The sequence below is a fragment of the Streptomyces sp. NPDC024687 genome (assembly GCF_055559055.1).
Genome location: NZ_JBVHLJ010000009.1, coordinates 169,915 through 355,905, shown reverse-complemented (window position 1 = coordinate 355,905; position 185,991 = coordinate 169,915). Strand labels below are relative to the sequence as shown.

Here is a 185,991-nt window from a genome sequence, read left to right as displayed (position 1 = left end):
CGAACCCGGAAGCTAAGCCTTACAGCGCCGATGGTACTGCAGGGGGGACCCTGTGGGAGAGTAGGACACCGCCGAACAATTTTTGGGAAAACCCCCGTGCCATTCGGCACGGGGGTTTTCTGCGTTTAGGGTCAATACCATGCGCTATGACCTTGTCATCTTCGACAACGACGGTGTTCTTGTCGACAGTGAGCCGATCTCGAACCGGCACCTCGCCGCCTATCTGACGGAGCTCGGGCACCCGACCTCCTACGAGGACTCCATACGGGACTACATGGGCTCCGCCATGCACCGGATCCACGACCTCGTCCTGGAGCGGACCGGACAGCGGTTGCCCGGGGACTTCGACGACGTCTTCCACGCGAGGGTCTTCGCCGCGTTCGAGCGGGAGTTGAAGGCCGTGGACGGCGTCACCGGGGTGCTGGAGAAGCTGACGGCGGACGGGGTGCCGTACTGTGTCGCGTCCTCCGGGAGCCATGAGCGGATCCGGGTGGGGCATCGGGCGGCCGGCCTTGACCGGTGGTTCGAGGACGCGCGGATCTTCAGTTCGGAGGACGTGGGGCGGGGGAAGCCGGCGCCGGACCTGTTTCTGCATGCCGCCGAGCGGATGGGGGTCGAACCGGGGCGGTGTGTGGTGGTCGAGGACAGTCCGCTGGGCGTGCAGGCGGCCAACGCTGCACGGATGGACGTGTACGGGTTCACCGCCATGACGCCCGCCGCGAGGCTCGCCGGGGCCACTCAACTCTTCTCCGACATGGGTGAGTTGGCGGACCTGCTGGTCTGACATTTGTCATGCCGAGGTCCGGACGATCGTTTCTACTGGCAACCCACGGCCGCACGAGAAGCTGAGGGCATGACGACGAAGACGAACTCGAAGCGCGCGAACCTGACTCCTCTGATCGTGGACGTGGCGGTGCCGATCGGGGCGTACTACCTGCTCAAGGACGGGCTCGGGATGAGCACGTTGATGGCGCTGGGCCTCAGCAGTGTCGTCCCGGCCGCGCGGACCGGCTGGAGTGTGCTGAGGGAGCGGACGGTCAACGCTCTGGCCGCCCTCATCCTCGTGGTGAACGTCGTGGGGCTGCTGCTCAGCTTCGTGGCCGGCGACCCCCGGCTGATGCTCGCGAAGGACAGCGGGGTCAGCAGTGTGATCGGGATCGGCATCCTCGTCTCCGTGGCGCTGGGGAGGCCGATGATGACCGCAGGGATGAAGCCCTGGCTGGTGAAGGGGATCGCGGAGCGGGAGGCCGCCTGGGCGCGGCTCCAGGACAAGTCGGCGGACTTCTGGCGGGCCGAGCGGCGGTTCTCCGTGGTGTGGGGCGTCGTACTGCTGACGGAGTGCGTGGTGCGGGTCGTGGGGGCGTACACGCTGCCGGTGGACACGATGGTGTGGCTCGGGTCCCTGATCATGGTCGGGTCGATGGCGGTCGCCTTCCTGGTCAGCGGGGCGATCGGGGCCGGTCCCATGGCCGGGATGCTGATCGCCGAGACGAAGGCCGGCGCCCCCGCGATGCCCGAGGTCGCCCTCGCCCGATAAAGCTGAGGGAAATTCATCTTTGGCTGGATCTACCCACGAGTACGCCGGGGCCCTACGCTCGCCGCCATGACAGATGTGCTGCGGCGCGGTAGGGCCTCGTTGGCGTTCAGCTTCTTTGCGCAAGGCGTCGCCTTCGCTCTGCTGGTGACGCGCATCCCCGCGATCCAGGACCGGTACGGGGTCTCCGACGCGCTGCTGCCCGCCTTCCTGGCCGCCGTGCCGATCCTCGCCGGGGTCGGGAGCGTCTCGACCGAGCACCTGGTGAAGCGAATACGGCCCAGCCGGCTGCTGCGGTTCGCCCAGCCCGTCGTGCTCCTGGCGCTGCTCGGGGTGGGGGCCGGAGACTCCACGGTCGAGTTGGGTGTCTCGCTCGGTGCCTTCGGGCTCGCCGTGGGCATGCTCGACGCGTCCATGAACATGCTCGGGGTGAGCCTGCAGCGGTCGTACGGGCGCAGCATCATGCTGAGCTTCCACGCGGTGTTCAGTCTCGGCGGGATCGTGGGGGCCTCGCTCGCCTGGGTCGGGGCGCACTGGCATCTCGCGCTGTTCGTGTCCTATCTGCCGGTCGTGGCGGTGCTGGTGCCGCTGTGCCTGGTGGGGAGCCGGTGGTACGTCGACGGGGACACTACGGGAGTGGAGGAGAAGCCGCAGGGGGGCGACGGCGTCGTCTTCAAGCTGCTGCTGCCGCTGTGCCTGGTGATGACCTTCGCCTACATCGGGGACTCCACCGTCTCCAACTGGAGTGCGAAGTACCTCAAGGACGTGCTCGGCAGCAGCGAGCAGGTGGCGACCGTGCCGTACAACGTCTACATGGTGACGACCCTGCTGGGGCGGGCCGTGGGGGACCTCGGGGTACGGCGGTTCGGGGCGGCCGCGGTCGTGCGGCTGGGGGCGGTGGTGGCGGCCGGGGGGTTCGCGGTGGTGGCCGTGGCGCCCGGGCCGTGGGTGGGGATGCTGGGGTTCACGCTGCTGGGGATGGGGTTGTGTGTGCTGGTGCCGCAGACGTTCGCCGCAGCCGGGCGCTTGTTCCCGGGGGCGTCGGACGCGGCCATCGCGCGGCTCAATGTCTTCAACTACGTGGGGTTTCTGGTCGGTTCGCCGTTGGTCGGTGCCCTGGGGGACGCGTGGAGCTATCGCGGGGCCATGCTCGTACCGATGGTGTTGGTGCTGGTGACACTGGTGTACGCCAAGTCGTTCGAGGCTCAACCGGACCGATACGGTGGCGAGCATGAGCGGCCGCGCACAGCTGATGTGGGACGAGGCAGTAACGGGCTATGACTTCGGTCCGGACCATCCGATGGATCCGGTCCGGCTCGATCTGACCCGGCGTCTGGTGGACGCCTTCGGGCTGGACCGGGACATGGCGGTCGTGGCAGCGAAGGCGGCGGGCGAGTCGACGCTGCGGCTCGTGCACCGGGAGGACTACGTCCAGGCCGTGAAGGCGGCTTCGGTGGATCCCGGGGCGGCCGACCAGTCGTACGGGCTGGGGACGATGGACGATCCGGCCTTCGAGCGGATGCACGAGGTGTCCGCGCTGATCGCCGGGCAGTCGGTGGGCGCGGCGGAGGCCGTGTGGCGGGGGGACGCGCTGCACGCGGTGAACTTCGCGGGCGGGCTGCACCACGCGATGCCGGGGGGCGCTTCGGGGTTCTGCATCTACAACGACGCCTCGCTCGCCATCGCGCGGCTGCTGGAGCTCGGGGCGTCGCGGGTCGCCTATGTGGATGTCGACGTGCATCACGGGGACGGGGTGCAGGCGGCGTTCTGGGAGGATCCGCGGGTGCTGACGATCTCCCTGCACGAGCATCCCCGGACGCTGTTCCCGCAGACCGGGTGGCCGGAGGAGACCGGGGCGGACTCGGCCGAGGGCAGCGCCGTGAACGTGGCGCTGCCGGCGGGGACGGGGGACGCGGGGTGGCTGCGGGCGTTCCACGCGGTGGTGCCGGAGCTCATCGCGGACTTCCGGCCGGATGTGCTGGTGACACAGCACGGGGCGGACACGCACTTCGAGGATCCGCTGGCTCATCTCGCGGTGTCGTTGGACGCGCAGCGGGCTGTGCAGGTGGCGTGTCATGAGCTGGCGCACGAGTACGCGGGCGGCAAGTGGATCGCGCTCGGGGGCGGGGGGTACGCCGTGGTGGATGTCGTACCCCGGTCCTGGACGCATCTGGTGGCCATCGCCGCGGGGCGGCCGGTCGAACCCGAGGCGATGATTCCCGAGGGGTGGCGGCAGCACGTGTTCGCCCGGACCAGGCAGTTGGCGCCGGCGCGGATGACCGACGGTCGGTGGCCGGTGTCCTACGCGGAGTGGGATGCGGGGTACGACCCCGCGGACCGGCTGGACCAGGCGGTGCTGGCGACTCGGCGGGCGGTGTTTCCGCTGCGGGGGCTGCTGGCATAGGCCGGCCGGGACGGCGCGGCGCTACTCCGACCGTGCGGTGTTTCCTCGTTCCCGTCACCCGACCCGCCCTCATCCGCCACCATCGCTCCCGTGTTGAGCACCGGCGCCCTCCGCGCCCATCTGCTGGCCGCTCGTCTGGCCGGACCCGTGGCCACCTCCCGGGAGGAGAGTCTGCGGAGTTATCGGTTGTTCGCTGCTCGGGACCCGAGGGTGCTGATCGGACTCGATCCTGAATGGGCATGGAATGAGCGTGATCTGATCGGTCTCATGGCTGACAAATGCGGGGTTTCGGGCAATCCTCGACACACAACCGGCCGTGATGTGATCGATCCCGAACGGACGCTCGCCGCGCTCGACGCCTTCGCCGAGCGCCTCGCCGCAGTCGCCCGGCGCAGCGGGGCCGTGCTTCTCGGCACCGGCCATCCGCACCGGTTGCTCGGGTTCTACGCCGCTCTCGCGGACGCCCTGTCGGCGGCGGGATGTGCCGTCCTCACCCCTGCGCATGGTCGCCGTGTCGACATAACGACCCGGTTCGGTCTACGCACGTACAACCTTGAGTACGTACGAGGAGTCGCGCTCGTGCGAGGACCGGACGCGGAGAGCTCCGGTGGTGAGCCCGGCGCACACACGCATTCGCCGCTCCCGGTTCGTACCGCCCTGGCGGCCGCGGCGGAGAGCGGCGGGCCGCTTCCGGAGCTCGTGATCGGGGATCACGGCTGGGTCTGCGGAGCAGGTCAGCTGGGGTTCGAGGCCATGGGGCCGGCGGACACGGACGACCCCGCGCTCTTCGTGGGGGAGGCCGAGGGGGTCGTGTCCGTCGTCGTTCCACTTGATGACGGCGTGCGCTCCGATTACTACCTGCCGCTGACCCGCTACGTACTCAATCGAGCGTGTCTGTCACAGTAGGGCGCCGATGGGTGCACCTCTTCCCCACTTGCATCACCCGCCCCTACATTGGGGAGTGAGCACGCAGCGACGAAGAGTCACCGGAAGGGGAAGCCGGTGACCGTCGAGTGCGGAAGGTTCAGGTGTGTCATGGCTGCTGAACAGAGGCCTCTGAGTGAGGTTCAGTTTCTGACCGTGGCGGAAGTCGCCTCGGTGATGCGAGTGTCGAAGATGACCGTGTACCGGCTGGTGCACAGCGGTCATCTGCCCGCGATCAGGGTGGGACGGTCTTTCCGTGTCCCCGAGAACGCGGTTCACGAGTACCTCCGCGAGAGCTATGTGGGGGTGGAGACAGCCTGACGACAACCGGACTCGGGGAGGTTCCCAGGGGCCTCAGGGCACTCGTGGACCCCTGCCGGATCTCCCCGGTTCACCTCGATTACGACCTCAGCGCTCGGGCGGGTAGGCTAACCCCTCGTAGGTCGTGTGGGCCCATGATGCCCAGCACCGAGTGATGAGAAGTGAGCGAGGGTAGTCGTGGGCTCTGTTATCAAGAAGCGGCGCAAGCGGATGGCCAAGAAGAAGCACCGCAAGCTGCTGAAGCGCACGCGCGTTCAGCGTCGCAACAAGAAGTAAGCGACGCCGCGGAAGCGTGCGTGTGGCCCCCCACCCGTTACCGGTGGGGGGCCACACGTGTGTCAGGACGCGCGCGTGGGCCTGATGTCGTCACCTCACGCAGTGGGCGGTCATCACAGCGCAACATCGAACCGCTAAGTTGGCGGGACACGGGGAACGCGGCACAGGACCGGGGCTGTACAAGGGCTGTACCAGAGCTGGACTACGGCTGGAAGGAAGGCGCTGATCTTGGGAAAGGTCGTGCTCGTTACCGGAGTGGCCCGACAGCTGGGGGGCCGGTTCGTACGACGCATACAGCGTGACCCGCAGGTGGACCGGGTGATCGCCGTGGACGCGGTGGCGCCGGAGCATCATCTGGGCGGTGCCGACTTCATCCAGGCGGACATCAGGCAGCCCGGCATCGCACGGGTACTGGCCGAGACGGCCGCCGACACCGTCGTACACCTGGACGTGACGGCGATGGCGCTCGGCAGTGGGAGCCGGACCACGGTCAAGGAGACCAACGTCATCGGCACCATGCAGCTGCTCGGTGCCTGCCAGAAGTCGCCGAACGTGCAGCGGCTCGTGGTGAAGTCCAGTACGAACGTGTACGGGTCCGCGCCCCGCGATCCCGCCGTGTTCACGGAGACCACCCCGCCCAAGTCCCTGCCCTCCGGCGGCTTCGCCAAGGACACGGTCGAGGTCGAGGGGTATGTGCGGGGCTTCGCGCGGCGGCGCCCCGACGTGGCCGTGTGCGTGCTCAGGTTCGCTAACATCCTGGGACCGACCGCGGACACCCCGCTCGCCTCGTACTTCGCGCTGCCGGTGCTGCCGACCGTGTTGGGGTACGACCCGAGGCTGCAGTTCGTGCACGAGGACGACGTGATCGAGGTGCTCAGGATCGCCTCGCACGAACCGGAGCGGGGCACGCTCAACAGCGGCACCTTCAACATCGCGGGCGATGGGGTCCTGTTGCTGTCGCAGTGTTCGCGGCGGCTCGGCCGGCCCACCGTGCCCCTGCTGCTGCCGGCCGTCACCTGGGCCGGTTCGCTGGTGCGTACGCTGGGGATGACGGACTTCTCGCCCGAGCAGATCCGGCTGCTCACCCACGGCCGGGTCGTGTCGACGGTCCAGATGCGTGAGACGCTCGGATTCCGGCCGAAGTACACGACGGCCGAGACCTTCGCGGACTTCGCGCGCAGCCAGGGTCCCGGGTTGCTGCCGCCGGAGGCCCTCGAGAGGGCCGTCGACCGTATCGCCGCGCTGCCGCCTCTCGCCGGCAGCGGCCACCCCCCGACGCAGAGCGCCAACTGAGGAGCGCATCAACGATGGCGGACGCCAAGGTCATTCCGTTCGACGACGACCGGTCCCGCGCAGGCGCCGTACAGCGGCCGGCGCGGCGCCGGAGCGCGGGGAGCCGGCGCAAGGGCACCGAGCCCGCGCTGGTCCGTGAGGTCCAGCCCCTGCCCAGCGGGGCTTTCGCGCAGGATGATGTTCCTGTGACGCGTGAGGAACAGCCGCCGCAGCAGGCGAACGACGAGGGCGGCCTGGAGCGGCGCATCGCCGGGGGCCTCAGCTTCCTGCGCCGGCGGCTCACCGGGGACTACGAGGTCGACGACTTCGGGTACGACGAGGAACTCACCGACCAGGTCCTGATGTCCCTGCTGCGGCCGGTGTACGAGAAGTACTTCCGGGTCGAGGTGAAGGGCGTCGAGAACATCCCGGCGGAGGGCGGCGCGCTGATCGTCGCCAACCACTCCGGGACGCTGCCGCTGGACGGCCTGATGATGCAGGTCGCCGTCCACGACCACCACCCCGCGAACCGGCATCTGCGGCTGCTGGCGGCGGACCTGGTGTTCATGCTGCCGGTGGTCAACGAACTCGCCCGCAAGCTCGGCCACACCCTGGCCTGCGCGGAGGACGCCGAACGGCTGCTCGGGCAGGGCGAAGTGGTCGGTGTGATGCCGGAGGGCTTCAAGGGCATCGGCAAGCCCTTCAGCGAGCGCTACAAGCTCCAGCGCTTCGGCCGGGGCGGTTTCGTCTCCACGGCCCTGCGCCAGCGCACGCCGATCATCCCGTGCTCGATCGTCGGCGCGGAGGAGATCTACCCGATGATCGGCAACGCGAAGACGCTGGCCCGCGTCCTGGGCTTCCCGTACTTCCCGCTCACTCCGACCTTCCCGTGGCTGGGCCCGCTCGGCGCGGTCCCGCTGCCGACGAAGTGGACGATCCAGTTCGGCGAGCCGATCCCCACGGACGGCTACCCGCCGGAGGCCGCCGAGGACCCGATGCTGATGTTCAACCTGACGGACCAGGTCAGGGAACAGATCCAGCACACGCTCTATAAGTTGCTGGTGCAGCGGCGGTCGGTGTTCTTCTGAGTCGGCGCGCGGACTCGGCTGCCGACGAGGCGGGCGTGGCCGCGAGGACGACCCCGCTGCCTGAAGCCGCTGGACGGAGTCCGGCCTGTGCGAAGCCTGCGCAGCAGTGCGAGGGCAGCGGACAGGAGGGGCCAAGTTGCTGGTGCAGCGGCGGTCGGTGTTCTTTTGAGGTTGCTTGTTGTACGACGGTGGGGGCGCTCTTCCTGAGAAGGGCGCCCCCACCGTCGTACCGGAAGGGCTAGTTCGCGTCCTCGCCGTTGATGCCCAGGCCGGGGAGGAGGCCCGGGAGGAGGGGTGGGAGGGTGACGTCCGGGTCGGCCGAGGGGGCCGGGGACGTCGGGGTGGCGGTGCCGGTGTCCTTCGGGGGGTCGAGGAGGCCGCCGGTGTTGCCGCCGAGCAGGCCGTCGTCCTCACCGCCGGACGGGGTGGACTTGCTGGGGCTGCTGCCGCCGGTGTGCTCCGGGGAGCCACCCGGACCCGGGGCCGTCGAGCGGCCGGAGCCGGTCGAGGCGTCGGAGGACGCCGAGCCGGAGCCGCTCTGCCGCTGCCCTCCCTTGCCGCCGCTCTGCGCCGGGGGTTCCGGGAGCAGGGACTGCAGCGGTGCGACCTCTTCGTCTATGGCGTCGAAGACCTCGGACACCTGCTCGCTGACATCGCCGAGCTGGACGGGCAGCCGGTCGCGGAGCGCACCCCAGGCCTCGCGGTGCGAGCGCGAGAAGCCGGCCAGGGCCTGGATGGGGCCCAGGGAGTTCGGGTCGCGCTCGTACGCCGCGTGCAGCAGGCGGTGGCCCTCGGCGGCGTCGTGCTGCATGCCCGAGAGCGCGCGGCGGATCTCGCCCACTGACTCGTGGTCGAGGTGGCCGCCCCGGCCGCGCTCCATCAGACGGCGGGCCTCGTTCAGCCGGGTGGAGGCCTGGTCGAGGTAGGCGACACCGCGCTCGTCGTCCCCGTCGGACAGATAGGTGAGCTTGAAGTCCTCGATGCCGCGCTTGAGGCCGTACAGCGAATCCCCGGGCAGCGCGTCCGAGCTGGCCGCGGCCACACCGCCGAAGGCTCCGGCGGCGACTCCGACGCTCAGGCCGCCCGCGGCCAGGCCCTTGGTGAGCCGGGAACGCGGTCGCAGCTTCCCGAGCCCACTCGCCCGGTGGGTGCCCTTGGCCCGATGGGAGCGCTGCTCCGGGACCGCGGGTTCCGCCCCGTCGCCCTCCAGCAGCATGGCCTCCATCGCGGCCACCAGCTGGGCTCGCTGGACGACCTTGACCTTCGGGTCCAGCTCAGGCCTGGGCAGCTCGCCGAGACACTCCGCGAGGGCCAAAAGACGGTCCGGATCGGGGTGTTCCGCGGCGGCCGGCGCTGGTCCTTCGGACTGCTCGGCCGCCGGTTCCCGGTCGGACTGCTCCTCCAGGGCATGGGCGAAGGCGTTCGCCCGCCGGTGCGCCGATACGTTCGCGATCACTGGCGGCACCTCCTCTCGTCATGACGGTCGACTCCCCAGGGGGTCCTGAGGGTTGCACGCCCTGACCACAAGCACACGATCGGGTGATCGAAGTCGGCCAGGGAGTGACCACAGGGAGCCTGCATCCCGCACAACGAGCGGCGTGGCACTTGGGTTACGGACTGCGGATGATCGGATCGGGGAGTCAACGGACTTTCACCGAGAGCTAGTTGACGGTTACCGGACGTGTGCTCTCAGCGGGCGTCGTCTGGGAGGAGCCGGGCCAGGGTGCGGACGGCCCGGTACTGGAGGGTCTTGATGGCGCCCTCGTTCTTGCCCATCACCCGGGCGGTCTCGGCGACCGAGAGCCCCTGGAGGAAACGGAGGGTCACGCATTCCTGCTGCTGTGGGTTGAGCCGGCGGACGGCGTCCAGCAGCGCGGCGTTGGAGAGGGACTCCAGGACGGAGTCCTCGGGTGAGCGCTCGACCTCGTTGGCGTCGAGCATTTCGCCCGTGGTGATCTCCAGCCGGAAACGGCTCGACTTGAAGTGGTCGGCGACGAGGTTGCGCGCGATGGTGACGAGCCAGGCGCCGAAATCGCGGCCCTGCCAGGTGAAGGTGCCAATCCTTCGGAGCGCGCGCAGGAACGTCTCGCTCGTCAGGTCCTCGGCGGTGGCCTTACCTCCTACCCGGTAATAGATGTACCGGTACACCGTGTCGCTGTACTGGTCGTACAGGCGGCCGAAAGCGTCGGCCTCGCCGGCCTGGGCGCGTTCGACCAGGTCCATCATGCGGGCGCTGTCGCTGTCCGCGGCCGGACGGCGGGCCGGTGCGGCACCGGTCGAACGCCCTCGTCTGCCGACGGCCGCGGAACCGTCGGCCAGTGCGTAGCACGGGCCGATCGGTGCCGCGGCTACGGCGAAGGCGGGGACGGCGTACGCGGTGGGGACGAAGCCGCGCAACAGGTCTTGGACCGTTGCGCGCAGCGTAGCCAGGCCCGAGGCGTCAACCCCGACGTGTGGGTACACGGGACTCCCAGAGGCAGAGCTTCCATCACGTGCAGTGCGGGACCGTTCACCCGTCGTAGCGACGGAGAGGTACCGGATTGCGTCTGAGGAGAATAACGCTTAGTGCAGGCGCTGCTACACCCAGTTGCTCTATTCATCGATTACGTCGCTTCCGTAACCGATTAGGGGCCGTTCAAGTACCCGAGAGTGACCGGTTGTTGATCGAAAACGGTCGTGTTCTGTCAGGGAACGGGGCGTGTTGTGGCCGTGTGCAGCCAATGTGCCTGCACACGGGGTTACGCGTACAAAACCTGGGGATTGGTGTGTTTGCCTGGTTACCGGCGGCGCTTGTGCAGGGCGATCGCCGCCGCCGTGCCACCCGCCACCGCTCCCACGCCCGCGGCCGCCGGGATACCGACCTTCGCCGCCTTGCGGCCCGTGCGGTAGTCGCGCAGGCGCCAGTCCAGTCGACGGGCGTGCTTGCGGAGCTTGGCGTCCGGGTTGATCGCGTAGGGGTGACCCACCAGCGAGAGCATCGGGATGTCGTTGTGGCTGTCGCTGTACGCCGCGCAGCGCGACAGGTCGAGACCCTCCGCTGCCGCCAGGGCCCGGACCGCCTCCGCCTTCGCGGGGCCGTGCAGGGGCTCACCGACCAGCTTGCCCGTGTAGACGCCGTCGACCGACTCCGCCACCGTGCCGAGCGCGCCGGTGAGGCCGAGGCGGCGGGCGATCACCTGGGCGATCTCCACGGGGGCCGCCGTGACCAGCCACACCTTCTGGCCCGCGTCCAGGTGTGCCTGCGCCAGCGCGCGCGTGCCCGGCCAGATGCGCTCGGCCATGTACTCGTCGTAGATCTCCTCGCCGATCGACTGGAGTTCGGCGACGCGGTGGCCCTGCACGATGGAGAGCGCCGAGTCGCGGGCCTCCTGCATGTGTTCGGGGTCCTCGACACCGGCGAGGCGGAACCACGCCTGCTGCCAGGCGAATTTCGCCAGCTCGCGGGTCTCGAAGAACTTCCGTTTGTATAGGCCTCGGCCGAAGTGGAAGAGGGCGGCGCCCTGCATCACCGTGTTGTCCAGGTCGAAGAAGGCGGCGGCCTTGTCGTCACCCAGAACCGGGAACACTGACGCCGGTTGCGTACCAGGGGTCTCCTCGACCTCCTGGGAGGACTTGCGCGCGGCCTCCGCCGAGGCCTCGCCTGCCAACACGCTTCGCGCCGTGGCGGAGCGCCTACGAGGAGTGAGCCATCCGAGAGCGGCCATGGCGTGAGCATAGCCATTCTGTTCGGTGGTTCCGGAGTCGAGAGGTTTGGAGGGTGTGAACACTCCACGACTGTGCCGTTAAACAGGCGGTCACGGCCGACGGCGACGCGCGGGAGAATGGCCCGCATGAGTCCCATCTTCCGCCGAAAGCAGGCCAGGGCCCCCGAGGACCGGCTCGTCACCCTGATCCGCAAGCCCGGTTGTCATCTGTGCGACGACGCACAGCTGGTGATCGAGAAGGTCTGTGGAGATCTCGGGGTTCCCTGGGAGTACAAGGACATCGACCAGGACCCTCGACTCCACGAGCAGTACTGGGAGCAAATCCCCGTGGTACTCGTCGACGGTGAACAGCACACGTTCTGGCGAGTGAACGAGGAACGTCTTCGCAAGGCGCTGACGGACTAGTCCGCCTGGCCCGGCCGGTCGCTTAGGATCGATGGCGAAGTTGCCTCGGGGGCGGGATTGAAGAGGGAAGTGTGCGGTTTTGCCTCCGAGAGAGACGCGCGTGACCCCGGTCACGTTGGCCGGGCAAATCGGACACCATCTTTGTGCACGCGTTCACAAAGACATAGCCTGCTTTCGACGGGGCGGTCCGGGGACGTGTGACCGCCTACAGCCCCGCTCTACCCGCAGGAGCACCGTGGCAACTGGCCGAACTCACCGACCGGCGACCCGTAGCCGAGGGATTCCCGAGGCCACCGTCGCCCGCCTTCCGCTGTACCTACGAGCCCTGACGGCACTGTCCGAGCGCTCGGTACCCACGGTGTCCTCCGAGGAACTCGCCGCCGCCGCGGGGGTCAACTCCGCGAAGCTGCGCAAGGACTTCTCCTACCTGGGTTCCTACGGAACGCGCGGTGTCGGCTACGACGTCGAGTATCTCGTCTACCAGATCTCCCGCGAACTGGGCCTGACCCAGGACTGGCCGGTCGTGATCGTCGGTATCGGCAACCTCGGCGCCGCTCTCGCCAACTACGGCGGCTTCGCGTCCCGTGGGTTCCGTGTCGCCGCGCTGATCGACGCCGACCCGGCGATGGCCGGCAAGCCCGTCGCGGGCATTCCCGTGCAGCACTCCGACGACCTGGAGAAGATCGTCGAGGACAACGGCGTCTCCATCGGTGTCATCGCGACCCCCGCCGGTGCCGCCCAGCCGGTCTGTGACCGGCTCGTGGCCGCCGGCGTCACCTCCATCCTGAACTTCGCGCCGACCGTGCTGTCCGTGCCGGACGGCGTCGACGTGCGCAAGGTCGACCTCTCCATCGAGCTGCAGATCCTCGCCTTCCACGAGCAGCGCAAGGCTGGTGAGGAGGCCGCAGCCGCCGCTTCCGACGGCGCAGCTCCGGTCGTCGCCGGCCGCAGCGGCTCCGCCGACAAAGGGCCCGACGGGGACGTACCCGCCGTGATGCCGGCATGAGTCTCCTCGTTGTCGGGCTGAGCCACCGCAGCGCGCCGGTCAGTGTGCTGGAGCGGGCGGCGCTGCATGCCGATGCGCAGGTCAAGCTGGTCCAGGACACGGTCGCGGCGGAGCCGGCCACGGAGGCCGCGGTGCTCGCGACCTGCAACCGGATCGAGCTGTACGCCGACGTGGACAAGTTCCACGCGGGCGTGGCCGAGCTGTCCACGCTGCTCGCCCAGCACAGCGGGGTGGGCCTCGAGGAGCTCACTCCGTATCTCTACGTGCACTACGAGGACCGGGCCGTCCATCACCTCTTCTCCGTGGCCTGCGGGCTCGACTCCATGGTCGTCGGCGAGGGGCAGATCCTCGGGCAGATCAAGGACTCGCTGGCGCGGGCGCAGGAGCTGCACACGGCCGGGCGGCTGCTGAACGACCTCTTCCAGCAGGCGCTGCGGGTCGGCAAGCGGGCCCACTCCGAGACGGGGATCGACCGGGCCGGGCAGTCGCTGGTCACCTTCGGGCTGGAGCAGCTGGCTCTGGGTGCCGAGGTGCCGGACTGGGCGCGGGGCAAGAAGGCGCTGGTCATCGGCGCCGGATCGATGTCCTCGCTGGCCGCGGCGACGCTGGCGCGGGCGGGTGTCCCCCAGATCGTGATCGCCAACCGTACGGCCGAGCGGGCCGAGCGGCTCGCGGAGATCCTCAACGAGGGCGCTTCGGGCGGGGACGTGGTGGCCCGTGCGGTACCGATGGCTTCGGTGCCGGACGAGCTGACACGTGCCGACATCGTCGTGTCCTGTACGGGGGCGACCGGGCTCGTCCTCAGTGCCGAGACCGTCGCCGCCGCGCGGGGGTGGGTCGCACAGCCCGGCGCCGACGAGGTGCCGCCCCTCGGTGGATCGGGAGCCGCCCCGGCGCCCCGAGTGCCCGCGGGCTCCGCAGCCGACGAGAACTGTCCGCTCGACCTGGCCCCCGTGCAGGCCACCGCCGGTTTCTCCGTGCTCGGTGAGGCCGCCGTGGCCGGAATGGCCGCCTCCGAGCTGGAACAGCACGCCGCCTGGGTGGACAACGCACCTCGGCCGCAGAGCTCCGGGCCGGCCGTGACCGTGCTCGACCCCGCCGAGGAGGCCGACGCCATCGCCGCCCTCGCGGCGACCGCAGCCGTCATCGGGCGGGTGCCCGAGCGGCGCAGGCCCGAGCCCGTCGCCGAGATCCCGCGCCCCACCCCCTCGCTCTTCCTGCTCGACCTCGCCATGCCCCGGGACATCGACGCCGCCGTGCACCGGCTGGCCGGGGTACGGCTCGTCGACATCGAGTCGCTCGCCGACGCCTCGGCGGACGCTCCGATGGCGGCCGACGTCGACCAGGTCCGTCGTATCGTCGCGGACGAGGTCGCCGCCTTCGGGGCGGCGCTCAGGGCCGCGCACATCACGCCCACCGTCGTCGCGCTGCGGACCATGGCCGCCGATGTCGTCGCGAACGAGATCGCGCGGCTCGACGGGCGGCTGCCTGGCCTGGACGACAAACAGCGCGGGGAGATCACGCAGACCGTACGGCGCGTGGTCGACAAGCTGCTGCACGCGCCGACCGTACGGGTCAAGCAACTCGCGGCCGAGCCCGGCGGTGCCGGGTACGCGGACGCGTTGCGGACTTTGTTCGACCTCGACCCCGAGACGGTGGCCGCCGTCTCCCGCGCCGAGGACAGCACCACCGATGAGAAAGACCGAGGCTCGTCATGAGTACCAAGGCGCTACGACTGGGGACCAGGCGGAGCAAACTCGCCATGTCCCAGTCGCGGCAGGTGGCGGACGCCGTGAGCCAGGTGACCGGGCGGCCCGTCGAGCTCGTGGAGATCACCACGTACGGCGATGTGTCCAAGGAGGCGCTCGCGCAGATCGGCGGCACGGGAGTGTTCGTGACCGCGCTGCGCGAGGCCCTGCTCAAGGGCGAGGTCGACTTCGCGGTGCACTCGCTCAAGGACCTGCCCACCGGGCAGCCGGACGAGCTGGCGCTGGCCGCGATACCCGCACGCGAAGACCCGCGGGACGTCATCGTCGCCCGGGACGCCCTGAAGTTCACCGACCTGCCCCGCGGAGCCCGCATCGGCACCGGTTCGCCCCGGCGCACCGCACAGCTGAACGCGTACGCCCGCGCACACGGACTTGATATCGAGACGGTTGCGATCCGGGGGAACATCGACACCCGGGTGCGGTTCGTGCGCGATGGTGAGCTGGATGCGGTGGTGCTGGCCGCGGCAGGGCTGCAGCGCATCGGCCGTATCGACGAAGTGACCGATTTCCTCTCGGTCGACACAGTTTTGCCTGCTCCCGGCCAGGGAGCACTCGCGATCGAGTGCACCGCGGACAACGCGGAGCTGATCGCAGCGCTCGGCGAGCTCGACGACCCGTTCACACGGGTCGCCGTGACCGCCGAGCGGTCACTGCTCGCCGCCCTGGAGGCCGGCTGCTCCGCCCCTGTGGGCGCGCTGGCCGACCTGCTGGCCGACGGGCAGATTGTCAAGGAAATGCGCCTGCGGGGCGTCGTCGGCACCACCGACGGCTCGCGCACGGTGCAGTTGTCCACCACCGGTCCCGTGCCCGAGACGTACGACCAAGCAATGGCGCTCGGCCGTGAACTAGCGGCCGAGATGCTTGCCCAGGGCGCGGCCGGTCTGATGGGGGAGCGAGCACTGTGAGCCCCACCACACTTCCCGTCGGTCCCGAACACGGGCACGTCACCTTCCTGGGTGCCGGACCCGGAGATCCGGGACTGCTGACTCTGCGCGCCGTCGAGGCGCTCACGAACGCGGACGTTCTCGTCGCCGGGCACGAGGTGCTCGACGTCGTGCGCGTCCACGCTCGGTCGGGCGTCGCCGTCGTGAACACGGACACCGAGTCGCCCTCGACTCCGGTTCCGGGCACGGGCGCGCCCCAACTGACAGTTGTTGACGGCACGTCAACAACCGCCCCTGCCCCCGCTGTACGGGATGCCGCACATCTTGTCATGGAGGCCGCGCGGGGCGGCAAGCGGGTCGTGCGTGCGGTGTCCGGGGACCCCGGGCTCGACGCGTACGCCGCCGAGGAGATGCTGGCCTGCGCCCGCGCGGGCGTGCCCTTCGAGGTCGTGCCCGGTGTCGCCGCGGCCGTCGGCGTGCCCGCGTACGCCGGTGTTCCGCTGCGCGACGCGCAGGGCGCGGACGTGCGGTTCGTGGACGCGCGGACGGCCTCCGACCGGTGCTGGACGGAGGTGGGGGTGTCGGACGGGACCGTGGTCGTGTCGACGACCCTGGACTCCGTGGGCGCCGCCGCCGGTGAGCTGGTCGCGGCCGGGCGCAAGCCCGATACGCCGATGACGGTCACCGTCGCCGGTACGACCACGCGCCAGCGGACCTGGACGGCCACCCTGGGCACCATCGCCCAGACGCTCAAGCAGGCCAAGGTGCTGCCCTCGCCCGAGGGCGGGCGGCCGGTGATAGCCGTGGTCGGTGAGCGTTCGGCCGCCGCGCAGCGCGACCAGCTGTCGTGGTTCGAGAACAAGCCGCTGTTCGGCTGGAAGGTTCTCGTGCCGCGTACGAAGGAGCAGTCGGCCTCGCTCTCCGACCAGCTGCGGTCCTACGGGGCCGTGCCGCACGAGGTGCCGACGATCGCCGTCGAGCCGCCGCGCACGCCCCAGCAGATGGAGCGGGCCGTCAAGGGGCTCGTGACCGGGCGCTACGAGTGGATCGCCTTCACCTCTGTCAACGCCGTCAAGGCGGTACGGGAGAAGTTCGAGGAGTACGGGCTCGACGCGCGTGCCTTCGCGGGGATCAAGGTCGCCGCGGTGGGCGAGCAGACGGCGAAGGCGCTGGTCGCCTTCGGTGTGAAGCCCGATCTGGTGCCGAGCGGTGAGCAGTCGGCCGCGGGGCTTCTCGAGGACTGGCCGCCGTACGACCCGGTCTTCGACCCGATCGACCGGGTGTTCCTGCCGCGCGCCGACATCGCGACCGAGACGCTGGTCGCCGGGCTCATCGAGCTCGGGTGGGAGGTCGACGACGTCACCGCCTACCGGACCGTGCGGGCCTCGCCGCCGCCGGCGGAGACGCGGGAGGCGATCAAGGGGGGCGGGTTCGACGCCGTGCTCTTCACGTCGTCGTCGACCGTACGGAACCTGGTGGGTATCGCCGGGAAGCCGCACAACGTGACCGTGATCGCGTGCATCGGTCCCGCCACGGCCAAGACGGCCGAGGAGCACGGGCTGCGGGTGGATGTGATGGCTCCCGAGCCGTCCGTGCACAAGCTGGCCGAGGCGCTGGCCGACTTCGGGTTGAAGCGGCGGGCGGCGGCGCTGGAGGCCGGGGATCCGGTGACGCGGCCGAGTGAGCGGCGGCCGGGGGCGAGGCGTCGGCGGTCGACCACCTGAGGTCTGGGGTTGTCCGCGGGTTAGGTGGGGGCGGGCGTTGTGCGCAGTTCCCCGCGCCCCTGAATGCCTGCGGCGGCCTGTTGCGGTCCGGTGGGGCGGGGGTAGCGCGTGGGGTTCGGTGGGTGGGTTGGTGCCGGGGTGGAGGGGTGCACGAGTCCCACCCAGGGGCGCGGGGAACTGCGCGGCCAACCCCCACCGACCCGCAGCCGCCTGGCAACCTCACCCGGCACCCCGATAGGCGCCCCGCCCAAGTCCGACGCAGCGTCGGCAAAGGGACCCGTGAGCCGGGCGTAGCGTAGGGATATGACGATGTACGGATCCTTTCCCGGTACGCGGCCCCGGCGGCTGCGGACCACTCCCGTCATGCGCCGCATGGTCGCCGAGACCCGGCTGCACCCCGCCGACTTCATCCTTCCGGCGTTCGTGCTGGAAGGGGCGAGTGAGCCCGTGCCGATCTCGGCGATGCCCGGGGTCGTGCAGCACACCCGGGACAGCTTGAAGAAGGCGGCCGCGGAGGCCGTCGCGGCCGGGGTGTCCGGGATCATGCTCTTCGGGGTGCCGGAGGAGTCGAAGAAGGACGCGGTCGGGACGCCGGGGACCGATCCCGACGGGATTCTGCAGGTCGCCATCCGGGATGTGCGGGCCGAGGTCGGGGACGACCTGCTCGTGATGTCCGACCTGTGTCTCGACGAGACGGTCGACCACGGGCACTGCGGGGTGCTGGACGCGGAGGGGCGCGTCGACAACGACGCCACCCTGGAGCGGTACGCCGAGATGGCCCAGGTGCAGGCCGACGCGGGCGCCCATGTCGTGGGGCCCAGCGGGATGATGGACGGGCAGGTCGGGGTCGTCCGGGACGCGCTCGACCAGATCGGGCGGGAGGACGTGGCCATCCTGGCGTACACGGCGAAGTACGCGTCCGCCTTCTACGGTCCGTTCCGGGAGGCCGTCGCGTCGTCGCTGCAGGGTGACCGCAAGACGTACCAGCAGGACCCGGCGAACGTGCGGGAGTCGCTGCGGGAGCTCGCCCTCGATCTGGAGGAGGGCGCCGACATGGTGATGGTCAAGCCGGCCGGGCCGTATCTCGACGTGCTCGCGCGGGTCGCGGACGCCGTGGACGTGCCGGTCGCCGCCTATCAGATCTCCGGTGAGTACTCGATGATCGAGGCCGCCGCCGAGAAGGGCTGGATCGACCGGGACCGGGCGATCCTGGAGACGCTGACCGGAATCAAGCGGGCCGGGGCGCAGAACATCCTCACCTACTGGGCCACCGAGGTGGCGCAGAAGCTCGGCTGACGAAGCCGCCGGACGGCGTGTCACGGCAACGGTTCGAGCTCGGTCCGGATACGGGCCGAGCTCGTTCCGGCCAACGTCCGGATAACATCGCCCACTTCGCTCGGTGATCTTCTGGTGTTGTGTCCGTAATGCGCTTCGGATGTGGTGGATTTGTCGGGCTGCGTCGAGCCTTCCGCTTGATGGAATGCTTACATCCGTTGAATTGACGAGTTCCCGACATCCTTCATATCTTCTGCGCCTGGCCTGATCCATTCGGAACGGTTCCGAGCGGCGATCTATGGGGGGACACCACCATGAGCTGGTTCATCGAGGCACTCAAGAAGTACGCGGTCTTCAGCGGGCGTGCGCGCCGCAAGGAATACTGGATGTTCGCGCTGTTCGCGGGGATCATCTACGTCGTTTTCCTCGCCATCGGCCTCGCCACCAAGCAGTCGTGGCTCCCGCTCCTCCCCTACATCGCCTTCCTGCTGCCCGGCCTTGCCGTGACCGCGCGCCGTCTGCACGACACGGGCCGCAGCGGCTGGTGGATCCTGTTCGCGTTCGTCCCGCTCGTCGGCGGCATCACCCTGTTCGTCTTCTCGGTGCTGGACAGCGAGCCGAGCGAGAACAAGTACGGCCCCAACCCGAAGGGCTTCGCCCCGGCGCACGTGTGATGCCGTAGCTCTGCTTCGAAAGGCCGCCCGGTCAGTGCCGGGCGGCCTTCTGGTTTTCCGCGGGGCTTGCCGCGGCCGCCTTGTGCGTGGCCGGGCCCTCGTCGCGTACGCCCTGGCCGTCCTTGCAGCCCGTCAGCGCGAGGAGCATGAACAGGGCGAGGGCGAGGGCGGTCGCGGTGAGTCTGTGGGGGGTGTGGGGGTGGGTGGGCATGGGATCAGGCTGCGGGGCAGCGGGGGCGTTCGCCAGCTCTCGCGGGGGATTCGGGACGGCTCTGTGGTGGGGGGTGCGTTGACCTGGGGGGATGTGGCTTCCCGAGTCCCTGCTGTGGGATGCGGGACGGGGCATGTCGGGCGCCGGGCACCATCAAGTCGCCCGGGGAGTTGGGTTCTTGAACATCGCGGTGGTTGTCCGTTGAAGGACCGACACATTCACAGGGGAGACGCCCATGTCCGGTGACGCGCTCAGCCAGGACCCGGCCGAGCTGGCCAAGAGGATCGACACCACCAAGGCGCATCCGGCCCGCGTCTACGACGTCTTCCTCGGCGGCAAGGACAACTACCCCGCCGACCGCGAGGCGGCCGCCGCCGCGCTCGCCGCCAACCCCCGCGGCTACCTCGACGTACGCCACAACCGCGACTTCATGCGCCGGGCCGTCGGCCGGCTCACCGCGCGGGACGGGATCCGGCAGTTCCTCGACATCGGCACCGGACTGCCCACCGGGGAGAACGTCCACCAGATCGCCCAGCGGATCCGGCCCGAGGCGCGGGTTGTCTACGTCGACAACGACCCGGTGGTGCTCGCGCATGCCCGCGTGCTGCTCACGAGCGGGCCGGAGGGGCGTACGGACTACATCGACGCCGACTTCAAGAGTCCCGCGCAGATCCTCGAACAGGCCGCCAAGACCCTGGACTTCGACCAGCCGATAGCACTGTGCCTGGTCGCGATCCTGCACTTCGTCGAGGACGACGAGGCCTATCCGATCGTGCGGGAGCTGGTGGAGGTCCTGCCCGCGGGGAGCCGGGTGGTGCTCAGCCATCTGACCGACGAGATGCATCCCGAGCCCACCCGCGCGGTCCAACGGACCTACACCGAGCGCGGGTTCACCTTCGTGTTCCGGTCCAAGGCGCAGGTGGAGCGGTTCTTCACCGAGGTGCCGGGCCTGTCGCTGGACGAGCCCGGTGTGGTGCCCGCGCATCGGTGGCACCCCGGGCCCGCGCCCGAGCCGCCGGCCATCGACGCCGAGGACTTCGCGTCCCTCGACGACATCGAGAAGATCCGTTACCGGGACATCAACGACGTCACGGACGACGACATCAACGTCTACGGGGCGACCGGCACCAAGGCCTGAGCGGGTGCGGGACGTCCGTATCGCGGAAAGGTGCTTGTAGGTGGCATTCATTTGCTTAGGCTGCGCTGAACCCGCCAGTCGTCGCAGTCCGCAGTCCGCAGTCCGCAGTCGCCAGTTCGCAGTCGAAGGAGCCGTGCCATGACGGTGCCCACGTTCGCTTCCGTGCCGCCGCTCGCCGCCCGGGCCCGCTCGGTCGGTGGGTCGCCGGTACGGGACATCCTCGCCGTCACCGCCCGCCCCGAGGTCGTCAACTTCGCGGGCGGGCTTCCGGCGCCCGAACTGTTCGACGCCGAGGGGATCGCTGAGGCGTATCGGGCGGTGCTGGAGGAGGTGCCCGAGCGGGCGCTTCAGTACTCGACCACCGAGGGCGAGCCCGTGCTGCGGGCCGCCCTTGCGGAGCGGATGTCGGTGCGGGGGCTGGTCACCGACCCCGACGACGTCCTGGTCACCACCGGGTCCCAGCAGGCGCTGTCGCTGCTCGCCACCGTGCTGATCGAGCCCGGGGACACGGTGCTCGTCGAGAGCCCCTGCTATCTGGCCGCACTTCAGGCCTTCGGGTTCGCGGGGGCCCGGGTGGTGGCCGTGCCGGGGGACGACGAGGGGCCCGATCCCGTGGCGCTGGAGAAACTCGTCGTGCGGGAGCGGCCCAAGCTGCTCTACACCGTGCCCACCTTCCAGAACCCGACCGGGCGGACCATGTCCGCGGGGCGCCGGGCCGCCGTCGCGTCCGTGGCCGCGCGCTGCGGGCTGTGGATCGTCGAGGACGATCCGTACGGCGAACTCCGCTTCGAGGGCGAGCGGGTGCCGTGGATCGCCGCCCACGAGGAGGTCCGCGACCGGGTCGTGCTCCTCGGGTCCTTCTCCAAGGTCATGGCCCCCGGACTGCGGCTGGGCTGGCTCCGGGCACCCGGCGAGCTGCGGCGGGCCTGCGCGGTCGCCAAGCAGGCCGCCGATCTGCACACCCCGACCGTCAACCAGCTCGCCGCGGCCCGTTACCTGGCCGACCGCGACCTCGACGCCCATGTGCGGCGCGTCGCGCAGGTCTACGGGGAGCGCCGGGACGCCATGCTCGCGGGGCTGGCCGACGCCCTGCCCGAAGGGTCGGTCTGGACGCGTCCCGAGGGCGGCATGTTCCTCTGGGCGAGGCTTCCGTCGCCGTACGACACGACCGCGCTGCTGCCGCAGGTCGTGGCACGGGATGTGGCCTACGTCCCCGGCGCGCCCTTCTACGCCGGTGAACCCGACCGCTCCACCCTGCGGCTGTGCTTCGTGACGCAGACGCCGGAGGAGATCGGGGAGGGGCTGCGGAGGCTGGGGGAGGCGTTCAGGGCGGTCCGGGACCAGGCTGAGGCACAGGGCGCGCAGGCGCAGGTGCACGTGCCGACGTAGACCTAGGGCGAAGGTCGCAGGGGCGGTCCGGCCCTGGTCGGCGGACGCGGCGGCGGCCCTGTGCCTACGGTGTCGTCATGGCCGATGAGACTGTGCGGGACCCGGGCTTCGACTTCGGTGAGTATCTGGCGCGGATCGGGTGGGAAGGGGAGCGGCGGGCCGACCTGGCGACGCTCGCGGGGCATCCCCTTCGAGAACCTCGACGCCCTGAGCCGCAACGCCCCCTCCCTCGAACCCGGCGACCTGATGGCGAAGCTGGTGCGCAGCCGACGCGGGGGCTACTGCTACGAGCACAACACCCTGCTCCTGCTCGCCCTGGAGGCACTTGGCTTCCGCGTGACCCGGCTGGCGGCACGGGTCGTCCTCGGCGCGGACGCGGTCGAGAGCCGTCCGCGTACCCATATGGCGCTGCTCGTGGAGATCCCCGGCGACCCGCAGCCGTATCTCGCCGACGTCGGGTTCGGGGCGATCGGCGCGCTGCTGGAACCGGTGCCGCTCCGGACGGACACCGAGTTCCCCGACGCCGGACGCCTTCACCGACTGGTGCAGGTGCCGCACCGAGGGCCGCTCGAGCTGTGGGTGCTCCAGGCCCACCAGGAGGACAGGTGGGTTGATCAGTACGCCTTCACCCTGGAGCCCTTCGAGGAGCCCGACTTCGAGGTCATCAACTGGCACATCGGGACCAACCCGCGCTCCCCCTTCACCCAGCGGATCTACGTCCAGCGCGTCACCACCGAGCGCCATCTCCTCCTCCACGGCAGCCTGCTCACGGAGACCCGCACTGACGGCACCGTGCGGAAGCGGGAGTTGACCGGCGAGGCGGAGGTGCGGCGGCTCCTGGAGGAGGAGTTCGGCATCACGGCACCGGAGGGCACGCCGCTGCTCCCCGGCTGACGCCGGTCAGTCCCACCAGGTCAGTCCCACCAGAAGGACCAGACCCGCTGCCCCAGCACCGCGTGCTCGGCGTACGCGCGCAGGGTCTCGTGGTCCCCCTGGGTGATGTTGTCCGGGCAGAACGCGAAGTGCTCGGCGGCGACGGCCTCCGCCTCGTCCTTCGTCGTGGGCGGGGCGGCGACGGACACCGTCAACCGGTCGAAGCCGAGCGCGACGACGCGTATCCCGAAGCGGTCCTCCCAGGAGCGGAGGATCGCACAGAGGCGGGCCACGTCGTTCTCGTAGTTCAACGGTCCCGTCCAGCCGATGGCCGCCGGGATGTCCGCGCTGCGGCGCGCCGGGACCAGGGCGAGGCGGGGATCCTTGAACCACGAGCCCTCGTCGAGCAGTGCGTCCGCGGTCTCGGCGGCACGGGTGTCGGGGTCGGCGGGGAGTGACTCGGGGGCCGGGGCCAGGCCGGGCCAGGTCTCGTCGTACGGGGCGATCGTCCCGTCGAGGTCGTCGGGCTCCTCGATCGTGTACGCCCAGTACTCCGCCAGCAGTTCCTCCGGGTCGTGGTCCCCGGGGTACGACATCTCCCCGGGCATCAACTCCCACTCCTCCGGCCCGCCTTGCGTACCGCCCACGTCGATCAGCACGGGCAGCAGCCCGGTTCGCGCCGTCTGGGTACCCAGCGCCGTCCAGGCCCCGGACGACGCCGTGTACTCGGCGTGCCACAGCAACGGCTCGTGCCACGGACCGTCGTCCGTCTCGTCGATCAGTCTCCCGAGGGGGAGCCCGAGGCCGAGCGAACGACCGCTCGGGTCTGCCGCGAGGGTGGGCAGCGGGTTGGGAAGAGTCGCCATGTCAGTGACTGTAGGGGGAGCCACTGACAATCGCGTTCGGCGTCAGAGCTTCTCGGGCGTCCTGATGCCCAGCAGCGCCATGCCCTTGTGCAGGGTGCGGGCCGTGAGGTCGCACAGGAACAGGCGGTTCTCGACCTGGGCCGGGGTGTCCGCCTTCAGGACCGGGCACTTGTCGTAGAAGGACGTGTACAGGGAGGCCAGCTGGTAGAGGTACGCCGCCAGCTTGTGGGGGGCGTACTCCGCGGACGCCTCGAAGACCGTGTCGCCGAACGCGTCCAGGTGCAGGCCCAACGCCCGTTCCGCCCCGGCCAGTTCGATGTCCGGGTGGGCGGCCGGCCGTACCTCTCCCGCCTTGCGCAGGATCGACCGGATACGGGCGTACGCGTACTGGAGGTACACGGACGTGTCGCCGTTCAGCGAGACCATCTGGTCCAGGTCGAACTTGTAGTCGCGGCTGGGGGACGTCGACAGGTCGGCGTACTTCACCGCGCCGATGCCCACCTGCGTGGCCCGCTCCTGGATCTCGTCCTCGGTGAGGTCCTGCGCCTTCTCCCGTACGACCTCGGCGGCCCGCTGCACCGCCTCGTCCAGCAGGTCCTCCAGCCGTACCGTCTCGCCCTCACGCGTCTTGAACGGCTTGCCGTCCGCGCCGAGGACCGTGCCGTAGCCCATGTTGTGCGCGGTGACGCCCTCGCTCAGCCAGCCCGCGCGCCGGGCCGCCTCGAAGACCATCTTGAAGTGCAGGGACTGGCGTACGTCCACCACGTAGAGGAGCGTGGTCGCCTGCAGGTCGACGACCCGGTTCCTGATCGCCGTCAGGTCGCTCGCCGCGTAGCCGAAGCCGCCGTCCGCCTTCTGCACGATCAGCGGGACCGGCTGGTCGTCCTTGCCGCGGATCTCGTCGAAGAAGACGACGAGCGCGCCCTCGGAGCGGACCGCGACGCCCATCTCCTCCAGGAGGCGGGCGGTCTCGGGCATGCCCTCGTTGTACGCCGACTCGCCGACGATCTCCTCGTCGCGGATCTCCATGTCCAGCTTCTCGAAGACCGAGTAGAAGTAGACCTTCGACTCGTCCACGAACTGCTGCCAGAGTTCGAGGGTCTCCTTGTCACCGGACTGCAGGGCGACGACCCGCTTCCGCGCCCGCTCCTTGAACTCCTCGTCGGAGTCGAAGACCACCCGGGACGCCTTGTACACCCGGTTCAGGTTCGACATGGCCTGCTCGCCGTCGACCTCGCCCGGAGGGGCCAGCTCGCCCGGGTTCTCGATCAGGTACTGGATGAGCATGCCGAACTGGGTGCCCCAGTCGCCGATGTGGTGCCGGCCGATCGTCTTCTCGCCGGTGAAGTCGAGCATGCCGCGCAGGGCGTCGCCGATCACCGCGGAGCGCAGGTGGCCGACGTGCATCTCCTTGGCCACGTTCGGCTGGGCGTAGTCGATCACCGTGATGCCGGGCTCGTCCTTGAGCGGTACGCCGAGACGGGCGGTGTCCGCGTAGCGCGCGGCCAGGGTCTCGGTGATCGCCCGGTCGGTGATCGTGACGTTCAAAAAGCCCGGGCCCGAGACCTCGACGTCCTTGATCACGTCACCGGTCTCGATCCGCGAGACGACCTGCGTCGCCAGGTCCCTCGGGTTCGCCTTCGCCTTCTTGGCGAGCGCCAGGATGCCGTTCGCCTGGAAGTCGGCCCGGTCGCTGCGTCGCAGCAGTGGGTCCGCGGAGGCCTCCGGCAGCGTGGCCGAGATCGCGGAACCGAGCTGCTGGTTGACGGAGTCGCTGAGGGACGTGACCGGGGCCATGGACGTGGGTGCCGTTCTCCTCGGGGGATCAGATAGACACGGTCAGTATCCCATGGGGGGTAAAGCGGTTTTCTCCGGCGCGGGGCGGTCTGGGAGAATGAGGTGTCCATCAAGCCTTCAGTACTCCAGTACTTCAGTAAAAGAGGACGTGCCGATCGTGGCTCAGAGCACCGAGACCACCGACTGGGTCTCCCGTTTCGCGGATGAGGTCATCGAGGAGTCGGAGCGTCGGGCCCCCGGCAAACCCGTGGTCGTCGCCTCTGGGCTCTCCCCGTCCGGACCCATCCACCTGGGGAACCTCCGCGAGGTCATGACCCCCCACCTGGTCGCCGACGAGATCCGGCGCCGCGGCCACCAGGTGCGGCACCTCATCTCCTGGGACGACTACGACCGGTACCGCAAGGTGCCGGCCGGTGTCACCGGGGTCGACGAGTCGTGGGCCGAGCACATCGGCAAGCCCCTGACCTCCGTGCCCGCGCCCAAGGGGTCCGCCCACCCGAACTGGGCCGAGCACTTCAAGGCCGCCATGGTCGACTCGCTGGCCGAGCTCGGCGTCGAGTTCGACGGGATCAGCCAGACCGCGCAGTACACCTCGGGCGTCTACCGCGAGCAGATCCTGCACGCCATGGCGCACCGCGGGGACATCGACGCGATCCTCGACCAGTACCGCACCAAGAAGGCCCCGGCCGCAGCGAAGAAGCAGCAGCAGAAGCCTCTCGACGACGCCGAGGTCGAGGCCGCCGAAGGGTCCGGCGCGGCCGCCGAGGACGACGGCTCCTCCGGATCCGCCGGGTACTTCCCGTACAAGCCCTACTGCGGCAACTGCGAGAAGGACCTCACCACCGTCACCTCCTACGACGACGCCACGACCGAGCTGTCGTACACCTGCAACGCCTGCGGGTTCTCCGAGACCGTCCGGCTCAACGAGTTCAACCGCGGCAAGCTCGTCTGGAAGGTCGACTGGCCGATGCGGTGGGCCTACGAGGGCGTCGTCTTCGAGCCCAGCGGAGTCGACCACTCCTCGCCCGGCTCCTCCTTCCAGGTCGGCGGGCAGATCGTCGGGATCTTCGGCGGGAAGCAGCCGATCGGACCGATGTACGCCTTCGTCGGCATCTCCGGGATGGCGAAGATGTCGTCGTCCAAGGGCGGAGTGCCCACGCCGGGCGACGCACTGAAGATCATGGAGCCGCAGCTCCTGCGCTGGCTCTACGCCCGCCGCAGGCCCAACCAGTCCTTCAAGATCGCCTTCGACCAGGAGATCCAGCGGCTCTACGACGAGTGGGACAAGCTGGACACCAAGGTCGCCGACGGCTCCGCGCTGCCGGGCGATGTCGCCGCGCACTCCCGCGCGGTGGGCACCGCCGGCGGGCCGCTCCCGACGACGCCCCGGCCCCTGCCGTACCGGACCCTCGCCTCCGTCGCCGACATCACCGCCGGGCACGCGGACCAGGCGCTGCGCATCCTCAGCGACCTGGACCCCGACAACCCGCTCTCGTCGCTGGACGAGGCCCGGCCCCGCTACGACAGGGCCGAAGCCTGGATCAACACCCAGGTGCCCGCCGACCAGCGGACCATCGTGCGCAGCGAGCCCGACGCCGAACTGCTGAAGTCCCTCGACGAGGCATCCCAGCAGTCGCTCCGGCTGCTCCTCGACGGGCTGGCCTCGCACTGGTCGCTCGACGGGCTGACCCACCTCGTGTACGGCGTGCCCAAGGTGCAGGCCGGATTCTCCGCGGACGCCACGCCCAAGGAACTGCCGGCCGAGATCAAGACGGCTCAGCGGACGTTCTTCGCGCTGCTCTACCAGCTGCTGGTCTCCCGGGACACCGGGCCCCGGCTGCCCACGCTGCTACTGGCCGTGGGCCAGGAGCGGGTCCGGGCGCTGCTCGGGGAGTAGGCGGTACGGAAAAGGGGGCCCTTCGGTGAGGAGGGCCCCCTTTCGCGTGTCTCAGGCGATGTGGTCTTCCTGGAGCTCCGCGGTGTGACGGTTCGTGAAGCGGTTGACCATGCGCTCGGCCTCCCGCTGGGGGAGCACGACGCCGTACGTCGCCTCCACGTCACCCCGGAGCTGGCCGGGAGAGGGATAGCTGCCGTCTATCGACTTCTTGAAGACCTGGTAGAAGTCCTCCTCCGTCGGTTCCGGAGTGCCACCGCCCTCACCGAGCTCCCGGGTACGGCCGTTGCTCACCGGAATGGGAAAGCTGCCCGTCTCCTCCATCGAGGGCTCCCTGGGGGGCTCCTCGTACTGGATCTGCTGCAGCTCGTACTGCTCGGCCTCCATCTGCTCCTCGTACCACCGCTCGTACTGCTCCGCGGGGTCGTAGTTCGGGTTGTAGCCGCCGTGGTACTCGATCTGCTGCGGGGCCTCGAACCACGGGCTCAGGTCGGGCTCCGGTTCCTGCTGGGCCTGCGGCTGCCGCGAGGTGCCGTTCAGCTCACGGCGCTGCTCACCGGCAGGCGCGGCCCGCTGCGGGTCGGGAGCCGCCCCGGCGTCACGAGCGCCCGCGACCACGTCGACCGCGGGAGCCGGCGGAAGCAGGACCGGCTCGATGCCCGCCGCCGCCAGTCCCGCCGGAGCAGTCTCCGCCAGCGGAACCCCGTACCTGGCCAGCCGGAGCGGCATCAGGGACTCCACCGGAGCCTTGCGACGCCAGGCCCGGCCGAAGCGGGAGTGCAGACGGGCCTGGTAGACAAGGCGGTCCTGCTCGAGCTTGATGACCTGATCGTAGGAGCGCAGCTCCCACAGCTTCATCCGGCGCCACAGCAGGAACGTGGGGATGGGGGAGAGCAGCCAGCGGGTGAGGCGGACCCCCTCCATGTGCTTGTCCGCCGTGATGTCCGCGATCCGGCCGATCGCGTGCCGGGCCGCCTCCACCGACACCACGAACAGGATCGGGATCACCGCGTGCATACCGACGCCCAGCGGGTCCGGCCAGGCCGCCGCGCCGTTGAAGGCGATCGTGGCGACCGTCAGGAGCCACGCCGTCTGGCGCAGCAGCGGGAACGGGATGCGGATCCACGTCAGAAGCAGGTCAAGGGCGAGCAGGACGCAAATGCCTGCGTCGATGCCGATCGGGAGGACATAACTGAAGTTCCCGAAGCCCTTCTGGAAGGCGAGTTCACGGACGGCCGCGTAGGACCCCGCGAAGCCGATGCCGGCGATGATCACGGCGCCGAACACGACCACGCCTATGAGAATGCGATGCATTCGAGTCAGCTGCATGGGCGCGGACACCCGTACTCCCCTCCCTGTACCTGTTGTTGCGCGCAACAGAGTGGCACATATGTGCTGCGCACGGATGGCCGGTACGTGCCGTCAGTACTTCTTCAGCCCGACTTCGCGGCCGACTTGGACGGAGATGCCGACTTCGAGGCGGACCCGGACGCGGACTTCGAGGGCGCCGCGGACGGGGACGCCGACTTCGACGGGGCCTTCGAACCCGAGGCGGACCCAGACGGGGCCGGGCTCGCCGCACCCTCGCCGTTCGCCGCCGCCACCGCGGTCACCGTCTCCTTGGCGGCCCGCTCCGCGAGCTTCGCCAGGCTGTCCGCGCTCGGCGCCTTGTCACCGGCCAGACCCGCGCCGTTGTAGTCGACGGTCACCACGACGTTCTCCACGCGCGTGACCACCGTCTGCTGCTTGAAGGCGCCTTCCTTCTTCTTCAGGTCGTAACGCACCAGCGTCGCCGCGTCACCCGTCCCCGACACCGGCTGCGCCTTGGCGTTCTTCGCACCGGCCACCGACTGGGCGTCCTGAATCTGCTGCTCGTAGTACTTCTGCGCCTGCGCCTCACCCGTACCGCGCGAGGTGTCCGACTCGAAACGCAGCAGAGACACATTCAGCCAGCGGAACTGAGAGCCCTTCACCCCGTTGTTGTCGAGGCTGCTCCACGAGCAACTGCCGCGCGTACCCGCCTCCGACGTGCCCTTCTTGCCGGCCTTCGGTGCCTCGGGCACCAGCGACTTCAAGGTCTTCGCGGACAGCACCCCGCACGACTCGGGAAGCGACTTGTACGCCGCCGCCTGCACCGTGGGCGCCGCACTCGCGGAGGCCGACACCGTCGCACCGGCGTCCGCGGCCTTGTCGCCACCGCTGCCGGAGCCGGAGTCGCCGGAGTCGGAGGAGCAGCCGACGGCGATCAGCATCACCGGGACTGCGGCCGCGCAGACAAGGACGCGGTGAAGACGCTTCGCTCGCTGAACACCCTGGTCACGCTCTGCTCGTCGCTGCATGGTTCCTTCACTCATGACGCTTGTGGTTCCTGCCGTCGGATCGGGTCCGAGGGGCCACGGTACGCGGTGAGCATGCTGTGCGGTCCAGCTTCGAATGCCTCGTGCGCACGGGTGAGGGGCGTGTGAAGAGCACTCAGCCCGACAGCGACCCGGCCAGCTGAGAGGCCAGTTTCCGGGCGTTGTCCTGCATTTCCTTGCTGTCCGGGGTCACGCCGATCGTCGTCGGCTGCTCCTCGTACTCGATGGTCACGATCACGTTGGACGTGCGGAACGCCACAGTCACCTTGCGCTGCTGAGCCGTCGAACCCGAGTTGCTCAACACGTCGTCCAGGAACGCCTCGTCGCCCAGATCGTCCAGCACACGGGGCTGGAGATCCGACGGCGGAGTGGACGCCGAACCGCTCGGACTCGCGGAACCACTCGCAGTGGCCGTGGGAGACGCCGTGGGACTGGCGGTGCCGCTCTCCTCCACGTCGGACACGGCACTGGACGTCGCCGCCACCGGCAGATCGGCCTTCTCCTCGGTCTGTGCGAAGAGCTGCTGCGCCTGACTGTCGTCGCTGACCGCGTTGTCGTACGACACCACGCGCTCGAAGTCGACCGACAGGTACTCGGTGGCGTCCGTGGCCTCCACCTTCCAACGGCAGCCGACCTTGCGGTCGGTGTCGTAGGTGAGCGTGGCCTCGCCCTCGTACGCCTTGGCCCGCTGTTCCTCGTCGGCGATCTGCTGGATGCCGGGCAGCAGCACGTCCAGACTGCTCTGGCCGACCACGCCACAGGCCTCGGGCAGCGTGCGGTACTTGCCGGGCTGCGCCACGGCGGACGCGGTGCCGGCGTCACCGGGATTGGCGTTGTCCGTCGGGGTGTCACTGCCGGAGCTGCCGGTGCAGCCGGCCAGCACCGCCGCGAGGAGGGCGGCGACACCGGGTACGTAGGCCTTCCGCTGCACGGTGGGGCTCCTCTCGGAATGTCTCCGACTCGTGGGGATCTCAGTGTCCCCGCAGGTTATTCGCTTGCCGCACGGGGGCGTCCCCAGCAGACAATGTGTATCGCACGCACTGCCGTGAACGCCGGTCCGTCATCCCATTCGTCGACCTTGGCGCCGGTTTTGCGATTCAAGACTTCTGTTTACTTTCCGGGGGAATGAGGACGATATGTCGTACGTGGAGATGCCGGGCGCCAAGGTCCCGATCCGCATGTGGACCGACCCGGCGACCGTCGAGGACGTGGCCCTGCAGCAGCTGCGCAACGTCGCGACCCTGCCGTGGATCAAGGGCCTCGCAGTGATGCCGGACGTGCACTACGGCAAGGGCGCGACGGTCGGATCCGTGATCGCGATGCAGGGTGCGGTGTGCCCGGCGGCGGTGGGAGTGGACATCGGCTGCGGCATGTCGGCGGTGAAGACGTCCCTGACGGCGAACGACCTGCCGGGCGACCTGTCCCGGCTGCGCTCGAAGATCGAGCAGGCCATTCCGGTGGGGCGGGGGATGCATGACAGCCCCGTGGAGCCGGGGCGGTTCCATGGGTTGGCGACCGGTGGGTGGGACGACTTCTGGGGGCGGTTCGACGGGGTTGCGGATGCGGTGAAGTTCCGTGGGGAGCGGGCGGCAAAGCAGATGGGAACGCTCGGAGCCGGCAACCATTTTGTCGAAGTGTGCACGGATACGACCGGTTCTGTCTGGCTGATGCTGCACTCGGGTTCCCGGAACATCGGCAAGGAACTCGCCGAGTTCCACATAGGCGTGGCCCAGAAGCTCCCGCACAACCAGGGGCTGGTCGACCGGGACCTCGCCGTCTTCATCGCGCAGACTCCGCAGATGGCGGCGTACCGCAACGACCTGTTCTGGGCGCAGGAGTACGCCAAGTACAACCGCACGATCATGATGGCGCTCCTCAAGGACGTGGTCCGCAAGGAGTTCAAGAAGGCGAAGCCGACCTTCGAGGCGGAGATCAGCGCGCACCACAACTACGTTGCCGAGGAGCGCTACGACGGCATGGACCTGCTCGTGACCCGCAAGGGCGCGATCCGGGCCGGTTCCGGTGAGTTCGGCATCATCCCGGGGTCCATGGGGACCGGGTCGTACATCGTGAAGGGCCTCGGCAACGAGAAGGCCTTCAACTCGGCCTCGCACGGCGCGGGTCGGCGTATGAGCCGCAACGCGGCCAAGCGGCGGTTCTCGACGCGCGACCTGGAGGAGCAGACACGGGGCGTGGAGTGCCGTAAGGACTCCGGTGTCGTGGACGAGATCCCGGGCGCCTACAAGTCGATCGACCAGGTCATCGACCAGCAGCGGGACCTGGTGGAGGTTGTGGCGAAGCTGAAGCAGGTCGTCTGCGTGAAGGGCTGAGCCGCGCTCACTTCGGGGCGTGCGTCACCGCGTAGATCATGACGAAGGCCACGATGTGGATGCCGAAGAGGAAGTAAGCGAGCCACCACCACATGTGGCGTTCGTCGTGGGGGTCCTGCGGGTCTTTCCGGTCCCCGGTCACAGGTCCCTGTGGACCTTCGTGTTGGAGGCCTGGGCGCGGGGGCGCAGGACCAGGAGGTCGACGTTGACGTGGCTGGGGCGGGTGATTGCCCAGGTGATGGTGTCGGCCACGTCGTCGGCGGTGAGGGGTTCCGCGACGCCCTGGTAGACCTTCTCCGCCTTCTCCTGGTCGCCGCCGAAGCGGGTCAGGGCGAACTCGTCGGTCTTGACCATGCCGGGCGCGATCTCGATGACGCGGACGGGACGGCCGACGATCTCCAGGCGCAGGGTCTCCGCCAGGACGTGGGCGCCGTGCTTGGCGGCGACATAGCCCGCGCCGCCCTCGTAGGTGCCGTGGCCCGCCGTGGAGGAGACGACGACGACCGTGCCGTCGCCGCTCGCGTCGAGCTTGGGGAGCAGGGCCTGGGTGAGGTTCAGGGTGCCGATGACGTTCGTCTCGTACATCGAGCGCCAGTCCGCGGGGTCGCCGGTGGCGACCGGGTCGGCGCCGAGGGCTCCGCCGGCGTTGTTCACGAGGACGCCGACCGTCTTGAAGGCGGAGGCGAACTCGTCGACCGCCTCGCGGTCCGTCACGTCCAGCTGGTAGGCCGTCGCCTGGTGGCCCGCCGCGTTGATCTCCTCCGCGAGCGCCTCGATACGGTCCTTGCGGCGGGCGGTCAGGACGACGCGGTAGCCGGCCGCGGCGAGCTGCCGTGCGGTGGCCGCGCCGATTCCGCTGCTCGCCCCGGTGACGATCGCGATCCGGGACGCGGGGGACGGGGCGGCGGGGGCCATGGCTGCTCCTCGGGCGGGCGTGGGTACGGACTTCCGCCAGGATAGGTCGGCCGTAGTCCGAGACTCCGGGCGGTCCGTATCGCGGGCCGGTCGGCGAGATGTCCTGAGTACGGCCGCTCAGTCGCCCCGCGGGGCGTACATGATCACCGCCATGCCCGCGAGGCAGATCAGCGCGCCCGCGATGTCCCAGCGGTCCGGGCGGTAGCCGTCCGCCGCCATGCCCCACAGGATCGAGCCGGCCACGAAGATGCCGCCGTACGCGGCGAGGATGCGGCCGAAGTGGGCGTCGGGCTGGAAGGTGGCGACGAAGCCGTAGGCGCCGAGGGCGAGGATGCCGCCCGTGGTCCACATCCAGCCGCGGTGCTCCCGTACGCCCTGCCAGACCAGCCAGGCGCCGCCGATCTCGAAGAGGGCGGCGACGACGAAGAGGGCGGCGGAGCGGGCTACGAGCATGCGGGCCAGCTTCGCACGGCGGGCTGCCGGGGCCGGCGTCACCTGATGGAGGGCGCCTGTCGGCCGACGTACGTGGGATACATCCCTGCGACCGCGGCGGTTCGGGCGGCTGGAGCGAGGAGTGGGTGGCATGCGGGTGCTTGCGGTGTGGGGTGCGGTGGTGGTGGCGCTGGTGGCGGGTGGGGGTACGGCGGTCGCGGTCGGCGGGCCCGAGGCGGATCTGGCGTATCACGGGGCCGCGTCCCTGTCCGGCGGGCAGGTGGACGTGCGGTTCACGCCGCGCAATCACGGGCCTGCCGCCGTGCCGGACGCGACCGTACGGCTGCGGTGGTCGGAGCCGCTCGTGGACGCGCAGACGCTGCCGAAGGGGTGTGCGCGGTCCGAGGAACGGGTGGTGTTGTGCGCGGTGGGGGCGCCGGCGGCGGACGGGGTGGGGGAGCGGGTCGACCTGCGGGTGCGGCTGCGGGGGGTGCCGTCGGAGGTGGTGCTGGAGATCGACACGGTGTGGAACGGCGGGACGGTGGACGGGAACCGGGAGAACGACCGGCAGCGGGTGCTGGTGCTGGACAGTGGGGACGAGTACTACTTCTGACGGGCAGAGGCTCTGGGTGGATCCGGCGTCAGTCGGCCGCGGCGTCGTAGCGGTCTCTCGCCTCGTGGACTTCCTCGATGTGTGTCTCCGCCCAGCGCTTCACCGCGGTCAGCAGGCCGGCCAGGCTGTGGCCGAGGGCGCTGAGTTCGTAGTCCACGCGGACGGGGACGGACGGGGTGACCGTGCGGGTGAGGATGCCGTCGCGTTCCAGGGAGCGCAGGGTCTGGGTGAGCATCTTGGGGCTGACGCCGGCGATCTTGCGGCTGAGGTCGCTGTAGCGCATGGGGCCGGTGGACAGGGCCGAGACGACGAGGCTGACCCACTTGTCGCTGAGGCGGTCCAGGAGCTGGTTGGTGGGGCAGCCCTTGATGAACGCGTCGTACTCCTCGCGCGCCTGTTCGCGCCGCTGGGCCGCCGTCATGGTCGGCATGGCTCACCTCCGGGATATGTAGGCACCTTCAGGTAACTACTTACCAATGGATAGTAGCTCTTCCTAGGGTTGTTGACAGCGACGGAGATACCGGAGCGAACAGTGACCAATGGGGAGTTTCCAATCATGCGTGCTGCTGTGGTGAGGACCTTCGGCGGGCCCGAGGTCGTCGAGGTGCTGGAGAGCGAACTGCCCGAGCCCGGGGCCCGGCAGGTGCGGATCAAGGTCGCGGGTGCCGCGCTGAACCCGGTGGACCTGGGCGTGCGGACCGGCTTCTTCGGTGGAGCGGGCAAGCAGATCGGTCTCGGCTGGGATGTCGCGGGGACCGTGGACGCGGTGGGCGTCGCGACGGTGTGGAGCGTCGGGGACGAGGTGGTGGCGCTGCAGGGGGGTGTGGCGAAGGCGCTGGGCACGCACGCCGAGTACGTCGTCGTGGACACGGACGCGGTGGCCAAGGCGCCGGTCACGGTCGACGCGGTGCACGCGGCGACGCTGCCGCTGAACGCCCTGACCGCCGTACAGGCCCTGGATCTGCTGGAGTTGACCGAGGGGCAGTCGCTGCTGGTCACCGGGGCGGCCGGTGCGGTCGGCGGGTTCGCCGTCCAACTCGCCGTCCACCGGGGGGTGTCGGTGGTGGGGCTGGCTCGGGAGGGGGACGAGGAGTTCGTACGGTCACTGGGGGCGGCGGAGTTCACGACCGCCGTCGCCGCTGCCGGGACGGTCGATGCCGTACTGGACGCGGCGGTGCTCGGTGAGGCGGTGCTGGAGCGGGTGCGGGACGGGGGTGCCTACGTCGGTGTGCTGCCGGGGGCGCATCCCGGGTCGGTGCGCGGGGTGCGGACGGCGTCCGTCGCGGTGGAGGCGGACGGGGCGCGCCTGGCCGAGCTGGCGGGGCTGGTGGACAAGGGGGTGCTGACGCTGCGGGTGGCCGGGACGTACGCCCTGGACGAGGTGGTCAAGGCGCATGTCCGGCTGGAGGAGGGGGGTGTGCGGGGACGGCTCGTGCTGGTGCCGTAGGGGGTGGCCGGGTGGGGGTGGGTGCGGTTGTCGGGCGGCCGCGGGTGCGTTGTGGCTGGTCGCGCAGTTCCCCGCGCCCCTTGGTGGGTGGGGTGGCCGTCGGTGGTGTGTGGCCGTGGTTGTGGTGGGCCGGGTGGGGCTGTCGGGCTCGCTTTCGCGGCGGAGCCGCACATCGACACGGCCCCGCGCCCCTGGGTGGGTGCGGTGGCCGTCGGTCCTGGTGGCACCGGGGCGGTGGAAGGAAGTCGTCGGGGATGCCGTGGGAATAGGTGTGGGGGTGGTGTCGTTCTCCGGGCACGCGGTTATAGTTGAACCGTAAACAACCTGGAGGGTGAGCGACCATGCAGTTCGGGATCTTCAGCGTCGGCGATGTCACGCCGGACCCGACGACCGGACGTACGCCGACCGAGCGCGAGCGGATCAAGGCCATGGTCGCGATCGCGTTGAAGGCCGAGGAGGTCGGGCTCGACGTCTTCGCGACCGGTGAGCACCACAACCCGCCGTTCGTGCCGTCGTCGCCGACCACCATGCTCGGGTACATCGCGGCGCAGACCGAGAGGCTGATCCTCTCCACCTCCACCACGCTGATCACCACCAACGACCCGGTGAAGATCGCCGAGGACTTCGCGATGCTCCAGCACCTGGCCGACGGCCGGGTGGACCTCATGATGGGCCGCGGGAACACCGGGCCGGTCTACCCCTGGTTCGGCAAGGACATCCGGGAGGGCATCAACCTCGCCATAGAGAACTACGCCCTGCTGCGCCGGCTGTGGCGCGAGGACGTCGTGAACTGGGAGGGGAAGTTCCGGACACCGCTCCAGGGATTCACCGCCACGCCGCGCCCGCTCGACGGCGTCGCGCCGTTCGTCTGGCACGGGTCCATCCGGTCTCCCGAGATCGCCGAGCAGGCCGCCTACTACGGCGACGGGTTCTTCCACAACAACATCTTCTGGCCCGCCGACCACACGAAGCGGATGGTCGAGCTGTACCGGGCCCGGTACGCCCACTACGGGCACGGCACCGCCGAGCAGGCGATCGTCGGGCTCGGCGGCCAGGTGTTCATGCGGCGCAACTCCCAGGACGCCGTGAAGGAGTTCCGGCCGTACTTCGACGTCGCGCCCGTCTACGGGCACGGACCGTCCCTCGAGGACTTCACCGACCAGACCCCGCTGACCGTGGGCTCCCCGGAGCAGGTCATCGAGAAGACGCTGAAGTTCCGCGAGTACGCCGGGGACTACCAGCGCCAGCTGTTCCTCCTCGACCACGCCGGACTGCCCCTGAAGACCGTCCTGGAGCAGCTCGACCTGCTGGGCGAGGAGGTCGTACCGGTGCTGCGCAAGGAGTTCGCGGCCGGGCGCCCGGCCGGCGTCCCGGAGGCTCCCACCCACGCGTCCCTGCTGGCCGCCGGGCAGAACAAGGAGGTCGTCGCATGAAGCTCGTCGTCGTGTCCGCAGGGCTGAGCGTCCCGTCGTCCACCCGGCTGCTGGGGGACCGGCTGGCCGCGGCGGTGGGACGGGCGACCGAGGTGGACATCCAGGTCGTGGAGTTGCGGGAACTCGCCGTGGAGATCGCGCAGAACTTCACCAACGGGTTTCCGGGGCGCGCCCTGGCCTCTGCGCAGGACGCGGTGGCCGGGGCCGACGGACTGATCGTGGTGACCCCGGTGTTCTCGGCGTCGTACAGCGGACTGTTCAAGTCGTTCTTCGACGTCCTCGAGCCGGAGGCACTGGAGGGCAAGCCGGTGCTGATCGCGGCGACCGGTGGCTCGGCCCGGCATTCGCTGGTGCTGGAGCACGCGCTGCGGCCGCTCTTCGCCCACCTGAAGGGCGTCGTCGTGCCGACCGGGGTGTACGCCGCCTCGGAGGACTGGGGCGCCGAGGGGCTGGACGGGCGCGTCGAGCGGGCCGCGCGGGAGCTCGCGGGGCTGATGGGCGGGCTGTCGGCGGTCCGCGGGACCCCGCGCCGGGCCCCGGCCACGGACGGCTTCGTGGACGTGGTGCCCTTCGAGGAGCAGCTTGCCGCGTTGCGTCCGACGGGGTGAGAGGCCAGTAAGAAGGGTCCCCGGTGAGCTGCTCATCACGTCGTACGACTCGGCGGGCACGGCACACTGAGGACGTGTCCCACAACGTGCTGCTCGCCGAAGACGACCGCGCCATCCGTCACGCCCTGGAGCGCGCCCTGACCCTGGAGGGCTATCGGGTCACCGCGGTCGCCGACGGCGTCGAGGCGCTGGCGCAGGCCCACCGGACGCCGCCGGACGTGCTCGTTCTCGACGTGATGATGCCCGGCATCGACGGACTCCAGGTCTGCCGGGTGCTGCGCGCCGAGGGCGACCGTACGCCGATCCTCATGCTGACGGCGCTCGTGGAGACCCAGGACCGGATCGCCGGCCTGGACGCGGGCGCCGACGACTATGTGGTCAAGCCCTTCGACGTCGAGGAGGTCTTCGCCCGGCTGCGGGCCCTGCTGCGGCGGACCAGCCCCGACGGGATGGCTCCCGCGGTGGGCGCGGTGGTGAGGGCCCCGGCGCCGGAACTGCCCGAGGGGCGGATCGAGGCGGCCGGGCTGCGCATGGACATCCAGGCGCGGCGGGCCTGGCGGGGGACGCGCGAGCTGGAGCTGACCCGTACCGAGTTCGAGCTGCTGGAACTGCTCGTGCGGAACGCCGGCATCGTGCTCGACCACTCGACGATCTACGACCGTATCTGGGGCTACGACTTCGGGCCCGGCTCCAAGAACCTCGCCGTCTACGTCGGCTATCTGCGCCGCAAGCTCGACGAGCCCGGCGCCCCGCAGCTGATCCACACGGTGCGTGGCGTGGGTTACGTGCTCCGGGAGGACTGAGTGGGGCGGCTGGCTCGGCTGTGGGCCCGGCCGCGGCCCCGGCTGCTGTCCCTGCGGACCACGTTCGCGGTGTCGTTCGCCGCGGTGACGGCGGCGGTGACCGTGCTCGTCGGGGTGCTGTCCTACAGTGCCGCCGCGCGGCTGGTGCGGGTGGACCAGGAGTCGGTGTTCGACCAGGTCGTGCAGGATCTGCGGGGCGAGGTCCGCCAGCAGCGGATGACGCCGGAGGACTTCTCGTCCTCGGCGCCGGGCCATGACCTGGTACGGCCCGCCCGTACGGATGTGCAGGTGCTGGGGCCCACCGGCGCGGTCGCCGATCCCGGGCGACCCGGGCTGCCGGTGATCTCCGGGGACCGGCGGGTCGCGGCCGCCGGTGCGGCCGGGCGGATGGTCCTGCACAAGGAGGTCTCGGTCGGCAGCGACGTGTACCGGATCGCCACCGTCTCGCTGGGCGGCGGGCGGGGTGCCGTGCAGGTCGCGCAGGAGTTCAGCGACACCGAGGATCTGCTGCGGGCGCTTCAGCAGCGGACGTTTCTGCTCATGGCGGCGGTCGTGGTGGGCGCCGGGCTGTTCGGGTGGTGGCTGGCCCGGCGGATCACCCGAAGGCTGGTGATCCTCACGTCCGCAGCGGAGGACGTGGCGCGGACCCGGCGGCTGGGGATCGAGGTGCCGGTCACCGGGTACGACGAGGTGGGGCGGCTGGGACGGGCCTTCGACCGGATGCTGGGGCGGCTCGCGCAGTCCGAGGAGGACCAGCGGCGGCTGGTGCAGGACGCGGGGCACGAGCTGCGGACGCCGCTCACGTCGTTGCGTACGAACATCTCGCTACTGCGGCGGATCGACGAGCTGCCGCCCGCCACGCGCGACGAGCTGGTCGCCGATCTCACGCAGGAGGCACGGGAGCTGACCGATCTGGTCAACGAGCTGGTCGACCTCGCGGCGGGGCAGGCGGCCAACGAGCCGCCGCAGCGGGTGGATCTCGCCGATGTCGCGGAGGAGGTGGCGGGGGCCGCCCGGCGGCGGATCGGGCGGGAGGTTCTCGTGCACGCGAGCGGTTCGACGGTGACGGACGGGCGGCCGGGGATGCTGCAGCGGGCGGTGTCGAACCTGGTCGAGAACGCGGCGAAGTTCGACCGGGACGGTACCGCTGCGATCGAGATCTCGGTGTCGGGGTTCACGGCGGCCGGGCCGGTGCGGGTGGAGGTGCTGGACCGGGGGCCAGGGATCGCCGAGGCCGATCTTGTGCGGGTGTTCGACCGGTTCTACCGGGCGGCGGACGCGCGGTCGTTGCCGGGGTCGGGGCTGGGGTTGTCGATCGTGCGGGAGGTTGCGCTGTCGCACGGAGGGGCGCCGTTTGCGTATCCCCGGGAGGGGGGCGGGACGGTGATCGGGTTCACGGTGGGTGGGGACGCCTCCGGCGGTTGAGCGGTCTCTGTCTGCGGGTTCGGCGGGGGCGGGCGTTGTGCGCAGTTCCCCGCGCCCCTGAATGCCTGCGGCGGCCCGCTCGCCCCGGTGGAGCGGACGGTCCGTCCTGGCACAGGTGACCGCAACCCCCTAGGGGCGCGGGGAACTGCGCGATCAGCCACAACGAACCCGCACCCGCACGACAACCCGACCCGGCACCCCTTAGGCGCCCGGTTCAAGCCCAGCGCAGCGGCACCGCGGGGAACTGCGCGACCGGCCCCCACCGGCCCGCAGCCGCTCGACCACGTCAAACGTGTCCTAGCTGCGCAGTGGGGTCGTTTCCAAAGTTGCTCGTGCTGCCTTCAGGGCTGGGTGGGTCTGCTGGGCGACGCGGTGGAAGGTTTCCTGGGCCGGGCGGGCCGGCCAGGCCGGGGGGAGGTGGCGGGCCGGGAGTCTCGGGTCCGTGCGGATGGTGCGGAGCCAGTCGCTGACCAGGCGCAGGCGGGTGCCGATCGGGTCGTCGTCGGTGCCGTTGACCAGGTGGGCGCTCCAGCGCTTGTCGAAGGCGACATAGCGGGCGGCGATGGACTCCAGGTCCCAGGTGTCGCGGATCATCTGCTCGATGTCGGTGACCTCGGCGGCCCGGGCGTGGAAGATCTTGACGTGGGCCGTGAGACCGAGGTCGGTGACCACGGCGGAGACGTCGACGTGGCCGGGGGCGATCCACAGGCCGCTGTAGAGGGCGCCGAAGCCGGACCAGGTGAGGCGTGAGCGCAGGTCGTGGCGCTGGCGTTTCCAGGAGTCGGGCAGGGAGAAGGCGAGCAGGGTCCAGGAGCCGTCCCAGTCGTCGTTGACGGCGCCCTGCTTCCAGATGCGGGTGCGGCCGTCGATCAGGACGCGGGTGGCCTGCGGGGTCAGGCCGAAGAACATCTTGCGGCCCTCGCGCTGACGCTGGAGCAGGCCCCGGTTGACCATGCGGGTGAGGGTGGAGCGTACGGCCTGTTCGCCGACGCCCACGCGGCCCAGGACGTCGATGATGCTGCCCGAGTAGACGCCCAGGTTCCCCTCCTCCAGGACGTGGTTGCCGAAGAAGGTGAGCATGAGGGACTGCGGGCGCTGCTGCGGCCCCTCCGCGGTGTCCAGGATGTCGTCGTCCTCCACGGGGGCAAGGGTACGGCCGCCCGCCGACCGTTCGGCAGGCGGTCGTACGAGGTCACCGGCGGTCGGCGGGGTGGGCAAGGTCGTAGGGGCGCAGGTAGGGGGTGGGGCGGTACTGGACGTAGCGGGCGGGGGTGGTGGGGTCGGCCGCGGTGGCGCGGGCGTTGAGGGACGCCGGGTCGGTGCCCTGCCAGTGGCCGGTGGTCAGGCGGTCCTCCAGGGTGTGGAGGGCGGCCAGTTGTTCGGCGGTGCTGAAGGTGCAGTGGCCGGCGTTGTCGACGTAGGCCTGGCGCAGGAGGGGGGCGGAGCCGGCGGCCGTCACCGCGCGGCGCAGGGCACTCTCCGTCTGGACGGGGACCAGGGGGTCGCCGATGGTGTGGATGGAGAGCTGGGGCTTGGCCAGCTTGCCGGTGAAGCTGCTGGTGCTGCTCATCCACGACACGGCGTTCTGGTCCGCCTTGATGCGCGGGGCCCGGTTGAGGGCGGCGAGGTCCCTGGTCAGGGAGAGGCCGGCCTTCTTGTACAGCGCGGTGACCTCCTTGCGGACGGAGGACTGGGCGAGCAGCCTCGCGTAGTCGACGCCGGTGTTCCAGGACATGTTGCCGCCCGCCCGGACCTCGGCCTCCTGGCGCCGGTTGAAGGCGGCGATCTTGATCAGGCCCTTGACGGCGTCGTACTGGTTGGCCTGCTGGGCGTCCCAGTCGGTCGCGGCGGGGCGGGTCTGGGTGGGCGCGTTCCAGACCGGGATGTTGTGGAGGGCCGCGGCGAGGGCGATACGGGCCCGGCCCTCGGCCGTGGACTGGGCGGAGTCGACCTTGGCGGTGAGGGTGTTCGCCGCGTCGGTGGCCGCCTGCTGGGTCGGGAGGTTCACCAGGGGGACGTCGGAGCCCAGGAGCGTCTTGAGGGCGAACACCGGGTCGAGGGTGTTGTTCCAGTTGGCGACTCCGCCGTGGACCAGGCCGCACATGGAGAGCGAGCCGTCGATCGCGTCCGGGTGGCGCTCGGCTATCGCCGTGGTGACCAGGCCGCCGTACGACCGTCCCCAGGCGAGGGTGCGGGAGGCCGGGCCGAAGCGGGTGGTGAAGGCCTTCAGGGTGGCCATCTGGTCGGGGACCGCGTCGGTGACCGCCCAGCCGGTGGACGCGTACGAGGAGCCGATGAGGGCGTAACCCTGCTGGAGGAGAAGGGGCTTGGTGGCCGCGTCCGGAGCGTCCTGGGCGGGGTTGGCGGGGCCCGCGTTGTAGCCGTGGCTGAACAGGAGGACGGTGCCGTTCCAGTTGGTGGGGACGTCCATCATGTACGTGGCGCCGGAGGGGAGTTGACCGTCCACGTGGGTGGGGTCCGTGTCGGCCGCCGTGGCCGCGGGTGCGGCGGTCAGGGTGAGCAGAAGCGCCGTCGCGCAGGCGATGCGGGTGCCGTGCCTCATGCGGTGATCTCCTCCGTGTGGGGGGTGGTGGGGAGTTCGGGGGCGGATTCGTCGCCGAGTGAGGTACGGCTGGTCTCGCGGACGAACCACACCGTCAGGGCCGTGATCAGCGAGCCGCCGCACAGCAGGAGGGCGACGGGGGTGCCGTTGCCGCTGCTCGCGACCAGGCTGCCGGCGATCATCGGGGAGAACCCGGCGCCGACCAGCGTGGCGCCCTGGTAGCCGAGCGAGGCGCCGGTGTAGCGGACCTTGGTGCCGAACATCTCGCTGAACAGGGCGCCGAGGGGGCCGTACATCAGCGACTGGGAGATGCCGTGGCCGATGACCACGGCCAGGATCAGGGCCCCCGACGACTTGGAGTCGACCAGCGCGAGGACGGGGAACGCGGTGGCGGCGGACAGGATCGCGCCGGTGAGGACGACCGGGCGGCGGCCGAACCGGTCGGAGAGCGCGGAGCCGCAGGGCAGCACGACCAGGGCGACCGCGGCGGAGACGGTGAGCGCGGTGAGCACCTGCGGCCGGGGATAGCCGATGCCGGTGGCGTACGCGATCAGGTAACTGGTCAGCAGGGACTGGGCGGTGAAGGCGCCGATGCCGACGCAGCAGGCCAGCAGCACGGGCTTCGGGTGGCGCAGGACGTCGAGGACGGGGAGCCTCGACTCGGCGCGGTCCTTCTTCACCTCGGCGAACAGAGGGCTCTCGACCACCTTGAGGCGGACGAACAGGCCGACGCCGAGCAGCAGGACGCTCAGCAGGAACGGCACGCGCCAGCCCCAGGCCGCGAACTGGTCCTTGGGGAGGGTGGAGACCAGGGCGACCACGGCGGCGGAGATCAGGGAGCCGAGCGGGGCTCCCATCTGGGTGGAGCTCGACCACAGGCCGCGGCGGCGCTCGCCCGCGTGCTCCACGACCATCAGGGTCGCGCCGCCCCACTCGCCGCCGATGGCGATGCCCTGGACCACGCGCAGGGTGATCAGCAGGACCGGTGCCCACACGCCGATGGTGTCGTACGTGGGCAGCAGGCCGATGAGGAAGCTGGCGCCGCCCATCAGGCCCATGGTGAGCAGCAGCATGTTCTTGCGGCCGAGGCGGTCGCCGAAGTGGCCGAAGACGACGCCGCCGATCGGGCGGGCCACGTATCCGGCGGCGAAGGTGCCGAACGCGGCGATCGTGCCCACGGCGGGGTCGGCGCCGGGGAAGAACAGTTCGCCGAAGGCGAGGGCGGCGACGGTGCCGTAGACGAGGAAGTCGTAGAACTCGACGGCGGTGCCGAGCAGTCCGGAGAGGGCGACTCGGCGGAGTTGGCGGGTGCGTTCTGCTGCGGTGGGGGACGGGGACATCGCGGTCTCCCTTGAGCGGGGGAAGGACACCGCGAAATTAGGCTGTCTGGTGACTGTCGTCAATAAAGTGCACAACATTGACAGGGAAGCGATGGGGGAGTGTGACGTGCATCACTGGAACCCGTTGATCCGCCCGGGCAGTTGAGAGCGTGACCACAGATATGCGAACCCGGATACGGGCCGGGGATCCGGACGCCTTCGCGGAGCTCTACGACCAGTGCGCCCGCTCGGTGTACAACCACGCCTTCCGGCTGACCGCCGACTGGTCCGTGGCCGAGGACGTCATGTCGGCGACGTTCATGGAGGCCTGGCGGCGCCGGACGTCGGTCGAGGCCGACGGGGGCTCGCTGCGGCCCTGGCTCCTCGGCATCGCCACGAACGTCTCCCGGTCCCACTACCGCAGCAACCGCCGCTACCGGGCCGCGGCCGGCGCGGCGGCCGCGGCGGGGGTGGCCGAGGTCGCCGACCATGCCGAGGAGACCGCCGGGCGGGTCGACGACCGGCGCCGGATCGCCGCCACCCTGACCGCGCTCGGCTCCCTGAGACGCCCCGAACGCGAGGTCCTGGTGCTGTGCCTGTGGGAGGGGCTGGAGTACGCCGACGCCGCCCGCGCCCTCGGCATCCCCGTCGGCACCGTCCGCTCCCGGCTGTCCCGGGCCCGCGGCAGACTGCGCAAGCTCGCCGAGGCCGAACTGGCCCAACCAGCAGGAAGAAACTGGGAACTCACCCGAACGAACCGGCAGATAACAGGTGATCGCGACTACGTGATCCGGTCCGCACAGGAAGGAAACCGATGAACGCCAGCCCCTCCCAGCCGCACCCGGCCGAGTGGACGGAGACCCAGGGTCTTCTGCCCTCCGTGGAGCGGGATCTGCCGGCGGGCCGCCACCAGTTCCACAAGGAGCAGATGATGGCCCAGATCCGCGAAGACCTCCGTACCACCGCCGTCGCCCCCGTGCGCCGCAACCCGTTCCTGCGCCGGGCGATCCTGCTGCCCGCGATGGCCTGCGCCCTGGCCGGCGCGGTCGTGGGCGGCCTCGCCCTGACCGGCGGCGATGACGCGAACACCGCCCTGGCCACCGGGCCCGCCCTGACCACCCGGATCGGCACCGCCGACGCCCGGGGCGCCGACCGCCTGCTCGACCACATCTCCCTGGCCGCCGCCGACACCTCCGAACCCGCCGTGCGCGACGACCAGTTCGTCTACATCGGGTCCAAGGTCGCCAGCACCTACGAGAAGACGGTCGACGACAAGACCACGCTGGTCAGCGAGAAGCTGCACTCCCGCCAGGTCTGGCAGTCCCCCGACGGCAGGAACGGCTGGCTGATCGAGCCGGGCAACACGAGCGAGGACGGCATCACCCTGGCCGGACCGAACCCGCTCCGCTCGGCCTACCACCGGCTCACCCAGCTGCCCACCGAACCCGGGGCCCTGCTGCGGAAGATCTACCAGGAGTCGGACGCCAACCGCGATCCCGAAGTCCCCCGCGACCAGGCCGCCTTCGTCGCCATCGGCGACCTGCTGACCGAGAGCTACCCGCCCGCCCGCCTCACCGCCGCGCTCTACAAGGCCGCCGCCGAGATCCCCGGCGTCGTCGCCGTGGACGACGCCGTCGACGCGGTGGGGCGCCACGGGGTCGCGATCGCACGGCTCGACGAGCAGAGCGGGCAGCGCACGGAGTGGATCTTCGACAAGAAGACGTACGCGTTCCTCGGCGAGCGCAATGTGCAGGTCGAGCCGAGCGACACCTTCAAGAAGGGCACCGTGACGCACACCATCGCCATCACTCAGCGGGCGGTCGTCAACGAGATGAAGGAGGTGCCGGGGCAGGCGGGCTGACGGGTCAGGCCCGTTGCAACCGGGGGGCGGGCCGCTCGCCCGAGCCGCGCACGATCAGCCGTGTCGGCACGGTGATGGTCCGGGCCCGGGTGCGGTCGCCGTCGAGGCGGGACAGCGCCGTGGTCGCCGCCGTACTGCCGATCTCCTCGGGGACCTGGGCGACGACGGTCAGGGCCGGTTCGAGCGCCTCGGCGAGCGGGACGTCGTCGAAGGAGACGACGGCGACGTCCTTGCGTCTGCTGCGGGCGAGTTCGGCCACTATCCCCAGGGCGACGATGTTGTTGCCGGCGAACAGGGCCGTGGGGGGATCGGCCAGGCCGAGGAGCCGGGAGGTCGCGGCCGAAGCCCCTTGCTGGTCATGGGCGTTGGTGACCAGGGAACGGTCGTAGGGCAGGCCGGCCCGCTCAAGTGCCTCCCGGTACCCGGCGAAGCGCTCACGGCGGGTGTAGAGCTTGACCGGCAGGTCACCGACGAAGCCGATCCGGCGGTGGCCGTGGGCGATCAGGTGGGCGACACCGTCGTGGGCGCCGGTGCGGTTGGAGCTGACGACGCTGTCGGCGGCCAGGCCCGCTCCGGGCCGGTCGATGAACACGACGGGCAGCCCCGTGGCGCGGTGGGTCTTGAGGTGGGAGTGGTCGGCGCCCACGGACGGCACGACCAGCAGGATGCTGACGCGGCGGGAGAGGAACTTGTCCGTCAGGGCGCGTTCCCGGTCCGGGTCGTCGGCCGAGGAGCCCATGAGCAGGGTCAGTCCGCGGTCGCGGACCGTGTCCTCGATACTGCGGGCCACCGCTCCGAAGAACGGGTTGCCGAGGTCGGGGACGACCAGACCGATGGTGGTGTCGGGCCCGCCGACGCGGATGTTGCGCGCCATCAGGTTCGGCTGGAAGCCGAGTTTGGCCACGGCGGCCAGCACTTGCTCCCTGGTCTCGGCCGACGCGGGCCCGTCCTCGTTGAGAACGCGGGAGACCGTCTTGGCACTGACGCCCACTTCGCGGGCGACGTCGGCCAGGGTCGGGCGGCGGTTCGCTGCCATGGAGGAAACCGTCTCCTGTGCTCGTCGGGTTCCGGCCGCGGCCTCGGCCGGATGCCGTCGAGTGTCGAGTGCTGTGGTCAGGTGGCCTGGACGCCCGCGGCCTTCGCGGCCTCGGAATCCGCTACGACAGTACCTCCGGCGTCATCGACGGTGAGCGCGCCCGTCATGATGGCGACGACCTCCGCCATGGAGTAGTCGGAGGGCTTGATCAGGGCGGCCCGCCGGCCCAGCCGGTGCACATGGATCCGGTCGGCGATCTCGAAGACGTGCGGCATGTTGTGGCTGATCAGAACGACCGGCATGCCCTTGTCCCGGACCCGCCGGATGAGGTCGAGGACCTGCCCGGACTCCTTGACGCCGAGCGCGGCGGTGGGTTCGTCCATGACGACGACACTGCGGGCCCAGGCGACGGAACGGGCGACCGCCACGGCCTGCCGCTGGCCCCCGGAGAGGGTCTCGACCGACTGGGTCAGCGAGCGCAGTCCGATCTTCAGGTCGGCCATGTGCTCGGCGGCCTCCTGGCGCATGCGCTTCTTGTCGAGCATGCGGAAGACACTGCCGAGGACACCGGGCCGGCGCAGCTCGCGGCCGAGGAACACGTTCGAGGCGATGTCCATCGAGGCCGCCACAGCCAGGTCCTGATAGACCGTCTCGATACCGTGGGCGCGGGCACTCTGCGGTCCGGAGAACTGGATGGGCTCGCCGTTGAGGCGGATCTCGCCCGCGTCGGGCGTCACCGCACCGGTAAGTGCCTTGATGAGGCTGGTCTTTCCGGCGCCGTTGTCGCCGATCACGGCGAGCACCTCGCCGGGCAGCAGGTCGAAGTCGGCGCCGTCGATGGCGGTGACCTGGCCGTAGCGCTTGACGAGACCGCGGGCCTGGAGGATCGGGGTGGGGGAGTCGAGGGCGGTCATCGGGCCTTCTTCCGGGAGATCTGGTCGACGGTCACCGCGAGGATGACCAGGACTCCGGTGATCAGGGTCTGGTAGATCGAGGCGACGCCCATCAGTTGGAGCCCGTTGCGGAAGACCCCGACGATCAGGACGCCGATGAAGGTGCCGAGGACCGAACCGCGGCCGCCGAAGAGGCTGGTGCCGCCGAGGACCACGGCCGTGATGCTGTCGAGGTTGTCGGTCTGTCCGGCCTGCGGGTCGCCGACTCCGGTGCGGGAGATGAGGAGCAGGGCGGCGACGCCGTAGAGGAGACCGGCGACGGTGTAGACGCCGATGGTCAGGCGGGAGGTGCGGATGCCGTTCAGCCGCGCGGCTTCCGGGCTGTTGCCCAGGGCGTAGACGTGCCGGCCCCAGCCGGTGCTGCTCAACGCGTAGGCGAGCAGCAGGAACAGGGCGATGGTGACGAGGGAGCCGTAGGTGATGTCGGTGTGGCCCATCGGGAAGGTCTGCCCCAGGGCCGTCAGCGGGCCGGGCAGGTTGGTGACCGTCTGCTCCTCGGAGTAGATGTGGGTCAGCGCGAACGCCACGTTGAGCATGCCGAGGGTGACGATGAACGGCGGCAGCGGGATCTTCTGCACCAGCAGCCCGTTCACCAGACCGAAGCCTCCGCAGACGACCAGGCCCAGCGCGATGGCGACCAGCGGGGGCAGTGAGCCCTCGGCGGCCATCTTGGCGATCACGATGCTGCCGAACGCCATCACCGCGCCGCACGACAGGTCGATGCCCGCGGTGAGGATGATCAGGGTCTGGCCGATGGCGAGGGTGCCGACGACCATGACCTGCTGCACGATCAGCGAGAAGTTCCCGCCGGTGAGGAACTGGTCGGAGGAGACGGCGAAGAAGACACAGGCGAGAAGGAGGGCGACGAGCGGGCCGGTGGTCGGCGCCGTGATCAGCCTGCGGGCCGTGGTCGGCGCTTTGAGCTCGGCGTACGGCGATGAGGTGCTCGGAGGCGTGGACGTGGCGGTCATGCGAAGTCCTTGTCGGAAGACAGAAGTCCTGGTGGGACACGGGGGCGGCCGTCCCCGGGTCGGGGAGGAGCGGGGCCGGCCGCCCCGCTTGGGGGAGAGGCGAAGTCGTACGTCCGCTGGGGCCGGACTCAGCCCCAGCAGTTCTCCAGGCCGAAGGCGGTGTCCTTGGACGCGACGCCCGTCTGGGCCTTGTCGGTGATCAGGGTGACGCCGGTGTCGGTGTAACCGGACGCCTTCTTGCCGTCCTTGGCGTACGACACGACGGCCTTGACGCCCTCGGCGGCCATCTTCAGCGGGTACTGCTGCGACGTGGCCGCGATCTTGCCGTCCTTGACGGCCTGGGTGCCGGTGCAGCCGCCGTCGACGGAGACGATCAGGACGTCCTTCTCCCGGCCCTTGGCCTTCAGCGCGGTGTACGCGCCCAGGGCGGCCGGCTCGTTGATGGTGTAGACGAGGTTGATGCCGGGTTCCTTCTGGAGGCAGTTCTCCATCGCCGTCTGGCCCTTGGCCTGGTCGCCGCCCGTGTCCTGGGCGCACGCCACGTCCTTCTCGGTGGCGCCGAAGCCCTTGAGGAACCCGTTGTGCCGCTGGACGCCGACGGAGACACCGGGCGCGAGGTCGAGGGCGGCGATCTTCGCCGTCTTGCCCTTCATCGCGGCCTTGGCGTACTCGCCGATCAGCTCGCCGGCCTTGAGGTTGTCGGTGGCGAAGAGCGCGTCGACCGCGCTCTCCGGCTCGGTCGGCGTGTCCAGGGCGATGACCAGCACGCCCTTGGCCTTGGCCTTCGCTATCGCGGGCACGATCGCCTTGGAGTCGCTCGGGGTGATCAGGATGCCCTTCACACCGGCGGCGACCATGTTCTCGATGGCGGTCACCTGACCGGCGTTGTCGCCGTCGAACTTGCCCGCCGCGGTCATGAGCTGGACGCCGTCCTGCTTGGCGGCCTTCTCCGCGCCCTCCTTCATCTTCACGAAGAACGGGTTGGTGTCGGTCTTGGTGATCAGCCCGACCTTCACCGTGCCCGATCCGGAGCTCGTGGAGCCCGATCCGGAGCCGGAACCGCAGGCCGTCAGGGCGAGGGCCGCGACCGACGTGCACGCGGCGACTCTGAGCAGGGAGGAAGGCAGTCGAGGGGTGCGAGACATGAACGACTCCAGCGGGATTGCGGGCGAGCGACGGCATCGGAGCATGCCGTCCCTAGGTGTCATCGTTGACTTATGTCATCGTTGACACTGCCGAGGATGATGACCCCGTCTCCCGGCAACGTCAATGCCCCGCGCCTGTCACAAGTCCGCAACGATGAGTCAGCCGCCCGCTTCGTGCCCGAACCGTTGACGAGCCGTGCGGATTGCATTCATCATCAGGCCGGTGTCAACGATGACATAAGTCAACGCTGACATTCCTTGTCGGCGCCGCGGAGGACAGCGCCGGTCCCAGGGCGTCACCACCACAGGAGACCCATGACTTCTGGACGTGTATCCCGGCATGCCCGCATACGGATGATCGCGGCGGCGGCGACCGTCTGCGCCCTGTCCGCGACCCCGCTCGCCCCGCAGGCCGCCGCGGCCGGCACCCGGTCGTACACCGAGACCTACCGCCCCCAGTTCCACTTCACACCGCAGCAGAACTGGATGAACGACCCCAACGGCCTCGTGTACTACCAGGGCGAATACCACCTCTTCTACCAGTACAACCCGAGCGGCAACTCCTGGGGAGACATGTCCTGGGGGCACGCGGTCAGCAAGGACCTCGTGCACTGGAAGGAGCTGCCGCTCGCCCTGTCGCACGACGACAAGGAGATGGTGTTCTCCGGCAGCGCGGTCGTCGACCGGAACAACACGACCGGGTTCGGCACCAGGAAGAACCCGCCCATGGTGGCGATCTACACCAGCCACGACAAGAGCACGGGCACCCAGGCCCAGTCGCTCGCCTACAGCACCGACCGCGGCCGTACCTGGACCAAGTACCGGGGCAATCCGGTCATCGACATCGGCTCGAAGGACTTCCGCGACCCGAAGGTGCAGTGGTATGCGGCCACCCAGAGCTGGCTGATGACGGTGTCGCTGTCCGCCGAGCACAAGGTGCGGTTCTACTCGTCCAAGAACCTCAAGGACTGGGACCTGCTCAGCGAGTTCGGTCCGGCGGGCGCGACTGGCGGGGTGTGGGAGTGCCCCGACCTGTTCCCCCTCGCGGTCGACGGGGACCCGAAGAAGATCAAGTGGGTCCTCGTCGTCAACATCAACCCCGGTGGTATTGCGGGCGGTTCGGGTGCCCAGTACTTCGTGGGCGACTTCGACGGCAAGAAGTTCACCGCCGACGACAAGGGCGGCTACACCCCGCCCGCCGGCACGGTCGTCCAGGACTTCGAGGGCACCGGATTCGACCCGTGGACGACCACCGGGACGGCGTTCGGCGAGACACCGGCGACCGGTGCGCTGGACGGGCAGGGAGCGGTCACCGGATACGACGGCAAGGGCTTCGCCGACAGCTTCCACGGCGGTGACTCCGCGACCGGCACCCTCACCTCGCAGCCCTTCACGGTCGCGAGCCGCTATCTGAACTTCAAGGTCGGCGGCGGCAACCACCCGCACCAGGACGGGACCGTGCCGGAACGGGAAGTCACACCGCAGGGAACGGTCCTCGCCGACTTCGAGAACGGCACCTACGGCGACTGGACGACGACCGGCGACGCCTTCGGCACCGCACCGGCCACCGGCACCCTCCCCGGCCAGCAGGAGGTCACCGGCTGGCTGGGCGACGGCCTGGTCAACAGCTACCTGAACGGCGACGCCACGACCGGCACCCTCACCTCACCCGAGTTCACCCTCGACAAGGACTACGTCGACTTCCTCATCGGCGGCGGCAACCACCCGGCCGGCTCGGACCAGCCGACCGCGATGGAGCTCGTCGTCGACGGGCAGGTCGTGCGCAGCGCCACCGGAAGCGACGCCGAGGCACTGAACTGGGCTTCCTGGGACGTGCGCGACCTCGCCGGGAAGAAGGCGCGGATCAGGATCGTCGACGACAACACCGGCGGCTGGGGGCACCTCAACGTCGACCACGTCGTGCTGTCCGACACCCGGGCCCGGCCCGTCTCCCGGGAGACCTCCGTCAACCTGCTCGTCGACGGTGAGGTCGTCCGCAGCGCCACCGGTTCCGACAGCGAGACCCTGGACTGGGCCTCCTTCGACCTGCGCCCCTACGCGGGCAGGCAGGCCCGGATCCAGATCGTCGACAACAACACCGGCGGCTGGGGCCACATCATGGCCGACCGGTTCACCACCGCGGCCGCTCCCGCGAAGTCCGTCGTGCAGCGCGCCGACTGGGCCGACTACGGCAAGGACTACTACGCGGCCGTGTCCTGGGAGGACGCCCCGGGGGGCGAGCGGTACATGATCGGCTGGATGAACGACTGGGAGTACGGCGGCTCCCTTCCGACCTCGCCCTGGCGCGGCGCACAGAGCGTCCCGCGCCGGATGGCACTGCGCACCGTGGACGGCCGTGTGCGCCTGACCAGCGAACCGGTGGCCGGCCTGGCCTCCCTGCGCGAGGGGCCCGCGGCGACGGCGACCGGTGTCACCGTCACCAGCGCCTCACAGCCGCTGACCGGCCCGAACGGGCGGGGCAAGGCACTCGACATCGAGGCCACCTTCTCCCTCCGGGACGCCGAACGCTTCGGCATCAAGGTGCGCACCGGCGCCGGGGGAGAGGAGACCGTCATCGGCTACGACACCACGACCGAGGAGCTGTACGTCGACCGGACCCGCTCCGGCGCCTCGGACTTCAGCAGCGCCTTCCCCGGCGTCCAGCGGGCGCCGCTCAAGGCCGAGAACGGCAGGGTCACGCTGCGGATCCTCGTCGACTGGTCCTCCGTCGAGGTCTTCGGCGGCAGCGGCGAGGCCGTGATCACCGACCAGATCTTCCCCGACCCCGACAGCCAGGGGGTGCAGGTCTTCGCCGAGAACGGCTCGGTGAGGCTGGACCGCGCACGCGTCCGGCACCTCGGCTCCTACCGCGACTGACAAGGACACGAAACCGTGAAGAAGACCCTGCTCGCCGAGTTCACCGCCCGTGAGGGAGCTCAGGACGAGGTGGCCCGCATGATCGTGGAGTACGCCGGCAAGGTGCGTGCGGAGGAGGGCAACCTCGCCTTCGACGTCTACACCAAGGCCTCGCACCCCCGCGCCTTCTGGATCTTCGAGGTGTACCGGGACGAGGACGCCTTCCAGGCGCACCTGAACGCCCCGTACGGCGGCCCCTTCAACGCCGCGCTCACCCCGCTGATCGAGGAGACCGCCTCCGTGCTGACGTTCCTCGACCCGGTGGCCTGACGGGACCGGGCCGGGAGGGACCCCCCTTCCGGCCGGGTCAGCCGGTCGCGCTCTCGCGGTCACGGCCGCGTGCTGCGGGCCGCCCGCCACGGGCGAAGAGGTCGGCCAGGGGCAGGCTTGCCGCGCCGACCGTGACCGCGTCCGGGCCGAGTCGGCCGAGGTCGATGGAGACGCGGTCGGCGGGGTGGCGCAGGGCGTAGGCGTCGGCGTACCGGCGTACGGCGGGCAGGAGACGGGGGCCGAGCTGGAGGCCCGCCCAGCCGCCGATGAGGATGCGTTCGGGCTGAAAGAGGTTGACCAGGTCGGACAGGCCGGCGCCGACGTACTCGGCCGTCTCCTCCAGGACGGCGAGGGCCGCCGGGTCGTCGGCGGCGAGCAGCGCGACCAGCGCGGTCTCCTCGTCGGTGCCCTCGGGCGGGTGGCCGCCCGCCTCGCGCCAGCGGTCGACGAGCGCCCCCGCTCCCGCGTACGCCTCCAGACAGCCCAGCGCGCCGCAGCGGCAGCGGCGTCCCCTCACCCGCACGGTCACATGGCCCCACTCCAGGGGCCGGCCGTACTCCACCCCCTCGGTGACGAGACAGGCGCCGATGCCCGAGCCGAAGAGGACGACGACCGCGTTGCGGGAGCCCCGGCCGGCCCCGAACCACAGCTCGGCCTGGCCCAGCGTGCGGGCGCCGTTGTCGATGAAGTACGGGACGGAGTCGGGGAGTTCACAGGTCGAACGCAGCAGGGACTCCAGCGGGACGGCGTCCCAGCCGATCGTCTGGCCGTGAACGACCGCGCCCTGCTCCGGAGTGCGGGCCACGATGCCGGGGACGCCGATGCCCACGCCCAGCAGGTGTCCGGGGGCGATGTCCGTGTCGGCGAGGACCTCCGCGATGCCGTCGCGGATGTGGCCGACGATCACCTCGACGTCGTAGCCGTGATGCTCCAGGGGCCGTTCGGTGCGGGCGAGTTCGGTGAGGGCGAGGTCGAAGAGCTCGACGCGGACGCGGGTCTCGCCGACGTCGACGCCGATCATGTGGCCGCCGGTGGGCGCGACGCGCAGCAGGGTGCGGGGGCGGCCGCCGTCGGACTCGACGGTGCCGGCCTCCTCGACCAGGCCGTCCTCGACCAGTTCCGCGACCACGTTGCTGATGGAGCCGCCGCTCAGACCGGTGGCCGGGGCCAGTTCGAAGCGGCTCATGGGCCCGTCGAAATACAACCGTTGCAGTACGGCGGTCCGATTGCCCCGTCGCAGGTCACGCACCGTCCGCCCGTTCCGCCCCGCCATGTGGATCCCTTCCGACGCCGCCTCGACCTGCAAGATACCGCTGCGCCGACTCTTGACGCGACTTTCCTTCGCGTCTTAAATCACGCCATAAATTAACTCCGGGGTGGTGTTCGGGAAGCGAACGCACCCGGGGTCTCTCCCTGGAAGGGACTCCAGAGCCATGCGCAGAACCCGAGCCGCGGCCGCCGGTGCGGTCACCGTTTCCCTCCTGACTCTCGTGACCGCCTGTGGCGGCGGCTCGTCGACGAACGGCGGGTCCAACGACTCACCGAAGACCCTGACCTACTGGGCCTCCAACCAGGGCGCCAGCATCGAGGTCGACAAGAAGGTCCTCCAGCCCGAACTCGACAAGTTCGAGAAGCAGACCGGCATCAAGGTCAAGGTCGAGGTCGTGCCCTGGTCCGACCTCCTCAACCGGATCCTCACCGCGACCACCTCGGGCCAGGGCCCCGACGTCCTCAACATCGGCAACACCTGGAGCGCCTCCCTCCAGGCCACCGGCGCGCTGCTGCCCTGGAACGCCAAGAACTTCGCCGCGATCGGCGGCAGGGACCGCTTCGTCGATTCCGCGCTCGGCTCCACCGGCGCCCAGGGCCAGGACCCGGCCGCGGTCCCGCTCTACTCGATGTCCTACGCCCTCTACTACAACAAGGAGATCTTCGCCGACGCCGGCATCACCGAGCCGCCGGCGACCTGGGCCGAACTGATCGCCGACGGCAAGAAGATCCAGGCCAAGGGCAAGTCCGCGCTCGGCGCGGAGGGCGCAAACCTCTCGGAGAACATCCACCACGTCTTCGTCTTCGCCAAGCAGCACGGCGGCGACTTCTTCACCTCCGACGGCAAGCCCGACTTCACGAACGACAACGTCGTGGCCGCGGTCAAGCAGTACGTCGACCTCATGGCCAAGGACAAGGTCATCCCGACCGGCGACGCCGAGTACGCCCAGAACCAGTCGGTGAGCGACTTCGCCAAGGGCAAGCAGGCCATGCTGCTGTGGCAGTCCGCGTCCTCCAACCTGGAGTCCCAGGGCATGAGCGCGGACAAGTACGGCATCGCCCCCGTGCCCGTGCAGTCCGGCACCCCGGGCGCCGGCACCCAGGTCAACTCGGCCGTCATGGGCATCAACCTGGCCGTCTTCAAGAACACCGACAACATCGACGGCGCCAAGAAGTTCGTGAAGTTCATGACCGGCGACGCCGAACAGAAGATCCTCAACACCGCCTACAGCTCCATCCCGCCGGTGAAGAGCGTCCAGGAGGACTCCACCTTCAGCTCGGGCCCCAACGCGGTCCTCAAGAACACCCTCGCCACCAGCGCGGCCGCCCTGCCCCAGGTCGCCGACGAATCGCAGTTCGAGACGGCCGTGGGGACCGCCGTCAAGGACCTCTTCGCCGACGCGGCCGCGGGACGCGCGGTCACCACCGAGTCGGTGAAGGCGGCGCTGGAGAAGGCCCAGCAGCAGATGCCGGCGAAGTGAGCACGATGACCACCACCGCGCCCGCGGAGGCCGTCGTGCGCGAGAACTCTTCCGGGGCGGCGAAGCCCGGTCCCCGCCGCCGCCCCGGAAGGATCCGCCGCATCGGCCTGCCGTACCTGCTCCTGCTGCCGGCCCTGCTCCTGGAACTCCTGGTCCATCTGGTGCCGATGGTGATCGGCATCGTGATGAGCTTCAAGGAGCTCACGCAGTTCTACATCCGTGACTGGGGCGCCGCGCCCTGGTCCGGCCTCGACAACTACCAGGTGTCGGTGGACTTCGACGCCCCGGTCGGCGAGGCGCTGCTGCACTCGTTCCTCGTCACCGTGGTCTTCACCCTGCTGTCGGTCGGCCTGTGCTGGCTGCTCGGCACCGCGGCGGCGGTCTACCTTCAGGACACCTTCCGCGGCCGCGGCCTGCTGCGCGCCCTGTTCCTGGTGCCGTACGCCCTGCCGGTCTACGCGGCCGTCATCACCTGGGTGTTCATGTTCCAGCACGACAACGGCCTGGTGAACCACGTCCTGCACGGCCAGCTCCACCTCACCGACAAGCCGTCCTTCTGGCTCATCGGCGACAACAGCTTCTGGGCGCTGCTGACCGTCTCGGTGTGGAAGGGCTGGCCGTTCGCCTTCCTCATCGTCATGGCCGGACTCCAGAACATCCCCGGCGAGCTGTACGAGGCGGCGGCCCTGGACGGCGCCGGGATATGGCAGCAGATCCGCCGGATCACGCTCCCGTCCCTGCGGCCCGTCAACCAGGTGCTGCTCCTGGTCCTGTTCCTGTGGACCTTCAACGACTTCAACACGCCGTACGTCCTGTTCGGCAAGTCAGCCCCGGAGGCCGCGGACCTCATCTCGGTCCACATCTACCAGGCGTCCTTCGTCACCTGGAACTTCGGCACCGGCTCCGCCATGTCCGTACTCCTGCTGCTGTTCCTGCTCGTGGTGACGGGCGTCTACCTCCTGCTGACCTCCCGGGGAAGGAAGCCGGCCGATGTCTAGCCCCCGCTCGCCCATGGCGCCACCGCGCTCGTTCTTCTGGTCACGGCGGATCTTCCTCACCCTGCTCACCGGCTTCGTCCTGCTGCCGGTCTACGTCATGGTCTCCAGCTCGCTGAAGCCGCTCGCGGACGTCACGGGCGAGTTCCACTGGCTGCCGAGCCGGCTGACCGTCCGGCCGTACATCGACATCTGGTCCACGATCCCGCTCGCGCGGTACTTCGTGAACTCGCTGATCGTGGCGGGCGCCGCGACCGTCTGCTCGGTGGTGATCGCGGTGTTCGCCGCCTACGCGGTCAGCCGCTACGAGTTCCGCGGCAAGCGCGTCTTCACGGTCACCGTGCTGTCCACGCAGATGTTCCCGGGCATCCTCTTCCTCCTCCCGCTCTTCCTGATCTACGTCAACATCGGCAACGCCACCGGGATCGCCCTGTTCGGCTCGCGGGGCGGGCTGATCCTGACGTATCTGACCTTCTCCCTGCCGTTCTCGATCTGGATGCTGATCGGGTACTTCGACTCGGTGCCGCGCGATCTGGACGAGGCCGCGCTGGTGGACGGCTGCGGGCCGTTCGGCGCGCTGTTCCGGGTCGTCGTGCCGGCCGCGATCCCCGGGATCGTCGCGGTCGCCGTCTACGCCTTCATGACCGCCTGGGGCGAGGTCCTCTTCGCGTCGGTGATGACCAACGACACCACCCGCACCCTCGCCGTCGGCCTCCAGGGCTACTCCACGCTCAACAACGTGTACTGGAACCAGATCATGGCCGCCTCGCTGGTCGTCAGCGTCCCCGTGGTCGCCGGGTTCCTGCTGCTCCAGCGCTATCTCGTCGCCGGGCTGACGGCGGGCGCCGTCAAGTGACCGACCGTGAAAGGACTTTCGTGACCATCGACCTCGCCGCACTCCCGCACGACTTCCTGTGGGGCACGGCCACGGCGGCCTACCAGATCGAGGGAGCCGTGTCGGAGGACGGCCGCTCGCCGTCGATCTGGGACACCTTCTCGCACACCCCGGGCAAGGTCGCGGGCGGCGACACCGGCGACGTCGCCTGCGACCACTACCACCGCTGGCGCGAGGACATCGACCTGATGCGCAGGCTCGGCACCAACGCCTACCGCCTGTCCGTCGCCTGGCCGCGCGTGGTCCCGGGCGGGGACGGCCCGGTCAACCCCAAGGGCCTCGACTTCTACGACCAGTTGATCGACGCCCTGCTGGAAGCCGGCATCACCCCGTCCGTCACCCTCTACCACTGGGACCTGCCCCAGGTGCTCCAGGACCGCGGCGGCTGGCCCGCACGCGAGACCGCCGAGCACTTCGCGGCGTACGCCTCGGTCGTGGCCGGGCGGCTGGGGGACCGGGTGCACCACTGGACCACGCTCAACGAGCCTCTGTGCTCGGCCTGGATCGGCCACCTGGAGGGGAAGATGGCCCCCGGCCTGACCGACCTCACGGCCGCCGTCCGCGCCTCCTACCACCTGCTCCTCGGCCACGGCCTCGCCACCCAGGCGATCCGCGCCGCGTCCCCGTCCGCCGAGGTCGGCCTTGTCACCAACCTCTCCACGGTCCACGCGGCCACCGACCGCCCGGAGGACCTCGACGCCGCCCGCCGCATGGACGGCCACACCAACCGCTGGTGGCTCGACCCGGTCCACGGCCGCGGCTTCCCGGCGGACATGCGGGAGGTCTACGGCGTCGAACTCCCGGCATGCGAGGGCGACTTGGCGGTGATCGCCGCCCCCCTGGACTGGCTCGGCCTCAACTACTACATGCCGGTCACCGTCGCCGACGACCCCACCGGACCGGCGCCCCGGGCCCGTCAGGTCGCCCGCCCCGGCGTGCCCCGCACCGGCATGGACTGGGAGATCGACGCGCAGGGCATCGAGACCCTCCTGCTCCGCCTCACGAACGAGTACGGCGCCCGCAAGCTCTACGTCACCGAGAACGGCTCCGCCTACCCCGACGTCGTACGCCCCGACGGCACGGTCGACGACCCGGCACGCCAGCGGTACCTGATCGACCACCTCGCCGCCTGCGCGTCCGCCGCCCGCAAGGGCGCCCCGCTGGCCGGCTACTTCGCCTGGTCCCTGCTGGACAACTTCGAGTGGGCCTACGGCTACGACAAGCGCTTCGGCCTGGTCCACGTCGACTACGAGACGCAGCGGCGCACGATCAAGGGCACGGGGTACCGGTACGCGGACGTCATCCGGGCGCACGAGGAGAGGGGCCGCAGGGCTGCCTGAACCGGGCTCCGGCTCCTCAGTAACTGTCGTAGCCCGGCTCACCATTGACCCGGTAGACGCCGACGACGGTGCCGCCCTTCGTCGTCGAGACGCTGACCGGCTCCAGCGCGGTGGGGATCGCTCCGTCGGCGAACAGCCGCTTGCCGGTGCCGATGATCACCGGGTGGATGGTCAGCCGGTACTCGTCGACGAGGCCGTGCCGCATGAGGGTCTGGGCGAGGTCGCCGCTGCCGACAACGTTGATGTTGCCGCCGTCGGAGGCCTTCAGCTTGCGTACGGCATCGGCGATGTCGCCCTCCAGCAGCGTGGAGTTCTGCCACTCGACGGACGTCAGGGTCCGGGACGCCACGTACTTGTGCATGCCGTTCATCCGGTCGGTGAACGGGTTGCCGGGATCGGCGGTCGGCCAGTACGAGGCGAAGATCTCGTACGTCTTGCGGCCGAGCAGCATCGCGTCGGAGTGCTCGTACCAGCCGGCGATGGCCGCGCCGACCTCGTCGTCGGACACCGGCTTCTGCCAGCCGCCGTGCTCGAAGCCGCTCTCGGCGTCCTCGTCCGGGCCGCCCGGGGCCTGCATGACGCCGTCCAGCGACAGGAACGTGCAAACGGTGATCTTGCGCATGGTGCGCTCCCTTCGTCGAGGGGTAGACGGCACGACCGCCGGAAACTCATCGGCGGACGTGGCCGCCCGGCCGTCACCGGAGCAGACGGTCGACCAGGCCCTCCACGTACTCCGGGGTGAGCGGGCCCGCGCCGAACAGGACGCGGATGTACATCGGGGCCATGACGTGGTCGACGACGGTCAACGCGTCGGGGGCCCGCTCCCCGCGCTCGCGTGCCCGGTCGAGCATGGACTGCAACTGCCGGGCTCGTTCGGCGAGGAAGTCGTCGCGCAGGCGCAGGCCCTCGGGTCCGGAGGCGGACAGGGCGACGGCCAGGCGGAGCACGGCCAGACCGTCGGGTCCGGTGATCTCGCGGGCCACGGCGGCCGCGTAAGTGCGCAGGTCACCGACCAGGTCCCCGGTGTCGGGCATCGGCGAGCGCGCATTGAGGCGGGTCAGCGTCACGTCGGTGAGCAGTGCTTCGAGGCTGCCCCAACGCCGGTAGACGGTGGTGTCGGCGACTCCCGCGCGGGCCGCGACCTCGCTGACGGTGAATCCGCCGTACCCGCGTTCGCCCACCAGGTCGGTGACGGCCTGATGCACCGCCGCGCGGACGCGGGCGCTGCGTCCGCCGGGCCGCCGGGTGCGCTGTTGCTCGTCCATGCCTCCCACCTTAAAGCAGTCAGCACTTGCGTTTGCGTACCGAGTCGCTCTACCGTGCGCTTAATGCAGCTGACGGCTGCTTTAGGCGAGGGGGAGGAGACGTCATGCTCGTGGTGACCTGCCTGGGGCAGTTCATGGTGCTGCTCGACAACACGATCGTCGGCGCGGCACTGCCGGACATGCAGCACCGCCTGGACACCGGACTGACCGGACTGCAATGGATCGTCGACGCCTACGTCCTGCTGGTCGCCATGCTGCTGCTGTCCGGCGGGGTCTTCGCCGACCGCTTCGGCCGCAAGCGCGTGTACCTGAGCGGTGTCGCGGTGTTCACCGCCGCGTCCGTGCTGTGCAGCATCGCCCCCTCGGTCGGCTGGCTGGTGGCCGGGCGGGTGCTGCAGGGGGTCGGGGCCGCGGCCCTGAGTCCCGCCTCGCTCGCACTCCTGGTGGCCGCGCATCCCGCCCCGCAGGAGCGGGTCAGGGCGATCGGGCTGTGGGCAGGGCTCAGCGGCATCGGCCTGGCCGCCGGGCCCGTCGCCGGAGGCGTCCTGTCGCAGGCGTTCGGCTGGCCCGCGATCTTCCTGGTCAACGTGCCCATCGGCGTGGTTCTGCTGGTGGCCGGCCGGCGCGTCCTCACGGAGTCCCGCAACCCGGACGCCCGCGCCCTCGACATCCCGGGCACGATCCTGTCCGTCCTCGGGGTGGGCACCCTGGCCTACGCCCTGATCGAAGGCGGCTCACGCGGCTGGACCTCACCGGTGATCCTCGGTGGCTTCGCCGCGGCGGCCGCCCTCCTCGCCGCGTTCGTCGCCGTGGAGCGGCGGCACCCCGCACCGATGCTGCCGCCGGGCCTGTTCCGCCGGCGGCTGTTCACCGTCTCCAACTCCGCCATGACCGTGGTCGGGTTCGCGCTCATGGGCTCGTCGTTCTTCTTCTCGCAGTTCTTCGTGTACGTCCAGGGCAGCTCGATCCTGCGGGCCGGACTGCAGACCCTGCCCACCACCCTCGCCATGGTCGTCGTCAGCCCCTTCGCGGGCCGCCTCGCCGGCAGGTACGGCTACCGGTCCGTGGTCACCGGCGGTCTGGCGCTGGCCGGGCTGGGGCTCCTCGCGCTGGGCGGGGTGCACGCGGACACCGGTTACGCGAACGCGTCGTGGCGGCTCGCCACGGTCGGCGTCGGCTTCGCCCTGACCATGTCCCCGCTGACCGGCGCCGCCATCCAGGCGGTCGACCCGCAGGAGGGCGGTCTCGCGTCGGGCATCAGCAGCACCACGCGGCAGATCGGCGCGGTGCTCGGCGTGGCGGTGCTCGGGGCCGTGGTGCGCGCCCGGCAGTCCGGCGGCGCCTCCTTCGAGGCCGCTCTCGACAGCGCCTTCGCCGTGGCCGGAGCCGTCACCCTGGCCGCCGCGGTGTGCACAGGCCTGTGGCTGGCAGGGTCCCGGCCGACGCCCGCGCCTGCGTCGCAGCAGCGCCCGGACCTCGGCGCGCGGCGCACTCCGTGAACCTCCTCCGGGTGTCCGCCACCCGGCGCGGGTGGACCTGCGGTGACGCGCGGACCGCCGGTACCGTGCCGCTTTGACCAGTGACAAGGCCGACCGCCGCGGCCTCTGGGACGGCGCCGCGGTCCGTGCCCGTGTCGCCGCCATGGCCCAAGGAGACCCTGGGCGTCAGCGTTTCGGGTCCTCCACCACGGATATCGACTTCGGCCTCCTCTGGCCGAGGACACGATCCGGCTGTTCGAGCAGCAGCACGGTGTCGGACTCCCCGCCTCCTACCGCAGCTTCCTCAAGGACGTCGCCGACGGAGGAGCGGGACCGGACTACGGGCTCCTGGGCCTTACCGAGGAAGTGGACGACGAAGAGGCTCTGCACGACTTGCGAGAAGAGGGCCGGCGCGTGGGCTTCCTGTCCACGCCGTTTCCGCACACCACCGAGTGGCCGGGGCCGGGCAGGAACGGTGACGCCAACTACTCGGTCGCAGGGAGTCTGGTCATCGGGGAGTGCGGTTGCGGCACGTTCCCCCGGCTGGTCGTCACGGGGAGGAACGCCGGCCAGGTCTGGCTCGACGACCCCGACTGGGGCGGCCTGACACCGGGGCCGGACTTCCGGGGCTGGTACCTGGCATGGCTGGCTACGACCTGATCGGTGTGCGCACATGAAAAAGGCGAGGCCCGAAGACCCCGCCCGAATCCCGCGAAACCCTAGGTCACGGCCACACAAGGCAATACGGCTGATGCCCCGCCTCATGCAACCGGTGGCTGAAGTCCTGCCACTCGTGCAGCAGTTGGTACACGTTGAACGCGTCCCGCGGGCCGCCCCGGTCCGGGACCGTCGACCAGATGAACGCCGCCGCGCCGACCGCTTCCTCGCCTATGCCGCGCAGCGGGTCCACGACCGTCATGGGGAGCTTGACCACCGCGTAGTCGGGGTGCAGGACGACCAGTTCGAGCGGGGGGACCTTGTTCAGGGGGACGCCCTCGATGCCGGTGAGGACCATCGCCGCCATGGTCTCCGGCTTGATCTTGGTGAACATGCCGTTCATGCCGAGCTCGTCGCCGCCGAGTTCCTCGGGGCGCATCGAGATCGGGACGCGGGCCGCGGTCGCGCCGTCGGGCGCGCCGAAGTACTTGTACGTCACCCCCACCCGACCACCATTCCTGCTTCCCGCCCTCAACGGATCGATCCGACGTTCGATACGTCGCTCGTCGCGTTCCGACTCATCCGGGGTGCCCGAGGTGCTGCGTCCCTGACGTGTCTCGGCCGCTTCCTCCGCCTCGCGCCGGTGCCTTCCCCGCCGGGCACGTCGAGGACCCAGGTCATCGGTCCCCTCGCCCAGTCCGCCACCGCGATGCATATCTCCACCCGACTGCTTTTCTAGGACGCGCGACCCCCGCCGCGCAACCCGATCATCGTGTCAGTGACCTCCCCCACGGCCGCCCGCCGAAACGTGCGTTGAAACACCTGTCCGCGGGATCTTCGCAGCCCCTCTGTGTGTATCTGCATCCAGTTTCGCAGATCGTGGGGCGCCGGGGCGTTCCGAGGGCTGGCCTACCCTGAGGTAGTCACCGGCAACGGAGTCCGAGAAAGCCGAACAAACCGGAAAAGGTCGGAGTAGTCGCAAGACATGAGTGAATTGCCCTATTCGTACGATGCGCCTGTCTCGCAGGCCCTGTTCGACCGCGCGTCCGCCGTCACGCCCGGCGGCGTGAACTCCCCGGTCCGCGCCTTCCGTGCCGTGGGCGGCACCCCCCGCTTCATGGTGTCCGGCACCGGCCCCTACCTGACCGACGCCGACGGACGCGAGTACGTCGACCTCGTCTGCTCCTGGGGACCCATGATCCTCGGGCACTCGCACCCCGAGGTCATCGCCGCCGTCCAGGAGGCGGTGTCGAAGGGCACCTCCTTCGGCACCCCCGGTGAGGGTGAGGTCGCGCTCGCCGAGGAGATGGTCGCCCGTGTCGAGCCGCTGGAGCAGGTGCGGCTCGTCTCCAGCGGGACCGAGGCCACCATGTCCGCGATCCGGCTCGCCCGCGGTTTCACCCGGCGCACCAAGGTCATCAAGTTCGCCGGGTGTTACCACGGTCACGTCGACTCGCTGCTGGCCGCGGCGGGCAGCGGTGTGGCCACCTTCGCGCTTCCCGACACCCCGGGCGTCACCGGTGCCCAGGCCGGCGACACGATCGTGCTGCCGTACAACGACCTCGAGGCCGTCCACGAGGCCTTCCACCGGCACCCCGGCGAGATCGCCTGTGTGATCACCGAGGCATCGCCCGGCAACATGGGTGTCGTGCCGCCGCTTCCCGGGTTCAACCAGGGACTGAAGGACGCCTGCGCGCAGAACGGCGCCCTCTACATCTCCGACGAGGTCATGACCGGGTTCCGGACCAGCCGCAGCGGTTGGTACGGCATCGACGGGGTCCGCCCCGATCTGCTGACCTTCGGGAAGGTCATGGGCGGGGGCTTCCCCGCTGCCGCCTTCGGGGGCCGTGCCGATGTCATGGCCCACCTCGCCCCCGCCGGACCCGTCTACCAGGCCGGCACCCTCTCCGGGAACCCCGTCGCCACCGCCGCCGGCCTCGCCCAGCTGCGGCTGCTCGACGACGCGGCCTACGTCACGATCGACGCCGTCTCCGGGCAGATCCAGTCGCTGGTCTCCGAAGCGCTCACCAAGGAAGGCGTCGCGCACACCGTGCAGAGCGCCTCCAACATGTTCTCGGTGTTCTTCACCGACCGGCCGGTGCGCAGCTACGAGGACGCCAAGGCGCAGGAGTCCTTCCGGTACACGGCGTTCTTCCACTCCCTTCTGGAGAACGGCGTCTACCTGCCGCCGTCCTCCTTCGAGTCGTGGTTCGTCTCCACGGCCCACGACGAGCAGGCGGTTCAGCGGATCGCCGCCGCCCTTCCGGCGGCGGCCCGAGCGGCGGCGGAGGCCACGGCAGCATGAGCACCCCGACCAACAGCGACATCACCGTCGTCCACCTCATGCGCCACGGCGAGGTCGCCAACCCCGACGGTGTTCTCTACGGCCGTCTCGCGGGCTACCACCTCTCCGAGCTCGGGCGGCAGATGGCCGACCGGGTCGCCGAGCACCTCGCCCCCCGGGACGTCACCTACGTCTGCGCCTCCCCGCTGGAGCGGGCGCAGGAGACCGCCACGCCGATCGCCAAGGCGCACGGCCTCGACCTCGCGACCGACGAGCGGCTCATCGAGGCCGAGAACGTCTTCCAGGGCAAGACCTTCGGCGTCGGCGACGGCGCGCTGAAGAACCCCGAGAACTGGAAGCACCTCGTCAACCCCTTCAAGCCGTCCTGGGGAGAGCCGTACATCGAGCAGGTCGTCCGGATGAAGGGCGCGCTGGACGCGGCCAGGGACCGGGCGCGCGGCCATGAGGCGGTGCTGGTCAGCCACCAGCTGCCGATCTGGATCGTGCGGTCCTACGTCGAGAAGCGGCGGCTGTGGCACGACCCGCGCAAGCGGCAGTGCACGCTCGCCTCCCTCACCTCCTTCACCTACCAGGGCGACAGGATCGTCTCCGTCGGCTACAGCGAGCCCGCGATCGATCTTGTGCCGGTCCATCTCCGGGCTGGTGCGAAGCCGGTGAAGGGCGGGAGCAAGGGGTTCGGGGCGTAGCGCTCCGCGGGAAACCGGGCATGAAGGCCGTGGGGAGCTGCGGGTCCGTCGTGGCTGGGCGCGCCCGCGCGGCGGAGCCGCATAGTGATACGGCCTCGCGCCCCTTTTGGGGCGCGTTCCTGTTACCGAATCCGGAAATAGTGCCGGAACCTTTCCCCTTCTCGTCTCCTCTGACTGGGTGACCACCAGAGAACGTGACGAATCGGGGAAACATGCCCACTCTCAGCCGAAGGGGAGCAATAGGCCTCGGCGCGGGCGCCGCGGCCGCCGTGGGGCTCTCGGGGTGCGGAACCCTCACCGGGTCGGACGGGGTGAGCCACGCCGGCGGCTCCACGCCCAGCAAGAAGCCGGCCCCCACGGCCCGCCCCATCGGTGACGGCTCCACCTCCTTCACCGGCAAGCAGCCCCACCAACCCGGCAAGCCGGTGCCGCTGGAGCCCGGTCAGACCCCGCCGCAGTTCGTCGTCTTCTCCTGGGACGGCGCCGGCGAGGTCGGCAACGGCCTGTTCCCGCGCTTCCTCGACCTCGCCAGGAAGCACGACGCGCACATGACCTTCTTCCTCTCCGGGCTGTATCTGCTGCCCGAGTCGAAGAAGCGGCTCTACGACCCCCCGAACAACCCCCGCGGCGCCTCCGACATCGGCTACCTCACCGACGCGCACGTCAAGGCGACCCTCACCAACGTCCGCCGGGCCTGGCTCGAGGGGCACGAGATCGGCACCCACTTCAACGGCCACTTCTGCTCCGGTCACGGCACCGTCGGCAACTGGACGCCCCAGCAGTGGAAGAGCGAGATCGAGCAGGCGAAGTCCTTCGTCAAGCAGTGGCGCACCAACACCGGCTGGACCGACCTGCCGGCGCTGCCCTTCGACTACGACAAGGAACTCGTCGGCGGCCGTACCCCCTGCCTCCTCGGCCAGGACAACCTGCTGCCCACCGCCCGCGAGCTCGGCTGGCGCTACGACGCCTCCTCGCCCGGCGGCCGCCAGATCTGGCCCGAGAAGAAGAACGGCCTCTGGGACCTGCCGCTCCAGGCGATACCTTTCCCCGGCCGCAGCTTCGAGGTCCTGTCCATGGACTACAACATGCTCGCCAACCAGTCGATCAACTCGACCAACGCGCCCGCGTACAACTACCCGGCCTGGCGCGAGCAGTCCGCCGGGGCCTACATCGCCGGCTTCAAGCGGGCCTACGAGACCAACCGCGCCCCCTTCTTCGTCGGCAACCACTTCGAGCACTGGAACGGCGGCCTCTACATGGACGCCGTCGAGCGGGCCTTCACGTACATCGCGCGGGAGAAGGAGAAGGGCGCCGACGTCCGCATGGTCTCCTTCCGGCAGTTCGTCGACTGGATGGACGTACAGAAGCCGGAGGTGCTCGCCAAGCTCCGCACACTCGACGTCGGACAGGAGCCGGCGGGCGGCTGGAAGACGTTCCTCAAGAACACCCCTGCGACGACCTCGTCACCGTCCTCGACAGCCTCCTCGAACGCTGCCTGAAATGCGGGTTTCCGCCCACAAGGGGGGTGCGCAAGATCCCCGGAACGGGCATGCGAAACTTTTCACATGAGTGCCGCCAGCCGTAGCCGCTCCCGAATCCGTACCACCCTCCTCAGCGCGGGTGCCGCAGTCGCGGCGCTGACCCTGTCCGCCTGCGGCTCGGGCGGCACCTCGGGCGGAGGCGGCAACACCAACTTCATCATGGGCGCGGACGGCATCTCGACCGCCAAGCAGGGGGCCCGGGGCACCGCCCCCGACCTGTCCGGCAAGACCGTCGACGGGGGCCGGCTCGACGTCGCCGACTACAAGGGCAAGGTCGTCGTCCTGAACATGTGGGGCTCCTGGTGCGCCCCCTGCCGGGCCGAGGCACCCAACCTGGAAGCGGTCCACAAGGAGCTCAAGGGCAAGGGCGTCCAGTTCGTCGGCGTCAACACCCGCGACACCAGCGTCCAGAACGCCCGCGCCTTCGAGAAGGACATGGGCATCACCTTCCCCAGCCTGTACGACCCGACGGGCAAGCTGATGCTCCGCTTCGCGAAGGGCACCCTCAACCCGCAGGCCGTGCCCTCCACGCTCGTCATCGACCGGGACGGGAAGATCGCCGCCCGCTCGCTGGCCGCGCTCAGCGAGAGCAAGCTGCGCAAGATGATCGACCCCGTCCTCGCGGAGAAGTGACGTGAGCGCAGTCGTCACGCTCGCCGCCGAGACGGGCTACAACGGCACCGTCCTCAACGGCGCCCTGCTGCTCGCCCTGCCCCTCGCGGTCCTCGGCGGCCTCGTCTCCTTCTTCTCCCCGTGCGTCCTGCCCCTGGTCCCCGGCTATCTGTCGTACGTCACCGGCGTCACCGGCACCGATCTGGCCGAGGCGCGCCGGGGCCGGATGGTCGCGGGCGCCTCCCTGTTCGTGCTCGGCTTCACCGCGGTGTTCGTCTCCAGCGGGGCGCTGTTCGGCTACTTCGGCCAGACGCTCCAGGAGAACCAGAGCGTGCTGTCCAAGGTGCTGGGCGTGCTCATGATCCTCATGGGCGTCTTCTTCATGGGCCTGATGCCCTGGATGACCCAGCGGGAGTTCCGCTTCCACAACCGGCCCACCACGGGCCTGGTCGGTGCCCCGCTGCTGGGCGCGCTGTTCGGCATCGGCTGGACCCCCTGCATCGGCCCGACCCTGGCCTCCGTGCTGACCCTCTCCGCCCAGCAGGGCAGCGCCGGCCGCGGTGCCATACTGACCGTCGCCTACTGCCTGGGCCTCGGCCTGCCCTTCGTGCTCGCCGCGGTCGCCTTCCGCAAGGCGCTCGGCGCCTTCGGCTGGGTCAAGCGCCACTACGTCTGGGTCATGCGCATCGGCGGCATCATGATGATCGTGACCGGACTGCTGCTGCTGACCGGCGTGTGGGACCGTCTCGTGCAGGACCTCCAGTCCTGGTCCGCCGGCTTCACTGTGGGGATCTGATCCATGAGCAAGACCACACCCGCCCCCGAACCCGCCACCCCCGGCGCCCCCGAGGCTTCCGTCGGCGACCAGGACCTCGGCGCCGCGGGCGCCCAGCTGTCCACCGCGCCCGCCGAGAGCCTGAACATGCCCGCCCTGGGTGCCGTCGGCTGGGCCCGCTGGTTCTGGCGCCAGCTGACCTCCATGCGGGTCGCGCTGCTGCTGCTCCTGCTGGTCGCGCTCGGCTCGATCCCCGGCTCGCTGATCCCGCAGTCCGGGACCGACGCCACGAAGGTCGCCGACTTCGTCAAGAACAACCCCACCCTCGGGGACGTCTACGAAAAGCTCGGCCTCTTCCACGTCTACAGCTCGGTGTGGTTCTCCGCCGTCTACATCCTGCTGTTCGTCTCGCTCATCGGCTGCATCATCCCCCGCACCTGGCAGTTCGTCGGACAGCTGCGCGGCCGGCCGCCGGGCGCCCCGAAGCGGCTGACCCGGCTGCCCGCCTACACCACCTGGCGCACCGAGGCCAAGCCCGAGCAGGTCCGCGAGGCCGCGCTCGCCCTGCTGAAGAAGAAGCGCTTCCGCGCCCACCTCGCCGGTGACAACGTCGCCGCGGAGAAGGGCTATCTGCGCGAGGTCGGCAACCTCGCCTTCCACATCGCGCTGATCGTGATGCTGACCGCCTTCGCCTGGGGCCAGCTCTTCAAGTCCGAGGGCAACAAGCTGGTCGTCGAGGGCGACGGCGACGGGTTCTCCAACACCCTCACCCAGTACGACGACTTCAAGTCCGGGAATCTCTTCGACACCGGCGACCTGGTCCCCTTCAGCTTCAGAATGGACAAGTTCACCGGCACCTACGAGACCAGCGGCCCCACCAAGGGCACCCCGCGCCTCTTCCAGGCCGCCGTCACCTACAGCGAGGGCGCCTACGGCAAGGACCGCAAGACCCTCGTCAAGGTCAACGAGCCGCTGGAGATCGGCGACGCGAAGGTCTACCTCACCGCCCACGGCTACGCGCCCGTGGTCACCGTCCGGGACGGCAAGGGCAACGTCGTCTACCGCGACGCCGTGCCGATGCTGCCGCTGGACTCCAACGTCACCTCGACCGGTGTGGTCAAGGTCCTCGACGGCTACAAGAACGCCAAGGGCGTCAGCGAGCAGCTGGGCATCTCGGCCTTCTTCCTGCCGACCTACACCAAGGGCAGCGAGACGGCCTCCACCTTCCCCGCGCTGAACAACCCGGTGCTCAACCTCACGCCGTACCACGGCGATCTCGGCGTCGACTCGGGCATCCCGCAGAGCGTCTACCAACTCGACAAGTCCCATATGAAGGACTTCAAGGACGCCAAGGGCCAGGAGCTCAGGGAGAACCTGAGGCCCGGCCAGACCATGCAGCTCCCGAACGGGGCCGGTTCGGTCACCTACGACGGCACCAAGCAGTGGGCGAACTTCCAGGTCGTCCAGCAGCCCGCCAGCGGCTGGGCCCTCGCCGGCGCCCTCACCGCGATCTTCGGCCTCGCCGCGTCCCTGTTCATCCAGCGCCGCCGGGTCTGGGTGCGGGCGGTGCGCGGCGACGACGGCGTGACGGTCGTCGAGATGGCCGGCCTCGGCCGCAGCGAGTCGGCGAAGGTGCCGGAGGAGCTGGGCGAGCTGGCGGGAACCCTGTACGACCAGACTCCGGCCGAGGCAGCCCACCCAGAGGCGCGGCCAGCCCCCACAGACCCGCAGCCGAAATCCGAGCAAAGCACCCCCGACCCCCAAGAAGCACCCTCCGAAGGGGCTGAGAAGTGACTCTCGCCGCCGCAACCGAGTTGGCCACCGCCACCAACGAGCACCTCGCCAACATCAGCAACACGCTGATCTACTCCGCGATGGCCGTCTACACGCTGGCCTTCTTCGCCTACATCGCTGAATGGCTCTTCGGCAGCCGCAGCAAGGTCGGCCGGACCGCCGCCGCGCTCACCGGCACCGACGGCAAGGCCAAGGCGCCGGCCGTCACCGTGAGCAAGGGCGGCAGCACCGCCGTACTGGAGCGGCCGCAGGTCGTGGTGCGGGCGGCGGCCGGGGCGCGGGACGTGCCCGACGGGCCCGGGGCGCACGGTGGGGACGCGCAGGGCGATCTCTACGGCCGTATCGCCGTGTCCCTGACCGTGGTCGCCTTCCTCGTCGAGCTCGCCGGGGTCGTCGCCCGCGCGGCCTCGGTGGAGCGGGCCCCGTGGGGCAACATGTACGAGTTCAACATCACCTTCTCCACGGTCGCCGTCGGCGTGTACCTCACGCTGCTCGCGCTGCGGAAGAACGTCCGCTGGCTCGGCCTGTTCCTGATCACGACGGTCCTCCTCGATCTCGGCATCGCCGTCACTGTCTTGTACACCGCCAGTGACCAGTTGGTTCCCGCCCTTCACTCGTACTGGCTGTACATCCACGTCTCGACCGCGATCCTGTGCGGCGCGGTCTTCTACGTGGGCGCCGTCGGCACGATCCTGTACCTGTTCAAGGACTCCTACGAGAGCAAGCTGGCGAGCGGTGGCACGCCAGGCCGGTTCGCCACCTCGTTCCTGGAGCGGCTGCCCGCCTCCGCGACCCTGGACAAGTTCTCCTACCGGGTCAACGCGGCCGTCTTCCCGCTGTGGACGTTCACGATCATCGCGGGCGCGATCTGGGCGGAGTCGGCCTGGGGCCGCTACTGGGGCTGGGACCCGAAGGAGACCTGGGCGTTCATCACCTGGGTCGCCTACGCCTGCTACCTGCACGCCCGTGCCACGGCCGGCTGGAAGGGCCGCAAGGCCGCCTACCTGGCGATGATCGCCTTCGGCTGCTGGCTGTTCAACTACTACGGCGTCAACATCTTCGTCTCCGGCAAGCACTCGTACGCCGGGGTCTGACCGCCGGCGTCCGACCCCTCGGCCGGCTACGACGGCGGCAGGCACTCCTTCGCCGGCGGCCTGCCCTCCGGCCAGGCGATCCGCACGAAACGGGCCGTGCCCTGCGGGGTCAGTTCCACGATGGGTACGGCCTTGTCGTACGGGTTGCCGTGGTTGTCGAGGCAGATCCAGCCGCTCGCGCCGTTGACGCGCTGCTGGGTGCCCTTGATGAGCCGCCACTCGTTGCGGACCTCTTCGAGGGTGGGGATGTCCTTGGTGCCCTTGGCGAACCGGATGCCCTGGTACGTCAGCCGCATCGCGTCGTAGGCGATGATCAGCTGCCCGTCCTCCAGGTCGACGTCGCCGATCGGCCCCACCTTGTCGCCCTGGCCCTCGAGCACCAGGTCCTGCAGGACCCGCGCGTCGGCGGCCGAGCCCCCGGTGGCGGGCGGGGACTTCAGCCAGGCGTCCGGGTGGGCGAGGGCGGTGTAGCGGACGGTGAGGTTGCGGTTCAGGGCGTCGCGGTTCAGGTCCTTGTCGCCGGTGAGGTAGGACGCTTCGTCACCGGTGAGCAGGGTGAACCTCCGCTTCTGGCAGCCGCGTTCGCCGAGCGCGTTGATGAACTGGCGCAGCTGGGTGTGGCGTCCGGCGAACAGGATGGTGTCGGTGCCGGCGTCCGTGTCGCAGACCAGGTGGGTGATCTGCTCGAAGTCGTTGGCGGTGGAGCCCTCCAGGCTGCGGTCGTCGGGCGGGTTGAACGACCAGGGGGCGTACGGCGATCCCTTGAGCAGTTTCTCGAAGGAGCGCTGGAGGGTCAGCGAGTAGGGGTCGCCGTTGTCCTGGTCGTCCGCCTTCTGGTCGTGGACCAGGACCGCCTTGTCGGCGGCGACCTGGGCGAAGGAGGTGAGCGCGCGGGCCTCGTCGGTGTTGGTGGGGGCGACCCGGGCGAGCCCGGGGAAGGGGTCCTTGCCGCCCTGGCCGTTGGCGAGGTTGTCGGCGGTGATGGAGGTGCCGATCACCGCGATGCCGCGGGCGGTGAGCGCGGTGACGGCCCGCTTGTTGTTGGCGGTGCTCAGTCCGACCCCGGCGACCGCCCGCAGCCGGTCCTTCCCGCCGGTCATGCCGGCCAGCTGGTCGACGGTGTGCTCCCAGTGGGCGCCGGTGGCACCGGGGTTGGCGAGCACCAGCCGGATCGCCGGGACGGTCCCGTTGGACCGGTGGTTGGCCTGGTACTGCGCGAGGTACGCGCCCTGGAGCTCGTGCAGCACGTCACCGAGGTTGTCGGCGTCGGTCGCGGTGAAGGGCTCGAAGAGGGCGACGGTGACGTACGGGCCCTTGATGGTCCTGTTCTCCCGGTCGATCGCCTTGACCACCGGTGCCAACGGGGCCCGTCCCCAGTCGTAGCCGGTCGCCGAGACGCCCACGCACTCGTCGCTGCCCTCCGGTCTGACGACCCCTTCGGCGCAGGCACGGTCGTCCTGGGCGAGTTTCCAGCCGCCGGCTCCGAGGCCGCCCAGCACCACGAGGGTCAGCAGCAGGGCGATGTACCGGCGCAGGGGGATCTCCCAGACGCCCTCCCGCAGCCATGTTCCGAAGCCTCGGCCGGCCATCACGCGTCCCCCTCGCCGTCGTCGTTGCCGTCGGGAACCCTGAGCGGGCGTCCCGCGAGCGCGTCCTCGGGCCAGTCCCGGGAGGCCCGCCACAGCAGGGCGTTGCCGGCCGGGCGCAGGTTGGACAGCTGCTCCAGCTCGAAGCGCAGCCGGTCGCAGACCTTCGGATCGGGCAGCGCGAGCGGGTCCGTCAGCTGCCACACGGCGTGCAGCAGCCGCCGTATCCGCAGATGCAGTACGGGGTCCACGTCGTCCGGCACCTGTTGGACGGCGTCCGTGTGGCCGAGCGCGATCGCCGCGCGCCGGTCGTCGCGGGCGGCGAAGTCGTGGCCCTCGGCGTCGTGCGCGTGGAAGTAGGGCGCCGAGGCGACGAAGCGCAGGGTGCGCAGCCAGGTACGGGTGTCCAGGGCGGTGAAGGTGTCGCGCAGGTGGGCGACGGCCGACTCCGTGGTGCCGAGGGCGAGTTCGTGGTGGAGGCGGTAGCGGGCGTGGGCCTCGTCCTGGCCGGTGGGCGCGTAGTGCGCGATGAGGGTCTCGTGGGCCTCGCGCCAGCGCCCGTGGTCGGCGGAGCGGTGGTGCAGCCGGAGCAGCAGCAGCGTCCGCACGAAGGGGTCGCCGACGAACCGGCCCGGCACCTCGGGCAGCCCCTCCTGGACGAGCCGGGTCTGCAGGGCCCGTACGTCGGCCGGGCCGAAGTCGTCCGGCAGGAGGGCCTCGGCCAGGGCGGTGGCGGAGTCGTGGTCGTGGGCGGCGGCCAGCACCGTGAGCTCCTCCAGCCGGTCGGCGGGCACGAGCCGGTCGAGGAGTTCCATGTAGGTGGGTCTGCCGTCGCGGTCCTCGTGCAGCCGTACGTCCGAGAGGAGCAGTTCGCCGAGAGAGGCCGTGCCGTTCTGGGCGGCGGACTCGGTGAGCAGGGTGATGCCGAGCGGGTTGCCGCCGGTCAGCCGGTGGACGGCGTGCGGGAGTTGGGGCGGCACCTGGTGCTCGTCGACGATGTGCAGGGTGTCGTCGGCGGTCAGCGGCGGCAGGGAGACCAGCAGGGCGCGGGAGGAGGGGGACGCGGGGTCGGGCGTCCAGTCGCTGCGCCGGGCGAGCTCGGGGAGGGTGTGCCGTACGGCGTTGCGCAGGGCGGGGCGGCCGGTGCCGCGCAGCGCGGTGATGAAGACGACCTGGTCGGCGTGACCCTCGGAGCGGTCGCGCAGGACGGGGTCGGTGAGGCCGGGGCCGGGGGCGGACTGCGCGTTGTCGACGAGGACGAGGGGCCGGCCCAGGCGCTGCATGCGCGGCAGTACGCCGGTGTAGGCGTCGGTGAGGTCGGCGAGCAGGGCCCGCACCAGATGGCGTTCGGCGTGTTCGCGTGAGGTGCCGCCGGCCCTGAAGTGCCCCGACAGCAGCATGAGTCCGCGCCGGGCGTTGCGGCTCGCGTTGGGGTAGTCCCGCCACCAGGTGGCCGCCCGCTGCTGGCGTCGGTGGACGAAGCTGTCGGAGATGGACTCCAGGGTGGCCTCGATGGCGGAGGACAGCAGCGGCCCGGTCCCGGTGGCCGCCGCCGCCACGTTGGCGGCGACCCGCCCGGCCCAGCGCCCGGCGAACCCGGCGATCCACGACCCGCTCTCATTCAGCAGCAGGATCCGCTCGACCTCGCGCCGGATCCGCTCCGAGTCGGCGTCCCGCCATCCTCCGGCGGCGACCGCGACCAGGCCCGACATCAGCCGCGGGAAGGTGATCCGCCCGGCTCCGGTCACCGGCTCCGCGAGCTGCTCGGCGATCATCAGCAGGGCCTGTGACACCGGTGACCAGGCCTCGGCGTCCCGGCCCGCGGGCGGCGCCGCGAACTCGGCCGCCTCGCAGTCGATCAGGGCGACCGGGGTGTGCCCCTTGTAGGCCTCGCGCAACTCGGCGAGCAGGGCGCTCTTGCCCATGCCGCGGGCGCCGGTGAGTACGACGAAGGGCAGTTCCTGCGGATGTTCCACCGTGAGGGCCCGGTGCTGGTGCGGCCGCAGCCCCACGAGCCGGGGTGCGAGCCCCGCCGGTTCCGCGTCGAACAGCGCCCCGCGCCCGTGCAGCTGTCTGTGCACCCGCATTCCCCCCATGCGCGCTGTCTATCAACATCAGGGTAAGGAGGGGGAGTTGGTTCGGACTAGATCGCGTGATGTCCGTTGGGTTACGAAAATGTCGTCGCGGGACCCGTCATGGCTGGTTCCTGACCATGGACAGGGGGTGGCGAATTTTGACACGGTGGAGTGCGCCGGCCCGTAATCGAACGCGTGGTCGATGGCGCCTTCGGGAGGCCCCTCGTGCCCCTCTCCCTGTCCTTCTACGCCGAGCAGAGCGCGTTCTCCGACCCGGGCGATCTCGTCTCCCGCTACGACGGACTGCCGCGCGATCCCGCCCGACTGGCCCGTGTCGTACGCGATCTGATGATCCATCGTGTCGAAGGCGAGCTCTTCGGGCACATCCACCCGGCCGACCGCCTCCACAACGACGCGGAGTCCCGCTACATCGACGACGTCCTGCGGATCCTCGTCGAGCGGAACCACGCCCCGCTGACCGTGCGGCGCGAGCCGGGCGACCGGTTCGTCGGGATCTGCCGCGACTTCACGCTGCTGCACGTCTCGCTCCTGCGCCATGCCGGCATCCCGGCCCGGCTGCGGTCCGGGTTCGCCGACTACTTCTCGCCGACCGGCTTCCACGGGGACCACGTCGTCACCGAGTACTGGGACGCGGAACGCGGCTGGCTGCTGGCGGACGCGCAGCTGACCGACCCGGAGATCACCGCGAACTGGCCGGTGGACTTCGACCCGATGGACGTCCCCCGGTCGCGGTTCCTCGTCGCCGGGGAGGCATGGCGGGCGATCCGGGAGGGTGGGGCGGACGAGACGGAGTTCGGGCTGCACCGGCCCGAGGACGGACCCTTCTTCGGCGAGCGGTTCGTGGCCGGGAACATCCGGCTCGACCTCGCCGCGCTGAACAAGGTGGAGACACTGCTGTGGGACGTCTGGGGCGAGGACGACGGGGAGCCGGGGACGCCGTTGCCCGAGGCGTCGCGGGAGTTCTACGACCGGGTGGCGCCCGTGGTGAGCGGGGACGTCTCCTTCGAGGCCGCGCGGAAGCTGTTCACCGAGGACGACGTGCTGCGGACGCCTCGGACGGTGACGTGTTACGCGCCGTTCAACGGGACGAGCCTGGTGACCTTGCGGTAGGCGGTTCGCTGGGACTCCGGGTGTCGCGCCGTCATGGCCACCCGGTGTGCGCAGGTCGCCGTCAGCAACTCGCCCAGTAGATCAGGGTCGTTGATGTCCAGACCCAGCAACGACTCGATGCGGTCCAGGCGTTGGTACAGGGACTGGCGGCCTATGTGGAGCAGGGACGCCGTGCGGGTCGGCGAGCAGCCGTTGCGGAGGTGGACCTCCAGGGTGCGGACCAGGTCGCTGGGGTGGGCCGCCTCCCAGGCCAGCAAGGGCCCCAGGGCGTGCTGGACCAGGGCCGCCAGGCGCTCGCGGTTGGCGTCCACCCCGCCCCGCGTCAGCTCCCGCTCCAGCGCGAGCGCCCGGGACGAGGTCACCAACGGGCCCTCGGGGACGCCCGGTTCGGCCGCGGGCACGGTCAGCGCCAGTTCCAGTGTCGTACGGGCCGTCCGCAGCGTGTCGCTCCAGCGCAGCCAGCCGCCGCCCCCGGCGACAGCGTGCCCCACGGCCACGGTGAGGCCGGGAGCGGCCGTCGTGCGAAAGGCATCCTGCACCGCCTTCACCGGGTCACCGGTGCGCGCTTCCGGCAGGGACAGCAGCGCCAGGACGTCCCCGGGGAACGCGGCCCGCATCACCCCCGCCCCGCCCAGCAGCCGTACCGCCCGGTCGACCGTCCCGACCTCCCGCGTGCCGTGCAGGGACACCCCGACCAGCCTGGCCCCCGGGCCCGGATGGAACCCGGCGAGCGCGGCCCGCGCCTCCACCTCCGGCTGGTTCAGCGCCGCCCGGTCGGCCAGGTCGGCGAGCAGGGCCGCCGTATGGTCGTCGCCCCAGGGTCGTACGACCGTACGGCCCGACAGACCGCGGGCCACGATCGCCCGGTTGGCGGCCTCCGTGAGCCGGACGAAGGGCACGACCCGGTGCAACGCCAGCAGGGGCAGGCCCAGGCGGCGGGCCTCGTCGGCCACCTCGGCGGGCATGACCGGCAGGGACCGGCCGACCTCCACCGCGAGCCCGGCCGCGCCCCGGGCGGCCAGCTCGCGGACGTACCTCCGCCGGACCTCCTCGTCGGCGTCCGTCAGCCCGAAACCGTTGGTGAGCAGCAGCTCGCCGCCGTCCAGGAAGTTCGCGCCCTCGTACACCTCGCTGGAGTGCACCCAGCGCACCGGGCGGTCCAGCGCGGTGTGTCCGGCCAGCAGCTCGGGCTCGGCGGCGCGGACGGGATCGAGGGCGAGGATCTCGCGAAGGGTGAGTGCGGGCATGGACGCCTCCCGACAGTTCGTCCGGCTGTGGGCTGCCGGGAGAGTACTTTCCGCACGTTGCCCTCGTGTTTCCGCCACAGGAGAGTGAGAGACATGGATCAGGCACAGGCACACCAGTGGCTCGCCACCGCCGTCGAGGAGGCCCGGGCCGGGCTCGCCGAGGGCGGCATCCCCATCGGGGCCGCGCTCTACGGCGCCGACGGCACCCTCCTCGGGCGCGGCCACAACCGGCGCGTCCAGGACGACGACCCCTCCATGCACGCGGAGACGGCCGCCTTCCGGGCCGCGGGACGGCAGCGGTCGTACCGCGGGACGACGATGGTGACCACCCTCTCGCCCTGCTGGTACTGCTCCGGACTGGTCCGCCAGTTCGGGATCGGACGGGTCGTGGTCGGCGAGGCCACCACCTTCCACGGCGGCCACGACTGGCTGGCCGAGCACGGCGTGGAGATCGTGCTCGTCGACGATCCCGAGTGCGTCCAGCTGATGCGCGACTTCATCGAGAAGAACCCGGCACTGTGGAACGAGGACATCGGTGAGTGACACCCCCCAGCCCCGCATCCCGACCATCGACCTCGGGGCCTGGCTCTCCGCGGACCCCGGCGCCCGCGCCGCCATCGCCCGCACCCTGGACGAGGCCCTGCAGACCGCCGGGTTCTTCCTGGTCACCGGGCACGGCGTCGACCCTGCCCTGCGCTCCCGCATTCGGGAGGCCGCGCGGACGTTCTTCCGGATGCCCGTGGACGTCAAGCAGCCGTACTCCGCGAAGGTCGGCGGCCGCGGCTGGCTCGGTCCAGGCGCCGAGGCCAACGGCTACTCGGAGGGCACCGAGACCCCGCCGGACCTGAAGGAGTCGCTGACCTTCGCCACCCACGAGCCCTTCGAGGACCCGGTCGTCAACGCGGAGTGGTACGCGCCGAACGTCTGGCCCGCCGAGGTACCGGAGCTCCGGACCCTGTGCGAGGAGTACCTGGAGAGGATGGCCGAGCTGGAGAAGCAGCTGCTCTCCCTCCTCGGGGAGGCCCTCGGTCTCGGAGCCGACTTCTTCTCCCGGCACATGGACCATCCGACGTACGGCTTCAACATCAACTGGTATCCGGGCACGGAGGTGATCGGGGAGCCGCGGCCCGGCCAGTTCCGCATCGGCCCGCACACCGACTTCGGCACGGTCACGATCCTCGACCGGCAGGCCGGCAAGGGCGGCCTCCAGGTCTTCACGGACGAGGGAGGCTGGGAGGACGCGCCCTTCGACCCGGCCGCCTTCACCATCAACATCGGTGACCTGATGGCCCGTTGGACGGGGGACCGGTGGCGGTCCGGACGGCACCGGGTGCTGCCGCCCCCGGCCGACGCGCCCGCCGAGGAGCTGATGTCCCTCGTCTACTTCGGCGAGTGCACCCCGGGCACGACCGTCGAGTCCGTCCCGGCACCGGTCGGACGGGTGGCACACGAACCCGTCGACTCCCACGTGTACCTGAGGGCCAAGCTGGACTCGATCACGGTCGACTGAGGGGGCGTGGGTCCACGGGCGGGCCTTCCGCTCACTGCGGGGTGCTGCCGAGCGTCCGGTCCGTGGGCCTCTCCCACAGGGCCAAGGTGAGATTGGGCTGGTGTCGCCCAGCGGGACCACCTTCGCCTGTCCGGCCGACCGGGCGGACGGCCGGCCGTCGGCTACGACCACACCGCCGACTGCGTCACACGGTTCCTGAGCGACAATGCCTGGTCTCCGTCAAGGTCACCGTGTCGGCGACCGGCGCCGCAGCGCCGCGTACAGCACCGCGCTCACCGCGAACCCGACCACGGGGGTGATGTCCCCGAACGACGGCCAGTGCTCCGGCACGTAGCCGACGTAGTCCTCCTGGTTGGAGAAGAGGGGGACGGAGACCGCCACGCCGATCAACAGGGCTGCGAGACCGGGCCAGTTGGTGAAGGCACGGTCGTTCAGGCGGGCCGCCGGCTGCTCGTGGGGCACCCGCGCCCGGAGCCACCGCTCCACCAGGACCACGCCCAGCCAGGGCGCCACCCAGTACGCGATCACCAGCAGGAACGCCTCGTAGGCCGCCCCCGCGTCGGAGAGCGAGGCCCACGCCGCCGCCGTGCCCGCGACACCGGAGACCACGACCAGCACGCTCCGGCTCAGCCAGGCGGGGAGGTTCAGACCGAAGGAGGCGATCGAGATCGCGCCGGAGTACACGTTGAGGGCGTTCGCCGACACCGCGCCCAGGATGATCGCGAGCAGCACCAGATCGCCGAGCCAGCCCGGGAGATGGCCGGTGAAGGCCGCCGTGGGAGTGGCGTCCTTCGGGGACACGATCGTCGCCGAGGCCGCGCCGATCACCGCGACCACCGAGACGGACAGGAACAGACCGAGCGCCGGGTAGAGGATCGTCCTGAACCGGTTCGCGGTACGGGGGAGATAGCGCGAGTAGTCGGAGGCGTACGGGTTCCAGCCCGCCGCGTACCCCCAGGCCGCGCTGAACGCGAGCAGGAAGCCGCCGATGCCGCCGCCGGTGCCGCCCCCGCCGAGGTCGGCGTCCTTGAAGGTCCACACCCCGGCGAGCAGGAAGATCACCGCGAGGGCCGGGAAGGCGTACTTCTCGAAGACGTGGACGAAGTTGTGGCCGATGAAGCCGATCAGGATCTCGGCGGCCACCACGAGCAGGAGGGACGGCAACGGGCGCAGTCCGGTCAGGGTGTTGAGGGCGAAGGCCGCGCTGACGCTGTTCACCGCGAACCAGCCGACGCCCGCCACCAGGCCGTTGGCCGCGGCGGGCAGGATGTTGCCGCGGTGGCCGAAGGAGAGGCGGCCGATCACCATCTGCGGCACCCCGAAGCGGGGTCCGTCCAGGGACAGCACGCCCTGGGTGAGCGCGCCGAGGGCGGTGCCGAGCACGATGGCGGCCGTGGCCTGCCAGAAGCTCAGACCGAAGAAGAGGACCGCGATCACCCCGATGAAGACCGTGGCGAACTCGATGTTGGGGGAGGCCCAGGTCCACAGGAGCTGGAGCGGGCCGCCGTGGCGTTCGGACTCGGGGATGGGTTCCGAGCCCGCCGACTCGACGGCGATGACCTTGTCACCGTATGCGGGAGCGAGGGTGCCGGTGGAGTCGGCGGGAGCTGTCGTCATGCGAGGTAAGTGTCCGGTCCGTACCGGCCTGCGCCCAGGGGCGCATTGTCCGTTTCGGGGGGCCCGCCGACGTACACCTTGTCAGGAGGCGTCCTTGGGGTCCTCGCCGGACTCGCGGCGCTTCAGCTCCTCCTCGCGGCGGCGCAGGTCGGCCTCCCAGTCCTTGAGGAGGGCCTCGTCCTTCTTGTTCTCCGCCTTGAGGGAGTTCAGGAACTCCGGGTTGTCGTCGGGAGCGACGTACTGCGTGCGGTGATTGCGGTGCCACTCCGAGGGCGTGCGGCCGTCCGCCGGCACGGTGCGCTGCTTGCCGGCCGCGAGCCACGCCACCGGGCCGACGATCCAGAACAGCAGGATGATGAAGACCCAGGCGATCTTGGGAAGGTGCTTCGCCTCGTCCTCGGGGGTGTTGAGGCAGTCGATGAACGCGTAGATCGTCAGCGCCAGCGGGATCAGGTACATCAGCAGCCGGAACATGTGCTTTGGCCCCCCAGGGAACGTGGTGTGGAGCCTGTGACGGGCCCCTGACGGGGTCAGGGTAGCGGCTCGGGGATACTTGACCCCATGGCTTACGACGATCTTCGCTCCCTGCTCAGGGCACTGGAACGCGAGGGAGACCTCAAGCGGATCAAGGCCGAGGTCGACCCCTACCTGGAGGTCGGGGAGATCGTCGACCGGGTCCAGAAGGCGGGCGGCCCCGCGCTGCTCTTCGAGAACGTGCGCGGGTCGGCCATGCCGCTCGCCATGAACGTCTTCGGGACCGACCGGCGCCTGCTGAAGGCCCTGGGCCTGAAGTCGTACGGCGAGATCTCCGAGAAGATCGGCGGGCTGCTCCGTCCCGAGCTGCCGCACGGCTTCGTGGGCGTGCGCGAGGCGTTCGGGAAGCTCGGCGCGATGGCGCACGTCCCGCCGAAGAAGGTGAAGTCCGACAACGCCCCGGTCCAGGAGGTCGTCCTCACCGGGGACGACGTCGATCTCGACCAGCTCCCCGCCCTCTTCACCTGGCCGCAGGACGGCGGGTCCTTCTTCAACCTGGGCCTGACCCACACCAAGGACCCGGAGTCCGGGATCCGCAACCTCGGTCTGTACCGCCTCCAGCGCCACGACAAGCGCACCATCGGCATGCACTGGCAGATCCACAAGGACAGCCGCAACCACTACCAGGTCGCGGCCCGGCGCGGCGAGCGCCTCCCGGTGGCCATCGCCTTCGGCTGCCCGCCCGCGGTCACCTACGCCTCCACGGCGCCCCTGCCCGGGGACATCGACGAGTACCTCTTCGCCGGGTTCATCGCGGGCAAGCGGATCGAGATGGTGGACTGCAAGACGGTCCCGCTCCAGGTCCCGGCGCAGGCCGAGGTGGTCATCGAGGGGTGGCTGGAGCCGGGCGAGATGCTGCCGGAGGGGCCCTTCGGCGACCACACCGGGTTCTACACCCCGCAGGAGCCGTTCCCGGCGCTGACGATCGACTGCGTGACGATGCGGAAGCGGCCGCTGCTCCAGTCGATCGTCGTGGGCCGCCCCCCGACGGAGGACGGACCGCTGGGCCGCGCGACGGAGCGGTTCTTCCTGCCCCTGCTGAAGATCATCGTGCCGGACATCGTGGACTACCACCTGCCCGAGGCGGGCGGCTTCCACAACTGCGCGATCGTCTCGATCGACAAGAAGTACCCGAAGCACGCGCAGAAGGTGATGCACGCGGTGTGGGGGGCACACATGATGTCCCTGACCAAGCTGATCGTGGTCGTCGACGCGGACTGCGACGTGCACGATCTGCACGAGGTCGCCTGGCGGGCGCTGGGCAACACCGACTACGCCCGTGACCTGTCGGTCGTCGAGGGACCCGTCGATCACCTCGACCATGCCTCCTACCAGCAGTTCTGGGGCGGCAAGGCGGGCATCGACGCGACGAAGAAGTGGCCCGAGGAGGGCTACACGCGGGACGGCGGCTGGCCGGACATGGTGGAGTCCGACCCCGAGACGGCGGCGAAGGTCGACCGCCGGTGGAAGGAGTACGGCCTGTGAGTCCCCTTGCCGTGGGCGGTCCGGCCCTGTTCATCGGTACCGACACCGACTACGTGGCGCTCGTGCGTCCCGAGCTGGACCCGGCGGACCCGGGCGTCCGGATGGCCGCCGAGCAGGCGGGCGTCACGCCGGAGGAACTCGCCGGCCCCGGTGACACCTGGGCGGTCCTCTTCGAGCACGGCGGCGAGGGCGACGGCTTTGAGCTGCCCGGTGTGCGCGACGCCGAACCCGCCGACTTCGCGGAGCGGCTGCGCGCGGGGCTCACCGCGGCGGACGGACCGTTCACGGTCGATGGCGGAGCGGCGCTGCGGCTGGAAGCCCGTCCGGCCGGCGCGGACGCCTACGCCTTCACGGCGCACGTCGTCCCGCCCGACGACGACGCGACACCGCTGACCGTGGAGACGGGTCCGCTGCCCGCCGCCGCACTCCTGACCGACCTCGACGCCTTCCTCGGGAGCCTCGCATGATGACCACCGCCGACGGGGTAGTGGGCCCGGGCCCGGCGTCGCAGCCGACCGGGAAGGTGAAGGGCTTCCTGCGCCTGGTGATGATCGAGCACTCGGTCTTCGCGCTGCCCTTCGCCTACATCGCCGCGCTGACCGCGATGTTCGAGTGGGACAAGAACATCCACTGGGGGCGGCTGCTCCTGGTGACGATCTGCATGGTGGGCCTGCGGACCTTCGCGATGGCGGTCAACCGGATCATCGACCGGGAGATCGACGCGCGGAACCCCCGGACGGCACAGCGGGAGCTGGTCACCGGGGCGATGTCGGTGAAGCACGCCTGGACCGGTGCGCTGGTCGCGGTCGTCGTCTTCCTCGGCTCGGCGGCGCTGCTGAATCCGCTGTGCCTGGCGCTGGCCCCGGTCGCCGTCATCCCGATGGTGGTCTACCCGTACGGCAAGCGGTTCACGAACTTCCCCCAGGCCATCCTGGGTCTCGCCCAGGCGATGGGTCCGGTGGGCGGCTGGCTCGCGATCACGGGGGAGTGGTCCTGGGACGCGGTGATCCTGGGCCTCGCGGTCGGTATCTGGATCGGCGGGTTCGACCTGATCTACGCCTGCCAGGACGTCGAGACGGACCGGGAGGTCGGCGTCAGGTCGGTACCGGCGCGCTTCGGCATCTCGGCGGCCGTCTGGGGTGCCCGGGCCTGCCACGTCCTGACGACATCCCTCCTCATCTGGTACGCCGTCGCGACGGAGGCGGGGGGCTTCTTCTGGGTGGGCCTGATGATCGTCGCGGGTGCGTTCGTGTACGAGCACTCGATCGTGCGGCCGCATGACCTGTCCCGGCTGAACCGGGCGTTCTTCAGCGTCAACGGGTTCATCGGGATCGCCCTGTTCGTGTGCGCGCTGCTGGATCTCCTGGTTCGTGGTCTGACCGTGTAAGGACGGTGCGCCTACCATCCCTGATCTTGCGTGGGTATCCCCGGCTTCAGCCGGGGAGGGAAACGCATCCTTACGCCGGAGTTCTCTGCGCCTCTGGGGTGGACGGTCAGACAGGCCGCTTCTGGCCCTCGATGTGTCGCGACGCCAACCCGGCATAGCGAGAAGCCCCCGCGTTCACGCGGGGGAGGAGTCACGTGGAACCCAGGACCCGGACCGGACCCGACGCCCGGCCTCAGACCTGAACCATTCCGCGCCCAGCCCGGCGCTTGAACAGGAACGCCGTCGCCACTCCCGCCACCAGGCCCAGCAGGTGCCCCTGCCAGCTGACGCCCGTCTGCGTCGGCGCCAGGCCCACCAGGATCGACGTGCCCCAGACCGCCGCCACCAGCAGCCCCGCCAGCACGCCCAGCGGGCGGCGCTCCACGAAACCGCTCACCAGCAGGTAGCCGAACAGGCCGAAGATCAGCCCCGAGGCGCCCGCCGTGTTGGTGTGCGCCGGGGCTAGGAGCCACACACCCAGTCCGTCGGCCACGATGATGACGAGGGACAGCGCGGCGAACCGGCGCAGGCCCCCGAGCGCCGCGAGGAAGCCCATGACCAGCAGCGGGACGCTGTTCGCGGCCACGTGGGCGAAGCCGAAGTGGATGAAGGCGGCCGGGACGACGTCGACCAGCTCGGACGGGGTGCGGGGCGTGATGCCCAGGCCGTCCAGGGCGTGTCCGCTCGCCACGTCCACCACTTCGAGCAGCCACAGCAGCGCGACCCAGCCCACCATCAGCTTGGCCGCGGCCTTCGCACGGTCACCGCGCGACCACTCGAGTTCTCCACCGGCCATGGCAACTCCCCTCCCCTTCAGAAGAACGCCCGACCCCCCTGGGCCGGTTCCCACCCTGCGACGCCGGATAGGCTCGGGGGTGTGAACCCAGTCAAGCCAGGAGAGACGCGGCGTACGCCTTGGATCGTAGGGGTGTCCGGCGCCTCCGGCACCCCGTATGCCGCGTCCGTTCTGCGCGCGCTGCTCGCCGCCGGTGAGAGCGTCGACCTGGTGGTCTCGCGTGCCTCGCGGCTCACCCTCCTCGACGAGACGGGCATCTCCTTCCGGGACGCGCACTGGCGCGAGGACCTGCGGGAATGGCTGGGCCGCGGGGCCGACGGCAAGCCCGGCACCTTCGAGGCGGACCTCGACGCCGTGCGGTACTGGAACGCCGGTGACCTGGCCGCGGGGCCGTCCTCGGGGTCGTATCCGAGCAAGGGGATGCTGATCGTCCCCGCCTCCACCGCCTGCGTCGCCGGAGTCGCCCTCGGCCTGTCCAAGGACCTGCTGCAGCGGGCCGCGAGCGTCACGCTGAAGGAGCGGCGGCCGCTGGTCGTGGCGGTACGGGAGACCCCGCTGAACGGCCAGACGCTCCGGCATCTCGTCGCGCTCGACGACGCCGGCGCGAGCGTGGTCCCGGCCTCGCCGGGCTTCTACGCGGGCGCCACCCACATCCAGGACCTGGTGGACTTCGTCGCCGGGCGGGTGCTGGACGCGGCGGGTGTCGGGCACGACCTGTACCGGCGCTGGCAGGGCGAACTGGGCGGCGGCCCGTCGGGTCAGTAGGGCAGGCGGTCAGTAGGGCAAGCGGTCAGTACGGCACGTGGCAGTACCTCTCATCACTTCAGGCACTTTTCAGCGGAAGGCTTCGATCCCATGGACGCGGTGGACAGGCAGCTCATCCAGGCCCTGAGGGAGAACGGCCGGGCCTCCTACGCGGAGCTGGGGCGCCTCGTCGGTCTGTCGGGACCCAGCGTCACCGACCGCATCAACCGGCTGGAGGCGGCCGGTGTCATCACCGGGTACCGCGCCACCGTCGACTCCGCCTCCCTCGGCCTCGGCGTCACCGCGCTGATCGGTATCTCGCTCGGGGACGCGGTCGACCACGAGGACGTGGCACGCCGGCTGAGGGACCTCGGCGAGATCGAGGACTGCTGGTTCATCGCGGGTGACGACTCGTACATGCTGAAGGTCCGGGCGCCCGACGTCGACGGCCTGGAGAAGATCATCCGGCGGCTGTCCGGGACCGAGGGGGTCTCCCGGACCCGTACCACGATCGTGCTCTCCACGAAGTGGGAGAACCGGGTCGGAGAGCTGCCCGAAGAGGCGTAGGGGCGTGGACGTACGGTTGTCGGAGTCGTCGGGGTTGTCGTGAGAAGGGTGTGGGCATGGACGTCGGACTCAAGCGCGAGCTGGAGGAGAAGGTCAGGGCCGGTGAGCGGCTGACCCGTGGGGACGGCATCGCGCTGTACGAGTCGGACGACCTGGCCTGGCTGGGCGGTCTCGCGCACGAGGTGCGGACGCGGAAGAACGGTGACGTCGTCCACTTCAACGTCAACCGGCACCTCAACATGACCAACGTGTGCACGGCGTCGTGCGCGTACTGCTCCTTCCAGCGCAAGCCGGGGGAGAAGGACGCGTACACGATGCGCATCGAGGAGGCGGTGAAGCTCGCCAAGGCGATGGAGGGCGAGAACCTCACCGAGCTGCACATCGTCAACGGCCTGCACCCGAACCTGCCGTGGCGCTACTACCCGCGGTCGCTGCGCGAGCTGAAGGCGGCGCTTCCGGACGTCTCCCTGAAGGCGTTCACCGCGACGGAGATCCACCACTTCGAGACGATCAGCGGTCTCTCGGCCTCCGAGATCCTCGACGAACTGATCGACGCGGGCCTGGAGTCGCTGACCGGCGGTGGCGCGGAGATCTTCGACTGGGAGGTCCGTCAGCACATCGTGGACCACCGGACCCACTGGGAGGACTGGTCCCGGATCCACCGCCTGGCGCACGAGAAGGGTCTGAAGACCCCGAGCACCATGCTGTACGGCCACATCGAGGAGCCGAGGCACCGCGTGGACCACGTCCTGCGGCTGCGCGAGCTCCAGGACGAGACCGGCGGCTTCCAGGTCTTCATCCCGCTGCGCTACCAGCACGACTTCGTGGACGTGCAGGACGGCAAGGTCAGGAACCGCCTCCAGGCCCGCACCCAGATGGCCACGGGCGCGGAGGCCCTGAAGACCTTCGCGGTCTCCCGCCTCCTCTTCGACAACGTCCCCCACGTCAAGGTCTTCTGGGTCATGCACGGCGTGCAGACCGCCCAGCTCGCCCTCCAGCACGGCGCGGACGACATGGACGGCTCGGTCGTCGAGTACAAGATCACCCACGACGCCGACAACTACGGCACCCCGAACAAACTCACCCGCGAGGACCTCCTGGACCTCATCCGCGACGCAGGCTTCCGCCCGGTCGAGCGCAACACCCGCTACGAAATCATCCGCGAGTACGACGCCCCGGACCCGGCCCGCCGAGAGGCACCGCAGTCGATGCGCTTCTGAAGGTTCCGGCGGTTCTTCGTCTGCGGCACCGCGGGGGCTGGTCGCGCAGTTCCCCGCGCCCCTGGGGGGTTTTCGGACCGCATGGTTGCCAACGCACCCGGGGATGCCGACACCGCCGACCCCTTCGTTCTCCCGCCCACAGCGACGCGGACTCCTGGCGGAACGGCCGCTGCAGCTCCCTAGGGGCGCGGGGCTGCATCTATCAGCGGCTTCGCCGCGGGGCGCGACTCGCCCCCACCGGCCCGCGGCCGCGATCCGGCACAAGTGGCCCCTCAGGTCGCGCGGGCCTGTCTGCAGCGACGCCCCCTGGCGACCGACGTCGGCTCCAGCTCCCCAGGGGCGCGGGACTGCATCTATCAGCGGCTTCGCCGCGGGGCGCGACCCGCCCCCACCGGCCCTCAGCCGCGATCCCGCACAAGTCGCCCCCTTCGTTCGCGTTCGTTTCCCCACCCCGGGTACTCGCCGACCATGGTGAGCACCAAGTCACCCGAGGACGCCTACACCGCCGAACCCTTCGTTCCCGCCCGCGGCGGGCTCCCCGCTCTGCGGAAGGCCGCCGCCGGCTGCCGGGGCTGCCCGTTGTACCGGGACGCCACGCAGACGGTGTTCGGCACCGGGGACCCGCACGCGCGCGTGATGCTCGTCGGGGAGCAGCCCGGCGATCAGGAGGACCGGCAGGGGAAGCCGTTCGTCGGTCCCGCAGGGAAGCTGCTCGACCGTGCCCTCGCGGAGGCCGGTATCGACCCCGGGCACACCTACGTCACCAACGCCGTGAAGCACTTCAAGTTCACGCAGGCCGAGCCACGCAAACGCCGTATCCACAAGTCGCCCACCCTCCGGGAGATGACGGCCTGCGGCCCCTGGCTCGCACAGGAACTGGCGCTCGTCGAACCGGAACTGATCGTCGTCCTCGGTGCTACCGCGGGCAAGGCGCTGCTCGGCTCCTCGTTCCGGGTGACGCAGGTGCGCGGGACCGTGCTGGAGGAGGAGATCCACGGCAGGCGTGAGCGGCTCGTGCCGACCGTGCACCCCTCGGCCGTACTGCGGGCCGACGACAGGGAGGCCGCGTACCGGGGCCTGGTGGCGGACCTGGAGGTGGCGGTCCGGGCGCTCGGGTGACGTACGTGACGCCGGAACCCGCTTGAGGCGACGGCCTGGAGCGCTTCTACGGCTCCTGCGGCTACAAGGAGGTCGGCCGCGTACCCGGCGCGATCCGGGTCGCACCCGATGACGACCGGGACGACGTGATCATGCTGCTGCCGCTCGTCTGACCCCGTTCGAAGATCCGGTGCCCGGCGTGCTTCACTGGACAGTGCCTCTTTGGGGTGTTCAGGCCGTTCGATACGGATACGGAAGAGTGGATTGACATGCTCCGCTACACGCTGATGCGCCTCGGGATCCTGGTGGGCTGCCTCGTGGTCGTCTGGGGCCTCGTCTACTCCGGCCTCGCCCCGCGCGGCCTCGGCGGCTCCAACGGCATGTGGATCGTTCTGCTCTCCCTGCTGCTCTCGGCCCCCATCAGCTTCGTGGTCCTGCGCAAGGAGCGCGACCGGGCCTCCATCCAGGTCGTCCAGCGGGTCGACCGCATGAAGGCCAACCTGGAGGCGAACCGCAGCCAGGAGGACGAGGCCGTCGACGAGGCGAGCCGTCCCCAGGGTCAGTCCTCGCAGGCCCCGCAGACCTCCTGAGCCCAACGCCTCCGCTGCCGCGCCCGCGTGACCGTAGGCTTTGCGCATGGGTGTCGTGAAGAGCAAGCGGATGCCGCGTGCCGTGCGGGAGCAGCAGATGCTGGACGCCGCTGTGGAGATCTTCGGACAGCGCGGGTACATGACCGCCTCGATGGACGAGATCGCCGAACTCGCCGGTGTGTCCAAGCCGTTGGTCTACCTCTACCTGAACTCCAAGGAAGACCTCTTCACCGCGTGCATCCGCCGCGAGGCGGCCGCGCTCACCGAGGCCGTGCGGACGGGGGTGCGCACCGACCTGGCCGCCGACCGTCAGCTGTGGGACGGCCTGCTGGCGTTCTTCACGCACACCTCGCACCACCCGCACGGCTGGTCCGTGCTGCATCTCCAGGCCCGTATCCACGGTGAGGCGTTCGCCGCCGAGGTCACCGCGATGCGCGAGGAGATCGTGGCGTTCGTGACCCACCTGATCGTGGTCGCGGCCCGTGAGGCACACCGGGACCCGGACCTGCCCGAGCGCGAGGTCGCCGGCCTCGCCGAGGCGCTCGTCGGCGCCGCCGAGTCGCTCGCCGCCTGGGCCAACGCCACCCCGGGCATGACGGCGCGACAGTCGGCGGCGACCCTCATGAACTTCGCGTGGGCCGGCCTCGGCAACCTGATGGAGGGCCGGCCCTGGACCCTGCGGGACACCCCCGCCGGGGGCGCCCCCCTTCAGGTCAGCGGGTAGACGCCCCCGCTCACGTACACGCGGTGCACCCGCTCCCCGCCGCACAGCTCGAACCGTTCCCCGTCCGCCGCGTACGTCACCGTCCCCGGCAGCAGCACCGGCGCCCTGAACTCGGCCCGCACCAGCACCGCTTGCGGTGTGCCGTGCGCGGCCAGGCAGCGGGCCGCGGTCCACATGCCGTGGGCGATGGCCCTCCTGAAGCCGAAGAGGCGGGCCGTGAGCGGGTACAGGTGGATCGGGTTGTGGTCGCCGGACGCGGCGGCGTAGCGCCGTCCGATGTCCCCGGACAGCCGCCACTCGTCGACCCCGGGCAGCGGTCCGTGCTTCTCGCGCTCCGGCTCCCCGCCGGTCCTCGGCGCGCGGTGCCGTGCCAGATAGGTGCTCACCGACTCCCACACGACGTCCTCGCCCACCCGCAGCTCGGTGACGACCGAGACCTCCGTACCGCGTCGGTGCGGTGCCAACCCGTCGATGTACACGGTGAGTTCGTACTCGCCCGACGCGGGCAGCTCCCGGTACCGCGTGATCTCGATCGACGTGTGCACCAGCCCGAGCAACGGCAGCGGGAAGTCCCGCCCGCTCATCAGGCTCATGGCCAGCGGGAAGCCCAGCACATGGGGATACGTCACCGGCAGCGCGTCCTCCCCGGTCGCGAACCCGCACACCCGCTCGTAGGCGGCCAGCCGCGCGAGGTCCACCCGTAGCCGGGGCAGCACCAGCCGGGTCCGCGGGAGGTCCGCGATGGCGGAGGGCCGCTTGAAGGGGGAGCGCAGGGCGCCCAGGGCGAGGAGGGGCAGGAGGGCGGGGGGCCGGTCGAGGACCGTGGAAGGAGCCGCGCCGGGGTTGCCCGAGTCCTGGGTTCGTTCCCCCTCCCCGTACGAGTCGGCCTGTGTGTCGTCCGCGTGGGTTCCCACTACGCCCCCAGCAGGCTCTGGCCGCACACCCGTACGACCTGCCCGTTCACCGCGCCGGACGCCGGATTCGCCAGCCAGGCCGTCGTCTCGGCCACGTCGACGGGGAGTCCGCCCTGTCCGAGGGAGTTCATCCGCCGTCCCGCCTCCCGGATGAACAGCGGGATCGCCGCCGTCATCTTCGTCTCGATGAACCCCGGGGCGACCGCGTTCACCGTGACCCCGTGCCCGGCCAGCGCCCGGGGCGCCAGGGAGCGCACCAGTCCGACGACACCGGCCTTGCTCGCGCCGTAGTTCGTCTGCCCGGCGTTCCCGGCGAGCCCCGCGATGGACGCGGTGGCCACGATCCGCCCGCCCCGCCGCAGCGTGCCCCGCTCCAGCAGCGCGTCCGTCGTGCGCAGCACACTCGCCAGGTTCACGTCGAGCACCGAACTCCAGCGCTCGGCGGGCATGTTGACCAGCCGCCGGTCCCGGGTGATGCCCGCGTTGTGGACCAGTACGTCCAGCCCGTCCGGCAGCGCCTGGGCGATCCGCTCACCCGCGTCCGCGGCCGTGATGTCCAGCGCGAGGGCACTGCCCCCGAGGCGCGCGGCCAACCGCTCGGCATCCGCCGACGCCCCCGGCACGTCGAGTACGACGACCCGCGCCCCGTCCCTGGCCAGCGTCTCGGCGACCGCCGCACCGATGCCCCGCGCGCCGCCGGTGACCAGCGCCGTCCGCCCGGCGAGGGGCTGGGACCAGTCGATGTCGGCCTCCTGCGCCGGTCCGACCTCGATCACCTGACCGCTGATGTACGCCGATTTGGGAGAGAGCAGGAAGCGCAGGGTCGATTCCGCGGCCGACGCGTCCGAGAGGCGTACGAGGTTCACCGTCCGGCCCCGCCCGATCTCCTTGCCGAGCGAGCGCGTGAACCCCTCCAACGCCTGCTGGGCGGCGGCCTGGTGGTGATCCTCCGCGGAGAGCGGCGCCCCGAGGACGACGATCCGCCCGCTCGCGGCGACCGACCGTACGACCGGGTGCAGCGCCGCGTGGACCTCCGCGAGCCCCTCGACGTCCCGCACACCGGTGGCGTCGAGGACGACCGCCGCGGGAGCGTCCGACGCGGACGGGAACTGCAGCCCGGCCAGTCCGGACAGCTCCGACTTGCCCGCCCTCAGTTGCAGGACCCCGCCCTCGAACCCCGGGGAGTCCTGCGACCACCGCCGCAGCACCGCGGGCTGCGGCAGCCCGAGGCGGCGGGTGAGGAGCCGGCCCGGCGCGGTACCGGTGAAGCTCAGATAGCGGTCGGCCATGTCCAACTCCCGGGTCGGTCGCAGATTCCTTACTCTGGAGTAAGGTTACCGTAGGTAAGTCGATTTTCGAGGTGAGGAGCCGGGAGATGAGCCCCCTGAAGCCGCCGGTCGCCCGACGCGTGGCGATCGTCGCCGGTACCCGTGTCCCCTTCGCGCGCTCGGACGGCCCGTACGCCACCGCCTCGAACCAGGACATGCTCACCGCCGCCCTCGACGCCCTCGTGGAGCGCCACGGGCTCCAGGAGTCGGGCGCCGTGGGCGAGTTCGTCGCCGGTGCCGTCCTCAAGCACAGCCGGGACTTCAACCTCGCCCGCGAGACGGTCCTCGGCTCGAAGCTGGACCCGCGCACCCCGGCGTACGACATCCAGCAGGCGTGCGGGACCGGCCTGCAGGCCGTCGTCGCCGCCGCCAACAAGATCATCCTCGGTCAGACGGAGTCCGCGATCGCGGGCGGCGCGGACACCGCGAGCGACGCGCCCCTCGGCGTCAACGACGAGCTGCGGCGCATCCTGCTGGAGGCCCGGCGCGCGAAGTCGGCCGGCGCCCGCCTCAAGGCGCTCGCGCGCATCCGCCCCTCCCACCTCGTGCCCGACATCCCGCGCAACGCCGAACCCCGCACCGGCCTGTCGATGGGCGAGCACGCGGCCGTCACCGCCCGCGCCTGGGGCGTGAGCCGCGAGGCCCAGGACGAGCTGGCGGCGACGAGTCACCAGCGGCTGGCGGCGGCGTACGAGCGGGGTTTCTTCCAGGACCTGGTGGTCCCCTTCCGGGGCCTGGACCGCGACCAGAACCTCCGCCCCGACTCGACGGCCGCGAAACTCGCCCGGCTCAAGCCGGTGTTCGGCCTGAAGGACCCCGACCCGACCATGACGGCCGGGAACTCGACCCCGCTGACGGACGGCGCGGCGCTCGTGCTGCTCGCGTCGGAGGAGTGGGCGAAGGCGCGCGGCCTTCAGGTGCTGGCGTACCTCACGGCGTACGAGACGGCGGCCGTGGACTTCGTACAAGGGGATGTCGCACAGGGGGAGGACGGTCTGCTCATGGCCCCCGCGTACGCCGTCCCCCGCATGCTGGAGCGGGCCGGTCTCGGCATGGGGGACTTCGACCTGGTGGAGATCCACGAGGCCTTCGCCTCCCAGGTCCTGGCGACCCTCGCGGCCTGGGAGAAGCAGGGCCTGGCCCCGGTGGACCGGGACCGGCTCAACGTCACCGGGTCCTCCCTGGCCACCGGGCATCCCTTCGCCGCGACCGGCGCGAGGATCGTGGCCACGCTCGCGAAGCTGCTGGCCGAACGGGAGGGGCCCGGCCGCGGGCTGATCTCGGTCTGCGCGGCGGGCGGACAGGGGGTGACGGCGATCCTGGAGCGGCCGTAAGCGCCGATAGCTGACAAAGTCTCACTTTGCGGTCGAGGTTGCACAGTCCCGGCTCCGGACCATCAACGAACCCGCACAGACTCGCCACTTGGGACACTTAGGATCACCGTCCTAACCCCTGGTAACCCTTCCCGGCGCACTCGCGGGTGAACGCCCCGGTACGTCCCCTGCGTACCTCATGCAGCGGAACGCCACCGAGCTGCACGTCCCAGGAGCTGACCATGTCCCTCTCGTACGTGTCCGGCCACGACTACGACGGCGCGCCCGTGCTCGTGGAACCAGAGATCGTGCGGCTGGACGGTGAGGTCCGCGAGGTCTCGGTGCCGCCGCTGGTCCCGCCGGTGACGCACGGCTCGCTCGCCGACCTGCCCTTCGACAACGCGGAGGCCGCCCCGGAGCAGCGGGTGATGAGCCGCCGCACGGACGACGGCCGGTGGATCGACATCACCGCGGCGGAGTTCGCGCGGCAGGTGCTGGCGGTCGCGAAGGGCCTGATCTCGGAGGGCCTGATGCCGGGCGACCGGGTCGCGATCATGGCCCGGACGACGTACGAGTGGACGCTGCTGGACTTCGCCTCCTGGGCCGCGGGCCTGGTCACGGTCCCCATCTACCCCACGTCCTCCGTCTTCCAGACCCGGTTCATCCTCCAGGACTCCGGCGCGGTCGCCCTGGTGACGGAGACGGCCGCCCAGGCCGCCGCCCTCGGCCCGGAGCTCAGCCGCCTGCCCGACCTGCGCCACATGTGGATCATGGAGAAGGGCCATGTGGAGCGCCTCGGGGAACTCGGCCAGGCCGTCCCCGAGCAGGAGATCGGCGTCCGGCGGGGCATGCTGGGCCCGGGCACGGTCGCCACCGTCGTCTACACCTCGGGCACCACCGGCCGCCCCAAGGGCTGTGTGCTCAGCCACGGCAACTTCCTCACCGAGGTCGACAACGCGGTCGAGCTCCTCTACCCCGTCTTCAAGTCGAAGTCGGACGACGACCTCGCGACCCTGCTCTTCCTGCCCATCTCGCACGTCTTCGGCCGCATGGTCGCCGTCGCCTGCGTTCGCGCCCGGGTCCGCCTCGGCCACGCGCCGAGCCTCCAGTCCGAGGATCTGCTGGCCGACCTGGCCAGCTTCAGACCCACCTTCCTCCTCGTGATCCCGTACATGCTGGAGAAGGTCTTCAACAACGCCCGCGCCAAGGCGGAGAGCGGTGGCCGGGTCTCCGTCTTCGACCGCGCGACCAACGTCGCCGTGCGCTACGGCGAGGCGATGGAGTCCCGCCTCGCCGGCACCGGCTCCGGTCCGGGCGCGGCCCTGAAGGCGGCCCGCACCTTCTACGACTCGCTGGTGTACCGCCGTATCCGCAACGCCATGGGCGGCAGGATCCGGCACATCATCTCCGGCGGCTCCCCGCTCGGCCGCCGCCTCGCCGCCTTCTACGCGGGCGCCGGCATGGAGATCTACGAGGGCTACGGCCTGACGGAGTCGACGGGCGCGGCGACGGTGACGCCCCCGCTCAAGTCCCGCCTGGGCACGGTGGGCTGGCCCCTGCCCGGCACCCGGATCCGCATCGCGGCGGACGGCGAGATCCTGCTCAACGGCGGTCAGGTGTTCCGGGGCTACTGGGACCCGTTCGGCGACGGGGTGGCCCCCGCCTCCACCGACGGCTGGTTCCCGACCGGTGACATCGGACAGCTCGACGACGAGGGCTATCTGACGATCACGGGCCGCAAGAAGGAGATCCTGATCACGGCCGGCGGCAAGAACGTCGCCCCGGCCCCGCTGGAGAACTGGCTGCGCTCCCACCCCCTGATCTCGCAGTGCATGGTCCTCGGCGACCGCCGCCCCTACATCTCGGCCCTGATCAGCCTCGACATGGACGGCGTCAACCACTGGCGCCAGATGAACGGCAAGCACCCCGTCCCCGCCGAACTCCTCGTCGAAGACGAGGAGTTGCGGCAGGTCCTGCAGCGGGCCGTGGACGAGGCGAACAAGATGGTCTCCCGCCCCGAGTCCATCCGCCGCTTCACCGTCCTGCCGACCGACCTCACCGAGTCGGCCGGCCATCTGACGCCGTCGATGAAACTGCGCCGGGAGGCGGTCATGCGGGACTTCGCGGGGGAGATCGAGGGCCTGTACGTGAGGGAGTGATTCCTCAGCAGCGGTGTACGTCCTTCGTCAGCACCCCCTGCTCGGTGGCGAGCGTGTGGTCGTAGCACGTGCCGGGCCCGCTCAGCCGGTACCGCTCACTCGTCGTGGCCACCGCGTGCCGGTCCTCGCGGGCCACGCCGAGCGTGAAGGTGGCATCACCCTGGTACGTGTCGTCGATGCGAGTGGCACCGAGGCGGGCGCGGTCGGCGAGGGTCATGACGACCCGCAGCCGGTTCGCGCTGTCGATGGTGGAGCGGCCGTCGAGGCTGTAGGTGCGGTCGGCGCGGGTCAAGTGGCCGTTGGACGTGACGAGTTGGTGATCGGTCCAGGTGCCGGTCTGGTTGTCCGTGTTCTCGTCGGGCGTCCACTGGTGGTCGATCGCCGTGGTCAGGGTCCGCTCCACGATCGTGGTGACCCGGCCGTGCGAGGTGTTCAGATACCCGCTGACCTTCAGGTGGTCCCTGCCGGAGGTCACCAGGTGCCGCAGCGAGCCGTCGGTGAAGGTGTTGCCCACCGCGGGAGCGTCCTTCTCGTACGACGTCACGGCCCCCGTCACCACCGACTTGTGGGCGTCCTGCCACACCAGGACGTTGGTCGGCGCGCTCCACCCGGTCTGCCCGGCCGGCACTCCGACCACCTTGACGTCCACGGTGTGCGCCTTGCCGTCGTTGAGCAGTCCCGCGAACGGGGTCAGGTCGAAGGTGAGCGGACGTACGTCGAAGGCGGTCGGGGAGGGAATCACCGACCACAGGTAGGGCGACCAGCCGCCGGTCCAGACGTTCGGGTAGGGCGAGGCGATCCCCGCGACCTTCCCGTCCACGCTGACCTGCACCTCGCGGTACGGCCCGGCGTCCCCGCCCTGGCAGGAGTACGACGCGTCCGGGGTCGTGGCCGAGTACCAGAACTCCTCGCAGCCGCCGCCCGAGCCGGTGGCGTACACCTCGGCGAGGATGCGCTCGGAGTTGCGCGGGGTGGTGAGGGAGGCGCCCGTGGTGACGCTGTCGCCGTCGCTGAGGGGGATGACCTGGTCGGGAGCGTCCGCGCCGAGGTGGTGCGCCGGGGCGTAGAAGGTGAGCGTCACCTTGACGTCGAGGATGCCGGTGTAGGTGTCGTTGACGACGTTCCCGATGAGCATGTCGACGGACTGCGCGCTGCTCAGCGTCTTCTCGTACTCGGTGACGTCCTTCTGGACGGACCAGTTGATCCCGTCCTGCGAGGGCTCGGGCGTCGAGGTCCGGAAGACCTGCACCCCGCCGATGTCCAGATAGCCGAGCCGGTCGTACTGCCGCCCCTTCACACTGCCGTCCATCCGCAGCACGACCTTCGACCACCGGCCGGGCGTGCCGCAGCCGGTCGGGGGCGTGTACGTCCCCGTGTACGGCGTGAAGTCCTTGAACTGGGCCTGCGCGACGGTGACTTCGCAGGCTTTGGTGTGCGGGGTGCTGATCGGCGGGGCGGCGATGACGGGGTCGTGGTAGTCGGTGCCGAACTCGACGGGGACCGTGGTGGCGGACGCCGTGCCCAGCGGCAGGGCGAGAGCGGCGAGTGCGCCGGTCAGCGTGGCCGCCGCCCTGGCCGGACGTATCGGGGATCTCATGGGTCTCATAGGGCGCAGTGAACACATGGATTCCGACCGCGGCCAAGGGGGCTTGGAGAGGTCTTGACCAATCCCGGCCCTTTCGCTGACCGGCGTCCGCCCTACAACCATGCTCCGGGGCCGTGAGTCTTCTCCTCGCCAGACTCATGATCACCGCAGGAGACCCATGTTCACGCGAAGAACCTTCCGCCTTGCGCTGGCCACGGCCACGGCCGTGTCCCTGACCGGCGGACTGCTCACCCTCTCCATGAGCACCGCGAGCGCGGCCACCCCGGCGAAGTACGCCGACGATTTCAACGGCGACGGATTCCGGGACTTCGCCAGCCACAACTTCAGCGACGGTGTCGTCGTGACCTACGGGACGGCGACCGGCCCCGGCACCACCACCAAGACCTTCACGCAGTCCACCGCGGGCATACCCGGAACGGCCGGGGACGCGGGCGGCTACGCCGACGGCTTCGGCGAGGACCTGGCCACCGCCGACCTCAACCGGGACGGATACGCGGACTTGGCCGTCGCCGACAGCACCGAGAAGGTCGGCGGCAAGGCCGGCTCGGGCGCGGTCACCATCCTGTGGGGTTCGAAGACCGGCCTGTCGGGCGCCCAGGCCGTGCGCCTCAAGGTCACCGCCCGCTCCGACCAGGCTTTCGGCAACGAGCTGGAGACCGGAGACTTCAACGGTGACGGCAAGGCCGACCTGGCCGTCGCCGACGGCTCCGAGCACATCTACATCTACCGGGGCGGTTTCGCGAAGTCCGGTACGACGGGTCAGGTGACCCGGCACGCGCCGAGCGTCACCAGTGACTACGTCCTCGAATACACCGGCCTGGTCGCCGGCAAGGTCACCAAGGACAAGGCGACCGACCTCTACGTCCTCGGCCAGGGCTACCACCACGACAAGATGACCCAGGACGCCTGGTTCCTGCGCGGCGGTTCCACCATCAAGCCCGGCAAGGCCACGGTCATCAACGGCTCACAGCCCGACTACGACCCGACCGGCGTCGTCGCCGACTTCGACAAGGACGGCTACGGCGACCTCGCGGTCAGCGACGTCCCGTACGGCGGCGGCGCCGGTTCCGTGGTCGTCTGGCGCGGCGGCAGCACCGGTCCGACCACGAAGTACCGGCTCTCCCAGTCCACTTCGGGCGTGGCCACCGCCGCCACCAAGAACGACGGCTTCGGCTCCGACCTCTCCGCGGGTGACACCGACGGCGACGGCTACCCGGACCTCGCGGTCAGCGTGCCCGAGGAGAAGGTCGGCACCGCGAAGTACGCGGGCGGAGTCCACGTGCTGCGCGGCGGCAGGTCCGGCCTCACCGGCACGAAGTCCCAGTGGTTCAGCCGGGCGACGGCGGGCGTGCCCGGCAGTCCCGCCGAGTACGAGATGTTCGGCCTCTTCGTCCGCCTGCGCGACATGGACCGCGACGGGGACAAGGACCTGCTCGTGTCGAGCACCTACTACAGCCCGAGCCTGATGCTCCCCGGCACGGAGTCCGGCGTCGGGACGGCGGGGGCTCGCGAGCTGAACGTCATCGCTCAGTTGCCGCAGTAGGTGAGAGGAAGGCCGACCAGGCCGTGGGGGAGAGGGTGAGGTGAGGGCCGGTGGGGGTCTTGGAGTCGCGGAGGTGGATGGTGTGGGGGGTTACGGCGACTTCGAGGCACTGGCCGCCCTCGCCGCTGCTGTAGCTCGACTTGAACCAGTTCAGCTTCTCTATGGTCATCGCTCTTCCAACATCTTCTCGATGAAGTCCAGGGACTCGTACGGGTTGAGGGCCTGAGCTCGGATGATCCCATAGCGGGCAGCGAGGATGCGTACCTCTTCCCGGCCGGTGATCAGCCGTGGGTACCCCTGACTCTCCATGTACACCACTTGCTCCTTGCCCTTGGGAGTGAGCAGGGTGAACGAGTTGTCCAGGCAGGGGTGTTCGTCCCGCCCTGTAGGCATCACCTGAAGCTGCACATTCCGCATCCGCCCGATGTGCAGCAGCCGTCGAAGCTGACCCGCGTGCACGGCGGGTCCGCCGATCGGCCGTTCCAGTACAGCCTGTTCGAGGACGAAGCTGCATTCCGGCGGCGGCCACTTCTCGAAGAGCTGCTGACGGGAGAGTCGGTCGGCGACACGCTTCTCGATGGTCTCCTCGTCCAGCGGCGGGTGGCGTTGCGTGAACACGGCCCGGGCGTAGTCCTCCGTCTGGAGCAGGCCCAGCACGCCCATGGTGCTGTAGTCGTAGAGGGACACCGCCTCCGCCTCCAACCCGGCGTAACTCCGGTACCACTCCGGATGCCGGGTCCGAGTTTTCGCCATCGCCTCCTCGACCTCGGGCAGGACTTCCTTCAACAGGCCCCCGGCGTCAAGCAGTTCGTCCGCCTTGATCAGGACCTCCGGCCGAAGTGTCCGCACGCCCCTCTCCATGGAGGAGACCGCGTCCGGGCCGTATCCCACCAGCTCCCCGAACTCCTTCTGGGTCAGCCCCTTCCGTTCCCGCAAAAGCTTCACCATCTTGCCCAGCGCGACGAACAGCCCCGCCGTACCGTCCGCCTCCGCAGGCGTCTCCGGCCTCCGCTCACCCACACGCCTCACCCCTCCCACGCGACAACCCGTACACCGAACCGACCGCACCCGTACAACTACTCAGCGTCGCCGAGTCGCACCTGGTCAGCGTAGAGACAACCCACCACGCTCAGTCACGTGAACGCCGAAATCTCCACCCCCACCGACGAACTGACCCAGCGTCTGAGCGCCACCCCGCGAGGCGCCCGCCTGGCCCGCAGACTCACGGCCACCCAGCTCGCGGAATGGGGCCACCCCCACGACACCGACGTCAACGACACCGCGCAGCACCTCGTCGCCGAGCTCGCCGCCAACGCGGTGACTCACGGCCGGGTCCCCGGCAGGGACTTCGAGCTGCGTCTCCTGAGGCTCCCGGAGAACACGCTCCGTATCGAGGTGAGCGACGCACGAGGCGACCGCCGACTCCGGTACGTCAACGACGAGGACGGCGAACACGGCCGGGGCCTGATCCTCGTCACTCTCCTCGCCGACACCTGGGGCGTCACGGAGCGGGAGGTCGGCAAGACGGTGTGGGCCGAGATCGGACTCGGGTGACGAGGGGGGCTCCGGACACAGCGTGAGCGCTGGGATGCGGGGAAAGGAGTGGTGACGAGATGAGGAGATCCATGCCTGAGCGGCGGCTTCACGGATGTTTGGGAACGGTGCTGGGGCTTGCTCTCGCGGTGCTCACCGGCATGCTTCTCGGTAGAGCGCTGAGCGCCTGCGACGCCGGCGTCAACGGCGCAGCGAACGGCACCTTCCTGATCGTTCTTTTCGTCCCGTCCCTCTGGGGCCTTCTGACCCTTGGTTGGGTGATGGTGGGAGCTCTCCTGGGGAGGCAAGCCCTCCTCCATGCACTCGCCCTCGTGGTGGTGCTCCCCGCTCTGTGCTGGTGTGCTGTCTCCTTCTTCTGGGGCGGCGCCACGTACGCATGCCCCAGCGGCGTACCACCGTGGTGGCCCGGTTTCCTCCCCGCTCCCGGATTCTGAGCTGAGGTCTGTACCGGCCCCGTGGCCGGAGAGTGAAGCGTCGGCCAGATCTGTGACACTCCGTACGGCCCCCCTCCGCTCGGCTGAGTGCTTGTGCACGGTGCCTCAGCCGTGCGCGGCCGTATCGTGACAGGACTCCGCCACCGTGTCCGCGAACGCCCGCGCCGATGGCGACAGCGCGTCCCAGCGGCGTACCGCCCAGCCGACGGAGAGGGGGCGCAGGGCGGGGATGGGAACCAGTCGCAGGTCACCCCGACCCGGTACGTCGAGGCCCGGCAGGGATGGCACCACGGCCCGGCCCAGCCCCAGCTCGGCCAGCAGCAGCGCCGTGTCCCAGTCCGCCACGCTCGTGTCGAAGGCGAACCGGACCCCCAACTCCGCGCAGGCCGCGTCCAGATGGGCGGCGGAGGTGGAGTTCGGGGGGAGCCGGATCAGCCGGAGGCCCTGCAACTCGGACGCCTCCACGGACGACCGGGTGGCCAGCGGATCCCCGGCCCGTACCGCCAATACCCACGGCAGCTCCATCACCGGCCGCTGCTCGATGCCCCGCACCGGCGCGCCCAACGTGATCCACGCCAGGTCGAGACTGCTGTCGGCCAGTGCGTCGAAGCAGGCCCGGCTGGAGCTCTCGGTCCTGAACTCCAGGCTGACGTCCGGGTGTTGCTGCCGGAAGGCCACCACCGCGTCCGACATGAAGTGCCGTACGGTCGTCGCGCCCGTCGCCACCCGGACCGACCCGCTCTCCCCGTCGACCATTTCGCGCAGCCGGCGCAGGGCGAGGTCCAGGCCCGCGATGCCCTCCGCCGCGGCCGCCTCCAACACCCGCCCCGCCTGCGTCGGTACGACCCCCCGAGGCTGCCGCTCCAGCAGGCTGACCCCCGTCTCCCGTTCCAGCCGTTTCACGTGCTGGCTCACCGCGGACTGCGTGCAGTCCAGCTCACGGGCCACCGCGCTGAGGCTTCCGGCGCGGCACACGGCCACGAAGACACGCAGGTCGTCGAGGGTCATGACACCCAAGCTAACACTTGGGTCCAGTGACAAATACTTAGGATTGACTGGGTCGAGAGCCCGTACGACGATCTCCTCAGGGCCCGGGCGGCAACCCGCTCCACACCCGGGAGGAGCGGGTGCCGACCCAACCCACCCCTACCGCCGAGGAGTCCGGTGCCCGTGCAGGCGACCCCCACAGACGAAGCCAGAGCCCTCTTACGGCGGCTCGGTGCCGACCGCACCCCCCACCCCGGCGGCACCCTCCTCACCCACCTCGAACGCGTCCGCATCCAACTCGCCCTCTGGGGCGCCCGCCCCGCCCTCCGACTCGCCGGCCTTTGCCACGCCTTCTACGGCACCGACGGCTTCCCCACCGCCCTGCTCCCGCTCGACCGGCGCACAGAACTCGCGTCCGTGATCGGCCCGGACGCCGAGGCAATCGTGCACTTCTACGCGAGCTGCGACCGTGCGGCGACCTACCCCCGTCTCCTCGATCCGCTCTTCCGGGACCGGTTCACCGGGCGGATGTACGCCCCCGACCCTGTCCTGTGCAGGGACTTCGCCGAGCTCACCGCCGCCAACGAACTCGACCTCGCGCGCCGGGACCCGGCCTTCCGGGAGCGGTGGGGTCCCGAACTCCTCGCCCTGCTGACCCGGTTCAGACCCCTTCTCAGCCAACTCGCCTGGCGGGACACCCTCGCCGTCCTTCACGCGTCTTGACTTCTCAAGACCCCCGCGCGACGTTCCGGACCTCTTCGTCCATACCAACCGCAGGGGGGACCCGACCATGAGCGTGACCCGAAGACACCTGCTGGCCGCCGGTGCCGGGGCGGCCGTAGCCGCCGGGGTGCAGCAGGGCGCGAGCGGCGCCGACCTGCCGACGATCGGGACGTACGACGTCGTCGTCATCGGCTCCGGCGCCGCCGGCATGACCGCCGCGCTCGCTGCCGCCAAGCAGGGCCTGAGCACCGTGGTTCTGGAGAAGGCGCCCACCTTCGGCGGATCCGCCGCCCGTTCCGGGGCCGGGATCTGGATCCCCAACAATCCCGTCATCCTCGCCGCCGGTGTCCCGGACACCCCGGCCAAGGCGGCGGCCTACCTCGCCGCCGTCGTAGGGCCTGATGTTCCCGCCGCCCGGCAGCAGGCCTTCCTTCGGCACGGACCCGCCATGATCTCCTTCGTCATGGCCAACAGCCCGCTCCGCTTCCGCTGGATGGAGGGGTACAGCGACTACTACCCCGAGCTCCCGGGCGGCCTGCCGAACGGCCGCTCCCTCGAGCCCGACCAGCTCGACGGCAACATCCTCGGCGCCGAACTCGCCCATCTGAACCCGCCGTACCTCGACGTCCCGGCCGGACTGGTCGTGTTCAGCGCCGACTACAAGTGGCTCGCCCTGTCCGCCGTCAGCGTCAAGGGCGCCGCCGTCGCCGCCGAGTGCCTGGCACGCGGAACGAAGGCGGCCTTGCTCGGGCAGACGCCGCTCACCATGGGGCAGTCACTGGCGGCCGGGCTGCGGAAGGGACTCCAGGACGCCGGAGTCGCCGTACGTCTCAACACCCCCCTCACCGAGCTCTACGTCGAGAAGGGCGCCGTCACCGGAGCGGTGACCCCTGCCGGACTCTTCCGTGCCCGCCGGGGCGTGATCGTCGGCTCGGGCGGCTTCGAGCACAACGCGGCGATGCGGGCGCAGTACCAGCGGCAGCCCATCGGCACGGAGTGGACGGTCGGTGCGAAGGAGAACACCGGGGACGGCATCCGGGCGGGCCAACGGGTCGGCGGCGACCTCGCGTTGATGGACGACGCCTGGTGGGGACCGGCCATCCCGCTCCCCGGCGACCCGTACTTCTGCCTCGCCGAACGCACCCTCCCCGGCGGGCTCATCGTGAACGCGGCCGGCCGGCGGTTCGTCAACGAGGCCGCCCCCTACAGCGACGTCGTCCACACCATGTACGACCGCAACCCGACCGACCCCGACATCCCGTCCTGGCTGATCGTCGACCAGAACTACCGCAACCGGTACCTCTTCAAGGACATCGCGCCGGCCTTCGTCCTCCCCGACGACTGGTACGGCTCGGGCGCCGCCCACAAGGCCTGGACGGTCGACGCCCTCGCCGCGTCGATCGGCGTCCCGGCCGGGGCCCTGCGCGCCACCGTCGACCGCTTCAACTCCCTTGCCGTCAAGGGCGACGACCCGGACTTCGGACGCGGTGACAGCGCCTACGACCACTACTACACGGACCCGTCCGTCCTCCCGAACTCCTGCCTGGCCCCGCTCTGGCTGCCCCCGTACTACGCCTTCCGGCTCGTCCCGGGAGACCTGGGCACCAAGGGCGGCCTGGTGACCGATGCCCGCGCCCGCGTCCTGCGGCCCGACGGCTCGGTCGTCCCCGGCCTGTACGCCGCCGGGAACGCCAGCGCGGCCGTCATGGGCCACAGCTACGCGGGCGCGGGCTCGACGATCGGGCCCGCGATGACCTTCGGATACGTCGCGGCCCGGGACATCGCGGGGGCGCTCTAGTCGCGCCTGAAGATCAGGGCGGCCTGGCGGGTCGATTCGTTGGAGTGGGGTTCGCGCACCGTCCGGGAGACGGGCGCGAACCCGGCCGCCGTCAGCAGCTCGCCCATGTGCTCCGGCTGCCGCCGCAGGAAGTCCAACGTCACCGGGTGCCCCCAGGGACTTTCGTGGCGGCGGGGTTCATCGCCGATCTGGAACGCGAGGAGCAGATGGCCGCCGGGGGTCAGGACCCGCCTGAACTCGGCGAAGAGGGACGGTAGTTCGTCCACAGGTGTGTGGATGGAGGAGTACCAGGACACCACGCCCGCGAGGGCGCCGTCGGGCAGGTCGAGCTCCAGCATCGAGCCCTGCTCGAACCGCAGCCCCGGGTTCTCCCGCCGCGCGATCGCCAGCATCGACTCCGACAGGTCGAGCCCGAAGACGGACAGTCCGAGGGAGGCGAGGTGCGCGGTGACCCGCCCGGGGCCGCAACCGAGGTCGGCCACGGGTTCACCCCTGCCGACGAGTTCGGCGAACGCCGCGAACACGGCCCGGTCCAGCGGCTTGCCCTCGATTTCGTCGGTGAAGCGCTTGGCGTAGTCCTCCGCGATGGCGTCGTAGAACGTGCGGGTGCTGGTGAGGAAGTCGGCTTCGGTCATGGCCGCGCACCCTAGCGGCCCCCACTGACACTCACCCCACACCGGCCGCCCGCAGTACGGCAGTTGTGGCCGCCGCCCCCAGCACCACCACCACGAACGGCGCCCTGCGCCACGCCAGCACGGCCCCCACCAGCACCCCGGCCGACCGCGCCCACCCCGCGAACCCGCCGCCCTCCGTCAGCGCACCCGTCGCCAGCAACGCCACCAGCAGGACGATCGCCCCGGCCGACAGCAGTTCCTGGACCCGGGGCGGGAGGTCGACCCGCCCGTGCAGCACCGGCCCCACCAGCCGGAAGGCGTACGTCCCCACCGCCAGCGCCAGAATCATGACGACCGTCGCGCTCACGCAGAGCTCCTTCCGTGGAGGACCAGGCCCGCCAGCGCCACCAGCACCGGCACCCCCGCCGGGACCGCGGGGGTGACCGCCAGGGCCAGCGCGGCGCCGAGCAGCGCGGACCGCCGTACGGCGCCATCCCCGCGCAGGACCGGCAGCACCAGGGCGACGAGGACGGCCGGGAACGCCGCGTCCAGGCCGTAGGCGCCGGTGTCGCCCAGGGCGCCCCCGGCCAGCGCGCCCAGCAGGACGGTCACGTTCCATACGGCGAACAGGCCGAGCCCGGAGACCCAGAACGCCGCCCGGCGCCGCGCCGGATCCGGCTGGGCGAGGGCGAACGCGACCGTCTCGTCGGTGACCAGGTGTGCGCCGAGGAAGCGGGCGAGTCTGCCCGGGCCGAGGAGGTCGGCGACGGCGAGGCTGAAGGCCGCCGTGCGGGTGTTGAGCAGCAGGCCCGTGGCCGCCGCGGCGACCGGACCGCCCCCGGCCAGCAGCACGCCGACCGCGCTGAACTGGGCGGAGCCCGCGTACACGACCAGGGACATCACCACCGGCACCCAGACCGGCAGGCCGCCGGTGACGGCGATGGCGCCGAAGGAGACGCCCACGACCCCGCTCGCGAGCCACACGAGCGCACTGTCACGGACCAGGGCTGTTCGCTGTGCCGTACGCATGTTCACTAGACTGGACGGTAGCCGCCCTGTTCGTCAAGGCGAACGATCGTACCGATGGAGCGAACAGTATGTCCGACAGCCCGCCGCCCCGGCTCCCCCTGGACTGGATCGCCGCCTCCCTGCGCCGCGAGCGCACCCGCGCCGGGCTCTCCCTCTCCGAGCTGGCCAAGCGGGCCGGCATCGCGAAGTCCACGCTGTCCCAGCTGGAGACGGCGGGCGGGAACCCGAGCGTGGAGACGCTGTGGGCGCTGGGGGTGGCGCTGGGTGTGCCGTTCAGCGTGCTGGTGGAGCCGCCGGCGCCGTCCGTGCAGGTGATCAGGGCCGGACAGGGGCCGACCGTGGCCTCGGAAAAGGCCGAGTTCGCGGCCACCCTGCTCTCCGCGAGCCCGCCCGGGGCGCGGCGCGACATCTACCACCTGCAGGCCGAACCCGGGGCCGTACGGGAATCGGAGCCGCACATTCCGGGGACCGTGGAGCATCTGATCGTGGGCGCGGGGAGGGTGAAGGCCGGACCGGTGGGGGTGGAGGTCGAGCTGGAGCCCGGCGACTACATGACGTATCGGGGGGACGTGGCCCATGCGTACGAGGCGCTCACCCCCGGCACGACATTCGTGCTGGTCATGCAGCACACGTAAAAGCACGTAAAAGCAAAGGCAGGAGCCCCGCTGCCGTGCGGCGCGGGGCTCCTTGGGTACTGCATTCAGGTCCGGATCAGAGGCTGGAGCGCCTGTGAGACGGGATCAGACGGGGGTGACGTTCTCCGCCTGCGGGCCCTTCGGCCCCTGGGTCACGTCGAAGGAGACCGCCTGGTTCTCCTCCAGCGAGCGGAAGCCGCTCGCGTTGATCGCGGAGTAGTGGACGAAGACGTCGGGTCCTCCGCCCTCCTGGGCGATGAAGCCAAAGCCCTTTTCGGCGTTGAACCACTTCACGGTTCCCGTAGCCATAAGCCCTCCTTGGGCCCAAAAGGGTTGCCCTGCTCCAGAACCTGCAAGTGTGAAAACAGTGCCGCACAACTGCATTCTTCTGAAAACGACTAGAGCCTGCGGTTACATGCTCCGCAGGCTCTGTACTGCAAGGGAAACCAAACTGCAACTTGCGGCGAGCCTAGCATGCGGGCAGCCGAAAGCAATAGAGGTCAAGATCACGTCACCCGGATGTTTGAAGATCGCGGAGAGGTTGACCTCGGGGTCGAAGTCCGAAGCCTACTCCAAGGGGGCTAGTGTCGCGATGTGGACAATTCTCGCACCCGGCCGCGCGTCGGCCACATCCAGTTCCTGAACTGCCTGCCCCTGTACTGGGGGCTCGCGAGGACGGGCACTCTTCTCGACTTCGAGCTCACGAAGGACACCCCGGAGAAGCTCAGCGAGAAGCTGGTGCAGGGAGATCTCGACATCGCACCCATCACCCTCGTCGAGTTCCTCAAGAACGCGGACGACCTGGTCGCCTTCCCCGACATCGCCGTCGGCTGCGACGGCCCGGTCATGTCCTGCGTCATCGTCTCGCAGGTCCCGCTGGACGAGCTGGACGGCGCCAGGGTGGCCCTCGGGTCGACCTCGCGCACCTCAGTCCGCCTCGCCCAGCTCCTCCTCGCCGAGCGCTACGGCGTCCAGCCCGACTACTACACCTGCCCGCCCGACCTCAGCCTGATGATGCAGGAGGCGGAGGCGGCCGTCCTCATCGGCGACGCGGCGCTGCGGGCCAACCTCCTCGACGGCCCCCGCTACGGCCTTCAGGTGCACGACCTCGGCTCGCTCTGGAAGGAGTGGACGGGACTGCCGTTCGTCTTCGCGGTGTGGGCGGCCCGCCGGGACTATCTCGAACGCGAGCCGGTCATCACCCGCAAGGTCCATGAGGCCTTCCTCGCCTCCCGGAACCTCTCCCTGGAGGAGGTCGGCAAGGTCGCGGAACAGGCGGCCCGCTGGGAGTCCTTCGACGAACAGGTCCTGGAGAAGTACTTCACGACGCTGGACTTCCGGTTCGGTGACCCGCAGTTGGCGGCGGTCGCCGAGTTCGCGCGAAGGGTCGGGCCGACGACGGGTTTCCCCGCCGACGTGAAGGTGGAACTGCTTCAGCCCTAATGTGCATCTGAACCTTCTGGGGCTATGGGGGAGGCAGCATGCAGCCGCTGGGAGTCGACGAGCCCACCGCCGTGGGTCCCTACCGGCTGCTCGGCCGACTGGGTTCCGGCGGCATGGGCCGGGTCTACCTCGGCCGCAGCGCCGGGGGCCGCACGGTCGCGGTCAAGATCGTGCACCCGCACTTCGCGCTCGACGAGGAGTTCCGCGCCCGCTTCCGGCGCGAGGTGGATGCGGCGCGCAGAGTGGGCGGAGCCTGGACCGCGCCGGTCCTCGACGCCGACCCGGAGGCCGCGGTGCCCTGGGTCGCCACCGGGTACGCGGCGGGCCCCTCCCTGGCCGCGGCGGTCACCGACGGGGGCCCTCTGCCCGAGCATTCGGTACGCGTGCTGGGCGCGGGCCTCGCCGAGGCGCTCGCGGCCGTGCACTCCCTGGGGCTCGTCCACCGGGACGTGAAACCCTCCAACGTCCTGCTCACCGTCGACGGCCCGCTGCTCATCGACTTCGGCATCGCCCGTGCCACGGACGGCACGGCATCCCTGACGTCGACGGGAGTCTCGATCGGCTCCCCCGGATACATGTCCCCCGAACAGATCCTCAGCAAGGGGGTGTCGGGCGCGGCCGACGTCTTCTCCCTGGGCGCGGTCCTGGCGTACGCGGCCACGGGGGCACCGCCCTTCCCCGGGGACTCCTCGGCCTCCCTCCTCTACAAGGTCGTCCACGAGGAGCCCGAACTCGGATCACTGGGCGGCGAGTTGCGGGACGTCGTGGAGATGTGCCTGGCCAAGTCGGCGCAGGAGCGGCCCACTCCGGGCGAGGTGGCCCGGCGGCTCGCTCCGCAGGGCGCGGCACGGCTGGTGGCGGCGGGATGGCTGCCGGGTGCGCTGGTCGAGCAGGTGGGGCGCAGTGCCGTACAGCTGCTGAATCTCGAGGCGGTGGGGGAGCAGGCGGGGGGGCAGGCGTCCGGGCCGGTGGGGTTCAGCAGTCCTTCGGTGGGTGCGTTCGGGCCGCCGCCGGTGATGCCGGCGGTGTCCGCGGGGGCGCCTCCGGCTGACGCGGCCGGGCCCCCGGCGTTTCCGGTCACGCCCGAGACGGTGGTGCCCTCCGACCGGCGGCCCGAACCCGGTCCCGGATCGGGTCCCGGTTCCGGCCCCGGCAAGCTCTCCGTCTCCGTGGCCGCCACCTCGGCCTCCGGCGAGAACGGACGCGGCCGCCGGCTGAGTTGCACCGTGGCGCTCGCCGTCGCGGGTGCGCTGGCCGCGGTGACCGTGGGGTCGGTGTTCGTGTTCGACCTGCTGCCCGGGCGGGGCGATGACGACTCGGCGAGCTCAGGGCCCGGCAACGACGCGTACTCCTCGGCGCCGGCCTCCACACCGTCGGCCTCCAAGCCGTCGCCGTCCTCGGTCTCCCCGTCGCCGTCGAGCGGGGCGTCGAGCGGGGCGTCGGGCGAGGCGTCGGGCGGTCCTTCCGAGGTGCCCGCCCGCTATCTCGGCACCTGGGAGGGCCAGGGCACGGGTCTCGGCGGGAGCCTGCCGATGGGGACCTTCCGGATCACCGTCAAGAAGGTGGGTGTCGGCGAGGAGTTGGGCCGTCTGCAACAGACCGACGCGATCGGCGCGGTCTGCACCGACGTCCTCACCCTGAAGAAGGTCACGGACACGGAGCTCGTCACCACCGCCGTGGGCGCCGGGGACAACCACGCCGGCTGCAACCCCACCGCCCACACGGTCCGCCTCGCCAGCGTGGGCGACGACCTGAAGTACACCTCGGAGAGCGAGGCCGAGGGATACCCCGAGGCCCGGATGTCGAAGGTCGGACGGTGACGCAACTGCTCGTCGTCCTGGCCGCACTGTGGGGAGCGGCGACGGGCGCACTGCTGCCGCGCGCCGCCTACCGCTTCTCCGTCCCGCCCGAGGAACCGTGGCGCGACACCTGCCCCGGCGGGCACCCGTTGGCCGGCTGGCTCGGACGGGCGAGGTGCGGGACCTGCGCCACACAGCAGCCGTACGGTCCCGGCGGCCCCCTCCTCGCCACCCTCACCGCCCTCCTCTGCGCCACCCTCGCCGCCGCCACCGGCACCCGCCCGGAGCTCGCCGTCTGGCTGCTGCTCACCCCCGTGGGCGTGCTGCTCGCCGTCGTCGACCTGCGCGTCCGACGGCTGCCCGACCCGCTCACCCTCCCGCTGGCGGCCGTCGCGCCGGCCCTGCTCGGAGTCGTCTCCTTCATGCCGGAGCACACCGGGACCTGGCCGAACGCCCTGTACGGCGCCCTCGCCCTCGGCGCCGGCTACTGGGTGCTGTGGCGGATCAACCCCGGCGGCATGGGCTTCGGCGACGTGAAGCTGGCGCTCGGGGCGGGGGCGGTCCTGGGCTGGTACGGCTGGGACACCGTGCTGCTCGGCACCTTCGCGGGCTTCCTGCTCGGCGCGCTCTACGGCGGTGTCCTGGTCCTGGCGGGCAGGGCGGGGCGCAAGACGGCGATTCCGTTCGGGCCGTTCCTGATCACGGGGGCGTACGCGGGGCTGCTGATCGGCGCGTACACGGCCTGACATCGGCCTGACATCCGGCATGTCGGAGGGCTGGCGTAGGCTGGCCGGGACCGCTCGAACCTTGACGAAAGGCACGCCCCGGTGACCGAGAAGGCCGACCTTCAGTCCGTCCTCGACCGTGCCGCCGAGGGTGGGCGCATCACTCCGGAGGAGGCGCTCGACCTCTACCGGGACGCCCCGCTGCACGCGCTGGGCTCCGCCGCGGACACCGTGCGCCGCCGTCGGTACGCCGGCACGGAGCACATCGCGACGTACATCATCGAGCGGAACATCAACTACACCAACGTGTGCGTCACGGCGTGCAAGTTCTGCGCCTTCTACGCCCCGCCCACGGCCAAGGACAAGGGCTGGACCCGCGACCTGGACGACATCCTGCGCCGGTGCGCGGAGACCGTCGAACTCGGCGGCACCCAGATCATGTTCCAGGGCGGCCACCACCCCGACTACGGCGTCGAGTACTACGAGAAGCACTTCGCCGCCATCAAGAAGGAGTTCCCCCAGCTGGTGATCCACTCGCTGGGCGCCTCCGAGGTCGAGCACATGGCCCGGATCTCCAAGGTGAGCGTGGAGGAGGCGATCCAGCGCATCCACGCGGCCGGTCTCGACTCCTTCGCGGGCGCCGGCGCGGAGCTGCTGCCCGAGCGCCCCCGCAAGGCGATCGCCCCGCTCAAGGAGTCCGGCGAGCGCTGGCTGGAGATCATGGAGACGGCGCACAACCTGGGCGTGGAGTCCACCTCCACCATGCTCATGGGCACCGGCGAGACCAACGCCGAGCGCATCGAGCACCTGCGGATGATCCGTGACGTACAGGACCGCACGGGCGGCTTCCGCGCGTTCATCCCGTACCTGTACCAGCCGATGAACAACCACCTGAAGGGCCGCACGCAGGCCACGATCTTCGAGTACCTGCGGATGATCGCGATCGCCCGGCTCTTCATGGACAACATCGCCCACATCCAGGGCTCCTGGCTGACCACCGGCCAGGACGCGGGCCAGCTGACGCTGCACTACGGCGCGGACGACCTCGGCTCGATCATGCTGGAGGAGAACGTCGTCTCGGCGGCCGGCGCCAAGCACCGCTCCAACCTCCAGGAAATGATCGACATGATCCGTACGGCGGGCCGGGTCCCGGCCCAGCGCTCCACGACGTACGAACACCTCGTCGTCCACGACGACCCGGCGAACGACCCGGTCGACGCGCGCGTGGTGTCCCACATCTCCTCCACGGCGATCGAGGGCGGCACGGCACATCCCGAGCTGAAGATCCTCGCGTCCAACTAGGCCCGCCTTGCTGACGATCCACACCGCCGACCTGCTGATCCCGGGCGACGGAAGGCCGTCGCTGCCCGGCGGGGCGGTACTGGTCGAGGGACGGCAGCTCGCGGCGGTGGAGGCGTACGAGGATCTGGCGGCCGCGCATCCTTCGGCAAGGGTGCGCCGCTGGCCGGGGGTTCTCACCCCGGGCCTGGTGAACCCGTACGGCCCCGAGCTGTTGGAGCAGGCCTACCACCCGGACCCGCGAGAGGACTTGGGCAGTGAGCCGATCTCGGGCGAGGCCCTGAAGTCACTGGGCATGACCGACGCCCGGTGGGGTGCGAGTGCGCGGCGGGGGGTTCAGCGGCTGCTGGCGCACGGGGTGGTGGCGGTGCGGGGTGAGCTGCGACGCCCTGCGGTGATCGACGCGGTGCACAGGTCGGGGCTGACGATCGAGCACCGGTTCACGGGTCCGGAGGGCCGACCTTCACTGACCTCTGGGGCATTCGCGACCCCGCTGCTGCCCCATGGCGAGGCCACCTTCGCGATCTTCGAAACGGCGGAGCTGACAACCTGCGTGGCGACGGTGATCAAGGGCCGCTTGCTACACCGGCGCAGGTAAGGGCTTTTAGGGGCGCGGGGAACTGCGCGACCAGCCACAACGCACCCGCACCCGAAACTCAACCGGAGAACGCCTCCCCAAACGCCCCCGAACTCTGAGAGACCCCACTGCAATTGGTCAACGGGTCATCCTCGTCCGAGTTTCCCGACTCACACTCCTGATCCCTAAACGTCGACCACATCGACACCCACGCCACCTCCTTCGACGCGGCGAACCCCCGCACCTGCGCCGCGTCGGACAACGTGAACGTCTCCCCGTCCACATCATTCGTCCCGATCATCGACGTGAGCGCCATGGCCCGCCACGCAGTGGAGTCGGACGTACCGAAAACCTCCTTCAACTGCGCCTGCGCCGCCTTCGCCGAAGTGATCGCGTAATCCCCCATGTCACCGTCGTAGGACTCCCCGTAGTTCATCGTCATGATGTTGACCGTCGACACCTGAACCGACTTGTCGTTCGCGGACTGCAGCAACGCCACACTGTCGTCGTCGAGCCCTGACGGCATCACGGGAAGCGTGAACGACACGGCGAGACCGCTCCGTTCCGCCTGCAGCAACGCGATCGCCTCGGACCGCAGGTCCACCGAGTCCGAGTCGGTCAGCGCGTCCCCCTCGACGTCGAAGTCGGCCAGGGAGGATCCAGCGGCGTCCAGCGCCTTGCCGTAGGCCGCCGCCAGCTTCGCCGCACTGGAGCAGGTCTCGGCCAACTCCTTGCCGGACGCGCCGCCGAAGGAGACCCGCACCTTCGCCCCGTCCTCCTTCAACGCGCTGATCCGGGACGCGACGGTGGAGTCGCCGACATCCGACGTGCCGTTCCAGGACGGTGTGCAGTCACTCCCGTCGGCGATCACGAAGGCGAGGTTGTACACCGAGGGCGAGCCCGCGGAGTCGTTGTCGGAGGCCTCGTCAGCGCTCACATAGGGCGCGTACGCGGTGACCGAGGACGCGGCTTCCGACGCCGACGCCGAGGCGCTGCTCCGTTCGGGAGGCTCCGCGTCCGAGGCGCTGCCCGATTCGGCGGAGCACCCGGTCACGGCCAGGGCGAACAGACAAGTGAGCCCGGCGGCCGGCCTCAGGAAACCCCGCATTGTTCATGCACCCGCTCTCGTGATGTTCGTCTCAGGCTCGAAACAAAGGCTCATTCAAAAAGAGAACGTCTCATACGGAGACGGTGTTCAAAGCGACAGTCGATCCATAGGGGATCCATGGGCGGCATTGCCTGAATCAGGCTAATCGGGCGAACTGAACGGGGCATTCGGTGCACTTGCCTCCATGGCGACCCGCGCAGGCGTTCACGAAGTCTCTCAGGGAAAACACAGGTTAAGGCGTTTCTCATATGCGTCTCACAAGAACGGCCGACTCGGTCACATAAAGACTCCTTAACGTCTGGGGAATGCATTCCGAGCCTGCCACCGAAAGCCGCGCCGACACGCGCGGTCACCGCCGCAAACGCGGTAGTAACGGGTCCGCCGAGGGGCCCGTGTTCGTTGACAACTCCGGGCGCCGCTCCAAGATGCTGCGCCGGATCGGCCTTCTCCTCGGTGTCCTGTCCCTCGGCTACGCCGTCGTGCTGGGCCTGGCCTTCATGGGCATCGGCGTCTCCAGTACGACGCTGCTGCCCTTCGCGGGCGGCGGCCCCGGCGGTTCCTCGAACTCCGGTCCCGGCGGCGCCCAGCCGCAGGGCGGGATCGGCACCCCGCCGGCCCAGCCCACCGGTGTTCCGCCCGCCGGTACGGCTACGGGCGCCCCGCCGAGCGCAGCCCCGACCGTGACCGCCACCCCGACGGCCTCCGCGGCCTCCAACTGACCGGAACGGCCCACCACATGACCACGACGACGCCCTCCCGCGGTCGCCGGCGTGCCCCCTCCCGCATCGAGCGGGCAGCGGGCAAGGCCGCGGCGCTGCAGAAACCGCGGGTCATCCTCGCCCTGCTGCTCCTGCTCGGCCTGACCAGCGTGATGCTGCTCGACGGCTATCTGCGCGCCGAGGTCGGCGGCGACCAGCGGGTCCGCGACGGCGCCAGCTCCAGCAAGGTCCCCGACAAGATCATCAACGGCGGGCCCATCATCAGCTTCCGGGGCGGCCAGGCCACCACTATCTCCGTGCCGGCCAAGACGATCGCGCTCACCTTCGACGACGGCCCGAACCCGACGTACACGCCCCAGGTCCTGAAGATCCTGGAGAAGTACGACGTCCCGGCGACCTTCTTCCTGGTCGGCTCGATGGTCTCGCGCTACCCGGGGATCGTGAAGGACATGGTCGACCAGGGCAATGAGGTGGGCATCCACACCTTCACCCACGTCGACCTCTCCTACCAGAGCGACGCCCGCATCCGGCGCGAGATGACCCAGACGCAGCTGGCCCTCGCGGGCGCGGCCGGCATCACCACCACGCTGTTCCGGGCGCCGTACTCCTCCGAGACGGACGCGATCGACAACTACAGCTGGCCCGTCTACGAGAAGCTCGGCGAGGAGGGCTACACCAGCGTCTTCGTCGACACCGACAGCGACGACTGGAAGAAGCCGGGCGTCTCGAAGATCGTCAAATGGGCCACGCCGTCCGGGACCTCGGGCGCCGCCGTGCTGATGCACGACGCCGGCGGCGACCGTGAGCAGACGGTTGCGGCACTGCCGAAGTACATCGAGCAGATGCGGGCGAAGGGCTACACCTTCACCACGGTGAGTGGGGTCATCGAGGCGCAGAACACCGCCGCCCGCGCGGGACAGCAGGCGAACGCACCGGCCGGCATCGGGGGCGGACAGCTCCAGGGCGGGAACCGGAACGCCACCGAGCGCCTCCAGGCCGCACACCGCGAGGCCACCGGCACGACCCTCTACGAGGGCAAGGCACTCGTCGTGGCCGTCGCCGTCGCCGAGTACACCGTGCCCACGCTGTCCGTCGGACTCGTGATCGTGGGCGTGGCCGTCATGGGCCGGTTCGGGATGATGCTGATCCTCGCCCGCCGCCACTACAGACTGCGCAACAAACGCCGCTTCAGCTGGGGGCCCACGGTCACCCGGCCGGTGACCGTGATCGTCCCGGCGTACAACGAGAAGGAGTGCATCGCCAACACCCTTCAGTCGCTGGCGAAGAGCACCCACCCGATCGAGATCATCGTCGTCGACGACGGCTCGTCGGACGGCACCTCCGAGATCTCGCGCGAGGCGGCCCGGGCCCTCGGCATGACGAACGTGCGGGTCATCCGCCAGGAGAACGCGGGCAAGCCGGCCGCCCTCAACAACGGTGTCCGCAACGCCAGCTACGACATCGTCATCATGATGGACGGCGACACCGTCTTCGAACCGGACGCCGTGCACCAGCTGGTGCAGCCCTTCGCGGACCCGGAGGTCGGCGCGGTCGCCGGCAACGCCAAGGTCGGCAACCGCAACACGCTCATCGGCGCCTGGCAGCACATCGAGTACGTGATGGGCTTCAACCTCGACCGCCGGATGTACGACCTGCTGCGCTGCATGCCCACCATCCCGGGCGCGATCGGCGCGTTCCGCCGCGAGGCGGTCCTCCAGGTCGGCGGCATGAGCGAGGACACCCTCGCCGAGGACACCGACATCACCATCGCGATGCACCGCGCCGGCTGGCGGGTCGTCTACCAGGAGCACGCACGCGCGTGGACCGAGGCGCCGGGCTCCCTGAAGCAGCTGTGGTCGCAGCGCTACCGGTGGTCGTACGGCACCATGCAGGCGCTGTGGAAGCACCGCAAGTCCCTCACCGACAAGGGGCCCTCGGGCCGCTTCGGCCGGGTCGGCATGCCGCTGGTGGTGCTCTTCCAGATCGTCACGCCGGTCTTCGCCCCGCTGATCGACGTGTTCACCGCCTACTCGATGATCTTCGTCGACTTCCGGGCGGCGCTGTACGCGTGGCTCGCGGTCCTCGGCGTCCAGCTCGTGTGCGCGGCGTACGCCTTCAAGCTGGACAAGGAGCAGTACCGCTATCTGCTGATGATGCCGCTCCAGCAACTGGCCTACCGCCAGATGATGTACCTCGTCCTGATCCACTCCTGCATCACCGCGCTCACCGGCGGCCGCCTGCGCTGGCAGAAACTGAAGCGGACCGGCGAGGTCGGCACACCGGCGGGGGTCGGCTGATGAGCTGGGAGCCGCAGGGGTACCAGCCGCAGGGCTATCAGCAGCAGGGGTACGGCTACGAGTACGGGTACTCGGGCTACGTAGAGCAGCCGCAACCGCAACCGCAGCCGTACGCGCAGCAGCCGCAGCAGCCGTATCCGCAGGAGTACGTCGACCACGGCTACTACGGACAGGGTGTGGAGCCGGAGCCGGAGCCACCGGTGACCGCCGCTCCCGCCGACGCCGGGGCGGAGGAGGAGAAGCCTCCGTCTCGGCCCCCGGGCCGCGACCGCTACTTCGACACCCTCCGGGCCGTCGCCCTGATCAGGGTCGTCACCTACCACACCTTCGGCTGGGCCTGGGCGGGCATGGTCTTCCCCTCCATGGGGATCATGTTCGGCCTGGCCGGCACGCTGATGGCGAAGTCCCTGGAGCGGCCCGCCCTCACGGTGGTCAGGAGCCGGATGCGCCGCCTGCTGCCGCCGTTCTGGTTCTGGGGCGTCTTCGTGGTCCTCGCGATGCTGGTCCACGACTGGATGCCGGGCTGGCAGATCGTCTACTGGATCGTGCCGCTCGGCGATCCGCCGGGCAACGCGTGGGGGGAGCAGGCCTGGGAGATCCTCTGGTACCTGCGGACGTACCTGTGGTTCGTGCTGCTGTCCCCGCTTCTGCTGAAGGTGTTCCGGCTGGCCCCGGTGCCCGTCCTGGTGCTGTCCCTGGCCCCGATCGTGGTCTTCCAGTTCCTGTGGGAACCGCCCGACAACCGCCTCGGCAGCGCGCTGACGGACCTGGCGACCTTCCTGTTCTGCTGGATCCTCGGCTTCGCCCACCGGGACGAGGTCCTGGAGCGGCTGAAGCCGGTGGCCGTCGTCGCCCTCTCGCTCGCCGCCATCGGGTTCGGCGGCTGGTACGCCGTCACCCACCAGGCCGAGACGGGGTCGTACGACCTCGACGACATCCCCCTAGCGCAGGCCTTCTGGTCCGCCGGGTACGTGATGCTGCTGATGTGGGCCAAGTCGTGGTTCGGGATCGACTTCGCCTGGCTGACCCGTTTCCGGCGGACCGACCGGGTCGTCACGGTCTTCAACTCCCGCGCGGTGACGATCTACCTGTGGCACGAGATCGCGCTGATCCTCGCCGTGCCGCTGATCGACCAGTTCTGGAACGTGCCCGCGTTCGAGAAGTGGCTGCCGCTGGAGAGCCAGTGGTTCATGTTCGGCGTCGGCTGGATCCTGATCGTGGTGTTCGTGCTGCTGTGCGGATGGGTGGAAGACGTGGCCGGGAAGAAGAAGCCGCAGCTGCTGCCGGGAGGGCGTCGGGCCTCTTCGTGAGGGCGGCTGCAAGAATGGGGCCGTGACCCGCGCCTCTCTGAACAAGCAGCCGCACGAAGTCGCCTCGATGTTCGACGACGTGGCGGAACGGTACGACCTGACCAACGACGTGCTGTCGCTCGGCCAGGACCGGGTCTGGCGCAAGGAGGTCGCCAGGGCCGTCGACGCCCGCCCCGCCCAGAAGATCCTGGACCTGGCGGCGGGCACCGCCACCTCGTCCCTGCCCTTCGCCCGCACCGGCGCCTATGTCGTGCCCTGCGACTTCTCGCTCGGCATGCTCCAGGTCGGCAAGCGCAAGCACACCTGGCTGCCGTTCACCGCGGGCGACGCGACACGGCTGCCCTTCAAGGACGACACCTTCGACGCCGTCACCATCTCCTTCGGACTGCGCAACGTCCAGGACACCGACGCCGCGCTGCGCGAGATGTACCGGGTCACCAGGCCCGGCGGGCGGGTCGTCATCTGCGAGTTCTCCCACCCCACCTGGGCGCCCTTCCGCACGGTCTACACCGAGTACCTGATGCGTGCCCTGCCGCCGGTGGCCCGCGCGGTCTCCTCCAACCCCGACGCCTACGTCTACCTCGCCGAGTCCATCCGCGCCTGGCCGAACCAGCCGGCCCTCGCGGAGCGGCTCCAGAAGGCGGGCTGGTCGAAGGTGGCGTGGCGGAACCTGACGGGCGGGATCGTGGCCCTGCACCGGGGCGTCAAGGAGAGCTGAGCGGCCCGGCGAGCTTCGCACTCAGCACTCAGCACTCGGCACTCCGCCCTTCGTCAGAGTCCCGTCACGCAGCGGACCACGTACGGGTCTCCCGGCTCGTCCAGTTCGCGCTGGAGGCCGCCCCGGGGAGGCCTCGGAACGCGGGGTTCATGGACGCCCCCGCCGCCCTCACCCGGGCGGCGGTCGAACCACACGTACACCACCGAGTCCCGCGGCACCTCCGCACCGGCCTGCGGGTACTGGCGTACGACATAGTCGACGACGGCCAGATGGAAGTCCTTGCGGTCCGGCGCACTGACGAACAGGCCCTGCGCCTGGGCCGTCCCGCGCGCGTCGACGGCCATGAGTCCGACCAGACGCGGTACGCGCACTTCGGGCGTCTTGGGTGGTATGCGCACAGATGTCACCCCCAGCGGTACTGGCAGGGTAACTCCGGCCCCGCGGCGACCGGAAGTGCCGGGTGTCTTTCTGTAGCAGACCGCTACCCTCCGTGACCAGTCTGGAGGGAGAGCCGGAAGCAGAGCGCCTCTTCCGGGAGCTGCGGGTGCGGAAAGGTCTCGGCGAGTTCCATGCCAAGGCGCTTGGCGACCGCGATCGACCGTTCGTTGCCGGGTCTGACCATCGCCACCACGTCCGGGACGCCCGCCGCCCTGAGCCGCTCCAGCGTCATCTGCGCCGCCGCCGTGGCGTACCCCCGGCCCCAGTACGCGCGCCCGAGCCGCCAGCCGATCTCGATCTCGCCCGTCGGCCCCCAGTCCCGCGGCCAGGGCTGGGCACCGGTGAAACCGATGACCTGCCCGCCCTCGTCAACCATGGTCCACAGACAGAACCCACGCTCGGCGTCGTGCCGGCGCTGCCGCGCGGTGAGCTCCTCATAGACGTACAACTCCGCGGACCTGCCGCCGTGGAACTCCATGACGTCCGGGTCGTCGAAGACCCGGTGCCAGGCCACGGCGTCCTCGTCGGCGGGGACGCGCAGCCGTACTACGGGCAGAGCTCGGTTCACTGGGGGCAGCCCTTCAGCCGGGTGATCAATTCTGCTGAATAGACTGCCCGTGTCCAGTGCCGGTCGGCACGCGGATTCAGAACTTGATTCCGAACTTGATTCCGAGCCTGGGGAGATCCCGCCGTGACCGAGCCCCTGTCCGAGAACACCGCCGATGTCATCGTCGTCGGCGCGGGGCCGGCAGGCTCCACGACCGCTTACCACCTCGCCAAGTCCGGACTCGACGTGCTCCTGCTGGAGAAGACCGAGTTCCCGCGCGAGAAGGTCTGCGGCGACGGCCTCACGCCGCGTGCCACCAAACAGCTCGTGGCCATGGGCATCGACATCTCCGAAGAGGCCGGCTGGCTGCGGAACAAGGGCCTGAGGATCATCGGTGGTGGCGTACGCCTCCAGCTCGACTGGCCGGAACTGGCCTCCTTCCCCGACTACGGCCTCGTCCGCAAGCGCGACGACTTCGACGAGCAGCTCGCCCGCCAGGCCCAGAAGGCCGGAGCGCGGCTCTACGAGCGCTGCAACGTCGGTGCCCCGATCGTCGACGACCGCACGGGCCGCATCACCGGCGTGCACGCGAAGCTCGGCGAGGAGAAGCGCGAAGTCACCTTCCACGCCCCCCTCGTGGTCGCCGCCGACGGCAACTCCACCCGGCTCTCCCTCGCGATGGGCCTGCACCGCCGCGAGGACCGCCCGATGGGCGTCGCCGTACGGACGTACTTCGAGAGCCCCCGCCACGAGGACGACTACCTGGAGTCCTGGCTGGAGCTGTGGGACCGCCGCGGTCCCGGCGAGGACCGCCTGCTGCCCGGCTACGGCTGGATCTTCGGCATGGGCGACGGCACATCCAACGTCGGCCTCGGCGTCCTGAACACCTCCGACTCCTTCAAGGAGCTCGACTGGCGCGAGGTGCTGAAGGCCTGGTGCGCCTCCATGCCGGAGGACTGGGGCTACACGCCGGAGAACATGACCGGACCCATCCGCGGTGCCGCCCTGCCGATGGCCTTCAACCGCCAGCCGCACTACACCAAGGGCCTGCTCCTGGTCGGCGACGCCGGCGGCATGGTGAACCCCTTCAACGGCGAGGGCATCGCCTACGCCATGGAGTCCGGCCAGATCGCCGCCGACGTCATCGTCCAGGCCCACGCCCGCGCGACGCCCGCCCAGCGGGAGATCGCCCTGCAGCGCTACCCGCGGGTCCTCAAGGACACCTACGGCGGCTACTACACACTGGGCCGTGCCTTCGTGAAGCTCATCGGCAACCCGAAGGTCATGAAGATCGCGGCCCAGCGCGGCCTGACCCACCCGCTGCTCATGAAGTTCACCCTCAAGATGCTCGCCAACCTCACCGACCCCACGGGCGGCGACGCGATGGACCGGATCATCAACGGGCTGAGCAAGGTGGCGCCGAAGGCGTGACGGGAACCCCTTGAGGGGAGCACCGTGGAGGCATGGACGTAGGGATCGCGCTGCCCGTGTTCGTCATCCTCATCGCGGTGTCGGTGTGGGCGCTGGTCCACTCCCTCAGGCGCTGAGCGTGCCCTGAGCGCCGCTCAGCGCCTCGACGTCGGCCGCCCGGCGGGCGAACACCTCGTCCCGCCGGTCCGCCATCTGCCGCAGCGCCTGTTCGCGCTCCCGCGTGGACAGCCGGTCCTGATACACGCGCCCGTTCACATGGTCGGTCTCGTGCACCAGGCAGCGCGCGACATACCCGGCCCCCTCGATCACGAGCGGCCCGCCGTCCCGGTCGAACCCGCGCACCAGGGCCCGGTCCGGACGCGGTACGTCCATGACGGCACCCGGCACCGACAGGCACCCCTCGCTGTCCTCGAGCAGCCTGCGCCCGGCTGGCTCCAGCGGGTCGAGCACCGGGTTGACGATGTGCCCGACATGTCGGACTCCGTCGTCGTCCGGGCAGTCGTACACGAAGAGCCGCAGACCGACGCCGACTTGGTTCGCGGCGAGATCGGGCCCGAACTCGCTCCCGTCGCGGCACGGCCAGCGCAGCACCTCCTCGCCCCGGCCTTGCCCACGGACGGTTCCTGGTGGGGGAGATGGAGACCGGGGTTTCCGTCAGGGACCGTGAGGTCACAGAAGCCAGTAGGGCCGCAGCCCCCGAGCGGCTGCGGCCCTACCAAGCTGTCACCGGGTCAGAGAACCCGCACCGCTCCGGTCGGCGGGTCGTAGGACATGGGCTTCTCGGCGACACCCGTCGAGGGGTTCTGCGCGCCGACGAACATGCCGTCACCGACGTACACCGCCACGTGGTACGCGCTGCCCGCGCCGCCCCAGTACAGGATGTCGCCCGGCTGGAGGTTGCTCAGCGAGACCTGGGTGCCCGCGGTCGACTGGTCCTGCGAGACGCGCGGCAGGTCGATGCCGACCTGGCTGAACGCCGCCTGCACGAGGCCGGAGCAGTCCCAGGAGTTGGGGCCGGTGCCGCCGGAGACGTAGGCGTCACCCACCTGTGCCTTCACGAAGGCGATGACGGCCGCGGCCGAACCGGTGGCCGTGGACGAGCTCGTGGAGACGCTGGCGCTCGCCGAGGCGGACAGGGTGGCCCGCTGGGAGCTGCGCGAGGCGGCCTCCTCAGCGGCGGCCCTGCGAGCCTCCTCGGCCTTCTTCTTGGCCTCCGCCTTCTTCTTGGCCTCCGCGAGGTCCGCCTTGGCCTGCTTCGCGGCCTTTGCGGCGGCCGCGTCACGCTCGGCCTGCAGCTGGTAGTTGGCGGCAGCCTGCTGCATCGCGTCGGCGGACTCGGCGACCTGGCTGCCCAGGTCGGCCGACAGGGTGGGCAGTTCGAGGGTCTGCGTCGTCGACTCGGCGGCGAACGCCGAAGCCGACGCGCCCGCCGCTGCCATGCTGAGCACACCACCGGCGACTCCGGCGCGCACGGCGATCGAAGTCGTCGCGCTGCGGCGGGGTTTCCGGTGGCTGCGTATGTGAGCGGTGTGGGACATGAGACCAACTGGTATCAGGGGCTCCTCCATACCTTCAAGAAACGTGTGCTGCGCCACAGTTGTTCAATCGGCGGCCCGAATACCTGGTGTGCCGCTCTTTATTGACGCCGTAACGGACATTGCGGACTCTGGTGATCATGGCCGTGATCATGGACTTTCGCTGTTACGTCCGAATTGCCCCGCGGCTACCATCCGTTGGGGCCGATGGCCAAGCCCCCTTCTTATGGATCTCTCATGCATGTGGCGGAGGTCACGCAACGGTTACGGCGGACGCTGCGTCCGGAGCGGATCGGTGCTCGTGAATGTGTGCACGCGTCCACACCCGTCCTCGCGCCTCCCTCTGATGTGTGAACGCGGTCCCCTAGCAAGCGGCCCCGTCCAGCGCCAATTTGCATGCAGCGGAAGTCTCTTGATATGGAGACGCCTCTCCCCACCTGCGCCGACGAGCGCAAATGTCACCTCTGGTGATCACTCGGACGCTTCTCGTATGAAGATCACCGCTGATCCGACTTCATGATCCTTCGTCTGGTGGTGGAGATCACAAAGCTTGTGCAATACCCCGTGTCGCAGATCACAGACCGGCAGGCATAAGATGCGGGTCAGTTGGGCTTGTGACCTGCTTCACATGTTCGCGATCTTCGTTGAGACGGACGGAGGTCGGAGGGACGTATGAGTCGGGTGTGAGTCCGATGCCATCGCCAGCAGTCAGTGCCGACTGAGAGGAGCGAGGAGCGGTGAACGCTTATGCGCCCATCCTCGTACTGGGAGCCCTCGGGGCAGGCTTTGCGATCTTCTCCGTGGTCATGGCCACGCTGATCGGTCCGAAGCGGTACAACCGGGCCAAGCTCGAGGCCTACGAGTGCGGGATCGAGCCGACCCCCACGCCGGCCGGCGGCGGGCGCTTCCCCATCAAGTACTACCTGACGGCGATGCTCTTCATCGTCTTCGACATCGAGATCGTCTTCCTCTACCCCTGGGCCGTCACCTTCGACGCCCTGGGTGTTTTCGGGCTCGTGGAGATGCTGCTCTTCGTGCTCACCGTCTTCGTCGCGTACGCGTACGTATGGCGGCGCGGCGGCCTGGAATGGGACTGAGGGGCCTTTAACTCATGGGACTCGAAGAAAAGCTGCCGAGCGGCTTCCTGCTGACCACCGTCGAGCAGGCCGCGGGCTGGGTGCGCAAGTCGTCCGTCTTCCCGGCGACCTTCGGCCTGGCCTGCTGTGCCATCGAGATGATGACCACCGGCGCCGGACGCTACGACCTGGCCCGCTTCGGCATGGAGGTCTTCCGCGGCTCACCCCGCCAGGCGGACCTCATGATCGTCGCCGGCCGGGTCAGTCAGAAGATGGCGCCGGTGCTCAGGCAGGTCTACGACCAGATGCCGAACCCCAAGTGGGTCATCTCCATGGGGGTCTGCGCCTCCTCGGGCGGCATGTTCAACAACTACGCGATCGTGCAGGGCGTCGACCACATCGTCCCGGTCGACATCTATCTGCCCGGCTGCCCGCCACGGCCGGAGATGCTGATGGACGCGATTCTCAAGCTCCACCAGAAGATCCAGTCCTCCAAGCTCGGCGTGAACGCCGAGGAGGCTGCCCGCGAGGCGGAAGAGGCGGCGCTCAAGGCCCTGCCCACGATCGAGATGAAGGGGCTGCTGCGGTGAGCGACGCGAATGGCGCCAACGGCGTCAACAGGTCCGGGGAAGGGGTGAACCCGGAGAAGGACCTCGCCGCCTCCAACCTCCCCGGCCAGCGCGGTGACGGCGGTGAGGAGATCCGCGTCCAGCGCGGCATGTTCGGCGCCGACAACGGCGGCGACACCTCCGGCTACGGCGGCCTGGTCCGCTCGATCCGCCTGCCCGGGCCGGCGACCCGCCCCTACGGCGGCTGGTTCGACGAGGTCGCCGACGAACTCGAAGGCGCCCTGGAGGAGCAGGGACTGCTCCCCGGCAACGCGATCGAGAGGACGGTCGTCGACCGCGGCGAGATCACCTTCCACATCGAGCGCGAGCACCTGCTGCGCGTCGCCCGCACCCTGCGCGACGACCCGGCCCTGCGCTTCGAGCTCTGCACCGGCGTCAGCGGGGTCCACTACCTGCACGACAAGGGCCGCGAGCTGCACGCCGTCTACCACCTGCGCTCGATCACCCACAACCGGCTGATCCGCCTGGAGGTCAGCGCGCCGGACGCCGACCCGCGCATCCCGTCCCTGGTCTCGGTGTATCCGACCAACGACTGGCACGAGCGCGAGACCTACGACTTCTTCGGGATCGTCTTCGACGGCCACCCGGCCCTGACGCGGATCATGATGCCGGACGACTGGCAGGGCCACCCGCAGCGCAAGGACTATCCCCTCGGCGGCATCCCCGTCGAGTACAAGGGCGCCCAGATCCCGGCTCCGGACCAGCGGAGGTCGTACTCATGAGCACACAGCACGCCACTCCGCGCGAGACCACCGAGGGCACCGTCTACACGGTCACCGGTGGCGACTGGGACGAGGTCGTCCAGAGCGCGGCCAAGGCCGACGACGAACGCATCGTCGTCAACATGGGGCCCCAGCACCCCTCCACCCACGGGGTGCTCCGCCTGATCCTGGAGATCGACGGCGAGACGGTCACCGAGGCCCGCTGCGGCATCGGCTACCTGCACACCGGCATCGAGAAGAACCTCGAGTTCCGCACGTGGACCCAGGGCACCACGTTCGTGACGCGCATGGACTACCTGACGTCCTTCTTCAACGAGACCGCCTACTGCCTCGCCGTCGAGAAACTCCTCGGCATCGAGGACCAGATCACCGACCGGGCCACGATCATCCGGGTGCTCCTGATGGAGCTGAACCGGCTCTCCTCGCACCTGGTCTGCATCGCCACCGGCGGCATGGAACTCGGTGCCACCACGATCATGATCTACGGATTCCGTGATCGTGAAATGATTCTCGACATCTACGAGCTCATCACGGGCCTTCGGATGAACCACGCGTACATCCGCCCCGGCGGACTCGCGCAGGACCTGCCGCCCGGCGCGGTGGACCACATCCGCGAGTTCGTGAAGAAGATGAAGAAGAACCTCCCGGAGTACGACAAGCTCGCCACCGGGAACCCCATCTTCAAGGCCCGTATGCAGGACGTCGGCTATCTGGACCTGGCGGGCTGCATGGCCCTCGGCGCCACCGGACCCATCCTGCGCTCCACCGGCCTGCCGCACGACCTGCGCAAGGCACAGCCCTACTGCGGCTACGAGACCTACGAGTTCGACATCCCGACCGCCGACACCTGTGACTCCTACGGCCGCTTCCTGATCCGGCTCGAGGAGATGCGCCAGTCGCTCGGGATCATCGAGCAGTGCCTGGACCGGCTCCAGCCCGGCCCGGTCATGGTCGCCGACAAGAAGATCGCCTGGCCCGCCCAGCTCGCCCTGGGCCCCGACGGGCTCGGCAACTCCCTCGACCACATCAAGAAGATCATGGGCACCTCCATGGAGGCGCTGATCCACCACTTCAAGCTGGTCACCGAGGGCTTCCGCGTCCCGCCGGGACAGGCCTACGCGGCCGTCGAGTCGCCCAAGGGCGAACTCGGGGTGCACGCCGTGTCCGACGGCGGCACCCGCCCCTTCCGGGTCCACTTCCGCGACCCGTCCTTCACCAACCTTCAGGCCATGGCGGCGATGTGCGAGGGCGGCCAGGTCGCCGACGTCATCGTCGCTGTCGCGTCCATCGACCCCGTGATGGGAGGCGTCGACCGGTGACCACCAGTTCTTCCGAGCGGGGCGTCAGCCTGGGCATGCCCGAACTGCCCGCACCCGCTTACCCGGACGACGTCCGAGCCCGGCTGGAGACGGACGCGCGCGAGATCATCGCCCGCTACCCGGACTCCCGCTCGGCGCTCCTGCCGTTGCTGCATCTCGTGCAGGCGGAGGAGGGCCACGTCACGCGCACCGGGATGCAGTTCTGCGCGGACGTGCTGGAGCTGACCACGGCCGAGGTCACGGCGGTGGCCACCTTCTACACCATGTACCGGCGCAAGCCCTCGGGCGACTACCAGGTGGGGGTCTGCACCAACACCCTGTGCGCGGTGATGGGCGGCGACGAGATCTTCTCGGAGCTCCAGGAGCACCTGGGCGTCGGCAACGGCGAGACCACCGACGACGGCAAGGTCACCCTGGAGCACATCGAGTGCAACGCGGCCTGCGACTTCGCGCCGGTCGTGATGGTCAACTGGGAGTTCTTCGACAACCAGACCCCGGCCACCGCCAAGCGGCTCGTCGACGACCTGCGGGCGGGGCGTCCGGTCGAGCCCACGCGCGGGGCGCCGCTGTGCACCTTCAAGGAGACCGCGCGGATCCTCGCCGGCTTCCCCGACGAGCGGCCAGGAGCCGTCGAGGCAAGCGGCGGGGCCGGACCCGCGTCGCTGGTGGGCCTCCGCCTGGCCAAGGGAGAGGCCGCACCCGCGCGCGTGGTCCATCCGCGCGAAGGAGCATCGCAGGGCCGCGACGGCGCACCGCAGGACCGGGGCGCCCACGAGCCGTCCCCGTCGGAGCACCTGAGCTCACATGACGCGCCACAGGACACGTCGGCCTCCGACCCGGCCCACCCGGCCGGGCCCGCCGCCGAGGAGGGGGAGTGATGACCTTGGCACCCGAACTGAAGGACACCAGCCCCGAGAAGCTGCTCGCACCCGTGCTGTCGGCCTTCTGGGACGAGGACAAGTCCTGGACGCTGGACGTCTACAAGAGGCACGAGGGCTACGAGGGACTCCGCAAGGCGCTCGCGATGTCACCGGACGACCTGATCGCGTACGTCAAGGACTCCGGGCTGCGCGGCCGCGGCGGCGCCGGCTTCCCCACCGGAATGAAATGGCAGTTCATTCCGCAGGGAGATGGAAAGCCGCACTATCTAGTTGTCAACGCCGACGAGTCGGAGCCCGGGACGTGCAAGGACATCCCGCTCCTCTTCGCGAACCCGCACAGCCTCATCGAGGGCATGATCATCGCGTGTTACGCCATCAGGTCTTCGCATGCCTTCATCTATCTGCGGGGTGAAGTCGTCCCCGTACTGCGGCGGTTGCACTCGGCCGTGAGCGAGGCCTACGCGGCCGGCTACCTCGGACAGAACATCCTGGGCAGCGGACTCGATCTCGACATCACCGTGCACGCGGGCGCCGGCGCGTACATCTGCGGTGAGGAGACCGCACTGCTCGACTCGCTCGAAGGCCGCCGTGGTCAACCGCGGCTCCGTCCCCCCTTCCCTGCGGTCGCAGGCCTCTACGCCTGCCCGACTGTTGTGAACAACGTGGAGTCGATCGCGTCGGTTCCCGCGATTCTCCAAAGGGGGAAAGACTGGTTCAGGTCGATGGGCAGCGAGAAGTCCCCGGGCTTCACGCTCTACTCGCTCAGCGGCCACGTCGCCAGCCCCGGCCAGTACGAGGCCCCGCTCGGCGTCACCCTGCGCCAGCTCCTGGAGATGAGCGGCGGCATGCGGCCGGGCCACCGGCTGAAGTTCTGGACGCCGGGCGGCTCCTCGACACCGATGTTCACCGACGAACACCTCGACGTCCCCCTCGACTACGAGGGCGTCGGCGCGGCCGGCTCGATGCTCGGCACCAAGGCCCTGCAGTGCTTCGACGAGACGACCTGCGTCGTGCGCGCCGTCACCCGCTGGACCGAGTTCTACGCCCACGAGTCCTGCGGCAAGTGCACCCCGTGCCGTGAAGGCACGTACTGGCTGGTGCAGTTGCTGCGCGACATCGAGGCCGGCAAGGGCGTGATGTCCGACCTCGACAAGCTCAACGACATCGCCGACAACATCAACGGCAAGTCGTTCTGCGCGCTCGGCGACGGCGCCGCCTCGCCGATCTTCTCCTCGCTCAAGTACTTCCGCGAGGAGTACGAACAGCACATCACGGGCCGCGGCTGCCCCTTCGACCCGGCCAAGTCCACGGTCTGGGCCGACTCCCGCACGGAGGTGAACGCATGACCGTACAGCAGTCTGCTAGCGGCTCCGCCGCGGGCCAACGCTCCTCGGGCGGGGGAGAGGCGGCGGTCCCGCCGGAGGATCTCGTCTCGCTGACCATCGACGGCGTGGAGATCAGCGTGCCCAAGGGCACCCTGGTCATCCGGGCCGCCGAACAGCTCGGCATCGAGATCCCCCGGTTCTGCGACCACCCCCTCCTCGACCCGGCCGGCGCCTGCCGCCAGTGCATCGTCGAGGTCGAGGGCCAGCGAAAGCCGATGGCCTCCTGCACCATCACCTGCACCGACGGGATGGTGGTGAAGACCCACCTCACCTCGCCGGTCGCCGAGAAGGCCCAGCACGGTGTGATGGAGCTCCTCCTCATCAACCACCCGCTGGACTGCCCGGTCTGCGACAAGGGCGGCGAGTGCCCCCTGCAGAATCAGGCGATGTCCCACGGCCAGGCCGAATCCCGCTTCGAGGGCAAGAAGCGGACCTACGAGAAGCCCGTCCCCATCTCCACCCAGGTGCTGCTCGACCGTGAGCGGTGCGTGCTGTGCGCCCGCTGCACCCGCTTCTCCAACCAGGTCGCGGGCGACCCCATGATCGAACTGATCGAGCGGGGCGCGCTCCAGCAGGTCGGCACCGGCGAGGGCGACCCCTTCGAGTCGTACTTCTCCGGCAACACCATCCAGATCTGCCCGGTCGGCGCGCTCACCTCGGCGGCGTACCGATTCCGCTCCCGCCCCTTCGATCTCGTGTCCTCCCCGAGCGTGTGCGAGCACTGCTCCGGCGGCTGCGCCACCCGCACCGACCACCGGCGCGGCAAGATCATGCGCAAGCTCGCGGCCGACGATCCCGAGGTCAACGAGGAGTGGATCTGCGACAAGGGGCGCTTCGCCTTCCGGTACACGCAGCAGCGGGACCGGCTGGAGCACCCGCTGGTGCGCAACCCCGAGGGCGAGCTGGTGCCGGCGTCCTGGCCGGAGGCGCTCCAGATCGCGGCCCAGGGGCTGCTCGCGTCCCGCGGCCGGGCCGGTGTCCTTACCGGCGGCCGCCTCACCATCGAGGACGCCTACGCGTACAGCAAGTTCGCGCGCGTGGCCCTCGACACCAACGACATCGACTTCCGCGCACGCGTGCACAGCAGCGAGGAGGCCGACTTCCTGGCCGCGCGGGTCGCGGGCCGCGGCCGTGACCTCGACGGTACGGGCGTCACGTACTCCGCCCTGGAGAAGGCACCGGCGGTCCTGCTGGTCGGGTTCGAGGCCGAGGAGGAGGCGCCCGGCGTCTTCCTGAGGCTGCGCAAGGCCTGGCGCAAGCACGGCCAGAAGGTCTTCTCGCTCGCCACGTACGCCACGCGCGGCCTGGAGAAGGCGGGCGGCACGCTGCTGCCCGCCGCCCCCGGCACCGAGACCGAGTGGCTGGACGCGCTGGCCGGCGGAGCCGGTCTGGAGGGTGACGGCAGCAGGGCCGCCGAGGCGCTGCGCACCGCGGGCGCGGTGATCGTCGTCGGCGAGCGGCTGGCCGCCGCGGAGGGCGGACTGACCGCCGCCGTACGGGCCGCCTCCGCGACCGGCGCGCAGCTGGTGTGGATCCCGCGGCGGGCCGGAGAGCGCGGTGCCGTCGAGGCGGGCGCGCTGCCGTCGCTGCTGCCGGGCGGGCGTCCGGCCACCGACCCACGCGCGCGTGAGGAGGTTGCCTCGGTCTGGGGAGTGGCCGAACTCCCGCACCGCTACGGCCGGGACACCGGTCAGATCGTCGAGGCCGCGCTGTCCGGCGAACTCCAGGCCCTGGTGGTCGCGGGCGTCGAGATCGCGGACCTGCCCGATCCGGCACGCGCGCGTGAAGCGCTCCAGGAGGTCGGGTTCGTGGTGTCGCTGGAACTGCGGCCCGGTGAGGTCACCGAGCACGCAGACGTCGTCCTGCCGGTGGCCGCGGTCGCCGAGAAGGCCGGCACCTTCCTCAACTGGGAGGGCAGGGTGCGCTTCTTCGAGGCCGCCCTCAAGCCCGACCAGATGACCCGCCACCTCGCGCCCACCGACGCACGAGTGCTGCAGATGCTGGCCGACGCCATGGACATCCACCTGGGCCTGCCGGATCTGCGCACCGCGCGCGCGGAGATCGACCGGCTCGGCCCCTGGGACGGACCGCGCGGCACCGAATCCTTCGGGACCGCGGCCCAGTTGCCGCGGCCGGCCGCCGGCGAGGCCGTCCTGGCCGGACACCGGCTGCTGCTCGATCAGGGTCTCCTCCAGCAGGGCGACGAGGCGCTCGCCGGGACCCGGCACGCGGCACGCGCGCGTGTGTCGGCCGCGACGGCCGCCGAGGTGGGCGTCAAGGAGGGCGACCTCCTCGCCGTGACCGGCAAGACCGGAGTCGTCGAACTGCCGCTGCAGATCACCGAGATGCCCGACCGCGTGGTCTGGCTCCCGCTGAACTCCACGGGCCGGGGCGTCGCCACCGACGCCGGGGTGCGTCCCGGCTCCCTCGTCCGCATCGGCCCGGCGACGCTCGCGGCCGAAGCTCCCAAGGAGGTGGAGGCATGAGCCCGTACCTCGCTGCGGAAGACCTCTCGATGTTCGGCACCGACCCCTGGTGGCTCGTCGTCGTCAAGGCCGTCTTCTGCTTCGCCTTCCTGATGCTGACCGTGCTGTTCTCCATCGTGTGGGAGCGCAAGGTCGTGGCCTGGATGCAGCTGCGCATCGGCCCCAACCGGCACGGCCCCTGGGGCATGCTCCAGTCGCTCGCCGACGGCATCAAGCTGATGCTGAAGGAAGACGTCATCGTCAAGCGCGCGGACAAGGTGGTGTACATCCTCGCGCCGATCGTCGCGGCCATCCCGGCCTTCATGGCGATCGCGGTGATCCCCTTCGGCCCGTCGGACAACGAGGTCTCGATCTTCGGCCACCGCACGGCGATGCAGCTCACCGACCTGCCGATCGCGATGCTCTACATCCTCGCGGTCGCCTCGGTCGGCATCTACGGCATCGTCCTGGCGGGCTGGAGCTCCGGGTCGACGTATCCGCTGCTCGGCGGTCTGCGCTCATGCGCGCAGATGATCTCGTACGAGATCGCCATGGGCGCCGCCTTCGCCTCGGTGTTCCTCTACTCCGGGTCGATGTCCACCTCGGCGATCGTCGAGGCGCAGCAGGACCGCTGGTACATCGTCCTGCTCCCGGTCTCCTTCATCATCTACGTCATCACCATGGTCGGCGAGACCAACCGCGCCCCCTTCGACATGCCGGAGTCCGAGGGCGACCTGGTCGGCGGCTTCAACACCGAGTACTCGTCGATCAAGTTCGCGCTGTTCATGCTCGCCGAGTACGTGAACATGGTGACGGTCTCGGCCGTGACGACCACGCTCTTCCTCGGCGGCTGGCGGGCCCCCTGGCCCATCAGCACCTTCTGGGAGGGCGCCAACCACGGCTGGTGGCCGCTCCTCTGGTTCGTGATCAAGGTGCAGCTGCTGCTGTTCTTCTTCATCTGGCTGCGCGGCACGCTCCCCCGGGTCCGCTACGACCAGCTGATGAAGCTCGGCTGGAAGGTCCTCATCCCGGTCTCCGTGGTGTGGCTGATGCTCGTCGCGACCGTGCGGACCCTGCGCAACGAGAACTACGACTTCGCCGACATCGCCCTCTACGTGGGCGGCGGAGTCCTGGTCCTGCTGCTGCTCTCCTTCGTCGCCGACCTGTTCCGCGAGAAGTCGAAGGCGGCCGCGCAGCCCGCCGAACAGCCGGCCGGATTCGACCCGATGGCGGGCGGATTCCCCGTCCCGCCGCTGCCCGGACAGGAGTTGCCGCCGGTGCCCAGGCGCCGCTCGCGCCAGGAGCGGGAGCTGATTGTCAGTGGCGGGCCCGATACTCAGAGTGACGGACCGCTGAGTGGTTCTACGGATGGAAAGGAGGCGTCCGATGGCTGAGGAGCCGAAGGAGACCGAGCAGTTGAAGCCTGGCTTCATGAACCCCGTGGCCGGCTTCGGTGTGACCTTCAAGGCCATGTTCAAGAAGCGGCTGACCGAGCAGTACCCGGAGCAGAAGAAGACCACCGCTCCGCGGTTCCACGGACGGCACCAGCTCAACCGCCATCCGGACGGCCTGGAGAAGTGCGTCGGCTGCGAGCTGTGCGCCTGGGCCTGCCCCGCCGACGCCATCTATGTGGAGGGCGCCGACAACACCGAAGAGGAGCGCTACTCGCCGGGCGAGCGGTACGGCCGCGTCTATCAGATCAACTACGCCCGCTGCATCCTGTGCGGGCTGTGCATCGAGGCGTGCCCCACGCGCGCGCTGACGATGACCAACGAGTTCGAGCTGGCCGACTCCAGCCGCGCCAACCTCATCTACACCAAGGAACAGCTGCTCGCCGGCCTCGAAGAGAACATGGTCGACTCGCCCCACGCCATCTACCCCGGCATGGACGAGCAGGACTACTACCGGGGCCTGGTCACCGAGGCCGCACCCGGCACCGTGCCCCAGGTCGCCGTCTCCAAGGGCGAGGTGGTCCAGGAGGCCGACTCCACCTTCGGCGAGGACGAGCCGGCGTCGGAGGAGGTGATCGGGCGATGACCGCACCTCTCCAGCTCGCCACCACCACGCTGGCCGCCGGTACCTCCACCGGTGAGGCCTTCCAGTTCTGGGTCCTCGGCACCGTCGCCGTGATCGGCGCCCTGTGCACCGTCTTCATGAAGAAGGCCGTGCACAGCGCGCTCTGCCTCGCCGGCACCATGATCATCCTGGCGGTGTTCTACCTCGCCAACGGCGCCTACTTCCTCGGCGTCGTCCAGATCGTCGTCTACACCGGCGCGATCATGATGCTGTTCCTGTTCGTGGTGATGCTCGTCGGCGTGACCGCGGCGGACTCCCTCACGGAGACCATCAAGGGCCAGCGCTGGCTGGCCCTGCTGTGCGGGCTCGGCTTCGGCATCCTGCTGTTCGCCGGCATCGGCAACGCCTCCCTCAAGCAGTTCAACGGCCTCACCCAGGCCAACGCGGGCGGCAATGTGGAGGGCCTGGCGACCCTCATCTTCACCAAGTACGTCTTCGCCTTCGAAATCACCGGCGCCCTGCTGATCACGGCCGCCGTCGGCGCCATGGTGCTCACCCACCGCGAGCGCACCGAGCGCGCCCTGACCCAGCGCGAGATGGCCGAGAAGCGCGTCCGCGAGGGCAAGCACGTGCCGCCGCTGCCCGCCCCCGGCGTCTACGCCCGGCACAACGCGGTGGACATTGCGGGCCTGCTGCCCGACGGCACCCCGTCCGAGCTCACGGTCAGCAAGACACTGCGCGACCGCGGCCAGATCAGGGACGTCTCCGCCGAGGCGCTCAACGACCTCAAGGCGCTCGAGCAGCGCGCGGAGGAACGCCTGGAGCGGACCGGGATCGAACCGGCCACCTTCAAGAGGGAGGCGTCGAAGTGAACCCCGTCAACTACCTCTACCTCGCCGCCCTGTTGTTCACGATCGGCGCCACCGGCGTGCTGATCAGGCGCAACGCCATCGTCGTGTTCATGTGCATCGAGCTCATGCTCAACGCCTGCAACCTCGCGTTCGTCGCCTTCTCCCGGATGCACGGCAACCTCGACGGCCAGATCATCGCCTTCTTCACGATGGTCGTCGCCGCCGCGGAGGTCGTGGTCGGGCTCGCGATCATCGTGTCGCTGTTCCGTTCCCGCCACTCGGCCTCGGTCGACGACGCCAGCCTGATGAAGCTGTAAGGGGTCGCTGAATCGTGGAGAATCTGATCGCGCTGCTGATTGCGGCGCCTCTGCTCGGAGCGGCGGTCCTGCTCACCGGCGGCCGGCGGCTGGACGCCGTCGGCCACTGGATCGGCACGATCCTCGCCGGCGCCTCCTTCGTGTTCGGCGCCATCCTCTTCGCCGACCTGCTCGGCAAGGACGCCGAGCACCGCACGCTCACCCAGCACCTGTTCAGCTGGGTGCCGGTCGAGGGCTTCCAGGCGGACGTCGCCTTCCGCCTCGACCAGCTGTCGATGACGTTCGTGCTGCTGATCACGGGCGTCGGCTCGCTGATCCACCTGTACTCGATCGGGTACATGGAGCACGACGAGCGGCGCCGCCGCTTCTTCGGCTATCTGAACCTGTTCCTCGCGGCGATGCTGCTGCTCGTCCTCGCCGACAACTACCTGCTGCTGTACGTCGGCTGGGAGGGCGTCGGTCTCGCCTCCTACCTGCTGATCGGTTTCTGGCAGCACAAGCCCAGCGCGGCCACCGCGGCGAAGAAGGCCTTCCTGGTCAACCGCGTCGGCGACATGGGCCTGTCGATCGCGATCATGCTGATGTTCACGACGTTCGGCACCTTCGCCTTCGGTCCGGTCCTCGGCAGCCACGAGAAGCCCGGGCTCGTCGAGGGCGCCTCCGAGGCCACGCTCACCGGCATCGCCCTGATGCTGCTGCTCGCTGCCTGCGGCAAGTCCGCCCAGGTGCCGCTGCAGTCCTGGCTCGGGGACGCGATGGAGGGCCCGACCCCGGTCTCGGCCCTCATCCACGCGGCGACCATGGTGACCGCGGGCGTCTACCTGATCGTCCGCTCCGCCAACATCTTCAACCTCGCTCCCGACGCCCAGCTGGTCGTCACCGTCGTCGGTGCCGTCACGCTCCTGTTCGGTGCGATCGTCGGTTGCGCGAAGGACGACATCAAGAAGGCCCTCGCGGGCTCGACGATGTCGCAGATCGGCTACATGGTCCTCGCCGCGGGCCTCGGCCCCATCGGCTACGTCTTCGCGATCATGCACCTGGTGACGCACGGCTTCTTCAAGGCCGGCCTCTTCCTCGGCGCCGGCTCGGTCATGCACGGCATGAACGACGAGGTCGACATGCGCAAGTACGGCGGCCTGCGCAAGTACATGCCGATCACCTTCGTCACCTTCGGCCTCGGCTACCTGGCCATCATCGGCTTCCCGGGCCTGTCCGGCTTCTTCTCCAAGGACAAGATCATCGAGGCGGCCTTCGCCAAGGGTGGCACCGAGGGCTGGATCCTCGGCGGCGCGGCCCTGTTGGGCGCGGCCATCACCGCCTTCTACATGACGCGCGTGATGCTGATGACGTTCTTCGGAGAGGAGCGCTGGAAGAACCAGCCCACCCGCTCCCCGGAGGCCCCGAGCGCGGAGCCCGCCGCCGAGCACCACGGTGAGCACGCTGAGCCCCACCCGCACGAGTCCCCCAAGTCCATGACGATCCCGATGATCGTGCTGGCCTTCGGATCGGTCTTCGCGGGCGGCTTCTTCAGCATCGGCGACCGCTTCCTGCACTGGCTGGAGCCGGTTACCGGGCACAGCGAGGGCGACTCCCCGCTCAGCGCGGCCACCGTCACCGGCGCGACCATGGTGTGCCTGCTGATCGGCGTCGCCCTCGCCTGGGCCCAGTACGGCCGCAAACCCGTCCCGGTCGTCGCCCCGCGCGGGTCGCTGCTCACCCGGGCCGCCCGGCGCGACCTGCTCCAGGACGACTTCAACCACGTCGTCCTGGTCCGCGGCGGAGAGCACCTCACTCGCTCCCTGGTCTACGTCGACCACACCCTGGTCGACGGCGTGGTCAACGGCACGGCGGCCTCGGTCGGCGGCCTCTCCGGGCGGATGCGCAAGCTGCAGAACGGCTACGCGCGGTCGTACGCGGTCTCGATGTTCGGCGGCGCGGCGATCCTCGTCGCCGCGACCCTGCTGATGAGGGCGGTCTGATACCGATGTCCTTTCCTCTCCTGACAGCGACGGCGGTGATCCCGGCGATCGGGGCCATCGCCACGGCCGCCGTGCCGGCCGCACGGCGCACCGCGGCCAAGTGGCTGGCGCTGCTCGTCTCGCTGGCCACACTCGCCCTCGCGATCGCCGTCCTGGTCCGCTTCGACCCGGACGGTGCCCGCTACCAGCTCACCGAATCGCACGCCTGGATCGCGGACTTCGGGGTCCGGTACGAAGTGGGCGTGGACGGCATCGGGGTGGCGCTTCTCGCGCTGACCGCGCTGCTGATCCCGTTCATCATCCTCGCGGGCTGGCACGACGCCGACCCGCTGGAGACCGGAAACAGGCGGTGGCGGCCGACGCAGGGCTTCTTCGCCCTGATCCTGGCCGTCGAGGCGATGGTGATCATCTCCTTCGAGGCCACCGACGTCTTCCTGTTCTACATCTTCTTCGAAGCCATGCTCATCCCGATGTACTTCCTCATCGGCGGCTTCGGGGACCGTGCCCACGCGGGCTCCGACGAGAAGGCGGCGGCCCAACGCTCGTACGCCGCGGTCAAATTCCTGCTCTACAACCTGGTCGGCGGTCTGATCATGCTGGCCGCGGTGATCGGCCTCTACGTGGTCGCCGGGAACTTCAGCCTCCAGGCGATCGCCGAAGCACGGGCCAACGGTTCGCTCGACATGGCGACCAATACCGAACGCTGGCTGTTCCTCGGGTTCTTCTTCGCCTTCGCGGTGAAGGCGCCCCTGTGGCCGCTGCACACCTGGCTGCCCAACGCGATGGGGGAGGCCACCGCTCCGGTCGCCGTGCTCATCACGGCGGTCGTCGACAAGGTGGGCACCTTCGCGATGCTCCGCTTCTGCCTCCAGCTCTTCCCGGAGGCCAGCAAGTGGGCGACGCCCGTGATCCTCGTCCTGGCGGTGATCAGCATCATCTACGGGGCGCTGCTCGCGGTCGGCCAGCGGGACATCAAGCGGCTGGTGGCGTACGCGTCGATCTCGCACTTCGGCTTCATCATCATGGGCATCTTCGCGATGACCAGCCAGGGCCAGTCCGGCGCGACGCTCTACATGGTCAACCACGGGATCTCGACGGCCGCGCTGATGCTGGTGGCCGGCTTCCTGATCTCGCGGCGCGGCTCGCGGCTCATCGCCGACTACGGCGGTGTCCAGAAGGTCGCCCCGGTGCTCGCCGGCACCTTCCTGATCGGCGGTCTCGCGACCCTGTCCCTGCCCGGGCTCGCCCCCTTCGTGAGCGAGTTCCTGGTCCTGGTCGGCACGTTCGCGCGTTACCCGGTGATCGGCATCATCGCGACCTTCGGCATCGTGCTCGCCGCGCTCTACACCCTCGTCCTCTACCAGCGGACGATGACGGGCCCGGTCAAGCCGGAGGTCTCCGCGATGCCCGACCTGCGCGCGCGTGAGCTCGTGGTCGTGGCTCCGCTGGTCGTCCTGCTGATCTTCCTGGGCGTCTATCCGAAGCCCGTCACGGACATCGTGAACCCGGCGGTGAAGTCGACCATGTCCGACGTACACAAGAAGGACCCCAAGCCCGAGGTGGAGGCGGCCAAGTGACTGCGACAGCCGTCCACAGCCTGTGGACAAACGCGGCCGACCCGATCTCGAAGATCGACGCGCCGAAGATCGAATACGGGCAATTGTCGCCCACCCTGATCATCTTGGGCGCGGCGATCATCGGAGTGCTGGTCGAGGCCTTCGTCCCGCGCAAGTCCCGTTACTACGCCCAGCTGTTCGTGTCCGTCGTAGCGCTGTGTGCCGCCTTCGCGGCGGTCGTCGCACTGGCCGCCGACGGATACGGCACCACCAAGGCGGGCATCGCCGCCATGGGCGCGATCGCCGTCGACGGACCGGCCCTGTTCCTCCAGGGCACGATCCTGCTGGCCTCCCTGGTCGGTCTGTTCACCTTCGCCGAGCGCCGGCTCGACCCCGAGACACACGGCAACCGCGTCGACTCCTTCGCCGCGCAGGCCGCCTCCGTGCCGGGCAGCGACAGCGAGAAGGCGGCCGTGAAGGCCGGGTTCACCACCACCGAGGTGTTCCCGCTGCTGCTCTTCGCCGTCGCCGGCATGCTGATCTTCCCGGCCGCCAACGACCTGCTGACGCTGTTCGTGGCCCTGGAGGTGTTCTCGCTCCCGCTGTACCTGCTGTGCGCGCTGGCCCGCCGCAAGCGGCTCATGTCGCAGGAGGCCGCGGTCAAGTACTTCCTGCTGGGCTCGTTCGCCTCCGCGTTCACCCTGTTCGGCATCGCGCTGCTGTACGGCTACGCGGGCTCGGTGTCGTACGGCACCATCGCGAAGGTCGTCGACGGCACGATCGGCACCGTGGACCCGGCGCTCGCCGACACCATGGGCAACGACGCGCTGCTGCTGATCGGCGCCGCGATGATCGTCATGGGGCTGCTGTTCAAGGTGGGCGCGGTCCCGTTCCACATGTGGACCCCGGACGTCTACCAGGGTGCGCCGACGCCGGTCACCGGTTTCATGGCGGCGGCGACCAAGGTGGCCGCCTTCGGCGCGCTGCTCAGGATCCTCTACGTCGTCCTGCCGGGCCTGCGCTGGGACTGGCGGCCGGTCATGTGGGCCGTCGCGATCGTCACCATGCTCGGCGGTGCGATCGTCGCGATCACGCAGACCGACATCAAGCGGCTCCTTGCGTACTCGTCGATCGCGCACGCCGGGTTCATCCTCGCCGGTGTCATCGCGACCACACCGGACGGAGTGTCGTCGGTCCTCTTCTATCTGGCCGCGTACTCGTTCGTGACGATCGGCGCGTTCGCGGTGGTCACGCTGGTGCGCGACGCCGGTGGTGAGGCGACGCACCTGTCCAAGTGGGCGGGTCTGGGCCGTCGTTCGCCGCTGGTGGCCGCCGTGTTCGCGGTGTTCCTGCTGGCCTTCGCCGGTATCCCGCTGACCTCCGGCTTCGCCGGGAAGTTCGCCGTGTTCAAGGCGGCGGCGGAGGGCGGCGCGGCGCCGCTCGTCGTGGTCGGTGTGATCTCGTCGGCCATCGCCGCGTTCTTCTACATCCGCGTGATCGTGCTGATGTTCTTCAGCGAGCCGCGCCCGGAGGGACCGACGGTCGCCGTGCCCTCGCCGCTGACCATGACGGCGATCGGGGTCGGGGTGGCGGTCACCCTGGTCCTCGGTGTCGCGCCGCAGTACTTCCTGGACCTGGCGAACCAGGCGGGAGTGTTCGTGCGCTGACCTGCGGTACGTACGGGGCGGGCCCCGGTTCCCTTCGGGGGAGCCGGGGCCCGTTGCGTACGGTCAGATGTCCAAGTTCAGGTCCAGGTCCGGGCTGAGGTCCTGGTCCGTGGAGCACGTCACATCGGGGTGCGTGGAGTTGAAGAGACCGCTGGGGTTCGTCTTGTAGAGCCAGGCGTGCAGGGTGTAGCTGGAGCCCAGGTCCGGCAGGCCGGCCGGATCCTGGAACGTCTGACCGAACATCGTCGGGGTGGCGACACCCGACTCGGCCTTCACGGTCCACTCCACCGCGACGAGCCTGCGCCCGTACGGGCTGTCCTCGTAGAGGAGCGCCGCGGGCGTCTCGGGGTCGGTCGCCCCGACGTTCTCCTCGTTGACGTAGCGGTAGCCCACGCCGGGCACACAGGACGTGGGGGTGAAGCCGTCGGCGACCGCGTAGGGCTCATACGCGTAGAGGCCGGTGGCCCCGTACGTCTTGGCCAGCTCGGTCCAGACGAGCGGGTCCGGGTCGGCTGCCTGGGCGGGGACGGCGGTCAGTGACAACGCCGCCGCTGCCGCGACGGTGAGCACTGCCTTCAGGGGCCGAGGGGCCATGGTCGTTCTCCTTGAGGCGCTTGAGGCGCTTGAGGTGGGACAGGGGCGCTGCGAGGCGCGTCCGTGGGGAGGACGGGTCTCACAGCCCGCCCCAGCAGCGTGTCCCGGCTCGAACGACAGCGCCATGTGACATCGGCCGATCGAATGAGCACGGACCGTCACCGGTCCGGCCTGTGGATAACTCCGACGCTGTCGGTGCCGACCCCTATCGTGGAGGCAGTGGTCGAGGGACGACGTACGGGGGACGGGACTATGGGCGGGATGGGCGGTATCAGCGAGATGCCAGGGATCACCGGGACACCGGACGCGAGCGACAGCGAGGCACTGGCCACGCTGCACCGGGTCTTCGGATATGACGCCTTCCGCGGCGAGCAGGGGGAGGTCATCGAGCATGTGGTGGCCGGCGGGGACGCCGTCGTCCTCATGCCGACCGGCGCCGGCAAGTCGCTGTGCTACCAGATTCCGTCCCTGGTCAGACCCGGCGCGGGCATCGTCGTCTCACCGCTCATCGCGCTGATGCAGGACCAGGTGGACGCGCTCAGGGCGCTCGGCGTGCGCGCCGGCTTCATGAACTCCACGCAGGACTTCGACGAGCGCCGCGTGGTGGAGGCCGAGTTCCTGGCCGGCGAGCTTGACCTGCTCTACCTGGCACCGGAGCGGCTGCGCCTCGACGCCACCCAGGATCTCCTCTCCCGCGGCAAGATCGCCGTCTTCGCCATCGACGAGGCGCACTGCGTCTCGCAGTGGGGCCACGACTTCCGCCCCGACTATCTGACGCTGTCGGTGCTCGGCCAGCGCTGGCCCGACGTCCCGCGGATCGCGCTCACCGCGACGGCCACCCGTGCCACGCACGAGGAGATCACCCAGCGGCTGAACATGCCGACGGCCCGGCACTTCGTGGCGAGCTTCGACCGTCCCAACATCCAGTACCGGATCATCCCCAAGGCCGACCCCAAGAAGCAGCTGCTCGCGTTCCTGCGCGAGGAGCACGCGGGCGACGCGGGCATCGTGTACTGCCTCTCCCGCAAGTCGGTGGAGGCCACGGCCGAGTTCCTCTCCCGCAACGGCATCGAGGCGGTCCCGTACCACGCGGGCCTGGACGCCGGCACCCGCGCCGCCCACCAGTCCCGCTTCCTGCGCGAGGACGGCCTGGTGGTGGTGGCGACCATCGCCTTCGGCATGGGTATCGACAAGCCGGACGTCCGCTTCGTGGCCCACCTCGACCTGCCCAAGTCGGTCGAGGGCTACTACCAGGAGACGGGCCGCGCGGGGCGGGACGGACTGCCGTCCACGGCCTGGATGGCCTACGGCCTCAACGACGTCATACAGCAGCGCAAGATGATCCAGTCGAGCGAGGGCGACGAGGCGTTCCGGCGCCGGGCCGCCGCCCACCTGGAGTCGATGCTCGCGCTGTGCGAGACCGCGCAGTGCAGGCGCAGCCAGCTCCTGAACTACTTCGGCCAGGAACCGGAGCCCACGGGCTGCGGCAACTGCGACACCTGCCTCACCCCGCCCGAGACCTGGGACGGCACGGTCGCGGCCCAGAAGGTGCTGTCGACGATCGTGCGGCTCCAGCGGGAGCGGGGGCAGAAGTTCGGGGCGGTGCAGATCGTCGACATCCTGCTCGGCAAGCGCACCGCCAAGGTCATCCAGTTCGACCACGACCAGCTGTCCGTGTTCGGCATCGGCGAGGAGCTCTCCGAGGGCGAATGGCGAGGTGTCGTACGGCAGTTGCTGGCCCAGGGGCTGCTCGCGGTCGAGGGGGACTACGGCACGCTGGTACTGACCGAGGCGAGCGGCGCGGTGCTGCGGCGGGAGCGCGAGGTGCCGCTGCGCAAGGAGCCCAAGAAGCCGGTCGCCGCCAAGTCGGGCTCCTCGTCCTCGTCCGGGCGGGGCAAGGCCAAGGCCGCGGTGGCCGAGCTGCCCGAGGCACTGGTGCCGGCGTTCGAGGCGTTGCGGGCCTGGCGCGCCGAGCAGGCCCGTGAGCAGGGCGTCCCGGCGTACGTCATCTTCCACGACGCCACGCTCAGGGAGATCGTCACGGTGTGGCCCATGTCCGTGGCGCAGCTCGGGAGCGTCGGCGGGGTCGGTGAGAAGAAGCTCGTGACATACGGGGAGGGCGTGATCGAGGTACTCGCCGGGTTGGCCGACGTCGGTGCGGCCGCGAAGATCCCGAGCCAGGCCGGCGACGCGCACCCGGGGGCGGGTCCCGCCGCGGATCCCGGCGAGGATCACTGGCCCGAGATGGACGCGGACCCGGAGCCCGAGGACGACTGGATATAGCCGCCGCCGGGCTCCGGCGAGGGGTACGGGGTCAGGGCGCGCGGCCTCGCGCCGCGTGACGAGGCGGCACGTGCCCCGCGTCCTACCTCACCTCACAAGGCGCGTGTCGCGTACGCCCTGACGTCCGCGTCCGAGTCCGTCGTCGCCGTGGCCAGGGCCGCGCGGGCGTCCTCGGTGGCCGAGTGCCGGGTCAGGGCGAGGACGGCCGCCTTGCGGACATCGGCGTTCGGGTCGGCCAGGGCCTTGGCGAGGGCGGGGACGGCCACCTCCGGGTCGGCGGCGGACAGCGCCGTCGCGGCACCCGACCGGACCTGCCAGGCGGAGGCCGACAGGGCGGTGACGGCGCGGGCGGCGAGGGGCGCGGGGCAGCCGGTGGTGCCCAGTGCTCCGTAAGCGGCCCCCCGGACCAGGGCGTCGGGGTCCTCGGTGAGACGGCTCAGGGCGTCGAGGGTGACGTCCAGCGGGCGTTCCGCCGACACCGTCGCCAGCGCCTTGGCGATCGTCACGCGGACCTCGCGGGACGGGTCGCCGGCGGCCGCGCGGGCGAGTTCCCCGGCGGCGTCCACGGAGACGAGGGCGCGGACGGCCTCGATGCGGACGGCGATGTCCGCGTCGGCGAGGGCCCCGGCGAAGAGCTCCGTGTCACCGAGGCGCAGGGCCCGCAGGACGTCCAGGGCGGCGGCGCGGACGACCGGGTCGGACTCGGCCAGCGCGGCGGCGAGCCCCTCGCGGAGGGCGGGTTCGGGCGGCAGCGTCTCGACGAGTTCGCGCAGCGACGCGGCCGCGGCGGCCCGGACCCCGGGGTCCTGGTCGCTGAGGGACTCCGCGAGCACCGGACCGGTCCCCGGCGGTGCGGTCTCCGTCAGGACGCTGACGGCCGTACGGCGCACGGCGGGGTCGGGGTCGGACAAGTAGGTCCGCAGGGCGGCCAGTTCGGGTTCCTGCTCGGCGAGGGCGAGGAGGCCGAGCAGACGGGGTGAGACAGGGGAGAGGGGGACCGGGGCGTCCGTCACGGTGCCGGTACCGGGTTGGTCAGCGGTGCTGTCTGTGGCACCGGGCCGCCCGGCGGCGACCGGGGCCAGCTCACGCGCCCCCGCCGTCGCCACCTCCTCGGCGTGCACCTCGCCGATGTGCCGGGAGGGGCCGCCGACCGGGGCGAACTCGTCGATCGGAACCAGATAGGGAGCCACGGGACGGGCCGTGAACTCCATCGCACCCAAGGGGGACTTGTGCAGGTCGAGGTGGTGGAACCAGGAGGCGTCGTCGCGATGGGGGTGGTCGAGACGGTCGTGGTAGAGACCCCAGCGGGACTCCGTGCGGGCCAGGGACGCGCGCGCGGCCATCTCGGCGCAGTCGCGGATGAAGGAGACCTCGGCGCAGCGCATCAGCTCGTGCGGGGTCTGGGCGCCCATCGCGGCGATGTCCTCCCGCATTCGCTCGAAGGACTCCAGGGCCAGCGAGAGACGGGCGCCGGACTTCGGCGGGGCCACGTAGTCGTTCACGAAGCGGCGCAGCTTGTACTCGACCTGGGGCTGCGGCGGGCCGTCCGGGTTGCGCAGCGGGCGGTAGATCAGTTCGTGCGCCTCGCGGAGCTGGTCGAGCGGCAACTGCCCTTCGTACGGCGCGTACTGGGAGGCGTCCGCGCCCGCGAGGTCGCCGAAGACGAAGGCGCCGATCATGTAGTTGTGCGGGACGCAGGCCAGGTCGCCGGCGGCGTAGAGGCGGGGGACGGTCGTCCGGGCGTGGTCGTCGACGCGGACGCCGGAGGCCGAGTGGCCGCCGCACAGACCGATCTCGGAGATGTGCATCTCGATGTCATGGGTGCGGTAGTCGTGACCGCGGCCCTCGTGGAAGGTCCCTCGGGTGGGCCGTTCCGTGGAGTGCAGGATCGACTCCAGGGACGAGATGGACTCCTCGGGCAGGTGGCTCAGCTTCAGGTACACCGGGCCCCGGTCGGACGCGACCTCCGCCGCGAACTCGGCCATCATCTGGCCGGACCAGTAGTCGGAGTCGACGAAGCGTTCGCCGTGCCGGTTGACCTGGTAGCCGCCGAAGGGGTTGGCGACGTAGGCGCAGGCGGGGCCGTTGTAGTCCTTGATCAGCGGATTGATCTGGAAGCACTCGATACCGGTGAGCTCGGCGCCCGCGTGGTAGGCCATGGCGTAGCCGTCGCCCGCGTTGGTCGGGTTCTCGTACGTGCCGTACAGGTAGCCGGAGGCGGGCAGGCCCAGGCGGCCGCAGGCGCCGGTCGCCAGGATCACCGCGCCCGCGCGGACCGTGACGAACGCGCCGGTACGCGTGTTGAAGCCGACCGCGCCCACCGCACGCCCGTCCTCGGGAGCCGTCAGCACCCGCACCGGCATCACCCGGTTCTCGATGCGGATCCGCTCGCGCATCTCGCGCCGCCGCAGCTGCCGGTACAGGACCTTCTTGACGTCCTTGCCCTCCGGCATCGGCAGCACGTAGGAGCCGGAGCGGTGGACCTGGCGGACCGCGTAGTCGCCGTGCTCGTCCTTCTCGAACTTCACGCCGTACGACTCCAGCCGCTGCACCATGCCGAAGCCGCGGGTGGCGGTCTGGCGGACGGTGGACTGGTCGACGATGCCGTCGTTGGCGCGGGTGATCTCGGCGACGTAGTCGTCGGGTTCGGCGCGGCCGGGGATGACCGCGTTGTTGACGCCGTCCATGCCCATGGCGAGGGCGCCGGAGTGCCGGACGTGGGCCTTCTCCAGCAGCAGTACGTTCGCGCCGTGCTCGGCGGCGGTCAGGGCGGCCATGGTGCCGGCGGTGCCGCCGCCGATGACGAGGACGTCGCAGGTGAGTTCCTCGGCGTCGGTGAGCGCGGGGATCTCCAGGGGCGGGTTCACGGAGGTGGTCACCGGGGGGCCTTTCAGGTTCCGAGCGAGGAGAGGACGTCGCGCCGCAGCGCCACGCGCGCGGGATCGTCGAGCGCCGTACGGTCGCGCGGGCGCGGCACCTCGCGTACGGCGGTCAGGCGGCCGCCTCCGAGGAGCGCCACGCGGTCGCCGAGGAAGAGTGCCTCGTCCACGTCGTGGGTGACGAAGACGACGGTCGCGCCCGTGCCCCGGAGCACGTCCACCAGCAGGTCCTGCATGCCGGCGCGGGTCTGGGCGTCGAGGGCGCCGAAGGGTTCGTCCATGAGGACGGCGCGGGGTGCTCCCGCGAGGGCGCGGGCCAGCTGGGCGCGCTGGCGCTGCCCGCCGGAGACGCGGTGCGGCAAGTGCCGGGCGTGGTCGGCCAGTCCGACCCGGTCCAGCCAGGACTCGGCCTGTGCGCGGCGCTCGGTGCGCGACAGGCCCTTGATGGCCAGCGGGAGTTCGACGTTGGCGCGCAGGGTGCGCCAGGGCAGCAGGGCGTCCTCCTGGAAGACCAGAGCGCGTTCGGCACCGGGGCCGGTGAGGGACCGGCCGTCCTGGGCGACCTCGCCCGAGAGCAGGGGGAGGAGGCCGGACAGGGTGCGCAGCAGTGTGGACTTGCCGCAGCCGGAGGAGCCGACGACGGTGAGGATCTCGCCGGGGGCGATGTCCAGGTCGACGCCGGTGACCACGGGGGCGTCCGGTCGGCCGAGCGTTGCCTCCCGGAGGGTGAGGCGGGTGCCGCCTGCGGCGGACGGGGTTTGGGCCGCCGTGTCGAAGAGCGTGTCAGACGAGGTGCTCATCGCGTGCCTCCTCGGCCTCGGGTTCGGGTGCCTTGCTCAGGGGCGCGGGCCGGGCCGCGGCGCGCGGTGTCCTTGGCCGGGCCCCGGCGACGTACGACGTCCGCGGCAGCCAGCGGGTCAGCCGGCGCCCCAGCAGTTCCACAGCGGTGGAGGTCAGCCAGCCGAGGACGCCGATGGTGACCATGCCGACGAAGACGCCCGCGTAGTTGACGACGGTGTAGTCCTGCCAGGTGCGGTAGCCGACGCCGTACTGGCCGGAGATCATCTCGGCGGAGATCACACAGATCCACGAGACGCCGATGCCGACGGACAGGCCGCCGAAGATGCCGGGCAGGGCGCCCGGCAGGACGACCGAGGCGAGGATCCGCCACCGGCCGCCGCCCATGGTCAGCACCGCCTCCTCCCACACGGGGGTCAGCGCGCGGACCGCGTGCCGGGTGGAGACCAGGACGGGGAAGAAGGCGGCGGTGAAGGTGATGAAGACGATGCCCTGCTCGTTGGAGGGGAACAGCAGGATCGCGACCGGGACGAGGGCGATCGCGGGGATCGGCCGGACGACCTCCAGCACCGGCCCGAGCAGGTCCTCGGCGAGGCGGGAGCGTGCCACGAGCACGCCCGTCGCCACGCCGAGCACGGCGGCGAGCAGGAAGCCGGTGAGGATGCGGGTGAGGCTGTCGATGAGGTCCGTCCAGTAGTCGGGGCCGGACAGCCGGTCGGCGAAGGCGCGGGCCACGTCGGCGACCGTGGGGAACTGCGAGAAGCGCAGCCACAGGTCGATGTCCAGGCTGGTCAGCAGTTGCCACGCGCCGAGGGCGATCCCCAGCGAGGCCGCCCGCAGCGCGTACCGGCCGGCCACCGGCAGGGGCCGGCTCATGACGCCTGCTCCAGCGCGTCGGCGTATGTGACGACCCGGGCGCCGCCGTGCGCCGAGACGTAGGCCCGCGCGGTCTCCGGGGCGACGAAGGGCAGGAGCTGGGTGCCGTCGGCCACCCAGACCGCCTTGTCGGCGAACCAGAGGGTGCCGGTGCCGGCGTCGGGGACGTAGGCGGCGCGGACGCCGTCCCTGTGCGTGGAGACGTAGGAGAGGAGTTCGGCCGGCGTCTTGAAGCTCCGGGTCGAGGAGGCGCCCTTGGGCCAGACCTCGCTCGCCGAGGCGGCGGGAGCAGCGGCGAGGCGCTGGGCGTAGCCGGCTCCGAGGGCCTTCTTGACGTACTGGTCGTCGACGAAGGAGTCCACGTCGATGTCACCGGTGAGCTTGGCCGCCTTCAGCACCGAGACGTCCTGCTTCAGCGCGGAGACCAGCTGCGGTTTGACCGCCGGGTCGAAGGTGGCGATGCCGTGGGCGCCGTTGTAGAGGTAGACGACCTCGGCGGGCAGGCCGGTGGCCTTCGCGACCGACTCGGCGGCGGCGACCGGGTGGTCGTTGAGGTAGTCGGTGGCCTCGGCCTGGGCTTTCAGGAACGCCTCCAGGACCGCAGGGCGCTTGGTGGCGAAGTCCTCGCGGGCGGTGACGCCGTGGAAGGTGGGCAGGTTCAGCTCGGCGCCGTCGTACAGGGCCCTGGCCTTGCCCTGGTAGGTGAGCAGTCCGGGCCAGGCGACGAACTGGGAGAGCGCGTCCGTGCTGCCCGCCGCCAGGGCCGAAGCGCCCACCGCAGGCTGCTGGTTGAGCTTCTCGATGCCCTTGTCGGGGTCGATGCCGGCCCGCTGGAGAGCGCGCACGAGGGTGCCGTCGGCGGCGGAGCCGACGCTGGTGGAGACCTTCTTGCCCTTGAGGTCGGCGAGGGAGGCCAGTTTCGAGCCGGGGGAGGTGACGATGGTGTTGAGTCCGCCGCGGAGGTTGTAGCCGGTGACCGAGACCAGGTGGGTGGGCTTGCCGAGCTGCTTGCCGCGGGCCGCGTTGATGAGGAGCGGGAAGTCGCCCATCGAACCGATGTCGATCTTCCCGGCGGTCATCTGGGCGGTGATCGGGGCGCCCGTGGCGTAGTCCTGCCAGTCGACCTTGTAGGTCTTGCCGTCGTGCAGGGAGTTGAGCTCCTTCTCGAAGTAGCCGAGGGAGCGCAGCAGGGTGCCGGCGGTGACCGTGTTGATGGTCTTCGACTGGTAGCCGACGGTGACGGTGACCGTGGAGCCGCCGTCCCCGGCCGCCGCGTCGCCGCCGCAGCCGGTGAGGGGGAGCAGGAGGAGTGCTGCGAGAGCTGCGAGTGGTGTGCGTTTCATGGGAGTTCTGGGCCTCTCACCGGAGCAGATAGGGCATGTTGACCGTGACGGCTCCGGTGGGACAGCGGGCCGCGCACGGGCCGCAGTACCAGCACTCGTCGACGTGCATGTAGGCCTTGCCGCTGCTGTTGTCGATGGCCAGCGAGTCCAGCGGGCACATGTCCACGCACAGGGTGCAGCCGTCGATGCACTTGGACTCGTCGATGGTCACGGGCACGTCGGCCCGCTGGGGCACCAAGGGCATGGCTGTCTCCAGGAAACGGCTCGGAAAAGAGGTCAGAGGGAGCGGTGCAGCAGGCCGCTCATGGTGATGCGGTCGCCGCGGAAGCGGATGAACTCCAGGTCGACCGGGCGGCCGTCGGCGAGGTGCGTGAGGCGTTCCAGCATCAGGACGGCCGCACCGCGCGGGGCCTCCAGTACGGCGGCGGAGTGCGCGTCCGCGTTCACCGCCTCCAGGGTGATCTCGGCGTGCCCGAGACCCTGGCCGGTGATCGTCTCCAGCAGGCGGAAGACGTCGGTGTTCTCCAGGTCGGCGCCGAGCAGGGCGGTGCCGAGGTCGAGCGGGATGTAGGTGAGGTCGAGGGAGAGGGGCAAGCCGTTCAGGCGGCGCAGACGTTCTATGTAGAGGACGTCGGTGCCGGGATCGACCTGGAGGCGCTGGGCCACCGGGTGCGGAGCGGGGGCGGGGCCCATGGTGCGGACCTCGTTGGTGACCGTCCCGTGTTCGCGCAGGGTTTCCGCGAGGCCCATCAGACGGTCCAGGCCGTGGGGGTATTTCTGGCCGACGACCACGGTGCCGACGCCGGGGAGGCGCTCCACCAGACCTTCCGCGCGGAGCAGGTCCAGGGCTTGGCGGACCGTGTTGCGGGAGGCGCCGTAGTCGGCGGCGAGGGTCGTCTCGTGGGGGAGGGTGCCGCTCTCGAAGCCGCCGGTGAGGACCTGCTGCCGGAGGAGATCGGCGAGTTGCCGCGCCTGGTCCGCACGCAGCCGGCGCCGGGCGCGGGCGGCGACGGTGGTCGCGCCCTGCCCCGCGTGGTCCCGGATACGGTCGGTGGATGGCATGGCTGGAACCATACCGAGCCGGTAGGAAAACCAGTGTTGCCGGATTGTTGCGCCACCTGACGGTGTGACGGATCGGCGCCTGACCTGCGGTTTCAGGTGCGGGACGGTGAGATGTGCCACCTGTGCAGGGCAGTAGGCGAGGGTGAACCTACTCGGGGGCGCGGGGAACTGCGCGCCCAGCCCCCACCGGCCCGCAGTCGAAACACAACCCCACTGCCCCTACGCCAGCGCAGACAACCCGGGCCCAAAAACGATCAGCAACGGCAACAACGGCACCAGCGCAGCCGTCGCAGACGTCAGCGCCCGCTGCCTCCGCAGCAACCGCGGCGGCGGCTCCAGCAACCGGTCCACCCGCTCACCCAGCAACCGATGACTGGAGGCGCACGACAGCACCCCCCGATGCTGATTCAGCTCGATCAGCGCCAGGGCCGTCGTCAGGTGACCGCATCGCCGTGACGCCGTGTCGTCCGCAGCCAGCTCCACCAGCCGGTGCGTCTGGTCGCAGAAGTGGGCAAACAGCGGCACCCGCGGAAACCCGGTGGCCAGTGCCGTCGAGAGGTGGAGCAGCCAGTCGTGGCGGGCCCGCGCGTGCCCGCGCTCGTGGGTGAGGACCGCGTCCAGCTGGTGGTCGGTCAGCCGGTGCAGCGCACCGGTCGTCACGATCAGCTGCGGCGGGCTCCCCGGCATCCACCACGCATCCGGGTACTCGTCCTCCAGCACCAGCAGCGGGCCGCGCGTCACCGCCCCGAGCCCGGCCGGCAGATCCGGCGCGCGCTCGCGCAGATGCTCACGGGCCAGGCCCCGGCGCCGCCGGGCCTCGACCAGTTCACGGGCCAGCATCGCCGTGGTCCACGCGGCCCCGGCCGCCAGCAGGAGAGTCGCGGCGACCGCCCAGAGAGGCGCGGCCGACAGGTCGTACGCCGCGGTCACGGCCGGCGGGGCCGGGGCGAACACATGGTCGCGGACCGTGTGGAAGACGGCCGCCGTGCCCAGCACCAGCGCGGTCAGGCAGGACAGCAGCACCGTGGCGACCAGGCACTGCCACACCCACAGCCCGACCACCGGTTCCCGTTCGGGCCAGGCGGCCCGGGTGAGCGCGCGTGGCACCGGCACGGCGGCCGCCACGGCGACGGTGCTCAGCAGGAGCAGGCAGAGTGTCATGCCACGGGCTCCGCATCCTGATCGGAGACAGGGGAGGTGGGGCTGTGCGGTGGGACTGTGCGGTGAGGCGCTGCAGGGCGGTCGACACGTCGTCCACGTATGCCGCCCGTCGCCAGTATGCCGTGAGCGGACCTCCCGCGGCAGGACTCGAACAGCTCCGGACACCTCACACGACACCTCACACGTCCCCGGACACCACCCGTCCCACCACATCCCCCAGGCCGACCCGGACCCCGCCGGGACCGGGAGCCCACGCCGACAGCGTCACCACGTCCCCGTCCTCGAGGAACGTCCGCTTGCCGTCGGGGAGTTCCAGCGCGTCCCGTCCGTTCCAGGTCAGCTCGAGGAGCGACCCCCGCTCGTTCGCCGAGGGCCCGCTCACCGTGCCCGAGCCGTACAGGTCGCCCGTCCTGAGCGAGGCCCCGTTCACCGTCATGTGCGCCAACTGCTGGGCCGCCGTCCAGTACATGGTGGAAAACGGCGGCTCCGACACCACGTGGCCGTTGATCGCGACGGAAATCCGCAGGTCGTAGCCGCCCGGCTCCACGTCGGCAGCGGTGTCGTCCAGATACGGCAGCAGGTCATGGGTCCGCTCCGGCGGCGCCACCCGGGCCTCCTCCAGCGCGTCCAGCGGGGTGATCCACGCCGACACCGAGGTGGCGAAGGACTTGCCGAGGAACGGGCCGAGGGGGACGTACTCCCAGGCCTGGATGTCCCGCGCGGACCAGTCGTTGAGCAGGCACAGCCCGAAGACGTGCTCCCGGAAGTCACCGAGCCCGACCGGCCGGCCCAGCTCCGAGGGCGTCCCGACCACGAAGCCGACCTCCGCCTCGATGTCCAGCCGCACGGACGGCCCGAAGACGGGAGCCGCGTCGGCAGGGGCCTTCCGCTGCCCTGAAGGCCGTACGACATCCGTGCCCGACACCACCACCGTGCCCGCGCGGCCGTGGTAACCGATCGGCAGGTGCTTCCAGTTGGGGGTCAGGGAGTCGGCGGCGTCGGGGCGGAAGATCTGGCCGACGTTTCGCGCGTGGTTCTCGGAGGCGTAGAAGTCGACGTAGTCCGCGACCTCGAAGGGGAGGTGGAGGTCGACCGAGGACAGCGGGTGGAAGAAGCCCGCGATCGCCTCCTGGTGCGCCGGCACCGTCACCCACGCGGTCAGCGCGCGCCGCACGTCCGACCAGGCCGTGCGGCCGGCGGCGAGGAGCGCGTCCAGGGAGGGCCGGGCGAGCAGGGAAACGTACGGCGAGCCGAGGGCCGCGGCGGCCGCGCCCGCGTCGAGGACCTGGTCGCCGAGCCGGACGCCGACGGTCCGGTCGGCCGAACCCGACGGCGAGAAGACGCCGTAGGGAAGATTGTGCGGGCCGAAGGGGTCGCCCTCGGGCACGTCGAAGGGGCCAACGAAGGGGGGCATGGGGTGCTGCCTCACTCTCGCGCGTGCCGTACCGGCCAGGTGGTCGGGGCACACGGTGCGGTCCGGGTGGTCGCGCCACACGTTACGGCCGAGTCGCCGGTCACGGGAGTGCCCAAAGGGCTGGCGATGTGGCTAAAGAGTTAGCAATGTCCCGTTAAGGGGCGGTCGGAGGCTTCCATTCCGGCTTAGCGTCCTTTGCGAGCACGGACGGGATGGGTGGGATCGCGTCCGTGGGGGGACGCGTGGGGGGACCGTGGCCAGGAGCGCGAGCAGGGTGCCATTCGAGGCCGACCGTGAGGTACCGGCCCTGATCGTCAAGTTCGGCGACTACCCGCTGCACCACGGCGGAGTCGGCGCGATCCGCAGTCTGGGCCGCCTCGGCGTGCCCATGTACGCCATCACGGAGGACCGTTACACACCCGCGGCCGCCTCCCGGTACCTCACGCGCGCGTTCGTCTGGCCGACGACCGGCACCGAGGACCCCGGCCGGCTGGTCGAGGGACTGATCCGGATCGGGCGTCGCATCGGCCGCCCCGCCGTGCTCGTGCCGACCGACGAGGAGGCGGCGGTCCTGATCGCCGAGCACCAGCGCGACCTCTTCGGCCGGTTCCTCTTCCCGCGCGTGGAGCCCTCCCTCACCCGCCGGCTGGCCAGCAAACAGGGCCTGCACGAACTGTGCGCGGAGCACGGCATCGCGAGCCCGCAGGCCGCCTTCCCGCAGTCGTACGACGACATCGTGGCCTTCGCCGAGAAGGCCCGCTTCCCGGTGGTGGCCAAGAACCGCGAGGCGTTCGTACGGCGCCGACGGCCCGCGGTGAACGGCACCACGCGCATCACCACCCGTGAGCGGCTGCTCGCCCTCGCCCGTGACTGGGGCGAGCGGCCCGGGGTGATCCTCCAGGAGTACCTGCCACGAGAGGAGGCCGAGGACTGGATCGTGCACGCCTACTTCGACGCCAACTCCACCCCGCTGGCCCTGTTCACCGGCGTCAAGGTGCGCTCCTGGCCGCCGCACGCGGGGATGACCGCCAACGCGTACGTCGTCGACAACCCGGAACTCGCGGACCTCGCCGCACGTTTCGTCAAACAGATCGGCTACACCGGCGTCATCGACCTCGACCTGCGCTTCGACCGGCGCGACGGTCAGTACAAACTGCTCGACTTCAACCCCCGCATGGGCGCCCAGTTCCGGCTCTTCGAGAGCGAGTCGGGGGTGGACGTCGTCCGCGCCATGCACCTGGACCTCACCGGGCGGGCCGTTCCGGAGGGGGAACAGCGGGCCGGTCACCGCTATGTGGTGGAGAACATCGACCTGCCCGCCCTGCTCGCCTACCGCCGCAGCGGCTATACGACGCCGCACGCGCCGAAGCGGCCCAGCGGGACCGAGCTGGCATGGTTCGCGGGTGACGACCCGCTGCCGTTCCTCACCATGCTCGGGCGCTTCGTGCGGCCCGGCGCGAGGCACCTCTATCAGCTGTGGCGGGCCAACCGCCCTGGCAGCACGACCAGTTGTACAGCGGACCAGTTGAACAGCGGCACCACCACGAAGTGACGAAGTGACGTCCTGGGGAGGGACTTCGTGATCCAACCGGTAGCAGTCATCGGCGCCGGGCCCTTCGGCCTGTCGACCGCCGCCCATCTGCGGGCGCGCGGCATTCCCGTGCGCGTCTTCGGCGACCCCATGGTCAGCTGGCGCGACCACATGCCCGCGGGCATGCTCCTCAAATCGACCCCGGCCGCCTCCAACCTCGACGCGCCCCAGCCCGGGCACACCCTCGTCGACTACTGCGACGCGGCGGGGATCCCCCGGCTGGTGACGGACCAGGACATCGTCCCCGTCGAGACCTTCATCACCTACGGCCAGTGGTTCCAGCAGAAGCTGGTGCCCGGGCTGGAACAGGTGCGGGTGGTGTCCGTGGACCGCGGCGAGCGGGGGGACTTCCAGCTCAAGCTCGACTCGGGGGAGTCGTTCACCGCGCGGGCGGTCGTCGTCGCCACCGGTCTGTCCGGGCTCTCCCACCTGCCGCGGGAACTGGCCGCCGCCCTGCCCGACGGACCGGCGCCCACCGGCCCGGTCTCCCACAGCTCCCAGCACCACGACCTCACCCGCTACGCCGGCAAGGAGCTGATCGTCGTCGGCGCCGGGCAGTCCGCGCTGGAGACGGCCGTCCTCGCGGCGGAGGCGGGCGCCCGGGTCAGGGTGGTCGCCCGCGGCCGCGGCCGCGTGGCCTTCGGCGCACCGCCGTGGAAGCAGCCGAGGCTGCGCCCCGAGTCGCCCTTCGGCCGGGCCTGGTCGCTGTGGGCCCTGACCTACTACCCGCACCCCTACCGCCGCCTCCCGGCCGGCGCCCGCCACTACCTGGTCCGACGGGTCCTCGGCCCGCTCGGCGCGTGGTGGCTGCGCGACCGCTTCGAGGGCAAGGTCCAGGTCACCGAGGTGGACCGGATCCTCAAGGCGGACATGTCACGGGGGCACCCGAGCCTGGAGGTCCGCACCGACGCCGGGACCATGGACCGCCTCGCCGCCGACCACATCATCGCGGCCACCGGCTACCGCGTGGACCTCGCCGCGATGGACTTCCTCGGGCACGAACTGCGCACCGCCCTCGCGGTCAGCCGGGGCACGCCCAGGCTCGGCGCCGGATACGTCTCCTCCGTACCGGGCCTGTACTTCACCGGCCTCCCGGCGGCGGCGTCCTACGGCCCGGTGATGCGCTTCGTGTGCGGCACGGAGTTCGCCTCCCCGAGGCTGGCCCACCACTTGGCGGGGGCCCATGGGTAGGTTCTGTCCGGCGGTCCGTGGTAACGGCCTGTCGGGTGATCCGCGTTGGCGTTGTGTCCGGGGGGCCGGGGGGACGTCATGTCTGGCGGTCCGCGCTGGCGTCGCGTCTGGCGGTCCGCGCTGGCGTTGTGTCCGAGCGCTATGCCAACGCGGTGTCCGGCGGTCCGTGGTGACGAGGTGTCCTGCGGTCTGCGCTGACGTCGTGTCCGCGGCCCATGCCGACGCTGTGTCCGGCGGACTACGCCGACCTGGCGGGGTGAGGTCGGACTGTGCCGACTTGGCGGGGCGCGGGCGGGACCGTGCCGACGTCGCGAGGTCCGGGCGGCCCGTCCCGACCGCCGCGGGGTCCGGACGCACCACGCCAACATCGCGGGGCCCGGGCGGCCCATCCTGACGCCGCCGGGCTGGCACACCCCGGGGTCCGACACGCCGCGGGGCCCAGCACTCCCCGGGGGTCCGGCACACCCCGAGTCCGGCACGCCCGGCCCCGGCGTCGTTGACGTCACCCCGGCCCGCGCTGGCGGGCCCCCGCGCCGGAGGGCCCCCGCGCCGGAGGCTCCCCTCGCCCGGCCTCACGACGTGCACGCGGCCTTCAGTCGGTCGGCCGCCGCGTCGATCCTGGCGGAGTCGGGGTCGGTGTCTCCGTTGAGGACGGACCTGTTGTAGTCCTCGATCGCCTTGTCGAGGTCCTTGACGGTCTGGTCGACCTCGCTGTCGCCCGAGTCGTCCCTTGTTGATCTCGTCGATGTTCTTGTCGATCGTGGCGATCGATTCGTCGGTCTTCGAGGGGTTGGGAGCTGTTGCCGCTGCACTTAGCAGAAGTGACTTCTGGTGATCGTGGGTGAGTGCCTGTACTGGACATCTGCGCGCCAGAAGGGTCTGCCGGCGGGGGTGTGCTGCCTGCGCTTTCGGGAGGGAACGCGAGTTCGCGGGTCGAATGGGTGACCTTTGCGGATGCTGCTCGTTGACTGCCGTGGACGGGGATCTCCGGCAGAGGGCGGGGTGTTACGGGTGGGCGGGTTGCGGGAGGTGGCGGCGTCGTTCGTGGTGCCTGGCCCGGCCGGGGTGGCGGTCCGGGACCGGCTGCGGGTGTCGGATGCGGACGCGGCGGTGCTGGCCGAGGTCGGTGTCTACTTGGGTTCGCTGGCGGCCGGTGATCTCGCGGAGCGCTCCCGGCAGGGGCCGGCACATGATGCGGCGTCCTGGGCGGTGCGCAAGCGGGAGCTGACGGGGAGGTCGTCGGCTCGGTGGGCGGGCAGTATCACCAAGGCCACCCATGACCAGTGGGCGCTGGCCCGGCGCGGGCAGGGCGCCCACATGGCCTGGCTGCGGAGACAGATCGACTCCATCGAGGCGCGGCTGGCCCGGCCGCTCGGTGCCAAGGCCGACAAACCGGCAGGGCTGGCGCGCGGGTATGCCTCGCGGGGCGAGTGGCATGCCAAATCCCGCCGCCTGCAGACCCCCAAGGACCGGCTGGCGGTGGTGGAGGCGGACTGGGCGGTGGGCCGGGCGCGGGTGGTGCGTGGCGGCAAACGCCTCGCGAACACCCGCCATCACCTGGACGCGGCGGGGCTGGACGCGCGGGCGTGGCGGGAGCGGTGGCGGGCGGCGCGGATGTTCCTGGCCGCTGACGGGGAAACGGGCAAACGCTTCGGCAACGAGACGATCCGTGTCACCGACACCGGACAGGTCTCCCTCAGGCTCCCGGCCCCACTGGCCCACCTGGCGAACGCCCCGCACGGCCGCTACGTCCTCGACGCGCCGGTGGCGTTCCGGCACCGCGGGCAGGAGTGGCTGGACCGGATCACCGTCAACCGGGCGGTGGCCTACCGCATCCACCACGACCCGGTACGCGCGCGCTGGTACATCACCGCATCCTGGCAGCGCGCCGCCGCTCCCGTCCTGCCGCTTCAGGCGGCGCTGGCGGGGGGCGTGGTGGGGGTGGACATGAACGACGACCACCTCGCCGCCTGGCAGTTGGATGTGCACGGCAACCCGGTCGGCGAACCGCAGCGGTTCTTCTACGACCTGACCGGCAGCACCCAGCACCGGGACGCGCAGATCCGGCACACCCTCACCAGGCTGCTCCATTACACCCGGCGTTGCGGGGCGTCCGCGATCGCGATCGAGGACCTCGACTTCACCGAGGGCACCAGCCGCGAGAAGCACGGCCGCAACAAGCGTTTCCGCCGCCTCATCTCCCGCTTCCCCACCGCGAAGCTCAAAGCCCGCCTCGTCTCGATGGCCGCCGAACAGAACATCGCCGTCGTGGCGGTCGACCCCGCCTACACCAGCCGCTGGGGCGCCCAGCACTGGGAGCAGCCTCTCATCACGACAATCCGCAAGGTTTCCCGGCACGATGCGGCGAGCATCGCGATCGGGCGACGCGCCCTCGGACATCCGATCAGGCGACGGACGACACCGCCCCCGCCCCACCAGAGTGATGGTGCGGGGCATCGGACCGTCCAGGACCGACCGGACACCCGCAGGCGTGAGGAAACCCGCCCCCACCTTCCCGGACCGCGCACCGGATGCGCGCCGCCGGGCCGTGGAGCGAAAGCGGGCGACCAGGGTGCCCACCACCGTTCGGGACACCCGGCTGAGCATGGGTCCTGGCAACAGGACTCACTCCCGCTCAGTCTTTAGGAACGGTGTACCGCACTACACCCCGCACCCGGTGGACTAGGACCGATACCGCCCCAGCGTCCGCAACCCCGGCAGCGCCCTGTCCTGGAAGTCGAACAGCGCCAGGTTCTCCCAGGCGTTGCCCGAGGACGGGTCCGCCGGGTCCCAGCCGTCGCCCGCGCGGTAGGTCCACAGACCCTCCCAGTAGCAGTAGCCGAGACCCTGCCCGCCCGGCACACCGGCCGCGAGGTCGGCCACCGTGCGCACCCAGGCGGCCTGGCCCTCGGGCGTCGCCGGGTAGCCCTCGGTCAGCTGCGAGGGGCTGTTCATGATGTCGTTGACGTCGTCCTCGCTCTCCAGCGTGAACGGGTACGCCGTCTCGGCGATCACGCACGGCTTGCCGTAACGCGCGGTGACGTCGGCCATGTTGGCGGCCGCGTCCGCTATCGGGCCGTGCCAGAAGGGGTAGTAGGAGAGCCCGATGATGTCGAAGTCGACGCCGTACGACACCACGTTGTCGAACCACCAGCGGTACAGCCCGTTGTCGCCGCCGTTCGCCAGGTGCAGGATCGTGCGGACGCGCGGGGTGGTGTCGCGGGCCGCGCTCAGACCGGCCTTGAGGAAGGCGGTCATGTTGTCGAAGTGCTCCCAGTTGCCCTCGGGCCAGATCAGGCCGCCGTTCAACTCGTTGCCGATCTGCACCAGCTGAGCCGGGGTGCCCTGCCGCTTCAGTGCGCCGAGGACGTCGGCCGTGTGGTCGTAGACCGCCCTGGTCAGGCCCGCCACGTCCAGGCCCGCCCAGGCGGCCGGCTTGGTCTGGTGGGCGGGGTCGGCCCAGCTGTCGGAGTAGTGGAAGTCGATCCAGATGCCGACCCCGGCCCGCTTGAGGCGGCGGGCCAGCGGCAGGATGTGCGCCTTGTTGTTGTAACCGTCGGCCGGGTTCACCCACACCTTGAGGCGGGCGTGGGTGACGCCGGCCTGCGCGAGGAGGCGGACCGGGTCCTGCCGGTGGCCCTCGGCGGTGCGGTACACGGCGCCGTGGTCCTCGTTCTTCGGCAGCGAGGAGATGTCGATGCCCCGGATCTCCAGCCGGTTCCGGCCGCCCGCCGAAGCGGCGGCGGGCGCCGCCACGGCCGGTGCCGCCCCCAGTACGGGAACGGCCAGCGCGGCCGCTCCGGCAGCGGTGAGAACACTGCGTCTGCGCATCTCAAAGGGTCCTTTCGCGGACGGTCACGGGGTCACCGGCTCTGCGGTGACCTCAGCGGCCGGGGGGAGGCCCGAGGGCGGGCCGGGGGACGGATCGGGGAACGGGGTGAGGGGAGCCGGCGAAACGCCGGACGACCAAGGAAAACCCTCATTTTCTGTGATCGTGCACAGCTCCCCCGACGCTCCCCTCACCCCTGTCATCGGCGGGCAACAAGTAGGTAACCCCACGCTTCCGCCATTGACAAGGGGCCGAAACAATTCTCTACTGTGCACGATCACAGAGCCGCGCGGCCCTCGCGCACAGCCTCTCGGTCACGTCCGCAGAACCTCCCCCCACGGCGGTTGCCGCGTACGCGGATGTCCGAGACCGGCTGGTTCCAAGTCAGGGGAGATGAAGATGTCGATCAACCGCCGCCAGATCAGCAGGCGCAGCATCCTTGCCGGGGCCACAGCCCTCGGCCTCACGAGCACCCTCGCCGCCTGCGGCGGTAGCGACGACAAGGACTCCGGCGACAGCAGCGGGCCCGTCAAGCTGACCTACTGGTCGTGGGCGCCGAACATGGAGAAGGTCGCCGCGATCTGGAACAAGAAGAACCCGGACATCACGGTCACCGTGTCCAAGCAGGCCAGCGGTCAGGAGATCCTGTCCAAGCTGATCACCGCGAAGAAGGCCGGCAACGCCCCCGACCTCATGCAGGTCGAGTACCAGTCGCTGCCCACCCTGGTCTCCAACGACGTCCTCGCCGACATCTCCAAGTACGCCGGTGACACCAAGTCCGAGTTCGCCGAGGGTCTGTGGGGCATGGTCACCCTCGGCTCGGACGCGCTCTACGCGATCCCGCAGGACTCCGGTCCGCTGATGTTCTACTACCGCGAGGACCTCTTCAAGAAGCACGGACTGACCGTCCCGAAGACCTGGACGGAGTTCGCCGAGACCGCCCGCGCCGCCAAGAAGGCAGTCCCGGACGCCTACTTGACCACCTTCTCCGCCAACGACCCCGGTCTGTTCGCGGGCCTCGCCCAGCAGGCCGGCGGCAAGTGGTGGACCGTCGACTCGGCCGGCAAGTGGACCGTCGGCATCGACGACGCCGCCACCAAGCAGGTCGCCGAGTTCTGGGGCGGGCTCGTGCAGGAGGGCGTCATCGACAACCAGCCGATGTACACCCCGGCCTGGAACAACGCCCTCAACAAGGGCACCCACCTGGCCTGGGTCTCGGCCGTCTGGGCGCCCGGGGTGCTGGTCTCCTCCGCGCCTGACACCAAGGGCAAGTGGCGCATGGCTCCGCTGCCGCAGTGGAAGTCGGGCGAGAACGTCACCGGCAGCTGGGGCGGTTCCTCCACCGGCGTCTCCACCGACTCCAAGCACGCCGAGGCCGCCGCCAAGTTCGCCGACTGGCTGAACACCGACCCGGAGGCCCTTGCCGCCCTGGTCAAGGAGGTCGCGATCTACCCGGCCGCCACGAAGGGCCAGTCCGGGGACGTCCTGACCACGCCGGAGTTCTTCTCCAACCAGGCGGACTTCTACACGACGGCCGGCGAGATCGCCGCGACCACCGCCGCCGCGGCCTGGGGCCCCAACGTCAACACGGCCTACACCACCTTCCAGGACGCCTTCGGCAAGGCCACCAAGGCGAAGAAGGAGTCCCAGTTCGACTCCGCCCTCGCCACCATGCAGTCGAAGACCTTCGGCGACATGAAGAAGCAGGGCTTCGAGGTGACCGAGGCATGACCAGCGCTCCGCTCAAGGGCTCCGACCTCATCGAGGCCGGGCCCTTGGCGGACGGCACCGGCACCGCCCCGTCCGTCCGCCCCAGCCGCCCCCGCCGCCGTGGCCGCAGCGCACCGTACTGGTTCCTGGTGCCCACCCTGACCCTGTTCGCCGCTTTCACCGTCGTGCCCATCGGGTACGCGATCTGGCTGAGCCTGCACAAGGTCCGGGTCAAGGGCATCGGCCTCGGCAAGGGCGCCCGCGAGCAGGTGTGGAACGGCATCGGCAACTACACCGACGTCCTGAACGACTCCGAGTTCGGCCACAGCGTGCTGCGCGCCTTCGGATACGGCCTCATCGTCATCCCGACCATGCTGGGCCTCGCGCTGCTGTTCGCGCTGATGCTGGACACCCCGAAGGCACGCAGTGCGTCCTTCGCCCGCCTGATGATCTTCCTGCCGTACGCGGTGCCGGGCATCATTGCCGCCCTCATGTGGGGCTTCCTGTACCTGCCGGACGTCAGCCCCTTCTACTACCTGCTGGACAAGATCGGCCTCCCGCAGCCCGACCTGTTCGACGGCGGCAACCTGTACCTCTCCTTCGCCAACATCGCGGTCTGGGGCGGCACCGGCTTCAACATGATCGTCATCTACACCGCCCTCAGGGCCATCCCGGCGGACATCTACGAGGCGGCCAGGATCGACGGCGCGACCAATCTGAGCATCGCCCTGAAGATCAAGATCCCGATCGTGATGCCCTCCCTGGTGCTCACCTTCTTCTTCTCCGTGATCGCCACCCTCCAGGTCTTCACCGAGCCGATGGCCCTCAAGCCGCTCACCAACGGCCTGCCCAGCTCGTGGAGTCCCCTTATGGCCATCTACGACAAGGCCTTCCTCCAGTCCGACATCTACGGTGCCTCCGCCACCGCGGTCGTCCTGGCCCTGGCCACGTTCGTCCTCTCCTTCACCCTGCTGCGCATCTCCGACCGCTACACCCGGGAGGACCGGGCATGACCCCCCTCACCCTCACCGCCAGGCCCAAGGGCGGCCGCACCGCCTGGGTGCCCACGATCGTGCTGATCCTCGGCGCGCTGTACTGCCTGATCCCCATCGCCTGGGTGGTCGTCGCGGCGACCAAGGACCGGTCGGAGCTCTTCTCCACCTTCACCCTCGCCCCCGGCACCGGCCTCTTCCAGAACCTGAGCGACCTCACCGCCTACCGCGACGGCATCTTCTGGCGCTGGATGGCCAACTCGGCCTTCTACGCCGGTCTCGGCGCCCTGCTCTCCGCCGCGGTCTCCGCCGCGGGCGGCTACGCGCTCGGCCGCTACAGCTTCCGCGGCCGTGAGGCCGTCTTCAAGATGATCCTGGCCGGCGTCCTGGTGCCGTCCATCGTGCTGGCCGTACCGCAGTACCTGCTGCTGTCGAAACTCGGCATGGCCGACTCGTACTGGTCGATGCTGCTGCCGTCGATCCTGTCGCCGTACGGCGTCTACCTGGTCCGCATCTACGCCGCCGCGTCCGTGCCCGCCGAGCTCATGGAGGCCGCCCGCATGGACGGCGCCAGCGAGTGGAGGATCTTCTCGCGGATCGCCGTACCGATGATGATGCCCGGGCTGATCACCGTGTTCCTCTTCCAGTTCGTCGGCATCTGGAACAACTTCCTGCTGCCCTTCGTCATGTTGGCCGACGACGAGAAGTTTCCGATCACCCTCGGCCTGTACACGCTGCTCGCCCAGGGCGCCTCGCAGCCCGCGCTCTACACCCTGGTCATCACCGGATGTCTGCTGGCGATCCTGCCGCTGATCGGGCTCTTCCTGGTGATCCAGCGGTTCTGGTCGCTGGACCTGATGAGCGGCGCGGTCAAGGCCTGAGGCCCCGGACCACTTTCACGAACGAGGAACATGACCACCAGCGCGAACGGACGCCGCAAGCCACCGACCATCCACGACGTGGCCCGGGAGGCGGGCGTCTCGCGGGGCACCGTCTCCCGCTTCCTGAACGGCGGCCACTACGTCTCGCCCGCCGCCCGGCGGGCGGTCGAGGCCGCCGTCAGGAAGACCGGCTACGTGGTCAACCGGCATGCCCGCAGCCTCAGTACGGGCCGGTCGGACTCGGTGGCGTTCCTGCTGACCGAGCCGCAGGAGAAGTTCTTCGAGGACCCCAACTTCAACATCCTGCTGCGCGGTTGCACCGAGCGGCTCGCCCAGCACGACATCCCGTTGCTGCTGATGCTGGCCGAGAGCGACGACGACCGGCGCCGGCTGACCCGGTACATCACCTCGGGTCACGTCGACGGGGTGCTGCTGCTCTCCAACCACAGCGGTGACCCGGTCGCGGCCGAACTGCACCACGCGGGGATCCCGTTGGTGGTCTGCGGCAAGCCGATAGGGCGGGGGACCAAGGTGAGTTACGTGGCCGCCGCCGACCGGGAGGGTGCGCAGGACATGGTCCGCCATCTCCTCGCGGGCGGCCGCCGCCGCATCGGCATGGTCACCGGACCGCTGGACATGCCGGGCGGCCCCGACCGCCTCGGCGGCTACCGGGACGTGCTCGCCGAGGCGGGCCTGCCCTACGACCCGGCGCTCGTCGTCGAGGGCGACTTCCGGCGCAGCGGCGGTGAACGGGCGGCCCGCCGTCTGCTGGCCCAGGCCCCGGACCTGGACGCGGTGTTCGTCGCCTCGGACCTCATGGCCCTCGGGGTCGTGGGCGTCCTTCAGCAGGCCGGGCGTTCGGTCCCGGAGGACATCGCTGTCGGCGGCTTCGACGACTCCCCGGCGGCCACCGCCATCACCCCCGCCCTCACCACCATGCGCCAGCCCTTCGACCGCATCAGCGCCGAGATGGTCCGCATGCTGCTGGCCCAGATCGCGGGCGAGGACACCGCCGGAGTGATCCTCCCTACGGAACTGGTGGTCCGGGACTCCGCGTAGCGCTCCGCCGAGGCGCGGTGCGGTGGCGGGCCCGCACGACGCAGGTGGGGGCGAGGCGAGGCATGGTGACGCGGCGCACGGCGGCCCGGCCGTTGCGCACCGCTCCCTGTCCACCCGCCGCGTCAACAGGGCTGAGCCGCAACGGACATGCCCGGGCCCGGCCTGCCCGGTCTCGTGGCGCATACCGGCGGGTCGTCCCGCGCCGCCGCACCCCCGGAACCGGAACTGCCGTCAACGGATGTGAAAGCAGGAGCCGTCCGGTTCGCGTCGAGTCGCGGGGGCCAACCATCCGTATTCTCTGATCATGGCCGCCTCCACCGCATATTCACTCATCGCCACCGACCTGGACGGCACGCTGCTCCGCGCCGACGACACCGTCTCGGACCGGTCGCTGGCCGCGCTCGCGAGGGTGGCGGAGAGTGGGGCCCGGCATCTCGTCGTGACGGGACGGCCGGCGCCCAGAGTGCGGTCCCTGCTCGACGAAGTCGGCAGCACGGGGCTCGCGGTGTGCGGACAGGGCGCGCAGGTGTACGACGCCGGCGCGGACCGTCTGCTCTGGTCGATGACCCTGGACCGGGAGCTGGCCGAGACCGCGCTCGGCAAGATCGAGGCCGAGGTCGGGCAGGTGTACGCGGCCGTGGACCAGGACGGTGTCGAGGGGCTCACGCTCATCGAACCGGGCTATCTGATGCCCCACCCGACCCTGCCCGCCGTACGGGTCGGCCGGCGCGACGACCTGTGGTGCGAGCCGATCAGCAAGGTGCTGCTGCGCCACCCGTACCTGTCCGACGACGAGTTGGCGGTCACGGCGCGGTCGGTGGTGAGCTCGCTGGCGACGGTCACCATGTCGGGGCCCGGGACCGTCGAACTCCAGCCATGCGGCGTCACCAAGGCGACCGGCCTCGCGCTGGCCGCCCGGCACCTGGGTCTGGGCCCCGAGGTGACGATCGCCTTCGGGGACATGCCCAACGACATCCCCATGTTCGACTGGGCGGCCCGTGGCGTGGCGATGGCCAACGCCCACCCCGATCTCAGGGGCGTGGCCGACGAGGTGACACTGTCGAACGAGGACGACGGCGTCGCCGTCGTCCTCGAAAGACTGTTCCGTGACGCCTAGTTCCTAGTACGCGCCGAACACGTTGTCGATGGACCCGTACCGCTGGGCCGCGTAGTTGCAGGCCGCGGTGATGTTCGCCACCGGGTCGTACGGGTCCCACGAGGTGTTGGCCACGTGGTACGCGTTGAAGGTCGGGTCGATCACCTGGAGCAGGCCCTTGGAGGGCGTGCCGGCCGCCGCGTTGGAGTCCCAGAGGTTGATGGCGTAGGGGTTGCCGGAGGACTCGCGGATGACGTTGCGGTAGATGCCGTCGTAGGAGCCGGGAATCCCGTGCTCCGCCATGACGGCGAGGGAGGCCCGGATCCAGCCGTCGAGGGTGTTGGAGTAGCCGAGCGTGCTGGCGGTCTGCACGGTCGGGGTGGCCGCGGACGCGGTGGTGGCGCCGATGAGGGGGAGCGCGAGTACGGCGGCCCCGGTGCCGGCGACGGCGAGCTTGCGGACGAGACGGCTGGTGCGAGTACGTCGGTGCTGAGCGGCAGCGGACATGGTGAAGTTCCTCTCCGTCGCCTGCGAGGTGAGCTGTCGGGTTCGGGCGGGAGATGCCCGGCCACGCCTACGAAAGGCGCGACTTCACCCCAAGCCGTGCCGGTATGTCCGAAGACGCCCGGTCCGGCGGTCAACCTGGTTCCCCCGCTCCTGCCATGGTTCTCGGTGGGTGTACGGGCGGTGGCAGGATTCGGCGTCCGCCCGACAGGCCGGGAACGTATGCGAGAGCACATGTCCGGAACAAGTGGCGAATTCACATGAGGTGCCTATTGACCTTGGTAAGAGGCATTTGAGGTACTTGATCCTTTGCGTTCGCCAAGCCTCAACTCGCGCACCGGCAAAGGCGGATCGGTGGATTCCGGTTTCATGCCGGTTCGCCCGCATGAGTGGGTCAAGTCACACTGGAGCGCAAGAGGTGCAAAAGGGGCAAGAAGCCTCAACTCGTGTTCAACCGGCGGCCCGTGGGATTCACTGCCCCCGCGTCCGTCCCGCGATGGCGGCCGATTCCGTACAAGTCGGTAGATATTTGCTCTTATCAGATGATCGGAAACATACCGGCCGTGATCCGATACCGCCTGGCATGGACGGGGCGGGCGCTATCGGTGATCCAAAGGTGACCGGATACGCTGACTTGAGTGATGGCAGCGACCTATCGACATTCCGTGTGACCGCCAGTAGACACCAGCAGACAGGAGACCCCTCGTGACCGTCGTCGGGCCGTTCGGGCTGAGCGTGCGGGACCAGGCTCTGGAAGCCGATGTCCAGGCCGGATTGGCGGCTGTCGAGGAGGGACTGCTCGAGGCCACCAAGAGCGAGGTCCCCTTCATCACGGAGGCCGCCCAGCACCTGGTGCGAGCGGGTGGAAAGCGGTTTCGGCCGCTGCTCGTGATGCTCGCCGCCCAGTTCGGTGACCCCTATGCGCCGGGCCTGGTGCCGTCCGCCGTGGTGGTGGAGCTGACCCACCTCGCGACCCTGTACCACGACGACGTCATGGACGAGGCCGAGGTCAGGCGGGGTGTCGACAGCGCCAACACCCGCTGGGGCAACTCGGTGGCCGTGCTGACGGGCGACTTCCTCTTCGCCCGCGCCTCGCACATCCTGGCCGACCTCGGGCCCGAGGCGGTCCGGGTGCAGTCGGAGGCGTTCGAGCGCCTGGTCACCGGCCAGATCCTGGAGACGGCCGGGCCGCAGGACGGCCGTGATCCGGTGGAGCACTACCTCGACGTGCTCGGCGGCAAGACGGGCTCCCTGGTCGCGGTCTCGTGCCGCTTCGGGGCCATGATGTCGGGCGCCGACGAGACCGTCGTGGACGTCCTGACCCAGTACGGCGAGCGCCTCGGTGTCGCCTTCCAGCTCGCCGACGACGTGCTGGACATCGCCTCCGACTCCCGCGAGTCCGGCAAGACGCCGGGCACCGACCTGCGCGAGGGCATCCCCACGATGCCCGTGCTGCGGCTGCGGGAGCGGGCCGCCCGGCTCGGCCTTGCCGAGGACATCGCCCTGTGCGAGCTGCTCGACTCCGACCTCGCGGACGACGCCCGGCACGCGGAGGCGCTGGCGGCCCTGCGCACGCACCCCGCGCTGGAGCAGGCCCGCCGGGACACCGTGCGCTACGCGCAGGACGCGCGCGCGGCCCTGGCGCCGCTGCGGGAGTGCGACGCGAAGGCGGCGCTGATGGAGCTGTGCGACGCGGTGGTGCATCGCGCGGGCTAGCGCCGGCCGTCCGGCCGTCCGGCTGTCCGGCTGTCCGGCAGAGCGAACGCCCCCTACGGGTCGTAGGGGGCGTCGGCATGTCGTGTCATACCCCAGGTGTACACGGAGTTGGCTCCGAGGTCTGACGCATTCTCATGGCCGATTTGGTCAGATGGACATCACGGAAAACACCACTCCTCACCGATTCGGGTGAGAATGGCGGCTACGGGTGGATGCATGGGAGTGGACAGCCGCCGCCGACGACGGAGGTAAGGCACACATGGCACCGTACGAATCCGACGACAGCGTGACCGCCGCGGACGCCGAAGAGTTGCGTTCCGCGCGCCGGCGCAAGGCCGCGCGGTACGTCGTACCGGCCACGGTGGTGGGAGTCGCGGCGGCGACCATCGGGCTGGTCCCGGCGCTCGCCGACTCCGGCGACCCCGACCTGCCGAAGATCAGCGCACAGGAACTCATCGAGAAGATCGCCGCGTCGGACGTGCAGCAGCTGTCCGGCACCGTGAAGATCACCACCGATCTCGGTCTGCCGGACCTCGGCGGCCTGGAGAGCTCGCTCGGCTCCGCCGCCGGGCCTTCCGGCTCGGGCGACGGCTCGTCCGCCGACCCCACCACCAAGCTCACCGAACTCGCCTCCGGCACGCACACACTGCGCGTCGCGGCCGACGGCGAGGACAGGCAGAAGGTCTCGCTGCTGGAGAACGCGGCGGAGTACAGCCTCATCCACAACGGCAAGGACGTCTGGGGCTACGACAGCAAGTCCAACTCGGTCTTCCACACCACGGCCTCCGAGAGCGGGGGCAAGCAGAAGGAAGAGCTCCCGGCCACACCCAAGGACCTCGCCGAGGACGCCCTCAAGGCCGCCGACAAGACCACGTCGGTGACTGTGGAGGGCACCGCGCAGGTCGCGGGCCGGGACGCCTACCGCCTGGTCATCAAGCCCAAGGACGACGGCTCGACGGTCGGTCAGATCACCGTGGCCGTGGACTCCAAGACCGGGCTGCCGCTGAAGTTCACGCTGACGCCGGCGAGCGGCGGCGCGGCCGTCGTGGACGCGGGCTTCACCCAGGTCAGCTTCACCAGGCCGGCCGCCTCGACCTTCGACTTCACCCCGCCGAAGGGGGCGAAGGTCGAGGAGGGCGACGCCACGAAGGCGCCCGAGCACCGAGAGGGCCTGCGCAAGGGCCCGGGTGACAGCCCCGGCAAGGGTTCCGACGATCTCGGCAAGGGCGGCCCCGAGGGGCTGAACGTCATCGGGGACGGCTGGGACTCCATAGCCACCTTCGACACCGGCGGCCAGGGCGTCCCGTCCGGCTCCGAGGTCGGCGGTGACGTCGGCGGCTTCCTGGATTCGCTCGGCGACAAGGTCTCCGGCAAGTTCGGTCAGGGCACCGTCTTCAAGACCCGCCTGATCAACGCCCTGATCACCGACGACGGCAAGGTCTACGTCGGCGCGGTCACCAAGGACGCCCTGGTGAAGGCGGCCGACGCGGGGAAGTAGCTCCCCCGCGGAGCACGACGAATCGAGGGAGCCGATGGACCAGCCGTCCGCCACGGAGCCGGACCCGGAGGGGGCGGACGAGCCCGCTTCGGAGGGTGTGGGTGACAGCGTCATCCACACCCGGGCCCTCACCAAGCGCTTCCGCGGCGGACAGCTCGCCGTGGACGGTCTCGACCTGACCGTCCCGGCGGGCAGTGTCTTCGGCTTCCTCGGCCCGAACGGCTCGGGCAAGACCACCACCATCCGCATGCTGATGGGCCTCATCGAACCGACCTCCGGCTCGGCGCGCGTCCTCGGCCGGCCCATGCCGCGCGCCTCCCGGACCGTCCTCCCGCACGTCGGCGCGCTCATCGAGGGCCCGGCCCTCTACGGCTTCCTCTCCGGCCGCGACAACCTCGTCCGCTACGACGCCGCCGACCCGACCGCCGACCCGCGCACCCGGAACGCGCGCGTGGCGGCCGCCCTGGACCGGGTGGGCCTGGCGGCCGCCGCCAGCAAGAAGGCGAAGGCGTACTCACTGGGCATGAAACAGCGCCTCGGGCTGGCCGCGGCCCTCCTGCAGCCCCGCAGACTCCTGGTCCTGGACGAACCGACCAACGGCCTGGACCCGCAGGGCATGCGCGAGATCCGTTCCCTGGTGCGGGAGCTGGCCTCGGACGGCACCACCGTCTTCCTCTCCTCCCACCTCCTCGACGAGATCGAGCAGGTCTGCACCCATGCGGCGGTGATGGCCCAGGGACGCCTGATCACCCAGGGTTCGGTGGCGGAGCTGGCGGCGGGGGCGAGGGGGAGGCTGGTGGTGACGACGCCGGACACGGCGGACGCGGCGAGGGTGCTGAAGGAGCAGGGCGTCGGTGATGTGGTCATCGCCGAGGACCGGGTGACATCCGATCCTCCTGATCGCGACCTGGCGGAGATCAACGCGGCACTGGTGGGGGCAGGTGTACGAGTACGAGGCTTCGCGATGGAACGAGCCTCCCTGGAGGACGCATTCGTGGCGCTGACAGGGGAGGGCTTCGATGTCGCAGGCTGAGGAAAACAAGGGCCGCGGGGCCGTAACAATTGCGGCTCCGCCACGCGGGCGCGACCGGCCCCCACAAGCCGCAGGCCGCCGTACGACCTTCCGCGCCACCCTCTTCCGCAACGAACTCCACGTCACGTTCCGCCGCTGGCGCACCCTCGCCCTGCTGGCCGTACTCGCAGCGGTCCCCATCCTCGTGGGCATCGCGGTGAAGATCGAGACCGGCGACGGCGACGCGGCCGGCGGTGGCGGAGGCCCCGCGTTCATCTCCCAGATCACCAACAACGGCCTCTTCCTCGTCTTCACCGCCCTCGCCGCGACCCTCCCCTTCTTCCTCCCGATGTCCATCGGCGTCATCGCGGGCGACGCGATCGCCGGCGAGGCCAACGCGGGCACCCTCCGCTATCTGCTGGTCGCCCCGGCGGGCCGCACCCGGCTGCTGCTGACCAAGTACGCGACGGTGATGGCGTTCTGCCTGGTCGCCACCCTCGTGGTCGCCCTCTCGGCGCTGACGGTGGGGGCCGTCCTCTTCTCGCTCGGCGATCTGACGACGATCTCCGGGACCCAGATCACCTTCGGCGAGGGCCTGGGAAGAGCCCTGCTGATCGCCCTGGTGGTGGCCGCGTCACTGACCGGCGTGGCGGCCCTCGGCCTGTTCGTCTCGACGCTCACGAACAGCGGCATCGCGGCGATGGCCACGACGGTCGGCCTGCTGATCACGGTCCAGATCCTCGACCAGATACCCCAACTGCACGCTCTGCAGCCGTACTTCTTCTCCCACTACTGGCTCTCCTTCGCCGACCTCATGCGTGAGCCGGTCTACTGGGACGACCTGGTGAAGAACCTGGGCCTCCAGGCGCTGTACGCGGCGGTGTTCGGCTCGGCCGCGTGGGCGAGGTTCATGGCGAAGGACATCACGGCGTGAGCTGCTCGTAGGGGAACCGCGCGAGCGGAGCCTCCTGGTCGAAGAAGGTCTTCGCCCGGGCGAGGGCATCGGTGTCCCGCAGGACGTCACCGGGCTTGCTGCCGTTGCCGAGGAGCACCCCGCCGAAGCGCATCCCCAGGTACGCGGCCGAGTTGTTGAGGGTGCCGATCAGCGGGTCGGCGACCTCGAACTCCTCGTGCGCCAACGCGGTGACACCCCACAGCGTGCGCCCCGCCATGGTCGCCTTGAACTCGACGCCCGGTGTGCGCAGCCAGCCCGACCAGTAGTCGAGGTAGCGCTTGACGTGCGCGGAGACCGAGTACCAGTACAGCGGAGAGGCGATCACGATGTCCGTCGCCGCGAGCGTCGCGTCGAAGAGCAGTGCCGTGTGACCGATCGTCGGCCGCACATGGTCCGTGTCGTGCCGGAGATCCTCGAAGTCGGGCAGCGGATGCTCCGCGAGGTCGATCCACTGCTGCTCGACATCAGGGGGAAGCTGCTCGGCGGCCCGGCGGGCCAGCAGTTCGGTGTTGCCGTCGCTGCGACTGCTGCCGAGCACGAACAGGAAACGGCGCGTCATGGAGATCTCCCGGCTGATCGGCGTACGGTGAATACTCGCACATGCATTATATGCGTACGCAAGTATCTGTCCAGGGTCCGGGCCCTCAGGTGTACGCCTGTGCCGCCTGCGCCACCTCCAGCAGCAGCGCCTCGCCGCCGTGCCGGGCCACCAGCTGGAGTCCGACCGGGCAGCCGTCCGGGCCCAGGCCGGCGGGGAGGCTGAGGGCCGGGTGCCCGGAGAGGTTGAAAGCCCAGGTGAGGGCGGTGGAGTAGCGGTCGCCGGGGCCTTCGTGGCCGTGCGGTGGGTGGGGGGTCGTGGGCGTCAGCAGCAGGTCGGTGCCGGTGAGGATCCCGTCGAGGAGACGGTCGTTGGCGGCCCGGATCCGGTCGGCCTCCCGCAGGTCGGAGCCCGGGGTGCGCAGGGCGAGCCAGGCGGGGGCGGGGTCGTGCAGACGCGGCGGGATGCGCGGCCGGGCGAGCCGTAGGACACCGGCGTCGGCCAGCCGCCCGACCGCCGAGCGGGCGATGCGCAGGATCCCGGGGTCCGGGTCCGCGAAGCCGAGGTCGGGGGACCAGACGGCGGTGACGGGAAGGGTGGGGGGCGGCTCGGGCGTGCCGTCTCCGCCGCCCTCGCGGGCGTCACCGTCATAGCCGTCGCCGTTGCCGGTTCCGTCGCCGGCGAGCGCGTGCCAGTAGGCGGCCGCGTCGCAGGCGTGGCGGACGAGGATGCCGGGGGCGGTGAGGCCGGGGCGCGGGGAGGCGGCTCGGGTGGGGCCGGGAGTGGGGCCGGTCGGGTCCGGGTGGGCGCTCGTACCGCCGGTGGGGGCGTGGGCGTGGCCGAAGTTCGTGATCTTGAGGCCGATCACCCCGCACCAGGCCGCCGGGATCCGTATCGACCCGGCCCCGTCGCTCCCCGTCGCCATCGGGACGAGTCCCGCGGCCACCGCGGCCGCGGAGCCCGCCGAGGAGCCGCCCGGGGTGCGGTCGGCGCGCCAGGGGTTGACGGTACGGCCGTGGGCGCCGAGTCCCCAGGTCTGCCAGGGAGTCCCGGGACCGGGCACGGAGGTCGCGCCGACGGGTACGCACCCGGCCGCGAGAAGCGGTGCCGCACCGCGCAGCCCGTGCCGCCCCTTCACCCCGATCGGCACCCCGGCGAGCGGCAGCCGCTCACCCGCCTCGACGCGCAGGTCGATCTCGCGTGCCCGCCGCAGCCCCTCCTCCTCCCACACCTCGGCGAACGCGCACAGCTCGGGATCCACCCGCCGGATCCGGTCCAGCGCGCAGGCGACGACGTCGACCGCCCGCAGCGCGCGCGAACGTACCGCCGCCGCCAGGTCGGTGGCGGAGAGCGAGGCAGCGGCCGTCATGGGGCTGGGGTGGCCGTCATGGGGTGGCGGTGGCCCGGGTGAGCCGGACCAGTGCCCCGGTGGAGCGCGGGGGCGTCCCGTTCAGGTCGCCGAGGCGCCACGCGGGGACCCAGGGCACGCGGTACACGTCGACCGCGGCCTCGATCTCCTTGGCCTGCTGGGCGAGCGGGCGCGGGAGCCGTCCGGGAGCGTCCGCGACGAGGACGACGGCGTCGAGGTCGAGCCCCGGCGGGTGCTCCCCGCGCCGGAACAGCTCCAGGGTGCGGCGGGCGGCGAGCAGCCCCGCGGCGTGTGTACGGGCGACGAGCAGGACGGAGGTCGGAGCACCGGGGCCCGGCCAGTCGCGTCCGCTGTCGTGACCGCCGTAGACGGCGGCCAGGGTGGAGACGCCGGCGCCGCCGTGCGTGCCGACCCACGCGAACCGCCTCCCGGTCGGGGCCACCGGCCCGCGGATCCAGATCTCCGGCCCCTGCTGCACGCTCTCCGCCTCTCGCCGCACGTCAGTTCGCCTGACCGCGCTTGGATCCTGTCATCCCGCCCGCCCTGCCCCTTCGGAACAGGCCTGTGACATCACGGTGACGTGAGAACCGGGGGCGAGCGGAGAGACTCGACAGTACGTGCACGACCGTGAGGGATGAGATGTCTCGACTCAGCCGCGACAAGAAGCGGGACCAGCAGCGGGGGGCCACCCCGATCGACGTCCGTGTCCCCCTGACGGGTGAGTCCGCGACGGTGGCCGGAACACAGGTCACCGCGCCGCCCGGCGAGGAACTCCACCAGGCCGTCCTGACCCACCTCCACCATCTCGCCCTGGCCGGCGGCCACGCGGTCCACGCCACGATCCATGATGCCCGCATCGGTTACGTGGTCCCCCTGGAAGTCGCGACGGACGGCGCCAGCCGCTTCACGGCGGAGCCGGTGAGGATGCCGCTTGCCGTGCCCCAGGACCCGGCGGAGACGCCCTGGCCGTCCCCGGCCCCCGCGACCGAGGACCCGGTGGAGACGTCGTGGCCGTCCCCGGCCCCCGCCCACGCACAGGACGACCCCGACCCGGCCCCCACCTTCCGGATGCGAAACCTGCCCGAGTCCCGGACGGCGGACGCCGAACCGTTCCCGACCCAGGTGCTACGACAGCTGCCGGACTCCCAGACCACCGGCTCGGCTCCGGCCCCCGGGACGGCCCTGCCCCCGACGGGCCAGTTCGGCCCGCCCCCCGTGATGGACACCGGCCCGGCCTCCACCCCGGCCCCACTGTCCCCGACCGACCCCACCTACACACCCGGCCCCCTGCCGTCGACACCGGCTCCGCCGCAGTCCGGTCCCGCTCGTACCCCCGTCGCGCCGCCGTCCGGTCCGGTCCGTACCCCCGCCTGGGCGAAGCCCGACCCGGCAGACACCCCCGCCCCACCACCGTCCGACACCGCTGTCCCGACCCCCCAGGCCGGCCCCGTTCCGGAACCCAGGCCCCTGCCCCTGCCGACAGCCGGCTTCGCCGCCGTCGTGCCTCGGCCGCTTCCGTCGGTCTCGCCCGCTCCCCGGGCCGCCGCCCCCCTCATCGACCCGGTCCCCCTCCTGGACGATCCCGGTCCCCGGCCGACGCCCGTGCGAGGGTTCGACGCCGTGGCCGAAGCCGTCCTGGGGGAGGGGCTGGTGGTCGACGAGGGCGCGGTGCTCGCGGAGCCGGTCGGACGGATCAGCGAGGCCGTGCGCGAGGGACGGACGGACGTGGCCGCCGAGTTGGCGCAGCAGGTCGTCGGCGAGGCGTCGCAGACCCTGGGCGCCGAGCATCCCGATGTGCTGCGGGTACGTGAACTCGCCGCGTACATCGCCTACTTGGGCGGCGAGCCCGTCCAGGCCGCGGAGATCTCCCTCGACCTGGCCGGCATCCACCACCGCGCCGGAGACGCCGAGGCGGCCTACGGCAACGTGCAGAGCGCGGCCACCGCGTGGAAGGCCGTACGGGATCCGCTGCGGGGCCTGGAGCTCGGCCGCGACCTGCTCACCCTGTGGACGGACCTGGCCGCCGGGGAGGGCCCGGCGGCCGAGGATCCCGACAAGCTGGAGTCGGCCCGCACCCGGATGCTCCGCCTCGCGGAACGCGCCCGGAACGCGGGCCGGTAGCCCGGGGAAGGACTGTTACCGCGACAGCTCCCACACCGCGTACGCCACCGCGTCACTGTTGCGGTCCAGGGCGGTGTCGTTGATGTTGGCCGTGGTGTCGCACGACGAGTGGTAGCAGCGGTCGAAGGCCAGCCCCGAGGTACCGCCCCACTTGGCCGCCTGCGCCGCCGTCTTGACGTAGTCGGCGCCGCTGAACAGCCCGCCCACCGGCACGCCCGCGTTCTTGAACGGCGCGTGGTCGGAGCGGCCGTCGCCCTCGGTCTCGATCTCGGTCGGGACGCCGAGGCCGGCGTAGTACGCCTTGAAGGTCTTCTCGATCGCCGGGTCGTCGTCGTAGACGAAGTATCCGGGGTTCGGTGAGCCGATCATGTCGAAGTTGAGATAGCCGCTGATCCGCGAACGGTCCGTGGTGGACAGGCGGTTGACGTAGGAGCGGGAGCCGACCATGCCCAGCTCCTCCGCGCCCCACCAGGCGAATCTCAGATGCCTGGTGGGCTGGTAGCCGGCCCGGGACACGGCGAGCGCGGTCTCCAGGACGGCCGCCGAACCGGAGCCGTTGTCGTTGATGCCCGCGCCCGCCGTCACGCTGTCGAGGTGCGAGCCGGACATGACCACCTGGCTGGTGTCGCCGCCCGGCCAGTCCGCGATCAGGTTGTAGCCGGTGCGGCCGGACGAGGTGAACTGCTGGACCGTCGTGGTGAATCCGGCGGCGTCCAGCTTGGCCTTGACGTAGTCGAGCGAGGCCTTGTAGCCGGCGCGGCCGTGCGCGCGGTTGCCGCCGTTGGCGGTGGCGATGGACTGGAGCTGGGTCAGATGCGCCTTCACGTTGGCCACCGGGATGTCCGGGGCCGCGGCCACCGCGGGCTGTCCCGCGGGGGCCGCGCCGGCTATGGATCCGCCGGCCAGGAGGGAGACGGTGACGACGACGGCGGTGGCCGTGACGCGTCCGGGAACCGAGAGCTTCATGTGGGGGGCTCCGAATTCCGTGGGAATCCCTGAACTCACAGGGATTCCACAGCGAATGGGTGCCTGGATGGTGAAGCTGAGGTTGACTCTCCGTCAAGGGCGGAATCCGGTCAGGCCCGTTCGCATAGCGGACCCCACGGCTCGCACGGTCTCATTGCACGCAGAACTCATTGCCCTCCGGATCCGCCATCACCACCCACTCACCGCCCCGCTCCCGCACCTCGCGCAGCACACGCGCCCCGAGCCCCGTCAGCCGCTCCACCTCGGCCGAGCGGCTGCCCTCCCCGGGGTGCAGATCCAGGTGGAGCCGGTTCTTGACGGTCTTCGGCTCCGGTACGCGCTGGAAGAGCAGCCGCCGCCCCAGACCGGTGCCGCTGTCCTTGTCGTACGGGTCGTCCGGATGCCGTACGGCGACCAGATCCCGGAAGGCGAGACGGCCGTGGTACTCGACGGTGCCCTCGCGCGGCAGGGCACCGAGCTCCAGCAGCCGCTGGATCAGGGCGTCATTGTCCTCGGTCGTGTACTGCAGTGCGGCGGCCCAGAAGTCGGCCTGGGCGTGCGGGTCCTCGGCGTCGATCACGACTTTCCAGTGCACGGGTGTCATGCCGTCACTTATAGCGGTGCGCACTGACAGCGGCCCCGTTCACACCGCTTCGGCCGCCCGGCTGTCGTACGCCGACCTTGCCGCCGCGATCTCCTCCTGGTGCGCCTCGGTCCAGGTCACCAGCGAGCGGATCGTCGCGTGCAGGGTGCCGCCGAGCGGAGTCAGTTCGTACTCCACCCGGGGCGGTACGACCGGGTGGACCGTCCGCTTCACCAGTCCGTCCCGCTCCAGCGAGCGCAGGGTCACCGTCAGCATCCGCTGGCTGACCCCGTCGATCTCCCGGCGCAGTTCGGTGAAGCGCAGGCGCCGGTTCTCCAGCAGGGCGATGACGAGAAGGGACCACTTGTCGGCGACCCGGTCGAGGATCTGCCGCACCTGACAGTCCTCGCGGGTGTCCCACTGGAAGGGATCGGTGTCGCCGTAGTCGGTGCCCGCGCAGTTACTCGGTGACTTCGAAGTGCCTTCTTCCATGTCCGTCGATGCTGCCCGAGGCTGGGACCGGTTACAAGAGGGAACCGACCCTCGATCCGGTAACTCCCCCCTACCTAGGGAGTGTTGTCATGGGCGCACGCGCCTGGGCGCTGCTGCTCGTCCTCTGCGGAACGATCTTCCTGGAGGGCGCCGACATCGCGATGATGGCCGTCGCGATCCCCTCGATCCGGTCCGATCTGGGGCTCGCGACCGATATCGCGGCCTGGGTGATGAGTGCCTATGTGCTCGGGTACGCCGGCTTCACCCTGCTCGGCGGCCGCGCGGCCGACCTGCTGGGCCGCCGTCGGATGTTCCTGCTCTCGCTCACGGTCTTCCTCGCCTTCTCCGGCCTCGGCGGTCTCGCGACCGAGGGCTGGATGCTGGTGGTCGCCCGCTTCGTCACCGGTGTCTCCGCCGCCTTCATGACCCCGGCCGCGCTGTCCCTGATCACCACGTCCTACCCGGAGGGCCCGCAGCGCAACAAGGCCCTGCTGGTCTTCGCCGGCACCGGCGCCGGCGGCTTCTCGCTCGGCCTGGTGATCGGCGGCCTGCTCACCGCGCTGGGCTGGCGCTGGGTGTTCTTCGCGCCGGTGCTGATGGCAGGCGCCCTGCTCCTCGCGGCCTTCCGGCTGATCCCGCGCCCGCCGGCCGCGCCCCCGACCCGACACGGCTTCGACCTCCCCGGCACCCTCACCGCCGCCGGCGCCATGCTGCTGGCCGCCTACACCGTCGTACGCCTGGAACACGGTCTGGACGCGTGGCGGTCGACGGCGGCGTCCGCCCTCGGGGCGCTGCTGCTCGGGGCCGCCTTCGTCGCCGTGGAACGCCGGGCCGCGCATCCGCTGGTGCGGCTGGGGCTCCTGCGCACGGGCCCGGTCGTGCGGGCCGACCTCGGGGCGCTGCTGTTCGTCGGGGCGTTCTTCGGCTTCCAGTTCGTGGTGACGCTCTATCTCCAGGAACTGCGCGGCTGGTCCTCGGTGCAGACCGCGATCGCCCTGGTGATCATGGGCTGCGACGCGGTCCTCGCGCCCACCCTCACCCCGCGGCTCGTCGCCCGCTTCGGCAACGCGCGCGTGATCGTCGGCGGCTTCCTGCTGGCGGTGCTCGCCTACGGCCTCTTCCTGCCGGTCGGCATGGACTGGCCCTATCTGGCGATGCTGCCGACGCTGTTCATCGCGGGCACCGCCTTCGCGCTGGCGTACGGGCCGCTGACGATCGCGGCGACGGACGGGGTCGCCGAGTCGGAGCAGGGCCTGGCGGGCGGGCTGCTGCACACGGCGACCCAGTTCGGCTCGGCGATCGGGATCTCGGCGGTGACGGCCGTCTACGGCCTGGCGGCGGGCGAGGCCGGCGGCTCGGGTGCCGAGGCCAGACTCTCCGCCTTCCGTACGGCGCTGACCGTGCCCGTGGTCATGGTGGTGCTGGGCCTGTTGATCTCCCTCCTGAGCGTCCGCGCGGTGCGCAGGGCGTCCCAGGTGAGCAGCGTCAACGCCAGCCAGACCAGCGCGAACCCGGCCCAGCGCTCCGGCGGCATGGCCTCGTGGAAGTAGAAGATGCCGAGCAGGAACTGGAAGACCGGGGCCGTGTACTGGAGCAGTCCCAGCGTGGACAGGGGCACGCGGATCGCCGCCGCGCCGAAGCAGACCAGGGGGAGCGCGGTGACGATGCCGGTCGAGGCGAGCAGCGCCGCGTGCCCCGGGCCCTCGGAGGCGAAGCTGAGGTCGTCCCGCGAGCTCAGCCACAGCAGATAGCCGAGCGCGGGCAGGAACTGGATCGCGGTCTCGGCGGCCAGCGACTCGACCCCGCCGAGGTTCACCTTCTTCTTGACCAGGCCGTACGTGGCGAAGGAGAAGGCGAGCGTGAGGGAGATCCACGGCGGCCGGCCGTATCCGATCGTGAGGACGAGCACCGCGGCGGCCCCGATCCCGACCGCCGCCCACTGCACGCGCCGCAGCCGCTCCTTGAGCAGCAGCACACCCATCGCGATGGTGACGAGCGGGTTGATGAAGTACCCGAGCGAGGCCTCGACCACGTGACCGCTGTTGACGGCCCAGATGTAGACGCCCCAGTTCACGGTGATGACGGCGGCGGCCACGGTGATCAGCGCCAGCTTCCGGGGCTGCCGCAGCAGCTCACCGGCCCACGCCCAGCGCCGTACGACGACGAGTGCGACGGCCACGAAGACGAGCGACCACACCATCCGGTGGGCGAGGATCTCGGCGGCGCCGGCGGGCTTGAGCAGCGGCCAGAACAGGGGCACGAGCCCCCACATCCCGTACGCGGCGAAGCCGTTCAGCAGACCTATGTGCCGCTCGCCCCTCGACTTCACGGACTCTCCTCCTCGCACCGTCCTCGCCTGCACGAAGGTAACGCCGAGCACCCCCGGCTGTCATGCCCGTATCGCTATACGGTCATGACAGCCGGGGGTGGAGCGCCCAAGGGCCCGTCGGGGGAGTATCAGCCCTTGAGCGCGGCCTTGATCGACGCGGCGATCGGGGTGGTCGGACGGCCGGTCAGCCGGGCCAGGTCGCCGGAGGTGACGACCAGCTCGCCCTTCTCGATGGAGGCGTCGACGCCGGCGAGGGTCGCGGCGAAGGGAGCGGGCAGCCCGGCACCGGTCAGGATCCCGATGTAGTCGTCGACGGACACGGCGTTGTAGACGATCTCCTTGCCGGTCTGCCGGCTCAGCTCGGCCGCGTACTCGGCGAAGCCCCAGGGCTCGTCGCCACCGAGCTCGTACGTCGTGTTCTCGTGCCCCTCGCCGGTCAGCACGGCCACGGCGGCGGCCGCGTAGTCGGCGCGCGAGGCGGAGGAGACACGGCCGTCACCGGCGGCCTGCACGACCGCGTTGTACTCCAGGACGGGGGCGAGGTTCTCGGTGTAGTTCTCGTTGTACCAGCCGTTGCGCAGCAGCGAGTAGGGCAGACCGGAGGCGAGCAGGGCCTCCTCGGTGGCCCGGTGGTCGTCGGCGAGCGCGGCGGTCAGGGTGCCGGGTGCGCTGGTGTAGGCGAGGAGCGCGACGCCCGCGGCCTTGGCGGCCTCGATGACGACCTGGTGCTGGGCGGGGCGGCCCTTGTCGAACTCGTTGCCGGAGATCAGCAGCACCTTGTCGCCGGCCGCGAGGACCTTGTCGAAGGTCTCGGGGCTGTTGTAGTCGGCGACCGCTATCTTCACGCCCTTCGCCGCGAAGTCGGCGGCCTTCTCCGGGGTGCGGACGACTGCGGTGACCTGCTCGGCCGAAACCTTCTCGAGCAGCTGCTCGACGACGTGACGGCCGAGGTTTCCGGTGGCTCCGGTGACGACGATGCTCATGATGTGCGATCTCCTTGTGGGGTGCGGTGACACTAACCATAGGAGAAGCGCTAACTCTTGGAAAGTACCCACTTTGAAGTAAGGTACTGGCATGGCAGTAAGCGCAGCGAACCCCTTGATCTCCGCCGGTGAGGCGATGTGCCCCCACCGCCTCGTCCTGGAACACGTGAGGAGCCGCTGGGGTGTCCTGGTCCTGATCCAGCTCCTGGACCGCCCGCACCGCTTCAGCGAACTCCGCCGGGCGATCGGCCGGGTGAGCGAGAAGATGCTGACCCAGACCCTCCAGACCCTGGAACGTGACGGCCTGGTCCACCGCGACGCCAAGCCGGTGATCCCACCCCGAGTCGACTACTCCCTGACCGACCTCGGCCGCGAGGCGGCGGAAAAGGTACGGGGGCTGGCGGAGTGGACATCGCGGCGGATGGGGGCGGTGCAGGAGGCGCGGGAGAGGTACGACGCGGCGAAGAAACGGACCTGAGCACTCCCTTCGGGCACCCCGACGCCTGACATGCGCAGGGCCTGGACGCCGTGCGACATCCAGGCCCTGCGCATGCGCGGGAGAAGCGTCAGCCCACGACCGTCCAGGTGTCGCCCCCGGCCAGCAACGCCCCCAGATCCCCCTTGCCGTTCTGCTCGATCGCGGCGTCCAGTTGGTCCGCCATCTGCGTGTCGTACACCGGCCGGTCCGCCGAGCGGAAGACGCCGATCGGGGTGTGGTGGAGCGTGTCCGGGTCGGCCAGGCGGGACAGGGCGAAGGCGGTCGTCGGGGACGACGCGTGCGCGTCGTGGACGAGGATCTGCGCCTCGTTCGACGCGGTCACCGGTACCACCTTCAGGTCACCCGTCGCCGCATCCCGGACCACGCCCTTGGACAGGTCGGTGCCGAAGCGGATCGGCTGACCGTGTTCCAGCCGGATCACCGCCTCCTCGGCCTGCTGCTTGTCCTTCAACGCCTCGAACGCGCCGTCGTTGAAGATGTTGCAGTTCTGGTAGATCTCGATCAGCGCGGTGCCGGGGTGGGCCGCCGCCTGCCGCAGCACCGAGGTGAGGTGCTTGCGGTCGGAGTCCACCGTCCGCGCCACGAAGGACGCCTCCGCGCCGATGGCCAGGGACACCGGGTTGAAGGGGGCGTCCAGCGACCCCATCGGCGTCGACTTCGTGATCTTGCCGACCTCGGAGGTGGGGGAGTACTGGCCCTTCGTCAGGCCGTAGATCCGGTTGTTGAACAGCAGGATCTTCAGGTTCACGTTCCGCCGCAGGGCGTGGATCAGGTGGTTGCCGCCGATGGACAGCGCGTCGCCGTCGCCGGTGACGACCCACACGCTCAGGTCCCGCCTGCTCGCGGCCAGCCCCGTCGCGATCGCCGGCGCCCGCCCGTGGATGGAGTGCATGCCATACGTGTTCATGTAGTACGGGAACCGCGACGAGCAGCCGATGCCCGAGACGAAGACGATGTTCTCCTTGGCCAGTCCCAGCTCCGGCATGAAGCCCTGGACCGCCGCGAGGATCGCGTAGTCACCGCAGCCGGGGCACCAGCGGACTTCCTGGTCGCTCTTGAAGTCCTTCATGCTCTGGCGGCCCTCGGCCTTGGGGACGAGCGAGAGCGCCTCGATCGTGCCCGTGCCTTCCGTGGACGTCTCAGCCATCGATGGCCTCCTTGAGAGCCGTGGCGAGCTGTTCGGCCTTGAACGGCATACCGTTGACCTGGTTGTAGCTGTGCGCGTCGACCAGGTACTTCGCCCGGACCAGGGTGGCGAGCTGCCCGAGGTTCATCTCGGGGATGACGACCTTGTCGTACGCCTTCAGCACCGCGCCCAGGTTGCGCGGGAAGGGGTTGAGGTGGCGCAGGTGTGCCTGCGCGATCGACTCGCCGGCCGTCCGCAGGCGCCGTACCGCCGCCGTGATGGGGCCGTACGTCGATCCCCAGCCCAGCACCAGCGTGCGCGCCTCGTGCGGATCGTCCACTTCCAGGTCCGGTACGTCGATGCCGTCGATCTTGGCCTGGCGGGTGCGGACCATGAAGTCGTGGTTGGCCGGGGCGTAGGAGATGTTGCCCGACCCGTCCTCCTTCTCGATCCCGCCGATGCGGTGTTCGAGACCGGGTGTGCCGGGGACCGCCCAGGGGCGGGCGAGGGTCTGCGGGTCGCGCTTGTACGGCCAGAAGACCTCGGTGCCGTCGTCCAGGGTGTGGTTCGGCCCCTGCGCGAACTGCACGGTCAGGTCCGGGAGTTCGTCCAGCTCCGGGATCCGCCAGGGCTCCGAGCCGTTGGCCAGGTAGCCGTCCGACAGCAGCATCACCGGTGTGCGGTACGTCAGCGCGATCCGGGCCGCCTCCAGCGCCGCGTCGAAGCAGTCGGCCGGCGTGCAGGGGGCGACGATCGGCACCGGCGCCTCGCCGTTGCGCCCGAACATCGCCTGCAGCAGGTCCGCCTGCTCGGTCTTGGTCGGCAGACCGGTGGACGGGCCGCCTCTCTGGATGTCGATGACGAGAAGCGGCAGCTCCAGAGAGACCGCAAGCCCGATCGTCTCCGACTTCAGGGCCACGCCCGGACCGGAGGTCGTCGTCACCGCGAGCGAGCCGCCGAAGGCCGCGCCCAGGGCTGCGCCGATGCCCGCGATCTCGTCCTCGGCCTGGAAGGTCCGTACGCCGAAGTTCTTGTGCTTGCTCAGCTCGTGCAGGATGTCCGAGGCCGGGGTGATCGGGTACGAGCCCAGGAACAGCGGCAGGTCCGCCTGGCGGGACGCGGCGACCAGCCCGTAGGACAGCGCGAGGTTCCCGGAGATGTTGCGGTATGTGCCGACCGGGAAGGCCTTCGTGGCCGGGGCGATCTCGTAGGAGACGGCGAAGTCCTCGGTCGTCTCGCCGAAGTTCCAGCCGGCCCGGTACGCCGCCAGGTTCGCCTCGGCGATCTCCGGCTTCTTCGCGAACTTCGTGCGCAGGAACCTCTCCGTGCCCTCGGTGGGCCGGTGGTACATCCACGACAAGAGGCCGAGCGCGAACATGTTCTTGCTGCGCTCGGCCTCCTTGCGGCTGAGGTCGAAATCCTTGAGGGCCTCGACGGTCAGCGTGGTCAGGGGGACCGGATGAAGGCTGTACCCGTCGAGCGAGCCATCCTCCAGCGGCGAGGCCGCGTACCCCACTTTCTGCATCGCCCGTTTGGTGAACTCGTCCGTGTTGACGATGATCTCCGCGCCGCGCGGCAGATCGGCGATGTTGGCCTTGAGCGCGGCCGGGTTCATGGCCACGAGCACGTTGGGCGCGTCACCCGGCGTGAGGATGTCGTGGTCGGCGAAGTGCAACTGGAAGGAGGAGACACCCGGCAGGGTTCCGGCAGGGGCCCGGATCTCGGCGGGGAAGTTGGGAAGGGTGGACAGGTCGTTGCCGAAGGACGCGGTCTCCGAGGTGAAACGGTCCCCGGTGAGCTGCATCCCGTCACCGGAGTCGCCCGCGAAACGAATGATCACCCGGTCGAGGCGGCGGACGTCCTTCACGCCGGCCTCTTTGCGCTGCTCTCCCACGACGGCTTCGTCGGCCTGCTCCGCTGGGCTGCTGACCTGACTGGTCACTGAACTGGACCTCCCTCTGGGCGGCTGTTCGGGAGCGGCCTTCCCGCAGGCCTTCCCAGGATCAACCCTACGACCGCAGGGGTCGCCTTCCCTCGGCCATTCGCATGATGGACGGCGTTTTGAGACGGTTCAAAGCCCTGAATTGTCACGATTTACTCGCCCCCGGCGCTCTCCTTGAAGACGCTCCCTCATCGTTCTCGGTTCTCGGTCGACTCCCGCTGATCTGACACGGTGTCAGATGCTCACGAGTTCAGGTAGGTCAGCACCGCCAGCACCCGCCGGTGGTCCCCGACGCTCGGGGACAGCCCGAGCTTCAGGAAGATGTTGCTGACGTGCTTCTCCACGGCCCCGTCGCTCACGACGAGCTGCCGCGCGATCGCCGAGTTGGTGCGCCCCTCGGCCATCAGCCCCAGGACCTCCCGCTCCCGGGGAGTGAGATGGGCGAGCACGTCCTGCTTCCGGCTGCGGCCCAGCAGCTGAGCGACCACCTCGGGGTCGAGGGCGGTGCCGCCCTCGGCCACCCGCACCACCGCGTCCACGAACTCGCGCACCTCCGCGACCCGGTCCTTGAGCAGATACCCCACCCCGCGGCTGGACCCGGCCAGCAGCTCGGTGGCATACCGCTCCTCCACGTACTGCGAGAGTACGAGTACCCCGAGTCCGGGATGTGCCTTGCGCAGTTGTACGGCGGCTCGCACGCCTTCGTCCGTGTGCGTCGGAGGCATCCGCACATCGGCGACCACGACGTCGGGCAGCTCGCCCTGGGCGTCCAGCTCACCGATGGTCTTGATCAGTGCCTCCCCGTCGCCCACACCGGCCACGACGTCGTGCCCGCGGTCGGTCAGCAACCGGGTCAGGCCCTCCCTCAGCAGCACTGAATCCTCGGCGATGACCACCCGCACCCTGTCCTCCACGACTCTCGGCCCCCCAGCCCACTGCCTGCCCACTTGCTGGACAAGTCCAGCATTCCAGCATTCGGATGCGGGCGGGCGCGAGCAACGGGAATAGGTCCCCTGAATCCGAACAAAGCCCCGAAACAGGGGTCCACGCTCGGAATCCGGCCAGGTTCGGGGGCACTGGCGCGGCACAGCAGAGCCGTACGCATCCGGGTCGTACGCATCTGGGTCGTACGCATCGGGAACGGAGAAGGGCGGCGGAGGCGAAAACGCCCCGCCGCCCCCCTACGGAGAACCCGTCACACCCGCTCGCTCCGCCAGGGCAGCTCCGCCGTCACCCGGGTGGGCCCCCCGGCCGGCGAGTCCACCACCAGGATCCCGTCGACCGCGTCCAGCCGTTCCGCAAGGCCCGCGAGCCCGGACCCGGAGGACACGTCGGCCCCGCCCACCCCGTTGTCCACGACCTGCAGCAGCAGCCGGTCCTCCACCCGCCACACATCCACCGCGGCGAACGTCGCCCGGGAGTGCTTGCTGATGTTCTGCAACAGCTCGGACACCGTGAAGTACGCGATCCCCTCGATGGCCGGCGCGGGCCGCGAGGGCAGATCCACCTCCACCTGCACCGGCACCGTGCACCGGGACGCCACCGAGGACAGCGCGGCGTCCAGCCCCCGGTCCGTCAGCACTGCCGGATGAATCCCCCGCGCCAGGTCCCGCAGCTCCTGCAGCGCCGTCTTCACCTCACCGTGCGCCTCTTCCACCATCCGCGCCGCGGCCTGCGGGTCCTCGGTGAGCTTCTCCTTCGCCAGCCCCAGATCCATCGCCAGCGCCACCAGCCGGGCCTGCGCCCCGTCGTGCAGATCCCGCTCGATGCGCCGCAGATCCGCCGCCGCCGTGTCCACCACGACCCCCCGGTCCGACTCCAGCTCCACCACCCGCGCCGACAGCCGGGTCGGCCCCAGCAGCCCGTGCACCATCACCCGGTCCACCGTCGTCAGCGCCCGCACGATCCACGGCGTGGACAGCGTGAACAGCAGTCCCACCAGCGCCGTCACACCGATCTCGAACGGGTTGTTCAGATAGATGTGGTGGGTCTCGTCGCCGTAGAGCTGCAGCCCGTCCTGACCGGCGTACGCCGGGAAGACCCAGAACCACAGCGGATACGTCAGCAGCGCCCAGCCGTACACCCAGAAGTTCACCGCGACGACGAAGGAGAACACCGCCCACGGCAGCTGCAGCACGGAGTACAGCAGCGTCCGCCATGACGTCCCGCTCTTGAGCACCGCCCCCATCCACGCCATGAACCCGGACTTCCCGATCCTGAGCGGCTCCGGATCGCCGACCTCGAGACCCAGCAGCCCCCGGGCCCGCGCCCGCTCCAGCGCCCCGAGCCCGCGGCATCCGGCGAGCCCGGCCGCGAAGACCGGAATGCCGAGGAAGGTCACGAGCAGGCCCGCGCCGAGCGAGATCATCGTGACGGCGTACGTGAACATCAGGATGCTGATCGGCAGGCTCAGCAGCACATAGCCGAACTCCCGCCAGGTCCGCCCCTCGAACGGCGCCCGCAGCCCCGCCGGGACCCGGTGCCGCCGTACCGTCCCGGGGAACCCGAGCCCACTGTCGTACCCGTAGTCCGTGGCCATCGACGTCGTCCTTCTTCTCTCGTCCCGCGCCTGTCGTGTCGTACCTCCACCCTGCTGGGCCGCAGGTCGACGGACCATGGAGGTCGTCGGCCTCTTCGAAGGGGGGTTTTCCCTACCTCTTGTCCGCGGCCCGGTCCCGCCACGGCAGCTCCGCCGTGACCACCGTCGGTCCGCCCGGCGGGGAGTCGATGACGAACAGTCCGTCGACCGCGTCGAGGCGCTCCGCGAGCCCGCGCATCCCGGTGCCGCCGTCTAGCCGGGCGCCGCCGCGGCCGTCGTCCCACACCTGGATGAGCAGCCGGTTCTCCGACCGCCACACGTCGACCGACGCCGACCGCGCCCCGCTGTGCTTGCTGATGTTCTGGAGCAGTTCGGAGACGGTGAAGTAGGCGATCCCCTCGATCGCCGCCACCGGCCGCGCGTCGAGGTCGGCGGTCACCTTCACCGGCACCGTGCAACGTGAGGCGACCGACGACAGGGCGGCGTCGAGTCCGCGGTCGGTCAGTACGGCGGGATGGATGCCCCGCGCGAGATCGCGCAGTTCTTGGAGCGCCAGCTTCACCTCGCCGTGCGCCTCCGCGACCATCGCCTGCGCGTGCTCCGGGTCCTCCAGGAGCTTCTCCTTGGCGAGGCCGAGCCCCATGGCCAGGTTGACGAGCCGGGCCTGTGCCCCGTCGTGCAGATCCCGCTCGATGCGCCGCAGGTCGGACGCAGCCGCGTCCACCACGACCCCCCGGTCAGACTCCAGTTCGGCGATACGGCGTTCCAGCTCGTCGGAAGGCGACAGCAGCCCGCGCACCATCGCCCGGTCGACGTTGGCCAGGCCCCGCGCGATGAACGGCAGCACCGGCCACAGCACGAACAACGAGGTCAGCGTGATCGTGAAGGTGAGCACGCCCCACGGCAGCCGGATGAAGTCGTACAGCACCGTCCGCCAGCCCACGGGGTCCTTGACCCCCATCCACAGCTGGGCGAAGAAGCCGTTGCCGCCGTTCTTGGTGCGCCACGGCAGGCGGCTCGGCTCGTCCACCCGCACCCCGAGCAGGGCCCGGGCCCGCGCCCGCTCCAGCTTGCCCAGCTGCCGCGCGCCCAGCAGACCCGCCGCGAGCAGCGGGAACCCGATCACCGTGACGGTCAGCCAGAAGCCGGTGAACAGCACCGTCACGACATAGGTGAAGCCGAGGACCGACACCGGGAGGTTCGCCAGCAGATGCGCGATCTCCTTCCAGGTGTGCGCGTCGAAGGCGAAACG

169 protein-coding genes, 1 rRNA gene, 4 pseudogenes and 1 riboswitch (1 of these 175 only partly in view) are annotated in these 185,991 nt (G+C 70.3%); of the genes and pseudogenes, 105 read left to right on the top strand and 69 right to left on the bottom strand.

Going from position 1 to position 185,991, the window contains the following annotated elements; translation table 11 throughout:
* The 10 genes from rrf to ACZ39I_RS32430 form a co-directional block, all read left to right on the top strand.
* A 5S ribosomal RNA gene (gene rrf / locus ACZ39I_RS32475) occupies positions 1–77 on the top strand; the annotation flags it as partial.
* A 62-nt stretch (positions 78–139) separates the two neighbouring features.
* Positions 140–784, top strand: a complete 645-nt coding sequence (locus ACZ39I_RS32470; RefSeq protein WP_467248496.1) for an HAD family hydrolase — start codon at positions 140–142, stop codon at positions 782–784.
* Positions 785–853: 69 nt separating this feature from the next.
* Positions 854–1,537 (top strand): VC0807 family protein, encoded by a 684-nt coding sequence (locus tag ACZ39I_RS32465; protein ID WP_467248495.1) that lies wholly within the window; start codon positions 854–856, stop codon positions 1,535–1,537.
* 66 nt (positions 1,538–1,603) lie between these two features.
* Positions 1,604–2,815, top strand: coding sequence for an MFS transporter (locus ACZ39I_RS32460; RefSeq protein ID WP_467248494.1), 1,212 nt, complete (start codon positions 1,604–1,606; stop codon positions 2,813–2,815).
* Entirely contained in the window at positions 2,766–3,938 is a 1,173-nt protein-coding gene (locus ACZ39I_RS32455; protein ID WP_403671520.1) for an acetoin utilization protein AcuC, read from the top strand. Before ACZ39I_RS32460 ends, ACZ39I_RS32455 begins: the two co-directional genes overlap by 50 nt.
* Before the next feature lie 90 nt (positions 3,939–4,028).
* Positions 4,029–4,844 (top strand): phosphatase, encoded by an 816-nt coding sequence (locus tag ACZ39I_RS32450; protein ID WP_467248493.1) that lies wholly within the window; start codon positions 4,029–4,031, stop codon positions 4,842–4,844.
* Between the two features lie 129 nt (positions 4,845–4,973).
* A complete protein-coding gene (locus tag ACZ39I_RS32445) occupies positions 4,974–5,183 on the top strand; it encodes a helix-turn-helix domain-containing protein (protein ID WP_016437488.1) in 210 nt (69 codons plus the stop codon).
* 177 nt (positions 5,184–5,360) lie between these two features.
* Positions 5,361–5,459, top strand: coding sequence for a 30S ribosomal protein bS22 (locus ACZ39I_RS32440; RefSeq protein WP_003948845.1), 99 nt, complete (start codon positions 5,361–5,363; stop codon positions 5,457–5,459).
* Between the two features lie 228 nt (positions 5,460–5,687).
* The gene (locus ACZ39I_RS32435) at positions 5,688–6,752 is read left to right on the top strand and encodes an NAD-dependent epimerase/dehydratase family protein (RefSeq protein WP_352390790.1); all 1,065 of its coding nucleotides are present in this window, start codon (positions 5,688–5,690) and stop codon (positions 6,750–6,752) included.
* A 14-nt stretch (positions 6,753–6,766) separates the two neighbouring features.
* Positions 6,767–7,819 (top strand): lysophospholipid acyltransferase family protein, encoded by a 1,053-nt coding sequence (locus ACZ39I_RS32430; protein WP_451476978.1) that lies wholly within the window; start codon positions 6,767–6,769, stop codon positions 7,817–7,819.
* 238 nt (positions 7,820–8,057) lie between these two features.
* On the opposite strand, the gene ACZ39I_RS32425 is transcribed toward ACZ39I_RS32430, so the two are convergent.
* The 3 genes from ACZ39I_RS32425 to ACZ39I_RS32415 all read right to left on the bottom strand — a co-directional run bounded on the left by ACZ39I_RS32425 (position 8,058) and on the right by ACZ39I_RS32415 (position 11,523).
* Positions 8,058–9,275, bottom strand: coding sequence for a DUF5667 domain-containing protein (locus tag ACZ39I_RS32425; RefSeq protein WP_467248492.1), 1,218 nt, complete (start codon positions 9,273–9,275; stop codon positions 8,058–8,060).
* 233 nt (positions 9,276–9,508) lie between these two features.
* On the bottom strand, positions 9,509–10,282 hold the full coding sequence (locus ACZ39I_RS32420) for an ECF subfamily RNA polymerase sigma factor, BldN family (protein ID WP_451476980.1): 774 nt from the start codon (positions 10,280–10,282) through the stop codon (positions 9,509–9,511).
* Between the two features lie 314 nt (positions 10,283–10,596).
* Positions 10,597–11,523 (bottom strand): HAD family hydrolase, encoded by a 927-nt coding sequence (locus ACZ39I_RS32415; RefSeq protein WP_352390786.1) that lies wholly within the window; start codon positions 11,521–11,523, stop codon positions 10,597–10,599.
* Positions 11,524–11,640: 117 nt separating this feature from the next.
* Here ACZ39I_RS32415 and ACZ39I_RS32410 point away from each other — a divergent pair, with 117 nt between their 5' ends.
* The 7 genes from ACZ39I_RS32410 to ACZ39I_RS32380 all read left to right on the top strand — a co-directional run bounded on the left by ACZ39I_RS32410 (position 11,641) and on the right by ACZ39I_RS32380 (position 19,260).
* Entirely contained in the window at positions 11,641–11,928 is a 288-nt protein-coding gene (locus ACZ39I_RS32410) for a glutaredoxin family protein (RefSeq protein WP_467248491.1), read from the top strand.
* A gap of 235 nt (positions 11,929–12,163) precedes the next feature.
* The gene (locus ACZ39I_RS32405) at positions 12,164–12,934 is read left to right on the top strand and encodes a redox-sensing transcriptional repressor Rex (protein ID WP_451476982.1); all 771 of its coding nucleotides are present in this window, start codon (positions 12,164–12,166) and stop codon (positions 12,932–12,934) included.
* Positions 12,931–14,652, top strand: coding sequence for a glutamyl-tRNA reductase (locus ACZ39I_RS32400; protein WP_467248490.1), 1,722 nt, complete (start codon positions 12,931–12,933; stop codon positions 14,650–14,652). Before ACZ39I_RS32405 ends, ACZ39I_RS32400 begins: the two co-directional genes overlap by 4 nt.
* Positions 14,649–15,608, top strand: a complete 960-nt coding sequence (gene hemC / locus ACZ39I_RS32395) for a hydroxymethylbilane synthase (protein ID WP_352390782.1) — start codon at positions 14,649–14,651, stop codon at positions 15,606–15,608. The genes ACZ39I_RS32400 and hemC overlap by 4 nt, the downstream gene beginning before the upstream one ends.
* A complete protein-coding gene (locus tag ACZ39I_RS32390) occupies positions 15,605–17,311 on the top strand; it encodes a bifunctional uroporphyrinogen-III C-methyltransferase/uroporphyrinogen-III synthase (RefSeq protein ID WP_467248489.1) in 1,707 nt (568 codons plus the stop codon). Before hemC ends, ACZ39I_RS32390 begins: the two co-directional genes overlap by 4 nt.
* A gap of 303 nt (positions 17,312–17,614) precedes the next feature.
* Positions 17,615–18,607: a porphobilinogen synthase gene (gene hemB / locus ACZ39I_RS32385; RefSeq protein ID WP_467248488.1), complete on the top strand. Its 993-nt coding sequence runs from the start codon at positions 17,615–17,617 to the stop codon at positions 18,605–18,607.
* 293 nt (positions 18,608–18,900) lie between these two features.
* Positions 18,901–19,260, top strand: a complete 360-nt coding sequence (locus ACZ39I_RS32380) for a DUF805 domain-containing protein (RefSeq protein ID WP_352390779.1) — start codon at positions 18,901–18,903, stop codon at positions 19,258–19,260.
* Positions 19,261–19,291: 31 nt separating this feature from the next.
* On the opposite strand, the gene ACZ39I_RS32375 is transcribed toward ACZ39I_RS32380, so the two are convergent.
* Positions 19,292–19,471 (bottom strand): hypothetical protein, encoded by a 180-nt coding sequence (locus tag ACZ39I_RS32375; protein ID WP_467248487.1) that lies wholly within the window; start codon positions 19,469–19,471, stop codon positions 19,292–19,294.
* A 235-nt stretch (positions 19,472–19,706) separates the two neighbouring features.
* Here ACZ39I_RS32375 and ACZ39I_RS32370 point away from each other — a divergent pair, with 235 nt between their 5' ends.
* The 3 genes and pseudogenes from ACZ39I_RS32370 (at position 19,707) to ACZ39I_RS32360 (ending at position 22,892) form a co-directional block, all read left to right on the top strand.
* Positions 19,707–20,609 (top strand): SAM-dependent methyltransferase, encoded by a 903-nt coding sequence (locus ACZ39I_RS32370; protein WP_467248486.1) that lies wholly within the window; start codon positions 19,707–19,709, stop codon positions 20,607–20,609.
* A gap of 138 nt (positions 20,610–20,747) precedes the next feature.
* Entirely contained in the window at positions 20,748–21,998 is a 1,251-nt protein-coding gene (locus ACZ39I_RS32365; RefSeq protein WP_467248485.1) for an aminotransferase-like domain-containing protein, read from the top strand.
* A 77-nt stretch (positions 21,999–22,075) separates the two neighbouring features.
* Positions 22,076–22,892 (top strand): annotated as a pseudogene (locus ACZ39I_RS32360) (arylamine N-acetyltransferase family protein).
* Positions 22,893–22,912: 20 nt separating this feature from the next.
* Here ACZ39I_RS32360 and ACZ39I_RS32355 read toward each other — a convergent pair.
* Complete coding sequence (locus ACZ39I_RS32355) at positions 22,913–23,737, bottom strand: DUF4253 domain-containing protein (protein WP_467248484.1); 825 nt, start codon at positions 23,735–23,737, stop codon at positions 22,913–22,915.
* 42 nt (positions 23,738–23,779) lie between these two features.
* Complete coding sequence (gene argS, locus ACZ39I_RS32350) at positions 23,780–25,534, bottom strand: arginine--tRNA ligase (RefSeq protein ID WP_467248483.1); 1,755 nt, start codon at positions 25,532–25,534, stop codon at positions 23,780–23,782.
* Positions 25,535–25,682: 148 nt separating this feature from the next.
* Between argS and lysS the strand changes: the two genes are divergently transcribed.
* Positions 25,683–27,431 carry a lysine--tRNA ligase gene (gene lysS, locus ACZ39I_RS32345; protein ID WP_467248482.1) on the top strand — a complete coding sequence of 583 codons (1,749 nt, stop codon included), beginning with the start codon at positions 25,683–25,685 and terminating at the stop codon, positions 27,429–27,431.
* Positions 27,432–27,482: 51 nt separating this feature from the next.
* Here the strand turns inward: lysS and ACZ39I_RS32340 are convergent, their stop codons facing one another.
* The 3 genes from ACZ39I_RS32340 to ACZ39I_RS32330 form a co-directional block, all read right to left on the bottom strand.
* Positions 27,483–28,742, bottom strand: a complete 1,260-nt coding sequence (locus ACZ39I_RS32340; RefSeq protein ID WP_467248481.1) for a DUF2637 domain-containing protein — start codon at positions 28,740–28,742, stop codon at positions 27,483–27,485.
* A 119-nt stretch (positions 28,743–28,861) separates the two neighbouring features.
* Complete coding sequence (locus ACZ39I_RS32335) at positions 28,862–29,767, bottom strand: DUF3558 domain-containing protein (RefSeq protein ID WP_467248480.1); 906 nt, start codon at positions 29,765–29,767, stop codon at positions 28,862–28,864.
* Between the two features lie 133 nt (positions 29,768–29,900).
* Positions 29,901–30,716, bottom strand: coding sequence for a DUF3558 domain-containing protein (locus tag ACZ39I_RS32330; protein ID WP_467248479.1), 816 nt, complete (start codon positions 30,714–30,716; stop codon positions 29,901–29,903).
* Between the two features lie 205 nt (positions 30,717–30,921).
* Here ACZ39I_RS32330 and ACZ39I_RS32325 point away from each other — a divergent pair, with 205 nt between their 5' ends.
* Positions 30,922–32,115, top strand: coding sequence for an RtcB family protein (locus ACZ39I_RS32325; RefSeq protein ID WP_467248478.1), 1,194 nt, complete (start codon positions 30,922–30,924; stop codon positions 32,113–32,115).
* Positions 32,116–32,122: 7 nt separating this feature from the next.
* Here ACZ39I_RS32325 and ACZ39I_RS32320 read toward each other — a convergent pair whose 3' ends face one another.
* From ACZ39I_RS32320 to ACZ39I_RS32310, 3 genes are all read right to left on the bottom strand, one after another.
* Positions 32,123–32,257: a hypothetical protein gene (locus ACZ39I_RS32320; protein WP_352390767.1), complete on the bottom strand. Its 135-nt coding sequence runs from the start codon at positions 32,255–32,257 to the stop codon at positions 32,123–32,125.
* Complete coding sequence (locus ACZ39I_RS32315) at positions 32,254–33,030, bottom strand: SDR family NAD(P)-dependent oxidoreductase (protein ID WP_467248477.1); 777 nt, start codon at positions 33,028–33,030, stop codon at positions 32,254–32,256. The genes ACZ39I_RS32320 and ACZ39I_RS32315 overlap by 4 nt, the downstream gene beginning before the upstream one ends.
* Positions 33,031–33,147: 117 nt before the next feature.
* A complete protein-coding gene (locus tag ACZ39I_RS32310; protein ID WP_467248476.1) occupies positions 33,148–33,483 on the bottom strand; it encodes a YnfA family protein in 336 nt (111 codons plus the stop codon).
* A 130-nt stretch (positions 33,484–33,613) separates the two neighbouring features.
* On the opposite strand from ACZ39I_RS32310, the gene ACZ39I_RS32305 reads away from it, so the two are divergent.
* Positions 33,614–34,075, top strand: coding sequence for a hypothetical protein (locus ACZ39I_RS32305; protein WP_467248475.1), 462 nt, complete (start codon positions 33,614–33,616; stop codon positions 34,073–34,075).
* A gap of 28 nt (positions 34,076–34,103) precedes the next feature.
* On the opposite strand, the gene ACZ39I_RS32300 is transcribed toward ACZ39I_RS32305, so the two are convergent.
* The gene (locus ACZ39I_RS32300) at positions 34,104–34,505 is read right to left on the bottom strand and encodes a winged helix-turn-helix transcriptional regulator (RefSeq protein WP_467248474.1); all 402 of its coding nucleotides are present in this window, start codon (positions 34,503–34,505) and stop codon (positions 34,104–34,106) included.
* A 126-nt stretch (positions 34,506–34,631) separates the two neighbouring features.
* Here ACZ39I_RS32300 and ACZ39I_RS32295 point away from each other — a divergent pair, with 126 nt between their 5' ends.
* The 5 genes from ACZ39I_RS32295 (at position 34,632) to ACZ39I_RS32275 (ending at position 39,791) form a co-directional block, all read left to right on the top strand.
* Positions 34,632–35,522, top strand: a complete 891-nt coding sequence (locus ACZ39I_RS32295) for an NADP-dependent oxidoreductase (RefSeq protein WP_467248473.1) — start codon at positions 34,632–34,634, stop codon at positions 35,520–35,522.
* A 341-nt stretch (positions 35,523–35,863) separates the two neighbouring features.
* A complete protein-coding gene (locus ACZ39I_RS32290) occupies positions 35,864–36,955 on the top strand; it encodes an LLM class flavin-dependent oxidoreductase (protein ID WP_467248472.1) in 1,092 nt (363 codons plus the stop codon).
* Positions 36,952–37,563, top strand: coding sequence for an FMN reductase (locus ACZ39I_RS32285; RefSeq protein ID WP_467248471.1), 612 nt, complete (start codon positions 36,952–36,954; stop codon positions 37,561–37,563). The genes ACZ39I_RS32290 and ACZ39I_RS32285 overlap by 4 nt, the downstream gene beginning before the upstream one ends.
* Before the next feature lie 86 nt (positions 37,564–37,649).
* On the top strand, positions 37,650–38,366 hold the full coding sequence (locus ACZ39I_RS32280; protein ID WP_467248510.1) for a response regulator transcription factor: 717 nt from the start codon (positions 37,650–37,652) through the stop codon (positions 38,364–38,366).
* Positions 38,367–39,791, top strand: coding sequence for a sensor histidine kinase (locus tag ACZ39I_RS32275; protein WP_467248470.1), 1,425 nt, complete (start codon positions 38,367–38,369; stop codon positions 39,789–39,791).
* Positions 39,792–40,088: 297 nt separating this feature from the next.
* On the opposite strand, the gene ACZ39I_RS32270 is transcribed toward ACZ39I_RS32275, so the two are convergent.
* The 3 genes from ACZ39I_RS32270 to ACZ39I_RS32260 are packed head-to-tail and all read right to left on the bottom strand — an operon-like array spanning position 40,089 to position 43,694.
* Positions 40,089–40,931 (bottom strand): PaaX family transcriptional regulator, encoded by an 843-nt coding sequence (locus ACZ39I_RS32270; RefSeq protein WP_467248469.1) that lies wholly within the window; start codon positions 40,929–40,931, stop codon positions 40,089–40,091.
* A gap of 52 nt (positions 40,932–40,983) precedes the next feature.
* The gene (locus ACZ39I_RS32265; RefSeq protein WP_467248468.1) at positions 40,984–42,354 is read right to left on the bottom strand and encodes an alpha/beta hydrolase family protein; all 1,371 of its coding nucleotides are present in this window, start codon (positions 42,352–42,354) and stop codon (positions 40,984–40,986) included.
* A complete protein-coding gene (locus tag ACZ39I_RS32260) occupies positions 42,351–43,694 on the bottom strand; it encodes an MFS transporter (protein ID WP_467248467.1) in 1,344 nt (447 codons plus the stop codon). Before ACZ39I_RS32260 ends, ACZ39I_RS32265 begins: the two co-directional genes overlap by 4 nt.
* A 161-nt stretch (positions 43,695–43,855) precedes the next feature.
* Between ACZ39I_RS32260 and ACZ39I_RS32255 the strand changes: the two genes are divergently transcribed.
* Both ACZ39I_RS32255 and ACZ39I_RS32250 read left to right on the top strand, forming a co-directional pair.
* On the top strand, positions 43,856–44,491 hold the full coding sequence (locus tag ACZ39I_RS32255; RefSeq protein WP_467248509.1) for an RNA polymerase sigma factor: 636 nt from the start codon (positions 43,856–43,858) through the stop codon (positions 44,489–44,491).
* Positions 44,488–45,534, top strand: a complete 1,047-nt coding sequence (locus ACZ39I_RS32250) for a CU044_5270 family protein (RefSeq protein ID WP_467248466.1) — start codon at positions 44,488–44,490, stop codon at positions 45,532–45,534. Before ACZ39I_RS32255 ends, ACZ39I_RS32250 begins: the two co-directional genes overlap by 4 nt.
* Positions 45,535–45,538: 4 nt before the next feature.
* On the opposite strand, the gene ACZ39I_RS32245 is transcribed toward ACZ39I_RS32250, so the two are convergent.
* The 4 genes from ACZ39I_RS32245 to ACZ39I_RS32230 all read right to left on the bottom strand — a co-directional run bounded on the left by ACZ39I_RS32245 (position 45,539) and on the right by ACZ39I_RS32230 (position 49,639).
* Positions 45,539–46,570 carry a LacI family DNA-binding transcriptional regulator gene (locus ACZ39I_RS32245; protein WP_352390752.1) on the bottom strand — a complete coding sequence of 344 codons (1,032 nt, stop codon included), beginning with the start codon at positions 46,568–46,570 and terminating at the stop codon, positions 45,539–45,541.
* A gap of 77 nt (positions 46,571–46,647) precedes the next feature.
* The gene (locus ACZ39I_RS32240; protein ID WP_057608088.1) at positions 46,648–47,484 is read right to left on the bottom strand and encodes an ATP-binding cassette domain-containing protein; all 837 of its coding nucleotides are present in this window, start codon (positions 47,482–47,484) and stop codon (positions 46,648–46,650) included.
* Entirely contained in the window at positions 47,481–48,494 is a 1,014-nt protein-coding gene (locus ACZ39I_RS32235) for an ABC transporter permease (protein ID WP_467248465.1), read from the bottom strand. Before ACZ39I_RS32235 ends, ACZ39I_RS32240 begins: the two co-directional genes overlap by 4 nt.
* A gap of 128 nt (positions 48,495–48,622) precedes the next feature.
* Positions 48,623–49,639, bottom strand: coding sequence for a sugar ABC transporter substrate-binding protein (locus ACZ39I_RS32230; RefSeq protein WP_352390749.1), 1,017 nt, complete (start codon positions 49,637–49,639; stop codon positions 48,623–48,625).
* Between the two features lie 315 nt (positions 49,640–49,954).
* Between ACZ39I_RS32230 and ACZ39I_RS32225 the strand changes: the two genes are divergently transcribed.
* Together ACZ39I_RS32225 and ACZ39I_RS32220 are read left to right on the top strand one after the other, a co-directional pair.
* Positions 49,955–52,516 (top strand): GH32 C-terminal domain-containing protein, encoded by a 2,562-nt coding sequence (locus ACZ39I_RS32225; RefSeq protein ID WP_467248464.1) that lies wholly within the window; start codon positions 49,955–49,957, stop codon positions 52,514–52,516.
* 15 nt (positions 52,517–52,531) lie between these two features.
* Positions 52,532–52,825, top strand: coding sequence for a putative quinol monooxygenase (locus ACZ39I_RS32220; protein WP_451475365.1), 294 nt, complete (start codon positions 52,532–52,534; stop codon positions 52,823–52,825).
* Positions 52,826–52,862: 37 nt separating this feature from the next.
* Here the strand turns inward: ACZ39I_RS32220 and ACZ39I_RS32215 are convergent, their stop codons facing one another.
* Positions 52,863–54,098: an ROK family transcriptional regulator gene (locus ACZ39I_RS32215; protein ID WP_467248463.1), complete on the bottom strand. Its 1,236-nt coding sequence runs from the start codon at positions 54,096–54,098 to the stop codon at positions 52,863–52,865.
* A 160-nt stretch (positions 54,099–54,258) separates the two neighbouring features.
* Between ACZ39I_RS32215 and ACZ39I_RS32210 the strand changes: the two genes are divergently transcribed.
* The 4 genes from ACZ39I_RS32210 to ACZ39I_RS32195 are packed head-to-tail and all read left to right on the top strand — an operon-like array spanning position 54,259 to position 58,805.
* On the top strand, positions 54,259–55,575 hold the full coding sequence (locus tag ACZ39I_RS32210) for an extracellular solute-binding protein (RefSeq protein ID WP_467248462.1): 1,317 nt from the start codon (positions 54,259–54,261) through the stop codon (positions 55,573–55,575).
* Between the two features lie 5 nt (positions 55,576–55,580).
* A complete protein-coding gene (locus tag ACZ39I_RS32205; protein ID WP_467248461.1) occupies positions 55,581–56,573 on the top strand; it encodes a carbohydrate ABC transporter permease in 993 nt (330 codons plus the stop codon).
* A 13-nt stretch (positions 56,574–56,586) separates the two neighbouring features.
* Complete coding sequence (locus tag ACZ39I_RS32200; protein WP_365118232.1) at positions 56,587–57,426, top strand: carbohydrate ABC transporter permease; 840 nt, start codon at positions 56,587–56,589, stop codon at positions 57,424–57,426.
* A gap of 20 nt (positions 57,427–57,446) precedes the next feature.
* Positions 57,447–58,805, top strand: coding sequence for a GH1 family beta-glucosidase (locus ACZ39I_RS32195; protein ID WP_467248460.1), 1,359 nt, complete (start codon positions 57,447–57,449; stop codon positions 58,803–58,805).
* A gap of 16 nt (positions 58,806–58,821) precedes the next feature.
* Here the strand turns inward: ACZ39I_RS32195 and ACZ39I_RS32190 are convergent, their stop codons facing one another.
* Positions 58,822–59,427 (bottom strand): dihydrofolate reductase family protein, encoded by a 606-nt coding sequence (locus ACZ39I_RS32190; protein WP_467248459.1) that lies wholly within the window; start codon positions 59,425–59,427, stop codon positions 58,822–58,824.
* A gap of 73 nt (positions 59,428–59,500) precedes the next feature.
* A complete protein-coding gene (locus ACZ39I_RS32185; protein ID WP_387721570.1) occupies positions 59,501–60,070 on the bottom strand; it encodes a TetR/AcrR family transcriptional regulator in 570 nt (189 codons plus the stop codon).
* A gap of 104 nt (positions 60,071–60,174) precedes the next feature.
* Between ACZ39I_RS32185 and ACZ39I_RS32180 the strand changes: the two genes are divergently transcribed.
* The gene (locus ACZ39I_RS32180) at positions 60,175–61,569 is read left to right on the top strand and encodes an MFS transporter (protein WP_467248458.1); all 1,395 of its coding nucleotides are present in this window, start codon (positions 60,175–60,177) and stop codon (positions 61,567–61,569) included.
* Between the two features lie 105 nt (positions 61,570–61,674).
* A complete protein-coding gene (locus tag ACZ39I_RS32175; RefSeq protein ID WP_467248508.1) occupies positions 61,675–62,208 on the top strand; it encodes an SMI1/KNR4 family protein in 534 nt (177 codons plus the stop codon).
* 64 nt (positions 62,209–62,272) lie between these two features.
* On the opposite strand, the gene ACZ39I_RS32170 is transcribed toward ACZ39I_RS32175, so the two are convergent.
* Positions 62,273–62,920 (bottom strand): hypothetical protein, encoded by a 648-nt coding sequence (locus ACZ39I_RS32170; RefSeq protein WP_352390739.1) that lies wholly within the window; start codon positions 62,918–62,920, stop codon positions 62,273–62,275.
* Positions 62,921–63,190: 270 nt separating this feature from the next.
* Here ACZ39I_RS32170 and hemL point away from each other — a divergent pair, with 270 nt between their 5' ends.
* The 7 genes from hemL to ccsB all read left to right on the top strand — a co-directional run bounded on the left by hemL (position 63,191) and on the right by ccsB (position 71,012).
* Positions 63,191–64,510 carry a glutamate-1-semialdehyde 2,1-aminomutase gene (hemL, locus tag ACZ39I_RS32165; RefSeq protein ID WP_467248457.1) on the top strand — a complete coding sequence of 440 codons (1,320 nt, stop codon included), beginning with the start codon at positions 63,191–63,193 and terminating at the stop codon, positions 64,508–64,510.
* Complete coding sequence (locus ACZ39I_RS32160; protein ID WP_467248456.1) at positions 64,507–65,196, top strand: histidine phosphatase family protein; 690 nt, start codon at positions 64,507–64,509, stop codon at positions 65,194–65,196. The genes hemL and ACZ39I_RS32160 overlap by 4 nt, the downstream gene beginning before the upstream one ends.
* Before the next feature lie 212 nt (positions 65,197–65,408).
* A complete protein-coding gene (locus tag ACZ39I_RS32155) occupies positions 65,409–66,695 on the top strand; it encodes a polysaccharide deacetylase family protein (RefSeq protein ID WP_467248455.1) in 1,287 nt (428 codons plus the stop codon).
* Positions 66,696–66,761: 66 nt separating this feature from the next.
* Positions 66,762–67,370 carry a TlpA family protein disulfide reductase gene (locus tag ACZ39I_RS32150; protein WP_467248454.1) on the top strand — a complete coding sequence of 203 codons (609 nt, stop codon included), beginning with the start codon at positions 66,762–66,764 and terminating at the stop codon, positions 67,368–67,370.
* Position 67,371: 1 nt separating this feature from the next.
* Positions 67,372–68,145 (top strand): cytochrome c biogenesis CcdA family protein, encoded by a 774-nt coding sequence (locus ACZ39I_RS32145; protein ID WP_352390734.1) that lies wholly within the window; start codon positions 67,372–67,374, stop codon positions 68,143–68,145.
* Between the two features lie 3 nt (positions 68,146–68,148).
* Positions 68,149–69,918, top strand: a complete 1,770-nt coding sequence (gene resB, locus ACZ39I_RS32140; RefSeq protein ID WP_467248453.1) for a cytochrome c biogenesis protein ResB — start codon at positions 68,149–68,151, stop codon at positions 69,916–69,918.
* A complete protein-coding gene (ccsB, locus tag ACZ39I_RS32135) occupies positions 69,915–71,012 on the top strand; it encodes a c-type cytochrome biogenesis protein CcsB (RefSeq protein WP_467248452.1) in 1,098 nt (365 codons plus the stop codon). The genes resB and ccsB overlap by 4 nt, the downstream gene beginning before the upstream one ends.
* Positions 71,013–71,038: 26 nt before the next feature.
* Here ccsB and ACZ39I_RS32130 read toward each other — a convergent pair whose 3' ends face one another.
* Both ACZ39I_RS32130 and ACZ39I_RS32125 read right to left on the bottom strand, forming a co-directional pair.
* Positions 71,039–72,601 carry a type 1 periplasmic-binding domain-containing protein gene (locus ACZ39I_RS32130; protein ID WP_467248451.1) on the bottom strand — a complete coding sequence of 521 codons (1,563 nt, stop codon included), beginning with the start codon at positions 72,599–72,601 and terminating at the stop codon, positions 71,039–71,041.
* Positions 72,601–74,685, bottom strand: coding sequence for a hypothetical protein (locus tag ACZ39I_RS32125; RefSeq protein ID WP_467248507.1), 2,085 nt, complete (start codon positions 74,683–74,685; stop codon positions 72,601–72,603). Before ACZ39I_RS32125 ends, ACZ39I_RS32130 begins: the two co-directional genes overlap by 1 nt.
* Positions 74,686–74,898: 213 nt before the next feature.
* Between ACZ39I_RS32125 and ACZ39I_RS32120 the strand changes: the two genes are divergently transcribed.
* A complete protein-coding gene (locus ACZ39I_RS32120; RefSeq protein WP_467248450.1) occupies positions 74,899–75,804 on the top strand; it encodes a transglutaminase-like domain-containing protein in 906 nt (301 codons plus the stop codon).
* Here ACZ39I_RS32120 and ACZ39I_RS32115 read toward each other — a convergent pair.
* Positions 75,762–77,051: a PucR family transcriptional regulator gene (locus tag ACZ39I_RS32115; protein ID WP_467248449.1), complete on the bottom strand. Its 1,290-nt coding sequence runs from the start codon at positions 77,049–77,051 to the stop codon at positions 75,762–75,764. The two genes, ACZ39I_RS32120 and ACZ39I_RS32115, sit on opposite strands and share 43 nt — an antisense overlap.
* Before the next feature lie 93 nt (positions 77,052–77,144).
* On the opposite strand from ACZ39I_RS32115, the gene ACZ39I_RS32110 reads away from it, so the two are divergent.
* On the top strand, positions 77,145–77,594 hold the full coding sequence (locus ACZ39I_RS32110) for a nucleoside deaminase (protein WP_467248448.1): 450 nt from the start codon (positions 77,145–77,147) through the stop codon (positions 77,592–77,594).
* A complete protein-coding gene (locus tag ACZ39I_RS32105) occupies positions 77,587–78,561 on the top strand; it encodes an isopenicillin N synthase family dioxygenase (RefSeq protein ID WP_467248447.1) in 975 nt (324 codons plus the stop codon). The genes ACZ39I_RS32110 and ACZ39I_RS32105 overlap by 8 nt, the downstream gene beginning before the upstream one ends.
* Before the next feature lie 225 nt (positions 78,562–78,786).
* Here the strand turns inward: ACZ39I_RS32105 and ACZ39I_RS32100 are convergent, their stop codons facing one another.
* Together ACZ39I_RS32100 and ACZ39I_RS32095 are read right to left on the bottom strand one after the other, a co-directional pair.
* The gene (locus ACZ39I_RS32100; protein WP_467248446.1) at positions 78,787–80,178 is read right to left on the bottom strand and encodes a purine-cytosine permease family protein; all 1,392 of its coding nucleotides are present in this window, start codon (positions 80,176–80,178) and stop codon (positions 78,787–78,789) included.
* 81 nt (positions 80,179–80,259) lie between these two features.
* On the bottom strand, positions 80,260–80,652 hold the full coding sequence (locus ACZ39I_RS32095) for a PLD nuclease N-terminal domain-containing protein (RefSeq protein ID WP_352390726.1): 393 nt from the start codon (positions 80,650–80,652) through the stop codon (positions 80,260–80,262).
* An 87-nt stretch (positions 80,653–80,739) separates the two neighbouring features.
* Between ACZ39I_RS32095 and ACZ39I_RS32090 the strand changes: the two genes are divergently transcribed.
* Genes ACZ39I_RS32090 through mqnP form a run of 3 tightly spaced genes read left to right on the top strand, consistent with a single transcriptional unit; the run spans position 80,740 to position 83,584 of the window.
* Complete coding sequence (locus ACZ39I_RS32090; RefSeq protein ID WP_467248445.1) at positions 80,740–82,197, top strand: menaquinone biosynthesis decarboxylase; 1,458 nt, start codon at positions 80,740–80,742, stop codon at positions 82,195–82,197.
* A complete protein-coding gene (locus ACZ39I_RS32085) occupies positions 82,194–82,664 on the top strand; it encodes a hypothetical protein (protein WP_467248444.1) in 471 nt (156 codons plus the stop codon). Before ACZ39I_RS32090 ends, ACZ39I_RS32085 begins: the two co-directional genes overlap by 4 nt.
* Positions 82,661–83,584 carry a menaquinone biosynthesis prenyltransferase MqnP gene (gene mqnP, locus ACZ39I_RS32080; RefSeq protein ID WP_467248443.1) on the top strand — a complete coding sequence of 308 codons (924 nt, stop codon included), beginning with the start codon at positions 82,661–82,663 and terminating at the stop codon, positions 83,582–83,584. The genes ACZ39I_RS32085 and mqnP overlap by 4 nt, the downstream gene beginning before the upstream one ends.
* 232 nt (positions 83,585–83,816) lie before the next feature.
* Here the strand turns inward: mqnP and ACZ39I_RS32075 are convergent, their stop codons facing one another.
* Positions 83,817–84,419, bottom strand: a complete 603-nt coding sequence (locus ACZ39I_RS32075; protein WP_467248441.1) for a rhomboid family intramembrane serine protease — start codon at positions 84,417–84,419, stop codon at positions 83,817–83,819.
* A gap of 81 nt (positions 84,420–84,500) precedes the next feature.
* On the opposite strand from ACZ39I_RS32075, the gene ACZ39I_RS32070 reads away from it, so the two are divergent.
* The 7 genes and pseudogenes from ACZ39I_RS32070 (at position 84,501) to ACZ39I_RS32040 (ending at position 89,362) form a co-directional block, all read left to right on the top strand.
* A complete protein-coding gene (locus ACZ39I_RS32070; RefSeq protein WP_403655846.1) occupies positions 84,501–85,184 on the top strand; it encodes a UbiX family flavin prenyltransferase in 684 nt (227 codons plus the stop codon).
* Positions 85,185–85,274: 90 nt separating this feature from the next.
* A complete protein-coding gene (locus ACZ39I_RS32065) occupies positions 85,275–85,730 on the top strand; it encodes an Lrp/AsnC family transcriptional regulator (protein WP_007383915.1) in 456 nt (151 codons plus the stop codon).
* 56 nt (positions 85,731–85,786) lie between these two features.
* The gene (mqnE, locus tag ACZ39I_RS32060; RefSeq protein WP_467248438.1) at positions 85,787–86,950 is read left to right on the top strand and encodes an aminofutalosine synthase MqnE; all 1,164 of its coding nucleotides are present in this window, start codon (positions 85,787–85,789) and stop codon (positions 86,948–86,950) included.
* Between the two features lie 468 nt (positions 86,951–87,418).
* Entirely contained in the window at positions 87,419–88,069 is a 651-nt protein-coding gene (locus tag ACZ39I_RS32055; RefSeq protein WP_467248437.1) for a UdgX family uracil-DNA binding protein, read from the top strand.
* Positions 88,070–88,095: 26 nt separating this feature from the next.
* Positions 88,096–88,221, top strand: a pseudogene (locus ACZ39I_RS32050) (GNAT family N-acetyltransferase); the annotation flags it as partial.
* Between the two features lie 96 nt (positions 88,222–88,317).
* Positions 88,318–88,638: a DUF4229 domain-containing protein gene (locus ACZ39I_RS32045; protein ID WP_467248435.1), complete on the top strand. Its 321-nt coding sequence runs from the start codon at positions 88,318–88,320 to the stop codon at positions 88,636–88,638.
* 46 nt (positions 88,639–88,684) lie between these two features.
* Positions 88,685–89,362, top strand: coding sequence for a TetR/AcrR family transcriptional regulator (locus ACZ39I_RS32040; protein WP_352390716.1), 678 nt, complete (start codon positions 88,685–88,687; stop codon positions 89,360–89,362).
* Here ACZ39I_RS32040 and ACZ39I_RS32035 read toward each other — a convergent pair.
* Positions 89,347–90,276, bottom strand: coding sequence for a MaoC family dehydratase (locus ACZ39I_RS32035; protein WP_467248432.1), 930 nt, complete (start codon positions 90,274–90,276; stop codon positions 89,347–89,349). The two genes, ACZ39I_RS32040 and ACZ39I_RS32035, sit on opposite strands and share 16 nt — an antisense overlap.
* Positions 90,276–91,565 (bottom strand): 3-oxoacyl-ACP reductase, encoded by a 1,290-nt coding sequence (locus ACZ39I_RS32030; RefSeq protein ID WP_467248430.1) that lies wholly within the window; start codon positions 91,563–91,565, stop codon positions 90,276–90,278. The genes ACZ39I_RS32035 and ACZ39I_RS32030 overlap by 1 nt, the downstream gene beginning before the upstream one ends.
* Before the next feature lie 86 nt (positions 91,566–91,651).
* On the opposite strand from ACZ39I_RS32030, the gene ACZ39I_RS32025 reads away from it, so the two are divergent.
* Both ACZ39I_RS32025 and ACZ39I_RS32020 read left to right on the top strand, forming a co-directional pair.
* Positions 91,652–92,938 carry an acetyl-CoA C-acetyltransferase gene (locus ACZ39I_RS32025; RefSeq protein WP_467248429.1) on the top strand — a complete coding sequence of 429 codons (1,287 nt, stop codon included), beginning with the start codon at positions 91,652–91,654 and terminating at the stop codon, positions 92,936–92,938.
* 221 nt (positions 92,939–93,159) lie between these two features.
* Positions 93,160–95,076 carry an AMP-dependent synthetase/ligase gene (locus tag ACZ39I_RS32020; protein WP_467248426.1) on the top strand — a complete coding sequence of 639 codons (1,917 nt, stop codon included), beginning with the start codon at positions 93,160–93,162 and terminating at the stop codon, positions 95,074–95,076.
* Positions 95,077–95,080: 4 nt separating this feature from the next.
* Here the strand turns inward: ACZ39I_RS32020 and ACZ39I_RS32015 are convergent, their stop codons facing one another.
* Positions 95,081–96,673 carry a peptide-N4-asparagine amidase gene (locus ACZ39I_RS32015; RefSeq protein WP_467248506.1) on the bottom strand — a complete coding sequence of 531 codons (1,593 nt, stop codon included), beginning with the start codon at positions 96,671–96,673 and terminating at the stop codon, positions 95,081–95,083.
* A 166-nt stretch (positions 96,674–96,839) separates the two neighbouring features.
* On the opposite strand from ACZ39I_RS32015, the gene ACZ39I_RS32010 reads away from it, so the two are divergent.
* Positions 96,840–98,225, top strand: coding sequence for an FG-GAP and VCBS repeat-containing protein (locus ACZ39I_RS32010; protein ID WP_467248424.1), 1,386 nt, complete (start codon positions 96,840–96,842; stop codon positions 98,223–98,225).
* Here the strand turns inward: ACZ39I_RS32010 and ACZ39I_RS32005 are convergent.
* Together ACZ39I_RS32005 and ACZ39I_RS32000 are read right to left on the bottom strand one after the other, a co-directional pair.
* Positions 98,203–98,394, bottom strand: coding sequence for a DUF397 domain-containing protein (locus ACZ39I_RS32005; protein WP_467248423.1), 192 nt, complete (start codon positions 98,392–98,394; stop codon positions 98,203–98,205). The two genes, ACZ39I_RS32010 and ACZ39I_RS32005, sit on opposite strands and share 23 nt — an antisense overlap.
* Positions 98,391–99,245 (bottom strand): helix-turn-helix domain-containing protein, encoded by an 855-nt coding sequence (locus tag ACZ39I_RS32000; RefSeq protein WP_467248421.1) that lies wholly within the window; start codon positions 99,243–99,245, stop codon positions 98,391–98,393. Before ACZ39I_RS32000 ends, ACZ39I_RS32005 begins: the two co-directional genes overlap by 4 nt.
* 117 nt (positions 99,246–99,362) lie before the next feature.
* Between ACZ39I_RS32000 and ACZ39I_RS31995 the strand changes: the two genes are divergently transcribed.
* On the top strand, positions 99,363–99,779 hold the full coding sequence (locus tag ACZ39I_RS31995; RefSeq protein ID WP_467248419.1) for an ATP-binding protein: 417 nt from the start codon (positions 99,363–99,365) through the stop codon (positions 99,777–99,779).
* A gap of 539 nt (positions 99,780–100,318) precedes the next feature.
* Here the strand turns inward: ACZ39I_RS31995 and ACZ39I_RS31990 are convergent.
* Complete coding sequence (locus tag ACZ39I_RS31990; protein WP_467248417.1) at positions 100,319–101,221, bottom strand: LysR family transcriptional regulator; 903 nt, start codon at positions 101,219–101,221, stop codon at positions 100,319–100,321.
* 156 nt (positions 101,222–101,377) lie between these two features.
* Here ACZ39I_RS31990 and ACZ39I_RS31985 point away from each other — a divergent pair, with 156 nt between their 5' ends.
* The gene (locus tag ACZ39I_RS31985; RefSeq protein WP_467248415.1) at positions 101,378–101,923 is read left to right on the top strand and encodes a DUF6817 domain-containing protein; all 546 of its coding nucleotides are present in this window, start codon (positions 101,378–101,380) and stop codon (positions 101,921–101,923) included.
* Positions 101,924–101,990: 67 nt separating this feature from the next.
* Complete coding sequence (gene kstD, locus ACZ39I_RS31980) at positions 101,991–103,721, top strand: 3-oxosteroid 1-dehydrogenase (protein ID WP_467248412.1); 1,731 nt, start codon at positions 101,991–101,993, stop codon at positions 103,719–103,721.
* Here the strand turns inward: kstD and ACZ39I_RS31975 are convergent.
* Genes ACZ39I_RS31975 through ACZ39I_RS31965 form a run of 3 tightly spaced genes read right to left on the bottom strand, consistent with a single transcriptional unit; the run spans position 103,718 to position 105,364 of the window.
* On the bottom strand, positions 103,718–104,356 hold the full coding sequence (locus ACZ39I_RS31975; RefSeq protein ID WP_467248411.1) for a class I SAM-dependent methyltransferase: 639 nt from the start codon (positions 104,354–104,356) through the stop codon (positions 103,718–103,720). The two genes, kstD and ACZ39I_RS31975, sit on opposite strands and share 4 nt — an antisense overlap.
* Positions 104,357–104,387: 31 nt before the next feature.
* Entirely contained in the window at positions 104,388–104,702 is a 315-nt protein-coding gene (locus tag ACZ39I_RS31970) for an AzlD domain-containing protein (protein ID WP_467248409.1), read from the bottom strand.
* Positions 104,699–105,364, bottom strand: a complete 666-nt coding sequence (locus ACZ39I_RS31965; protein WP_467248408.1) for an AzlC family ABC transporter permease — start codon at positions 105,362–105,364, stop codon at positions 104,699–104,701. Before ACZ39I_RS31965 ends, ACZ39I_RS31970 begins: the two co-directional genes overlap by 4 nt.
* A 68-nt stretch (positions 105,365–105,432) precedes the next feature.
* Between ACZ39I_RS31965 and ACZ39I_RS31960 the strand changes: the two genes are divergently transcribed.
* Positions 105,433–105,999 carry a helix-turn-helix domain-containing protein gene (locus ACZ39I_RS31960; RefSeq protein WP_467248406.1) on the top strand — a complete coding sequence of 189 codons (567 nt, stop codon included), beginning with the start codon at positions 105,433–105,435 and terminating at the stop codon, positions 105,997–105,999.
* A gap of 105 nt (positions 106,000–106,104) precedes the next feature.
* Here ACZ39I_RS31960 and ACZ39I_RS31955 read toward each other — a convergent pair whose 3' ends face one another.
* On the bottom strand, positions 106,105–106,308 hold the full coding sequence (locus ACZ39I_RS31955; RefSeq protein ID WP_003998944.1) for a cold-shock protein: 204 nt from the start codon (positions 106,306–106,308) through the stop codon (positions 106,105–106,107).
* 285 nt (positions 106,309–106,593) lie between these two features.
* Here ACZ39I_RS31955 and ACZ39I_RS31950 point away from each other — a divergent pair, with 285 nt between their 5' ends.
* From ACZ39I_RS31950 to ACZ39I_RS31930, 5 genes are all read left to right on the top strand, one after another.
* Entirely contained in the window at positions 106,594–107,442 is an 849-nt protein-coding gene (locus ACZ39I_RS31950; protein ID WP_467248404.1) for a menaquinone biosynthetic enzyme MqnA/MqnD family protein, read from the top strand.
* Between the two features lie 38 nt (positions 107,443–107,480).
* Entirely contained in the window at positions 107,481–109,262 is a 1,782-nt protein-coding gene (locus ACZ39I_RS31945; protein WP_467248401.1) for a serine/threonine-protein kinase, read from the top strand.
* Positions 109,259–109,987: a prepilin peptidase gene (locus ACZ39I_RS31940; RefSeq protein WP_467248400.1), complete on the top strand. Its 729-nt coding sequence runs from the start codon at positions 109,259–109,261 to the stop codon at positions 109,985–109,987. Before ACZ39I_RS31945 ends, ACZ39I_RS31940 begins: the two co-directional genes overlap by 4 nt.
* Positions 109,988–110,068: 81 nt before the next feature.
* A complete protein-coding gene (gene mqnC, locus ACZ39I_RS31935) occupies positions 110,069–111,268 on the top strand; it encodes a cyclic dehypoxanthinyl futalosine synthase (protein ID WP_352390692.1) in 1,200 nt (399 codons plus the stop codon).
* Positions 111,269–111,275: 7 nt separating this feature from the next.
* Positions 111,276–111,863, top strand: coding sequence for a hypothetical protein (locus ACZ39I_RS31930; RefSeq protein ID WP_467248399.1), 588 nt, complete (start codon positions 111,276–111,278; stop codon positions 111,861–111,863).
* Positions 111,864–111,921: 58 nt separating this feature from the next.
* On the opposite strand, the gene ACZ39I_RS31925 is transcribed toward ACZ39I_RS31930, so the two are convergent.
* Positions 111,922–112,950 carry a chitinase gene (locus ACZ39I_RS31925; RefSeq protein WP_467248397.1) on the bottom strand — a complete coding sequence of 343 codons (1,029 nt, stop codon included), beginning with the start codon at positions 112,948–112,950 and terminating at the stop codon, positions 111,922–111,924.
* Positions 112,951–113,342: 392 nt separating this feature from the next.
* Here ACZ39I_RS31925 and ACZ39I_RS31920 point away from each other — a divergent pair, with 392 nt between their 5' ends.
* The 4 genes from ACZ39I_RS31920 to ACZ39I_RS31905 are packed head-to-tail and all read left to right on the top strand — an operon-like array spanning position 113,343 to position 117,994.
* The gene (locus tag ACZ39I_RS31920; RefSeq protein WP_467248396.1) at positions 113,343–113,669 is read left to right on the top strand and encodes a hypothetical protein; all 327 of its coding nucleotides are present in this window, start codon (positions 113,343–113,345) and stop codon (positions 113,667–113,669) included.
* Positions 113,670–113,686: 17 nt separating this feature from the next.
* Positions 113,687–115,966 (top strand): bifunctional polysaccharide deacetylase/glycosyltransferase family 2 protein, encoded by a 2,280-nt coding sequence (locus ACZ39I_RS31915; protein WP_467248394.1) that lies wholly within the window; start codon positions 113,687–113,689, stop codon positions 115,964–115,966.
* Positions 115,966–117,276: an acyltransferase family protein gene (locus ACZ39I_RS31910; protein ID WP_467248392.1), complete on the top strand. Its 1,311-nt coding sequence runs from the start codon at positions 115,966–115,968 to the stop codon at positions 117,274–117,276. Before ACZ39I_RS31915 ends, ACZ39I_RS31910 begins: the two co-directional genes overlap by 1 nt.
* Before the next feature lie 22 nt (positions 117,277–117,298).
* Entirely contained in the window at positions 117,299–117,994 is a 696-nt protein-coding gene (locus ACZ39I_RS31905; protein WP_389999766.1) for a demethylmenaquinone methyltransferase, read from the top strand.
* A 53-nt stretch (positions 117,995–118,047) separates the two neighbouring features.
* On the opposite strand, the gene ACZ39I_RS31900 is transcribed toward ACZ39I_RS31905, so the two are convergent.
* Positions 118,048–118,365, bottom strand: coding sequence for a PASTA domain-containing protein (locus ACZ39I_RS31900; RefSeq protein ID WP_467248505.1), 318 nt, complete (start codon positions 118,363–118,365; stop codon positions 118,048–118,050).
* A 110-nt stretch (positions 118,366–118,475) separates the two neighbouring features.
* Positions 118,476–119,000, bottom strand: a complete 525-nt coding sequence (locus ACZ39I_RS31895; protein ID WP_467248391.1) for a GNAT family N-acetyltransferase — start codon at positions 118,998–119,000, stop codon at positions 118,476–118,478.
* Between the two features lie 123 nt (positions 119,001–119,123).
* Here ACZ39I_RS31895 and ACZ39I_RS31890 point away from each other — a divergent pair, with 123 nt between their 5' ends.
* Positions 119,124–120,410, top strand: coding sequence for a geranylgeranyl reductase family protein (locus ACZ39I_RS31890; RefSeq protein ID WP_351990383.1), 1,287 nt, complete (start codon positions 119,124–119,126; stop codon positions 120,408–120,410).
* Between the two features lie 105 nt (positions 120,411–120,515).
* Here the strand turns inward: ACZ39I_RS31890 and ACZ39I_RS31885 are convergent.
* Positions 120,516–121,061: pseudogene (locus tag ACZ39I_RS31885) on the bottom strand (peptide deformylase); the annotation flags it as partial.
* A gap of 80 nt (positions 121,062–121,141) precedes the next feature.
* Positions 121,142–121,948 (bottom strand): C40 family peptidase, encoded by an 807-nt coding sequence (locus ACZ39I_RS31880; RefSeq protein WP_467248390.1) that lies wholly within the window; start codon positions 121,946–121,948, stop codon positions 121,142–121,144.
* 734 nt (positions 121,949–122,682) lie between these two features.
* On the opposite strand from ACZ39I_RS31880, the gene ACZ39I_RS31875 reads away from it, so the two are divergent.
* Genes ACZ39I_RS31875 through nuoN form a run of 14 tightly spaced genes read left to right on the top strand, consistent with a single transcriptional unit; the run spans position 122,683 to position 138,808 of the window.
* On the top strand, positions 122,683–123,042 hold the full coding sequence (locus ACZ39I_RS31875; RefSeq protein ID WP_007383963.1) for an NADH-quinone oxidoreductase subunit A: 360 nt from the start codon (positions 122,683–122,685) through the stop codon (positions 123,040–123,042).
* A gap of 14 nt (positions 123,043–123,056) precedes the next feature.
* Positions 123,057–123,611: a NuoB/complex I 20 kDa subunit family protein gene (locus ACZ39I_RS31870; RefSeq protein ID WP_018528252.1), complete on the top strand. Its 555-nt coding sequence runs from the start codon at positions 123,057–123,059 to the stop codon at positions 123,609–123,611.
* A complete protein-coding gene (locus tag ACZ39I_RS31865; protein ID WP_467248389.1) occupies positions 123,608–124,372 on the top strand; it encodes an NADH-quinone oxidoreductase subunit C in 765 nt (254 codons plus the stop codon). Before ACZ39I_RS31870 ends, ACZ39I_RS31865 begins: the two co-directional genes overlap by 4 nt.
* Positions 124,369–125,691 carry an NADH-quinone oxidoreductase subunit D gene (locus tag ACZ39I_RS31860; RefSeq protein WP_352390682.1) on the top strand — a complete coding sequence of 441 codons (1,323 nt, stop codon included), beginning with the start codon at positions 124,369–124,371 and terminating at the stop codon, positions 125,689–125,691. Before ACZ39I_RS31865 ends, ACZ39I_RS31860 begins: the two co-directional genes overlap by 4 nt.
* Positions 125,688–126,569 (top strand): NADH-quinone oxidoreductase subunit NuoE, encoded by an 882-nt coding sequence (gene nuoE, locus ACZ39I_RS31855; RefSeq protein WP_467248388.1) that lies wholly within the window; start codon positions 125,688–125,690, stop codon positions 126,567–126,569. Before ACZ39I_RS31860 ends, nuoE begins: the two co-directional genes overlap by 4 nt.
* Entirely contained in the window at positions 126,569–127,918 is a 1,350-nt protein-coding gene (gene nuoF, locus ACZ39I_RS31850; protein ID WP_352390680.1) for an NADH-quinone oxidoreductase subunit NuoF, read from the top strand. The genes nuoE and nuoF overlap by 1 nt, the downstream gene beginning before the upstream one ends.
* On the top strand, positions 127,915–130,443 hold the full coding sequence (locus tag ACZ39I_RS31845; RefSeq protein WP_467248386.1) for an NADH-quinone oxidoreductase subunit G: 2,529 nt from the start codon (positions 127,915–127,917) through the stop codon (positions 130,441–130,443). Before nuoF ends, ACZ39I_RS31845 begins: the two co-directional genes overlap by 4 nt.
* Entirely contained in the window at positions 130,440–131,816 is a 1,377-nt protein-coding gene (nuoH, locus tag ACZ39I_RS31840) for an NADH-quinone oxidoreductase subunit NuoH (RefSeq protein ID WP_467248385.1), read from the top strand. Before ACZ39I_RS31845 ends, nuoH begins: the two co-directional genes overlap by 4 nt.
* The gene (nuoI, locus tag ACZ39I_RS31835; protein WP_467248384.1) at positions 131,809–132,459 is read left to right on the top strand and encodes an NADH-quinone oxidoreductase subunit NuoI; all 651 of its coding nucleotides are present in this window, start codon (positions 131,809–131,811) and stop codon (positions 132,457–132,459) included. Before nuoH ends, nuoI begins: the two co-directional genes overlap by 8 nt.
* The gene (locus ACZ39I_RS31830; RefSeq protein WP_467248383.1) at positions 132,456–133,310 is read left to right on the top strand and encodes an NADH-quinone oxidoreductase subunit J; all 855 of its coding nucleotides are present in this window, start codon (positions 132,456–132,458) and stop codon (positions 133,308–133,310) included. Before nuoI ends, ACZ39I_RS31830 begins: the two co-directional genes overlap by 4 nt.
* A complete protein-coding gene (gene nuoK, locus ACZ39I_RS31825; protein ID WP_003974374.1) occupies positions 133,307–133,606 on the top strand; it encodes an NADH-quinone oxidoreductase subunit NuoK in 300 nt (99 codons plus the stop codon). Before ACZ39I_RS31830 ends, nuoK begins: the two co-directional genes overlap by 4 nt.
* A 14-nt stretch (positions 133,607–133,620) precedes the next feature.
* Complete coding sequence (gene nuoL / locus ACZ39I_RS31820) at positions 133,621–135,585, top strand: NADH-quinone oxidoreductase subunit L (RefSeq protein WP_467248382.1); 1,965 nt, start codon at positions 133,621–133,623, stop codon at positions 135,583–135,585.
* Positions 135,586–135,590: 5 nt separating this feature from the next.
* Positions 135,591–137,162, top strand: a complete 1,572-nt coding sequence (locus tag ACZ39I_RS31815; protein WP_467248381.1) for an NADH-quinone oxidoreductase subunit M — start codon at positions 135,591–135,593, stop codon at positions 137,160–137,162.
* A complete protein-coding gene (gene nuoN / locus ACZ39I_RS31810) occupies positions 137,159–138,808 on the top strand; it encodes an NADH-quinone oxidoreductase subunit NuoN (protein ID WP_467248379.1) in 1,650 nt (549 codons plus the stop codon). The genes ACZ39I_RS31815 and nuoN overlap by 4 nt, the downstream gene beginning before the upstream one ends.
* Positions 138,809–138,871: 63 nt before the next feature.
* On the opposite strand, the gene ACZ39I_RS31805 is transcribed toward nuoN, so the two are convergent.
* Positions 138,872–139,402 (bottom strand): hypothetical protein, encoded by a 531-nt coding sequence (locus tag ACZ39I_RS31805; protein WP_467248377.1) that lies wholly within the window; start codon positions 139,400–139,402, stop codon positions 138,872–138,874.
* 252 nt (positions 139,403–139,654) lie between these two features.
* Between ACZ39I_RS31805 and recQ the strand changes: the two genes are divergently transcribed.
* Entirely contained in the window at positions 139,655–141,685 is a 2,031-nt protein-coding gene (gene recQ / locus ACZ39I_RS31800; protein WP_467248504.1) for a DNA helicase RecQ, read from the top strand.
* Between the two features lie 92 nt (positions 141,686–141,777).
* Here recQ and ACZ39I_RS31795 read toward each other — a convergent pair whose 3' ends face one another.
* The 8 genes from ACZ39I_RS31795 to fahA form a co-directional block, all read right to left on the bottom strand.
* Positions 141,778–144,564 carry a fumarate reductase/succinate dehydrogenase flavoprotein subunit gene (locus ACZ39I_RS31795; RefSeq protein WP_467248375.1) on the bottom strand — a complete coding sequence of 929 codons (2,787 nt, stop codon included), beginning with the start codon at positions 144,562–144,564 and terminating at the stop codon, positions 141,778–141,780.
* Positions 144,565–144,575: 11 nt separating this feature from the next.
* Positions 144,576–145,364 carry an ABC transporter ATP-binding protein gene (locus ACZ39I_RS31790; protein WP_467248373.1) on the bottom strand — a complete coding sequence of 263 codons (789 nt, stop codon included), beginning with the start codon at positions 145,362–145,364 and terminating at the stop codon, positions 144,576–144,578.
* Positions 145,348–146,238: an ABC transporter permease gene (locus ACZ39I_RS31785; RefSeq protein ID WP_467248371.1), complete on the bottom strand. Its 891-nt coding sequence runs from the start codon at positions 146,236–146,238 to the stop codon at positions 145,348–145,350. The genes ACZ39I_RS31790 and ACZ39I_RS31785 overlap by 17 nt, the downstream gene beginning before the upstream one ends.
* A complete protein-coding gene (locus ACZ39I_RS31780; RefSeq protein WP_467248370.1) occupies positions 146,235–147,581 on the bottom strand; it encodes an ABC transporter substrate-binding protein in 1,347 nt (448 codons plus the stop codon). The genes ACZ39I_RS31785 and ACZ39I_RS31780 overlap by 4 nt, the downstream gene beginning before the upstream one ends.
* 16 nt (positions 147,582–147,597) lie before the next feature.
* Entirely contained in the window at positions 147,598–147,825 is a 228-nt protein-coding gene (locus tag ACZ39I_RS31775) for a 4Fe-4S dicluster domain-containing protein (RefSeq protein ID WP_007383981.1), read from the bottom strand.
* A gap of 32 nt (positions 147,826–147,857) precedes the next feature.
* Positions 147,858–148,643 carry a GntR family transcriptional regulator gene (locus tag ACZ39I_RS31770; RefSeq protein WP_352390667.1) on the bottom strand — a complete coding sequence of 262 codons (786 nt, stop codon included), beginning with the start codon at positions 148,641–148,643 and terminating at the stop codon, positions 147,858–147,860.
* 219 nt (positions 148,644–148,862) lie between these two features.
* Entirely contained in the window at positions 148,863–149,804 is a 942-nt protein-coding gene (locus ACZ39I_RS31765) for a M56 family metallopeptidase (RefSeq protein ID WP_467248368.1), read from the bottom strand.
* A 178-nt stretch (positions 149,805–149,982) separates the two neighbouring features.
* Positions 149,983–151,218 carry a fumarylacetoacetase gene (gene fahA / locus ACZ39I_RS31760; protein ID WP_467248367.1) on the bottom strand — a complete coding sequence of 412 codons (1,236 nt, stop codon included), beginning with the start codon at positions 151,216–151,218 and terminating at the stop codon, positions 149,983–149,985.
* A 274-nt stretch (positions 151,219–151,492) separates the two neighbouring features.
* On the opposite strand from fahA, the gene ACZ39I_RS31755 reads away from it, so the two are divergent.
* The 3 genes from ACZ39I_RS31755 to ACZ39I_RS31745 all read left to right on the top strand — a co-directional run bounded on the left by ACZ39I_RS31755 (position 151,493) and on the right by ACZ39I_RS31745 (position 156,646).
* Positions 151,493–152,770 (top strand): carboxylate--amine ligase, encoded by a 1,278-nt coding sequence (locus ACZ39I_RS31755; RefSeq protein ID WP_467248365.1) that lies wholly within the window; start codon positions 151,493–151,495, stop codon positions 152,768–152,770.
* Positions 152,771–152,797: 27 nt separating this feature from the next.
* Positions 152,798–154,000 carry an FAD-dependent oxidoreductase gene (locus ACZ39I_RS31750; RefSeq protein ID WP_467248363.1) on the top strand — a complete coding sequence of 401 codons (1,203 nt, stop codon included), beginning with the start codon at positions 152,798–152,800 and terminating at the stop codon, positions 153,998–154,000.
* A gap of 954 nt (positions 154,001–154,954) precedes the next feature.
* A complete protein-coding gene (locus ACZ39I_RS31745; protein WP_467248362.1) occupies positions 154,955–156,646 on the top strand; it encodes a nuclease/transposase family protein in 1,692 nt (563 codons plus the stop codon).
* Positions 156,647–156,682: 36 nt separating this feature from the next.
* Here the strand turns inward: ACZ39I_RS31745 and ACZ39I_RS31740 are convergent, their stop codons facing one another.
* The gene (locus ACZ39I_RS31740; RefSeq protein ID WP_467248361.1) at positions 156,683–157,831 is read right to left on the bottom strand and encodes a glycoside hydrolase family 53 protein; all 1,149 of its coding nucleotides are present in this window, start codon (positions 157,829–157,831) and stop codon (positions 156,683–156,685) included.
* Between the two features lie 391 nt (positions 157,832–158,222).
* Between ACZ39I_RS31740 and ACZ39I_RS31735 the strand changes: the two genes are divergently transcribed.
* The 5 genes from ACZ39I_RS31735 (at position 158,223) to ACZ39I_RS31715 (ending at position 163,588) form a co-directional block, all read left to right on the top strand.
* Positions 158,223–159,560, top strand: a complete 1,338-nt coding sequence (locus tag ACZ39I_RS31735; RefSeq protein ID WP_467248359.1) for an ABC transporter substrate-binding protein — start codon at positions 158,223–158,225, stop codon at positions 159,558–159,560.
* A complete protein-coding gene (locus tag ACZ39I_RS31730) occupies positions 159,557–160,552 on the top strand; it encodes a carbohydrate ABC transporter permease (RefSeq protein ID WP_467248358.1) in 996 nt (331 codons plus the stop codon). The genes ACZ39I_RS31735 and ACZ39I_RS31730 overlap by 4 nt, the downstream gene beginning before the upstream one ends.
* Positions 160,549–161,412 carry a carbohydrate ABC transporter permease gene (locus tag ACZ39I_RS31725; protein WP_403655679.1) on the top strand — a complete coding sequence of 288 codons (864 nt, stop codon included), beginning with the start codon at positions 160,549–160,551 and terminating at the stop codon, positions 161,410–161,412. The genes ACZ39I_RS31730 and ACZ39I_RS31725 overlap by 4 nt, the downstream gene beginning before the upstream one ends.
* A gap of 30 nt (positions 161,413–161,442) precedes the next feature.
* Positions 161,443–162,471: a LacI family DNA-binding transcriptional regulator gene (locus ACZ39I_RS31720; protein ID WP_403655677.1), complete on the top strand. Its 1,029-nt coding sequence runs from the start codon at positions 161,443–161,445 to the stop codon at positions 162,469–162,471.
* A gap of 304 nt (positions 162,472–162,775) precedes the next feature.
* Positions 162,776–163,588: an HAD family hydrolase gene (locus tag ACZ39I_RS31715; protein WP_467248356.1), complete on the top strand. Its 813-nt coding sequence runs from the start codon at positions 162,776–162,778 to the stop codon at positions 163,586–163,588.
* 3 nt (positions 163,589–163,591) lie between these two features.
* Here ACZ39I_RS31715 and ACZ39I_RS31710 read toward each other — a convergent pair whose 3' ends face one another.
* Positions 163,592–164,074 carry a transglycosylase SLT domain-containing protein gene (locus ACZ39I_RS31710; protein WP_352390655.1) on the bottom strand — a complete coding sequence of 161 codons (483 nt, stop codon included), beginning with the start codon at positions 164,072–164,074 and terminating at the stop codon, positions 163,592–163,594.
* Between the two features lie 3 nt (positions 164,075–164,077).
* A riboswitch (cyclic di-AMP (ydaO/yuaA leader) is annotated at positions 164,078–164,252 on the bottom strand.
* A gap of 524 nt (positions 164,253–164,776) precedes the next feature.
* Here ACZ39I_RS31710 and ACZ39I_RS31705 point away from each other — a divergent pair.
* The 4 genes from ACZ39I_RS31705 to ACZ39I_RS31690 all read left to right on the top strand — a co-directional run bounded on the left by ACZ39I_RS31705 (position 164,777) and on the right by ACZ39I_RS31690 (position 169,231).
* Positions 164,777–165,787, top strand: a complete 1,011-nt coding sequence (locus ACZ39I_RS31705; RefSeq protein ID WP_467248353.1) for a polyprenyl synthetase family protein — start codon at positions 164,777–164,779, stop codon at positions 165,785–165,787.
* A 259-nt stretch (positions 165,788–166,046) separates the two neighbouring features.
* A complete protein-coding gene (locus ACZ39I_RS31700) occupies positions 166,047–167,285 on the top strand; it encodes a LolA family protein (protein ID WP_467248351.1) in 1,239 nt (412 codons plus the stop codon).
* Positions 167,286–167,319: 34 nt separating this feature from the next.
* Positions 167,320–168,318: an ABC transporter ATP-binding protein gene (locus tag ACZ39I_RS31695; protein ID WP_467248349.1), complete on the top strand. Its 999-nt coding sequence runs from the start codon at positions 167,320–167,322 to the stop codon at positions 168,316–168,318.
* On the top strand, positions 168,305–169,231 hold the full coding sequence (locus ACZ39I_RS31690; protein WP_467248347.1) for an ABC transporter permease: 927 nt from the start codon (positions 168,305–168,307) through the stop codon (positions 169,229–169,231). The genes ACZ39I_RS31695 and ACZ39I_RS31690 overlap by 14 nt, the downstream gene beginning before the upstream one ends.
* On the opposite strand, the gene ACZ39I_RS31685 is transcribed toward ACZ39I_RS31690, so the two are convergent.
* The 3 genes from ACZ39I_RS31685 to ACZ39I_RS31675 all read right to left on the bottom strand — a co-directional run bounded on the left by ACZ39I_RS31685 (position 169,221) and on the right by ACZ39I_RS31675 (position 171,637).
* On the bottom strand, positions 169,221–169,811 hold the full coding sequence (locus ACZ39I_RS31685) for a flavodoxin family protein (protein ID WP_467248345.1): 591 nt from the start codon (positions 169,809–169,811) through the stop codon (positions 169,221–169,223). The two genes, ACZ39I_RS31690 and ACZ39I_RS31685, sit on opposite strands and share 11 nt — an antisense overlap.
* 85 nt (positions 169,812–169,896) lie before the next feature.
* Positions 169,897–171,159, bottom strand: a complete 1,263-nt coding sequence (locus ACZ39I_RS31680) for an amidase (protein WP_467248343.1) — start codon at positions 171,157–171,159, stop codon at positions 169,897–169,899.
* A gap of 16 nt (positions 171,160–171,175) precedes the next feature.
* Positions 171,176–171,637, bottom strand: a complete 462-nt coding sequence (locus ACZ39I_RS31675; RefSeq protein WP_467248341.1) for a DUF6668 family protein — start codon at positions 171,635–171,637, stop codon at positions 171,176–171,178.
* A 161-nt stretch (positions 171,638–171,798) separates the two neighbouring features.
* Here ACZ39I_RS31675 and ACZ39I_RS31670 point away from each other — a divergent pair, with 161 nt between their 5' ends.
* Positions 171,799–173,280: a hypothetical protein gene (locus ACZ39I_RS31670; protein ID WP_467248339.1), complete on the top strand. Its 1,482-nt coding sequence runs from the start codon at positions 171,799–171,801 to the stop codon at positions 173,278–173,280.
* Between the two features lie 15 nt (positions 173,281–173,295).
* Here the strand turns inward: ACZ39I_RS31670 and ACZ39I_RS31665 are convergent, their stop codons facing one another.
* From ACZ39I_RS31665 to ACZ39I_RS31655, 3 genes are all read right to left on the bottom strand, one after another.
* Entirely contained in the window at positions 173,296–174,246 is a 951-nt protein-coding gene (locus ACZ39I_RS31665) for a M28 family metallopeptidase (RefSeq protein ID WP_467248337.1), read from the bottom strand.
* Positions 174,247–174,397: 151 nt separating this feature from the next.
* Positions 174,398–174,850 carry a VOC family protein gene (locus ACZ39I_RS31660; RefSeq protein ID WP_403655654.1) on the bottom strand — a complete coding sequence of 151 codons (453 nt, stop codon included), beginning with the start codon at positions 174,848–174,850 and terminating at the stop codon, positions 174,398–174,400.
* 39 nt (positions 174,851–174,889) lie between these two features.
* Positions 174,890–175,321: a winged helix-turn-helix transcriptional regulator gene (locus tag ACZ39I_RS31655; protein WP_352390644.1), complete on the bottom strand. Its 432-nt coding sequence runs from the start codon at positions 175,319–175,321 to the stop codon at positions 174,890–174,892.
* A gap of 8 nt (positions 175,322–175,329) precedes the next feature.
* On the opposite strand from ACZ39I_RS31655, the pseudogene ACZ39I_RS31650 reads away from it, so the two are divergent.
* Positions 175,330–176,613: pseudogene (locus ACZ39I_RS31650) on the top strand (MFS transporter); the annotation flags it as partial.
* Between the two features lie 32 nt (positions 176,614–176,645).
* On the opposite strand, the gene rarD reads toward ACZ39I_RS31650, so the two are convergent.
* Both rarD and ACZ39I_RS31640 read right to left on the bottom strand, forming a co-directional pair.
* Positions 176,646–177,593: an EamA family transporter RarD gene (gene rarD, locus ACZ39I_RS31645; protein WP_467248503.1), complete on the bottom strand. Its 948-nt coding sequence runs from the start codon at positions 177,591–177,593 to the stop codon at positions 176,646–176,648.
* Positions 177,594–177,778: 185 nt separating this feature from the next.
* Positions 177,779–178,633, bottom strand: coding sequence for an SDR family oxidoreductase (locus ACZ39I_RS31640; protein WP_467248334.1), 855 nt, complete (start codon positions 178,631–178,633; stop codon positions 177,779–177,781).
* Positions 178,634–178,724: 91 nt separating this feature from the next.
* On the opposite strand from ACZ39I_RS31640, the gene ACZ39I_RS31635 reads away from it, so the two are divergent.
* On the top strand, positions 178,725–179,111 hold the full coding sequence (locus ACZ39I_RS31635) for a winged helix-turn-helix transcriptional regulator (RefSeq protein WP_467248333.1): 387 nt from the start codon (positions 178,725–178,727) through the stop codon (positions 179,109–179,111).
* 88 nt (positions 179,112–179,199) lie between these two features.
* Here the strand turns inward: ACZ39I_RS31635 and ACZ39I_RS31630 are convergent, their stop codons facing one another.
* The 5 genes from ACZ39I_RS31630 to ACZ39I_RS31610 form a co-directional block, all read right to left on the bottom strand.
* Positions 179,200–180,279, bottom strand: a complete 1,080-nt coding sequence (locus tag ACZ39I_RS31630) for a 2-oxoacid:ferredoxin oxidoreductase subunit beta (RefSeq protein ID WP_467248331.1) — start codon at positions 180,277–180,279, stop codon at positions 179,200–179,202.
* Entirely contained in the window at positions 180,272–182,200 is a 1,929-nt protein-coding gene (locus ACZ39I_RS31625; RefSeq protein WP_467248330.1) for a 2-oxoacid:acceptor oxidoreductase subunit alpha, read from the bottom strand. Before ACZ39I_RS31625 ends, ACZ39I_RS31630 begins: the two co-directional genes overlap by 8 nt.
* 242 nt (positions 182,201–182,442) lie before the next feature.
* Positions 182,443–183,102 (bottom strand): LuxR C-terminal-related transcriptional regulator, encoded by a 660-nt coding sequence (locus tag ACZ39I_RS31620; protein WP_467248502.1) that lies wholly within the window; start codon positions 183,100–183,102, stop codon positions 182,443–182,445.
* A gap of 293 nt (positions 183,103–183,395) precedes the next feature.
* Complete coding sequence (locus ACZ39I_RS31615; protein WP_467248329.1) at positions 183,396–184,739, bottom strand: sensor histidine kinase; 1,344 nt, start codon at positions 184,737–184,739, stop codon at positions 183,396–183,398.
* A gap of 112 nt (positions 184,740–184,851) precedes the next feature.
* Positions 184,852–185,991, bottom strand: the 3' portion of a protein-coding gene (locus tag ACZ39I_RS31610) for a sensor histidine kinase (RefSeq protein WP_467248328.1). 84 nt of this gene lie beyond the right edge of the window; 1,140 of the gene's 1,224 nt are visible here — the last part of the coding sequence; its start codon lies off the right edge, out of view; its stop codon occupies positions 184,852–184,854.

Excerpts from the sequence above, each read along its gene's own strand:
- ACZ39I_RS32470 (WP_467248496.1), top strand. The coding sequence starts at position 140 with ATGCGCTATGACCTTGTCATCTTCGACAACGACGGTGTTCTTGTCGAC.
- ACZ39I_RS32465 (WP_467248495.1), top strand. The coding sequence starts at position 854 with ATGACGACGAAGACGAACTCGAAGCGCGCGAACCTGACTCCTCTGATC.
- ACZ39I_RS32460 (WP_467248494.1), top strand. The coding sequence starts at position 1,604 with ATGACAGATGTGCTGCGGCGCGGTAGGGCCTCGTTGGCGTTCAGCTTC.
- ACZ39I_RS32455 (WP_403671520.1), top strand. The coding sequence starts at position 2,766 with ATGAGCGGCCGCGCACAGCTGATGTGGGACGAGGCAGTAACGGGCTAT.
- ACZ39I_RS32445 (WP_016437488.1), top strand. The coding sequence starts at position 4,974 with ATGGCTGCTGAACAGAGGCCTCTGAGTGAGGTTCAGTTTCTGACCGTG.
- ACZ39I_RS32430 (WP_451476978.1), top strand. The coding sequence starts at position 6,767 with ATGGCGGACGCCAAGGTCATTCCGTTCGACGACGACCGGTCCCGCGCA.
- ACZ39I_RS32415 (WP_352390786.1), bottom strand. The coding sequence starts at position 11,523 with ATGGCCGCTCTCGGATGGCTCACTCCTCGTAGGCGCTCCGCCACGGCG.
- ACZ39I_RS32410 (WP_467248491.1), top strand. The coding sequence starts at position 11,641 with ATGGCCCGCATGAGTCCCATCTTCCGCCGAAAGCAGGCCAGGGCCCCC.
- ACZ39I_RS32400 (WP_467248490.1), top strand. The coding sequence starts at position 12,931 with ATGAGTCTCCTCGTTGTCGGGCTGAGCCACCGCAGCGCGCCGGTCAGT.
- hemC (WP_352390782.1), top strand. The coding sequence starts at position 14,649 with ATGAGTACCAAGGCGCTACGACTGGGGACCAGGCGGAGCAAACTCGCC.
- hemB (WP_467248488.1), top strand. The coding sequence starts at position 17,615 with ATGACGATGTACGGATCCTTTCCCGGTACGCGGCCCCGGCGGCTGCGG.
- ACZ39I_RS32380 (WP_352390779.1), top strand. The coding sequence starts at position 18,901 with ATGAGCTGGTTCATCGAGGCACTCAAGAAGTACGCGGTCTTCAGCGGG.
- ACZ39I_RS32375 (WP_467248487.1), bottom strand. The coding sequence starts at position 19,471 with ATGCCCACCCACCCCCACACCCCCCACAGACTCACCGCGACCGCCCTC.
- ACZ39I_RS32370 (WP_467248486.1), top strand. The coding sequence starts at position 19,707 with ATGTCCGGTGACGCGCTCAGCCAGGACCCGGCCGAGCTGGCCAAGAGG.
- ACZ39I_RS32365 (WP_467248485.1), top strand. The coding sequence starts at position 20,748 with ATGACGGTGCCCACGTTCGCTTCCGTGCCGCCGCTCGCCGCCCGGGCC.
- ACZ39I_RS32355 (WP_467248484.1), bottom strand. The coding sequence starts at position 23,737 with ATGGCGACTCTTCCCAACCCGCTGCCCACCCTCGCGGCAGACCCGAGC.
- argS (WP_467248483.1), bottom strand. The coding sequence starts at position 25,534 with ATGGCCCCGGTCACGTCCCTCAGCGACTCCGTCAACCAGCAGCTCGGT.
- ACZ39I_RS32340 (WP_467248481.1), bottom strand. The coding sequence starts at position 28,742 with ATGCATCGCATTCTCATAGGCGTGGTCGTGTTCGGCGCCGTGATCATC.
- ACZ39I_RS32335 (WP_467248480.1), bottom strand. The coding sequence starts at position 29,767 with ATGCAGCGACGAGCAGAGCGTGACCAGGGTGTTCAGCGAGCGAAGCGT.
- ACZ39I_RS32325 (WP_467248478.1), top strand. The coding sequence starts at position 30,922 with ATGTCGTACGTGGAGATGCCGGGCGCCAAGGTCCCGATCCGCATGTGG.
- ACZ39I_RS32315 (WP_467248477.1), bottom strand. The coding sequence starts at position 33,030 with ATGGCCCCCGCCGCCCCGTCCCCCGCGTCCCGGATCGCGATCGTCACC.
- ACZ39I_RS32310 (WP_467248476.1), bottom strand. The coding sequence starts at position 33,483 with ATGCTCGTAGCCCGCTCCGCCGCCCTCTTCGTCGTCGCCGCCCTCTTC.
- ACZ39I_RS32305 (WP_467248475.1), top strand. The coding sequence starts at position 33,614 with ATGCGGGTGCTTGCGGTGTGGGGTGCGGTGGTGGTGGCGCTGGTGGCG.
- ACZ39I_RS32300 (WP_467248474.1), bottom strand. The coding sequence starts at position 34,505 with ATGCCGACCATGACGGCGGCCCAGCGGCGCGAACAGGCGCGCGAGGAG.
- ACZ39I_RS32295 (WP_467248473.1), top strand. The coding sequence starts at position 34,632 with ATGCGTGCTGCTGTGGTGAGGACCTTCGGCGGGCCCGAGGTCGTCGAG.
- ACZ39I_RS32290 (WP_467248472.1), top strand. The coding sequence starts at position 35,864 with ATGCAGTTCGGGATCTTCAGCGTCGGCGATGTCACGCCGGACCCGACG.
- ACZ39I_RS32285 (WP_467248471.1), top strand. The coding sequence starts at position 36,952 with ATGAAGCTCGTCGTCGTGTCCGCAGGGCTGAGCGTCCCGTCGTCCACC.
- ACZ39I_RS32265 (WP_467248468.1), bottom strand. The coding sequence starts at position 42,354 with ATGAGGCACGGCACCCGCATCGCCTGCGCGACGGCGCTTCTGCTCACC.
- ACZ39I_RS32260 (WP_467248467.1), bottom strand. The coding sequence starts at position 43,694 with ATGTCCCCGTCCCCCACCGCAGCAGAACGCACCCGCCAACTCCGCCGA.
- ACZ39I_RS32255 (WP_467248509.1), top strand. The coding sequence starts at position 43,856 with ATGCGAACCCGGATACGGGCCGGGGATCCGGACGCCTTCGCGGAGCTC.
- ACZ39I_RS32250 (WP_467248466.1), top strand. The coding sequence starts at position 44,488 with ATGAACGCCAGCCCCTCCCAGCCGCACCCGGCCGAGTGGACGGAGACC.
- ACZ39I_RS32245 (WP_352390752.1), bottom strand. The coding sequence starts at position 46,570 with ATGGCAGCGAACCGCCGCCCGACCCTGGCCGACGTCGCCCGCGAAGTG.
- ACZ39I_RS32240 (WP_057608088.1), bottom strand. The coding sequence starts at position 47,484 with ATGACCGCCCTCGACTCCCCCACCCCGATCCTCCAGGCCCGCGGTCTC.
- ACZ39I_RS32235 (WP_467248465.1), bottom strand. The coding sequence starts at position 48,494 with ATGACCGCCACGTCCACGCCTCCGAGCACCTCATCGCCGTACGCCGAG.
- ACZ39I_RS32230 (WP_352390749.1), bottom strand. The coding sequence starts at position 49,639 with ATGTCTCGCACCCCTCGACTGCCTTCCTCCCTGCTCAGAGTCGCCGCG.
- ACZ39I_RS32225 (WP_467248464.1), top strand. The coding sequence starts at position 49,955 with ATGACTTCTGGACGTGTATCCCGGCATGCCCGCATACGGATGATCGCG.
- ACZ39I_RS32215 (WP_467248463.1), bottom strand. The coding sequence starts at position 54,098 with ATGGCGGGGCGGAACGGGCGGACGGTGCGTGACCTGCGACGGGGCAAT.
- ACZ39I_RS32210 (WP_467248462.1), top strand. The coding sequence starts at position 54,259 with ATGCGCAGAACCCGAGCCGCGGCCGCCGGTGCGGTCACCGTTTCCCTC.
- ACZ39I_RS32205 (WP_467248461.1), top strand. The coding sequence starts at position 55,581 with ATGACCACCACCGCGCCCGCGGAGGCCGTCGTGCGCGAGAACTCTTCC.
- ACZ39I_RS32200 (WP_365118232.1), top strand. The coding sequence starts at position 56,587 with ATGGCGCCACCGCGCTCGTTCTTCTGGTCACGGCGGATCTTCCTCACC.
- ACZ39I_RS32190 (WP_467248459.1), bottom strand. The coding sequence starts at position 59,427 with ATGCGCAAGATCACCGTTTGCACGTTCCTGTCGCTGGACGGCGTCATG.
- ACZ39I_RS32185 (WP_387721570.1), bottom strand. The coding sequence starts at position 60,070 with ATGGACGAGCAACAGCGCACCCGGCGGCCCGGCGGACGCAGCGCCCGC.
- ACZ39I_RS32180 (WP_467248458.1), top strand. The coding sequence starts at position 60,175 with ATGCTCGTGGTGACCTGCCTGGGGCAGTTCATGGTGCTGCTCGACAAC.
- ACZ39I_RS32170 (WP_352390739.1), bottom strand. The coding sequence starts at position 62,920 with ATGCATCGCGGTGGCGGACTGGGCGAGGGGACCGATGACCTGGGTCCT.
- hemL (WP_467248457.1), top strand. The coding sequence starts at position 63,191 with ATGAGTGAATTGCCCTATTCGTACGATGCGCCTGTCTCGCAGGCCCTG.
- ACZ39I_RS32160 (WP_467248456.1), top strand. The coding sequence starts at position 64,507 with ATGAGCACCCCGACCAACAGCGACATCACCGTCGTCCACCTCATGCGC.
- ACZ39I_RS32155 (WP_467248455.1), top strand. The coding sequence starts at position 65,409 with ATGCCCACTCTCAGCCGAAGGGGAGCAATAGGCCTCGGCGCGGGCGCC.
- ACZ39I_RS32150 (WP_467248454.1), top strand. The coding sequence starts at position 66,762 with ATGAGTGCCGCCAGCCGTAGCCGCTCCCGAATCCGTACCACCCTCCTC.
- resB (WP_467248453.1), top strand. The coding sequence starts at position 68,149 with ATGAGCAAGACCACACCCGCCCCCGAACCCGCCACCCCCGGCGCCCCC.
- ACZ39I_RS32130 (WP_467248451.1), bottom strand. The coding sequence starts at position 72,601 with ATGGCCGGCCGAGGCTTCGGAACATGGCTGCGGGAGGGCGTCTGGGAG.
- ACZ39I_RS32125 (WP_467248507.1), bottom strand. The coding sequence starts at position 74,685 with ATGCGGGTGCACAGACAGCTGCACGGGCGCGGGGCGCTGTTCGACGCG.
- ACZ39I_RS32115 (WP_467248449.1), bottom strand. The coding sequence starts at position 77,051 with ATGCCCGCACTCACCCTTCGCGAGATCCTCGCCCTCGATCCCGTCCGC.
- ACZ39I_RS32110 (WP_467248448.1), top strand. The coding sequence starts at position 77,145 with ATGGATCAGGCACAGGCACACCAGTGGCTCGCCACCGCCGTCGAGGAG.
- ACZ39I_RS32100 (WP_467248446.1), bottom strand. The coding sequence starts at position 80,178 with ATGACGACAGCTCCCGCCGACTCCACCGGCACCCTCGCTCCCGCATAC.
- ACZ39I_RS32095 (WP_352390726.1), bottom strand. The coding sequence starts at position 80,652 with ATGTTCCGGCTGCTGATGTACCTGATCCCGCTGGCGCTGACGATCTAC.
- ACZ39I_RS32090 (WP_467248445.1), top strand. The coding sequence starts at position 80,740 with ATGGCTTACGACGATCTTCGCTCCCTGCTCAGGGCACTGGAACGCGAG.
- mqnP (WP_467248443.1), top strand. The coding sequence starts at position 82,661 with ATGATGACCACCGCCGACGGGGTAGTGGGCCCGGGCCCGGCGTCGCAG.
- ACZ39I_RS32075 (WP_467248441.1), bottom strand. The coding sequence starts at position 84,419 with ATGGCCGGTGGAGAACTCGAGTGGTCGCGCGGTGACCGTGCGAAGGCC.
- ACZ39I_RS32065 (WP_007383915.1), top strand. The coding sequence starts at position 85,275 with ATGGACGCGGTGGACAGGCAGCTCATCCAGGCCCTGAGGGAGAACGGC.
- mqnE (WP_467248438.1), top strand. The coding sequence starts at position 85,787 with ATGGACGTCGGACTCAAGCGCGAGCTGGAGGAGAAGGTCAGGGCCGGT.
- ACZ39I_RS32055 (WP_467248437.1), top strand. The coding sequence starts at position 87,419 with ATGGTGAGCACCAAGTCACCCGAGGACGCCTACACCGCCGAACCCTTC.
- ACZ39I_RS32045 (WP_467248435.1), top strand. The coding sequence starts at position 88,318 with ATGCTCCGCTACACGCTGATGCGCCTCGGGATCCTGGTGGGCTGCCTC.
- ACZ39I_RS32040 (WP_352390716.1), top strand. The coding sequence starts at position 88,685 with ATGGGTGTCGTGAAGAGCAAGCGGATGCCGCGTGCCGTGCGGGAGCAG.
- ACZ39I_RS32030 (WP_467248430.1), bottom strand. The coding sequence starts at position 91,565 with ATGGCCGACCGCTATCTGAGCTTCACCGGTACCGCGCCGGGCCGGCTC.
- ACZ39I_RS32025 (WP_467248429.1), top strand. The coding sequence starts at position 91,652 with ATGAGCCCCCTGAAGCCGCCGGTCGCCCGACGCGTGGCGATCGTCGCC.
- ACZ39I_RS32020 (WP_467248426.1), top strand. The coding sequence starts at position 93,160 with ATGTCCCTCTCGTACGTGTCCGGCCACGACTACGACGGCGCGCCCGTG.
- ACZ39I_RS32015 (WP_467248506.1), bottom strand. The coding sequence starts at position 96,673 with ATGAGATCCCCGATACGTCCGGCCAGGGCGGCGGCCACGCTGACCGGC.
- ACZ39I_RS32010 (WP_467248424.1), top strand. The coding sequence starts at position 96,840 with ATGTTCACGCGAAGAACCTTCCGCCTTGCGCTGGCCACGGCCACGGCC.
- ACZ39I_RS32005 (WP_467248423.1), bottom strand. The coding sequence starts at position 98,394 with ATGACCATAGAGAAGCTGAACTGGTTCAAGTCGAGCTACAGCAGCGGC.
- ACZ39I_RS31990 (WP_467248417.1), bottom strand. The coding sequence starts at position 101,221 with ATGACCCTCGACGACCTGCGTGTCTTCGTGGCCGTGTGCCGCGCCGGA.
- kstD (WP_467248412.1), top strand. The coding sequence starts at position 101,991 with ATGAGCGTGACCCGAAGACACCTGCTGGCCGCCGGTGCCGGGGCGGCC.
- ACZ39I_RS31975 (WP_467248411.1), bottom strand. The coding sequence starts at position 104,356 with ATGACCGAAGCCGACTTCCTCACCAGCACCCGCACGTTCTACGACGCC.
- ACZ39I_RS31965 (WP_467248408.1), bottom strand. The coding sequence starts at position 105,364 with ATGCGTACGGCACAGCGAACAGCCCTGGTCCGTGACAGTGCGCTCGTG.
- ACZ39I_RS31960 (WP_467248406.1), top strand. The coding sequence starts at position 105,433 with ATGTCCGACAGCCCGCCGCCCCGGCTCCCCCTGGACTGGATCGCCGCC.
- ACZ39I_RS31955 (WP_003998944.1), bottom strand. The coding sequence starts at position 106,308 with ATGGCTACGGGAACCGTGAAGTGGTTCAACGCCGAAAAGGGCTTTGGC.
- ACZ39I_RS31945 (WP_467248401.1), top strand. The coding sequence starts at position 107,481 with ATGCAGCCGCTGGGAGTCGACGAGCCCACCGCCGTGGGTCCCTACCGG.
- ACZ39I_RS31925 (WP_467248397.1), bottom strand. The coding sequence starts at position 112,950 with ATGCGGGGTTTCCTGAGGCCGGCCGCCGGGCTCACTTGTCTGTTCGCC.
- ACZ39I_RS31915 (WP_467248394.1), top strand. The coding sequence starts at position 113,687 with ATGACCACGACGACGCCCTCCCGCGGTCGCCGGCGTGCCCCCTCCCGC.
- ACZ39I_RS31910 (WP_467248392.1), top strand. The coding sequence starts at position 115,966 with ATGAGCTGGGAGCCGCAGGGGTACCAGCCGCAGGGCTATCAGCAGCAG.
- ACZ39I_RS31880 (WP_467248390.1), bottom strand. The coding sequence starts at position 121,948 with ATGTCCCACACCGCTCACATACGCAGCCACCGGAAACCCCGCCGCAGC.
- ACZ39I_RS31870 (WP_018528252.1), top strand. The coding sequence starts at position 123,057 with ATGGGACTCGAAGAAAAGCTGCCGAGCGGCTTCCTGCTGACCACCGTC.
- ACZ39I_RS31860 (WP_352390682.1), top strand. The coding sequence starts at position 124,369 with ATGAGCACACAGCACGCCACTCCGCGCGAGACCACCGAGGGCACCGTC.
- nuoF (WP_352390680.1), top strand. The coding sequence starts at position 126,569 with ATGACCTTGGCACCCGAACTGAAGGACACCAGCCCCGAGAAGCTGCTC.
- ACZ39I_RS31845 (WP_467248386.1), top strand. The coding sequence starts at position 127,915 with ATGACCGTACAGCAGTCTGCTAGCGGCTCCGCCGCGGGCCAACGCTCC.
- nuoH (WP_467248385.1), top strand. The coding sequence starts at position 130,440 with ATGAGCCCGTACCTCGCTGCGGAAGACCTCTCGATGTTCGGCACCGAC.
- nuoI (WP_467248384.1), top strand. The coding sequence starts at position 131,809 with ATGGCTGAGGAGCCGAAGGAGACCGAGCAGTTGAAGCCTGGCTTCATG.
- ACZ39I_RS31830 (WP_467248383.1), top strand. The coding sequence starts at position 132,456 with ATGACCGCACCTCTCCAGCTCGCCACCACCACGCTGGCCGCCGGTACC.
- ACZ39I_RS31815 (WP_467248381.1), top strand. The coding sequence starts at position 135,591 with ATGTCCTTTCCTCTCCTGACAGCGACGGCGGTGATCCCGGCGATCGGG.
- ACZ39I_RS31805 (WP_467248377.1), bottom strand. The coding sequence starts at position 139,402 with ATGGCCCCTCGGCCCCTGAAGGCAGTGCTCACCGTCGCGGCAGCGGCG.
- recQ (WP_467248504.1), top strand. The coding sequence starts at position 139,655 with ATGGGCGGGATGGGCGGTATCAGCGAGATGCCAGGGATCACCGGGACA.
- ACZ39I_RS31790 (WP_467248373.1), bottom strand. The coding sequence starts at position 145,364 with ATGAGCACCTCGTCTGACACGCTCTTCGACACGGCGGCCCAAACCCCG.
- ACZ39I_RS31785 (WP_467248371.1), bottom strand. The coding sequence starts at position 146,238 with ATGAGCCGGCCCCTGCCGGTGGCCGGCCGGTACGCGCTGCGGGCGGCC.
- ACZ39I_RS31780 (WP_467248370.1), bottom strand. The coding sequence starts at position 147,581 with ATGAAACGCACACCACTCGCAGCTCTCGCAGCACTCCTCCTGCTCCCC.
- ACZ39I_RS31775 (WP_007383981.1), bottom strand. The coding sequence starts at position 147,825 with ATGCCCTTGGTGCCCCAGCGGGCCGACGTGCCCGTGACCATCGACGAG.
- ACZ39I_RS31770 (WP_352390667.1), bottom strand. The coding sequence starts at position 148,643 with ATGCCATCCACCGACCGTATCCGGGACCACGCGGGGCAGGGCGCGACC.
- ACZ39I_RS31765 (WP_467248368.1), bottom strand. The coding sequence starts at position 149,804 with ATGACACTCTGCCTGCTCCTGCTGAGCACCGTCGCCGTGGCGGCCGCC.
- fahA (WP_467248367.1), bottom strand. The coding sequence starts at position 151,218 with ATGCCCCCCTTCGTTGGCCCCTTCGACGTGCCCGAGGGCGACCCCTTC.
- ACZ39I_RS31745 (WP_467248362.1), top strand. The coding sequence starts at position 154,955 with ATGCTGCTCGTTGACTGCCGTGGACGGGGATCTCCGGCAGAGGGCGGG.
- ACZ39I_RS31740 (WP_467248361.1), bottom strand. The coding sequence starts at position 157,831 with ATGCGCAGACGCAGTGTTCTCACCGCTGCCGGAGCGGCCGCGCTGGCC.
- ACZ39I_RS31735 (WP_467248359.1), top strand. The coding sequence starts at position 158,223 with ATGAAGATGTCGATCAACCGCCGCCAGATCAGCAGGCGCAGCATCCTT.
- ACZ39I_RS31730 (WP_467248358.1), top strand. The coding sequence starts at position 159,557 with ATGACCAGCGCTCCGCTCAAGGGCTCCGACCTCATCGAGGCCGGGCCC.
- ACZ39I_RS31725 (WP_403655679.1), top strand. The coding sequence starts at position 160,549 with ATGACCCCCCTCACCCTCACCGCCAGGCCCAAGGGCGGCCGCACCGCC.
- ACZ39I_RS31720 (WP_403655677.1), top strand. The coding sequence starts at position 161,443 with ATGACCACCAGCGCGAACGGACGCCGCAAGCCACCGACCATCCACGAC.
- ACZ39I_RS31715 (WP_467248356.1), top strand. The coding sequence starts at position 162,776 with ATGGCCGCCTCCACCGCATATTCACTCATCGCCACCGACCTGGACGGC.
- ACZ39I_RS31710 (WP_352390655.1), bottom strand. The coding sequence starts at position 164,074 with ATGTCCGCTGCCGCTCAGCACCGACGTACTCGCACCAGCCGTCTCGTC.
- ACZ39I_RS31700 (WP_467248351.1), top strand. The coding sequence starts at position 166,047 with ATGGCACCGTACGAATCCGACGACAGCGTGACCGCCGCGGACGCCGAA.
- ACZ39I_RS31695 (WP_467248349.1), top strand. The coding sequence starts at position 167,320 with ATGGACCAGCCGTCCGCCACGGAGCCGGACCCGGAGGGGGCGGACGAG.
- ACZ39I_RS31690 (WP_467248347.1), top strand. The coding sequence starts at position 168,305 with ATGTCGCAGGCTGAGGAAAACAAGGGCCGCGGGGCCGTAACAATTGCG.
- ACZ39I_RS31685 (WP_467248345.1), bottom strand. The coding sequence starts at position 169,811 with ATGACGCGCCGTTTCCTGTTCGTGCTCGGCAGCAGTCGCAGCGACGGC.
- ACZ39I_RS31680 (WP_467248343.1), bottom strand. The coding sequence starts at position 171,159 with ATGACGGCCGCTGCCTCGCTCTCCGCCACCGACCTGGCGGCGGCGGTA.
- ACZ39I_RS31670 (WP_467248339.1), top strand. The coding sequence starts at position 171,799 with ATGTCTCGACTCAGCCGCGACAAGAAGCGGGACCAGCAGCGGGGGGCC.
- ACZ39I_RS31665 (WP_467248337.1), bottom strand. The coding sequence starts at position 174,246 with ATGAAGCTCTCGGTTCCCGGACGCGTCACGGCCACCGCCGTCGTCGTC.
- ACZ39I_RS31660 (WP_403655654.1), bottom strand. The coding sequence starts at position 174,850 with ATGACACCCGTGCACTGGAAAGTCGTGATCGACGCCGAGGACCCGCAC.
- ACZ39I_RS31655 (WP_352390644.1), bottom strand. The coding sequence starts at position 175,321 with ATGGAAGAAGGCACTTCGAAGTCACCGAGTAACTGCGCGGGCACCGAC.
- rarD (WP_467248503.1), bottom strand. The coding sequence starts at position 177,593 with ATGTGGGGGCTCGTGCCCCTGTTCTGGCCGCTGCTCAAGCCCGCCGGC.
- ACZ39I_RS31640 (WP_467248334.1), bottom strand. The coding sequence starts at position 178,633 with ATGAGCATCGTCGTCACCGGAGCCACCGGAAACCTCGGCCGTCACGTC.
- ACZ39I_RS31635 (WP_467248333.1), top strand. The coding sequence starts at position 178,725 with ATGGCAGTAAGCGCAGCGAACCCCTTGATCTCCGCCGGTGAGGCGATG.
- ACZ39I_RS31630 (WP_467248331.1), bottom strand. The coding sequence starts at position 180,279 with ATGGCTGAGACGTCCACGGAAGGCACGGGCACGATCGAGGCGCTCTCG.
- ACZ39I_RS31615 (WP_467248329.1), bottom strand. The coding sequence starts at position 184,739 with ATGGCCACGGACTACGGGTACGACAGTGGGCTCGGGTTCCCCGGGACG.